196 protein-coding genes and 5 pseudogenes (1 of these 201 only partly in view) are annotated in these 230686 nt (G+C 71.8%); 129 read left to right on the top strand and 72 right to left on the bottom strand.

Features of this window, described 5'->3' with window-relative positions; translation table 11 throughout:
- The 4 genes from HW837_RS08425 to HW837_RS08410 all read left to right on the top strand — a co-directional run.
- A protein-coding gene (locus HW837_RS08425) for a DEAD/DEAH box helicase (protein WP_093790145.1) crosses the window boundary here: on the top strand, positions 1–1151 show its 3' portion. Its footprint begins 289 nt before the window's first position; 1151 of the gene's 1440 nt are visible here — the last part of the coding sequence; its start codon lies beyond the left edge, outside the window; its stop codon occupies positions 1149–1151.
- Between the two features lie 45 nt (positions 1152–1196).
- Positions 1197–1541 carry a CBS domain-containing protein gene (locus HW837_RS08420; RefSeq protein WP_045556501.1) on the top strand — a complete coding sequence of 115 codons (345 nt, stop codon included), beginning with the start codon at positions 1197–1199 and terminating at the stop codon, positions 1539–1541.
- Between the two features lie 79 nt (positions 1542–1620).
- Positions 1621–1929 (top strand): SCO5918 family protein, encoded by a 309-nt coding sequence (locus HW837_RS08415; RefSeq protein ID WP_045556502.1) that lies wholly within the window; start codon positions 1621–1623, stop codon positions 1927–1929.
- A 557-nt stretch (positions 1930–2486) separates the two neighbouring features.
- A complete protein-coding gene (locus HW837_RS08410; RefSeq protein WP_045556503.1) occupies positions 2487–2825 on the top strand; it encodes a MerR family transcriptional regulator in 339 nt (112 codons plus the stop codon).
- 306 nt (positions 2826–3131) lie between these two features.
- Here the strand turns inward: HW837_RS08410 and HW837_RS08405 are convergent, their stop codons facing one another.
- Positions 3132–4817 carry a ribonuclease J gene (locus HW837_RS08405; RefSeq protein WP_045556504.1) on the bottom strand — a complete coding sequence of 562 codons (1686 nt, stop codon included), beginning with the start codon at positions 4815–4817 and terminating at the stop codon, positions 3132–3134.
- A 101-nt stretch (positions 4818–4918) separates the two neighbouring features.
- Between HW837_RS08405 and HW837_RS08400 the strand changes: the two genes are divergently transcribed.
- The 4 genes from HW837_RS08400 to HW837_RS08385 all read left to right on the top strand — a co-directional run bounded on the left by HW837_RS08400 (position 4919) and on the right by HW837_RS08385 (position 8459).
- Positions 4919–5425: a GNAT family N-acetyltransferase gene (locus HW837_RS08400; protein WP_045556505.1), complete on the top strand. Its 507-nt coding sequence runs from the start codon at positions 4919–4921 to the stop codon at positions 5423–5425.
- 216 nt (positions 5426–5641) lie between these two features.
- On the top strand, positions 5642–6940 hold the full coding sequence (gene pcaDC / locus HW837_RS08395; RefSeq protein WP_045556506.1) for a bifunctional 3-oxoadipate enol-lactonase/4-carboxymuconolactone decarboxylase PcaDC: 1299 nt from the start codon (positions 5642–5644) through the stop codon (positions 6938–6940).
- A 43-nt stretch (positions 6941–6983) separates the two neighbouring features.
- Complete coding sequence (locus tag HW837_RS08390) at positions 6984–7619, top strand: MBL fold metallo-hydrolase (RefSeq protein WP_045556883.1); 636 nt, start codon at positions 6984–6986, stop codon at positions 7617–7619.
- Positions 7620–7679: 60 nt separating this feature from the next.
- Entirely contained in the window at positions 7680–8459 is a 780-nt protein-coding gene (locus HW837_RS08385) for an exodeoxyribonuclease III (protein WP_045556507.1), read from the top strand.
- Positions 8460–8490: 31 nt separating this feature from the next.
- On the opposite strand, the gene HW837_RS08380 is transcribed toward HW837_RS08385, so the two are convergent.
- Positions 8491–10260 carry an SGNH/GDSL hydrolase family protein gene (locus HW837_RS08380; RefSeq protein WP_313895595.1) on the bottom strand — a complete coding sequence of 590 codons (1770 nt, stop codon included), beginning with the start codon at positions 10258–10260 and terminating at the stop codon, positions 8491–8493.
- 214 nt (positions 10261–10474) lie between these two features.
- Here HW837_RS08380 and HW837_RS08375 point away from each other — a divergent pair, with 214 nt between their 5' ends.
- Positions 10475–10924 (top strand): DUF6278 family protein, encoded by a 450-nt coding sequence (locus HW837_RS08375; RefSeq protein WP_045556509.1) that lies wholly within the window; start codon positions 10475–10477, stop codon positions 10922–10924.
- Positions 10925–11094: 170 nt separating this feature from the next.
- Positions 11095–11838: an amino acid ABC transporter ATP-binding protein gene (locus tag HW837_RS08370; RefSeq protein ID WP_045556510.1), complete on the top strand. Its 744-nt coding sequence runs from the start codon at positions 11095–11097 to the stop codon at positions 11836–11838.
- A gap of 155 nt (positions 11839–11993) precedes the next feature.
- Here HW837_RS08370 and HW837_RS08365 read toward each other — a convergent pair whose 3' ends face one another.
- Entirely contained in the window at positions 11994–13592 is a 1599-nt protein-coding gene (locus tag HW837_RS08365; protein ID WP_093790142.1) for a CocE/NonD family hydrolase, read from the bottom strand.
- Between the two features lie 107 nt (positions 13593–13699).
- Positions 13700–14461 carry a hypothetical protein gene (locus HW837_RS08360; protein WP_093790141.1) on the bottom strand — a complete coding sequence of 254 codons (762 nt, stop codon included), beginning with the start codon at positions 14459–14461 and terminating at the stop codon, positions 13700–13702.
- A 131-nt stretch (positions 14462–14592) separates the two neighbouring features.
- Here HW837_RS08360 and ggt point away from each other — a divergent pair, with 131 nt between their 5' ends.
- Positions 14593–16398 (top strand): gamma-glutamyltransferase, encoded by a 1806-nt coding sequence (gene ggt / locus HW837_RS08355; RefSeq protein WP_237270037.1) that lies wholly within the window; start codon positions 14593–14595, stop codon positions 16396–16398.
- Here ggt and HW837_RS08350 read toward each other — a convergent pair.
- On the bottom strand, positions 16391–18985 hold the full coding sequence (locus HW837_RS08350) for an ATP-dependent Clp protease ATP-binding subunit (RefSeq protein WP_193379838.1): 2595 nt from the start codon (positions 18983–18985) through the stop codon (positions 16391–16393). The genes ggt and HW837_RS08350 overlap by 8 nt on opposite strands.
- Before the next feature lie 230 nt (positions 18986–19215).
- The gene (gene map, locus HW837_RS08345) at positions 19216–20001 is read right to left on the bottom strand and encodes a type I methionyl aminopeptidase (RefSeq protein ID WP_193379839.1); all 786 of its coding nucleotides are present in this window, start codon (positions 19999–20001) and stop codon (positions 19216–19218) included.
- 73 nt (positions 20002–20074) lie between these two features.
- Between map and HW837_RS08340 the strand changes: the two genes are divergently transcribed.
- The 9 genes from HW837_RS08340 (at position 20075) to HW837_RS08300 (ending at position 31593) form a co-directional block, all read left to right on the top strand.
- Positions 20075–20347: a helix-turn-helix domain-containing protein gene (locus HW837_RS08340; protein ID WP_045556516.1), complete on the top strand. Its 273-nt coding sequence runs from the start codon at positions 20075–20077 to the stop codon at positions 20345–20347.
- Positions 20348–20539: 192 nt separating this feature from the next.
- Positions 20540–22138, top strand: coding sequence for a hypothetical protein (locus tag HW837_RS08335; protein WP_193379840.1), 1599 nt, complete (start codon positions 20540–20542; stop codon positions 22136–22138).
- Between the two features lie 220 nt (positions 22139–22358).
- Positions 22359–23201, top strand: coding sequence for a nitrilase-related carbon-nitrogen hydrolase (locus HW837_RS08330; protein WP_045556518.1), 843 nt, complete (start codon positions 22359–22361; stop codon positions 23199–23201).
- Between the two features lie 92 nt (positions 23202–23293).
- Positions 23294–24580, top strand: coding sequence for an aspartate aminotransferase family protein (locus tag HW837_RS08325; RefSeq protein ID WP_093790136.1), 1287 nt, complete (start codon positions 23294–23296; stop codon positions 24578–24580).
- Positions 24581–24611: 31 nt separating this feature from the next.
- Positions 24612–26189: a PucR family transcriptional regulator gene (locus HW837_RS08320; RefSeq protein ID WP_045556520.1), complete on the top strand. Its 1578-nt coding sequence runs from the start codon at positions 24612–24614 to the stop codon at positions 26187–26189.
- 155 nt (positions 26190–26344) lie between these two features.
- Positions 26345–27187, top strand: coding sequence for a nitrilase-related carbon-nitrogen hydrolase (locus tag HW837_RS08315; RefSeq protein WP_045556521.1), 843 nt, complete (start codon positions 26345–26347; stop codon positions 27185–27187).
- 100 nt (positions 27188–27287) lie between these two features.
- Positions 27288–28691: a dihydropyrimidinase gene (gene hydA, locus HW837_RS08310; protein ID WP_093790134.1), complete on the top strand. Its 1404-nt coding sequence runs from the start codon at positions 27288–27290 to the stop codon at positions 28689–28691.
- A gap of 11 nt (positions 28692–28702) precedes the next feature.
- Positions 28703–29722: a TIGR03842 family LLM class F420-dependent oxidoreductase gene (locus tag HW837_RS08305; protein ID WP_045556523.1), complete on the top strand. Its 1020-nt coding sequence runs from the start codon at positions 28703–28705 to the stop codon at positions 29720–29722.
- 302 nt (positions 29723–30024) lie between these two features.
- Positions 30025–31593 carry an NCS1 family nucleobase:cation symporter-1 gene (locus HW837_RS08300; RefSeq protein ID WP_045556524.1) on the top strand — a complete coding sequence of 523 codons (1569 nt, stop codon included), beginning with the start codon at positions 30025–30027 and terminating at the stop codon, positions 31591–31593.
- A 44-nt stretch (positions 31594–31637) separates the two neighbouring features.
- Here the strand turns inward: HW837_RS08300 and HW837_RS08295 are convergent, their stop codons facing one another.
- On the bottom strand, positions 31638–32309 hold the full coding sequence (locus HW837_RS08295) for a hypothetical protein (protein ID WP_045556884.1): 672 nt from the start codon (positions 32307–32309) through the stop codon (positions 31638–31640).
- 248 nt (positions 32310–32557) lie between these two features.
- On the opposite strand from HW837_RS08295, the gene HW837_RS08290 reads away from it, so the two are divergent.
- Entirely contained in the window at positions 32558–33253 is a 696-nt protein-coding gene (locus HW837_RS08290; protein WP_193379841.1) for a DUF4232 domain-containing protein, read from the top strand.
- Between the two features lie 57 nt (positions 33254–33310).
- Positions 33311–34168, top strand: a complete 858-nt coding sequence (locus HW837_RS08285) for a class I SAM-dependent methyltransferase (protein WP_193379842.1) — start codon at positions 33311–33313, stop codon at positions 34166–34168.
- A gap of 759 nt (positions 34169–34927) precedes the next feature.
- Here the strand turns inward: HW837_RS08285 and HW837_RS08280 are convergent.
- The 10 genes and pseudogenes from HW837_RS08280 to HW837_RS08235 form a co-directional block, all read right to left on the bottom strand.
- Positions 34928–35867 (bottom strand): annotated as a pseudogene (locus HW837_RS08280) (TerC family protein); the annotation flags it as partial.
- A gap of 486 nt (positions 35868–36353) precedes the next feature.
- On the bottom strand, positions 36354–37202 hold the full coding sequence (locus HW837_RS08275; RefSeq protein ID WP_199819027.1) for a class III extradiol dioxygenase subunit beta: 849 nt from the start codon (positions 37200–37202) through the stop codon (positions 36354–36356).
- 1 nt (position 37203) lies between these two features.
- Positions 37204–37560, bottom strand: coding sequence for a protocatechuate 3,4-dioxygenase (locus HW837_RS08270; protein WP_045556528.1), 357 nt, complete (start codon positions 37558–37560; stop codon positions 37204–37206).
- Between the two features lie 47 nt (positions 37561–37607).
- Positions 37608–38360 carry an SDR family NAD(P)-dependent oxidoreductase gene (locus HW837_RS08265; RefSeq protein ID WP_093790130.1) on the bottom strand — a complete coding sequence of 251 codons (753 nt, stop codon included), beginning with the start codon at positions 38358–38360 and terminating at the stop codon, positions 37608–37610.
- Complete coding sequence (locus HW837_RS08260; RefSeq protein ID WP_093790129.1) at positions 38357–38638, bottom strand: muconolactone Delta-isomerase family protein; 282 nt, start codon at positions 38636–38638, stop codon at positions 38357–38359. The genes HW837_RS08265 and HW837_RS08260 overlap by 4 nt, the downstream gene beginning before the upstream one ends.
- 16 nt (positions 38639–38654) lie before the next feature.
- Entirely contained in the window at positions 38655–39374 is a 720-nt protein-coding gene (locus tag HW837_RS08255; protein ID WP_093790128.1) for an alpha/beta hydrolase, read from the bottom strand.
- Entirely contained in the window at positions 39371–40399 is a 1029-nt protein-coding gene (locus tag HW837_RS08250) for an aromatic ring-hydroxylating oxygenase subunit alpha (RefSeq protein ID WP_045556532.1), read from the bottom strand. The genes HW837_RS08255 and HW837_RS08250 overlap by 4 nt, the downstream gene beginning before the upstream one ends.
- Positions 40400–40472: 73 nt before the next feature.
- The gene (locus HW837_RS08245; protein ID WP_064744189.1) at positions 40473–41504 is read right to left on the bottom strand and encodes a PDR/VanB family oxidoreductase; all 1032 of its coding nucleotides are present in this window, start codon (positions 41502–41504) and stop codon (positions 40473–40475) included.
- Between the two features lie 122 nt (positions 41505–41626).
- The gene (locus tag HW837_RS08240) at positions 41627–41920 is read right to left on the bottom strand and encodes a hypothetical protein (protein WP_045556533.1); all 294 of its coding nucleotides are present in this window, start codon (positions 41918–41920) and stop codon (positions 41627–41629) included.
- A complete protein-coding gene (locus HW837_RS08235; RefSeq protein WP_093790127.1) occupies positions 41917–42666 on the bottom strand; it encodes a PIG-L deacetylase family protein in 750 nt (249 codons plus the stop codon). Before HW837_RS08235 ends, HW837_RS08240 begins: the two co-directional genes overlap by 4 nt.
- A 384-nt stretch (positions 42667–43050) precedes the next feature.
- Here HW837_RS08235 and HW837_RS08230 point away from each other — a divergent pair, with 384 nt between their 5' ends.
- Entirely contained in the window at positions 43051–43734 is a 684-nt protein-coding gene (locus HW837_RS08230) for a 4-carboxy-4-hydroxy-2-oxoadipate aldolase/oxaloacetate decarboxylase (RefSeq protein WP_093790126.1), read from the top strand.
- A 139-nt stretch (positions 43735–43873) separates the two neighbouring features.
- The gene (locus tag HW837_RS08225; RefSeq protein WP_193379843.1) at positions 43874–44536 is read left to right on the top strand and encodes a GntR family transcriptional regulator; all 663 of its coding nucleotides are present in this window, start codon (positions 43874–43876) and stop codon (positions 44534–44536) included.
- Positions 44537–44822: 286 nt separating this feature from the next.
- On the opposite strand, the gene HW837_RS08220 is transcribed toward HW837_RS08225, so the two are convergent.
- Positions 44823–46454: an AMP-binding protein gene (locus tag HW837_RS08220; RefSeq protein ID WP_193379844.1), complete on the bottom strand. Its 1632-nt coding sequence runs from the start codon at positions 46452–46454 to the stop codon at positions 44823–44825.
- Positions 46455–46830: 376 nt separating this feature from the next.
- Between HW837_RS08220 and HW837_RS08215 the strand changes: the two genes are divergently transcribed.
- The 17 genes from HW837_RS08215 to HW837_RS08135 all read left to right on the top strand — a co-directional run bounded on the left by HW837_RS08215 (position 46831) and on the right by HW837_RS08135 (position 68583).
- Positions 46831–48447: a GAF domain-containing sensor histidine kinase gene (locus HW837_RS08215; protein ID WP_193379845.1), complete on the top strand. Its 1617-nt coding sequence runs from the start codon at positions 46831–46833 to the stop codon at positions 48445–48447.
- A 26-nt stretch (positions 48448–48473) separates the two neighbouring features.
- Positions 48474–49115 carry a response regulator gene (locus HW837_RS08210; protein ID WP_193379846.1) on the top strand — a complete coding sequence of 214 codons (642 nt, stop codon included), beginning with the start codon at positions 48474–48476 and terminating at the stop codon, positions 49113–49115.
- A gap of 143 nt (positions 49116–49258) precedes the next feature.
- On the top strand, positions 49259–50170 hold the full coding sequence (locus HW837_RS08205; protein ID WP_193379847.1) for an SDR family NAD(P)-dependent oxidoreductase: 912 nt from the start codon (positions 49259–49261) through the stop codon (positions 50168–50170).
- Positions 50171–50316: 146 nt separating this feature from the next.
- Positions 50317–51801, top strand: coding sequence for an aldehyde dehydrogenase family protein (locus HW837_RS08200; RefSeq protein ID WP_193379848.1), 1485 nt, complete (start codon positions 50317–50319; stop codon positions 51799–51801).
- A 592-nt stretch (positions 51802–52393) separates the two neighbouring features.
- Complete coding sequence (locus HW837_RS08195; protein ID WP_193379849.1) at positions 52394–53851, top strand: aldehyde dehydrogenase family protein; 1458 nt, start codon at positions 52394–52396, stop codon at positions 53849–53851.
- 673 nt (positions 53852–54524) lie between these two features.
- On the top strand, positions 54525–56390 hold the full coding sequence (locus HW837_RS08190; RefSeq protein ID WP_193379850.1) for a gamma-glutamyltransferase family protein: 1866 nt from the start codon (positions 54525–54527) through the stop codon (positions 56388–56390).
- Positions 56391–56504: 114 nt separating this feature from the next.
- Positions 56505–57350 (top strand): inositol monophosphatase family protein, encoded by an 846-nt coding sequence (locus HW837_RS08185; protein ID WP_045556544.1) that lies wholly within the window; start codon positions 56505–56507, stop codon positions 57348–57350.
- Positions 57351–57703: 353 nt separating this feature from the next.
- A complete protein-coding gene (locus tag HW837_RS08180) occupies positions 57704–59116 on the top strand; it encodes a phytoene desaturase family protein (protein ID WP_045556887.1) in 1413 nt (470 codons plus the stop codon).
- Positions 59117–59218: 102 nt separating this feature from the next.
- Entirely contained in the window at positions 59219–60211 is a 993-nt protein-coding gene (locus HW837_RS08175) for an SCO3242 family prenyltransferase (RefSeq protein WP_193379851.1), read from the top strand.
- A 30-nt stretch (positions 60212–60241) separates the two neighbouring features.
- A complete protein-coding gene (locus tag HW837_RS08170) occupies positions 60242–61087 on the top strand; it encodes a sugar phosphate isomerase/epimerase family protein (RefSeq protein WP_093790117.1) in 846 nt (281 codons plus the stop codon).
- Positions 61088–61158: 71 nt separating this feature from the next.
- Complete coding sequence (locus tag HW837_RS08165; protein WP_193379852.1) at positions 61159–61941, top strand: EboA domain-containing protein; 783 nt, start codon at positions 61159–61161, stop codon at positions 61939–61941.
- 167 nt (positions 61942–62108) lie between these two features.
- Positions 62109–62963: a TatD family hydrolase gene (locus HW837_RS08160; protein ID WP_193379853.1), complete on the top strand. Its 855-nt coding sequence runs from the start codon at positions 62109–62111 to the stop codon at positions 62961–62963.
- A gap of 10 nt (positions 62964–62973) precedes the next feature.
- On the top strand, positions 62974–64152 hold the full coding sequence (gene eboE / locus HW837_RS08155) for a metabolite traffic protein EboE (protein WP_045556549.1): 1179 nt from the start codon (positions 62974–62976) through the stop codon (positions 64150–64152).
- Positions 64153–64253: 101 nt separating this feature from the next.
- On the top strand, positions 64254–65654 hold the full coding sequence (locus HW837_RS08150) for an alkaline phosphatase family protein (RefSeq protein ID WP_193379854.1): 1401 nt from the start codon (positions 64254–64256) through the stop codon (positions 65652–65654).
- Entirely contained in the window at positions 65651–66835 is a 1185-nt protein-coding gene (locus HW837_RS08145; RefSeq protein ID WP_193379855.1) for a cytochrome P450, read from the top strand. The genes HW837_RS08150 and HW837_RS08145 overlap by 4 nt, the downstream gene beginning before the upstream one ends.
- A gap of 137 nt (positions 66836–66972) precedes the next feature.
- Entirely contained in the window at positions 66973–67482 is a 510-nt protein-coding gene (locus tag HW837_RS08140; protein ID WP_045556552.1) for an O-acetyl-ADP-ribose deacetylase, read from the top strand.
- Between the two features lie 246 nt (positions 67483–67728).
- The gene (locus tag HW837_RS08135) at positions 67729–68583 is read left to right on the top strand and encodes a hypothetical protein (RefSeq protein WP_045556553.1); all 855 of its coding nucleotides are present in this window, start codon (positions 67729–67731) and stop codon (positions 68581–68583) included.
- A gap of 131 nt (positions 68584–68714) precedes the next feature.
- On the opposite strand, the gene HW837_RS08130 is transcribed toward HW837_RS08135, so the two are convergent.
- Complete coding sequence (locus tag HW837_RS08130) at positions 68715–69095, bottom strand: ArsR/SmtB family transcription factor (protein ID WP_045556888.1); 381 nt, start codon at positions 69093–69095, stop codon at positions 68715–68717.
- Between the two features lie 57 nt (positions 69096–69152).
- On the opposite strand from HW837_RS08130, the gene HW837_RS08125 reads away from it, so the two are divergent.
- From HW837_RS08125 to HW837_RS08115, 3 genes are all read left to right on the top strand, one after another.
- Positions 69153–71192 (top strand): heavy metal translocating P-type ATPase, encoded by a 2040-nt coding sequence (locus HW837_RS08125; protein ID WP_193379964.1) that lies wholly within the window; start codon positions 69153–69155, stop codon positions 71190–71192.
- A 216-nt stretch (positions 71193–71408) separates the two neighbouring features.
- Positions 71409–72893 carry an AlkA N-terminal domain-containing protein gene (locus HW837_RS08120; protein ID WP_045556555.1) on the top strand — a complete coding sequence of 495 codons (1485 nt, stop codon included), beginning with the start codon at positions 71409–71411 and terminating at the stop codon, positions 72891–72893.
- A 61-nt stretch (positions 72894–72954) separates the two neighbouring features.
- Positions 72955–73446, top strand: a complete 492-nt coding sequence (locus HW837_RS08115) for a methylated-DNA--[protein]-cysteine S-methyltransferase (RefSeq protein WP_193379856.1) — start codon at positions 72955–72957, stop codon at positions 73444–73446.
- 20 nt (positions 73447–73466) lie between these two features.
- On the opposite strand, the gene HW837_RS08110 is transcribed toward HW837_RS08115, so the two are convergent.
- The 4 genes from HW837_RS08110 to HW837_RS08095 form a co-directional block, all read right to left on the bottom strand.
- Positions 73467–74201, bottom strand: a complete 735-nt coding sequence (locus HW837_RS08110) for an SIR2 family NAD-dependent protein deacylase (protein WP_045556557.1) — start codon at positions 74199–74201, stop codon at positions 73467–73469.
- Between the two features lie 56 nt (positions 74202–74257).
- On the bottom strand, positions 74258–76711 hold the full coding sequence (locus tag HW837_RS08105) for a protein kinase domain-containing protein (protein WP_237270036.1): 2454 nt from the start codon (positions 76709–76711) through the stop codon (positions 74258–74260).
- 471 nt (positions 76712–77182) lie between these two features.
- Complete coding sequence (locus HW837_RS08100; RefSeq protein ID WP_193379858.1) at positions 77183–77674, bottom strand: NUDIX domain-containing protein; 492 nt, start codon at positions 77672–77674, stop codon at positions 77183–77185.
- A gap of 65 nt (positions 77675–77739) precedes the next feature.
- Positions 77740–78837 carry an ADP-ribosylglycohydrolase family protein gene (locus HW837_RS08095; protein ID WP_045556560.1) on the bottom strand — a complete coding sequence of 366 codons (1098 nt, stop codon included), beginning with the start codon at positions 78835–78837 and terminating at the stop codon, positions 77740–77742.
- Between the two features lie 211 nt (positions 78838–79048).
- Between HW837_RS08095 and HW837_RS08090 the strand changes: the two genes are divergently transcribed.
- Entirely contained in the window at positions 79049–80224 is a 1176-nt protein-coding gene (locus HW837_RS08090; protein WP_093790167.1) for a glycerate kinase, read from the top strand.
- Between the two features lie 11 nt (positions 80225–80235).
- Here the strand turns inward: HW837_RS08090 and HW837_RS08085 are convergent, their stop codons facing one another.
- The 10 genes from HW837_RS08085 to HW837_RS08040 form a co-directional block, all read right to left on the bottom strand.
- Complete coding sequence (locus HW837_RS08085) at positions 80236–81438, bottom strand: alpha/beta hydrolase (RefSeq protein WP_093790113.1); 1203 nt, start codon at positions 81436–81438, stop codon at positions 80236–80238.
- A 204-nt stretch (positions 81439–81642) separates the two neighbouring features.
- A complete protein-coding gene (gene pssA, locus HW837_RS08080; protein WP_045556561.1) occupies positions 81643–82464 on the bottom strand; it encodes a CDP-diacylglycerol--serine O-phosphatidyltransferase in 822 nt (273 codons plus the stop codon).
- Positions 82465–82501: 37 nt separating this feature from the next.
- Positions 82502–83158 (bottom strand): phosphatidylserine decarboxylase, encoded by a 657-nt coding sequence (locus tag HW837_RS08075; protein WP_078853363.1) that lies wholly within the window; start codon positions 83156–83158, stop codon positions 82502–82504.
- 191 nt (positions 83159–83349) lie between these two features.
- Entirely contained in the window at positions 83350–84555 is a 1206-nt protein-coding gene (locus tag HW837_RS08070; RefSeq protein ID WP_045556562.1) for an acyl-CoA dehydrogenase family protein, read from the bottom strand.
- A 2-nt stretch (positions 84556–84557) separates the two neighbouring features.
- Entirely contained in the window at positions 84558–85070 is a 513-nt protein-coding gene (locus tag HW837_RS08065) for a MaoC family dehydratase (RefSeq protein WP_045556563.1), read from the bottom strand.
- Between the two features lie 5 nt (positions 85071–85075).
- Positions 85076–86050, bottom strand: a complete 975-nt coding sequence (locus tag HW837_RS08060; RefSeq protein WP_060882785.1) for an HpcH/HpaI aldolase/citrate lyase family protein — start codon at positions 86048–86050, stop codon at positions 85076–85078.
- On the bottom strand, positions 86047–88095 hold the full coding sequence (locus HW837_RS08055; RefSeq protein ID WP_045556565.1) for a protein meaA: 2049 nt from the start codon (positions 88093–88095) through the stop codon (positions 86047–86049). The genes HW837_RS08060 and HW837_RS08055 overlap by 4 nt, the downstream gene beginning before the upstream one ends.
- Before the next feature lie 8 nt (positions 88096–88103).
- On the bottom strand, positions 88104–89441 hold the full coding sequence (gene ccrA, locus HW837_RS08050; protein ID WP_045556566.1) for a crotonyl-CoA carboxylase/reductase: 1338 nt from the start codon (positions 89439–89441) through the stop codon (positions 88104–88106).
- A gap of 426 nt (positions 89442–89867) precedes the next feature.
- On the bottom strand, positions 89868–90680 hold the full coding sequence (locus HW837_RS08045; RefSeq protein WP_193379860.1) for a TetR family transcriptional regulator: 813 nt from the start codon (positions 90678–90680) through the stop codon (positions 89868–89870).
- A 286-nt stretch (positions 90681–90966) separates the two neighbouring features.
- Entirely contained in the window at positions 90967–92790 is a 1824-nt protein-coding gene (locus HW837_RS08040) for a 3-hydroxyacyl-CoA dehydrogenase family protein (RefSeq protein ID WP_193379861.1), read from the bottom strand.
- Between the two features lie 386 nt (positions 92791–93176).
- On the opposite strand from HW837_RS08040, the gene HW837_RS08035 reads away from it, so the two are divergent.
- On the top strand, positions 93177–93749 hold the full coding sequence (locus tag HW837_RS08035) for an adenylosuccinate lyase (RefSeq protein ID WP_045556569.1): 573 nt from the start codon (positions 93177–93179) through the stop codon (positions 93747–93749).
- 101 nt (positions 93750–93850) lie between these two features.
- On the opposite strand, the gene HW837_RS08030 is transcribed toward HW837_RS08035, so the two are convergent.
- The 3 genes from HW837_RS08030 to HW837_RS08020 form a co-directional block, all read right to left on the bottom strand.
- On the bottom strand, positions 93851–94381 hold the full coding sequence (locus tag HW837_RS08030; protein WP_093790111.1) for a GNAT family N-acetyltransferase: 531 nt from the start codon (positions 94379–94381) through the stop codon (positions 93851–93853).
- Between the two features lie 69 nt (positions 94382–94450).
- The gene (locus HW837_RS08025; RefSeq protein ID WP_177261886.1) at positions 94451–96022 is read right to left on the bottom strand and encodes an alpha/beta hydrolase; all 1572 of its coding nucleotides are present in this window, start codon (positions 96020–96022) and stop codon (positions 94451–94453) included.
- A gap of 147 nt (positions 96023–96169) precedes the next feature.
- The gene (locus HW837_RS08020) at positions 96170–97213 is read right to left on the bottom strand and encodes an Rv2578c family radical SAM protein (protein ID WP_093790109.1); all 1044 of its coding nucleotides are present in this window, start codon (positions 97211–97213) and stop codon (positions 96170–96172) included.
- A 234-nt stretch (positions 97214–97447) separates the two neighbouring features.
- Between HW837_RS08020 and HW837_RS08015 the strand changes: the two genes are divergently transcribed.
- The 4 genes from HW837_RS08015 (at position 97448) to HW837_RS08000 (ending at position 104379) form a co-directional block, all read left to right on the top strand.
- Positions 97448–97891: an SRPBCC family protein gene (locus tag HW837_RS08015; protein WP_045556573.1), complete on the top strand. Its 444-nt coding sequence runs from the start codon at positions 97448–97450 to the stop codon at positions 97889–97891.
- Positions 97892–98066: 175 nt separating this feature from the next.
- On the top strand, positions 98067–100454 hold the full coding sequence (locus HW837_RS08010; RefSeq protein WP_193379862.1) for an MFS transporter: 2388 nt from the start codon (positions 98067–98069) through the stop codon (positions 100452–100454).
- A 177-nt stretch (positions 100455–100631) separates the two neighbouring features.
- Positions 100632–103121 (top strand): SpoIIE family protein phosphatase, encoded by a 2490-nt coding sequence (locus tag HW837_RS08005; protein WP_045556575.1) that lies wholly within the window; start codon positions 100632–100634, stop codon positions 103119–103121.
- 529 nt (positions 103122–103650) lie between these two features.
- Positions 103651–104379: a class I SAM-dependent methyltransferase gene (locus HW837_RS08000; RefSeq protein WP_045556576.1), complete on the top strand. Its 729-nt coding sequence runs from the start codon at positions 103651–103653 to the stop codon at positions 104377–104379.
- A 91-nt stretch (positions 104380–104470) separates the two neighbouring features.
- Here HW837_RS08000 and HW837_RS07995 read toward each other — a convergent pair whose 3' ends face one another.
- Positions 104471–105259, bottom strand: a complete 789-nt coding sequence (locus HW837_RS07995; protein WP_045556893.1) for an IclR family transcriptional regulator — start codon at positions 105257–105259, stop codon at positions 104471–104473.
- Between the two features lie 126 nt (positions 105260–105385).
- On the opposite strand from HW837_RS07995, the gene HW837_RS07990 reads away from it, so the two are divergent.
- From HW837_RS07990 to HW837_RS07945, 10 genes are all read left to right on the top strand, one after another.
- Positions 105386–106345, top strand: coding sequence for a 5-dehydro-4-deoxyglucarate dehydratase (locus tag HW837_RS07990; RefSeq protein ID WP_045556577.1), 960 nt, complete (start codon positions 105386–105388; stop codon positions 106343–106345).
- 71 nt (positions 106346–106416) lie between these two features.
- The gene (locus HW837_RS07985; protein WP_045556578.1) at positions 106417–107754 is read left to right on the top strand and encodes a gluconate:H+ symporter; all 1338 of its coding nucleotides are present in this window, start codon (positions 106417–106419) and stop codon (positions 107752–107754) included.
- Between the two features lie 37 nt (positions 107755–107791).
- On the top strand, positions 107792–109120 hold the full coding sequence (locus HW837_RS07980; protein ID WP_193379965.1) for an enolase C-terminal domain-like protein: 1329 nt from the start codon (positions 107792–107794) through the stop codon (positions 109118–109120).
- 181 nt (positions 109121–109301) lie between these two features.
- Entirely contained in the window at positions 109302–110135 is an 834-nt protein-coding gene (locus HW837_RS07975) for a M55 family metallopeptidase (RefSeq protein WP_045556579.1), read from the top strand.
- Positions 110128–111459 carry a M20/M25/M40 family metallo-hydrolase gene (locus tag HW837_RS07970; protein WP_193379863.1) on the top strand — a complete coding sequence of 444 codons (1332 nt, stop codon included), beginning with the start codon at positions 110128–110130 and terminating at the stop codon, positions 111457–111459. Before HW837_RS07975 ends, HW837_RS07970 begins: the two co-directional genes overlap by 8 nt.
- A 27-nt stretch (positions 111460–111486) precedes the next feature.
- A complete protein-coding gene (locus tag HW837_RS07965) occupies positions 111487–113511 on the top strand; it encodes an LpqB family beta-propeller domain-containing protein (protein ID WP_045556581.1) in 2025 nt (674 codons plus the stop codon).
- 23 nt (positions 113512–113534) lie between these two features.
- Positions 113535–114464, top strand: coding sequence for a S66 peptidase family protein (locus HW837_RS07960; protein ID WP_045556895.1), 930 nt, complete (start codon positions 113535–113537; stop codon positions 114462–114464).
- Positions 114465–114585: 121 nt separating this feature from the next.
- Complete coding sequence (locus HW837_RS07955) at positions 114586–114834, top strand: lipopolysaccharide assembly protein LapA domain-containing protein (RefSeq protein WP_045556582.1); 249 nt, start codon at positions 114586–114588, stop codon at positions 114832–114834.
- Positions 114835–114860: 26 nt separating this feature from the next.
- Positions 114861–115457 carry a GNAT family N-acetyltransferase gene (locus HW837_RS07950; protein ID WP_045556896.1) on the top strand — a complete coding sequence of 199 codons (597 nt, stop codon included), beginning with the start codon at positions 114861–114863 and terminating at the stop codon, positions 115455–115457.
- A 46-nt stretch (positions 115458–115503) separates the two neighbouring features.
- A complete protein-coding gene (locus HW837_RS07945) occupies positions 115504–116400 on the top strand; it encodes an arginase family protein (RefSeq protein ID WP_193379864.1) in 897 nt (298 codons plus the stop codon).
- A gap of 3 nt (positions 116401–116403) precedes the next feature.
- Here HW837_RS07945 and HW837_RS07940 read toward each other — a convergent pair whose 3' ends face one another.
- Positions 116404–116757: a VOC family protein gene (locus HW837_RS07940; RefSeq protein ID WP_045556584.1), complete on the bottom strand. Its 354-nt coding sequence runs from the start codon at positions 116755–116757 to the stop codon at positions 116404–116406.
- A gap of 76 nt (positions 116758–116833) precedes the next feature.
- Here HW837_RS07940 and HW837_RS07935 point away from each other — a divergent pair, with 76 nt between their 5' ends.
- The gene (locus tag HW837_RS07935; protein ID WP_193379865.1) at positions 116834–117328 is read left to right on the top strand and encodes a phage holin family protein; all 495 of its coding nucleotides are present in this window, start codon (positions 116834–116836) and stop codon (positions 117326–117328) included.
- Positions 117329–117487: 159 nt separating this feature from the next.
- Here HW837_RS07935 and HW837_RS07930 read toward each other — a convergent pair whose 3' ends face one another.
- Complete coding sequence (locus tag HW837_RS07930; protein WP_045556586.1) at positions 117488–118453, bottom strand: LLM class F420-dependent oxidoreductase; 966 nt, start codon at positions 118451–118453, stop codon at positions 117488–117490.
- Between the two features lie 168 nt (positions 118454–118621).
- Here HW837_RS07930 and HW837_RS07925 point away from each other — a divergent pair, with 168 nt between their 5' ends.
- The 13 genes from HW837_RS07925 to HW837_RS07865 all read left to right on the top strand — a co-directional run bounded on the left by HW837_RS07925 (position 118622) and on the right by HW837_RS07865 (position 128281).
- Positions 118622–120043, top strand: coding sequence for an NAD(P)/FAD-dependent oxidoreductase (locus HW837_RS07925; RefSeq protein ID WP_256255046.1), 1422 nt, complete (start codon positions 118622–118624; stop codon positions 120041–120043).
- Complete coding sequence (locus tag HW837_RS07920; protein WP_045556587.1) at positions 120040–121887, top strand: transketolase; 1848 nt, start codon at positions 120040–120042, stop codon at positions 121885–121887. The genes HW837_RS07925 and HW837_RS07920 overlap by 4 nt, the downstream gene beginning before the upstream one ends.
- 73 nt (positions 121888–121960) lie before the next feature.
- Positions 121961–122884, top strand: coding sequence for a non-homologous end-joining DNA ligase (gene ligD / locus HW837_RS07915; RefSeq protein WP_045556588.1), 924 nt, complete (start codon positions 121961–121963; stop codon positions 122882–122884).
- Positions 122885–122936: 52 nt separating this feature from the next.
- Positions 122937–123305: a gas vesicle protein GvpO gene (locus HW837_RS07910; protein WP_078853377.1), complete on the top strand. Its 369-nt coding sequence runs from the start codon at positions 122937–122939 to the stop codon at positions 123303–123305.
- A gap of 57 nt (positions 123306–123362) precedes the next feature.
- Positions 123363–123788 carry a gas vesicle structural protein GvpA gene (locus HW837_RS07905; RefSeq protein ID WP_045556590.1) on the top strand — a complete coding sequence of 142 codons (426 nt, stop codon included), beginning with the start codon at positions 123363–123365 and terminating at the stop codon, positions 123786–123788.
- Positions 123785–124534 carry a GvpL/GvpF family gas vesicle protein gene (locus HW837_RS07900; RefSeq protein ID WP_045556591.1) on the top strand — a complete coding sequence of 250 codons (750 nt, stop codon included), beginning with the start codon at positions 123785–123787 and terminating at the stop codon, positions 124532–124534. Before HW837_RS07905 ends, HW837_RS07900 begins: the two co-directional genes overlap by 4 nt.
- Positions 124535–124565: 31 nt before the next feature.
- Positions 124566–124826 carry a gas vesicle protein GvpG gene (locus HW837_RS07895; protein ID WP_045556592.1) on the top strand — a complete coding sequence of 87 codons (261 nt, stop codon included), beginning with the start codon at positions 124566–124568 and terminating at the stop codon, positions 124824–124826.
- Entirely contained in the window at positions 124826–125401 is a 576-nt protein-coding gene (locus HW837_RS07890; RefSeq protein WP_045556593.1) for a hypothetical protein, read from the top strand. The genes HW837_RS07895 and HW837_RS07890 overlap by 1 nt, the downstream gene beginning before the upstream one ends.
- On the top strand, positions 125394–126683 hold the full coding sequence (locus HW837_RS07885) for an SRPBCC family protein (protein ID WP_193379866.1): 1290 nt from the start codon (positions 125394–125396) through the stop codon (positions 126681–126683). The genes HW837_RS07890 and HW837_RS07885 overlap by 8 nt, the downstream gene beginning before the upstream one ends.
- A complete protein-coding gene (locus HW837_RS07880) occupies positions 126680–127045 on the top strand; it encodes a gas vesicle protein (protein ID WP_045556595.1) in 366 nt (121 codons plus the stop codon). Before HW837_RS07885 ends, HW837_RS07880 begins: the two co-directional genes overlap by 4 nt.
- Entirely contained in the window at positions 127042–127818 is a 777-nt protein-coding gene (locus HW837_RS07875) for a GvpL/GvpF family gas vesicle protein (RefSeq protein WP_045556596.1), read from the top strand. The genes HW837_RS07880 and HW837_RS07875 overlap by 4 nt, the downstream gene beginning before the upstream one ends.
- Positions 127815–128003: a gas vesicle protein gene (locus tag HW837_RS07870; protein WP_045556597.1), complete on the top strand. Its 189-nt coding sequence runs from the start codon at positions 127815–127817 to the stop codon at positions 128001–128003. The genes HW837_RS07875 and HW837_RS07870 overlap by 4 nt, the downstream gene beginning before the upstream one ends.
- Complete coding sequence (locus HW837_RS07865) at positions 128000–128281, top strand: gas vesicle protein K (RefSeq protein WP_045556598.1); 282 nt, start codon at positions 128000–128002, stop codon at positions 128279–128281. Before HW837_RS07870 ends, HW837_RS07865 begins: the two co-directional genes overlap by 4 nt.
- 2 nt (positions 128282–128283) lie before the next feature.
- On the opposite strand, the gene HW837_RS07860 is transcribed toward HW837_RS07865, so the two are convergent.
- The 3 genes from HW837_RS07860 to HW837_RS07850 all read right to left on the bottom strand — a co-directional run bounded on the left by HW837_RS07860 (position 128284) and on the right by HW837_RS07850 (position 130938).
- Positions 128284–128454 carry a hypothetical protein gene (locus HW837_RS07860; protein ID WP_045556599.1) on the bottom strand — a complete coding sequence of 57 codons (171 nt, stop codon included), beginning with the start codon at positions 128452–128454 and terminating at the stop codon, positions 128284–128286.
- 43 nt (positions 128455–128497) lie between these two features.
- Positions 128498–129319 (bottom strand): class I SAM-dependent methyltransferase, encoded by an 822-nt coding sequence (locus tag HW837_RS07855; RefSeq protein ID WP_045556600.1) that lies wholly within the window; start codon positions 129317–129319, stop codon positions 128498–128500.
- 125 nt (positions 129320–129444) lie between these two features.
- Positions 129445–130938 (bottom strand): bifunctional phosphatase PAP2/diacylglycerol kinase family protein, encoded by a 1494-nt coding sequence (locus HW837_RS07850; RefSeq protein WP_045556601.1) that lies wholly within the window; start codon positions 130936–130938, stop codon positions 129445–129447.
- Between the two features lie 163 nt (positions 130939–131101).
- Here HW837_RS07850 and HW837_RS07845 point away from each other — a divergent pair, with 163 nt between their 5' ends.
- From HW837_RS07845 to HW837_RS07810, 8 genes are all read left to right on the top strand, one after another.
- Positions 131102–131908 carry a sensor histidine kinase gene (locus HW837_RS07845; protein ID WP_052682841.1) on the top strand — a complete coding sequence of 269 codons (807 nt, stop codon included), beginning with the start codon at positions 131102–131104 and terminating at the stop codon, positions 131906–131908.
- Complete coding sequence (locus tag HW837_RS07840) at positions 131905–132672, top strand: response regulator transcription factor (protein ID WP_193379867.1); 768 nt, start codon at positions 131905–131907, stop codon at positions 132670–132672. Before HW837_RS07845 ends, HW837_RS07840 begins: the two co-directional genes overlap by 4 nt.
- Positions 132673–132844: 172 nt before the next feature.
- Positions 132845–133915, top strand: a complete 1071-nt coding sequence (locus tag HW837_RS07835; protein WP_052682846.1) for an ABC transporter substrate-binding protein — start codon at positions 132845–132847, stop codon at positions 133913–133915.
- On the top strand, positions 133912–135663 hold the full coding sequence (locus HW837_RS07830) for an ABC transporter permease (protein WP_060886349.1): 1752 nt from the start codon (positions 133912–133914) through the stop codon (positions 135661–135663). The genes HW837_RS07835 and HW837_RS07830 overlap by 4 nt, the downstream gene beginning before the upstream one ends.
- Complete coding sequence (locus HW837_RS07825; RefSeq protein ID WP_045556603.1) at positions 135660–136790, top strand: ABC transporter ATP-binding protein; 1131 nt, start codon at positions 135660–135662, stop codon at positions 136788–136790. The genes HW837_RS07830 and HW837_RS07825 overlap by 4 nt, the downstream gene beginning before the upstream one ends.
- A gap of 183 nt (positions 136791–136973) precedes the next feature.
- A complete protein-coding gene (locus HW837_RS07820; protein WP_045556901.1) occupies positions 136974–138593 on the top strand; it encodes an ABC-F family ATP-binding cassette domain-containing protein in 1620 nt (539 codons plus the stop codon).
- A 71-nt stretch (positions 138594–138664) separates the two neighbouring features.
- On the top strand, positions 138665–138898 hold the full coding sequence (locus HW837_RS07815; RefSeq protein WP_045556604.1) for a DUF6158 family protein: 234 nt from the start codon (positions 138665–138667) through the stop codon (positions 138896–138898).
- Positions 138895–139488, top strand: a complete 594-nt coding sequence (locus tag HW837_RS07810) for a TIGR03086 family metal-binding protein (protein ID WP_193379868.1) — start codon at positions 138895–138897, stop codon at positions 139486–139488. Before HW837_RS07815 ends, HW837_RS07810 begins: the two co-directional genes overlap by 4 nt.
- A gap of 142 nt (positions 139489–139630) precedes the next feature.
- Here HW837_RS07810 and HW837_RS07805 read toward each other — a convergent pair.
- The 6 genes and pseudogenes from HW837_RS07805 to HW837_RS07780 all read right to left on the bottom strand — a co-directional run bounded on the left by HW837_RS07805 (position 139631) and on the right by HW837_RS07780 (position 146205).
- Positions 139631–141768, bottom strand: a pseudogene (locus HW837_RS07805) (catalase).
- Entirely contained in the window at positions 141768–142310 is a 543-nt protein-coding gene (locus HW837_RS07800) for a type 1 glutamine amidotransferase domain-containing protein (RefSeq protein WP_045556606.1), read from the bottom strand. The pseudogene HW837_RS07805 and the gene HW837_RS07800 overlap by 1 nt, the downstream one beginning before the upstream one ends.
- Positions 142311–142446: 136 nt before the next feature.
- Positions 142447–142590: pseudogene (locus HW837_RS07795) on the bottom strand (hypothetical protein); the annotation flags it as partial.
- 655 nt (positions 142591–143245) lie between these two features.
- Positions 143246–143668, bottom strand: a pseudogene (locus HW837_RS07790) (CBS domain-containing protein); the annotation flags it as partial.
- 86 nt (positions 143669–143754) lie between these two features.
- Entirely contained in the window at positions 143755–144237 is a 483-nt protein-coding gene (locus HW837_RS07785) for a DUF2795 domain-containing protein (protein WP_193379869.1), read from the bottom strand.
- A gap of 159 nt (positions 144238–144396) precedes the next feature.
- Entirely contained in the window at positions 144397–146205 is a 1809-nt protein-coding gene (locus HW837_RS07780) for a thiamine pyrophosphate-requiring protein (protein WP_193379870.1), read from the bottom strand.
- A 236-nt stretch (positions 146206–146441) separates the two neighbouring features.
- On the opposite strand from HW837_RS07780, the gene HW837_RS07775 reads away from it, so the two are divergent.
- On the top strand, positions 146442–147230 hold the full coding sequence (locus tag HW837_RS07775) for an RNA polymerase sigma factor SigF (RefSeq protein WP_045556609.1): 789 nt from the start codon (positions 146442–146444) through the stop codon (positions 147228–147230).
- 120 nt (positions 147231–147350) lie between these two features.
- Here the strand turns inward: HW837_RS07775 and HW837_RS07770 are convergent, their stop codons facing one another.
- The gene (locus HW837_RS07770; RefSeq protein WP_193379871.1) at positions 147351–148463 is read right to left on the bottom strand and encodes a PAS domain-containing protein; all 1113 of its coding nucleotides are present in this window, start codon (positions 148461–148463) and stop codon (positions 147351–147353) included.
- Positions 148464–148572: 109 nt separating this feature from the next.
- Here HW837_RS07770 and HW837_RS07765 point away from each other — a divergent pair, with 109 nt between their 5' ends.
- From HW837_RS07765 to HW837_RS07750, 4 genes are all read left to right on the top strand, one after another.
- On the top strand, positions 148573–149289 hold the full coding sequence (locus tag HW837_RS07765) for an ANTAR domain-containing response regulator (RefSeq protein WP_052682842.1): 717 nt from the start codon (positions 148573–148575) through the stop codon (positions 149287–149289).
- Between the two features lie 255 nt (positions 149290–149544).
- The gene (locus HW837_RS07760) at positions 149545–150228 is read left to right on the top strand and encodes a hypothetical protein (protein WP_107073693.1); all 684 of its coding nucleotides are present in this window, start codon (positions 149545–149547) and stop codon (positions 150226–150228) included.
- A gap of 241 nt (positions 150229–150469) precedes the next feature.
- Complete coding sequence (locus HW837_RS07755; RefSeq protein ID WP_093790091.1) at positions 150470–151687, top strand: aminotransferase class I/II-fold pyridoxal phosphate-dependent enzyme; 1218 nt, start codon at positions 150470–150472, stop codon at positions 151685–151687.
- Between the two features lie 112 nt (positions 151688–151799).
- Positions 151800–152900, top strand: a complete 1101-nt coding sequence (locus HW837_RS07750) for an MBL fold metallo-hydrolase (protein WP_045556612.1) — start codon at positions 151800–151802, stop codon at positions 152898–152900.
- Here HW837_RS07750 and HW837_RS07745 read toward each other — a convergent pair.
- Both HW837_RS07745 and HW837_RS07740 read right to left on the bottom strand, forming a co-directional pair.
- Positions 152860–153474, bottom strand: a complete 615-nt coding sequence (locus HW837_RS07745) for a DedA family protein (RefSeq protein WP_045556613.1) — start codon at positions 153472–153474, stop codon at positions 152860–152862. The genes HW837_RS07750 and HW837_RS07745 overlap by 41 nt on opposite strands.
- Positions 153475–153517: 43 nt before the next feature.
- The gene (locus tag HW837_RS07740; RefSeq protein ID WP_060882755.1) at positions 153518–154291 is read right to left on the bottom strand and encodes an MBL fold metallo-hydrolase; all 774 of its coding nucleotides are present in this window, start codon (positions 154289–154291) and stop codon (positions 153518–153520) included.
- 164 nt (positions 154292–154455) lie between these two features.
- Here HW837_RS07740 and HW837_RS07735 point away from each other — a divergent pair, with 164 nt between their 5' ends.
- The 7 genes from HW837_RS07735 (at position 154456) to HW837_RS07705 (ending at position 164057) form a co-directional block, all read left to right on the top strand.
- A complete protein-coding gene (locus HW837_RS07735) occupies positions 154456–154956 on the top strand; it encodes a hypothetical protein (protein ID WP_086804871.1) in 501 nt (166 codons plus the stop codon).
- A gap of 240 nt (positions 154957–155196) precedes the next feature.
- A complete protein-coding gene (locus tag HW837_RS07730) occupies positions 155197–157323 on the top strand; it encodes a phage holin family protein (RefSeq protein ID WP_193379966.1) in 2127 nt (708 codons plus the stop codon).
- Positions 157324–157417: 94 nt separating this feature from the next.
- Positions 157418–158479: an ATP-binding protein gene (locus HW837_RS07725; RefSeq protein WP_093790087.1), complete on the top strand. Its 1062-nt coding sequence runs from the start codon at positions 157418–157420 to the stop codon at positions 158477–158479.
- Complete coding sequence (locus HW837_RS07720; protein ID WP_045556618.1) at positions 158476–160305, top strand: vWA domain-containing protein; 1830 nt, start codon at positions 158476–158478, stop codon at positions 160303–160305. The genes HW837_RS07725 and HW837_RS07720 overlap by 4 nt, the downstream gene beginning before the upstream one ends.
- A gap of 116 nt (positions 160306–160421) precedes the next feature.
- Positions 160422–160847: an OsmC family protein gene (locus HW837_RS07715; protein ID WP_012999567.1), complete on the top strand. Its 426-nt coding sequence runs from the start codon at positions 160422–160424 to the stop codon at positions 160845–160847.
- Between the two features lie 123 nt (positions 160848–160970).
- A complete protein-coding gene (dnaK, locus tag HW837_RS07710) occupies positions 160971–162827 on the top strand; it encodes a molecular chaperone DnaK (RefSeq protein ID WP_093790085.1) in 1857 nt (618 codons plus the stop codon).
- Positions 162828–162935: 108 nt separating this feature from the next.
- Positions 162936–164057, top strand: coding sequence for a lipid II:glycine glycyltransferase FemX (locus HW837_RS07705; RefSeq protein ID WP_193379872.1), 1122 nt, complete (start codon positions 162936–162938; stop codon positions 164055–164057).
- Between the two features lie 65 nt (positions 164058–164122).
- Here the strand turns inward: HW837_RS07705 and HW837_RS07700 are convergent, their stop codons facing one another.
- Positions 164123–164986: a helix-turn-helix domain-containing protein gene (locus HW837_RS07700; protein WP_045556621.1), complete on the bottom strand. Its 864-nt coding sequence runs from the start codon at positions 164984–164986 to the stop codon at positions 164123–164125.
- Between the two features lie 215 nt (positions 164987–165201).
- Between HW837_RS07700 and HW837_RS07695 the strand changes: the two genes are divergently transcribed.
- On the top strand, positions 165202–165645 hold the full coding sequence (locus HW837_RS07695; protein WP_371271440.1) for a hypothetical protein: 444 nt from the start codon (positions 165202–165204) through the stop codon (positions 165643–165645).
- Positions 165646–165648: 3 nt separating this feature from the next.
- On the opposite strand, the gene HW837_RS07690 is transcribed toward HW837_RS07695, so the two are convergent.
- The gene (locus tag HW837_RS07690) at positions 165649–166503 is read right to left on the bottom strand and encodes a helix-turn-helix domain-containing protein (RefSeq protein ID WP_193379873.1); all 855 of its coding nucleotides are present in this window, start codon (positions 166501–166503) and stop codon (positions 165649–165651) included.
- A gap of 129 nt (positions 166504–166632) precedes the next feature.
- On the opposite strand from HW837_RS07690, the gene HW837_RS07685 reads away from it, so the two are divergent.
- Entirely contained in the window at positions 166633–166938 is a 306-nt protein-coding gene (locus tag HW837_RS07685; protein ID WP_045556623.1) for a 4a-hydroxytetrahydrobiopterin dehydratase, read from the top strand.
- Between the two features lie 5 nt (positions 166939–166943).
- Positions 166944–167702 (top strand): class I SAM-dependent methyltransferase, encoded by a 759-nt coding sequence (locus tag HW837_RS07680; protein WP_193379874.1) that lies wholly within the window; start codon positions 166944–166946, stop codon positions 167700–167702.
- Here HW837_RS07680 and HW837_RS07675 read toward each other — a convergent pair.
- Positions 167656–168147 carry a hypothetical protein gene (locus tag HW837_RS07675; protein WP_193379875.1) on the bottom strand — a complete coding sequence of 164 codons (492 nt, stop codon included), beginning with the start codon at positions 168145–168147 and terminating at the stop codon, positions 167656–167658. The two genes, HW837_RS07680 and HW837_RS07675, sit on opposite strands and share 47 nt — an antisense overlap.
- Positions 168144–168626 (bottom strand): hypothetical protein, encoded by a 483-nt coding sequence (locus tag HW837_RS07670; RefSeq protein ID WP_045556625.1) that lies wholly within the window; start codon positions 168624–168626, stop codon positions 168144–168146. Before HW837_RS07670 ends, HW837_RS07675 begins: the two co-directional genes overlap by 4 nt.
- Positions 168627–168665: 39 nt before the next feature.
- Here HW837_RS07670 and HW837_RS07665 point away from each other — a divergent pair, with 39 nt between their 5' ends.
- A complete protein-coding gene (locus tag HW837_RS07665) occupies positions 168666–169658 on the top strand; it encodes a helix-turn-helix transcriptional regulator (RefSeq protein ID WP_193379876.1) in 993 nt (330 codons plus the stop codon).
- 39 nt (positions 169659–169697) lie between these two features.
- Positions 169698–171563 carry a rhamnogalacturonan lyase gene (locus tag HW837_RS07660; protein WP_193379877.1) on the top strand — a complete coding sequence of 622 codons (1866 nt, stop codon included), beginning with the start codon at positions 169698–169700 and terminating at the stop codon, positions 171561–171563.
- A 61-nt stretch (positions 171564–171624) separates the two neighbouring features.
- Here HW837_RS07660 and HW837_RS07655 read toward each other — a convergent pair whose 3' ends face one another.
- The 3 genes from HW837_RS07655 to HW837_RS07645 all read right to left on the bottom strand — a co-directional run bounded on the left by HW837_RS07655 (position 171625) and on the right by HW837_RS07645 (position 178466).
- Positions 171625–172557 carry an endonuclease/exonuclease/phosphatase family protein gene (locus HW837_RS07655; RefSeq protein WP_193379878.1) on the bottom strand — a complete coding sequence of 311 codons (933 nt, stop codon included), beginning with the start codon at positions 172555–172557 and terminating at the stop codon, positions 171625–171627.
- 189 nt (positions 172558–172746) lie between these two features.
- Positions 172747–175413 (bottom strand): cellulose binding domain-containing protein, encoded by a 2667-nt coding sequence (locus tag HW837_RS07650; protein ID WP_193379879.1) that lies wholly within the window; start codon positions 175411–175413, stop codon positions 172747–172749.
- 137 nt (positions 175414–175550) lie between these two features.
- A complete protein-coding gene (locus HW837_RS07645; RefSeq protein ID WP_093790078.1) occupies positions 175551–178466 on the bottom strand; it encodes a glycoside hydrolase family 48 protein in 2916 nt (971 codons plus the stop codon).
- Between the two features lie 377 nt (positions 178467–178843).
- Between HW837_RS07645 and HW837_RS07640 the strand changes: the two genes are divergently transcribed.
- The 4 genes from HW837_RS07640 to HW837_RS07625 all read left to right on the top strand — a co-directional run bounded on the left by HW837_RS07640 (position 178844) and on the right by HW837_RS07625 (position 183201).
- On the top strand, positions 178844–180556 hold the full coding sequence (locus HW837_RS07640) for a glycoside hydrolase family 6 protein (RefSeq protein ID WP_045556631.1): 1713 nt from the start codon (positions 178844–178846) through the stop codon (positions 180554–180556).
- Between the two features lie 181 nt (positions 180557–180737).
- Positions 180738–181334, top strand: coding sequence for a dihydrofolate reductase family protein (locus HW837_RS07635; RefSeq protein ID WP_045556632.1), 597 nt, complete (start codon positions 180738–180740; stop codon positions 181332–181334).
- 104 nt (positions 181335–181438) lie between these two features.
- A complete protein-coding gene (locus HW837_RS07630; RefSeq protein ID WP_045556633.1) occupies positions 181439–182374 on the top strand; it encodes a class I SAM-dependent methyltransferase in 936 nt (311 codons plus the stop codon).
- 125 nt (positions 182375–182499) lie between these two features.
- Positions 182500–183201, top strand: coding sequence for an SDR family oxidoreductase (locus HW837_RS07625; protein ID WP_093790075.1), 702 nt, complete (start codon positions 182500–182502; stop codon positions 183199–183201).
- A 52-nt stretch (positions 183202–183253) separates the two neighbouring features.
- Here the strand turns inward: HW837_RS07625 and HW837_RS07620 are convergent, their stop codons facing one another.
- Positions 183254–184090 carry an aldo/keto reductase gene (locus tag HW837_RS07620; RefSeq protein WP_060882745.1) on the bottom strand — a complete coding sequence of 279 codons (837 nt, stop codon included), beginning with the start codon at positions 184088–184090 and terminating at the stop codon, positions 183254–183256.
- A 232-nt stretch (positions 184091–184322) separates the two neighbouring features.
- Here HW837_RS07620 and HW837_RS07615 point away from each other — a divergent pair, with 232 nt between their 5' ends.
- Positions 184323–185105, top strand: a complete 783-nt coding sequence (locus HW837_RS07615; protein WP_045556636.1) for a hypothetical protein — start codon at positions 184323–184325, stop codon at positions 185103–185105.
- 22 nt (positions 185106–185127) lie between these two features.
- On the opposite strand, the gene HW837_RS07610 is transcribed toward HW837_RS07615, so the two are convergent.
- Positions 185128–186954 carry an AMP-dependent synthetase/ligase gene (locus tag HW837_RS07610; protein WP_045556637.1) on the bottom strand — a complete coding sequence of 609 codons (1827 nt, stop codon included), beginning with the start codon at positions 186952–186954 and terminating at the stop codon, positions 185128–185130.
- Between the two features lie 275 nt (positions 186955–187229).
- The gene (locus HW837_RS07605) at positions 187230–188105 is read right to left on the bottom strand and encodes a LysR substrate-binding domain-containing protein (RefSeq protein ID WP_045556907.1); all 876 of its coding nucleotides are present in this window, start codon (positions 188103–188105) and stop codon (positions 187230–187232) included.
- Positions 188106–188245: 140 nt separating this feature from the next.
- Here HW837_RS07605 and HW837_RS07600 point away from each other — a divergent pair, with 140 nt between their 5' ends.
- Complete coding sequence (locus tag HW837_RS07600) at positions 188246–189289, top strand: bile acid:sodium symporter family protein (RefSeq protein ID WP_045556638.1); 1044 nt, start codon at positions 188246–188248, stop codon at positions 189287–189289.
- On the opposite strand, the gene HW837_RS07595 is transcribed toward HW837_RS07600, so the two are convergent.
- The 6 genes from HW837_RS07595 to HW837_RS07570 all read right to left on the bottom strand — a co-directional run bounded on the left by HW837_RS07595 (position 189228) and on the right by HW837_RS07570 (position 197578).
- Positions 189228–190463: a DUF5005 domain-containing protein gene (locus HW837_RS07595; protein WP_045556639.1), complete on the bottom strand. Its 1236-nt coding sequence runs from the start codon at positions 190461–190463 to the stop codon at positions 189228–189230. The genes HW837_RS07600 and HW837_RS07595 overlap by 62 nt on opposite strands.
- Before the next feature lie 569 nt (positions 190464–191032).
- Positions 191033–191941, bottom strand: coding sequence for a formate dehydrogenase accessory sulfurtransferase FdhD (gene fdhD, locus HW837_RS07590; protein WP_093790074.1), 909 nt, complete (start codon positions 191939–191941; stop codon positions 191033–191035).
- A gap of 8 nt (positions 191942–191949) precedes the next feature.
- On the bottom strand, positions 191950–192810 hold the full coding sequence (locus HW837_RS07585; RefSeq protein WP_193379880.1) for a 2Fe-2S iron-sulfur cluster-binding protein: 861 nt from the start codon (positions 192808–192810) through the stop codon (positions 191950–191952).
- Entirely contained in the window at positions 192807–194639 is a 1833-nt protein-coding gene (locus HW837_RS07580; protein ID WP_045556642.1) for an NADH-ubiquinone oxidoreductase-F iron-sulfur binding region domain-containing protein, read from the bottom strand. Before HW837_RS07580 ends, HW837_RS07585 begins: the two co-directional genes overlap by 4 nt.
- 6 nt (positions 194640–194645) lie before the next feature.
- The gene (locus HW837_RS07575; protein WP_193379882.1) at positions 194646–196610 is read right to left on the bottom strand and encodes a molybdopterin oxidoreductase family protein; all 1965 of its coding nucleotides are present in this window, start codon (positions 196608–196610) and stop codon (positions 194646–194648) included.
- Complete coding sequence (locus HW837_RS07570) at positions 196607–197578, bottom strand: 2-dehydropantoate 2-reductase (protein ID WP_045556644.1); 972 nt, start codon at positions 197576–197578, stop codon at positions 196607–196609. Before HW837_RS07570 ends, HW837_RS07575 begins: the two co-directional genes overlap by 4 nt.
- A 272-nt stretch (positions 197579–197850) precedes the next feature.
- Here HW837_RS07570 and HW837_RS07565 point away from each other — a divergent pair, with 272 nt between their 5' ends.
- Positions 197851–199185, top strand: coding sequence for an OFA family MFS transporter (locus HW837_RS07565; RefSeq protein WP_045556645.1), 1335 nt, complete (start codon positions 197851–197853; stop codon positions 199183–199185).
- Positions 199151–199288 carry an MFS transporter small subunit gene (locus HW837_RS07560; protein ID WP_177261885.1) on the top strand — a complete coding sequence of 46 codons (138 nt, stop codon included), beginning with the start codon at positions 199151–199153 and terminating at the stop codon, positions 199286–199288. Before HW837_RS07565 ends, HW837_RS07560 begins: the two co-directional genes overlap by 35 nt.
- A gap of 59 nt (positions 199289–199347) precedes the next feature.
- Here HW837_RS07560 and HW837_RS07555 read toward each other — a convergent pair whose 3' ends face one another.
- Positions 199348–200787, bottom strand: a complete 1440-nt coding sequence (locus HW837_RS07555; RefSeq protein ID WP_093790072.1) for a hypothetical protein — start codon at positions 200785–200787, stop codon at positions 199348–199350.
- Positions 200788–200824: 37 nt separating this feature from the next.
- Positions 200825–201295 carry a GtrA family protein gene (locus HW837_RS07550; protein ID WP_045556647.1) on the bottom strand — a complete coding sequence of 157 codons (471 nt, stop codon included), beginning with the start codon at positions 201293–201295 and terminating at the stop codon, positions 200825–200827.
- A gap of 100 nt (positions 201296–201395) precedes the next feature.
- Here HW837_RS07550 and HW837_RS07545 point away from each other — a divergent pair, with 100 nt between their 5' ends.
- A complete protein-coding gene (locus HW837_RS07545) occupies positions 201396–202388 on the top strand; it encodes a glycosyltransferase family 2 protein (RefSeq protein ID WP_045556648.1) in 993 nt (330 codons plus the stop codon).
- Between the two features lie 52 nt (positions 202389–202440).
- Here HW837_RS07545 and HW837_RS07540 read toward each other — a convergent pair whose 3' ends face one another.
- The gene (locus HW837_RS07540) at positions 202441–202989 is read right to left on the bottom strand and encodes a YciI family protein (RefSeq protein WP_045556649.1); all 549 of its coding nucleotides are present in this window, start codon (positions 202987–202989) and stop codon (positions 202441–202443) included.
- 290 nt (positions 202990–203279) lie between these two features.
- On the opposite strand from HW837_RS07540, the gene HW837_RS07535 reads away from it, so the two are divergent.
- From HW837_RS07535 to HW837_RS07525, 3 genes and pseudogenes are all read left to right on the top strand, one after another.
- Positions 203280–203903 carry a hypothetical protein gene (locus HW837_RS07535; RefSeq protein ID WP_193379883.1) on the top strand — a complete coding sequence of 208 codons (624 nt, stop codon included), beginning with the start codon at positions 203280–203282 and terminating at the stop codon, positions 203901–203903.
- A gap of 306 nt (positions 203904–204209) precedes the next feature.
- Positions 204210–205073, top strand: coding sequence for a serine/threonine protein kinase (locus tag HW837_RS07530; RefSeq protein ID WP_237270035.1), 864 nt, complete (start codon positions 204210–204212; stop codon positions 205071–205073).
- Positions 205070–206011: pseudogene (locus HW837_RS07525) on the top strand (serine/threonine-protein kinase); the annotation flags it as partial. The gene HW837_RS07530 and the pseudogene HW837_RS07525, both read left to right, overlap by 4 nt.
- A gap of 34 nt (positions 206012–206045) precedes the next feature.
- Here HW837_RS07525 and HW837_RS07520 read toward each other — a convergent pair.
- Positions 206046–207011, bottom strand: coding sequence for a M23 family metallopeptidase (locus HW837_RS07520; RefSeq protein ID WP_052682843.1), 966 nt, complete (start codon positions 207009–207011; stop codon positions 206046–206048).
- A gap of 156 nt (positions 207012–207167) precedes the next feature.
- Between HW837_RS07520 and HW837_RS07515 the strand changes: the two genes are divergently transcribed.
- The 18 genes from HW837_RS07515 (at position 207168) to HW837_RS07430 (ending at position 228951) form a co-directional block, all read left to right on the top strand.
- Complete coding sequence (locus tag HW837_RS07515) at positions 207168–207641, top strand: hypothetical protein (protein ID WP_193379885.1); 474 nt, start codon at positions 207168–207170, stop codon at positions 207639–207641.
- Positions 207642–207806: 165 nt separating this feature from the next.
- On the top strand, positions 207807–208745 hold the full coding sequence (locus HW837_RS07510) for a beta-ketoacyl-ACP synthase III (protein WP_045556653.1): 939 nt from the start codon (positions 207807–207809) through the stop codon (positions 208743–208745).
- Between the two features lie 170 nt (positions 208746–208915).
- Positions 208916–209590, top strand: a complete 675-nt coding sequence (locus HW837_RS07505) for a GntR family transcriptional regulator (RefSeq protein WP_045556654.1) — start codon at positions 208916–208918, stop codon at positions 209588–209590.
- 241 nt (positions 209591–209831) lie between these two features.
- Positions 209832–211013 carry an ROK family transcriptional regulator gene (locus tag HW837_RS07500; protein ID WP_045556655.1) on the top strand — a complete coding sequence of 394 codons (1182 nt, stop codon included), beginning with the start codon at positions 209832–209834 and terminating at the stop codon, positions 211011–211013.
- Positions 211014–211153: 140 nt separating this feature from the next.
- Positions 211154–212695 (top strand): sugar ABC transporter ATP-binding protein, encoded by a 1542-nt coding sequence (locus HW837_RS07495; RefSeq protein WP_045556656.1) that lies wholly within the window; start codon positions 211154–211156, stop codon positions 212693–212695.
- Positions 212692–213711, top strand: coding sequence for an ABC transporter permease (locus HW837_RS07490; RefSeq protein WP_045556657.1), 1020 nt, complete (start codon positions 212692–212694; stop codon positions 213709–213711). The genes HW837_RS07495 and HW837_RS07490 overlap by 4 nt, the downstream gene beginning before the upstream one ends.
- A gap of 36 nt (positions 213712–213747) precedes the next feature.
- Positions 213748–214785: a substrate-binding domain-containing protein gene (locus tag HW837_RS07485; RefSeq protein WP_045556658.1), complete on the top strand. Its 1038-nt coding sequence runs from the start codon at positions 213748–213750 to the stop codon at positions 214783–214785.
- A 134-nt stretch (positions 214786–214919) separates the two neighbouring features.
- On the top strand, positions 214920–216299 hold the full coding sequence (locus tag HW837_RS07480) for a Gfo/Idh/MocA family protein (RefSeq protein WP_093790066.1): 1380 nt from the start codon (positions 214920–214922) through the stop codon (positions 216297–216299).
- Positions 216300–216310: 11 nt separating this feature from the next.
- Positions 216311–217315 carry a sugar phosphate isomerase/epimerase family protein gene (locus tag HW837_RS07475; RefSeq protein ID WP_045556660.1) on the top strand — a complete coding sequence of 335 codons (1005 nt, stop codon included), beginning with the start codon at positions 216311–216313 and terminating at the stop codon, positions 217313–217315.
- A gap of 138 nt (positions 217316–217453) precedes the next feature.
- Positions 217454–219988 carry a PQQ-dependent sugar dehydrogenase gene (locus HW837_RS07470; protein ID WP_390623588.1) on the top strand — a complete coding sequence of 845 codons (2535 nt, stop codon included), beginning with the start codon at positions 217454–217456 and terminating at the stop codon, positions 219986–219988.
- Between the two features lie 9 nt (positions 219989–219997).
- Positions 219998–221437: a ThuA domain-containing protein gene (locus HW837_RS07465; protein WP_193379886.1), complete on the top strand. Its 1440-nt coding sequence runs from the start codon at positions 219998–220000 to the stop codon at positions 221435–221437.
- A gap of 130 nt (positions 221438–221567) precedes the next feature.
- The gene (locus HW837_RS07460; RefSeq protein ID WP_193379887.1) at positions 221568–222734 is read left to right on the top strand and encodes an inositol-3-phosphate synthase; all 1167 of its coding nucleotides are present in this window, start codon (positions 221568–221570) and stop codon (positions 222732–222734) included.
- Positions 222731–223642 (top strand): sugar phosphate isomerase/epimerase family protein, encoded by a 912-nt coding sequence (locus HW837_RS07455; protein ID WP_193379888.1) that lies wholly within the window; start codon positions 222731–222733, stop codon positions 223640–223642. The genes HW837_RS07460 and HW837_RS07455 overlap by 4 nt, the downstream gene beginning before the upstream one ends.
- Positions 223639–224373, top strand: coding sequence for an EboA domain-containing protein (locus HW837_RS07450; RefSeq protein ID WP_390623589.1), 735 nt, complete (start codon positions 223639–223641; stop codon positions 224371–224373). Before HW837_RS07455 ends, HW837_RS07450 begins: the two co-directional genes overlap by 4 nt.
- Entirely contained in the window at positions 224373–225221 is an 849-nt protein-coding gene (locus HW837_RS07445; protein WP_045556665.1) for a TatD family hydrolase, read from the top strand. The genes HW837_RS07450 and HW837_RS07445 overlap by 1 nt, the downstream gene beginning before the upstream one ends.
- A gap of 3 nt (positions 225222–225224) precedes the next feature.
- On the top strand, positions 225225–226394 hold the full coding sequence (eboE, locus tag HW837_RS07440; protein WP_193382329.1) for a metabolite traffic protein EboE: 1170 nt from the start codon (positions 225225–225227) through the stop codon (positions 226392–226394).
- Complete coding sequence (locus HW837_RS07435; RefSeq protein ID WP_193379890.1) at positions 226391–227809, top strand: alkaline phosphatase family protein; 1419 nt, start codon at positions 226391–226393, stop codon at positions 227807–227809. Before eboE (HW837_RS07440) ends, HW837_RS07435 begins: the two co-directional genes overlap by 4 nt.
- Positions 227810–227895: 86 nt before the next feature.
- Positions 227896–228951 (top strand): sugar phosphate isomerase/epimerase family protein, encoded by a 1056-nt coding sequence (locus HW837_RS07430; protein WP_193379891.1) that lies wholly within the window; start codon positions 227896–227898, stop codon positions 228949–228951.
- A 94-nt stretch (positions 228952–229045) separates the two neighbouring features.
- Here HW837_RS07430 and HW837_RS07425 read toward each other — a convergent pair whose 3' ends face one another.
- Positions 229046–230434, bottom strand: a complete 1389-nt coding sequence (locus tag HW837_RS07425; protein WP_045556669.1) for an OFA family MFS transporter — start codon at positions 230432–230434, stop codon at positions 229046–229048.
- Positions 230435–230686: the final 252 nt, after the last annotated feature.

Below are 230686 nucleotides of genomic sequence, written 5' to 3'. Positions count from 1 at the left end.
CCGGTTCCGGCAAGACCCTCGCCTTCGGCCTCGCCCTGCTCGCCCGCACCGCCGGACAGCGTGCTGAGCCCCGCCGGCCGCTGGGGCTGATCCTCGTACCGACGCGTGAGCTGGCGCAGCAGGTGACCGACGCCCTCACTCCGTACGCTCGCTCCGTCAAGGTGCGGCTGGCCACGGTGGTGGGCGGGATGTCCATCGGCAAGCAGGCCGGCGCGCTGCGCGGTGGGGCCGAGGTCGTGGTCGCGACCCCGGGCCGGCTCAAGGACCTCATCGACCGTCGCGACTGCCGGCTGGACCAGGTGGGCATCACCGTGCTGGACGAGGCGGACCAGATGGCCGACATGGGATTCATGCCGCAGGTCACCGCGCTGCTCGACCAGGTGCGTCCCGAGGGACAGCGGATGCTGTTCTCCGCCACCCTGGACCGTAACGTGGATCTGCTGGTGCGCCGCTATCTGACCGACCCCGTCGTGCACTCGGTCGACCCGTCGGCCGGTGCGGTCACGACGATGGAGCACCACGTCCTGCACGTCCATGGCGCCGACAAGCACGCCGCGACGACCGAGATCGCCGCCCGCGACGGCCGCGTGATCATGTTTCTGGACACCAAGCACGCCGTCGACCGGCTGACCCAGGACCTTCTCGACAGCGGGGTACGCGCCGCCGCCCTGCACGGCGGCAAGTCGCAGCCGCAGCGCACCCGCACGCTGGCGCAGTTCAAGACGGGGCACGTCACCGTGCTGGTGGCGACCAATGTCGCGGCGCGCGGCATCCACGTCGACAACCTCGACCTGGTCGTCAACGTCGATCCGCCGACGGACCACAAGGATTACCTCCACCGCGGCGGCCGTACCGCCCGGGCCGGCGAGTCCGGCCGCGTCGTCACACTCGTCACACCGAACCAGCGCCGCGGCATGGTCCGCCTCATGTCGGACGCCGGAATCCGGCCGCAGACCACCCAGATCCGCTCGGGAGACGAGGCCCTGAGCCGGATCACCGGCGCCCAGGCCCCCTCCGGCATCCCGGTCGTCATCACAGCACCGGTGGTCGAACGCCCCAAGCGCCGCGCCTCCTCCCGAGGCCGCCGCCGCCCCACCTCGGCGACTCGGCGCGCCCCCGTACGCAGCCCTGCCCTCGACACGGTGGCCTAGAACTTCGTGATCAGGAAGTCGACCCATCTCTTGCAGGAGGCACTTTTGACGCTGATCCAGATGCGGCCCCGCTCGGCGGACGCCACCCCCGTGCACAGGACGGCGGTGGAGGTCATGGACGCGGCCGGACCGCAGGTCTGTGACGACATGAGCGTCGAGGTGGCGCTGGCCGTCATGGCCGCCGCACGCACGGGCCGGCTGGTCGTCTGCGACCAGGACGACCAGCGCATCGACCTGGTGACCCGAGCCGACCTCACCGCCGTCCGTGACAGCGGCGCTCGCACGGACCGCGTCCGCCTGCGCGACATCCTCGGCCTGCGCGACATCCTCGGCGGCAACGGGGCGCCCACCTCACCCGTGATCACGATGGCGACGCCGGGCACGCGATGAGCTCCCGTCGGCTCGGTGCTCTGCGAGCCCTGGACGAGCCGTGCCGTCGACTCTCCTCCCCTTCTCCCTGTGAGGCCACATGCGCTGCGTCATCGCCCGCTTCCCCTTCGAGCTCACCAAGGGCGGAGTGCTGGAATCGATGAAGGGCATCAAGCCCGAACCGGTCACCGGAGAATCGGTGATCATCGGCCGCCGCCACTACCCCGTCAAGCAAGTCGGCCAGGTCGTCACCCGCCAGGACCGCCGTGACTTCAGTGCCGGCGAAGTCCTCCGGGCCATGGCTCAGCTCGGCTTCACCTGCCGCGCCCTCCCCGAGGCCACGCCTCCGGGCATCCCTGGCTCACTGCGGCACGCCTCCGCGCTGCTCGGCACCCCCGTGACGGTCTGACCGGGGCAAAGAGGCGCGAGCCGACATCCGACCAGCAGTGTGGGCCCGACCGGTACGCCGGTCGGGCCCACACCGCGTGCGGCGCCGCCGCCCAGGCGAGATGGATTACCTCGTCTTCGAGTGCCCGAAAATCTATGCCAGCTGGAGTAGATATTGGGCGGCGGCGTTGTTATGGTTTCTCTCGTAGCCGAGATCGAGCAGGCCCGGCAGAGATGAACTGCCGGGCAGCAGTACCGCAGTGGCAGTACCCGTAAGTGAAGTTCGCAGTACCCAGCAGTGACGTCAGTGAGTAGTTGATCAAGAGGGAAGAACGGAGGAGCTGGGCACCATCGGGATCGCCCGGGTGGAAGTGGACCCGGGTACCGCAGGACATCGACAGTGAGGTGGTCTCCGGTCAAGAAACCGCGATCCCCGCGACCCCGACAGCATCTCGGTCGGGTCTGCGGAAAGAGAGGGCCGGTGCAGTGTCAGGGCCGGCAGATGGTGTAGTAGTTCCTTCGGGGCCCTGGTGCCGGTACGGCGCCAGGGCCCCTCGACGCGTGCCACAGAGAGGTGCAATGACAGCAGACGACACGTTCGGCCGTCTCGACGACGACGATTACCCCGCCTACACCATGGGCCGGGCCGCTGAGGTGCTCGGCACCACACAGGGATTCCTCCGCGCCATCGGCGAAGCCCGGCTCATCACCCCACTCCGCTCCGAAGGCGGCCACCGCCGCTACTCGCGCTACCAACTGCGCATCGCCGCCCGCGCCCGGGAACTCGTCGATCGGGGCACCCCCATCGAGGCCGCCTGCCGGATCGTCATCCTCGAAGACCAGCTTGAGGAAGCTCAGCGCATCAACGCCGAGTATCGCCGTGCCGCCGAATCAGCGGACTCGCCGGCAGCGGAATGAGATGAGCGTGCCCGTCAGCGAGACGGGCATCGCCCGACCCGTCTCGGTGCGCAGCGTGATCTGTAGGGACCAGGGTGATCACCTCTGTCTGCCGACTCATCGCCGTCTCCCTGGCCACCTACTGACGGGCCACCTGCCCGTTGACACGCCGCCATCCGGGGCGAAGGGCCCCTGGTCGTCCGCCCAGAGGCCCGCGGCAGCGGGGCGCGGGTGCGGACGACCGGAGGCGCCGGCCTGCCGGACAGGTCGAGGCGGTCGGCGTCGCAGCCGCGACCGGAACCGGGGGCCGGGCGGCCGGGCCGTGTGTCAGGCGTCGATGATGACGGGGATGATGAGGGGCTTGCGGCGGTGGGTGCGGAACGCCCAGTTCGCCACGGCGCGGGCGAGAAGCTTCTCGAGTTGGCGCGCGTCCCCGACGCCTTCCTCGGCCGCGCCGGCCAGGGTCTTCTCGATGACGGGGATGACCGGCTCGAAGGTGGCGTCGTCGTGGACGAAGCCGCGGGCCAGGAAGTCGGGAGCCTCGGCGAGGGCGCCGGTGTCCGCGTCGACGATCGCCACCACCGTGACCACGCCCTCCTCCGCGAGGGTGAGGCGGTCCTTGAGGGACGCCTCGGTGGCGCCGCCGACTTCCATGCCGTCCACGTAGACGTTGCCGGCGGGGACCTTGCCGGTGATGGACACGCGCCCCTCGACGAGGTCGACGACGACACCGTCCTCGGCGATGACGACCCGGTCGGGGTCGACCCCGGTACGGACGGCGAGGTCGGCGTTGGCCCGCAGGTGACGCCATTCGCCGTGGACCGGCATGACGTTGCGGGGTTTGACGATGTTGTAGCAGTAGACGAGTTCGCCGGCGCTGGCGTGTCCGGAGACGTGCACCTTGGCGTTGCCCTTGTGGACGACGTGGGCGCCCCACCGGGTGAGTCCGTTGATCACCCGGTAGATGGCGTTCTCGTTGCCGGGAATGAGGGAGCTGGCGAGCAGGACGGTGTCGCCCTTGCCGATGCGGATCTGGTGGTCGCGGGTGGCCATCCGTGACAGCGCGGCCATCGGTTCCCCCTGGGAGCCGGTGCACACCAGAGTGATCTTGTGGTCCGGGAGCTTCTCCAGCTCCTTCGTGCTCACGACCAGACCCGACGGGACCTTCAGATAGCCCAGGTCACGGGCGATGCCCATGTTGCGGACCATGGACCGGCCGACGAAGGCGACCTTGCGGCCGTGTTGGTGGGCGGCGTCCAGAACCTGCTGGATACGGTGCACGTGGCTGGCGAAGCTGGAGACGATGACGCGGCGCGGCGCGGTGCGCATCACCTGTTCGATCGCCGGGTTCAGCTCCCGCTCGGAGGTGGTGAAGCCGGGCACCTCGGCGTTGGTGGAGTCGGTGAGGAACAGGTCCACGCCCTCCTCGCCGAGGCGGGCGAAGGCGCGCAGGTCGGTGATGCGGTCGTCGAGGGGGAACTGGTCCATCTTGAAGTCGCCGGTGTGCAGCACCATGCCGGCGCCGGTGCGGATGGCGACCGCGAGGCTGTCGGGGATGGAGTGGTTGACCGCCACGAACTCGCAGTCGAAGGGCCCGAAGCCGCGCCGGTCGTCCTCCCGCACCCGGACCGTGCGCGGCCGGATGCCGTGCTCCTTGAGCTTGGCCTCCAGGAACGCCAGCGTCAGCTTGGAGCCGACGACGGGAATGTCCGACCGCTCACGCAGCAGGTACGGCACGCCGCCGATGTGGTCCTCGTGGCCGTGGGTGAGGACGATGGCCACGACATCGTCCAGCCGGTCCCGGATCGAGGTGAAGTCCGGCAGGATCACGTCCACGCCGGGCTGGGTCTCCTCGGGGAACAGCACGCCGCAGTCGACGATGAGCAGCTTGCCGGCGTACTCGAACACGGTCATGTTGCGGCCGATCTCACCCAGGCCGCCCAGGGCGACGACCCGCAGCCCTCCTTCGGGAAGGGGCGGGGCGGCTTGCAGTTCGGGGTGCGGATGACTCATGCGTCGACGGTACCCGTAGCGGGGAACGAGATGATCCATCGCCCTGTGATCTCTTCGCCCGGCGGCGCGGGCACGGGACCTCGGTGCGACATACTTTCGCGATGAGTGCACGCACGTCCCCGCTCGGCCGGCCGATCCCGATCACGATACGAAGGGCCGTGGCGCGGGATGCCAGACGGCTCACGCGGCTCGTGCGTGGCTCAGGCGCCTACGCAGGCATATACGCGACCGCCGTCGCGGGCTACCGGGTCGGTCCTGATTACATCGAGGCCCACCGCACCTTCGTGGCCGTCGGCGCCGACGAGCACGGCGGCCGGGTCCTCGGGTTCTACTCGCTCGTCCTCGCTCCTCCGGAGCTCGATCTGCTGTTCGTCGCCGACGAAGCACAGGGACGGGGTATCGGACGGTCGCTCGTGGCGCACATGCAGTCCGAGGCCCGCGCCGCCGGGCTCGACCGCGTCAAGGTCGTGTCGCATCGTCCCGCCGAGGATTTCTACCACCGCGTCGGTGCGGTGCGGACCGGAACCGCTCTCGCGAACCCGCCCGCCGTGCCGTGGGACCGTCCCGAATTCGAGTTCCGCATTCCCTCGGCCGGGCACGCGATGTGACCCGGGAGGTCCCAGGCCGCCCCCCGCGAGGGACCGACACACCTTGTCCACCATGTGGTGTTCACGTCGCCGGTCGGTGAGATTCCGGAGGGCTTCCAGGTGCGGCACGCCGGTCCTCGGGGGCGGCCCTCTAGGCTTTGCCGAGCCTGGAGGGGCACGAGCCGTCGGGTTCCCCGAGCTGTGTGCGAGTTCGTGATACGTGAGAGGGTCTGACGGGTGAGCGAGACACCACCGAACACCCTGCAATACCGCTTCGACGGCCCGGAAGACGCCCCCGTTCTCATCCTGGGCCCCTCCCTGGGCACCACTTGGCACATGTGGGACCGTCAGATCCCCGAACTGACCAAGCAGTGGCGGATCTTCCGCTTCGACCTGCCGGGGCACGGCGGCGCGCCGGCCTACCCCGGTGGCTCGGTCACCGAGCTGGCCGCCCGGCTGCTGGCCACGCTCGACGCCGTCGGTGTGCAGCGCTTCGGCTACGCCGGCTGCGCGTTCGGCGGCGCCATCGGGGCCGAACTCGCGCTGCGCCACCCCGAACGCCTCGCCTCGCTCGCGCTGATCGCCGCCTCTCCCCGCTTCGGCACCGCCGACGAGTTCCGCCAGCGCGGGGTGATCGTGCGGACCAACGGCCTCGACCCCATCGCCCGTACGTCCCCGGACCGTTGGTTCACCGCGGGGTTCGCCGCGGCGCAGCCCGCGATCACCGAGTGGGCCGTACAGATGGTCCGCACCACCGACCCCGGCTGCTACATCGCCGCCTGCGAGGCGCTCGCCTCGTTCGACGTGCGCGCCGAACTCGGCCGGATCGGCGTCCCCACCCTCGTCCTCGTCGGCTCCGACGACCAGGTCACCGGCCCCGCCGAGGCCCGTACGCTCGTCGCGGGCATCCCGGACGCCCGGCTCGCGGTCGTCCCCGGCGCCTCCCACCTCGTCCCGGTCGAGCAGCCCGCCGCCGTCACCGACCTGCTCGTCCGCCACTTCTCCACCGCCTGGCAGCCCGCCTACGACTCCACCACCGGCCAGGTCGCCATCCCGGCGACGCCGGTCAAGCCGGTCCTCGCCGCCGTGCAGCCGCCGACCGGACCGGTCGCCGAGATCGCCCCGGCCGTCCTCCAGCCGGAGGCGACGGGCAGACCCGACCCGTACGACGCCGGGCTGAAGGTCCGCCGCGAGGTGCTCGGCGACGCGCACGTGGACCGGGCCCTGGCGTCGGCGGACGCGTTCTCCGGCGACTTCCAGGATTTCGTCACCCGCTACGCCTGGGGCGAGATCTGGGACCGGCCCGGTCTCGACCGCCGTTCCCGCAGCTGTGTCACCCTGACCGCGCTCGTCGCCGGCGGGCACCTGGACGAGCTGGCCTTCCACACCCGCGCCGCCCTCCGCAACGGTCTCACCCCGGACGAGATCAAGGAGGTCCTCCTCCAGGCGGCCGTCTACTGCGGGGTACCGGCCGCGAACAGCGCGTTCCGCGTGGCCCAGCAGGTCATCCGCGAGGAGACCACCCCCGAGGAGTGAGCCACCGCCGGCCGCCCGCCGGGGGCAGGATGGATCCATGACCATGAAGCTCACGAAGAAGTCGCATGCCTGCGTCCGGCTGGAGAAGGACGGGCGCACGCTCGTCATCGACCCGGGCGGGTTCAGCGAGGAGGACGCCGCGATCGGCGCGGACGCCGTGCTGGTCACCCACGAGCACCCCGACCACTTCGACGAGGGACGGCTGCGGGCGGCCCTGGAGGCCGATCCGGCCGCCGAGGTCTGGACCCTGCGCTCGGTCGCTGAGAAGATCTCCGCCGCCTTCCCCGGCCGGGTGCACACGGTCGGCCACGGCGACACGTTCACCGCCGCCGGCTTCGACGTGCAGGTCCACGGCGAACTCCACGCGGTGATCCACCCGGACATCCCGCGCATCACCAACGTCGGCTATCTCGTCGACGGCGGCCGCGTCTTCCACCCCGGCGACGCCCTCACCGTCCCCGACCACCCCGTCGAGACGCTGATGCTCCCCGTCATGGCCCCCTGGAGCAAGATCTCCGAGGTCATCGACTACGTCCGCGAGGTCGGGCCGCGGCGCGCGTACGACATCCACGACGCCCTCCTCACCGACCTCGCCCGCCCCATCTACGACCGTCAGATCGGCGCCCTGGGCGGCGCGGACCACCTCCGGCTCGCGCCCGGGGCGTCGGCGGACGTCTGAGCGCGGGCACCTCACCGGGCGGGACGGGCGCTGTCGGACCCGCCCGGTAGGTTGTGGGGCATGCGCATCGCGACCTGGAACGTGAACTCGATCACCGCACGCCTCCCGAGGCTCCTCGCCTGGCTGGAGAGCAGCGGCACGGACGTGCTCTGCCTCCAGGAGGCCAAGATCGCCGAGGACGGCTTCCCGCTCGACGCGCTGCGCGAGGCGGGCTACGAGGCCGCCGTACACGCCACGGGGCGGTGGAACGGCGTGGCGGTGATCTCCCGCGTCGGCATCGAGGACGTCGTCAAGGGCCTGCCCGGCGACCCCGGCTACGACGGCTCCGTGGAGCCCCGCGCGATCTCCGCGACCTGCGGCCCGGTCCGCGTCTGGTCGGTCTATGTGCCGAACGGCCGCGAGGTCGACCACCCGCACTACGCGTACAAGCTCCAGTGGTTCGAGGCGCTCAAGGCCGCCGTCGCCGGTGACGCGGCCGGCAGCCGCCCCTTCGCCGTCCTGGGCGACTACAACGTGGCGCCGACCGACGACGACGTGTACGACGTCGCCGCCTTCGAGGGCCTCACCCACGTCACCCCCGCCGAGCGCGCCGCCCTGGCCTCCCTGCGCGAGGCGGGCCTGTCCGACGTCGTCCCCCGGCCCCTCAAGTACGAGCACCCCTTCACATACTGGGACTACCGCCAGCTCTGCTTCCCGAAGAACCGGGGCATGCGCATCGACCTCGTCTACGGCAACGAGCCGTTCGCCAAGGCCGTCACCGACGCCTATGTGGACCGGGAGGAGCGCAAGGGCAAGGGCGCGTCGGACCACGCGCCGGTCGTGGTGGACCTGGAGGTCTGACGCCCGCGCCCCCTCCGGGCCGCGCGGGACGTCACAGCAGGCCGAGGTCCACCGCGTCGGCGAGTGCCGCCAGCCCCGCCTCGTTCGGGTGCAGATGGTCCCCGGTGTCGTAGGCGGGGAGCAGCCGCGCCGGACGCGCCGGGTCGCGCAGCACCTCGTCGAAGTCGAGGACCCCGTCGAACACCTCGTCCGCCTCGCCGCCCCGGATCCACTCGTTCACCGCGACCCGCTGGGCGTCGACGGCGGCCGTGCAGCGTGCCTCGCCCTCGCAGGGCGCCACGGTCGCCACGAGCACGCGCAGGCCCCGCTCGCGTCCCCGGGCCGCGATCTCCCGCAGCCCGGCGACCACCTCGCCCGCCGTGGCACCCCAGCGGACGTCGTTGACGCCCTGGAAGACGACGACGGTACGGGCGGAGGTCTGGGCGAGGACATCGCGGTCGAGGCGGTGCAGGGCGCTCACGCCGCCCGTGTCGGTGGAGACACCGTCACCGGGGTAGCGGTCGGTGACCACCCGGTTCGCGGAGATCCCCTGGTTGAGGACGCCGTAGCGCGGGACCTCGTCCTGGCCCAGCAGCCGCCGGGCCAGCGCGTCCGGCCACCGCCGGTTCGCGTCGACCGTCGTCGCCTCCCCGTCGGTGATCGAGTCGCCGAGAAGGACGACGGAGCCCGGCCCGCCGCCCACGTCCACGCCGGTCAGCAGCGGCCAGGTCGAGATCGTGGAGGTGTACGCCGTGGCCGAGCCGTCCCCCGCGTGATCCCCCGGCTCGCTGACGTACGACGTCTGCCGCGCCAGCCGGTGCACGGGCGCGGCCGTCACCGTGCCGGGCAGATGGAAGCTCACCAGCAGGTCGGTGTCCGGCGGCACCTCGAAGCCCAGCGGATCACTGAACGCCTGTGCGCCGGCCGGGATGTCGGTGCCGGCCGCGCCCCGGAACGACAGGGGCGCCGGCGCACTCCGGGCGCCCGCGCCCGTCGCCCGCAGCGCCACCGTCGCGCTGCCCACCCGTACCGGCGCCGAGGCGAAGGTGTTGTCGAGCCGGATCCGCACCCGGGGCCCGCCCACCGAGGTGTGGACGACGAGCCGCAGGGTCCGGTCGGTCCACGGGCCGACGGCCGGATAGCCGGAGGTGGATGCGGCCCAACTGCCGGTCCAGGCCGCCGAGTCGGGGCGCACCGACAGGGCGAACACATGCAGGTCGCGGTTGCGCGGCAGGGTCACCGACGCGACCTCGCGCCCCCGCACGAGCGGCACGGTGACGACGTACAGCCTTGCCTTCTCGGTGAGTTGACCGCCCGGGGTGTTCACATGGGGGAGGGCCACGGCCTTCGTGGCGAGCGGGCCGGTGCGCCAGTCGGGCGCGGTCAGCCGGTACGGGGAGCGGGCCCCGCCCCGGTAGCGGACCGTGCCGCCGCCGACCGCCTCGGCGCCTCCCGTGGCGGCGACCACGAAGGCGAGGGCGTCGCCCCGGCCCCGTACGCGCACGGACTGGCCGGCGGCGCGGACGTTGTCGGGCTCGCCCGCCGTGCGGCGCGGCCAGGTCAGGCGCGCGCCCTGAACGGTCAGTGCGCGCCCCGGTGTCCATCCGGCCGCCCTCAGGTCGGCGGCGGAGAGGGAACCGCCGGAGCCGTCGAAGTCGGCCCCGGTGGGCCGCGCGTCGTCGCTGACGGCCCGGTTGTCGAAGAGGTGTTCCAGCGGGACCGGTTCGGCCGCCGGGCCGGCGGCCGCTCGGGCGGTGGCGACGGGCGCGACCGCCGCCAGAAGTGCCAGAACGACGGCCGTTCCCCAGACGCGTCGGCGCACGCGCGATCCCTTCTGCTCGCTGAACACCACGAGAGTGACGGTGCCGACGGACGCGGCACCGGTACAACGATGAGACGACGGATGTGTCATGAAGCTAAAGAGGCGTCAGGGACCCGTCAATGAGGCAGGCGGGAACCACGGCCGAACTCCCGGCGAACAAGCGGTTTCCGCGCGCCTGTGGTGCGAAGGGTGAGGCGGATGACACGCTGAGCGCATGAACATCTCTTTCCTGGGCAACTGGCGCAAGAGGCGTGACCCCGCGTTCGGGGTCGCGGTGTTCACCGGCGGCGACGGTGACGACGACGGTCACGAGGGCCTCGCCGAACTTCTCTCCGAATGCGAACTGCTGCGCGCACAGGCCGCACTGGCCGGCGTCGAACTCGACGATTCCGCAGGCTCGTTGGAGGCGATCGACCAGCTCGTCCCGCGCTGGCGCGACGACGAGGAGACCGCGGCCTGGCTCGGGAACGACGCGGGGCTCTACCTGGGCACGGTCGTCGTACGGACCGTCCCGGGCGCCCGCTGGGAGATCTGGCCCAACGGCCAGCCCGTGGTGCGGCTGGACTCCGGCCGTGAGATCGACGTGGTCGAGGCCGGCCAGGCGTGGGCCGCCAGCGGCGCCCCGGAACTCTCCCAGCTCTACGCCGAGGTCGCCGAGCAGTGAGGACCCGGCGCGCATGCGTCGGCGCGGTTGCTTCCCGACAAGGCGTGGTCGCTTCCCGACAATACGGCTAATCCCCGCGAGTGCGTGTCGCGTCCTGAGGTCCCGTCCGTCCGGATAGTTTGCGGCACCGGCGACACCACACGGTCGAGGGCGAGTAGGGCGGGCTGGGCATGGCGGTCGATCCGCTGATCGAGATGCACGACGTGAACAAGTACTTCGGCGAGCTGCATGTCCTCCAGGACATCGACCTCACCGTGGGCAAGGGGGAGGTGGTCGTCGTCATCGGCCCGTCGGGGTCGGGGAAATCGACGCTGTGCCGGGCGATCAACCGGCTGGAGCCCATTCGGTCCGGCACGATCCGGATCGACGGACAGCCGCTGCCGAGCGAGGGCAAGGCCCTCGCGGCGCTCCGTGCGGACGTCGGCATGGTCTTCCAGTCCTTCAACCTCTTCGCGCACAAGACGGTCCTGCAGAATGTGTCGCTCGGTCAGATCAAGGTCCGCAAACGGAAGAAGGACGAAGCCGAACGGCGCTCCCGTGAACTCCTGGACCGCGTCGGGCTCGCCGACCAGGCACCGAAGTACCCGGCCCAGCTCTCCGGCGGTCAGCAGCAGCGGGTGGCCATCGCCCGCGCCCTCGCCATGGACCCCAAGGTGATCCTGTTCGACGAGCCCACCTCGGCCCTCGACCCGGAGATGATCAACGAAGTCCTCGAAGTGATGCAGCAGTTGGCGCGCGAGGGCATGACCATGGTCGTCGTCACCCATGAGATGGGGTTCGCCCGTTCCGCCGCCAACCGCGTCGTCTTCATGGCGGACGGCCGCATCGTCGAGGACCGCTCTCCGGACGCGTTCTTCACGAACCCGGAGAGCGACCGTGCCAAGGACTTTCTCTCCAAGATCCTCAAGCACTGACCACCGGCACTGGACCGGGCGCGGGGCTCGACTACGATGAGCGGTTCATCCACTTGGGGTGAGCGAGGCCGTGGACGCCACCCCCGGCCGAACAGGGACGCTGCTGCCGGACGCGCAGCGGCCAGGGGCCAGGCCCGTCCGGCGGCAGCCGGAGATCACTGCTCGCGCAGCGGGATCGACACGTACGACGGGTCGTTCGGCGGCGAGGAGAAGGTCAGCTGCGCGCCGGTCGGGTTGTGCTCGATGTAGAGCGGGTCGACCGTGTCGACGACCAGGGCGAGGCGGTGGCCCGCCGGAACGTCGTAGGCCGTGGAGTTCAACTCCAGGTCCACGCCGAACGGCCGGCCGGGCGTCTCGCCGTGGAAGGTGTACGGCGCGTGGCTGACCAGCTTGCCGAGGCCGAGCGGGCCCACGTCGTACAGGTACGCGACGAGGGTGCCGCTCTCCTTGGTGGCCGTCACCGTGGTGTGCAGCTTCGCGGTGCCGCGCACGGCCTGTGCCGTCGGGTACTTCTCCGACTGCCACACCGCCGCCCAGCGGCGCGGCAGCAGCGGTATCGAGGCCACGGGCGGGAGTTGGGCCACCTGGTCGAGGATGCTGGAGAGGAAGACGACCCCGCCGTTCGCGCCCGAGTCGACGTTGGCGCGGATCGTGGTGCCGCTCGCCAGGGCGATCTTCTTCCGGGTGGCGGTGACCGACTTCCAGTCCGGGTAGCCCTCGAAGGCGCCGCCCGTACGGGACTTGAGCTGGACGGGCTGCTCACGGTCGATGCCGTTGGCGGTGCCCTTGAGATAGCGGTCGAACCAGCGCCGGGTGTCGGTCCACACGTCGTTGGGCAGCCCGAACAGACCGGTGAGCTCGGTGGTGGCATGGTCCCCGGGGCGCAGCTCCAGGCGCTTGGGGCCGCTGAGCTTCTCGTAGAAGTCGGCGTACTGGTTGGGCGGGAAGATCGAGTCGCCCCAGGCGTTGGCGAGCATGACGGCCGTGCCGTTGGTGTTGATCCGGTCGACATAGGTCTCGGGGGAACGTTTCTTCCCCCAGGCGATCATGTCTCCCTCCTTCGCCAGATCGGAGGCGTAGAAGTTCGCGAAGATCTGCTGGAGTTCGGGACTCTGGCGGCCGGTGATCCGTCCCGCGCCGTCCAGCAGGGCGGACGCCTGGAGGTGCTGGGTGCGTCCGCCGTAGATCGAGTCGATCAGATCCGCCCAGCCGCTCAGTGCGGCGACCGCCTTGACGCGCTCGTCGTGCGCGGCGGCGAGCAGACTGATGCCCGCCCCGTACGACAGCCCCGCCATGCCGATGTGCTCCGCGTCGGCCGGGGTGTTGGCGAGCGCCCAGTCGATCACCTTGGAGGCGTCGGCTATGTCGGGTGGCCCGGCGACCTCTATGTATCCGCCGGACTCCCAGAAGCCGCGCACGTTGTAACTGACCACGACGTACCCCGCGTCGGCCAGCTTGCGGGCCTGGGCCAGGTACTCCACCTGGGGGAGGCCCCAGCTCGTGGGCAGGACCAGCAGCGGGTACGCGCGGGAGGCGTCGGCCGGCGCGACCACATTGGCCTTGAGGACGGTCCCGCCCTCGCCCTTGATGTCGACGAAGCGCGTGGTGGGGGCGGCGGTGGAACCGGACGCGGCCTGGGCGGCGGGGGCGAGGCCGAGGGCCGTGCCGGCGACCAGGGTGGCCGAGACGGCGCCCACGGCGCTCGTCCGCAGCGCCCTGGCCGTACGCGATGTGGTGCCGTGCGGGTGTCTCACGGGTCGCTCCTCACTCGTGTCAGTGCAAAGTGACCCGACGGTAACCGGACACCCTTACCGGAAGTAACTCCCCGGTAAGTTACGTGACGGTAACGTTCGATGGTGAACTACGAGGCGCGGTGCGAGATCTGGGCCGGGGCGGTGGGTGTGGGGGCCGGGGCCTGGGCCGCCCGGGTGACGTCCGCGACGAGTTCGACCACGTCGGGGCCGTAGGCCTGGGAGTTGACGACCTTCAGCAGAAGGACGAACGAGCCGGTGCCGTACTTGCGGTGCAGGCGCTCGTGGTTGCGGGCGAGGTAGCGGGTGGCGGCCTGGTTGGTGATCGCCCGCTGGCCGCAGAAGAGGAAGACCGGCCGGGCCTGGTCCGGCTGGCCGGTGGTGAGCCGGGCCAGGATCACGTGTTCGGTGACGCCGGGCTCCAGACGGTACTGCTCGCTGCCGATGTGCAGGGCCACCCGGTCGGGGCCGGGTTCCGGGTCGAGATTGAAATGGATGCCCGGCAGCATGGCCGTGATGTGGGCGGCCATGCGGCGGTTGGAGCCGGGTCCGCCCACGCAGAACTCGGTGCGCTCGCCGAACCCCTGCTGCGCGGCGTCCTGGGTGATGATCTGGGCGTGTGCGCCGCAGTCCTTGATCAGCGCCGAGAGCTCCAGCAGGGCGAACACGTCGAAGCGGTGCACCGCCAGATTCGCGGTCGACGGGTCGCGGCTGACCACCAACAGGGACTCGGAATTGTTCGGCAACCCGAAGAACGCCTGCTTGCGGCGGAGCTTCCTCTTCCACAGGTACGTCCGGAAAATCCAGCCCAGCGAGGCGCTGAGCCCGGCCGCGACCACCCCGAGGACGATATTGCGCACGTCGTCATTCATGGCCGCGCATGGTAGCGGGCGCCGTCGAACAGTGCTCGAATCCATGTCCGGTTCGGAGCCCCGGAGTGCCTCCTGACGGGACCATGGCAACCGCGTTAGTCTGCGCGGACGGTCCTTGACTGGAGGTACGGATGCGTCTGCGTCGCCCTGTCGCGCGGAAACTGGCTGTACTGGCGGCGACGTCCGCCGTGGTGTCGGTGGGGGCGGCCCCGCCGACCTCCGCCGCGACGGACACCCCCACGAAGAGCCCGGTCGCTGTCGGCTACGGCGGCGCCGTCTCCAGCGTCGACCCGGACGCCTCGGCCGCCGGCATCGAGGTGCTCCGCAGGGGCGGCAACGCGGTGGACGCCGCGGTCGCCACGGCCGCCGCGCTCGGTGTCACCGAGCCCTACTCGGCGGGCATCGGCGGAGGCGGCTACTTCGTCTACTACGACGCCAAGTCCCGTACGGTGCACACCGTCGACGGCCGCGAGACCGCGCCGCTGAGCGCCGGCGAGGACCTGTTCCTGGAGAACGGACAGCCGATCCCGTTCGCGGAGGCCGTCACCAGCGGGCTGAGCGTCGGCACCCCCGGCACCCCCGCCACCTGGCAGACCGCGCTGAAGAGCTGGGGCAGCAAGCCCCTCGGCACGCTGCTGAAGCCCGCCGAGAAGCTCGCCCGCGACGGGTTCACCGTCGACGCGACCTTCCGCTCCCAGACCGCGTCCAACGAGGCCCGGTTCCGCAACTTCCCGGCCACGGCGGAGCTGTACCTCCCCGGCGGGCAGCTGCCGGTGGTCGGCTCGACCCTCAAGAACCCCGATCTGGCCCGCACCTACGCGGAGTTGGGGCGCAAGGGCGTCGGCGCCCTCTACCGGGGCGCCCTCGCCCAGGACATCGTCGACACGGTCAACAAACCCCCGGTGGACCCGGGTTCGGGCTACAACGCACGCCCCGGCGACCTGACCACCGCCGACCTCGCCGCCTACCGTGCCAAGCGCCAGGCGCCCACCAAGGCCTCGTACCGCGGGCTCGGCGTCTACGGGATGGCGCCCTCCTCCTCCGGCGGCACGACCGTCGCCGAGGCGCTCAACATCCTGGAGCGGACCGATCTGTCGAAGGCGAGCGACGTCCAGTACCTGCACCGCTACATCGAGGCGAGCCGGATCGCGTTCGCCGACCGAGGCCGCTGGGTCGGCGACCCCGCCTTCGAGGACGTACCGACGAAGGGACTGCTCTCGCAGCGGTTCGCCGACTCCCGTGAGTGCCTGATCAAGGACGACGCGGTCCTCACCAGCCCCGTCGCACCGGGCGACCCGCGTGACCCGGCGCCCTGCGCGACCGGCGGCACGGCGGCGCCGACGACGTACGAGGGCGACAGCACGACCCATCTCACGGTCGCCGACAAGTGGGGCGACGTCGTCTCCTACACCCTCACCATCGAGCAGACCGGCGGCAGCGGCATCACCGTGCCGGGCCGCGGCTTCCTGCTCAACAACGAGCTGACCGACTTCTCCTTCACCCCGGCCAACCCCGCCGTGCACGACCCCAACCTGCCGGGACCGGGCAAGCGTCCGCGGTCGTCGATGTCCCCGACGATCGTGCTCGACCGGCACGGCAAGCCCGTGGTGGCGCTCGGCTCACCCGGCGGCGCGACCATCATCACGACCGTGCTGCAGACCCTGACCGGCTTCCTCGACCGGGGTCTGCCGCTGGTCGACGCCATCGCCGCGCCGCGCGCCAGCCAGCGCAACCAGACCACCACCGAACTCGAACCGGGCCTGTGGAACAGCCCGTTGAAGGTCCGGCTCGAAGCCATCGGACACGGCTTCCGGCAGAACCCGGAGATCGGCGCCGCCACCGCCGTCCAGCGTCTGCCGAACGGCAAGTGGCTGGCCGCCGCCGAGACCGTACGGCGCGGGGGCGGCGCGGCGATGGTCGTGCACCCCGTCAGGTAGCGCCGCCGGTAGTGCCTACGGAGGCGGGCGGCGGCGTCGTACGGAACGCCAGCCGCCCGTCCTCCACCTCCGCCACCACCCGGCTGCCGGACGGCAGCCGCCCGTCGAGCAGCAGCCGGGACAGCGGGTTGTCGACCTCCCGCTGGATCGTGCGGCGCAGCGGCCGGGCGCCGTACTCGGGCTGGTGGCCGTGGCGGGCGAGATGGTCGACGGCCCGCTCGTCGAACTCGATGCGGACGCCCCGCGCGTGCAGCCGCAGCCGCGTCCCCTCCAGCAACAGGTCGGTGATCCGCCGCAGTTGGTCGTCGCCGAGGCGGCGGAACACGACGATCTCGTCGACTCGGTTGAGGAACTCGGGCCGGAAGTGCTCCCTGAGCGGCCGCAGGATCCGCTCCCGCCGGTCCTCCTCGTCCGCCTCGGTGCCGCCCGCCGAGAAGCCCAGCCCCGACCCGCCCCGGCCGATGGCGTCCGACCCCAGGTTGCTCGTCATCACGACCACGGCGTTGGTGAAGTCGACCGTGCGGCCCTGCGCGTCGGTGAGCCGGCCGTCGTCGAGGACCTGGAGCAGCAGGTTGAAGACGTCGGGGTGGGCCTTCTCCACCTCGTCCAGCAACAGCAGCGAGTACGGGTGACGCCGTACGGTCTCGGTGAGCTGACCGGCCTCCTCGTGCCCGACATAGCCGGGCGGGGCGCCGACCAGCCGGCTGGCGGTGTGCCGTTCCTGGTACTCGCTCATGTCGAGCCGCACCATCCGGTCCTCGCTGCCGAAGAGGGCCTCCGCCAGCGCGCGGGCCAGCTCGGTCTTGCCGACGCCGGTCGGGCCGAGGAACAGGAAACTGCCGATCGGGCGGTCGGGACTGGCGAGCCCGGCGCGTGAACGCAGCACGGCGTCCGCCACCACGCTGACCGCCTCGTCCTGTCCGACGACCCGCCCGCGCAGCCGCTCCGCGAGCCCCAGCAGCCGTTCCCGCTCCTCCTGGGTGAGGCTGCTGACGGGGATGCCGGTCTGCCGGGAGACCACCTCGGCGATGTCCTCGGCACCGATCTCCAGGCTCTGCCCGTCGTCGGCCCGCGCCTGGTCACGCCCCGCGTCGATCCGCTCCCGCAACTCCCCGATCCGGTCCCGCAGCCGGGTCGCCTGCTCGTACCGCTCACCCGTGACCGCCTGGTCCTTGTCCCGGGTCAGCTGCTCGATCTCCCGCTCCAGGGCCCGTACGTCCGTGCCCTTCGTCCGGGCCCGCAGCCGGACCCGGGCCCCGGCCTGGTCCATCAGGTCGATGGCCTTGTCGGGCAGCCGGCGGTCGGTGAGATACCGGCCGGACAGTTCCACGGCGGCCACCAGCGCCTCGTCGGTGTAGCGGACCTGGTGGTGGGCCTCGTACCGGTCCCGCAGCCCCCGCAGGATCTCCAGGGCGTCGTCGCCGTCCGGTTCGGGGACCAGCACCGGCTGGAACCGGCGGGCCAGCGCCGCGTCCCGCTCGATGCGCCGGTACTCCTCCAGCGTCGTCGCCCCGACGATGTTCAGCTCGCCGCGAGCCAGGGCCGGCTTGAGGATGTCGCCGGCGTCCATCGCGCTGCCCTCGCCCGAGCCGGCGCCCACGACGGTGTGCAACTCGTCGATGAAGACGACCAGTTCGGCGGAGTGCGCGCGGATCTCGTCGACGATGTTCGTGAGCCGCTCCTCGAAGTCGCCCCGGTAGCGGGTCCCGGCGACCACCCCGGACAGATCCAGGGCCACCACCCGGCGCCCGGCCAGCGCATCGGGCACGTCCCCCTCGGCGATGCGCTGGGCGAGCCCTTCCACGATCGCGGTCTTGCCGACGCCCGCCTCACCGATCAGCACCGGGTTGTTCTTGCCGCGCCGGGAGAGCACCTCGACGGTCTGCTCGATCTCCGTCTCCCGGCCGATGACCGGGTCGATACGGCCCTGGAGGGCGAGGTCGGTCAGATCGCGGCCGTACTTGTCGAGGGTCGGGGTGGCGGAGGCCGCGCGGCGCGGCAGGTCGGAGCGCGGGAACCCGGACAGGGGGACCCCCACGGGCGGGGTCGGCGCCGACGGGTCCGCCGCGTCCGGCGGCAGCGCGCCGGCCGACAGGCGCGCCGCGCCGAGGATGTGCCCGGCGGCCGAGTCCGGGTTGGCGGCGAGGGCGCTCAGCACGTGCTCGGGGCCGATGTGACCGGCGCCGGTGGCCCGGGCCAGCTCGTGCGCGTCCAACAGCGCGCGCTTGACCGCCGGGGTCAGCGCGAGCGACGCGGGCGCCGGGCCCTGGCCGGGTTTGTGCCGCTCGGGACCCGACCGCTCGTCGATCGCGCCGGCCAGCGCGTCGGGGTCGGCGCCCGCGCGGGCCACCAGACTTCGGGTGGGCTCGGCGGTCAGCGCGGCGCGCAGCAGATGCTGGGTGTCCAGGTCGCTGCTGCCGTGCCGGGCTGCGTACGCCGCGGCGTCGGCGACGAGTTGGCGGGCCTGGCCGCTCATCAGGCGGCCGATCTCGATGCGCTGGGGGCGTGGGCCGCCGAAGAAACGGGCGAGGAACTCGGTGAAGGGGTCCGGACCGTAGCCCTCGGGCCCCGGGAATCCGCTGTTCATTCGCCGCCGGGTTCCCGTGTGGCGGGGGGATACACCGAGGGGGGCGTGGGGTTTCAGGTGCGTGTGTGGGTGCGGGTGGGTGGGGGTTGCTCGCGCAGTTCCCCGCGCCCCTGAAACGCAGGGGCTGCGCCCCGTGCTTTTCGGCCCGAAAGGGCCGGAGGCCCTTAAGGGGCGCGGGGAACTGCGCGAGCAACCCCCACCGGACCCGCAGTCGAACAACCGGCCGAAGCTCAGCCGCGCTCGAACGCCCCCCGTGCCGTCAGCACCCGCGGCCCTTCCTCCGTGATGGCCACCGTGTGCTCCGCGTGCGCCGCCCGGGAACCGTCGTTCGTGCGCAGCGTCCAGCCGTCCGGGTCGGCGTGGTAGCCGTCCGTTCCGCCGCCGATCAGCATCGGCTCGATCGCCAGGACCATCCCGTGCCGGAGTTTCATGCCCCGGCCGGGGCGCCCCTCGTTCGGGACCCCCGGGTCCTCGTGCATCTCGCGTCCGATGCCGTGTCCGCCGAACCCGTCGGGGATGCCGTACCCGGCGGCCCGGCACACGGTGCCGATCGCGTGGGCGATGTCGCCGATGCGGTTGCCGACGACGGCCGCCTCGATGCCCGCCGCGAGGGCCCGTTCGGCCGTCGCGACGAGCCGGAGGTCGGCCGTGCGCGGCGTGCCCACCACGAAGCTGATCGCCGAGTCCCCGGCCCAGCCGCCCAGTTGCGCGCCGAAGTCGAGGGAGACGAGGTCCCCGTCGCGCAGCCGGTACGCCGTGGGGATGCCGTGCACGATCGCGTCGTTCACGGAGGCGCAGAGCACCGCGGGGAAGGGGGTGGGGGCGAACGAGGGGTGGTAGTTCAGGAAGGGTGAGGTGGCGCCCGCCTTCCGCAGCACCTCGTGGGCCAGCTCGTCCAGTTCGAGCAGGGAGACCCCCACGTCGGCGGCGTCCCGCACGGCTGTGAGGGCCTGCCCCACGACCTGGCCCGCCTCGTACATCGCGTCGATCGACTCGTCCGTCTTCAGTTCCACCATGCCAATTACTATACCGCTCGACATCCAATTCTAATACCGGTCCGCCGGAGAGGGTCGGTATTAGAATGGGGTCATGGTGCGCACCCCTCTCACCCCCGAAGAACGCGAACGCGGCGAGCGGCTCGGCCGGTTGCTGCGGGACGCCCGCGGCGGCCGCAGCATGGCGGAGATCGCCGCGGGCGCGGGCATCTCCGCGGAGACCCTCCGGAAGATCGAGACGGGCCGCGCGCCCACCCCGGCCTTCTTCACGATCGCCGCACTCGCCCGCACGCTGGGCCTGTCGATGGACGACCTCGTGACGCGGTGCGGACCGGCCGTCGTGGCGTCGACCGCGGCGGTGGCCTGAGGCGGCTCGCCGCCCTGGCCGAAGTCGTACGGTGCGCGTGGCGCGAACCCCCTCACGCACGGCCGCCGGGCCGACGCGCACAGCACACTGCGTCCGCTCCGAAAACTTCACGTAGCGCCTCTGTAACACAACTGGTGTTTTCTGTCGCACCGGAGCACGTCACGACCCACTCCGACCGGCCGGGGAGATGCGATGGCTGTGGATCAACTCCCGGGTCAGGTGCGGGAGTTCGCGGGATACCTGAACAAGCTGATGAGCAAGCTGGACCAGGGCGGAGGGTGGTGCGCCGTCTTCTGGCAGCGTGACCCCGAGGGCATGCGTGCCTGCCTGGACGGGCTGGAGGTGCCGCCCTGGGACGTCGTGCAGGCGCTCATGCACGACCTCGACACCGCGTACGGTCCCGCCGCCGCGGCCCAGGAGACCGAGCGGGCCCGCGTGCTGCACCGCGCCTCGCTCGCCGCCCACGACGCCCGGCCCGGTGGCCGTGACGCCCTCGGCGACCGGCTCGACGTGATGCTCCGCGAACAGCGCTACGCCGCCGATCGCACCGCCGAACTGACCCGCAGGCTCCGGGCCGCCACCAGTCAGGAGGAGGCCGACTCCCTCCGCCTGGAGCTGGCCTGGGCCCACGACGACCACGAACGCGCCACCGCCCGCTGCACGGAGCTACGCACCCGCATCGAGGACGTTGACCGCCGCGCCCCGCACCACCCCGTGCGGGGCGCGGCGCACGTCGCGGGGAACGCCGTCGGGGACGTACGCCGCGTGCCGGAGATGGAGGGACACCCGGACGCTCAGGGGACCCGCCCCGCCCCGCGCACGCACACGGACGGCTTCGACCACGCCCGTACGTACACGGATCGACCCGGCGAACCCGAACGAGCCCCCGACGCTCCCGCGCACTCATGGAACGGCGCCCCCGGCGCCACCGACGCCGGGGCCGACGACCGCCGCCCCGCGCCGTCACCCACCCCGGCACCCGCCCCCGAACCCGACCCTTGGGGCCACGCCCCGGAGTCCGCCGCCCCCGAGCCCACTCCCGCCCCCGCGCCGGCCAAGCAGCGTTCCAAGCGCCGCCCGCGAGGGGGTGCCCGGTTCGCCGGGGCCGCGGAGGCCGCGGAGGCCCCTGCCGTGGCCGTGCCCGAGGCCGCGCCGAGCGGCGGCCGCAAGGGGCGCGCTCCCCGGGGCGCCCGGTACGCAGGGGTCGCCGAGCCGGCCGAGGCGGTGGCGCCGAAGCAGCCGCGGGCGCGGCAGGCGCTGGACGACGAGGCGCGGCGGGAGGTCGCCGGCACCGTCGAGCGGCTGGTGCGGCTGCGCCGGGAGAGCCGCAGCGGGGAGGCGCACGCCCTCCTCGTGGAGGTCGCACACTGGCCCGCCGCCCGTTTCCCGCTGCTCGCCGCCGAGTTGCACCGGGGCGGGCTGGACGCCGACTGGGCGACCCTGCTGTGGGAGGCCGGCTCGCTGCCCGCCGACCGGCTGGTCGCGGTCGCGGACGCCCTGAACGCGGTCGGGCGCGCCGCGGACGGGGACCAGATGCTGCGGCAGGGCGTCACACGGCCCGCCGAGGAGATCGGTGAGGCGGTGCTCGGCCTCGTCACGGAGGGGCGTGAACGGGAGGCGCGTGCGCTGCTCGACGCCTATGTGCGGATCCGTACGCCGGAGGAGGCGGCGCGCAGCGCGGAGGCGGACCCCAGGCGGCTCGCGCCCCTCGTCCTGGCGGCGGCGCGCGGTGTCTCGGCGGACCGCCACCGGGACGTGGCACACGCCCTGCGCGTCCAGGGTCTCAGCTGACCCCGCGTCCCGCCGCGAACCGGCCGCGCCGTCCCCGGCCCGACCGGTTCGCGGGGAAACGTGGGCGTAATCGTCCACTGGAGTGCGAAACGTGATCGACTCGGCCGGTTGACGACGATGGTCTTGCCCAGCCCGTCGACGGGGCTTAGTTTCAAGCCTCTACGGCCTGCTTCTACGGGCGTAGAGGCTCTCTGACGTCCCTGTCGAAGGAGCAGCTGACATGGCCAACGTCGTACGCGCCGCCCTGGTCCAGGCCACCTGGACCGGTGACACCGCGTCCATGGTCGACAAGCACATCGAGCACGCCCGTGAGGCGGCCCGGCAGGGCGCGAAGGTGATCGGCTTCCAGGAAGTCTTCAACGCGCCCTACTTCTGCCAGGTCCAGGAACCCGAGCACTACGCCTGGGCGGAACCCGTGCCCGACGGACCCACGGTGACCCGGATGCGGGAGCTGGCCCGCGAGACCGGCATGGTGATCGTCGTCCCGGTCTTCGAGGTCGAGCAGTCCGGGTTCTACTACAACACCGCGGCCGTCATCGACGCCGACGGCACCTACCTCGGCAAGTACCGCAAACACCACATCCCCCAGGTCAAGGGGTTCTGGGAGAAGTACTACTTCAAGCCCGGGAACCTCGGCTGGCCGGTCTTCGACACGGCCGTCGGCAAGGTCGGCGTCTACATCTGCTACGACCGCCACTTCCCGGAGGGCTGGCGCCAGCTCGGTCTGAACGGCGCCCAGCTCGTCTACAACCCGTCCGCCACGCACCGGGGCCTCTCCTCCCACCTGTGGCAGCTGGAGCAGCCGGCGGCGGCCGTCGCCAACGAGTACTTCGTCGCCGCGATCAACCGGGTGGGCGTCGAGGAGTACGGGGACAACGACTTCTACGGCACGTCCTACTTCGTGGACCCGCGCGGCAAGTTCGTCGGCGAGGTCGCCAGCGACCAGGACGAGGAACTCGTCGTACGGGACCTCGACTTCGACCTGGTCGAGGCGGTACGTCAGCAGTGGGCGTTCTACCGGGACCGCCGGCCCGACGCGTACGAAGGGCTCGTGCAGCCGTGATCGCCCGGGAAGGACTCGTCCAGCCCTGACGTGGGCACGTACAGCCGTGACACCCGCAGAACCCGTACAGCAGTGAAAGGAGTGGTGCAGCCGTGACCGACGAACTGCTCGGACGCCACAAGGCCGTACTGCCCGACTGGCTCGCGCTCTACTACGCGGACCCGCTGGAGATCACCCACGGCGAGGGCCGCCACGTCTGGGACGCCGCCGGCACGAAGTACCTCGACTTCTTCGGCGGCATCCTCACCACGATGACGGCGCACGCCCTCCCCGAGGTCACCAAGGCGGTGAGCGAGCAGGCCGGGCGGATCATCCACTCCTCGACGCTCTACCTCAACCGGCCGATGGTCGAACTCGCCGAGCGGATCGCGCAGATGTCCGGCATCCCGGACGCGCGGGTCTTCTTCACCACCTCCGGCACCGAGGCCAACGACACCGCGCTGATGCTGGCCACGACGTACCGGCGCAGCAACCAGATCATGGCGATGCGCAACAGCTACCACGGCCGCTCCTTCAGCGCGGTCGGCATCACCGGCAACAAGGGCTGGTCCCCGACCTCCCTGTCCCCGCTGCAGACGCTGTACGTGCACGGCGGGGTCCGCACCCGGGGCCCGTACGCCGACCTGAGTGACGCCGACTTCATCACCGCCTGCGTCGCCGACCTGGAGGACCTGCTCGGGCACGGCCGTCCGCCGGCCGCGCTGATCGCCGAACCGATCCAGGGGGTCGGCGGCTTCACCTCCCCGCCCGACGGGCTGTACGCCGCCTTCCGCGAGGTGCTCCAGCGGCACGGCGTGCTGTGGATCGCCGACGAGGTGCAGACCGGCTGGGGCCGCACCGGCGACAACTTCTGGGGCTGGCAGGCGCACGGGCAGAACGGGCCGCCGGACATCCTCACCTTCGCCAAGGGCATCGGCAACGGCATGTCCATCGGCGGTGTCGTCGCCCGCTCCGAGGTCATGAACTGCCTCGACAGCAACTCGATCTCCACCTTCGGCGGCACCCAGATCACCATGGCCGCCGGCCTCGCCAACCTCAACTACCTGGTCGAGCACGACCTCCAGGGCAACGCGCGGCGGGTCGGCGGGCTGCTCATCGAGCGGCTGCGGGCGATCACCGCCCAGATCCCGGAGGTCAAGGAAGTACGCGGCCGGGGACTCATGATCGGCATCGAGCTGGTGAAGCCCGGCACCGACGAGGCCAACCCCGAGGCGGCGTCGGCGGTCCTCGAAGCCGCCCGGCGGGAGGGCCTGCTGATCGGCAAGGGCGGCGGCCACAACACCAGCGCCCTGCGCGTCGCGCCCCCGCTGTCGCTGACCGTCGCCGAGGCCGAGGAGGGCGCCGACGCCCTCGAACGGGCTCTGAGGAGCATCCAGTAGCACCAGAGGAACAGATCTGAGGAACATCGCCATGACCACCACCTCGGCCACCGCTCCGGAACCCGCCCTGTCGGTACGCCAGGTCCTCGCCCTGGACCGGGTCCTCGCCGGGGAGCCCGAGGTGGTGGCCGGGGCCGGTCAGCTCGACCGGCCCGTGCGCTGGGTACACGTGGCCGAGGCGCCCGACGTGGGCGTGATGCTCAGCGGCGGCGAGATGGTCCTCACCACCGGCGTGCTGCTCGCCGGCGACGAGGAGGCACAGGCCGAGTACATCCGCTCGCTGTACCGGGCGGAGGCCGCCGCGGTCGTCCTCGGGCTCGGCCGGGCCTTCCCGACACCGCCCGACGTGATGCGGCGGGCGGCGGAGCGGTGCGGTCTGCCGATGGTGGTGCTGCACCGGCCGTCCCCCTTCGCCGAACTGACCGAGGAGGTCCAGTCCCGGCTCGTGCGGCGCAAGTTCGCGGCCGTGAGCCTGTCCGAGGCAGTCCGCACCACCCTGACCGGGCTCATCACCGCGGGCGCCCCGCTGCAACGGCTGCTCGACGAGATCGCCCAGCACGCGGGCTGTCCGCTCGTCGTCACCAACCTCGCCCACCGCGTCCTCGCCACGGCGGGCGAGCGGTCCGCGGTCGACGACGTGCTGCGCGACTGGGAACGCATCTCCCGCCAGGCGGGCGGCACCCAGGGCGACGGCTGGATCAGGGCCGAACTGGGCGGACGCGGGGAGCGCTGGGGGCAGATCGTGCTCTGCGGCCACCGCGGCGACATCGCCACCGGGCGGCTGCTCGCCGACCGGGCCGCCGAGGCGCTCGTCCTGCACCGGATGCTCGGCGGCGCGGCGCACTCCTGGGAGGAGCAGTCCGCGCAGAGCCTGCTGACCGACCTCGTCTCCGGGGTCGTACCGGCCCGGCAACTGCTGCCCCGGGCGCGGGCGGCGGGCCTGCCGGTCAACCGCCGTACCTTCGTGCCGCTCGTCGTGCGCGACGGTGACACCGCCCGACTCGACCGCGTGCTGCGGATGCTGGGACTGTCGGGACTCGTCGCCGAACTGGCGGAGGGGGCCACCGCCGTCCTGCTCAGCCTCGCCCGGGACCAGGACGCGGCGGCGCTCACCGCGCACTTCGCGACCCGGCTGCGGTCGGAGTCGGGGGTGGGCCGGACGGTCGTGGCCGCCGCCGAGGCCCGGACCACCTGGGAGGACGTACCGGGCGGGCTGCGGGAGGCGCGGCACGTGGCGGACGCCGTCGCCCAGTCCGCCTCCACCGGGCTGGACCTCCCCGTCGTCGTACGCCTCCGCGACGTCCATCTGCGCGGTCTCGTCCGGCTGTTGCGTGACGACCCGCACGTCCAGGCCTTCGCCGAGCGGGAGTTGGACGGGCTGCTGTGCGGCGACGGACACGGCGAACAGGATCTGCTGCCCGTCCTGCGGACCTATCTGGCGACCGGCCGCAACAAGTCGCACACCGCCCAGCTGCACCATGTGAGCCGGCCCGCGCTGTACCGCAGGCTGGAGGCCATAGAGGCCCGCCTCGGTGTGGACCTCGACGACTTCGAACAGGCCGCCTCCGTCCACATCGCCCTCCTCGCCCACGACGCGCAACAGGGTTGAAACATGCCGCGACCTGCGAAAACGGCGGTGAAACATGCGCCCACGAAGAGGTGACACGGTGGAACGGAGAACGCCCGCAGACGTGACACCGTGCAACTCAAACCGGCTTCGCGGACTTCCTACTCTCGCTGCACACCGAGTGACCGGAGGTCCCGATGAGCAGAGTCATCCGCGCAGCCATCTTCCAGACGGCCTGGACCGGCGACAAGGAGTCGATGATCCAGGTCCACGAGCAGGCGGCCCGCGACGCCGCCGCGCAGGGTGCGCAGGTCATGTGCTTCCAGGAGCTGTTCTACGGGCCCTACTTCTGCCAGGTCCAGGACAAGGCGTTCTACGAGTACGCCGAAGCGATCCCCGACGGCCCCATCGTCAAGCGCTTCCAGGCGCTCGCCAAGGAACTCGGCCTCGTCCTCGTGCTGCCGATGTACGAGGAGGAGCAGCCGGGCGTCCTCTACAACACGGCCGCCGTGATCGACGCGGACGGCAAGTACCTCGGCAAGTACCGCAAGCACCACATCCCCCAAGTCCCCGGATTCTGGGAGAAGTTCTACTTCCGTCCCGGCAACGCGGGCTGGCCCGTCTTCGACACCGCCGTGGGGCGGATCGGCGTCTACATCTGCTACGACCGGCACTTCCCGGAGGGCTGGCGTGCGCTGGGCCTCGGCGGCGCGGAGATCGTCTTCAACCCGTCGGCCACCTCGCGCGGTCTGTCCCGCTACCTCTGGCAGCTGGAGCAGCCGGCGTCGGCCGTCGCCAACGAGTACTTCATCGGCGCCATCAACCGGGTCGGCGTCGAGGAACTCGGCGACAACGACTTCTACGGCACCTCCTACTTCGTGGACCCCGAGGCCCAGTTCGTCGGGGAGGTCGCCAGCGACAAGGAGACCGAACTCGTCGTCCGCGACCTGGACCTGGCCAAGCTTCGCGAGGTGCGCGACCGCTGGCAGTTCTTCCGCGACCGCCGCCCGGACGCGTACGGCCCGCTGACGGCGCCGTAGCGACGCGACACCCGCGCCCCTCTTTCAGGGGGCGCGGGGAACTGCGCGACCAGCCACGAACGACCGGCACTTTCCCGACAACCGAACGGAGCGTGACCGAATGAGCGGCCGTACAGTCATCCGCGGCGGTCTCGTCATCACAGCCTCAGACGAGTTGCACGCAGACGTCCTGATCGAGGACGGCCGTGTAGCCGCTCTCGCGGCGAGTGGCACCACCGCCGCGGAGGCCTGGACCGCCGACCGCACCCTCGACGCCACCGGCAAGTACGTCATCCCGGGCGGCGTCGACGTCCACACCCACATGGAACTCCCCTTCGGCGGCACCTCCGCCTCCGACACCTTCGAGACCGGCACCCGCGCCGCTGCCTGGGGCGGTACGACGACGATCGTCGACTTCGCCGTGCAGAGCGTCGGCCACACCCTCCGCGAGGGCCTCGATGCCTGGCACGCGAAGGCGGAGGGCAACTGCGCGATCGACTACGGCTTCCACATGATCGTGTCCGACGTGAACCAGGACACGCTCAAGGAGATGGACCTGCTGGTGCAGGAGGGCGTCACCTCCTTCAAGCAGTTCATGGCCTACCCGGGCGTCTTCTACAGCGACGACGGCCAGATCCTGCGCGCCATGCAGCGCTCCGCCGAGAACGGCGGCCTGATCATGATGCACGCGGAGAACGGCATCGCGATCGACGTCCTCGTCGAACAGGCCCTGGCGCGCGGCGAGACCGATCCCCGCTACCACGGCGAGGTCCGCAAGGCCCTGCTCGAAGCCGAGGCCACCCACCGCGCGATCAAGCTGGCCCAGGTCGCCGGCGCCCCCCTGTACGTCGTGCACGTCTCGGCCATGGAGGCAGTGGCCGAGCTGGCGCGGGCGCGCGACGAGGGGCTCAACGTCTTCGGCGAGACCTGCCCGCAGTATCTGTTCCTCTCCACCGACAACCTCGCCGAGCCGGACTTCGAGGGCTCCAAGTACGTGTGCAGCACGCCCCTGCGGCCGCGCGAGCACCAGGCCAAGCTCTGGCAGGGGCTGCGCACCAACGACCTCCAGGTGGTCTCCACCGACCACTGCCCCTTCTGCTTCGTCGGCCAGAAGGAACTCGGCCGCGGCGACTTCTCCAAGATCCCCAACGGCCTCCCGGGCGTAGAGAACCGCATGGACCTCCTCCACCAGGCGGTCGTCGACGGGCACATCTCGCGCCGCCGCTGGATCGAGATCGCCTGCGCCACCCCGGCCCGGATGTTCGGCATGTACCCGAAGAAGGGCACCATCGCGCCGGGCGCGGACGCCGACATCGTCCTCTACGACCCGCACGCCGAGCAGATCATGTCCGCCGAGACGCACCACATGAACGTCGACTACTCGGCGTACGAGGGCAAGCGCACCACCGGCCGGGTCGAGACGGTCCTCTCGCGCGGCGAACTCGTCATCACCGAGCGGGAGTACACCGGGCACGCCGGACACGGTGTCTACACCCCCCGCTCCACCTGTCAGTACCTCACCTAGGAGTGGAGCAGATGGACTTCGGACTCGTCCTGCAGACCGACCCGCCCGCCTCGCGTGTCATCGAGCTGATGAAGCGCGCCGAGGACAACGGCTTCACCTACGGCTGGACCTTCGACTCCGCCGTGCTCTGGCAGGAACCGTTCGTCATCTACAGCCAGATCCTGGCCGGCACCACGAAACTGACGGTCGGCCCGATGGTCACCAACCCGGGCACCCGCACCTGGGAGGTCACCGCCTCGACCTTCGCCACGCTCAACGACATGTTCGGCAACCGCACGGTCTGCGGCATCGGTCGCGGCGACTCGGCGATGCGGGTCGCGGGCCGCAAGCCCAACACGCTGGCCCGGATCAGCGAGGCCATGAAGGTGATCCGGGCGCTGGGCAGCGGGGGAGAGGCCGACCTCGGCGGCACCGTGATCAGCTTCCCGTGGATCAAGGAGGACGCCGAACTCCCGGTCTGGATGGCCGCGTACGGCCCCAAGGCCCTGAAGATGACCGGTGAGGAGGCGGACGGCTTCATCCTCCAGCTCTCCGACCTGTACCTCACCGAGTACATGGTCAAGGCGGTCAAGGACGCGGCGGTGGCCGCCGGGCGCGATCCGTCCGAGGTGAAGATCTGCGTGGCCGCGCCCGCGTACATCACCGAGGACGACTCGCCCGAGGCGCTCGCGCACGCGCGGGAGCAGTGCCGTTGGTTCGGCGGGATGGTCGGCAACCACGTCGCCGACCTGGTGTCCAAGTACGGGGAGCACTCCGCGGCCGTACCGGAGGAGCTGACGGACTACATCAAGGCACGCGAGGGGTACGACTACTCCCACCACGGGCGCGCCGACAACCCCGACACCCAGTTCGTGCCCGACGAGATCGTGGACCGGTTCTGCGTCATCGGCACCCCCGCCATGCACATCGAGAAGCTGAACGCGCTGCGGGCGCTCGGCGTGGACCAGTTCGCCGTCTACGACATGCACGACGCGCAGGAGAGGGTGATCGACACGTACGGCTCGACGGTCATCCCGGCGGTCAACGGCTGACCCGGCTTCCCGGAACGCCCCGCCGACTGCAAGAATCCGGCCACTCGATCACCGGAATCAGGCGCTCCGACCCTGGCCGCCCGCCGCGGTCCCGCCACCCTCCGGTCCAGCAAGTCACCCATTCCGTAAGCCTCCAGTCCCCTCCAGTCCCCTCCAGTCCCCTCCAGTCCCCTCCAGTCCCCTCCAGTCCCCTTCAGACCCCCCACACCTTGTCTCCTGCCCTTCCGCCGTCCCGGAAGGGCAGGGCCCAAGGCCTCCGCACGGCCTTTCTTCCCGTCCCGCCTCCCCTGATTGGCCTGCCCATGACCGACATAGCACCCACGGGGTCGCCGACAGCCCAGTCCGCCGACCCCTCCGGGCGGATCGAGCTGGCGCCCGGGGCCTTCCCCGCCGACAGCCCCTTCGCCAACGAGGACCTGCGCCCCGTACCCGTCTCCGAGCGCAAGTGGACGACGTACAACTTCGCGGCGCTGTGGATCTCGATGGCCCACTGCATCCCCAGCTGGACCCTGGCCTCCGGCCTGGTCGCCCTCGGCATGGACTGGAAGCAGGCCGTCTTCACCATCGCCCTGGCCAACGTCATCGTGCTGCTGCCGATGCTGGCCACCGGGCACGCCGGCCCCAAGTACGGCATCCCCTTCCCGGTGCTGGCCCGCGCCTCCTTCGGACTGCGGGGCGCCAACATCCCGGCGATGATCCGGGCGGCCGTGGCCTGCGGCTGGTTCGGCATCCAGACCTGGATCGGCGGCTCCGGCATATTCGCGCTCGGCTCCAAGCTCACCGGCGGTGAGTGGGAGAGCGCGGGGAAGATCGCCGGCAACCCCTGGCCGCTGTGGCTCTGCTTCGTCCTCTTCTGGGCGTTGCAGATAGCGGTCATCTACCGCGGCATGGACTTCCTGCGGCACTTCGAGAACTGGGCCGCGCCGTTCGTGATCGTCGGCGCGCTCGTGCTGCTGATCTGGATCGCCGTCAAGGCCGACGGCTTCGGCGCCCTGCTCGACCAGCCGTCCAAGCTCGGCTGGGGCCCCGACTTCTGGCCGGTGTTCTTCCCGTCGCTGATGGGAATGATCGGTTTCTGGGCCACTCTGTCCCTGAACATCCCCGACTTCACCCGTTTCGGCGCCAGTCAGAAGGCGCAGACCTGGGGGCAGTCCCTCGGCCTGCCCACCACGATGACGCTCTTCGCGATCCTCGCCGTGCTGGTCACCTCCGGCTCCGAGGCCGTCTACGGCGAGGCCATCTGGGACCCGGTGACGCTGGCCGCCAAGGCCGACAACGTCTTCGGTCTCCTCTTCGCCCTGATCACCGTGCTGGTCGCCACCATCTCCGTGAACATCGCCGCGAACGTGGTCTCACCGGCGTACGACCTGGCGAACCTCGCGCCGAAGCTCATCAACTTCCGTACGGGCGCGCTCATCACGGGTGTCGTCGGCGTCCTGATCTTCCCGTGGAAGCTGATCTCCACGCCCGAGTTCTACATCTTCACCTGGCTCGGTGTGGTCGGAGGTCTGCTCGGCACCGTCGCCGGCATCCTCATCGCCGACTACTGGATCGTCCGCCGCACCGTCCTGCACCTCGCGGACCTGTACACGCCGGGCGGGCGCTACTGGTACACCTCCGGCTGGAACTGGCGCGCGATAGCGGCCTTCGTGGTCGGCGGTGTCCTCGCGGTCGGCGGCTCGTACTCGACCGTGTCCGAGGACGGTGTGTCCTCCGGGCCGTTCCCGCACGACGGACTGATCCCGTTCCTCAAGCCGCTGGCCGACTACGGCTGGGCGGTGGGCCTGGGCGCGTCGATGCTGCTGTACGTGGTGCTGATGGCGGGTGAGAGGGAGAAGGTCCGGACCGAGAAGGAGCGGGTGACCGTCTGACGGGCCCGCGCCCGGAGCGGCGGCGGTCCTGCTGGAAGACGCCCCTACGCGGACTTCTCCAGCACGGCCGCCGCTTCCTTCGCGGCCCTGATGGCGCCCTTGTTGATCTCGTCCGTGCCGGGTGCCTTCTGCGACTCGAAGTCACTGCCGTTGTAGGTGACGACCACCAGGGCGTTGGACATCCGGACGTACACCACACCCTCACGGGTCTGCTGCTTGTCCTCCGTGGTGAGGTTCACCACGGAGTAGGCCTCGTCGCCGAGACCGGGCACGGCGCCGCCACCGCTCTTCTCCGTGGTGCGCGTCCTATAGGCGCTTTCGGCCTTGTCGTCCGATTGCTGGATCTCGTACGAGACGTCGAGCCAGCGGTAGTCGAAGCCCTTGAGCGCGTTCCACGAGCAGGTGCGGCGCACGGACTCGTTGGTCGACGCGATCTCCTTGCCGGCCGCCTTCACCCCGGGAACAAGCGATTTGACCGTTTTCTCCGTGACGCCGGAGCAGGGAGAAGGGGCCTTCTCGTACGTCTTTGTCACCGTCGCCGTGGACGGCGCGGACTCGTCGGTCGAGACGGGGCTCGACGCCGTGTCCTGGGCGGAGTCCTCCCCGGCCGGGCTCGCGGACAGCGGACCGGACGACAACGCCCAGCCCGCTACGGCGAGTACGGCGACCGGCATCAGTCGCGCGGTGAGGGCGAGCGGCAGAGGGAGATCACGCACAGCGCACTTCTCGGGGTCGAGGCGGCGGTACCGCCGGGCGGTGGGGTACGCCAGTGTCACACGACTGCCTGTGGGACGAAAGTGCGAACTCGCTCCGTGCACACCCGGTGACTGTGTCTCACGTGCGCGCCGGTCACGGCCTCCCGCGCGGAGTCACGGCTTCCACACGGAGTCATGGCTTCCGTGCGGATGCACGGCTTGCGTGCGGAGTCGCGGCTTTCGCGTCGCGTCCGTGTCAGGATCGGCGCATGATCCCGATACGCGGCCGTTCGGCCTCCCGCGCGCTCCTGGTGACGGCACTGATCCTGGCCGTCGCCGGCTGCGGGCTCGCGGACGAAGTTGACCGCGAACTCGATCCCGACCGCGCGGCGCCCCAGCCCTCGGCCTCGTTCACACCCCCGAACGTGCCCGAGGGGCTGCGGGCCTCGGAGCCGCCCGCGGCCACCCGGACGCCGGCCGGCGCGGCACCCACCGAGGCCGCGTCACCCGACGGGGCGAGTGCCTGCCCCACTTCCGGGGTGCGCATGCTGCCCGGGCTCGTGGAGGCGGCGATGGGCCTGCGGGCGATGAGCGTGACCCTCACCAACTGTGGCGGGAAGCCTTACACCGTCAAGGGCTACCCCTCGATCCAATTGCTCGACGAGGACGGCGAGCCCTACGACGATGTACGCGTCCTCCAGGGGGCGCGGGACATCACCACCGGCGTGCCCGACTTCGGACCGCACCAAGTCACCCTGAAACCCGGCGAGTCCGCCGGGACCACGCTGGTCTGGCGCAACACGGTCACCGAGGCGGACGTACCGGCCGTCGACGCCCCCGGTCTGCGCATCGCCCCGCTCCCCGGCCGCCCCGCCGAGATCCTCACCCCCGAGGGAGGCCTCGACCTCGGCAACACCGGCCGCCTCGGCACGACCGCATGGACGCAGCTCGCCCCGGACTTCTGACACGCCCGGGTCCTTAACCGGTTGCGGGTCCGCCGCGGTGATCAGCACCCTGGAACCATGAGCCGGACACCGTACGACACCGAGCCCCAACTCCCCTCCCTGCCCGAGGAGATACTCGCGTACTACGAGCGCGGAGGGGAGCTCACCCGCCTCAGACAGGGCACCGGGCGGCTGGAGTTCTGGCGCACCCAGGACCTCCTGCGCCGGCTGCTGCCCAAGGCTCCCGCGCGCGTGCTCGACGTCGGCGGCGGCACGGGCATCCACGCCGAGTGGCTGGCCGGGGACGGGTACGAGGTCGAGGTCGTCGATCCGGTGCCGATGCACGTGGAGCGGTCCGGGCGGCTGCCCGGGGTCACCGCCCGGCTCGGGGACGCCCGCGCCCTGCCCGCCGAGGACGCCGCGTACGACGTCGTCCTGTTCCTCGGGCCGCTCTACCACCTGCCCGAACACCCGGACCGGGTAAGGGCGTTGGCCGAGGCCCGGCGGGTGGTGCGGCCGGGGGGCGCGGTGGTCGCGGCCACGATCAACCGCTTCGCCGGGCTCAACGACACCCTCATGCAGGGGAACTACTTCATCCCGGAACGCCGCGAGCGCACCGACGCCGTGTCGGGCCACGGCAGACACCGGTACTCGTCGGCGGACCCGCACTTCACCACCGCCTACTTCGCCGACCCCGCCGACGTGCCCGGCGAGTTCGCCGAGGCCGGACTCACCCCCGAGGGGCAGTACGGCGTCGAGGGCGTCGCCTGGCTGATGGGCGGGGTCGAGGAGTGGCTGGACGACCCGGAGCGCCGGGAGGCCGTGCTGGCCGCGACCCGGCGCATCGAGTCGGAGCCGACGCTGCTGGGTGCGAGCGGACATGTGCTGACGGTGGGGCGGAGACCGGGAGAAGACCTGGAGGGTGTCGCCGCCTGAGACGCGGCGCGCCACGCGCTGCCGGGGACGCCCCGGCATCGAGGGTGAGCGATTCCGCCACGTCGGCCGAATGCGGCTGGACGCCGTCGGCCTGTTCGTCGGCCATCCGGCGTTCGGTGGCCGGGCGGGCTGGGCATGCCGAACATCGCGTGACCATCGCATGCACGTACGCGCCCGGACGGTGTCTGCTGGACCTGGAAGTCAGCGGTGCGGTGGAGATCGGCGATGCAGTGGCTGGAGATCGCGATGGCGGTGTGCCGCAGTTGCGAGGTGCGGCGCGAACCGGTGGGCAAGCGCGTGGAGGCCGCGATCGTGCCGGCCGACGATCCCGGTTGGGATCCGGTGGGCCGCCTGATGTGGCCGGTCCGCGCTGCCGATCTCGTTACCGGGACCGGGAGTGCTTGCGGCTGGGGCCCAACCGGAAGTCGGGACAGTCGCGGTTCTGGCATGCACCCGGGCCCCAGACGGGAACGAAAACGCCCAGGCTCTTGTGGCGGTGGACTGCGGCCGGCACCGACTTCTTGCACGCCGGACACGCATACGTTTTGGGCCTACGCTGCACTTTGACCATCTTTTTACGATATGCCCGTACTGGCGGGACGGGAAGTGGCCTGACCTCTTGCTGGTCCGGGTGAGGGCCGGATTCGGTGTCTCTGCCTGGTGGACCGGTGGGGGGCTCTCGGGCATCCGCCCCCGGTGGTGAGCTGGGCTGCCCGGTGGCCTCGGAGGCGTTCTTCTGTTCATCGGTCTGTTCCTCGGCGTCTGTGGGGGCGGGCCTTGTGATGCTGAGCACCACGGACCCGGCCAGGACGAGGACGATGACTGCGAGGCTGACCGGTGAGGGGATTTCCGGGATGTCGGGGCTGATCATCTTGTGGGATGCCTGGAGGATGAGCTTGACGCCGATGAAGGCGAGAATGATCGCGAGGCCCTTGTTCAGGTAGTGGAAGCGGTCCAGGAGGCCGGCGAGCATGAAGTAGAGGGCCCGCAGACCGAGGATGGCGAAGGCGTTGCTGGTGTAGACGATGAAGGCGTCGTCGCTGACCGCGAGGACGGCCGGGACGCTGTCGACGGCGAAGATCAGGTCGGCGGCCTCGATCGCGGCGACCACGGCGAGCAGCGGGGTCGCCATCCTTTTGCCGGCTTCTTTGACGAAGAACTTCGCCCCGGCGTACTCGTCCCGCACGGGGATGACCTTGCGGAGCATCCGTACGGCGAAGCTCTTGCCCGGGTCGAAGCTCTCCTGTTCGTCCTTGAGGAGTTTGTAGGTGCTGTAGAAGAGGACCCCCGCGAAGGCGAACAGCACGGCGGTGAAGCGGCTGACCACGGCCACGCCGAGAGAGAGGAAGATCCCGCGGAAGACGAGTGCGCCGATGACGCCGAAGAACAGCACGCGGTGCTGGTAGGCGCGGGGCACTTTGAAGTACGCGAAGATCACGGCGAAGACGAAGAGGTTGTCGACCGACAGGCTCTTCTCCAGCAGCCAGGCCGTCATGTACTCGGTGCCGGCAGTGGTGCCGAGGACGAGGAAGACGGTCGCGCCGAAGATCAGGGCGAGGCTCACCCACAGGCCGCTCCAGGCGGCCGCCTCCTTGAAGCGGATGACGTGCGCGGTGCGGTGGGACATGAGGTCCACCGCCAGCGACACGACCACCGTCGCGGCGAACGCCCCCCACAGCCAGAGCGGGACCTCAAGCACGCCGAACACCCTCACCATGGCCCGCGCGAGATGCGCCGGCCCCTATACAGGAGTGTCCGGCATCGGGGCCCAGGGAGCATGCCGAGGGGGAAAAGCCGAACCCGATGCGAGCGAGTCGGCGCGGGTGTCCGCCGCGTTCACGCCGAGCTGGGCTGAGATGCCGGGTGCCTGGCCGGGCTCTTCTTGCTGCGAGTGATGAAGCGTGTCGTCAGCGTGATCGGTTCCCCGGTGATCGAGTGTGCCTTCGTTCGAGGACGTCGTGGAACGCGAGCGCGCGCAGCGCCACTGACGGCGGCCCTTCGGGTGGTGGTGATGCTCGCCGTGGCCCGGGACAGGCACCCACGGGCCCCACCGCGACTGCACGTACCTCCGGCCAGGAGGTGGCCCGGTCCCATGCGCCCTCGCGCCGAAGGCGGTACGTCGCTACCGCGGGGCGACGCTCTTCGGGCCGGGGCCGGGGCCGGGGCCCCGGGCAGTGGCCGGTCCTTATGGCAGGACGGTGCCGAGATTCTCGAACAGCACCATCCCGGCCGCTGTGTTGGAGGCGGGCACGTGGTAGGCATCGTGAACGCGGCGGATGCGTGGTCCGAGGGCTCCGCGCATGATCAGCCACATGATGAGCTCGATGCCCTCCGAACCGGCCTCGCGGATGTAGTCCTCCCGGCTCAGCGCTGCCAGCTTCTCCGGGTCGTGCTCGATGGCGTCGAGGTACATCCGGTCGAAGTCCTGGTTGATCAGCCCCGCTCGGGCACCCGCGAGTTGGTGGGACATGCCGCCGGTACCGAAGACGGCGACCTTGAGGTCCTCGGGGAAGGACCGGATCGCCTCGCCGAGTGCCGTGCCGAGGGCCAGGCACCGTGCCGCCGTGGGCTGCGGGTACTGGATGACGTTGACCAGGAGGGGGACGACAGCGCACGGCCAGCTGTCCCCGGGGTCTGGGCAGTACACCGACAGCGGCACGGTCAGACCGTGGTCCACGGCGAGGTCCTGGAACACCGTGATGTCGAAGGAGGAGTCGACCAGGCTTTCGATGAGGTGGTCGGAGAACTCCGGGGCGCCGACGACGGTCGGGACCGGGCGGCTGCCCCATCCTTCGTCCGCCACCTCGTACGAGGCCGCCGCGCCGATCGCGAAGGTCGGTGTGACGGACATGTCGACGGCGTTGGCGTGGTCGTTGTAGACGATCACGGCCACGTCCGGCGTGTGCCGGGCCATCCACTCACGGGCCGGCGCGTAACCGTCGAACAGTGGTCTCCAGTACGGGTCCTCGGTCTTCCCTCGGTCCATCGCCGCGCCGATCGACGGCACGTGCGAGGTGGCCAGACCCCATATCACCTCAGCCAAAGCTCCGCCCTCCCGCTTCCAGTGCCTGGGTGAACTCCTCGGTGGTCATGCCGGTGAACACGCCTCCGAGGTACTGCATGGACTTCTGGTCCAGCACCGCGAGTTTGAAGACGTAGAAGATGGAGCCGCCCAGCTCCAGCATCCGCGTCCAGTCCCGGCCCAGGACCGCCTCCCGCTGCTCGGCCGTGAGTCCGTGCTCCTCGCAGTAGGCGCTCTCGTCCGCGCTGAACCTCACGCGGTTGGCAGCGTCCTTCAACGAGCCGCAGAGCCGGTTCAGTGCCCGGCCCCGACGGTTGTCGGCGGTGTCGAAGACGTAGGTACCCGTGACGTGCGGTGTGCGGGTGGACATGGCTTCTCCCTTTCTCTCCTCTTCCGCTGTCGTGCCGGGGCGGCCGGTCAGTGCAGCACTCCGCCACCGTCGCAGACGAGCGTCTGACCGGTGACCATGGCCGCGTCCGGCGAGGCCAGATACGAGACGAGCCCCGCGAAGTGCTCCGGGGTGACGTACTCCCGGATCGCCTGCTGCCGCATGGTCGCGGCGAACACCTCGTCGCCGGAGTGCGCCCTGGTGCCGGGCGTGGCGACCTGGGCGGGGGCCACCGCGTTGACGGTGATCCCGTGCTCGCCCAGTTCCCGCGCCATCACCCGGGTCATGCCGATCAGCGCGCCCTTGCTGGCGACGTAGGCGAGTTGGCCCGGTGAGCCGGTGAAGAAGGTGCGGGAGGCGACATTGATCACCCGGCCGTGGTGTGCGCTCCTGACCAGCCACGGCACGCACGCCTGCACCATGAGCAGCGGGCCGACGGCGTTGACGGCGAAGAAGCGGTGCAGTTCCTGCGAGGTGGCCTCCATGAGACCGCTCCGGCCGGAGAGCAGGCCCGCGTTGTTGACCAGGACGTCCACGCCGCCGTAGGTCTCCGCGATCTCCTCGACGGTGCGGCGTGTGGCGGCCGGGTCGCTGACGTCGCAACGCCAGGCCCGCACGCGGGTGATCGCAGCCCCGTCGTCCGACCGTGCCGTGTCGTCCGGTTCGGTGATGTCCAGGGCGGCGACGGCGAACCCGTCGGCGGCCAGCCGGCGCACGATGGGCCCGCCGAGTCCACCCGCCGCACCCGTGACGACCGCGACCCGAGCGCTCCGCGTGGTCACGGTGCCTTCTCCTGCGGATGCGTGGCCAGCGCCTCCACGGTGATGTCCATCCACTTCCACATCGGCAGGGACACGAGCGCGTCGTGCAGTTCCGCCGGGTCGGCCGCCTCGTACAGGCCGATGGTCGCGTTGCGGCCCGGTACCCGCCAAAGCCGTTTGAGGATCCCGGCCTCGCGGAGTTCCCGGGCCCGTGCGCGCTCGCCCCCGCGCAGGCTCTCACGGACGTCGTCAGGGGTGTCGGGGGGCAGGGTGTTCTCGGTGCGGACGAGGAATTCCATACGGGTGTCCTACCTCTCAGGGCTTCAGGCCGGATCCGGCGACATCCAGCAACACGTCCGCCAGTTCACCGGGCGCGGTGACCATGGCCTCGTGACCGGTGGCGAGCTCGTGGACCGGCCAGCCCCGGGCGGCGGCGCGCTCGGCGTGCGGGGTGAACACCCGCATCCAGTCGGTGCATTCGACGAAGACGCCGGGCACGTACTCGGCCTTGCCGGTCAGCCTCAACGGCTCCGTGTAGGTCAGCCACGGGTGCGGGGTGAGGCGGGGGCCGAGCCAGTCCAGGTCCGACCGCTCCTCCACACCCAGGACGCTCAGTGAGCGCACCGGGATGAGCCAGCCGAAGCCCGGCCCGGCCACGGACTCCCGGTAGTGGCCGGCGACGGTGGCGGGCAGCAGGTCGATCGCCGCGTCCCCGTCGTCGCCCACGAAGGCGTCGAGGTGGATCCGTCCGGCCAACCGCTCCGGGACACGGTCCGCGACGCCGGTGACGACCTGACCGGCGTAGCTGTGCCCGACGAGCACGACGTCCCGCAGATCGTGGGCCTCGATCAGAGCCACGACGTCCTGGATGTGCGTCGTCAGGTTCACGTGCGGACCGAGCAGGTGGGCGCGGTCGCTCACCCCGGTGAGGGTGGGGGCGTGCACCTCATGCCCAGCGGCGCGCAGTCTCGGGGCCACGCGCTGCCACACCCATCCGCCGTGCCAGGCCCCGTGCAGGAGGACGAAGACGCTCATGCCGGTACGTTCCCTCGCTGTTCGCGGGCCAGCATCTTCGCCAGCGCGCGGCGTCCCCGCAGGGCGGCCAGGTCGGAACGGATGCTGGACTCGACGGTGCCGCCCGGGTCCGTGGCGTACATCAGCTCCTGGGCCTCCAGGGCGTCGACGTCCTCCTGCATCACCGCGAGCTGCTGCTTGTGCTGGAACTCGGTGAGATCCTCGTCGTCGATGAGGTAGTCGCGGGCCAGGGCGTAGAAGTCGTGGGTCTCGTTGCCGCGCCCGGGCGTCATGCCGTACAGCACCTTCATGTGGAAGCCCTCCGGCTCCTCGGTGCCGGTGGCCGCGACGCGGATGTGCAGGATGAAGATCCCGGGCGGGTGGAACTCGCCGTCCTGCCAGCGGTCCACCGGTGAGGTCAGCCCGCACGACTTCTCGTAGAAGGGCGGGGCCTCGATGCCGACCATGCGGCGGCTGAAGCCGACCCGGTCGCCGTCCACGGTGACGTCGATCGGGGTGGCCGCGACGGCCGCGTTGCCGATGCTCGTCGGGTGCAGGAACGTCTCGTGCGTGAGGTCGAGCAGGTTCTCCACCAGCAGCAGGTGGCGAGCCTTCAGCGGTACGACGCCGTGTACGTGGGTCCAGCGCGGGTCGGTCAGCCACGAGGTGTCGGGCAGCAGGTTCGCGTCGGCCTGGTCGGGGTCGCCGGGCCAGATCCAGATGACGCCGTCCTTCTCGACCAGGGGGAAGCGGCGCAGTGCGGCCTTGGGCCGGTCGGCCTGCTCGGCGACGCCGACACACACGCCCTGTCCGTCGAAGCGGTAGCCGTGGTAGTCGCACTGGAGCGTGCCCTGGTCGTCCAGGTGGCCCAGGGACAGCGGGTACTTGCGGTGGGGGCAGCGGTCCTCGACGGCGGTCACGCTGCCATCGGGCAGCCGGTAGAAGCAGACCGGTATGTCCGTGATCCAGCGGCCGGTGAGCGCCCGGCCGATCTCGTCGGACCAGGCTCCCAGGTACCAGCCGTTGCGCACGTGTGAGGAGAGCATGACGGCAACGCCTTTCTCTTCGAAGTCTTATGCGAGCGGCGGGCCGAGGCCCAGCCAGTCGGAGCCCGGCCGGTCACAGGTCCAGGACGAGGCGGCCGCCCCGGGCGCGGGAGACGCAGATCAGCATGGTGTCGCCGGCGGCCCGCTCGTCGTCGGTGAGCAGGGAGTCCCGGTGGTCGATCTCGCCCGCCAGGACGGCCGTCTCGCAGGAGCCGCAAATGCCCTCCTCGCAGGAGGACAGGACCGGTGCGCCCGCCGCTTCCACGGCCTTGAGCACCGACTGTCCCGGCTGCACGGTGACCGTCGTCCCGGACGAGCGCAGCTCCACCTCGAACGGTTCGTCGGCCTCGCCGTCACCCGCGAGCCGCCCCGGCGTCGCGGCGAACCGCTCCACGTGGAGCGATCCCGGCGGCCAGGTCGCGCAGTGCGCCTCGACCGCGTCGATCAGCCCGGCCGGGCCGCAGCAGTACACCAGGGCGGAGGGATCGGGGTCGCCCAGGTGGCCGGCGAGGTCGAGCAGGCCGTACTCGTCCTGCGGCCGTACGGTCACGCGCTCGCCGTAGCCCTCCAGCTCGGACAGGAACGCCATGGACGCCCGGCTCCGGCCCCCGTAGAGCAGGGACCAGTCGGCCCCGGCCGCGGCGGCCTCGGCGATCATCGGCAGCAGCGGGGTGACGCCGATGCCGCCGGCGACGAACAGATACCGCGAGGCCTGCCGCAGGGGGAAGTTGTTGCGCGGGCCCCGTATCCGCAGCTCGCTCGCCTCGCGGACCTCGTCGTGGATCCACTGCGATCCGCCGCGTCCGTCCGGCTCCCGCAGCACCGCGATGCGCCAGCAGTCGGTGATGGCCGTCGGACCGCACAGCGAGTACTGGCGCACGGCGCCCGTGGGGAGGACGACGTCGATGTGCGCGCCCGGCCGCCAGCGCGGCAGCGGTACGCCGTCGCGCGGTGCGAGCACCAGGGACGTGACGCCGTCCGCCGCCGTCTGCCGGGACAGCACGGTGACTGTGCCGTCGTACTCGTCACGTGGCGCCGTGACGACTGTGGCCGCGGCCGTCCCGAGCGGGAGCGCGTCCAGGGCGGCGGTCGACGGGCTCGTCATGCGTGTCATCTCCTCGGCACGGTCGGTGGTGCGGTGGCACGTTCGACGCTAGTCGCGGGGAATGCGCAGGTCGTCGCGCTAATGACCGGACCCGGACGGCGGAAGGTCACGGCCCGACTACGTCATTCGTCGCGACTGCCGGGCTCCCGCCCGTGTCCCGGGGCCTGGTCGAGGTGGATGTGCAGCGGGTGGTCCGTGCTCCACAGGGCTTCCACCACGGCGTGCAGATGCTCCGCGTCGACCCGCCACAGAGGCTCGCCGTAACGGTCGTCCCGCGTGATGCCGTCCGACGGGACGGCGTCGGTCAACAGTCCCCGGGGGCCGGCGGCGCGGTCCGGGGCGTCCGCTCCCTGCGTGAACTCGACGAACAGGGAGGTGTCGCGGAAGGGCACCCAGATGTGCGTGGCCGCGGTCATGCCAGCGTCCCCGTGGTCTGGGGGTAGAGCCGTACGTACGCCTCGCCCATGGTCCCGTGCGAAAGGCCCAGGTTGGGGCCGGCGTTCCGCTTGAGCTGGACCCCGCGGCGTGTGGCGAGATCGGTGTAGTAGTCCCACATGTGCTGCTGGGCGGCCAGGCACTCCATGGCCTTGCGCTTCCTGTCGAAGACGGAGGTGATGTCGAGCAGGACATTGGGCTTGAAGTCGCACTGCTCGGGCTGGTGCGGCTCGAAGAAGAACACCGGGGGAGCACCCAGGGGCTCACCGGGCGCGTCGTAGCCGATCGCCTGAGCGAGCACGCGTGCCTGCAGGGCCATGCGGGCGGCGGCCGGGTGGTCGCCGTTGTAGGGGTCCGTGAGGGTGTGGGTGAGGACGACCGCGGGGTTCACCTCCCGGTAGACGCGCACGATGCGGTCGACCAACTCGGGTGTCTCCGAAAGGGGGTAGTCCCCGGCGTCCAGGAACTCGATCTCCGCGCCCAGCGCTTCGGCGGCGTCGGTGGCCTCCGTGCGACGGAGTTGCTTGATCTCGTCGAGGCGGAGGCCGTCCCGCCAGGCTTTGGCGGATTCGCCGCGTTCGCCGAAGCTCAGGCACAGCACCTTGGCGCGCTGACCGCGTTCGGCGGCCAGGGCGATGGCGCCGCCGGCCCGCCAGACGAAATCACCGGCGTGCGCGCTGATCACCAGCAGGGTGCCGTCGGAGGCTTGCGACGTGGTGGGGGTCATGGGGACTCCTTGGGTCGGACGGGACCGGACGGGGCCGGATGGGACGGGACGGGGCCGGCGGACCGGGGCGTCGGCGGGACGGTCGGAGTGTGCCGGGACGCCGGCGACTTCGTGTGCGGGTGGCGGGCCGCCGAGCAGCGTGCCCGCGGACCTGGCAGAAGCAGGTCGGCACGAGGTTCGGCACGAGAGTCGGCCGCGAAGCGATGCCGTGCTTGAGGGTGGGCATCCTGCGAAGTCCGCCGCAGTGGCGCGACGTTGACACAGAGCGAGCGGGGCGGCATGAGCCACGACGCGGTGTCACCATAATCGTGAAAGTTTTTGTTGACAATAGTGTTGACATCAAGCAATCTCCTGACAGCATTCCCGGAACAGCCCGGAGGAGACATGCCCAACCGCCATGTCGTCGTCAGGAACATCGACCGACCGGCCCCGGACGTCGTCGCCCGGCTCGCCGAGGCCGGGGCGTCCACCGTCCACGAGGCCATCGGCCGCCGCGGCTTCGCAGGGAGCGACCTGCGGCCGAACCAGCAGAACGTGCGGATGGCGGGCCCGGCGGTGACGGTCAGCTCGCACCCCGGGGACAACCTGATGATCCACGCGGCCGTCGAGGTGTGCCGCCCCGGGGACGTCCTCGTGGTGACCACCACCTCCCCGTCCACGGACGGGATGTTCGGCGAACTGCTGGCGACGTCCCTCGCCGCCCGCGGTGTCATCGGCCTGGTCACGGCGGCCGGCGTGCGCGACACCGCGGAACTGCGGGAGATGGGCTTCCACGTCTGGTCCCGGGCCGTGTCCGCGCAGGGCACGGTGAAGGCGTCCCCGGGCTCGGTCAACGTGCCCGTGACGCTCGGCGGGGTGTCCGTGCGGCCCGGGGACATCGTCGTCGCCGACGACGACGGCGTGGTCGTCGTACCTCGCGCGGAGGCGGAGGAGGCGGCCGAGCTGGCGGAGAAGCGGATCGCGAAGGAAGCCGCCAACCGGGAGGTGCTGCGCTCCGGGACCCTGGGCGTGGACCACTACGGACTGCGCGCCCGGCTCGCCGATCTCGGCGTCATCTATCAGGACTGAAGCTCGCCGATCCCCGGCCGTGCCACGGGGGAGCGGCACCTCCCGGCGGTGGGCGCCGGCCGCGAAGCGGGCGCACGACCGCGCGGCACGAGCCGGTCTCTCTCCCTCATGGACCCACGGTGGATGGTGACTACGCACAATGAGCACTCCCGGTACTCCCGTCGGATTCGACGTCACCGGTGCGATCCGGGACGAGCTGCTGCGTGGCAGGTACGCGCCGCGGCAGCGCCTGATCGAGACGGATCTCTGCGAACAGTTCGGCGTCGGCCGTGCCGGCGTGCGGGCGGCGTTCCAGCAACTGGCGGCGGAAGGGCTGGTGGAGATCCAGCGCAACCGCGGCGCCCGCGTCCGGGAGATCGCCTTCGCCGAGGCCGTCCAGATCACGGAGGCCCGCATGGTGCTGGAAGGGCTGTTGGCCGCCCGCGCGGCGGAGCGGATCAGCCCGGCGGGGAGCGAGATGCTGCGCCGGATCGGCGAGGACATGGCGAAAGCGGTGGCCGACGGCGAACTGGCGGCGTACAGCGACCTCAACGCCCGTCTGCACCGCTGCGTACGTGACATCGCCGGTCACGAGACCGCCAACCGGCTCATCGAGCAACTGAGGGCCCAGGTGGTCCGGCACCGGTTCATGCTCTCGCAGGTGCCCGGCCGAGCCCGTGCGTCGCTGCCCGAGCACCAGCGGATCATCGAGGCGATCGTCGCCGGCGACCCGGAGGAGGCCGAGACCGCCATGCGGGACCATGTCGCCAGCGTGGTCGAGGCGCTGAAGGCCCTGGAGACGAGCAGGAGCGCGGAGGGCTGAGAGGCCCCGAATGCCGGGCGGCAACCACGGATCGAGCCACGGTCGGCCCGGCCGCGAGGCCGTGAGGCCGCGAACCCGCGCGCCCGCCGGTGGACGACGGGCGCACGGTCGGCAGAACGATCGACAGCCCGGTCGGGGCGACGGCCGGAGAACACGGCGGGTGGGCGTGGACCGCCACCAGGCCACCTGACGACGACGGTCCCGCGCTCCACGGCCGGCTGCGGGAACTGCTGGAAGAACGAGGTGAGTGGGTCGGCCCTGAGGCTGGCCGTCGTCGTGGTCCCCGTCAGCCTCCCGCCGGACCGGCGTTCTGAGCCGTCCTCCTGGCCCAGGCGATCTCTAGCTTGCCCGTCGGCGTACGGGGCAGGACGTCCGTCAGCACGACGGACCGCGGGACCTTGTAACCGGCGAGGCTGCGCCGGACCCACTCGCGCAGCTCCTCGCCGGTGGTCGTGGCGGCCGGTCCGACCGCGACGACAGCCGCCACCCGCTCTCCCCATGTCTCGTCGGGGACACCCACGACGACGCAGTCCTTCACCTCGGGGTGCGTCAGCAGCACGTCCTCCACCTCCTGTGGATGCACCTTCTCCCCGCCGGTGTTGATCACGCCCGAGCCGCGCCCGAGGAACCTGATCGCGCCGTCGGCTTCGATCTGCGCGAGATCGCCGGGGACGGAATACCGGACTCCGTCGATGGTGCGGAACGTCCGGGCGCTCTTCCCGGTGTCCTTGTAGTAGCCGAGCGGCATCGGCCCGCAGTAGGCGAGGACGCCGGTCTCACCGCTGCCGGGCTCGACGAAACGGTCACCCTCACCGATCACCCTGGTCGCGGGCACCGGATGGAACCGGGCCGGCAGCTCCCGTACCGACGAGGTGACCGCCAGCGCGAAGGGACCGCCCTCACTGGAGGCGATGGCGTCGACGACCGTGACGCCGGCGCGTTCGTGCAGCGCCTTCTTCAGCCGGTCGTCGAGCGCGGTGCCGGAGCTGAGGACCGTGCGCAGGGTACGCAGGTCGTACGGTGTGCCCGCGCCTTCGGCGCGCACCAGTTCGTCGACGAGCGGCCGGCAGACGGCGTTGCCCGCGACGAGCAGTGTGTCGACCTCGCGCTCGGCGAGCGTCCGCCAGACGTGGACCGGATCCAGTCCGCCCTGTCGTGCCATGACCGCCCGGCCGCCCACCAGCAGGGTGCCCATGGTGTTGAACAGACCGGTGGCGTGCATCAGCGGGACGACCGGCATGGTGGTCGGCGCTCTGCCTTCACGGCGGGCGGCGACCGCGATCGACGCCGCCTCCTCGAGCGTCTTCGGTAGCTCGGTGACGCCGGCCTGCCGAAGGATCGGGATGGAGTGGAGCAGGTCGCCGAGCTGCCACATCACACCCTTCGGCTTGCCCGTGGTGCCGCCGGTGTACATGAAGAGCCGGTCCGATCCGGGCCGGGGCCGGGCCGCGCGGGGTGCGTGCCTCGCGAGCAGCTCCTCCAGCTCGGGCACCGCGGGCCCGGCCGGGCCCGCGGTGGGCGGATCCCCGGCCCTCACGAGCAGCTTCAACGTCCTCACGTGTCCGGCGGCATGCGCGACCCGGTCCGCCAGGGCGCCACTGAACACGAGCGCCGCCGCGTCCGCGTCCGCGAGCAGCTCGGACAACTCCTCGCCGGTGTAGCGGTAGTTGGCGTTCGCCGGCACGGCGCCGAGCTTGAACGCCGCGAAGACCGTCTCCAGGTACGCGGAACCGTTGTACAGGTAGCAGGCCACCGTGTCGCCGGCCCGCACCCCGGCGTCCTCCAGCGCGGCGGCCAGCCGTGCCGCGCGATCGTCGAACTCCCGGTAGGTCAGCTCGCGACCGGGCTCGGTGATGGCGACGGCATCGGGCAGGGCGCGGGAGACCGCCTCCCAGATCGTGCCGATGGACACGTCCATTCCTCAGACCTCCTTGTCCTCGGGGCTCGGACACCATGGCGGCGCGGGCTCGGACCGGCCATGCGGCCGAGCCCGTCCCGCGGGCCTCGCCGGATCCCATCCGGGGGAGACCGGGATCCGGCGAGGTGGAAGCTCAGGCTAGGCGGGTGCCGCCGGAGGGGGAACGCGAGCAATGACTGAAGCCGCTCGGCGCTTCGACAGGCGATGAACAGGTCAAATGACGTAGCACCGCCGTCGGCGCACCGGGCTACGATGCTGCCGTCGGCCCTACCCCGAACCCCGACCTCCACCCAGATCCCTCCGCCGGACCCTTCCGCCAGTCCATGCGCCCCGGCTCCGTGGAATCCGTTGTACGCGGCTGATGAGGAGACAGGCCATGTCCGCTGCACTGCTCGTCGAATGGGGCGAGGTCGCCACCGCGACGGTGGACGGCCTCGCCGTGGTGGACTGCGCCGGCCGCTTCGTCCAGCTGAACCCCGCGGCGGTCGCGCTGTGCGACGCGCGCCGGGAGGCCGATCTCGTCGGTGCCCCCGCTCCGTTCGCTCTCACCACGGAGCCCACGACCTGCCCGGGGCTGCTGGAGGACCAGCCGGACGAGCAGGTGGCCCACTGGGTGACCGGTTCCGGGGCGCGCCGCGAGTTCGCCTACCGGGCCCGCAACCTGCCGGCCGACCCGAGCCTGAAGGTCGTGTCCTTCCGTGACGTGACCGACGAGGGGCACCGCTACCGCAGGGTCGCGGCCATCGCCCGGACCTCCGTCGCCCTGGCCTCCGAGGGATCACTGGGCTCGACCCTCGACGCCGTCGCCCGGCAGATCGTGCAGACCGACGGACTGGCCGGGGTGCAGATTCTGATCCTGGACAGCACGGGCCGGGAACTGCGGCTGATGGGCTCCGCCGGGCTACGGCGCTCGGACGCGTTCCTCGACCGTCTGCTGGAGTGCCGCGACCGTGGCGCCCGACTGGTCATGCTCGACACCCTGAAGGCACGCGAACCGATCGTCGTCCCCCACCGATGGGCGGAGATCCGCTCGGACCCGGCCTGGGAACCGCTGCACGACTATCTCGGTGAACTGGCCTGGGACTCCTTCGTCAGCGTGCCGCTGATGGTGCGCGGCCGCGCCGAAGGTGTGCTGAACGCGTACTTCGCGCCGGGCCAGGAGGTCGGCACACGCACGCTGGAGTTCCTCGCCGCCATGACCGAACAGGCCGCCCTCGCCGTCGACTACGCGACACTGCTGCAGCGTGAACGCGACGGAGCCCGGCAGGACGAACGCCAGCGCCTGGCCCGGGATCTGCACGACTCGATCGTCCAGCAGGTGTTCTCGATCGGCATGCAGGCCAACGCCGTGGGCGTACTCGGGACGCGCGGCGTACCGGTGCCCGCCGAGGCCGTCCGGCGCTTCGCGGACGAGATCGGAACGCTCTCGCGGACCGTGCTCGCCGACCTCAGGGCGATGGTGCACGAACTGCGTCCGTCCTCCACCGCCGACCTCGGTCTTGAGGAGACGGTGCGCACGCTCGTCAGGAGCACCGAGAACCGGACCGGTCTTGACTTCCGGCTCCGGTTCGGGCGGGGGCTGGACTCGATCGACCCCGAACTCGCCGAAGACGCCTACCGGATCATCGCGGAGGCCATCCACAACGTGGTCAAACACGCGGAGGCCACCCTCGCCACCGTCCGCCTCGGCGTCCACGGCCACACCCTGACCGCGGGAGTCTCGGACAACGGCCGCGGACTGCGTGACCCGAGCGGGCGGCCGGTTCCTCCGCAGGGCGACCGTGGCGTCGGCGCGCGGGGAGCCGCGGAGGGCTACGGACTGACGACGATGCGGGAAAGGGCGGAACGATGGGGCGGCACCATGAGGATCAGCTCGCGCGCGCAGAGGGGTACGGTCGTGCGCGTGGTCATACCCCTGCCCGTACAGGTGCCGGACCCGTCCCCCGAGGACCCGGACAACTCCGCGAACTCCCCACTGACGGTGCGGCTCTGAGCAGCGGGGAGCGCCGGCCCACCCGGGTGCTGATCGTGGACGACCACGCCGTCGTACGCCGTGGCATCCGCGCCTACCTGGAAGTCCTGGGCGACATGGAGGTCGCCGCGGAGGCGGCCGACGGGCAGGAGGCGCTCGCCCGGCTGGACGCGATGGCGGCCCACGGCGAGCTGCCGGACGTGGTGCTGATCGACCTGCTCATGCCCAGGATGGACGGCCCCACCGCGATCGGGCTGATCAGGGAACACCACCCCGGGGTACGGGTCGTGGTGCTCACCAGCTTCGGCGAGATGGAGCGCGTCCACGCCGCCCTCGCCCAGGGGGCCGCGGGGTACCTGCTCAAGGACGCGGAGGCCGGCGAGGTGGTCTCCGCGATCCGCGCGGCGGCACGCGGAGAGGTCTTCCTCGACCCCGCGGTCGCCCGAGGGCTCACCCAGGAGATCGTGGCGCCGCCGACCGGGCTCGGTGCGCTCACCACCCGCGAGCGTGATGTCCTCGTCCTCGTCGCCGAGGGACGGTCCAACCAGCAGATCGCCGACGAACTGGTGATCAGCGAGCGCACGGCCCGCACGCATGTGAGCAACGTGCTGCGCAAGCTGCGCCTCACGTCACGGACCCAGGCGGCGCTGTTCGCCGTACGGCAGGGACTGGTACAGCCGCGCGGCTGAGCGACGCCTTCGACCGCGACACATGTCCCGGTCCCGGCAGGACACAGGACGGCCGCCGAAACAGTCATCGGGCAGATCCTTCGAGGACCGGAGCGTACCTACGCTCGGGAGAACACCTACGACTCCCTGCTCAGGAGGACAACATGCTCGACGGCCGAGTCGCCATCGTCACGGGTGCGGGCCGTGGCCTGGGGCGGGCCTACGCCCGTGCGCTGGCGGCAGCGGGTGCCGCTGTCGTCGTGAACGACCTGGACGCCGAGGTGGCCGCGGAAACCGTCGACGCGATCACCGCGGCGGGAGGCGCCGCCGTCGCCCATGTCGGCGCGGTCGGCGGCTCCGAGTTCGCCGACGCCCTGGTCGAGCGTGCCGTCGCCGAGTTCGGCCGCCTCGACGTGATGATCACCAACGCCGGCGCGCTGCGGGACAGGACCCTGCGCAACGTGACCGACGAGGACTTCGACCTCGTCGTCACCAGCCATCTGAGGGGCACGTTCACCTGCGGTCGCGCGGCGGCGGCACGCTTCCGTGAGCAGGGTGACGGCGGTCGGCTCATCCTCGTGGGCTCACCCGCGGGCCAGCGCGCGAGCTTCGGCCAGACCGCCTATTCGGCCGCCAAGGGCGCGATCGTCGCGATGACCCGTACCTGGGCTGCCGAGCTCGGGAAGATCGACGTCACCGTCAACGCCGTCGTACCGACCGCCCTGACCCGCATGGTCGCGACCATGCCGCGCCTGGGTGACCTGGTGGCGAAGGTGGACGCGGGCGAGGCGGTTCCCGAGGGAGCCCGCCGCCAGGGGCTGGGCTCGCCGGACGATGTCGCCCCGGTGATCGTGTACCTGGCCTCGAAGGAGTCGGGCCATGTCACCGGGCAGGCCATCGCCGCCGGAGGCGACCGGATCGCCCTGTGGACGCACCCCGGCGAGGTGTCCGAGCAGCTCCGCCCCGGCGGCTGGACGGCCGAGTCGGTGAGCGGACTGTTCGCCGGCGCGTACACGGAACAGTTGCAGGACTTCAGGCCCACGCCCCTCGACCTCGAAGCCATCGGCGGCGTATGACCCGTGCGCCACGCGAAGCACCACCTCGAACTCCCGGATGCTCGCGCCACGGCCGGACCGTGGCCGGGCTGACGGCCTGATCGGATCCCTCCGGGGCGCGGCCGGCCGCCTCGGCCGCGCCTCCATACAACCGCCAGGAGAGCCGCATGTCCCAAGAGGTCGGTACCAGATCAGAGAAACCACAGACCACCGCGGTGCGGACCGGGCTGCTCATCGACGGCAAGACCGTCGAGACCGACGGACACACCGCCGTACACGATCCCGCCGCCCCGGACCGGATCGTCGGGTACGCCGCCGCGGCGACCCGGGAGCAGGCCCGCGCGGCGGTCGCCGCCGCCGACGCCGCCTTCCCCGGCTGGGCCGCCACGCCCGCCCGGCGGCGGGCGGAGATCATGGAGGCGGCGCTCGGCCTGCTCGACGACAGCGCGGCCGAGCGGGCGGCCCTGATGACCCGCGAGAACGGCAAGATCTCCTTCGAGAGCCAGGTGGAGATGGGGGTCTTCGTCGCGCGCACGCGGGCGGCGCTCGACCTGGTCGACACCCTGGACAGGGTGCGGCACCTCGACGGGCCGCCGCTGAACTCAACGGTCCACCGGCTGCCCATGGGCGTGGTCACCGTCATCGTGCCGTTCAACTGGCCGATCGCGATCCTCGGAGCGAGCCTGCCCTACGCGCTGCTCGCCGGGAACACCGCAGTGGTCAAACCCCCGCCCACCGCGCCGCTGGCGATGGTGCGCACCCTGGAACTGTTCGCCGCGGGACTCCCGGCCGGCGTGCTCAACGTCGTGACCGGAAGCAACGAGGCGGTGGAGCCGCTGCTCACCGATCCGAGGGTACGGAAAATCGTGTTCACCGGCAGTACCGCCGCCGGCCGGCACATCATGGCCGCCGCCGCGCAGAGCCTCGCCTCGGTCACCCTGGAACTCGGCGGCAACGACCCCGCGATCGTCCTGGACGACGCCACACTGGACGAGGAACACATCGGCCGCCTCACGCACGGCGCCTTCCTGACGAGTGGCCAGGTGTGCATGGCGGTCAAACGGGTGTACGTCCACCGGTCGCGCTACGACGAACTCGTCGACAAGCTCACCTCCGCCCTCGACGCCCACCGCGTGGGCCCGGGCTCCGACCCCGCCTCCACCCTGGGCCCACTCAACAGCGCGGGCCAGCGCGAGAAGGTGGTCGCCATGCTGGCCGAGGCGGCGGACGCCGGGGCCGAGATCCGCGAACGGGGCACGCTGGAGGCGGGAGTCGCGGCCTCGGGTGGCCACTTCCTGCGACCGGCGCTCGTCCTCGACCCCGACCCCGGCCTGCGGATCGTCACCGAGGAGCAGTTCGGCCCGGCGTTGCCGATCCTGCCGTTCGACGACCTCGATCCCGTGGTGGAGCACCTCAACAACGACTGGTCGGGGCTGTGTTCCTCGGTGTGGAGCGCCGACCCCGCCCGCGCTTTTGTCCTGGCGGAGCGGCTCCGCACCGGCACCACGTGGATCAACCACGCCAACGCCGTCGTGTGCGACGACCGGGCCCCGTTCGGCGGCTTCCGGCAGAGCGGCATCGGCCGCGAGATGGGCCCGGACGGACTGCTCACCTTCACCGAGGCGCACACCGTCACCGTGCCGGGCGGCTGAGCACTACTTCCTGTCCGCCTCCCGGCCGTGCCCCGGACCGCCTCGGTGGCCGGGGCACGGCCGGGTGGTGACCAACCGGCGGTCGACTGTCGGACGACCGGCACCGAGACGGCGCCACATGGTCGGACGCCGGGTGGACCGTGAAGAGGTTGCGGCCGACGAGCGCCCGCCCCGCCGCCGCGTAGGGGCGTCGTACACAGGCGGACCTGTCTGGCGCCCCGGTGCCAGGGGCGACGCCCATCAGCGGACCGCCGCCCGCGGCATCGTCGACGAAGCCGAACGGTCCCGTCGGCAGCGCTGGATGCGAGCGGCTCACCGGGACGGGCGTCGACGACGCATGCCCCGACCCCCGAAAGACTGCCGCTCCCGAGACCGCAGCTCCCGAAAGACCGCCACTCCTGAATGACCGACCGCTGAAGGCCGAATGTCGGGCCCGCCCTACGTCATCCGTCTCCACTTCCTCCGCTGCGTCTTCTTCCTCTTTCTCCGGCGGCCGGTGCGCGGCCATCATCCGAAAACCTGCCGGGCGCAGTGGCGCGACCGGCATCGGCACGGTGACGGCCGCGGGTCGCACCGAGGAGGCGAGCGGATCATGAGTGTCCAGCGGCCGCACATCGAACCGGGCGGGCTGTTCATCGCCGGAGCGTGGCGGGAGGCGGAGTCCGGGGGGCGGCGTGACGTCGTGGACCCGTCCACCGGCCGGGTCGTCACCACGGTCGCGGAGGCCGACGAGACCGATCTCGACGCCGCGGTGGCCGCCGCCCGCGAGGCGTTCGACGAGGGACCGTGGTCCCGGACCCCGGCCCGCGAGCGCGCCCGTGTGCTCAACCGGGCGGCCGCCCTGATCCGTGAGCGGGGCGACGAGATCGCCGCCGTCGAAAGCCTGGATGTCGGCAAACCGGTCACGCTGTGCAGGGCGGTGGACGTGGAGACGGCGGCCGAGACCTATGAGTACTACGCCGCGCTGGCACAGAGCCTGGACGGGTCCACCCGGCAGATCCCGATCCCCGCCCATGCCTACACCGAGCGGGATCCCGTCGGCGTGTGCGGGCTGATCACCCCGTTCAACTTCCCGCTGATCCTGAGTTCCTCCAAGCTCGCCCCGGCACTCGCGGCCGGGAACACCGTGGTGCACAAGCCGGCCGAGGACACGCCGCTCAGCGCGCTGCTGATGGCTGACATCCTCACCGATGCCGGGGTGCCCGCCGGTGTGGTGAACGTGGTCACCGGGGAAGGCGCCACGGGCGGGGCCCTGGTACGCCATCCATCCGTCGACAAGATCGCCTTCACCGGCTCCACCGGAATCGGCCGTGTCGTGGCCGCCGCGGCGGGTGAACGGCTCAAGCCCGTGACCATGGAACTGGGCGGCAACGCCCCGCACATCCTCTTCGAGGACGCAGACATGGAGAAGGCGGTCGGCGCGGTCATCAAGGGATTCGTCTACAACACCGGGCAGTTCTGCATGGGCGCCCCCAGGCTGCTCGTCCACAGCTCCCTGCACGACACGGTCGTCGGCATCCTCACGCAGGCCGTGCCCGGGGTACCCGTCGGCGACCCCTTCGACCCGGTCACCGTGGTCGGCCCGATGGCCGGTGAACGGCACCTGGAGAACGTCGAGAGATACGTGGAACTCGCCAGAAAGGACGGCGGCCAGGTCGTCATCGGCGGTGAACGACTGGAACTCGGCGGCGGCTACTACTACAAGCCCACGGTCATCACCGGCCTGGACAACGACGCCCGAACCGTGCAGGAGGAGGTCTTCGGCCCAGTTCTGACCGTCCAGCCCTTCGACACGGAGGACGAGGCCGTCGCACTGGCGAACAGCACGGCCTACGGGCTGGCCGCCGGTCTGCACACGTCCGACCTGGCCCGCGCCCACCGTGTCGCCGCACGTCTGCAGGCCGGCATCGTCTGGGTCAACGACTGGGCCATGCTCGACCCGTCCATGCCCTTCGGCGGCGTCAAGCAGTCAGGCTACGGACGGGAATCCGGCCCGGAGGCACTCCTGGAGTACACGAAGACCAAATCGGTTGTCATATCCCTGGCGTGAGCCACAGAACCGTTGAGAGAACCGTGCGGTCCCTGCCTCGTGCGAGGCAGGGACCGCACGTCGTCGGCCCGCAACGCCAAGGCGGTCAGGCGCCCTCTTGAAGCCTTCGGCAGGTGCCTCACGCTCTCGGGCGGGGGCACGAGCAACGGCACCCGGCTCGTGATCGAGAGCTGTAACGGCACCACCAGCCCACAGGGGCACCTGCCGTCCTGACGCTCCGACCGCGGCTGTGCGGCACTCCGACCAGGTGCCGTACAGCCCCGGGCGCGCTCCAGTGAGCCGTACAGCGGCACCATTCGTGACATCCGTCCCTCTATGTGTTCACCCCTGAAGTCGCCGTTGGCGTCCGAGCTTCTCCACCCGCGGTACCGGGATCGCGATCGTGGGGGCGTCGTGAGTCGGCGAGAACGACGGGTCCGTGTAACGGACGGCAGCGTGCACCAGGAGATTTCGGTACCCACCAAGGAGACCCATTTCGCCAGGTGAGAAGGGTGCCGCTGATCCGCTGTGCACGTTGACTCCGCGAGCGCAGCAGTTTCGGGCCTCGACAGCCGGCCAGGAAAGTAGGGGGCAACGGGTCCTACCTGGAGGACATGGCCCCGCGCTCGTTCTCCCCAGATTCTCCCGCGGCCCGTTCTGGGCCGGCCGACACACGTGAACACCGAGGTCAGATATGGAATTTACGACTCGCCCCACCCTGCAAGGCACCTTCGGCATGGTGTCCTCCACGCACTGGCTGGCCTCGCAGTCGGCGATGGCGGTCCTGGAGGACGGCGGCAACGCCTTCGACGCGGCCGTGGCGGCGGGCTTCGTCCTGCACGTCGTCGAACCGCACCTCAACGGCCCGGCGGGCGAGGTGCCGATCCTCCTCGCCCCGGCCGGCGGCGAGGTCCGGGTGCTGTGCGGACAGGGCGTGGCGCCCGCCGGGGCGTCCGCCGCGCACTACCGGGGGCTGGGTCTGGAACTCGTCCCCGGCACGGGCCCCCTGGCCGCCGCCGTACCGGGCGCGTTCGACGCGTGGATGCTCCTCCTGCGCGATCACGGCACCAAGGACCTGGCCGACGTCCTCAAGTACGCCATCGGGTACGCCGAGGACGGGCACGCGCCCGTGGAGAACGTGGGGGCGACCGTCGAGTCCGTGCGGGACCTCTTCGAGAAGGAGTGGCTCTCGTCGGCGGAGGTGTACCTGCCGGACGGGCGGGCGCCCCGGCCCGGCGAGCTGCTGCGCAACCCGGCCCTGGCCGCGACCTGGCGGCGGCTGCTCGCCGAGGTCGAGGGGGCCGGGGGCCGGGAGGCCCGGATCGAGGCGGCGCGCGCGGTGTGGCGCTCCGGCTTCGTCGCCGAGGCCCTCGTCCGGCAGGCGGGCCGGCCCACCCTGGACACCAGCGGCGAACGGCACACCGGCACACTCACCCTGGCCGACCTCGCCGCCTGGTCCGCGACCTACGAGGCACCGGCGACGTACGACTGGAACGGCTGGACCCTGTGCAAGGCGGGCCCCTGGAGCCAGGGCCCGGTCCTCCTCCAGCAACTGGCCCTGCTGCCCGCCGAGTTGCCCCCGTACGGGTCCGCCGAGTACGTGCACCTCCTCGTCGAGGGCTGCAAGCTCGCCATGGCGGACCGGGAGGCCTGGTACGGGGACGCGGCGCCCGTGCCGCTCGCCGAGCTGCTGTCCGAGGAGTACAACGCCGGGCGGCGGGCGCTCGTCGGCGACACCGCCTCCCACGAGCTGCTGCCGGGCGCGCCGGGCGGCCGGACCCCACGGCTGAGCGCGCACGCGCGCGTGGTGGTCGCCGACGAACCGGGCTTCGACGCGCTGGGGGTCGGCGAGCCCACGGTCGCGAAGAGGCCGGGAGGGTCCGGCGAACCCACCGTGGCGAAGAGCCCCCGGTCGCCGGTGCCGGGGGAGCCGGAGGTCGCGGCGGACGGCGCCACCCGGGGCGACACCTGCCACCTCGACGTCGTCGACCGCTGGGGGAACATGGTCGCCGCCACGCCCAGCGGCGGCTGGCTGCAGTCCAACCCGGTGGTGCCCGAGCTGGGCTTCCCGCTCGGCACCCGGCTGCAGATGGCCTGGCTGGACGAGGGCCTGCCCAACACGCTCACCCCGGGCCGCCGTCCGCGCACCACGCTCACCCCGTCGCTCGCGCTGCGCGACGGGGTGCCCGTCATGGCCTTCGGCACGCCCGGCGGCGATCAGCAGGACCAGTGGCAGCTGCACTTCTTCCTCGCCGTCGCCCTCCGCCCGCGGGTGCGCGGCGGGCTCGACCTCCAGGGCGCGATCGACGCCCCCAACTGGCACAACGACAGCTTCCCCGGCTCCTTCTACCCGCGCGGCATGCGCCCGGGAAGCGTCACCGTCGAGTCCCGGACGCCGCCGCGGGTCGTCGAGGAACTGCGCCGGCGCGGCCATGACGTCGTCGTCGGCGAGGACTGGTCCGAGGGCCGGCTGTGCGCGGTCGCGCGCGACCCGCGGACGGGGGTGCTGTCGGCGGCGGCGAATCCGCGCGGCATGCAGGGTTACGCGGTCGGGCGCTGAGCGGGGCCAGGTGCTGAGCGCGGCCGGGGCCCCGGCACCTGGAGTTCACGGCGATTCCCTCCCGAATACACCGAACGGGTGGGGATTGTCAGTGCCGCGTGCTGTCATGGAGGCATGATCGAAGACAACGAAACCATCGACGAGTTTCTCGCCCGGCACGTCTCGGACGTCGAGGAAGCGATCCGCAAGGCCGCCGCCACCGAGATCATGCCGCGCTTCCGGCAGCTCGCCGCGCACGAGGTCGACCAGAAGAGCGGCCCGCACGACCTGGTGACCGACGCCGACCGCAAGGCCGAGCTGTATCTCACCGAGGCGCTCCCCGCGCTGCTGCCCGGGTCGGTCGTGGTCGGCGAGGAGGCGGTGCACGCCGACCCCGCGTCGTACGAGGCGCTCCAGGGCGAGGCGCCGGTCTGGATCGTCGACCCGGTGGACGGCACCCGGCAGTTCGTGCGCGGCGAGCCCGGCTTCTGCACCCTCGTCGCCCTCGCCCGAGGCGGCGTCCTGCTCGCCTCCTGGACGTACGCGCCCGCCCTGGACCGGCTCGCCGTGGCGGTCCGCGGCCGGGGGGCCACGCTCGACGGCGAGCCCCTGCGCGCCGGGTCGCCCGATCCGGGCCGCGACCTCGACATAGCGACCTCCCACCCGGACTACACCACCGAGGAGCAGAAGCGGGCCCTGCTCGGCCTCTGGACCGACGGGGTGTCCCCGCGCGCCTGCGGCTCGGCGGGCCTCGAGTATCTCGCCATCGCCAGGGGCCACTTGGACGCGGTCGCCTTCAGCTGGGAAGCGGCCTGGGACCACGCGGCCGGCCTCCTGCTGGTCGAGGAGGCCGGCGGCGCCCACCTGACCCTGTCCGGCGAGCCGTTCCGCATCACCGGCGGCAACACCCTGCCGTTCACCGCGGCCCGGGACGCGGCCACGGCCCGCCGGGTGGCGGGACTGCTGGCGGGCGGCGCCTGAGGAACACGCGGCCCTGGGCGAGTGGCGCCCGCGCGTGCTCGGGGTGAGCGGCGCCCGCGCGAGCGGCACTCACGTGCGCTCAGGGCGGGCGGCGCCCGCGTGTGTTCACCTCGCGCCGCAGCCGCGCGCGCTCAGGGCGGGTGACACCTGCGCGCTCAGGGCGGGTGACACACCTCCGCGGGGCGGGCGGGCCGCGCCCGCACGGTCCGGGGCGGGCGTCGGCGCGGGCGACCCGTGAGCGGTGTCGTCGGTGCCTCGGCATATCCTGAGCGCAGGTTTTGCCGACGGCGGAAGCCCGGGGGCGAGGCCTGGTGGTCATCGGCCGACGACGAAGGGGTCCGGACGTGCCGTCGATGCTCGACGCGGTGGTGGTGGGGGCGGGGCCGAACGGCCTGACGGCCGCCGTGGAGCTGGCCCGCCGCGGATTCTCCGTGGCCGTGTTCGAGGCGAAGGACACCGTGGGAGGGGGCGCCCGCACCGCGGAGCTGACCCTGCCCGGCTTCCACCACGACCCCTGCTCGGCCGCCCACCCGCTCGGCGTCAACTCGCCCGCGTTCAAGGCGATGCCGCTCCACCGCTACGGCCTGGAGTGGCTGCACGCCGACCTCCCGATGGCGCACCCCTTCCTCGACGGCTCGGCGGCGGTGCTGTCGCGCTCGGTGGGGGAGACGGCCGCCTCGTTCGGGCCGCGTGACGCGGGCGCGTACCGCAGGCTGGTCGAGCCCTTCCTGCCCCGGTGGGACACGCTCGTCCGGGACTTCATGTCGCTGCCGCTGTCCGCGCTGCCCCGGGACCCGGTCACCCTGGCCCGCTTCGGCCTCGTCGGCCTGCCGCCCTCGACGTGGCTGATGCGCCGCTTCAAGGACGAGCGGGCCCAGGCGCTCTTCGCCGGACTCGTCGCCCATGTCATCGCCCCGCTGGGGGGCCTGGCCACCGGCGCCGTCGGCCTGGTCTTCGCCCTGGCCGCGCACGCCGCCGGCTGGCCGGTCGCCCGGGGCGGCTCGCAGGCCATCTCCGACGCGCTCGCCGCCTATCTGAAGGACCTCGGCGGCACCGTCCACACCGACTACGAGGTCAAGCGCCTCGACGACCTGCCGCCCGCCCGCGCCTACGTCTTCGACACCTCACCCACCGCACTTGCCCGGATCGCCGGCTTCGGCGGCCACTACGACGCCTACCGCTACGGCGCGAGCGTCTTCAAGCTCGACTACGCGCTGGACGGCCCCGTGCCGTGGACCGCCGAGGAGGCGCGCCGCGCCGGCACCGTCCAGGTCGGCGCGAGCAGGGCCGAGATCGGCGCGGCGCTCGACGCGGCCTCCCGGCGGGGCCGCGCGCCGGACCCGCCCTTCCTCATCACGGTGCAGCCCAGCCTGGTCGACCCCGCCCGGGCCCCCGAGGGCAAGCACGTCTTCTGGGCGTACGGCCACGTCCCGAACGGCTGGACGGGCGACCTGACGGACGCCGTCGAGCGTCAACTGGAGCGCTTCGCCCCGGGGTTCCGCGACCGCGTGCTCGCCCGCGCCACCGCGGGCCCGCCCGAACTGGCCGCGCACAACGCGAACTACGTGGGCGGCGACATCGCCTGTGGCGCCGCCTCCGGCCTCCAACTGCTGCTCCGCCCGGGGCTCTCGCTCCGCCCGTACGACACCCCGCACCCGGCCGTGTTCATCTGCTCCTCGGCCACCCCGCCGGGCCCCGGCGTCCACGGCATGTCCGGCCACAACGCGGCCAAGGCGGTGTGGCGGCGCCTCCGGCAGGAGCGCTGAGTCACCGCAGCACCGAGTGACATTCGGACAACATCACGAACAGACAAAGGTCTTCACCCTTTCTCCACGTGAATGTTCAAGTCGCATGGGTAAGTTGCCGCCATGAAAGATCGGAGAGCGGTTCCGGGCTCCGGCCCGCGGCCTGCCACGGGCCTCGCCGACCTCGCCCAACTCGTCCGCGCCCCGGCCGCGTTGAGCGTCCCCGGCGATGTGCTCGCGGGAGCCGCCGCCGCGGGCCACCCGCTGGGCGTGCGGACGGTCGGTGTGATGGGATCGTCCGTCTGCCTCTACTGGGCCGGCATGGCCCTCAACGACTACGCCGACGCCACGATCGACGCGGTCGAGCGCCCCGAGCGTCCCGTCCCGTCGGGCCGGGTCCCGCGCCGCACCGCCCTCGCCGTCGCCGCCACCCTGACCGCCGGCGGCCTCGCGCTCGCCGCCGCCTCGGGGGGCCGCCGCAGCCTCATGGGAGCGCTTCCTCTCGCCGCCGCCGTCTGGGCGTACGACCTGAAGCTCAAGTCCACCCCCGCCGGACCGGCCGCCATGGCCTCCGCGCGCGCCCTCGACGTCCTCGCGGGCGCGCTGGCCGCCGGACGCGGCGCGGACCGTACGGCCGGGACCGGCACCGCCCTGCTGCGCGGCGCCGTCCCCGCCGCACTGGTCGGCGCCCACACCTACACCCTCACCGCCCTCAGCCGCCACGAGATCTCGGGCGCCCCGCCCCGGCTGCCGGCCGCGACCCTCGCCGCCTCCACGACCACCGCCCTCGCCACGGCACTCCCGGCCGTCCGCACCGCCGTCGCCTGGCGTGCCGGGCGACTTCAGGGCCGCGCCGGCGTCGGCGCCGCCGCCCGGGCCGCCGTGATCGCCGCGGGCGCCCTCGCCTACCTCGGCAGCTACGGAACGGCCCAGGCCCGTGCCGTACGGGAACCGTCGGGCGAGAACGTCCGGCGGGCCGTCGGGGCCGGCATCCTCGGGCTGATGCCCCTCCAGGCGGCGCTGACCGCACGGAGCGGAGCCACGGCAGTGGCGGCGGCCCTCGGCGTCGTGCACCCCCTCGCGCGGCGGCTCGCCCGGCGCATATCCCCCACCTGAACAGCACGACCTCCGCAGGAGAAAGCCGGAATGACCCCGCCCCCCACCCCCCTCAGATTCGGCTACGGCACCAACGGCTTCACCAACCACCGGCTGGGCGACGTCCTCGCGGTCCTCGCCGACCTCGGCTACGACGGCGTCGCCCTCACCCTCGACCACGGCCACCTCGACCCGTACGCGGACGACCTGCCCCGGCGGGTGGCCGCGGTCGCCCGGGACCTGGCCCGGCACGGACTGGACGTCACCGTGGAGACCGGCGCGCCCTACCTCCTCGACCCCTGGGGCAAGCACCACCCGACCCTCATGGCGGACGGGGCCGAGCGCAGGATCGACCTGCTGCGACGGGCCGTACGCATCGCCGCCGACCTCGGCTCGCCCACCGTCCACCTGTGCAGCGGGCCCGCGCCGGACGGGCTGCCGGAACGGGACGCGTGGAAGCGGCTCGCGGCGGGCGTCGAGACCGTCCTGGAGACGGCCGAGGAGTTCGGCGTCTCGCTGGCCTTCGAACCCGAGCCCTACATGTTCGTCGACACCGTGGAGCGCTGCCTCGAACTCGCCGAACTGGCCGGCGGGCACGAGCTGTTCGGGATCACCCTCGACATCGGGCACGCGCACTGCGTGGAGGAGCGGACGGTGCTGGAGTGTGTGCGCCTCGCCGCCCCGCGTCTGCTGAACGTGCAGATCGAGGACATGCGAAGGGGGGTCCATCAGCACCTCGAACTGGGATCCGGCGAGATCGACTTCCCGCCCGTGCTCGCCGCCCTCCAGGACCTCGACCACCGCGGACTGGTCTCCGTGGAGATCCAGGGCGGTTCCCTCGACGCGCCCGAAGTGGCCCGCCGCTCGCTCGACTTCCTGCGCGCGGCGACGACCTGACCCGCCCGCGCCCGACGACCTCACCCCCCGGCCCTCCGTACCCCTCCACCCCCACAGGAGGTTGTCCCGTCATGGTCTCCACCGGAATGCCGCCCTCCGCGACGGCCGAACGCTCCGATCCCCGCACCCTCCTCGCCCGGCACCCGCTGGACCCGGCCGCCCGCGCCTGGCTCGACGAGGCCGTGGCCCGTGTCACCGAGCGCCCCGCCGCCGTCCGCACCCTGTTCCCGGCCGCCCGAAGACGCTGCGGGCGGGCCCGGCTGGACGCGCGCTGGACCGTCGACGAGGCCGCCCGCGCGGTCCTGCTCACCGCGCTGCCGCTGGGCGGACAGCCACTCGCCGACGAACTGACGGGCCTGCACCGCCACGGTGATCCGGCCGAACAACGGGCGGTGCTGCGAACCCTGCCGCTGCTCGCGGCGGACCACGGCGACGCGGCCCCGGAACCCCTCGGCGATCTCGCCCTCCCGCTCGTCCGTGACGCCCTGCGCGGCAACGACAGCAGCCTCGTCGAGGCCGCTCTCGGCCCGTACGGCGCGGCCAGGCTGCCCGACGCTGAGTACCGGCAGGCCGTGCTGAAGTGCGTGTTCCACGAGATCCCGTTGGACCGGATCGATGGTCTCCCTGCCCGCGCCGACGCCGAACTCGCCCGGATGCTGGCCGACTTCGCGCACGAGCGGGTCGCCGCCGGGCGTGACGTACCGGCGGACATCTGGCCCGTCGTCCGCCCCTTCCCCGCCGCCGCCCGGCTCGCCGACGGACTCACCGCCGAGACGCGCGCCGCGGCACCCGAGCGCCGAGAGGCCGCCGAGCGCGCCTTGAGGGCACTCCACCGGGCCACGGCCTCCCCGTAGCCCGATCTTCCCTCCCGGGTCCCGGTCTCCACCCGGCAGTCCGCCTCCCCTGGCCAGGGCGCGCCGCACGGTCCCCGTGTCCGTCCCGTCCCGCCTCCTCCGCACACCGTCACCGCCCCGGCCGCAGTCGGCGCGGCCCACCGCACCACCCGAGGAAAGACCTGCCCGTGCGCATCTTCGACCCCCACATCCACATGACCTCCCGCACGACCGACGACTACGAGGCGATGCACGCCGCCGGAGTGCGCGCCGTCGTCGAACCGGCGTTCTGGCTGGGCCAGCCCCGCACCTCGCCCGAGAGCTTCTACGACTACTTCGACGCGCTGCTCGGCTGGGAGCCCTACCGGGCCGCCCAGTTCGGTATCCAGCACTTCTGCACGATCGCCCTCAACCCCAAGGAGGCCAACGACCCGCGCTGCCGTCCCGTCCTGGACGAACTGCCCCGCTACCTCGCCAAGGACCGGGTGGTCGCCGTCGGTGAGATCGGCTACGACTCCATGACGCCGGAGGAGGACGAGGCGCTCGCGCTCCAGCTCCAGCTCGCGATCGAGCACGAACTGCCCGCCCTCGTGCACACCCCGCACCGCGACAAGGCCGCCGGGACCCGGCGCACCCTCGACGTCGTACGGGAGTCGGGCATCGCGCCCGAACTCGTCGTCCTCGACCACCTCAACGAGCTGACCGTCGGCATGGTCCTCGACAGCGGCTGCTGGGCCGGGTTCTCGATCTACCCGAGGACCAAGATGAGCGAGGACCGCATGGTGGCCATCCTCCAGGACCACGGCACCGAGCGCGTCCTCGTCAACTCGGCCGCCGACTGGGGCCGTTCGGACCCGCTGAAGACCCGCAGGACCGCCGACGCCATGCTCGCCGCCGGTTTCGACGACGACACCGTCGACCGGGTGCTGTGGCGCAACCCGGTCGCCTTCTACGGCCAGAGCGGACGGCTGGACCTCGACGAGCCCAAGCCCGACGAGGCGTCGAGCTTCCAGGGCAACTCCGTCCGGCGCGGCGGGGAGTGAGGGGCCACCCATGCGCTTCCGGCACCCCGACGGCACCACCGTCCACCTCGGCTACTGCAGCAACGTCCACCAGGCGGAGGACCTCGACGGTGTCCTCGCGCAACTCGCCGACCACGCCGAACCGGTGCGGGAGCGGCTGGGCGTCGACCGGCTGGGCATCGGACTCTGGCTCGCCCGTGACGTCGTCACCCGACTCACCCGCGAGCCGGGCGAGTTGGGACGACTGAGGAGCGAGCTCGACGCCCGGGGCCTGGAGACCGTCACCCTCAACGCCTTCCCCTACGCCGGGTTCCACCGCGACGTGGTCAAGAAGGACGTCTACCTCCCCGACTGGGCGGACGAGGCCCGCCTGACGCACACCCTCGACTGCGCCCGACTCCTCGCCGCGCTCCTTCCCGACGACGCGGAACGCGGCAGTGTCTCCACCCTGCCGCTGGCCTGGCGCACACCCTGGCCGCCGGACCGCGCCGACACCGCCCGCCGCGCCCTGGACCGGCTCGCCACCGGGCTCGCCACGATCGAGTCGGACACCGGCCGCCGCGTCCGCGTCGGCTTCGAACCGGAGCCCGGCTGCGTCGTCGAGACCACCGTCCAGGCCGTACGGGAACTGCGCGGCCTCGATCCCGAACGGCTCGGCGTCTGCCTCGACGCCTGCCACCTCGCCGTGCAGTTCGAGGAACCCGGCGCGGCCCTGCGCCGCCTCGCCGAGGCCGGGCTGCCGGTGGTCAAGCTCCAGGCGTCCTGCGCGATCGAGGCCACCGACCCGGCCGACCCCACCGCCCGCGCGGCCCTGCACCGCCTCGCCGAACCACGCTTCCTGCACCAGACGCGCACGGCATCCAGGTCGGGGCACCCGGAGGCTGCGGGGCCGGAGGTGCTGGGTGTCGACGATCTGCCGGACGCGCTGGGCGGAGCACTGCCCACGGACACCGGCCCCTGGCGCGTCCACTTCCACGCCCCGCTGCACGCCGACCCCGAACCGCCGCTGCACACCACCGCCGACCAGCTGGGCCGGGTGCTGGCAGGACTCCTCGGCGGGCCCTCGGCCGACTGCGACCACATCGAGGTCGAGACCTACACCTGGTCCGTCCTGCCCGAACCGCCCACCGACCTGCCCGGCGGGATCGCCGCCGAACTCGCCTGGGCCCGCGACCGGTTGACCGGCCTCGGCCTCAAGGACGACCGATGACGAGCCCGCGACCGCCCCACCGGGAGCCCACGACCGGCCCCGGCCCCCTGCAAGGGAGAACCAGCGATGAGCCTTCGGCCCGGCCTCAAGGAGCACCGGCGATGACCACCCGACCCCACCGCCTCGTCGTCCTCGACATCGTCGGTCTCACCCCGAAGCTGCTGGCCCACATGCCCGCCGTGGCCGCTCTCGGCGAGCGCGGCTTCCGGGCCCGGCTCGACCCCGTCCTGCCCGCCGTGACCTGCACGGTCCAGTCCACGTTCCTCACCGGCGAACCGCCCGCCGGGCACGGCGCGGTCGCCAACGGCTGGTACTTCCGCGACCTCGGCGAGGTGCTGCTGTGGCGCCAGCACAACGCGCTCGTCGGGGGCGAGAAGATCTGGGAGACCGCCCGCAGGACCGACCCCGACTACAAGGTCGCCAACATCTGCTGGTGGTACGCGATGGGCGCGGACGTCGACCTCACGGTCACCCCGCGCCCGGTCTACTACTCCGACGGCCGCAAGGAACCCGACTGCTACACCTGGCCGCCCAGCCTGCACGGCGAACTCACCGACCGCCTCGGTCCGTTCCCCCTGTTCACCTACTGGGGCCCCAACGCCGGCATGCCCTCCACCCAGTGGATCCTGGGTGCCGCCCGCCAGGTCTTCGACGAACACGACCCGGACCTCACCCTCGTCTACCTCCCCCAACTCGACTACGAGCCCCAGCGATCCGGCCCGGACTCGCCCGCCACGATCCGCGCGGCCCGCCGACTCGACGACGCGCTGCGTCCGTTGCTCGACCACTTCCAGCGCGAGGGCGCCACGGTGGTGGCGCTCAGCGAGTACGGCATCACGCCCGTCTCCCGGCCCGTGGACATCAACCGGGCCCTGCGCCGGGCCGGACTGCTCCAGGTGCACACCCAGGACGACATGGAGTACCTCGACCCCTGGACCTCACGCGCCTTCGCGGTCGCCGACCACCAGGTGGCCCATGTGTACGTCCGGGACCCGGCCGACACCGCGGAGGTCGCCAAGCTGCTGGCCGGACTCGACGGCGTGGACGAGGTGCTGGACGCCGAGGGCAAGGCCGCGCACGGCCTGGACCACGAGCGCTCCGGCGAACTCGTCGCCGTCGCCGACCCCGACGCCTGGTTCACGTACTACTACTGGCTCGACGACGAGCGCGCCCCCGACTTCGCCCGCCAGGTCGAGATCCACCGCAAGCCCGGCTACGACCCCGCCGAGCTGCTCTACGACGAGACCGTCCCCGCGGTGAAGCTGCGCGCCGTCGGCCAGGTCGCCCGCAAGAAGCTGGGCTTCCGCTACCGCATCAGCACGGTGCCGCTGAACCCCGCCGGCGTGCGCGGCAGCCACGGCCGCCTCCCCGCCGACCCCGACGACGGTCCCGTCCTGCTGTGCTCCACCCCGGGGCCGGCCCGGGAGGCGTACGCCGCCACCGAGATCAAGTCCCTGCTGCTGCGCCTCGCGGGCCTGACGGAACAGGAGCCGCACGCATGACGGCCCACCCTCCTCTCCCGACCCTCCGCCCGCTGCTCGACCCGTCGCCGGAGTACGCCAAGTGGCGTGAGGAGGAGCCGATCCGGCGGGTGACGATCTGGGGCGACAACAGCCCGTGGCTGATCACCCGGCACGAGGACGCCCGCACGGTCCTCGCCGACCCCCGCTTCAGCGCCGACACGACCCGCGACGGCTTTCCCGGCTTCCGCCCGCAGTCGCCGCCCCGCGCGCCGGGCCAGTTCTTCATGATGGACCCGCCCGACCACACCCGGCTGCGCCGCGTCCTGATCCCCGACTTCACCTTCCGCCGCATCGAACAGCTGCGGCCGGCGCTCGCCCGGATCTGCGGCGACCTGCTCGACGCGATGACGGCGGACGGCGCCACGACCGCCGACCTGGTGACGGCGTACGCCCTGCCGCTGCCCTCGCTCGCCGTCTGCGAACTGCTCGGCGTGCCCTACGAGGACCACGACTTCTTCCAGCGGCAGGCGAACGCGTTCAGCAGCCTCTCGTCGGGGCCGGAGGAGATGATGGCCGCCCGCAAGGCCCTCCACACCTACCTGGGCGAGCTGCTCGCCCGACGCGGCCGGGAACCCGCCGACGACCTCCTCTCGCGGCTCGCCCGGGACCGGGTGGCGACCGGCGAGGTCAGCGCGTCCGAGGCCGTCGGCATCGCCTCGCTGCTGCTGGTGGCCGGCCACGAGACGACCGCGAACATGTTCCCGCTGGCGGTCGTGGCCCTGCTGCGCCACCCGGCACAACTGGCCGCCCTGCGCGCGGATCCCGGCCTGTGGCCCGGTGCCGTCGAGGAACTGCTGCGTCATCTGACCGTCGCGCACTCGGGGCTGCGCCGGGTGGCCACCGAGGACGTGGAGGTGGGCGGCGTCCGCATCCGCGCCGGCGAGGGTGTGGTCGTCGCGCTCCAGGCCGCCAACCGCGACCCGGACGCCTTCCCCGAGCCCGACACCCTGGACGTCCGCCGCTCTGCCGCCGGCCATCTGGCCTTCGGCCACGGACTGCATCAGTGCATCGGCCAGTCCCTGGCCCGCGCGGAACTCCAGGTCGGCCTGCCCGCCCTCTTCGACCGCCTGCCCGGCCTCCGCCTGACGGCACCGCCGGAGGACTTCGCGTTGACGATGACCACGGTCCATGGAGTGCGGTCGCTGCCGGTCGGCTGGTAGCCGTAGGGGACCGCTCCACCGGCGCGCAGGCGGACCGGGTGTCGGCCGCCGGCCCGTCCCGGCGGCCGGTCCCGCCCGTCACGGGGCCGGCCGAAATCGGCGGCCCGCCCGCCCCGTCGGCTGGTATAGAGGCGGGCATGACCACCATCACCCTCGTCCGGGGCGACATCACCGAGCAGTCCGTCGACGCCGTCGTCAACGCCGCGAACTCCTCCCTCCTCGGCGGGGGAGGAGTGGACGGCGCCATCCACCGGCGCGGCGGCCCCGCCATCCTGGCCGACTGCCGCAAGCTCCGCGCCTCGCACTACGGCAAGGGCCTGCCCACCGGTCAGGCCGTCGCCACCACGGCGGGCGACCTGGACGCGCGCTGGGTCATCCACACGGTCGGGCCCGTCCACAGCCAGAGCCTCGACCGCTCCGCGCTCCTCGCCTCCTGCTACCGCGAGTCCCTCCGCGTCGCCGACGAGTTGGGCGCCCGGACCGTCGCCTTCCCGGCCGTCTCCGCCGGGGTCTACGGCTGGCCCATGGCGGACGCCGCCCGCATCGCCGTGGAGACCGTCCGCGCCACCGAGACCTCGGTCGAGGAGGTCAGGTTCGTCCTCTTCGACGACGAGGCGTACCGGGCGTTCGCCGAACAGACGGGCTGACGGGGCGTCGAGGACCCGGCCGACGGGCGGACGCGGCCCGGCGTGTCGCCCTGTCGCACTCTGACGGACGAACGGCGAAGGCGAGTCGAACGGAGTCGTACGGAGCCCGCTCTCGGGGGAAACACGCTGGTCAGGGTCGTCGGCGCGGTCGGTCGGCTGGTCCGGCCGGGGCGCCGGGCTCGGTTGCGGCACCTCGTGACGCCTCCCACGGTGAGCGCAAGGACAGCTGCTTCGAAAGGAACGTGCATGCGCGCCCTCGTCTCCCGTGCTCTTCTCCTGTCACCTCTGGTCTGCGGGGCACTGGTCTTCGGGCCGGTCGGTACCGCCACCGCGGCCGTCGACGCGGGCCGAACCGCCTCGGACCGTGCCGCGACCCGGGCCGCCGCGGTCCCCGAACCCGATCTGGACGCCTTCTTCGACGCGTTGGAGAAAGAGATCGACGCGCTCGTGGAGAAGGAGGAGGCGGAGGCGGACGCCATCGTCGACAAGGAGATCGCCGACATGGAGGCGCTCTTCGACAAGCTCGACAGCGACCTGGACGCGCTGCTGGCCGGCCTCGACGCCGACACGGACGCGGCCGCGGAGGCGGCGACCGGCACGGCCACGGAGACCGACGCCGTCGGCACCGACGTGGACGACCTGCTCGGCCAGCTGGACCTGCTCGACAGCATGGACCAGAACGACGTGCTCGCCCCGTTGCTGGACGAGATGACCGCCGTCGCCGAGCTGGACGCCGGCCAGTTGGACACCGCCGAGGCGGCCCGGCACGTCGCGGCCCTGCGGACGGCCCACGCCACCGTGCAGCAGCGGTTGCAGAAGATCGACGCGGCGGCCCCGGCCGGCTCCCACCGCGCCGCGGCGGCGGCCGACCCGGTCGCGGATCTGCTGGCCGCGCTCCAGGCCGCGGTCGACGCGCTGCTCAAGGCGCTGACCTCGCTCGACCTGGGTGCGGTGCTGGGTGCCGTGACCGGTCTGCTCGGCCCGGTCCTCGGTGTCGTCACCGGTCTTCTGCAGCCGGTGCTCGGCCTGGTCACCGGTCTGCTCGGCGGGTTGCTCGGCGGCCTGCCCGCCTCGACGCTGCCGGCGATCCCGGCGGCGTGACCACCACCCGGGAGACCTGCCCGGACCCCCGCACCAGGCACCCCGCCCCGGCCACCGGCCGGGGCGCTCTCGTACCCGCCCGGCGCCTCGGTCCGCGCCGGGCGCACGCGTGACGGTCCCCGCCCGGTGCCTCAGTCCCCGTCCGGCGCGTCGCTGAGTCCCAGGCGCAGGTGCTCGACGTGGTAGACGGCCTGGTCCAGCAGCTCGGCGACATGGTGGTCGTGCAGCGCGTAGACCACCGAACGGCCCCGGCGCTCGCCCACCACCAGGCCGAGGTTGCGCAGCAGCCGCAGCTGGTGGGAGCAGGCGGACTGCTCCATCCCGACCTCGGCTGCCAACTCGGTCGCGGGGAGCGGCCCTTCGCGCAACCTGGCCAGGATCAGCAGGCGGGACGGGGTGGAGAGGGCCTGGAGGGTGGTGGCCACCTTGGCGACGTTGGCCGCGTCCAGACGCACACGAGGGGCGGCGTCCTGCGTGGCGTCCTGCGCTGCGGTGACGGCTCCATGACCCATGGCGAGTATCTTACTCATCGCATATGAAGGCATGAATGAGTCTTCATGTGTTCCTGTATGGTGTGCCGCGTGTCTGCCACCCTCACCCCCACCCCGGTCCGCCGGCCGTCCGCCACGACGGCCCCCCGCCGCCGCACCCGCGTCCTCGCCCTCCCCGAGGCCCGCTGGGCGCTCACGTCGACCCTCGCCTTCCTGCTCGCGTTCCCCCTGGACCTGGCCGGGGCCTCCGCCTGGCTGTACGGCCCGCTCTACGTGATCGCCTACGCGGCCGGCGGCTGGGAGCCCGCCCTCGAAGGGCTTCGGGCGCTGCGCGAGAAGAGCCTCGACGTCGACCTGCTGATGATCGTCGCGGCGCTCGGCGCGGCCGCGATCGGCCAGGTCCTCGACGGCGCCCTGCTGATCGTCATCTTCGCCACCTCCGGCGCACTGGAGGCCCTGGCCACCGCCCGCACCGCGGACTCCGTACGGGGTCTGCTCGACCTCGCGCCCACCACGGCCACCCGGCTGTCGCCGGACGGCACGGCGGAGGAGACCGTGCCGACGGACCGCCTCGCCGTCGGCGACCTGGTGCTGGTCCGCCCCGGCGAGCGCATCGGCGCGGACGGCCGGGTCGTCGCGGGGGAGAGCGAGGCCGACCAGGCCACCATCACCGGCGAGCCGCTGCCCGTCCCCAAGGCCCCGGGCGACGAGGTCTTCGCGGGCACCCTCAACGGCACGGGAGCGCTGCGTGTCCGCGTGGCACGGGACCCGGCCGACTCCGTGATCGCCCGCATCGTGGGCCTCGTCGAGGAGGCCTCCCGCACCAAGGCGCCCACCCAGCTCTTCATCGAGAAGATCGAACAGCGGTACGCCGTCGGTGTCGTCGTCGCCACCCTCGCCGTCTTCGGCGTCCCCCTGGCCTTCGGTGAGGACCTCACGGCCGCGCTGCTCCGCGCCATGACCTTCATGATCGTCGCTTCGCCCTGCGCGGTGGTCCTCGCCACCATGCCGCCGCTGCTCTCCGCCATCGCCAACGCCGGCCGCCACGGTGTCCTCGTGAAGTCCGCCGTCGCGATGGAGCGGCTCGGCGAGATCGACGCCGCCGCGCTCGACAAGACCGGCACGCTCACGGAGGGCACGCCCGAGGTCGTCGCCGTACGGCCGCTGCCCGGCTCCGGGCTCGACGAGGACGGGCTGCTGGCGCTCGCCGCGGCCGCCGAGTACCCGAGCGAACATCCGCTGGCCCGCGCGGTGGTGGCCGCCGCCGGTGCGCGAGGGCTGCGGGTGGCCGCCGCCGAGGACTTCGTGGCCCTCCCGGGCCGGGGCGTGCGGGCGACCGTCGAGGGGCGCGTGGTGGCCGTGGGGCGGGCGGGGGAGCACGCCGGCATCGGTGACGGGACCGCGGCCGACGGGACTGCGGCCGACGGGGCTGCCGTCGAGGGGACCGCTCTCGACGGGGCGGTGACGGACAGGGCCGCCGCCGACAGGGCGGTCGCCGAGGGCACGACCGTAGTGGTCGAGCGGGACGGCGTCGCCGTCGGGACGCTCACCCTGGCCGACCGGCTGCGTCCTGACGCGCCCGCCGCGGTGAGCGCCCTCACCGCCCTGACCGGAGGGTCGCCGGTCCTGCTGACCGGCGACAACGCGCGCGCCGCCGCCCGGGTGGCTGCGGACACCGGGATCGACGACGTGCGGGCCGAACTGCTGCCGGAGGGCAAGGTGGAGGCCGTACGGGAGCTGCAGAACGGGGGCGCGAAGGTGCTGTTCGTCGGGGACGGGGTCAACGACGCGCCCGCGCTCGCCGCCGCGCACGCCGGGGTGGCCATGGGCCGGGCCGGCTCCGATCTGGCGCTGGAGACCGCGGACGCGGTGGTGGTGCGCGACGAACTCCGGGCGATCCCGGCGGTGGTGCGGCTGTCCCGCGCGGCCCGACGGTTGGTGGTGCAGAACCTGGTGATCGCGGGGGTGTGCATCGCCGTGCTGGTGGTGTGGGACCTGGTGGGCCATCTGCCGCTGCCCCTCGGGGTGGCGGGGCACGAGGGGTCGACGGTGCTGGTGGGGCTGAACGGGCTGCGGTTGCTGCGAGAGGGGGCGTGGGGTCGCGCTGCGGGGGCTTAGGGCTCCACTTTTGTTCGGAGCTCCTAGGGGCGCCGGAGGGGGAGGGGCTGTCCGTGGACCGGCGGCTGCTGGTCCGTGGGGGCTGGTCGCGCGGTTCCCCGCGCCCCTTCAGGGCGGCGGTGGGCTTCCGGTGGTCGCAGGTCGACCCACGCTGATGTCGGATTTCCGCCAGCCCTCCGTTCGCGGCTCCCCGATGCTTGAGGCATGCGGAACGGGATGTACGCGGACACGGAACGGTGTGTGCGGGCCGTGCGGTCGAAGGACGCGCGGTTCGACGGCTGGTTCTTCACGGCCGTGGTGACCACACGGATCTACTGCCGGCCCAGCTGCCCGGTGGTACCGCCCAAGGCGGAGAACATGACCTTCTACCCGAGCGCGGCGGCCTGCCAGCAGGCCGGGTTCCGGGCCTGCAAACGGTGCCGGCCCGACACGAGCCCGGGGTCACCCGAATGGGACCAGCGGGCGGACCTGGTGGCACGGGCGATGCGGCTGATGGGGGACGGGGTCGTGGACCGGGAGGGCGTGCCGGGGCTGGCCCGGCGGCTCGGCTACAGCGCCCGGCAGGTCGAGCGGCAGCTGCTGGCCGAGCTGGGCGCGGGCCCGCTGGCACTCGCCCGGGCCCAGCGGGCGCAGACCGCGCGGCTGCTGATCGAGACGACCGCGCTGCCGATGGCGGAGATCGCGTTCGCCGCCGGGTTCGGGTCGATCCGGACCTTCAACGACACCGTGCGGGAGGTCTTCGCGCTGTCGCCCAGCGAACTGCGCGAGCGGGCGACCCGGTCGGCCCGGCAGCGCTCCGACTCCCCGGGCGCGTCAGGGGTGTTGAGCCTCCGGCTGCCGTTCCGGGCCCCGCTCAACCCCGACAACCTCTTCGGTCACCTCGCCGCGACCGCCGTACCCGGGGTGGAGGAGTGGCGCGACGGCGCGTACCGGCGCACGCTCCGGCTGCCGTACGGCCACGGCATCGTCGCGCTCACGCCGGAGCCCGACCACATCGCCTGCCGGCTCACCCTCGGCGATCTGCGCGACCTGCCCGTCGCCATCAGCCGCTGCCGCCGCATGCTCGACCTGGACGCCGACCCGGTCGCGGTCGACGAGCAGCTGCGCACCGACGCCCTGCTCGCCCCGCTGGTGGACAAGGCGCCCGGGCGCCGGGTGCCGCGGACCGTCGACGAGGCGGAGTTCGCCGTACGGGCGGTGCTCGGCCAACAGGTCTCCACGGCCGCCGCCCGGACCCACGCGGCCCGGCTGGTCCTCGCGCACGGCGAACCCGTCGACGATCCGGAAGGGGGTCTCACCCATCTCTTCCCGTCCCCCGAGGCACTGGCGGCCGTCGATTCCGAGACCCTCGCGATGCCGCGCACCCGCCGGACCAGCTTCACCACGCTGGTGGGCCAACTCGCCTCAGGGACACTGCACTTGGGTGTCGACAGCGACTGGGCCGAGACTCGTGCCCGGCTCCTCGCCCTGCCCGGGTTCGGCCCCTGGACCGTCGACGTCATCGCCATGCGTGCCCTCGGCGACCCGGACGCCTTCCTCGCCGGTGATCTGGGAATCCGGCGCGCGGCCGCCGAGTTGGGGCTGCCCTCCACCCCGGCCGCCCTCACGGCGCGGGCCGAGGCGTGGCGGCCGTGGCGGGCCTACGCGGTCCAGTACCTCTGGGCGACGGACAGCCACCCCATCAACTTCCTCCCCGTATGAGCCGGTTGCCGTCGGCCCCCGCGCCGAAGGCAACGGCCGACCGACCTTCCGAGGACCTCTCATGAAGCAGCAGAAGCGGCACACCGTCGTCGACAGCCCCTACGGCCCCCTCACCCTCGTCGCCGACGACGGTGTCCTGTGCGGCCTCTACATGACCGACCAGCGCCACCGCCCGCCGCAGGAGGGCTTCGGTGCACGCGACGACACGGCCTTCGGCGAGGCGCGGGAACAGCTGGAGGCCTATTTCGGCGGCGAGTTGCGGGAGTTCACCCTCGAACTCCGGCTGAACGGCACCCCGTTCCAGCGTCAGGTCTGGGAACAGCTCGTCCGGATCCCCTACGGCGAGACCCGCTCGTACGGCCGACTCGCGGGCGCCCTCGGCAACCCCAATGCGTCCCGCGCGGTCGGTCTGGCCAACGGCAGGAACCCCGTCGGCATCATCGTCCCCTGCCACCGCGTGGTCGGCGCCGACGGCAGCCTGACCGGATACGGCGGCGGCACGGAACGCAAACAGCGCCTGCTGGACTTCGAACGGGGCGCGGCACTCTTCTGAAGCCCCGGCCCACGGACCCCTCAGTCGCTCTGGGTGCGGATCCCCCGCAGCACCTCGGGCAACGCCGTGCCGATCGGCTCCCGTACGACCTCGTCCGCCCGCTCGTCGTACGGGGTCGGCTCGGCGTTGACGATGATCAGGCGGGCCCCGTGGTCGGCGGCGACGCCGGCCAGCCCGGCGGCGGGCTGCACCTGGAGGCTGCTCCCGACGGCGATGAAGATCTGGCAGGCCTTGGTGATCGCCACGGCCTCGCCGAGGACCACCGGGTCCAGGCGCTCGCCGAACATGACGGTGGCGGACTTCAGCACGCCCCCGCACTCCAGGCACGGCGGGTCGTCCTCACCGGCCTCGACCCGGGCGAGCGCGTCCTCCATCGGCATCCGGGCGTGACATCCGACGCACACCACGGACCGGGCGGACCCGTGCAGTTCCAGGACCTTGCGGGCCGGCATCCCGGCCAGCTGGTGCAGCCCGTCCACGTTCTGCGTGATCACCCGTACCGGCACCCCGGACCGCTCCAGCTCCGCCACCGCGCGGTGCGCCACGTTCGGCTCGGCCTTCAGGGTCCGGTTCTGCCGCCGCATCTGCCACGAACGCCGACGGATCTCCGGATCACCCATGTAGTACTCGTACGTCACCAGCTTCTCGGCCTCCGGATCCCGCCGCCACAGCCCGTTCGGGCCCCGGTAGTCGGGGATGCCGGAGTCGGTGGAGATGCCTGCGCCACTGAGGAGGGCGACGAGGGGCTTGTTCATGGGGCGAGCGTAGGTCGGCCGTGCGGCCGGGGCGAGCGGATATCGGCGGGGCGGGGTCAGGGGGAGGACAGGCCGTAGGTGCGGTCGTAGTGCTGGGCGACGAGGACGCCGCTTTGGTCGCAGGCCAGCTGCCAGTCGTTGACGCCGGTCTCCAGACCGTCGGTGAAGTTCCACAGGAGTCCGCCCTTGGCGGCGTCGATGGCGTAGAAACCGTTCTTGTTCTTGTAGGCGGTGACGTAGACCGCGCTCGGGCCCGCCGTGATCGGCTGGTCGATGTTGAGGCGCGGGGTGGGGCAGAACCAACGGCGGGCACCGGTACCGGCGTTGAACGCGTACACCCCGGCGGGGTCCGTGCCGGTGACGTAGACGGTGTTGCCGTAGCCGCCGAGCGAGGCGAACATGCCGCGTTCGGGCTTCACCCGCCAGCGGAGCTTGCCGTCGTTGAGGTCCAGGGCCTTGAGCTCCTGGCCTATGGCGAAGACCGTGCGGTTGACGACGGCGAGCCCCGGCCGCAGGTCGTAGCCGACCGGGTGGCGCCACAGGACGCCCGAGCTGTCGGTGTCCCGGACCGTGACGTTGCGCAGTCCGTCGGCGTAGACGAAATAGCCGGGCAGGATGACCGGCGCCAGCTTGACGCCGACGTCCTCCGGGCTGATGGGGATCACCTCGGCGCGGCGGGCCGCGAGGTCGACGCCGAAGACGGTGTCCGTGGACGTCGCGACGCCCTGCTCGTCGGACTCGCGCCGCAGCCGGACGCCGATGACGGAGACGGCCCGGTCGTCGACAGCGCCGAGCAGGGTGGTGAAGCGGAAGTCCGGCCCGAAGTCGACGGTGAAACGTTCCGTTCCGTCGACCGGGTCGACCCCGATCACCGTCGACCCCTCGCCGAGTGCGATCACCGCGTCGAAGGCGAGCACGGCCGGGGTGGGCGACTGGCTGATGCCCTGGTAGACCCACCGGGGCCGGGTGCCGTCCTTGAGATCGAGGCAGAGCAGGTCACCCGGGCGGGTCTTCACCAGGGCCGTGCCGTCGTTGAAGACGGCGGGCGCCTGGAGCAGCGGGCCGCCGCGGTAGGTCCACAGCGGCTTCGGGGCCGGGCCCGCGGGCTCCGTGGACCGCACGGCCGGCTTCTCGCGGCGGCTGAGCACGAGGCCGGCCCCGACCGCGGCCGCGGCGGAGCCCGCCGACAGGGTCAGGACCGTACGCCGCGAGGGACCGGGCCGCGGCACGGCACGACGGTGCCCCGAGGCGCGGTACGGCTCCGGGTCGCCGGGGGCGGGACGCGGGTCCGCGCCCGCGGAGGACGCGGCGGAGGTGGGCGACTCGCCGCCGGTCCGGCCCGCACCGCCGTCCTCGCCGTACCTCCCGCTCCCGGCGTACGGGGCGCCCTCGCCGTACCCGCCGATCGTGTCGGCCCGGCCGTACCCGCCGTCCCTGTCGGCCGGCGGCGCCCCGGCTGCCCGGCCGGGGGAGCCGGAGCCGTCGTACGGGCCGCCGGAGCCGCTCGCCGGCGGAGCGCCCGTGGCGGCGGGCGCGTCCCCACGCTCGAAGTCGTAGGCCGCCCGGTCCCGCCGCTCGTCGTGGGCGGCCCGGTCCGGGCCGGGCGCGTGGGCGAGCCGTTCCCGCTGGAAGTCGTACGCGTCCCGCTCCCGCACGGGCTCGGCGGAGCGCAGGACGACCGGGCCGTCCGGCCCGCTGTCGAGGGTCTGTACCGCCGCCGCGCGCAGGGCGATCGAGGAGGCCACCGACGGGGGCAGCCAGCCGTCGGCCGCCGGCTGCTCCACCCCGCCGGGCGCGCAGGCGGCGGCCAGCTTGTCCGGTGTGATCCGCAGCCGGGGGTCCTTGGTGAGACAGAGGTTGATGATCTTGTCGAGGGGCTCGGGCACACCCGTCAGATCGGGCATGCTGTGCACCACCTGGTACAGGAGCGTGGCGACCGCGTTGCCACTGAACGGGGCGTGCCCGGACGCGGCGAACGTGAGCACCGAGCCCAGCGAGAAGATGTCCCCCTCGGGGCCCAGCGGCTCACCCGTCGCCTGCTCGGGGCACATGTACTCGAAGGAACCGAAGAGCGCGCCCGAGCGGGTGAGGTCGTAGCCGTCGCTCGCCCGGACGATGCCGAAGTCGATGACGCGCGGCCCGTCGGCGGCGAGCAGCACGTTGGAGGGCTTCAGGTCGCGGTGCACCAGCCCGGCCGCCTGCACCGAGATCAGCGCCTCGGCGATGCCGGCCCCCAGCACCAGCACCGACTCCACCGGCAGCGGGCCGTGCGCGGCGACGGCCTCGGCCAGGGTGGGGCCGGCGATGTAGTCGGTGGCCAGCCAGGGGATGGGGGCCTCGGGGTCGGCGTCGACCACGGGCGCGGTGTATCTGCCGCCGACCGCCCCGGCGGCCTCCACCTCGCGGCGGAAGCGGATGCGGAAGTTCTTGTCCCCCATCAGCTCGGGGCGGATGGCCTTGACCGCGGCGGTCCGCCCCTGCGGGGAGCGCGCCAGATAGACCCGCCCCATCCCTCCTGCGCCGAGCCGTGCCACGAGACGGTAGGGACCTAGCTCCTCGGGATCGTCTGAGCCCAGTGGTTCCATGACCTCAGCTGCCTGTTCGGTGATGACGGGCGAGAAACGGCCCGCACGTGGGGGGAGACCGACTGCTCCGGGCGGCTCCCGGTGACCGTTCCCCCAGGGGCTCCGGATCTCCCGGCGCCACGGCCCGCGCCCGGGCCGCCGGTCACGGGTGTCCCGAGTGCTGCCCCGGTCACCGAGCGGGGCAACGAGGCACGATCGCTCGGACGGGGTTGACGTCAGCCTAGATGCTGGAGTGACGAACGGGCAGGGTTTTCAGCCAGCGCTTTAAACTTCCATTAAGTGGAAGGTTCACACACTTCACGTTCCGTACAAAGGGAGTTGACGTGATGTCAGCTGACTCCTGTCAACGGCGGCCGGCGACCGGACGACACCGCCCTGGCCGATCCTCACCGGTTCTCAGGCCATCCGCTCGCCGTTCTCCAGCTCGACCGGTCCCGTGCCCTCCGTCAGCGCGTCGAGGGCGGCGAGCACCCGCCGGCCGAGCGGTCCGAGGAGATACTCCGGCAGTTCGGCGCGCGGGACGAGCCGCCACGACAGCAACTCCTCCTCCTGCAACCGGATCCGCTTCAGCTCCTCCCCGTCGAGCACCCCGCCGTCGTACACGTACGCCACCAGCGGTGGCCGCCCCACCCCGGGCACCCAGTCCACGGCGAGCAGCCGGCCCAACTCGACGTCCAGCCCGATCTCCTCCAGGGTCTCGCGCCGGGCCCCCTGCCTCGGGGTCTCCCCGTCGTCCGACTCGATCGTGCCGCCCGGAAGGGCCCATCCCTCGCGGTAGTTGGGCTCGACGACGAGCACGCGCCCCTCGGCGTCACGGAAGATCGCGGCGGCACCGGCGAGGACACGGGGCAGGCTCGCGATGTACGCGGCGAAGTCCGAAGTGGTCATCCGCCCAGGGTAGACGGCCCGCGAAGGGCGGGAAATCGGCGCCAGGGGCGCGCGAGGACCGGCGCTCAGGAGCCGAAGGCCTCCGCCAACCGCACCGTGCGCTCCGCGAGTTCGCTGATGCGCACCCCGTCGAAGCCGAACACGGCGCTGCGCACGGTGTCCTCCAACGGGTCCTTCCACCGGTCCGGGATCGCCGCCGCCCCGCACAGCACACCCGCCACCGAACCGGCGGTGGCCCCGTTCGAGTCGGTGTCCAGACCGCCGCGGACGGTCAGCGCGAGGGTGCGGGTGAAGTCGCCGTCGCCGTACAGCAGCCCGGCCGTGAGCACGGCGGAGTTCGGCACCACGTGGATCCAGCCGAGCCCGGCCGTCTCCTCGCCCACCGTCGTCAACGTCTCCTCCCAGGCGAGTCCGGCGTCGTGCAGCGACACGACCCGCCGCACGGTCCGGGCCAGACGGCTGCTCGCGGGCACCACCGCCAGCGCCTCGTCCAGGGCCGCCCGCGCTCCCGGTGCCGTGAACGCCGCCGCGATCAGGGCAGCCGCCCACATCGCCCCGTACACCCCGTTGCCGGTGTGCGACAGCACCGCGTCGCGCCGGGCCAGCGAGGCCGCGCGCCGGGGCAGGCCCGGGGAGGTCCAGCCGAAGACGTCGGCCCGGATGAGGGCGCCGATCCACTCCTGGTACGGGTTGTCGTAGGTGGCCGTCAGCGGCGGCTTCAGCCCGCTCGCGAGGTTGCGGTAGGCCGCCCGCTCCGCGGTGAACGTCTGGAGGTACGGCAGCCGCAGCAGCCACAGGTCACCGACCTGCTCGGTGCTGAAACCGAAGCCGTGCGTCTCCAGCAGGTGCAGCCCGAGGATCGCGTAGTCCACGTCGTCGTCGCGGCAGCTGCCGTGGATCCGGCCGCGTACGCAGTCCCGCCACTCCGGCCGCAGCGCGAACCCGTCGCTCTCGCTCACCGGCTCCGGGAGGTAGTCGGTGAGCGGCAGGGCCCCGGCCTGCCGCAGATAGCGGTCGATGCGTTCGCGGGTCCAGACCTCCCCCTGCTCCACCGGCTTGCCGAGCATGTTCCCCGCGATCCGGCCCAGCCAGCCCCCGAGCACACGGTCGGCGAGCTCGGCACCGACCGGGGGCGCGAGAGGGGTCGTGGTCGTGGGTGTCATGTCCGAAGGTCTACCCGTTTCCGCCCGATTCCGCGCACGACCGCCCGGCGGGGGCCGGCGCAACCCGCTCGGGGCGGGTGTTCGCTGGGCGGGACGGGGCATGACGTACCGGGGCCGGGCCGGTTAGGGTCACAGCGGCGCGACTGCCTTGACGTGCGCAAGGCCCGATGAGCGAGGGGAACGCTAGGTGGCGAACGCCGCAGTGGACGGGATCGACACGTCCGGCGACAAGGGCACGGCCGGCGACACGGGCACGGCCGATCCGCGGGTGCTGATCGCCGCGGACAAGTTCAAGGGCACGCTGACGGCCGTCGAGGTCGCCGAGCGGGTCACGGCGGGCCTGCGCCGGGTCCGGCCCGGCCTTGAGGTCGAGGCGCTGCCGGTCGCCGACGGCGGCGACGGCACCGTGGCCGCGGCGGTCGCGGCCGGTTTCGAACGCCGCGAGGTACGGGTCGCGGGACCCCTCGGCGAGCCCGTCACCGCCGCGTACGCGCTGCACGGCGACACGGCCGTCGTGGAGATGGCCGAGGCGAGCGGGTTGCAGCGACTCCCCGCCGGGGTCTTCGCACCGCTCACGGCCTCCACGTACGGCTCCGGAGAGCTGTTGCGCGCCGCGCTCGACGCGGGCGCCCGCACGATCGTGTTCGGCGTCGGCGGCAGCGCGACGACGGACGGCGGCGCGGGCATGCTCGCGGCGCTCGGCGCGCGCTTCCTGGACGCGGCGGGGGAGCCCGTCGGGCCCGGTGGCGGAGGCCTGCGCGACCTGGCGACGGCGGACCTGTCGGGCCTCGACGAGAGGCTCAGCTCCGTCGACCTGGTCCTGGCGAGCGACGTCGACAACCCGCTCACGGGCCCCAAGGGCGCTCCGGCCGTGTACGGCCCTCAGAAGGGCGCGAGCCCCGAGGACGTGGCGACGCTGGACGGGGCCCTGACGCATTTCGCGGCCGTCCTGGAGAAGACGGTCGGCGCGCGCGCCGCCGAGCACGCCCTGGCCCCCGGCGCGGGCGCCGCGGGCGGCATCGGCTACGGCGCCCTCGTCCTCGGCGCCCGGTTCCGCCCCGGCATCGAGGTCATGCTCGACGTCCTCGGCTTCGCGACGGCGCTGGAGAAGGCCACGCTGGTGATCACCGGCGAGGGCTCCCTCGACGAGCAGACCCTGCACGGCAAGGCCCCCGCCGGGGTCGCGGCGGCCGCCCGCGCCGCCGGCAAGGAGGTCGTCGCCGTCTGCGGCCGCCTGGCCCTCCCGCCGGAGGCGCTGGGGCGTGCGGGCATCCGCCGGGCGTATCCGCTCACGGAGATCGAGCCGGACGTGGAGCGGTGCATCGCTGATCCGGGGCCGATCCTCGAACGGGTGGCCGAACGGATCGCCGGGGACTTCCTCACCTGACGGCTAGGGCCCTAGGGCAGCGGGATCAGATTGCCGTCCAGCTCCCTGAAGTAGCTGCCGCTGCCGAAGCCCTCCACCTTTCCGTTCTTGAGCCAGTGCTTCGAGAAGTGGTGGATGGCCTCGGCGGTGGTCTCCCAGACGAGGGAGTGGCCCGACTCCGCGAAACAGAACATCAGCTTCTTCGAACCCGCGATGGCCTTGTAGAGGGCCGGCACGGAGAAGTTGAGGTTGTCGGGCATCGGCGTCGTGGTGTTGGCCGTCCGGTCGTTCTCTCCGTAGAGGATGAGCACGGGGACGCGGCCACCGAGCACGTACTTGTTCTCGCGGACGAGCGGCACGGTGTGGTTGTTCCAGCCCCACCAGTAGGTGTTCCGGTAGCGCAGGACCCCTTCGGGCTCGCCACCGTTCACCGTCGGGCCCCACTTGCTGCCCTCGTGGTCGTTCTGCATGCAGGCCTCCCACGCCAGCTCGGCGATGCCGGGCTCCCACAGGGCGGTGGGGCCGGTGAGCGCGGCCTTGAACCCCGTCCTGCTGGAGACATGCATCGGGAAACCGGGCAGGGGCAGCGAGTCGACCGCCTCGGCCGGACGCCCGAAGGGCTGGTCGGGCTTCTCCGACCACCGGCCCTTCGGCGGGAACATCGGGGCGAGCAGGAAAAGACTCTTGACGTCTCCGGGGTACTGGAGGGCGTAGGGGCCCATCACGAACGCGGCCGCGGACCAACCGACGAAGTGGATCGGCTTGTCCGCGCCAGGACGGTCCCGGATGTAGTCGACGACCGTCTTCACCTCCGCCCATTCGCTCTCCGAGTTGCCCAGCTGGAAGGGGTACGGGGGCGGGGGAGTGCACGGTTGCGGCAGGGGGTTGGGGACGAGCACCGGCGCCTGCTGGGCGGGATTGGCGTTGCACGGCACGTCCATCATCGGGCGGGGTGACCTTCCGGAGCCCTGAAGGTCCATGATGAAGACGTCGAAGCCGGCCTTCGCCAGTTCCTGTGCCCAGCTGTACCGGGTCGGGTTCTCGCCGGGCACCGGTGCGAGGTCGAAGCCCGGGAGAGCCGGCACGCTCCTGCCATGCAGCATCAGCACCGGCTGGCGGTCGTGCCCATGGGTGCCGTTGTACTCCCGGACGGGCAGCTCCACCTCGATGTCCTCGTTCGCCGGGATCTTCGAGATGTGCTTCACCCTGTGCTCTTCTGGCGTGTACGAGGTCATGCTCTCCTCCTGACGCTCGAAAGGGGCCAACTAATATGAAAAGCACCCCTTTCCACCGTCCACCTCTTCCTCACCCCCAGCAACTGGAGTCCCACGCGAGGTAGTTGACCCCTCAAGGGCACATGGCGACGCCCTTGAACGCGAAACGGGTGTGGCCCGAGCCGTGTCGGCTCGGGCCACACCCGCCAGTACCTGCGGCGAAGGTCAGGGCAGCTGCGCCGCCCGCGCCTCGCGACGGTTGTCGCGGAAGTTGTTCACACGGCGCGCCGTGGCGAAGAGCGGGATGACCGCGCCCATCACGAGCTGCAGGGCGCAGCCGGTCTGGAGCAGGAGCTGACCGCCGGGCGCGTCGAACGCCCAGGCCGCCAGCAGGCCCATCGCCAGGACGATCCAGGTGAGCACCGCCCCCGCGAGGGGACCCCGCGGCTTCGGGTACTCGACGCGGCTCACCATCAGCCACGCGACGCCGACGATCGCCAGCAGGGTCGCCACGAAGGGCAGCTCCAGGAGCACGATCGAGATGACCGTGAGCGCGCCGAACGGCGACGGCATGCCCTGGAAGGTGCCGTCCTTCACCGTCACGCAGGAGAATCTCGCGAGCCTCAGCACCACCGCCAGCAGCACGACGATCGCCCCCACCGCCGCCACCCGCTGGTGCGCGTCGTCCGCGACCATGCCGTAGACGAGGACGAAGTACGCCGGCGCCAGGCCGAAGCTGATCAGGTCGGAGAGGTTGTCCAGCTCCGCGCCCATCGGCGAGGAGCGGAGCTTGCGCGCCACCAGCCCGTCGAACAGGTCGAAGATCGCCGCGCACAGCATCAGGATCACCGCGGTGGCCGCGCTGTGCCGGGCCATGCCCGACTCCTGGCTGCCGGTGAGGTGCGGGATCAGGATGCCCGTGGTGGTGAAGTACACCGCCATGAAGCCGCACGTGGCGTTACCCAGGGTGAGCGTGTCCGCTATCGACAGGCGGAGCGACAGCGGCATCTCCTCCGCGTCGTCCTCCACCTCGTCCACCTCGGGCACCCAGCCCGCCCCGGTCTGGCCGGGTTGGGTCTCCGGATCAATCACGGTCAATGCGAGTCACCCCAGCCACGGTCTTCTGGCCCACCTCGACGTCGATCTCCACACCCTCGGGCAGGTAGATGTCGACGCGCGAGCCGAAGCGGATCAGCCCGATCCGGTCACCCTGCTCCACCTTGGTGCCCTCGGGGATGTACGGAACGATGCGGCGAGCCACGGCGCCGGCGATCTGGATCATCTCGATGTCACCGAGTTCGGTGTCGAAGTGCCAGACGACGCGCTCGTTGTTCTCGCTCTCCTTGTTGAACGCCGGCACGAACCCACCCGGGATGTGCTCCACGGACGTCACCGTGCCGGAGAGCGGCGCGCGGTTGACGTGGACGTTGAGCGGGCTCATGAAGATCGCGACGCGGGTGCGTCCGTCCTTCCACGGCATGATGCTCTGCACCACTCCGTCGGCGGGCGAGATGACCCGGCCCTGGGCGATCTCACGCTCGGGGTCGCGGAAGAACCACAGCATGCCCGCCGCCAGCGCGGTGGCGGGTACGGCCACGGCGCGCGCGGCGCCGGAGCGGCGCGAACGGGCGAGGCTGAGTGCTGCGGTGGCGACGGTCGGGAGAAGCCACGGCGATGCTCCGCGCGCAATACGTACGCCTGCCAGGCTGTCGCGTGGTGCAGAGGTTTGGCTGTGGGGCATGGATGACCTTCGTAGCGGATGATGCCGCGCGGTGACTGGGGACGGCGGCTTTCACGGGATCGTACCGGTCGCTGACCGCAACTGGGCAAGCCAGGAAGCCGAGTCGACGACCGAAGAGTGCTGACGGGGTGTGATCTTCTTCTCGAAGAAAACACCCCGAACCAGACATCCGACCCTGGACCAACCGCGTACTAGCCCTGGAATCGATACTCTTCGAGCAGCCGACGACCGATGATCATTTTCTGGATTTCGGCGGTACCTTCACCGATCAGCAGCATCGGCGCCTCACGGTAGAGGCGCTCGATCTCGTACTCCTTGGAGAAGCCGTAACCGCCGTGGATCCGGAATGCGTCCTCGACGACTTCTTTGCAGTATTCGGAGGCGAGGTACTTCGCCATCCCTGCTTCGAGGTCGTTTCGTTCGCCCGAGTCCTTTTTGCGTGCTGCGTTGACCATCATCGCATGCGCGGCCTCGACCTTGGTAGCCATCTCGGCCAGCTTGAACTGGATCGCCTGGTGCTGGGCGATCTGCTTGCCGAAAGTATGGCGCTGCTGGGCGTACCGGACACCGAGCTCGAATGCACGCTGAGCGACACCGCAGCCACGCGCGGCCACATTCACCCGGCCCACCTCGACGCCGTCCATCATTTGGTAAAACCCTCGGCCCGTGGTGCCGCCGAGTACACGATTGGCCGGAATGCGCAGTCCGTCCATGATGAGCTCGGTCGTGTCGACGCCCTTGTAGCCCATCTTGTCGATCTTCCCGGGAATGGTGAGGCCGGGGCGGACCTCTCCGAAGCCGGGCTCCTTCTCGACGAGGAAGGTCGTCATCGACTTGTGGGGCGCCGTGCCCTCCGGGTGTCCTTCGTCACTTCGGACGAGAACGGCGACCAGTGTTGACGTCCCGCCGTTCGTCAGCCACATCTTCTGACCGTTCAGGACGTACTCGTCGCCGTCCTTGACCGCCTTCGAGGTGATCGCCGACACGTCCGAGCCGAGCCCCGGCTCCGACATGGAGAAGGCGCCCCGGACGTCGCCGGCCGCCATCCTCGGCAGGAAGTGGTCCTTCTGCTCCTCGGTGCCGTGCTGCTTGAGCATGTACGCCACGATGAAGTGCGTGTTGATGATCCCGGACACGGACATCCAGCCCCGGGCGATCTCCTCCACGCACAGCGCGTACGTGAGGAGGGACTCACCCAGACCGCCGTACTCCTCGGGGATCATCAGACCGAACAGGCCCAGTTCCTTGAGCCCGTCGACGATCGCTTGCGGGTACTCGTCCCGGTGCTCCAGCTCGGTCGCGACCGGGATGATCTCCTTGTCCACGAAGTCACGGACGGTGGAGAGGATCTCCTGCTGGACGTCCGTGAGGCCGTGGGTCTGGGCGAGTCGTGCCATGGCTACTTCTCCTGCTCCCTGAGCTCGGGGCGGCCCGGCTGCTCGCCGCCGCGCTCCTTGATGTAGGTCTCGGTGGGCACCATGACCTTGCGACGGAACACACAGACCAGCGTGCCGTCCTGCTTGTAGCCCTTGGTCTCGACGTACACGATGCCGCGGTCGTTCTTCGACTTCGACGGCCACTTGTCGAGCACGGTCGTCTGGCCGTAGATCGTGTCGCCGTGGAAGGTCGGCGCCACGTGCTTGAGCGACTCGATCTCCAGGTTGGCGATCGCCTTGCCGGAGACGTCCGGTACCGACATGCCGAGCAGCAGGGAGTAGATGTAGTTCCCGACCACCACGTTCTTGCCGAAGTCCGTCGTCTTCTCGGCGTAGTTGACGTCCATGTGGAGCGGGTGGTGGTTCATGGTGAGGAGACAGAAGAGGTGGTCGTCGTACTCCGTGACCGTCTTCCCGGGCCAGTGCTTGTAGACCGCCCCGACCTCGAACTCCTCGTAGGTGCGTCCGAACTGCATCGCGCTCATGCCTCCGGGATCTCGAACTTCGACGTCCGCTGCATGCCGGCGGCCCGTCCCTTGCCGGAGACGACCAGCGCCATCTTGCGGCTGGCCTCGTCGATCATCTCGTCGCCGAGCATGGCCGAGCCCTTCTTGCCGCCCGCCTCGGAGGTGTAGTAGTCGTACGCGTCCAGGATCAGTTCGGCATGGTCGTAGTCCTCCTGCGAGGGCGAGAAGATCTCGTTGGACGCCTCGACCTGGCCCGGGTGCAGCACCCACTTGCCGTCGAAACCGAGCGCGGCGGCGCGCTGGGCGACCTCGCGGTAGCCGTCGATGTTGCGGATCTGGAGGTAGGGGCCGTCGATCGCCTGGAGGTTGTTGGCGCGGGCGGCCATCAGGATCTTCATCAGGATGTAGTGGTAGGCGTCCGCCGGGTAGCCGGGCGGCTGCTCGCCCACGACCAGCGACTTCATGTTGATCGAGGCCATGAAGTCGGCCGGGCCGAAGATGATCGTCTCGACGCGCTGGGAGGCCGTCGCGATCTCGTTGACGTTGTTCAGGCCCTGCGCGTTCTCGATCTGCGCCTCGATGCCGATCTTGCCGACCTCGAAGCCCATCGTCTTCTCGATCTGGGTGAGGAGGAGATCGAGGGCGACGACCTGCTGGGCCGTCTGCACCTTCGGCAGCATGATGCAGTCGAGGTTCTGCCCGGCGCCCTCGACGACGGTCACGACATCGCGGTACGTCCACTCCGTCGTCCAGTCGTTGACGCGCACGACCCGTGTCTTGCCGGTCCAGTCGCCCTCGTTGAGGAACTTGACGATGGTGTGCCGCGCCTCGGGCTTGGCGAGCGGGGCGCAGGCGTCCTCCAGGTCGAGGAAGACCTGGTCCGCCGGGAGGCCCTGGGCCTTCTCCAGGAAGCGGGGGTTGCTTCCCGGCACCGCGAGGCAGGAGCGCCGCGGACGGAGGCGGTTCACCTGGGGAACAGGGCTGGTCATGCGGGGACCTCCAGGGGGTCGAGCTTGTTGGCCTTGCGGATCTCGTCGACGATACGGCCGATGATCCCGGTGATGTCGAAGTCCTTCGGGGTGAACACGGCGGCCACTCCGGCGGCCCTGAGCCGGTCGGCGTCCGCGTTCGGGATGATCCCGCCGGCGATCACCGGGATGTCGCCGGCGCCCGCCTCGCGCAGCCGCTCCAGCACGTCCGGGACGAGCTGGGCGTGCGAGCCGGAGAGGATGGAGAGGCCGACCGCGTGCACGTCCTCGGCGAGGGCGGCGTCCACGATCTGCTCAGGGGTGAGCCGGATGCCCTGGTAGACCACCTCGAAGCCCGCGTCGCGGGCCCGCACGGCGATCTGCTCGGCCCCGTTGGAGTGCCCGTCCAGGCCCGGCTTGCCGACCAGGAAGCGGAGCTTGCCGACGCCCAGATCCTTGGCGGTCAGGTCCACCTTGCGGCGGACCCCCGCCATGGCCGAGCCCTCCTCGGCGGAGACGGCCACCGGCGCCGACGAGACACCGGTCGGTGCCCGGAACTCCCCGAACACCTCACGGAGGGCCCCGGCCCACTCGCCGGTCGTGACCCCGGCCCGGGCGCACTCCAGGGTGGCCTCCATGAGGTTGTCCGTGCCCTTCGCGGCCTCCTTGAGCCGCTCCAGCGCCTTGCACGGGCGCGGGTGGTTGAAGGGTGGCTGGTAGCGGGTGTCGCGCCAGTTCTGCAGGGACGTGATGACGCGGGCCTCGACGGCCGGGTCGACCGTCTGGATCGCCGCGTCCAGGTCGGCGGTCAGCGGGTTCGGCTCGGTCGACTCGAAGATGTTGACGCCGACGATCTTCTCCTCGCCGGACTCGATCCGGGCCCGGCGCTCGGCGTGCGAGGAGACCAGCTGCGACTTCAGGTAGCCGGACTCGACGGCCGCCATCGCGCCGCCCATCTCCTGGATCCGCTCGATCTCGGCGAAGGACTGCTCGACCAGTTCGGCCACCTTCGCCTCGATGACGTGCGAGCCCTCGAAGATGTCCTCGTACTCCAGCAGGTCGCTCTCGTGGGCCAGCACCTGCTGGATGCGCAGCGACCACTGCTGGTCCCACGGCCGGGGCAGGCCCAGCGCCTCGTTCCAGGCCGGCAGCTGCACGGCACGCGCCCGCGCGTCCTTGGAGAGGGTCACGGCCAGCATCTCCAGCACGATCCGCTGGACGTTGTTCTCCGGCTGAGCCTCGGTCAGCCCGAGGGAGTTGACCTGGACGCCGTACCGGAAGCGGCGCTGCTTGGGGTTCTCGATGCCGTACCGCTCACGGGTGATGCGGTCCCAGATGCGGCCGAACGCCCGCATCTTGCACATCTCCTCGACGAAGCGGACGCCCGCGTTCACGAAGAACGAGATGCGGGCGACCACATCGCCCATGCGCTCCTCGGGCACCTGGCCGGAGTCGCGCACGGCGTCGAGGACCGCGATGGCCGTGGACATCGCGTACGCGATCTCCTGCACCGGCGTGGCCCCGGCCTCCTGCAGGTGGTAGCTGCAGATGTTGATCGGGTTCCACTTCGGGATGTGGGAGACCGTGTACGCGATCATGTCCGTCGTCAGCCGGAGCGAGGGTCCCGGCGGGAACACATGGGTGCCCCGCGACAGGTACTCCTTGACGATGTCGTTCTGGGTCGTGCCCTGGAGCCGGGTGATGTCGACACCCTGTTCCTCGGCGACGACCTGGTAGAGCGCCAGCAGCCACATGGCGGTGGCGTTGATGGTCATCGAGGTGTTCATCTGCTCCAGGGGGATGTCCTGGAACAGCCTGCGCATGTCACCGAGATGGGCCACCGGGACGCCGACCCGGCCGACCTCGCCGCGGGCGAGGATGTGGTCGGAGTCGTAGCCGGTCTGGGTCGGCAGGTCGAAGGCGACCGACAGACCCGTCTGCCCCTTGGCGAGGTTGCGCCGGTACAACTCGTTGGACGCCTCGGCCGTGGAGTGGCCGGCGTACGTCCGCATGAGCCAGGGCCGGTCCTTGGCTTTCCCGCCCTCGGTGGGCTGACGCTCGCTCATCGTGGACCTCAGACGTTCCGGAAGCGGTTGATGGCGTCGATGTGCTGGGCGCGCTTGTCGTGGTCGCGGACGCCCAGGCCCTCCTCGGGGGCCAGCGCGAGGACGCCGACCTTGCCCTGGTGGAGGTTGCGGTGCACGTCGTACGCGGCCTGCCCGGTCTCCTCCAGGGAGTAGACCTTCGACAGCGTCGGGTGGATCTTGCCCTTGGCGATGAGGCGGTTGGCCTCCCACGCCTCGCGGTAGTTCGCGAAGTGCGAGCCGATGATCCGCTTCAGCGACATCCACAGGTAGCGGTTGTCGTACTCGTGCATGTAGCCCGAGGTCGAGGCGCAGGTGGTGATGGTGCCGCCCTTGCGGGTGACGAAGACGCTCGCGCCGAAGGTCTCGCGGCCCGGGTGCTCGAACACGATGTCGATGTCCTCGCCGCCGGTGAGTTCGCGGATGCGCTTGCCGAAGCGCTTCCACTCCTTGGGGTCCTGGGTGTTCTCGTCCTTCCAGAACTTGTAGCCCTCGGCGTTGCGGTCGATGATCGCGTCGGCGCCCATCGCGCGGCAGATGTCCGCCTTCTGCTCGCTGGAGACGACACAGATCGGGTTGGCGCCACCGGCCAGGGCGAACTGCGTGGCGTAGCTGCCGAGGCCACCGCTGGCGCCCCAGATCAGCACGTTGTCGCCCTGCTTCATGCCGGCGCCGTTGCGGGAGACCAGTTGCCGGTAGGCGGTGGAGTTGACCAGGCCCGGGGCGGCGGCCTCCTCCCAGCTGAGGTGGTCCGGCTTCGGCATCAGCTGGTTGGACTTGACGAGCGCGATCTCGGCGAGCCCGCCGAAGTTGGTCTCGAAGCCCCAGATCCGCTGCTCGGGGTCGAGCATCGTGTCGTTGTGGCCGTCGGAGGACTCCAGCTCGACGGAGAGGCAGTGCGCGACGACCTCGTCACCGGGCCGCCAGGCGTTGACGCCGGGGCCGGTGCGCAGGACGACGCCCGCGAGGTCGGAGCCGATGATGTGGTACGGCAGGTCGTGGCGCTTGGCCAGCTCGCTGGTGCGGCCGTAGCGCTCCAGGAATCCGAAGGTGGACAGCGGCTCGAAGATCGAGGTCCACACCGAGTTGTAGTTGACCGAGGAGGCCATGACGGCCACCAGGGCCTCGCCCGGGCCCAGCTCCGGGAGCGGGACCTCGTCCAGGTGGATCGACTTGCGCGGGTCCTTCTCGCGGGTCGCCATGCCCGCGAACATCTCCGTCTCGTCCTTGTGCACGGTGATCGCGCGGTACGACTCGGGGAGCGGCAGAGCGGCGAAGTCGGCGGACGTGGAGTCCGGCGACTGGATCGCGTCCAGGATGTCCTTCACGGTGGTGCCTCCGGCGACGTGCGTCCTTGAGGGAAGGGCGCTGTTGAGGGTTACGTCGGGTGCTGCAGAGCTGTCTGGTGATGCCGTCGGTTCGGCGGAGGTGGTGCTTCGGCGGCGCTGTGTGTGGCGCGGAGGGTTGCCTGTGACGCAGGCGTCCGGGCGCGTGGACCGTGGTCCGCGGGGACAGCCGACGAACGAGATTTCGCGGTGCGTCGGCCGCCCGGACTCCTTCAACGTATGGCACGCCGTGTCACCTCGCAAGGCACCGAGTGCCAGAAAGTTCGCTCAGGTGAAATCTTTACGTAACACCTGAGCGATGATCGATCAGACGCGGGTGAAAAAGGGCCCCTGACGTGCCAAAACGGCCACCCCGAGGGGTGGCCGTTCTCACAGTTACCGTTGAGTAGATCGTGGTGCGCGGGGGTGTCAGCGGTCGCGGAGAGCCTCTTCGATGGTCCGCATGACCTCGTCGAGCGGGGCGTCGGTCCGGGCGACCGTCACCAGGACCTCGCCGTGCGTGGAGGCCGTCGCGGCGGCCGACTCGGGGGCCAGGGTGCGGCCGGCGCCGGTGCCCTTGCCGAACGTCCTGCGGACGATGGCGAAGGCGTGGTCGAGCTGGCTCTCGACGTCGCCCTGCCCGCCGGATCTGAGCCACCGCCGCAGCACGTGATTGTGCGCGGTGACCACCGCCGACGCGGCCACCTCGGCGAGCAGCGGGTCGTCGTTGCCGGCGTCGTGGTGGGCGTTCTCGTCGAAGTGGCCCAGCAGATAACGGGTGAAGAGGCGCTCGTAGCGGGCCACGGAGGCGATCTCCGCCTCCCGGAGGGTGGGAACCTCACGGGTCAGCTTGTAGCGGGCGACCGAGATCTCCGGCCGGGCCGCGTACATCTTCATGACCTCCTTGATCCCGCGGCACACCGTGTCGAGCGGGTGCTCGTGCGGGGGCGCCGCGTTGAGCACCGCCTCGGCGCGGATCAGGGTGTCGTCGTGGTCCGGGAAGATCGCCTCTTCCTTGGAGCGGAAGTGGCGGAAGAAGGTGCGGCGGGCGACCCCGGCCGCCGCCGCGATCTCGTCGACGGTGGTCGCCTCGTACCCCTTGGTCGAGAACAGCTCCATGGCCGCGGCCGCCAGTTCCCGGCGCATCTTGAGGCGTTGGGCGGCGGCACGGCTTCCCGCGGCGCTCTCCGGAGGAGCGTCGGGCGCAGCTGGCGTACGTGAGGACTTGGCGGGCTGGGACATGCCCCGAACGTACTGCATCCGTGCAGGAGAGTGCGCGTGTCCGGCCGTCCCCCCACCCGTCCTGGACGCGGGCGGGAGCGGTTCGCGGGCGGGGGAGACGGGGCACGGGCCGGGCGCGGAGGCGGCGGATCGGGCCGAGGAGGGGCGGCTGCCCGGGCCGAGCAGCCCGCCCCAGTCCGCCTCGGACGCCGACGGGGACGCCCGGTTGGATTCCGCCGGGCCCGACAGCCGGGCCGACGGCGTGGCCGCCGGCCCCCCTGCCGTGACGGACTCGTCGCCCGACCGCTCAGCGCTTGGCATATTCGCGGAAGCCACGGCCCGTCTTGCGGCCGAGGCAGCCCGCGGCCACCAGGTGCTCGAGCAGCGGCGCCGGGGCCAGCCCCGGGTCGCGGAACTCGCGGTGCAGCACCTTCTCGATGGCCAGCGAGACGTCCAGCCCGACCACGTCCAGCAGTTCGAACGGGCCCATCGGGTAGCCGCCGCCCAGCTTCATGGCCGCGTCGATGTCGTCCAGCGTCGCGTAGTGCTCCTGCACCATCTTGATCGCGTTGTTCAGGTACGGGAACAGCAGCGCGTTCACGATGAACCCGGCGCGGTCGCCGCAGTCCACCGGGTGCTTGCGGACCTTCGCGCACAGCTCGCGGACCGTGGCGTGGACATCGTCGGCGGTCAGCACCGTGCGGACCACCTCGACCAGCTTCATCGCCGGCGCCGGGTTGAAGAAGTGCATCCCGATCACGTCCTGCGGCCGCGAGGTGGCGCGGGCGCAGGCGACGACCGGCAGCGAGGAGGTCGTGGTGGCGAGGATCGCGCCCGGCTTGCAGACCTTGTCGAAGGTCGCGAACAGCTGCCGCTTGACCTCCAGGTCCTCCGCCACGGCCTCCAGCGCCAGATCGACGTCGGCGAAGGCGTCGTACGTGCCCGCCGGAGTGATCCGGTCCAGCGTCTCGGCGGCGGCCTCGACCGTCATCCGCCCCTTGTCCACGGAGCGCGCCAGCGACTTGCCGATCCGGGCCTTCGCGGCCTGCGCCTTCTCCTCGCTGCGGGCGGCCAGCACGACCTCGTACCCCGCCTTGGCGAACACCTCGGCGATCCCGGACGCCATGGTCCCGGAGCCCGCGACACCCACCGAGCGGACCGTGCGCCCGGCGGCCGCGGCGGTCCCGTCCGAGGGCGTCAGCGCGTCCGGCACGACGGTGGCGGACCCGGGGGCCTCGTAGGTGTAGAAACCGCGCCCTGACTTGCGGCCGGTCAGACCCGCCTCGCTGAGCTGCCGCAGGATGGGCGCCGGCGCGTGCAGCCGGTCGTGCGAGGCCGCGTACATGGCCTCCAGGACCGTGCGCGCGGTGTCGACGCCGATCATGTCCAGCAGTGCCAGCGGGCCCATCGGCAGACCGCAGCCCAGCCGCATCGCCGCGTCGATGTCCTCGCGGGAGGCGTACCTCGCCTCGTACATCGCGGCGGCCTGGTTGAGGTAGCCGAACAGCAGCCCGTCGGCGACGAATCCGGGCCGGTCGCCGACCGCGACGGGCTCCTTGCCGAGGTCGAGGGCGAGATCCGTGACCCGGGCGACGGCCTGGGGCGCGGTCAGCACCGAGGAGACGACCTCGACCAGCTTCATCGCGGGCGCCGGGTTGAAGAAGTGCAGCCCGAGGACCCGCTCCGGACGCGCCGACTCGGCGGCCAGCCGCGTCACCGACAGGGCGTTGGTGCCGGTGGCGAGAACCGTCTCCGGCCGCACGATCGCGTCGAGTTCACGGAAGACCTGCTGCTTGATCTCGTACGACTCCGGGACCACCTCGATCACCAGGTCGGCGTCGGACGCGGCCTGGAGGTCGGTGAAGGTGCGGAAGCGGGCGAGGGCGTCACCGCGCTCCCGCTCGGTGATCCGCCCACGGGCCACGGCACGCTCGGTCGCGGCCTCCAGCGCGGCCACGGCGCGGGCGCCGGCGGCCTCGCTGATGTCGATGCCGACGACCTCGCGGCCGGCCCGGGCCAGCACCTCGGCGATACCGGTGCCCATGGTGCCGAGACCGACCACGGCGATCGTCTGGAACGGGGATTGCGCAGACAGAGGGGACAGCGACGAGTCGGAAAGGGGAGTGGCCATCGCGGGACTCCAGGAATGAGGGTGACGACTGAGGGAAGCACCGCGGATACGCGAAGAGCGCGCGAGCGGCGCGTGGGGCGCGGGTGTGGGTGGTGCCGGGCTGATGAACGCACACGCCCGGTGCCGTCGCCGGGGCGTGCACACGCCCGGGGGAACGGCTGAACCGACCGGCCCTGTCCCGAGGCCGAGCCGTACTGGTACGCGGATACCGAAACTCCGGGTACCGAACCGACTGTGCTCGCGACGGCTGCGTCACCAAACCGTCGAGAGCGAACACGAGTGGGTAACTCGCTCGTCTGAGCTTAACCGGTGGGTAACGAGCGCGCCAGCCCTCGTCTTTGTGAGCTACGTCCCTGAAACGCCGCCACGCCCGTACGCTCGGTGGCATGGACGAGGAGTTGCGATCACTCACGGAGCGTGTGCGGAGCGAGTCGGGGGGCGCGGCGGGTCACGAGCGGCTCGTCACGACCGAGTCCACGGACGAGTTGGCGGCGGTGCTCACCGAACCGGGGCAGCCGTTGTGGGCGCGGGAACTGGCGGCGTTCAGGCTGGGGGTGGCGGGGGACCGCCGGGCCTTCGAGTCACTGGTCCTGCTCCTCAACCACCGGGATCCGCCGCGGTGCCGCTCCGCCGCGTACGCGCTGGCCCGGCTCGGCGACCCGCGCACCGCCCGCGCCGCCGCCGCCCTCGCCACGAACGAACTGCGCGTCGCCTACGCCCTGCACCCCGTGCGGCTGCTCGTCGAACTCCGGGCGCCCGAGGCGGTGCCGGCGCTGATCACCACGCTCCGGCGCCGGCTGACTCCGCACGACCCCTACCGCCGGGTGGCGCTCGCCTGTGTGGAGGGGCTGGGTGTGCTGGGGGACACCCGGGCCGAGCCCGTGCTGAACGACGCCCTCGCCCATCCGAGCCTCGCGGAGGCGGCGGTGCGGGCGCTGACGCGGATGCGCTCCGCTTAGGGGGCCGTTCCTTCGGCCGGGGCTGTTTCTTCGGCTGCGGGCCGGTGGGGGCTTGTCGCGCCCCGCGGCGGAGCCGCATATCGGATACAGCCCCGCGCCCCTTAGCGGGGTCGTGCGTAACGCATCTCGGGAACTTCGACCCCGGCTGCCTCGAAGGGTTCCTCCGCACCGTCCGCCGTGAAACCGTGATGCTCGTAGAAGCGGCGGGCCCTGGTGTTCTCCTTGAGGACCCACAGGAGCATCCGGTCGTGGCCGGCGGCCTCGCAGCGTTCGGTCGTGGTGCGCAGGAGTGCCGCGCCGACCCCGCCGCCCCAGTGCCCCGGCCGGACGTAGAGCGCGTACAACTCGGCGTCAGCGGTGCGGACCTCGCCGTCGCGGTAGGGGCCGTACGCCGCCCAGCCGAGGATCTCGCCGGCCCGCTCGGCGACCAGGTTCACCACCGGGTTGCCGGGCTTCAGCAGCATGGCGCGCCGGTGCTCGGCGTCCTTGGCCACGTCCATCGCGTCGAGGTACGACCGCGGTACGAGGCCGGCGTACGCGTTCCGCCAGCCCCCCACGCGGATCTCGGCCACGGGGCGGCAGTCGGCGCTGGTCATCTCGCGTATGCGGAGGTCATGGGGAGCGGCGTTCATGGCCGCACCCTAGGGCCGGACGGCCGGGGGAGTCCCGCGGTTTTCGGCGGGCCTTCCCCGGCCGGGCGGTCAGCGGCGGTGGCCCAGCAGGCCGTGCAGTGTCGAGCCCCGGGACGAGGCGGACGCGGTCTTGGTGCTCAGGGGCTTGGGGTCGGGGAGCTTGGCGCAGACGGCGTCGGTCTCGCCCGTGCCGCGCGGCACCCTGCCGTCGGTCAGATACGCCGCCAGGTGCTTGTCCAGGCAGCTGTTGCCGCTCAGCGAGATGCCGTGGTTCCCGCCGCCCTGCTCGACCACCAGACTGGAGCCCCGCAGCAGCTGGTGGGTGACGGCTCCGCCCGCGTACGGGGTGGCCGCGTCGTCCGTCGCCTGGAGGATCAGGACCGGCGGCAGCGCGGTGTTGGAGACGTCCACCGGGTTCAGCGCCTCGGTCGGCCAGAACGCGCAGGGCGCGTTGTACCAGGCGTTGTTCCAGGTCATGAAGGGCGCCTTCTCGTACGCCGCCCAGTTGTCGTCGCGCCACTCGGCCCAGGCGCGCGGCCAGTGCGCGTCCCGGCACTGCACCGAGGTGTAGACGCTGTAGCCGTTGTCGCCGGCCCGGTCGACGGCGCCGAAGTTCTCGTAGACCTCGACCAGCGGGTCGTCGTTCTTCTTGTTCGCGTAGGCGGCGAACGCCTCGGCGAGATGGGGCCAGTAGCCGTCGTAGTAGCCGCCGGGCATGAAGGTGTCCTCCAGCTCGGCGGGGCCCACCTTGCCGTCCGCGGGCTTGCGGGCCAGCGCCGCCCGCATCGCGTACCACTTGGCCTCGATCTTCTCCGGATCGGTGCCGAGCCTGTACGTCTTGTGGTTCTTGGCGATCCAGGCCATCAGCGCCCGGTGGCGGTCGTTGAACGCCTGGTCCTGCTGGAGGTTGTCGTCGTACCAGACGCCCGAGGGGTCGACGACGGAGTCCAGCACCGCGCGCCGTACCCGGTGCGGGAAGAGCTTGCCGTACACGGCGCCCAGGTAGGTGCCGTACGAGTAGCCGAAGTAGTTGATCTTCTTGGCGCCGAGGGCCGCGCGGATGGCGTCCATGTCCTTGGCCGAGCTGACCGTGTCGATGAACGGCAGCACGTCCGCGTACTTCTTCGCGCAGGCGTCGGCGAAGGCCTCGGCACGCTTGAGGTTGGCTCGCTCGGCCTTCGCGTCGACCGGCAGGGAGTCGGGGCGCACCGGCGAGAAGTGCCCGGGCCGGCAGTCGAGCGCGGGCTTGCTGGCGCCGACGCCGCGCGGGTCGAAGCCGATGACGTCGTACTGCGCCGCCACCTTCTTCGGCAGCGAGGACGCGACGAACCCGGCCAGCGTGCGGCCGCTGCCGCCGGGGCCGCCCGGATTGACCACCAGGGGGCCCTGGTACTTCTTCGCGGTGTGCGGGACACGGGACAGGGCGAGCGTGATCTTCCTGCCGTCCGGCTCGTCGTGGTTCAACGGCACTTTCAGGGTGGTGCACTGGAGCGTCGGGTAGTCGCCGGTGGCGCACTTCTTCCAGGCGAGCTTCGCCGCCGGCGCGGCGGCGAGGGCGCCGCTCGCGCCGGCCGGGACCGCCGAGACCATTCCGGCCAACACGGCGGCGGCACCGCACAGAGCAGCTGCGCGCTTCTTCATCGTCAGGCCTCCCAGGACGGAGGATCGCGGGCCGTGCAGACCACGGCCTTCGTCGCATCGTCCCGGAGCAGGCCCCCGAAGGAACTCGTTCCGGCGAGAGTTGACCCCATCGGGGGCGCGAGAAGCGCCCGGATGCCCCGTGGGAGGTCAGAGCAGTGTCAGCTGCGTCGGCTCCGTCTCCCGGACCGGCTCGGGCGCCGCCGGCTCGCGCGCCGGTGTCCGTCGCGGCAGCTCCGCGCGCCGGGGGCCCATGCCGTACTCCTCGGCCAGTTCGTGGACCTGACGGGTGATCTGACGCTGATACCACTTGGGGGCGTAGGCGCCCTCCGCGTACAGCAGCTCGTACCGGCGTACGAGACGGGGGTGGTGGCGTTCCAGCCAGGCCATGTACCACTCGCGGGCGCCGGGCCGCAGATGCAGCACCAGCGGGGTCACCGAGGTCGCGCCGGAGGCGGCGATCGCCCGCACGGTGGCACGCAGCCGGTCGGGGTGGTCGCTGAGGAAGGGCAGCACGGGAGCCATCAGCACCCCGCAGCCGATGCCGAGGTCGGTGAAGGCCCGCACCACGTCGAGCCGGCGCTCCGGGGCGGGCGTACCCGGCTCGACCGTGCGCCACAGCTCGGGGTCGGTGAAGCCGACGGAGACCGAGACGCCGACCTCGGTGACCTCCGCGGCCTGCCGGATCAGCTCCAGGTCGCGCAGGATCAGCGTGCCCTTGGTCAGGATCGAGAAGGGGTTCGCGTGATCGCGCAGGGCGGCGATGATGCCCGGCATCAGGCGGTAGCGGCCCTCGGCGCGCTGGTAGCAGTCCACGTTGGTGCCCATGGCGATGTGCTCGCCGTGCCAGCGCGGTGAGGCGAGCTGCCGGCGCAGCAGGTCGGGCGCGTTGACCTTCACCACGATCTGCGAGTCGAAGTCGAGGCCCGTGTCGAGGTCCAGGTAGCTGTGGGTCTTGCGGGCGAAGCAGTAGACGCACGCGTGCGTGCAGCCCCGGTAGGGGTTCACCGTCCATTCGAACGGCATCCGGGAGGCCCCCGGGACCCGGTTGACGATCGTCCTCGCCCGGACCTCGTGGAAGGTCATGCCGCGGAACTCGGGGGTGTCGAAGGTGCGGCTCGTCACCAGGTCCGCGCCGAACAGCGCGGCGTCCCGGGCCGTGGCGGGGTTCTCGGCCAGATGGTCCCAGCGCATGGACGCCTCCTCGGTTGCTCTCCGCCTCAGAATAGAACACACGTTCCCTTGATCGTGCGAACTGGTTTTCGAACATCGTGTGGAGGTCTCGTCACGGGGCCCTCGGGGTCGTCCGCGCCAGGGCCTCGGGACCGTCCGCTCCGGGCCCTTGGGGCACCCCGATTTGGGCCCTCCGGCCGGGGGGTGGTTGGCTTTCCGCACATCCCCGAGTTACCAAGTGCTGGAGGAAGTGCAATGGCGCAGGTCGAGGCCACGACTGAACGAGTCGTAGCGGCGGACGCGGAGACGGTGTTCGACACCCTGGCCGAGTACAACGGCGCGCGCGAGAAGCTGATGCCGCAGCACTTCAGCGAGTACGAGGTGCGCGAGGGCGGCGACGGCGAGGGCACCCTCGTCCACTGGAAGCTCCAGGCCACCAAGAAGCGCGTGCGCGACTGCCTCCTGGAGGTCACCGAGCCCTCCGACGGCGAGCTCGTCGAGAAGGACCGCAACTCCTCCATGGTCACCGTCTGGCGGGTCACCCCGGCCGGCGAGGGCAGCTCCCGCGTCGTCGTCACCACCACCTGGCAGGGCGCCGGCGGCATCGGCGGCTTCTTCGAGAAGACCTTCGCCCCCAAGGGCCTCGCCCGTATCTACGACGCCCTGCTCGCCAACCTCGCCGCCGAGGTCGAGAAGTAGCACCCGGCGGGAAGGTGCACGGTCCAACGGGCGATCGCGCGGGGCGTGTTGCCGTCCTCACCGGTTCGGGTGGATCTCCCCGACGCTCCCCGGAATGCCGTAACTCGCCGTACTTGCCGACAGTTGCCGCTTAACGCGGGAATTGTCGGTGAGTGCGACGAGGGGAGCGGTACGCATGGGCGCGACCACACTGGTGAAGGACGAGCCGACCACCACACCCGCTCCACCGTCACCGGCGGACGGACCTCCCCCGCTCGGCCCCCTCCGGGGCCGACTGGTCTTCTCGGCACTGCTGCTCGTCCTGCTCCTGGCCGCGCTGGAGCAGATGGTCGTCGCCACCGCGCTCCCCGAGATCGCCGGTGAGCTGCACGGCGCGGACCGCCTGTCCTGGCCGATCACGGCCTATCTCCTCACCGCCACCGTCACCCTTCCCGTCTACGGCAGACTCGGCGAACTCCACGGCCGCAAGGGCGTCCTGCAGTTCGCGCTCACGGTCTTCGTCGCGGGCTCCGCGCTCGCCGGGTTCGCTCGCGGCATGGACCAGCTCATCGCGTTCCGCGCGCTCCAGGGCGTCGGCGCGGGCGGCCTCATGATCGGTGTGCAGGCGATCATGGCCGACATCCTGCCGCCTGGGAACCGGGGCCGCCGGCTGGGCCTGGTCGGCGCCGTGTTCGGGCTCGCCTCCGTCGCGGGGCCGCTCCTGGGCGGTGTGCTCACGGACCAGCTCACCTGGCGGTGGTGCTTCCTCCTCAACGTGCCCGCCGGGCTCCTCGCGCTGGCCGTCGTCACCTTCGCGCTGAGACTGCCGAGGCCCACGGCCGAGGGGCGCCTCGACGTCCTCGGGGCCCTGCTGCTCGCCACCGCCTCGACCTGCGTGGTCCTGCTGGCGAGCTGGGGCGGCACCACCCACGCCTGGACCTCGCGGCCCGTCCTCGGCCTCGCCGCCGGCGCGGTCGCCGCGACCGCCCTCCTCCTCGTCGTCGAGCACTTCGCGCCCCAACCCCTGATCCCGCCGCGGCTGTTCAGGGACCCCGTCTTCGTCGTCACCGGCCTCGTCGGGCTCGCCATCGGCGTCGCCCTCTTCTGCACCGCCAGTTACCTTCCCACCCAGTTGCGGATGGCCGGGGGCAACTCCGCCACCGAGTCCGGGCTGCTCATGCTGCCGATGATGGCCGGCATCGTCGGCGCCTCCGTGATCTCCGGCCGGCTCATCGGCGGCACCGGGCACTACCGGACGTACCCCGTCCTCGGCTGCGCCCTGACCGCGGTCGGCGTCTGGCTGCTGTCCCGGCTGGAGACGGACACGCCCCGGCTGCACTTCGGCATCTGGACCGCCGTCCTCGGCGCGGGGATCGGCATGGTGATGCCGGTCCTGATCCTGGCCGTGCAGAACTCCGTGCGCCCCGCCGACGCCGGACCCGCCACCGCGGCCGGCAACTACCTGCGGCAGATCGGCGGCAGCGTGGGCACGGCCGCCTTCGGCGCGCTCCTCACGGCCCGGCTGACCGACCGTCTCCCGGAACGCGCGGACGCCGTGCTGCCCGACCCCGGCTCCCTCACCCCGGACCTCGTCCACACCCTGCCGGACCCGCTGCGCGACGCCTACGTCCAGGCCTACGCGCAGGCCATGCCGAGGATCTTCCTGTACCTCGTGCCGGTGCTCCTCCTCGGGCTCCTCGTCGCCTGCTTCCTCAAGGAGAGGACGCCGGTGCCCCCGGACGAGGCCCCCGCCGAACCCACGCCCGAGCCGGCCTCCGCCGCCGCGCCCGCCGTCCCGATCCCGCAGGCGCGCTCGCCGTACGCCCCCGGCGTCCCCGTCCGCGGCACGGTCCAGCACTCCGACGGCACCGTCGTGCCCCGGGCCGCGCTCACCCTCATCGACGCCGGCGGCCGGCAGACCGGGCGCGGCGGCAGCGGCGACGACGGGCGGTACGCGCTCTCCACGCCCGGCCCCGGGGCGTACGTGCTGATCGCCGCGGCCGGCGGCCACCAGCCGCAGGCCGTGAGCGTCACCGTCGGGGACCGGCCCGTCGAGGTCGACATCGTGCTCGGCGGCGCGGGACGCCTGGCGGGGGTGGTCCGGACGGCGGACGGCCGGACCGTGAGCGACGCGACCGTCACGCTCACCGACGTGCGCGGCGAGGTCGTCGTGACGACCCGCAGCGGGGAGGCGGGCGAGTACCTCATCACCGAACTGGTCGCCGGGGAGTACACCCTCGCCGCCGGCGCCCACTCCTACCGGCCGGCCGCGCTGCCCGTCACCGTCCGGGCCGCCCGCGAGACACGCCAGGACATCGAGCTCGCCGGGGGCGCCGTCCTGCGGGGCACCGTGCGAGCCGGGGGCGGCCGACCCGTGGAGGACGCGCGTGTGACGCTCCTCGACGCCGCCGGGAACGTCGTCGACACGATCACCACCGGCATCGACGGGACCTTCCGCTTCGTCGACCTCTCCTCCGGCGAGTACACGGTCATCGCCACCGGGTACCCGCCCGTCGCGACGGTGCTCCAGGTCGCCTCCGGCTCCCGGACGGAACAGGACGTCCATCTGGGGCACGCGGACTGAGGGGACCGGGCCATCGGGGGGCGCGCGAATGATCGCGCGCCGCCCGTGTGGCCTGCACGTGCGCCGGAGCCTCCTACGGAGCAATTCGCGTATTGCCACACATGGCGACGCTACGCAGCCGTACGGTAGTGAGGGCGGCGCAGATCTTGCGAGCCGTGGGGAGAAAGGGCCTTGGCCATGGACCGTGGCACCGACACGGGCGCGACGACCGGCCTCGGAGCCGGTGACGAGACGCCGGAGCACGCCGCGGCCGGCCGGATCCCCCTGGCCGTGGTCGTGGTCGACCGCGCCGGTCTCGTGTCGCACTGGAGCTCCGGCGCACGCCGGCTCTTCGGCACGACCAAGGACGAGGCGGTGGGCCAGAGCGCCCTCGATCTGCTGCCCGTCTCCGGTGCCCTCCCGGACGCGGACGAGCCCCCGCTCCACGCCGCCCACGGCGCGTACGACGCCCTCGGGCACGACGCGTTCGGGCACGACGCGTTCGGTCACGACCTGGAGACCTCGCTCGACGGGCAGCTGTCCTACCCGGCGGCCGGCCGCGCCCGGCTCACCGTGCCCGGCCGCGACCGGATCGACGTGCTGTGGTGGGCCTACCCCCTGGTCGGCCCCGGCCGGGAACGGCTCCTGGTGCTGGCCGCCGACGCCGAGACCCTGCGGCGGGAGGACCAGGCGGACGTCGCCGTCGAACGCATCGCCCCCGGATTCGCCCTGCACACCGACTTCCCCGGCGCCGACGAACTCGCTCGCAGGCTCCCCGACATCCTGCCCAGCATGAGCGTCGGCGAAGGCGCCCGCATCGTCGCCCAGATCCTCGAACTGGGCTATCCGGTGCTGGAGTTCAGCCAGAACGACCGGGTGCCCGTCACCCCCGACTGGGGCGTGCCCCGGCGCGCGGAGCGACGGGCCCGCCGGGAACGGGCCGCGCGCGCCGTCGCGGAGGGGCTGCCGGTGCCGGAGGACGTCCGGGACGAGGGCGAGGACCTCGAACACGCCGCCGTGCGCGAGCGTCTGGAGTTCCTCAACGAGGTCAGCGGGCGCATCGGCACCTCCCTGGACCTCTCCCGGACCATCGTCGAGGTCAGCAGGGCGGTCGTGCCCCGCTTCACCGACGTCGCCGGCACCTATCTGCGCGAACAGGTCGTCGCCGGTGAGGGGTTCCCGGACGGCGTGCCCGACACGACGACCATGTGGCACCGGGTGGCCGTGGAGCACACCGACGAGCCGGGCCGCTGGGACGACGTCGTCCCCGTCGGCGAGGCCATGCCGTTCCCGGCGCACACCCCGTTCTTCCAGTGCATGACCACCGGCGAGCCCGTCCTCGTGCCCCGCATCAGCGAGCAGATGGGGCACGCGATCGCCGCGCAGTTCGAGAAGCGCGACATCCGGCCGCTGATCACGGGCCGCTCCATGCTGGTCGTGCCCCTGAAGGCCCGCAACGTCGTGCTCGGCTTCATGATCCTGCTGCGCCACCCGGAGCGCGAGGTCTTCGACGACATGGACCGCGTCACCGGCGCCGAACTCGCCGCCCGCGCGGGCCTCGTCCTCGACAACGCCCGCATGTACACCTACCAGGAGAACGTCGCCGAGACGCTCCAGGACAGCATGCTGCCGCAGATCGAGGCGCACATGGCGGGCTGCGACATCGCCACCCGCTATCTCCCGGGCACCCTGCTCGGGCGGGTCGGCGGCGACTGGTTCGACTCGGTGAAGCTGCCGGGCGCCCGCACCGCCCTGGTCGTCGGGGACGTCATGGGGCACGGCCTCAACTCCGCCGCGATGATGGGCCAGTTGCGCACGGCCGTGCAGACCATGGCCGCCCTCGACCTGCCGCCCGCGCAGCTCCTGCGCAACCTCGACGACCTCGCCCAGCGCCTCGGCGAGCACTATCTCGCGACCTGCCTCTACGCCGTCTACGACCCCATCGCCGGCGAACTCCACCTCGCCAACGCCGGGCACATCCCGCCGGTACTGGTCCGCGCGGTGGACGGCCGCAGCGAACTCCTCGACCTGCCCACCGGCGCGCCGATCGGTGTCGGCGGGGTGGCGTTCGAGGCGGTACGCGTGCGCGTGGACCCGGGCGACCGGCTCGTGATGTGCACCGACGGGCTCGTCGAGATGCGCGGTGAGGACATCGGGGTGGGCCTCGCGACGCTCTGCGAGTCCGCCGCCCACCCGGCCGCCTCCATGGACGACGCCTGCGACACGATCATCCGCGCCCTCAACACCCGCGGCGGCCGCAAGGACGACGTGGCCCTGCTGATGGCCCGGCTCAACGGCATCGGGCCCGAGGACGTCGCCGAGTGGCGCCTCGCCCGTGACCCGGTCGAGGCGGCCCGCGCTCGCGCGGCCGTCCGCGAACAGCTCTGCGTCTGGGGCCTGGACAGCCTCACGGACACCGCCGCGCTCCTGGCCGGCGAGCTCGTCACCAACGCCGTACGGCACGCGCGCGGGCGCCGCGTCGAACTGCGGCTGGTCCGTGGCGACACGCTGCTGTGCGAGGTCTACGACGACGACCCCACCCTGCCGACCCTGCTCAGCGCGGCCCCGACGGACGAGTCCGGCCGGGGACTGCGCGTCCTCAGCACGCTGGCCCGCGAGTGGGGGACCAGCCGGACGGGCGCCGGCAAGACGGTGTGGTTCGAACTGACCCTGCCACGGCGGCGCTGAAGCGGCGACGGGCCGTCCGTAGCTGCCTCGGCCAAGGGGGCGTGAGGGGCGCGCGGGGGCGCGTGGGACCTGAACGAGGGGTCGGCAACTGCTCGCCTAGGAGCGTACAAGGTCGCTTTAACTCGATTGTGTGATGGTCGGCTTCCTGGCTTGCGGCGTCCTGGGCCGTCCGGGTTAACGTGATCGTGCGATCTGGGACGTCGGATATGGCGCCAGCGTGCGGGGCCCCCGCTCCACCAGAAGGATGGTTCGGGGCCTCTCCCTCGCCTCTGGCCGTACCCATATGGCCAGGTCGCACAGGGAACCGGCCTCCCGGGATCGGACCACGCACAGGATGCGTGTCGCTGCCTCGGGGTCGAGTACGCCGGGAACCAGTTCGCTCAAGACCGTTCGGGGCGTGCGACTGAGTCAGGCTCAGTCTTCAGGAACGGTGAAGGTACGCGCATGGTGCTTGTCTGCGGCTGCCGGGCACGGTAGACCGATCTGGGCCGCCGGAGCGGCGGCCCGGTAGCTGGTCCGGGGGTGTGGCATGAGCGTGACGAGTCGGTACCGTGAGGCCTGGGAGGGGTTCTGGCGGGAGGCTCCCGACGAACCGGGCGCGGTCTTCTGGGACGCCGGGCCCGAGAGGACCGCGGCCGTCCATCTGGCGCTCTTCGAGCCGTACCTGACCGCCGCCGCCCTCCCGCTCGTCGACCTCGGCTGCGGCAACGGCACCCAGACCCGCTTCCTGGCCGACCGCTTCCCCCGTGTGATCGGCGCCGACCTCTCCACCGCGGCCGTCGACCGGGCCCGCCGCGCCGACCCCGACGGCCGGGCCGACTACCGGGTGCTCGACGCGGCCGACAAGACGGACGCCGAAGCGCTCCACGCCGACCTCGGCGACGCCAATGTCTATGTGCGCGGCGTCCTCCACCAGTGCGAGCCCGACGACCGACAACGCCTCGTCGACACCGTCGCCACACTGCTCGGCGAACGCGGCCGGGTCTGCCTGGTGGAACTCTCCGAGGCCGCGAAACCCGTCCTCATGGGCCTCGCGGCCGATCCGGCGGGCCCGCCCGCCAAGCTCGCCCCGATCTTCCGGCACGGCATCGCCCCCGGCGAGGTCACCGACGCGGCGATCCCGGAGTACCTGGGCGCCGCCGGTCTCACCGTGGTGACCAGCGGCGAACTCCCCCTGGTCACCACGGAACACACGGCCGCGGGAACCCGGATCGAACTGCCGTCGAGGTGGTATGTGGCGGGGCGCGGTCGTGGGTAGCCCGAGGTCCCGGGTCGGCTCACCCTGACGCGACGCCTCCACGCCGTGGAACGGCGTCGGGGCCGGAGGCGCGGCACGTCCGGCGGGGCGCTCAGCGCCAGACGGGCCCGCCCGAGGCGGGCGGCAGCTGGGACTCGATCTTCGCCCGGATCTCCCGCATCACGGCGACGATGCGGGCCTCGTGCTCCGGGGTGAGTCGGGCCACCGGGACCGAGCAGCTGATGGCGTCGGTGGCGGGGGAGGCGTAGCGCAGGGCGAAGCCGAAGCCGGCGATGCCGGTCACCGTCTCCTCGTGGTCGATGGAGTAGCCACGTTCGCGGATCCGGGCCAGGTCGGCGTGGAGGGACGCGCGGGTGGTGTGCGTGTTCTCGGTGAGGGCGGTCAACGGGCCGTCCGGGAGCGGCAGTTCGTCGTCGGGGCGCTCGGCGAGCAGGGCCTTGCCGAGTCCGCCGGCGTGGGCGGGGACGCGACGGCCGACGCGGCTTATGGTGCGCAGGTACTCATGGGACTCGCGGGTGGCGAGGTAGACGACGTCCGGGCCGTCGAGGCGGGCCATGTGCATGGTCTCGCCGAGGGCGTCCGACGCCTCGTCGAGGTAGGAACGGACGACCCGGATGTGGTGGTCGCCGTCCAGGTAGCTGGTGCCGGTGAGCAGGGCGCGGATGCCGATGCCGTAGAGGGATCCGGTGGCGTCGGTGCGGACCCAGCCGCAGTCGACGAGTGTCTGCAGCAGTTGGTACATGCTGCTGCGCGGCACGTCCAGGTCCTCCGCGAGCTGATCCAGGCGTGAGGGCTGCCCCCCTCGTCCCGCGAGCAGTTCCAGCAGCGCGACGGTTCTGGCCGCCGACTTCACCCCGCGGACACCTGTCTTCTCCGGCATGCGCTCATCGTAGGTGCGCGCCGATTCGTGGCCGCACACCCATTGACCGACCCTGTTCACACATCTAATCTCCATCTGCATACGCAGACAACATCTGTATACAGGGATGGAGCGGGGATGGATTTGATGGCAACGAACAGCGCTGATCCAGTCGGTGTGATGCAGCGGCTCCGGGACGGCATGGCGGACGGTGTGCTCTCCTTCCCTCTCACGAGCTTCCGGGAGAACGGCGGTCTCGACCTCGACGCCTACCGGGCGTACCTGGCCGACCGGCTGGCCACCGCCCCCGGCGCCGTCTTCCCCGCCTGCGGCACCGGCGAGTTCTTCTCGCTCGACGAGGACGAGTACCACGCGGTCGTGGAGGCCACCGTCGAGATCGCCGACGGGCGCCTCCCCGTGGTCGCCGGCATCGGCTACGGCTGGGCCCAGGCCGCCCGGTTCGCCCGCATCGCGGAGGAGGCCGGCGCCGACGCCCTCCTGGTCCTGCCGCACTACCTCGTCGCCGCCCCGCAGGACGGGCTCGTGGCACAGCTGGAGCACATCGCGGCCCGGACCCCGCTGCCCCTCATCGCCTACCAGCGCGGCCAGGTCGCCTTCACCGCCGAGTCGTTGAAGCGGATCGCCGACATTCCGAACGTCGTCGGCCTGAAGGACGGCCACAGCGACCTCGACCGCCTGCAGCGTCTCACTCTCGCCGCCCCCGACGGCTTCCTCTTCTTCAACGGCGCCTCCACCGCCGAGATCCAGGCCCGCGCCTACGCCACCGTCGGCGTCCCCGCCTACTCCTCCGCCGTCCACGCCTTCGCACCCGAGATCGCGAACGCCTTCTTCACCGCGCTCAAGGACGGCGACGACACCTTCGTGAACACGCTCCTGCGCGAGTTCTACGTCCCCCTCGTGGAACTGCGCGACCGGGTGCCCGGCTACGCCGTCTCCCTGGTCAAGGCCGCCGCCCGGCTCCGCGGCCTCCCGGTCGGTCCGGTGCGCGCCCCGCTCACCGACCCGTCCGCCGCCGACCTCGCCGACCTGGAGAAGGTGTTGGACCACGGACTGAGCCTGGTCGGCGCCGTACGACGACCCGTCTGAGCCCGGGCGCCCGTCACGCCCAGAACTTCACGCCCCTCCCCCCTCGCTCGACAGTTCAAAGGAGAACTGCCATGCCTCTTCTCGTGGTCGGCGTCAGTGTTCTGGTCCTGTTGCTGCTCATGACCAGGCTGAGACTGAACGGCTTCGCGGCCCTGCTGCTCGTGGCGGTCGGTGTCGCGCTGGTCCAGGGAATTCCGGTGGCGACCATCCCGGACGTCCTCTCGGAGGGCATCGGGGGCCAGATCGGCGACACCATGCTCACCATCGGGCTCGGTGCGATGGTCGGCCGGGTCATGGGCGACTCCGGCGCCGCCCAACGCATCGCCGGGAAGCTTCTCGACGCCTTCGGGCCGCGCTGGGTGCAGGTGGCGATGGTGGTCACCGCGATGCTGATCGGCGTGACCATGTTCTACGAGGTCGCGTTCATCATCATCGTGCCGATCGCGTTCACCCTGGTCAGGGTCACCGGGGCGCCGCTGCTGTGGGTCGGTCTGCCCATGTCCATCACGCTGTCGACGATGCACAGCTTCCTGCCGCCGCACCCCGGCCCCACCGCCGTGGCCGCGACGTTCGACGCCTCCGTCGGACTGACCCTGCTCTACGGCCTGTTCATCGCGGTCCCGGCGGGCGCGTTCATCGCCCTGCTCTGGCCGCGCCTGCCGTTCATCAAGGCGATGACGCCCTCCATACCCCAAGGGCTGGTCACCGAGCGCGAGTTCACGGACGAGGAGATGCCAGGCCTGGGCTGGTCGCTGTTCGTGGCGCTGTTCCCGGTGGCGCTCATCGTGGCCGCCGCCGTGACCGACATGGCCACCTCCGGCGAGAACGGGTTGCTGCACTTCGTCGCCTTCATCGGCTCGGCGCCCATCGCCCTGCTGCTCACCCTGTGCCTGGCGGTCTGGGCCTTCGGACCGCGGATCGGCCGCAGCCTGGAGGAGGTCGGCGCCTCCTGTTCCTCGGCGGCCAAGGCGATGGCGATGATCCTGCTGGTGATCGGCGCGGGCGGGGCGTTCAAGAACGTCCTCGTCGAGGGCGGGATCTCCGACTACATCAAGGACGCCACCGACGGTTGGTCCATCTCGCCGATCATCCTGGCCTGGCTCGTCGCCGTCATCCTCCGTATCGCGCTCGGCTCGGCGACCGTCGCCGTCGTCACCGCGTCGGGCGTGGTGCTGCCGCTGCTCGCGGGCAGCGGGGTCCACCCGGAGGTGATGGTGCTCGCCGTCGCCTGTGGCTCCATCGCCTTCTCCCACGTCAACGACCCGGGATTCTGGTTGTTCAAGGAGTACTTCAACCTCTCCGTCATCGAAGCGATCAAGGTCCGTACGAGCTACACCACGGTCCTCGCGATCCTCGGTCTGGGCGGTGTCCTGATAGCCGAACAGATCCTCGACGCGCTCAGTCTCTGAGAACCGCCACCTCACCGCAGAAAGGCACCAGATGAGCATCGGACAGCCGACCGTCACGGGGTTCGCCGTGTACCCCGTCGCCGGCCGGGACAGCATGGAGCTGAATCTCTCCGGCGCCCACGGCCCCTACTTCACCCGCAACATCGTCGTCCTCACCGACTCCGAGGGCCGTACGGGACTGGGGGAGGTGCCCGGCGGGGAGCAGATCACGCGGACACTGCGGGACTCCGCATCGCTGGTCGTCGGGGCCGGGGTGGGCGACTACAAGCGGGTGCTGCGCGAGATCGGCGACCGGTTCGCCGACCGCGACCGGGGCGGGCGTGGCGCGCAGACCTTCGACCTGCGGACCACCGTCCACGCGGTCACCGCCGTCGAGTCGGCGCTGCTCGACCTTCTCGGGCAGCACCTCGACGTGCCGGTGGCGGCGCTGCTCGGTGACGGCCGACAGCGTGATTCGGTAAGGGTGTTGGGCTACCTCTTCTACGTCGGCGACCCGGACCGCACCGATCTGGAGTACGTCCGCGAACCCGACTCCCCGGTGGAGTGGTACCGGATCCGGCGCGAGGAGGCCCTCACGCCGGAGGCGATCGTCCGGCAGGCGGAGGCGGCCCACGACCTGTACGGCTTCAAGGACTTCAAGCTCAAGGGAGGGGTCCTGGAGGGTGCGGAGGAGGTCAAGGCCGTCCGTGCCCTAAAGAGCCGCTTCCCCGAAGCCCGCATCACGCTCGACCCGAACGGCGCATGGTCCCTGGCCGAGGCGATCGAGCTGTGCCGTCCGCTGGGCGACACGCTCGCGTACGCCGAGGACCCGTGCGGGGCCGAGGGCGGTTACTCCGGGCGGGAGATCCTCGCCGAGTTCCGCCGCGCCACCGGGCTGCCCACCGCGACCAACATGATCGCCACGGACTGGCGCCAGCTGACCCACGCCCTGGCCCTGCAGTCGGTCTCCATCCCGTTGGCCGACCCCCACTTCTGGACCATGCAGGGCTCGGTGCGGGTGGCGCAGTTGTGCAACGCGATGGGGCTGACCTGGGGTTGTCACTCCAACAACCACTTCGACATCTCCCTGGCGATGGTCGTCCACTGCGGTGCCGCGGCCCCGGGCGAGTACAACGCCCTGGACACGCACTGGATCTGGCAGGAGGGCACGGAACGGCTCACCACCACCCCGCCGCGCATCGTCGGCGGCGAGATCGCGGTCCCGGACGCCCCGGGCCTGGGCGTCCGACTCGACATGGACCGGCTCCTCGCGGCCCACGAGCTCTACCGGCAGAAGGCGCTCGGGGCCCGCGACGACGCCGTCACCATGCAATACCTCAGCCCCGGCTGGAAGTTCGACAACAAGCGCCCCTGTCTGGTGCGTTAGCACGCCCGTGGGCGCGGGGCGGTGGCGTCGACGGGTGGGACGACGCCGTCGGCGCGGTCGCGGGGCTCGGTGGACGAGGCGTGCAGCGCGTCGGATCTGCTCGGAGCCCGAGAAAAGTGGGTTCGACCCTCCTTCTCCGGCTCGTATGAAGTTCCCGCGCCGCCGCGTAACGTGAAGCAGCATGAAGATCCTCATCAGCGCCGACATGGAGGGCGCCACCGGTGTCACCTGGCCGGCCGACGTCCTGCCGGGGACACCGCAGTGGGAGCGGTGCCGCTCGATGTTCACCTCGGACGTGAACGCCGCCGTGCTCGGGTTCCTCGACGGCGGGGCCGACGAGGTGCTGATCAACGAGGCGCACTGGACCATGCGCAACCTGCTGCTGGAGGAGCTGGACGAGCGCGCGCAGATGCTGACCGGGCGGCACAAGGCGCTGTCCATGGTGGAGGGCGTCCAGCACGGGGACGTGGACGGCATCGCGTTCGTCGGCTACCACGCGGGCGCCGGGATGGAGGGCGTCCTCGCCCACACCTACCTGGCGAACTCGATCACCGGGGTGTGGGTGAACGACGAGCGGGCGAGCGAAGGGCTGCTCAACTCGCATGTCGTGGCCGAGTACGGGGTACCGGTGGTGCTGGTGACCGGCGACGACGTGGCGTGCGAGGACGCCCTGGGCTATGCGCCCGAGGCGCTCAAAGTCGCGGTCAAGGACCATGTCTCGCGGTATGCGGCGGTGTGCCGCACCCCGGCCAGAACGGCCGCCGACATCCGCGCGGCGGCGAAGGAGGCCGCGGCTCTCGCCGTACGGCACGCACCGGTCAGGGGCGGCCCCTTCACCGTGGCGCTGGAGTTCGACGCCGAGCACCTGGCGATGGCCGCGACCGTGGTGCCCGGAGTGGTCCGTACCGGTGAACGCAAGGTCGCGTACACCAGCCCGACCATGTACGAGGGAATCCGCACCTTCAAGGCGGTCACCACGATCGTCTCGGCCGCGGTGGAGGAGACATATGGCTGAGCAGACGGCACCCGTGGACCAGCGGGCGCTGGACGAGGTGGTCCGGTTCACCTCCGACCTCATCCGGATCGACACCACCAACCGCGGCGGCGGGGACTGCCGGGAGCGGCCGGCCGCCGAGTACGCCGCCGCGCTGCTGGCCGAGGCCGGCGTGGAGCCCACGCTGCTGGAGCGCACCGCGGGCCGCACCAACGTGGTGGCGCGGATCGAGGGCACCGACCCGTCGGCGGACGCCCTGCTCGTCCACGGTCATCTGGACGTCGTGCCCGCCCAGGCCGCGGACTGGAGCGTGCACCCCTTCTCCGGGGAGATCCGCGACGGCGTGGTCTGGGGCCGGGGCGCGGTCGACATGAAGAACATGGACGCGATGATCCTGGCCGTCGTGCGGCAGTGGGCGCGCACCGGCGTACGCCCCCGCCGGGACCTCGTGATCGCGTTCACCGCCGACGAGGAGGCGAGCGCCGAGGACGGCTCCGGCTTCCTCGCCGACCGGCACGCCGGTCTCTTCGAGGGCTGCACCGAGGGCATCAGCGAGTCGGGGGCCTTCACCTTCCACGACGGCGGTGGCCGCCAGATCTATCCGATCGCGGCGGGTGAGCGCGGCACCGGCTGGCTGAAGCTCACCGCGCGCGGCCGGGCCGGCCACGGCTCCAAGGTGAACCGGGCCAACGCGGTGACCCGCCTCGCGGCGGCCGTCGCCCGGATCGGCGCGCACGAGTGGCCCCTGCGGCTCACGCCGACCGTCCGCGCGGCCCTCACCGCACTCGCCGAGCTGTACGGCGTCGAGGCCGACCTCGGCGACCACGGCGGCGTCGACCGGCTGCTCGACAAGCTCGGCCCGGCCGCGGCCCTGGTCGAGGCGACCGTCCGCAACAGCGCCAACCCGACCATGCTGGACGCCGGCTACAAGATCAACGTGATCCCGGGGGAGGCCGTCGCCCGCGTGGACGGACGGTATCTGCCCGGCGGTGAGGACGAGTTCCGGGAGACCCTCGACCGGCTCACCGGACCGGACGTGGACTGGGAGTACGAGCACCGGGAGGTGGCCCTCCAGGCGCCGGTGGACTCGGTCACGTACGCGCGGATGCGGGCCGCCGTCGAGGAGTTCGCGCCCGAGGGGCACGTGGTGCCGTACTGCATGCCGGGCGGCACGGACGCCAAGCAGTTCTCGCGCCTCGGCATCACCGGCTACGGCTTCTCGCCGCTGAAGCTCCCCGAGGGCTTCGACTACGCGGCGCTCTTCCACGGCGTCGACGAGCGCGTCCCCGTGGAGGCGCTCCACTTCGGCGTCCGTGTGCTGGACCGCTTCCTGCGGACGGCCTGACCGATGGGACTCGGGGGACGAAGGGACATGGGGGACAAGGTGCAGACCCTGGCGTACGGTTCGTGGCCCTCGCCGATCGACGCGGCGCTGGCCGCCGCGCACGACGGGCATCCCGAGTTCGTCGGCTTCGTCGGCGACGAGGCCTGGTGGACGGAGCCCCGGCCCACCGAGGCCGGCAGACGCACCCTGGTGCGGCGCACGGCCGACGGCACGGAGGAGTCGGTCCTGCCGGCCCCGTGGAACGTGCGCAGCCGGGTCATGGAGTACGGCGGACAGCCCTGGACCGCGGTCCCCCGGGACGGCGGCCCCTTCGTGGTCTTCGTGAACCACGCCGACCAGCGCCTCTACGGCTTCGAGCCCGGCGGTGAGCCCCGTCCGCTCACCCCGGTGTCGCCGGTCGGCGGCGGACTGCGCTGGGTGGATCCGCGGCCGCACCCGGAGCGGGACGAGGTGTGGTGCGTCCTGGAGGAGTTCACCGGCGAGGGGCCCACCGACGTGCGGCGGGTCGTCGCCGCGGTGCCGCTGGACGGCTCGGCGGCCGAGGACCGCGGCGCCGTGCGGGCGCTGACCGACGACAGCAGGCGGTTCGTCACCTGCCCCCGTCTCTCGCCGGACGGCCGCCGTGCCGCCTGGCTCGCCTGGGACCACCCCAGGATGCCGTGGGACGGCACGTCGCTGCTGGTCGCCGAGGTGACCGAGGACGGCCGGTTCGGCGCGCCCCGGTCCGTCGCGGGCGGCCCGGAGGAGTCGGTCGCCCAGGTCGACTGGGCCGCCGACGGCACCCTCGTGTACTCCAGCGACACCACCGGCTACTGGAACCTCTACCGCCTCGACCCCGACCACGCCGGTCCCGACCACACCGAGCCCGGCCGCCTCGACCCCGACGGCGGCGGCCGCACGGCCCTCTGCGCCCGCGAGGAGGAGTTCGGCGGCCCGCTGTGGAAGGTCGGCTGGAGCTGGTTCGCGCTGCTGGACGACGGGCTCGTCGCCGTGATCCACGGGCGCGGCGCCACCGCGCTCGGTGTCCTGGACCTGGAGACCGGCCAGGTCGTGGACGCGGCCGGACCGTGGACCGAGTTCGCCCCCTCGCTCGCCGTGCACGGCGGCCGGATCCTCGGCATCGGGGCCAGCCCCCGCAGCGCGTACGAGGTGGTCGAGCTGGACGCCGCCACCGGCGACGCCCGGGTGATCGGCGCCGCGCACGACGACCCGGTGGACCCCTCCCACTACCCCGAACCCCAGATCCGCAGCTTCCTCGGCCCCGCCGGGCGCGAGATCCACGCCCACGTCTACCCGCCGCACAACCCCGGCGCCGTCGCCTTCAGCACCGAGCTGCCGCCCTACGTCGTCTGGGCGCACGGCGGGCCCACCAGCCGCGCGCCGCTGGTCCTCGACCTCGCGATCGCCTACTTCACCTCACGCGGCATCGGCGTCGCCGAGGTCAACTACGGAGGGTCCACCGGCTACGGACGGGAGTACCGCAACCGGCTGCGCGAGCAGTGGGGCGTCGTCGACGTGGAGGACTGCGCGGCCGTGGCGCTCGCCCTCGCCGACGAGGGCACCGCCGACCGGACCAGGCTCGCCATCAGGGGCGGCAGCGCGGGCGGCTGGACGGCCGCCGTGTCCCTGACCTCGACCGACGTGTACGCCTGCGGAACGATCCTGTATCCCGTCCTCGACCTCGAGCACTGGGGGCCGGGGGAAACGCACGACTTCGAGTCCAGGTACCTGGAGAGCCTGATCGGGCCGTCGGCCGAGGAGCCGATGCGGTACGCGGAGCGGTCGCCCACCGAGCACGCCGACCGGATCACCGCGCCGTTCCTGCTGCTCCAGGGCCTCGACGACGTGATCTGCCCGCCCGCGCAGTGCGAGCGGTTCCTGGCCAGGCTCGACGGGCGGGTGCCGCACGCCTATCTCGCCTTCGAGGGGGAGGGGCACGGCTTCCGGCGGGCGGAGACGATGGTGCGGGTCCTGGAGGCGGAGCTTTCGCTGTACGCCCGGGTCTTCGGGTTGAATCCTCCGGGTATCCCTACTCTGGAGCTCGCAAAGTGACACCCGTGACACCTGTGACGTTCGTGACCCCCCTGACCAGACCCGCCCGCCTCGTGCCCGGCGCGCGGGTGGCCGTCGTCGCGCCCAGCGGACCGGTCGTCGAGGAGCGGCTCAGCGCCGGGCTGGACCTGCTGCGCGGCTGGGACCTCGATCCCGTCGTGGCGCCCCACACACTGGACCGGCACCCCGGGTTCCCCTATCTAGCGGGCACGGACGCCGACCGCGCCGCCGACTTCCAGAACGCCTGGTGCGACCCGTCGGTGTCCGCCGTGCTGTGCGCCCGCGGCGGGTACGGCGTGCAGCGGATGGTCGACCTGCTCGACTGGGACGCGATCCGGGCGGCGGGCCCCAAGGCGCTCGTCGGGTTCAGTGACATCACCGCCCTGCACGAGGCCTTCGCCACCAGGGCCGGTCTTGTCACCCTGCACGGGCCCATGGCCGCGGGCGTCGACTTCCTCAAGAACAGCCGGGCCCAGGAGCATCTGCGGGCCACGCTGTTCTCCCCCGAGACGGTGCGCACGATCCGGGCCGCCGAGGGAAGCGCCGCCCTGGTGCCGGGCCGTGCGCGGGGGGTCCTCCTCGGTGGCTGCCTCTGTCTGCTCGCGGCCGAGCTGGGCAACCCGCACGCCCGGCGCTCGGCCCGGGGCGGCCTGCTCTGCCTGGAGGACGTCGGCGAGGAGACCTACCGCCTCGACCGCTACCTCACCCAGCTCCTGCGCGCGGGCTGGCTGGACGGGGTCGCCGGCGTCGTCCTCGGCTCCTGGGCGGAGTGCGAGCCGTACGAGAAGGTGCGGGCGCTGCTCGTCGACCGGCTCGGCGGGGTCGGGGTGCCGATGGTGGAGGAGTTCGGATTCGGCCACGGGGAAGGGGCGCTGACGATCCCCTTCGGGGTGACGGCGGAGCTGGACGCGGAGGCGGGGACGCTGACACTGGACGAGCCGGCCCTGCTCTGAGGGCCAGCTCCCCGGCCGGCCGCCCGGTGTCGCCCGGCCGGGGCTTCTCCCCGCCTGGGTGTCTTTCCGCCGGGGTGTCTCCCACCGGGCGCATCCCGGGCGATCGCGTCATCCTGGAGACATGAGCCCGAAGACATCGGCACGAGTCGGGACGCATGGGCGGAAGCGGTGGAGCGAGACGCTGACCCCCGGCAGGGTCCTCGTGGGTCTGCTCGCCGTCCTCGCGCTCGTCTTCGTGTTCCAGAACACCCAGAGCACCGACATCCAGCTGCTGGTCTCCGAGGTCACCATGCCCCTGTGGCTGGCTCTCCTCGGGACGGGCCTGGTCGGAGCGGTGTGCGGGGCGTACTTCATGAGACGGCGCAGGTGACACCCGCTCCGACGTACCGTGGCGGGGTGTCCGAGAACGTTCGTCATCTCATCGAAGGCCCCCGCGTCGCGATCCGCCGCTTCACACCCGGGGACGGCCCCGAGTTCGTCGCACGGGTGCGGGAGAGCGCGGAGCTGCACCGGCCGTGGCTGTTTCCCCCGGCCACACCCGCGGCGTACGCCGCGTACGCGGGACGGCTCATCGAGGATCCGACCAAGGCCGGGTTCCTGGTGTGCGAGAAGGACGGCGGGGGCATCGCCGGATTCATCAACATCAACAACATCGTGGAGGGCGGCTTCCAGAGCGGCGCCCTCGGCTACGGGGCCTTCGCCCACGCCGCCGGACGCGGCCTGATGGGGGAGGGGCTCGCACTGGTGGTCGAGTACGCGTTCACCTTCATGGGGCTGCACCGGCTGGAGATCAACGTGCAGCCCGGGAACGCCGCCTCCATCGCCCTCGCCCGGCGGTGCGGCTTCCGGCTGGAGGGCTTCTCGCCGGACTTCCTGTTCATCGACGGGGCCTGGCGGGACCACCAGCGGTGGGCGCTGACCACGGAGATGGAGCGCCCGGTCCCGGGCGGGGGCCGTCTCCCGGAGCCGCCCGGGGGCCGTCTCCCGGAATGATCCGTTCCCGTCCCGGCGGACGGCGCCGTCGCTCAGGATGGGACCCATGCGGAACATCGTCGTCGTGGACGCCCCCTCCAATCTCGGCCTGCGGCCGCCCGCCCCGGGGACCGTGCCCGGCTGCCACAAGCTCGCCGGCGCCCTGCGGGAACAGGGCATCGTGCGGCGCCTCGGCGCGCTGGAGGGCGGGGTGGTGGTGCCGCCGCGCTACGACCGGGGCGACTGGCAGGAGGGCGACGGCGTCTTCAACGCCGGCGCGATCGCCTCGTACACCCGTAGGCTCGCCGACCGGATCGAGCGGCACGTCCGGGCCGGTGAGCTGCCCGTCGTCCTCGGCGGGGACTGTTCGATCCAGCTCGGCGCCTCGCTCGCGCTGCGGCGGATCGGGCGGTACGGGCTGGTCGCCGTCGACGCCTCCGCCGACTTCCGGCATCCGGGGAACTCCGACCGGGTCGGCGCGGCCGGCGGTGAGGAGCTGGCGCTCGCCACCGGGCGCGGACAGCCGGACCTGACCGACCTGGAGGGCCTCGGGCCCTATCTGCGCGACGAGGACGTACGGCTCTTCGGCATCCGGGACGCGTTCGAGGACGAGCGCGCCGAGCTGGCCGCCCTGAAGATCCCCGTCGTGACCGTCGGCGAGCTGCGCACCTGGGGCGCGGACGATCTCGCCCGGGTCACCGCGCTGAGCTTCGAGACACCCGAACTGGCCGGGTTCTGGGTGCACCTGGACGCCGACGTCCTCGACCCGTCCGTCATGCCCGCCGTCGACAGCCCCGACCCCGACGGGCTCCTGCCCGACGAACTGACCGCGCTGCTGCGCCCGTTGGTCCGCTCACCGCACTGCGTGGGCCTCAACGTCACCATCTACGACCCCGATCTGGACCCCGACGGCACGGCGGGCGCGCTGCTCACGGACCTCGTCGTGGCCGCGTTCGCCCCCTGACGCTCACCCCACCGTCCGGCGGTCCGCGTACTCGTAGACCGAGCCGTCGGGGTGGACGGCGATCAGGTTGCGGCCGACGGGCGTGGGGATGGGGCCGGCCAGCACCTGGGCGCCGGAGGCGGTGAGGACCCGGTTCGCCTCGTCGACGTCCTCGACCGCGATGGTCGCGGCCACCTTCCGCAGGACCTCCAGCTCCGACTCGGGTCCACTCATCAGCAGGAAGCAGCCGACGGCGGCCACCTGGACGCCGCCGCGTTCGAAGCGCATGGCCGGCCCGCCCGAGAGTCTCTCGTAGAACGGGACCGCGGCTTCCAGGTCGTCGACGCAGATGCGGAGCGTGGTGCCGAGAATCTCCATGGAGCAGAGCCTAGTTGGGGATCCGCCCCGGGCGCATGCCGCGTTACGCGGGCGGGGGCACGGGTACCCGGAGGCGATGGACCGCTTGAATCATCTCGAACATCTGGACAAGCACCTGGTCGACGAGCTGGCGCTGGTGGCCCGCGAGACCATCCGCGACGAGCTGCGGCAGCAGACCCGCAAGCAGCGCCGCAAGGCGGCGCTGTACGCCGCGTCCGGGGCGCTCGCCCTGTACGCGGGTGCCGCCCTCGCGCTGGCCCTCGGGCTGGCCCTGTCGCTCGGCCTGCCGGACTGGGCCGCGGCGCTCATCACGGCCGTGGTGCTCGGCGTGGCGGCGTACGTGCTGAGGAGCGCGGCGCGGCCCTCGGCGTCCCGGCCGACGGCCGAGCACGAGGGCGACCTCGCGGCGGGTCGTGACCGGGTCGTCGGCGGTACGGCGCCCGGGACGCCCCCGGGCGGGACCGGCCCGGCCGGCTATCCGCCGGTGCCGCCCGTCGCACCCGGCGGTGCGACCGGCGCGCCGCCCCCGGTCGGCGTCGACCCCGAGGACCCGCGCCACCGGCAGCGGTGAGCGGAGGAAACAGAAGGAATCGGGGCCCGGACGTCATCGACGTCCGGGCCCCGATTCCGGTGCGCCGCGGCCGGCGGTCCGTGCGGCGGACGTGCACTCGGCCCAGACGATGGGGAGAGGGAAACACCATCTGGGCCGAGAATCCGGGGGCGGTGCGGGTCAGCGAGGACCCCGCTGGAGTCGCGGCAGCACCTTCGTGCGGTAGAAGTCGAAGAAGCCGCGCTGGTCGGGGCCGATCTGGCTGACGTAGACGCGGTCGAAGCCCGCGTCGGCGAAGGCGGTCAGCTCGGCGACGTGTTCGTCGACGTCGTCGCCGCAGACCGTGTTCTCGCCCACCATCTGCTCGGTCACCAGCGGCTCCAACTGCTCGAAGTGGCGGGGCGTGGGCAGGATCTGCCCCATCTCGCCCGGCAGCAGCTGGTTCGACCAGAGGTGGCGGACGAGCCGCACGGCGGCGTCCCGGTCGGGGCCCCAGCACACCTTCGTACCGCCGCTGACGGGGTTCGCGCCCCCGCCGCCCTTGCGGTACTGGGTCACCAGCTCCTCGTCGGGGCTCATGGTGATGAAACCGTCGCCGACGCGGGCGGCGAGGGCGGTGGCCTTGGGGCCGAAACCGGAGATGTCGATGGGGACGGGCGCCTCGGGGAGCGTGTAGAGGCGGGCGTTCTCCACCGTGAAGTGCGTGCCGCGGTGGGTGACCTCCTCGCCGGTGAACAGGCGCCGCATCACCTGGACCGACTCCTCCAGCATCTCCAGACGGACGTCCGCCGGGGGCCAACGGGTGCCGAGGACATGCTCGTTGAGCGCCTCGCCCGAGCCGATGCCGAGCCGGAAACGACCGCCGGTCATCACCGAACTCGTCGCCGCGGCCTGCGCGACGACCGCCGGGTGGATCCGGACGGTCGGACAGGTCACCGCCGTCTCGATCGGAAGCGACACGGCCTCGGAGAGCGCGCCGATCACCGACCATACGAAGGGGCTCTGGCCCTGGGCGTCGTTCCACGGGTGGAAGTGGTCCGAGATCCACAGACAGTCGAATCCGGCTTGCTCGGCCATCCTCGCCTGCTCGATCAGCTCGGCGGGACCGAACTCCTCGGTCGCCAGGAAGTATCCGTACTCGGGCATGGGGACTACCTCCGCGACAGGTGCGATCGGGGCGGGACCGGGACGTGGTCCGAGTACCCGGGGATCACGGCGGAAACCCGCGCACGATCGGGTGACCCGCCGGTTTGGGCCCGTTGACCAGGGGGACGCGGAAGGTTCGTACGCACGCGACCACGCCGGAGGCGCACCGTGAGTCGACCCCGCATCGTGATCGTCGGTGCCGGTTTCGCCGGCTACCGGACGGCCCGCACCCTCGCGCGGCTGACCCGGAACAAGGCCGACATCACCCTGCTCAACCCGACCGACTACTTTCTGTATCTCCCCCTGCTGCCCCAGGTCGCCGCGGGCATCCTGGAACCACGCAGGGTCACCGTCTCCCTCACCGGCACCCTGCCCCATGTGCGGCTGGTGCTGGGCGAGGCCGACGACATCGACCTCGACGAGCGCACCGTGCGCTATTCGGACCCCGAGGGCGGCGTCGGCACCCTCACCTACGACCGGCTGGTCCTCGCCGCCGGCAGCGTCAACAAGCTGCTGCCCATCCCGGGCGTCGCCGAGCACGCCCACGGCTTCCGGGGGCTGCCCGAGGCGCTGTACCTGAGGGACCACGTCACCCGGCAGGTGGAGCTGGCCGCGGGCAGCGAGGACCCCAAGAGCTGCGACGCGCGGTGCACCTTCGTGGTGGTCGGCGCCGGGTACACCGGGACCGAGGTCGCCGCGCACGGCCAGATGTTCACCGACGCGCTGGTCCGCAAGCAGCCGTTGCGGGAGGGCATGCGGCCGCGCTGGATCCTGCTCGACATCGCGGACCGGGTGCTGCCCGAGATGGACGAGAAGCTGTCGCGGACCGCCGACAAGGTGCTGCGGCAGCGAGGCGTCGACGTACGGATGGGGACCTCCGTGAAGGAGGCCACACCGAACGGAGTGCTGCTGAGCGACGGGGAGTTCGTCGACACCCGCACCCTCGTGTGGTGCGTGGGCGTACGGCCCGACCCGCTCGCCGAGTCCCTCGGGCTGCCGATGGAACGCGGCCGGCTGCTCGTCGAGCCCACGTTGCAGGTGCCGGGCCGGCCCGGGGTGTTCGCCTGCGGCGACGCGGCCGCCGTGCCCGATCTCACCAAGCCCGGCCAGTACACCCCGATGACCGCCCAACACGCCTGGCGGCAGGGCAAGGTGGCCGCGTACAACGTCGCCGCCTCCCTCGGCCGGGGCGAGCCCGAGCCGTACCGCCACAGCGACCTCGGCTTCGTCGTGGACCTCGGCGGGGTCAAGGCCGCCGCCAACCCGCTCGGTGTGCCGCTGTCCGGCCTCGCCGCCGGAGCCGTCACCCGCGGCTATCACCTCGCCGCCATGCCCGGCAACCGCGTCCGGGTCGCCGCCGACTGGCTCCTCGACGCCGTACTGCCCCGCCAGGCCGTCCAGTTGGGCCTCGTACGGTCCTGGTCGGTCCCCCTGGACACGGCCTCGCCGGAGCTGGCCAGGATGCCGGGCGCGCCGGAGAGGGCGACGGCGGGCGCCGGGAAGCCGCCGACCGCATCACCGGGCCGCAAGCTCGGCACGGTGTCCGAAGACCCGCCAAAGCCCGCCGAGGGTTCCGGAGGAGAGTCATGAACAGCCGTCACATGAACGAGCTGGCACAGCAGTTGAGGGTCGACAGCGTGCGCGTCTCGGACGCCGCGGGCTCCGGGCATCCGACGTCGTCCATGTCGGCCGCCGAGCTGATGGCGGTGCTCCTCGCGGGGCACCTGCGGTACGACTTCGACCGGCCCCAGCACCCGGGCAACGACCGCTTCGTCCTGTCCAAGGGACACGCCTCGCCGCTGCTGTACTCCGCGTACAAGGCGGCGGGCGCGATCAGCGAGACCGAGCTGATGACCTACCGGAAGCTGGGCAGCCGGCTGGAGGGGCACCCCACGCCGCGGCGGCTGCCGTGGGTGGAGACGGCCACCGGGTCGCTCGGCCAGGGACTGCCCGTCGGCGTCGGCATCGCCCTGGCCGGGAAGCGGCTGGACCGCACCGGCTACCGGGTGTGGGTGCTGTGCGGCGACAGCGAGCTGGCCGAGGGCTCGGTGTGGGAGGCCGCCGAGCACGCCGCGTACGAGCATCTGGACAATCTGACGGCGATCGTCGACGTCAACCGGCTCGGTCAGCGCGGGCCCACCCGGCACGGGCACGACCTGGACGCCTACGCCCGCCGCTTCGCGGCCTTCGGCTGGCACACCATCGAGATCGACGGACACGACGTGGACGCCGTCGACCGGGCCTACGGCGAGGCCGAGTCCACCAAGGGCCAGCCCACCGTGATCCTCGCCCGCACCCTCAAGGGCAAGGGCGTCGAGGCCGTCGAGGACCGCGAGGGCCTGCACGGCAAGCCGCTCAAGGACGCCGACGACGCGATCGCGGAACTCGGCGGCGTACGCGACCTCCGCGTCGAGGTCCGCCAGCCGCCTGCCGCCCGGATGCTGCACGCCGTACGCACCGGACACCTGGAACTGCCGCGCCACGAGACCGGTGACGAGGTCGCCACCCGGGACGCCTACGGGCAGGCCCTCACCGCGCTCGGCTCCGCCCGCGGTGACATCGTCGCCCTCGACGGCGAGGTCGGCGACTCCACCCGCTCGGAGTTCTTCGCCAAGGAGCACCCCGACCGCTACTTCGAGTGCTACATCGCCGAACAGCAGCTGGTGGCCGCCTCGGTGGGCCTCGCGGCGCGCGGCTGGGTGCCGTACGCCGCCACCTTCGCGGCGTTCCTCAGCCGCGCCCACGACTTCGTCCGCATGGCGTCGGTCAGCGGGGCCGGCATCAACCTCGTCGGCTCCCACGCGGGAGTCGCCATCGGCCAGGACGGGCCCTCCCAGATGGGCCTGGAGGACCTGGCGATGATGCGCTCGGTGCACGGCTCGACCGTGCTGTACCCGTGCGACGCCAACCAGACCGCCAAGCTCGTCGGCACCATGGCCGGCCTGGAGGGCATCCGCTATCTGCGGACGTCCAGGGGCGCGTCGCCCGTCCTCTACAGCCCGACCGAGGAGTTCCCGGTCGGCGGCAGCAAGGTGCTGCGGGCCTCGGACACCGACCGGCTGACGGTCGTCGCGGCCGGGGTCACCGTCCACGAGGCCCTCAAGGCCGCCGAGGCACTGGACCGGGAGGGCATCCAGGTCCGGGTGATCGACCTCTACTCGGTCAAGCCCGTCGACCGCCGCACCCTGCGGGAGGCCGCCGAACGCACCGGCTGCATCCTCACCGTCGAGGACCACCACGAGGAGGGCGGTCTCGGCGACGCGGTCCTCGACGCCTTCCTCGACGGCCGCCCGGTGCCCCGCCTGGTGCGCCTGGCGGTCCGGACGATGCCGGGCTCGGCCTCCCCCGAGGAGCAGCTGCGCGAGGCGGGCATCGACGCGGAGGCGATCGCGGTGGCCGGACGGCTGCTGGTGGAGCACGCGATCACGCCCTGAAAGCCCTGAGCGCACTGAAAGCCCTGAGCGCGCTGAGAGCCCTGAACGATCGCGATCCGGAGAGGAGCAGGCGATGGGGGACACGCACACGATGAGGGTCGGCCGCCGTACCGTCGAGATCCACCGGCCGGACAAGGTGCTGTTCCCCGCGGACGGCGACGGCGGCAAGGAGTACACCAAGGGCGACCTCGTCGCCTACCACCGGGCCGTCGCGCCGTTCATGCTGCCGCATCTGCGCGGGCGCCCGCTGATGCTGGAACGGCACCCCGACGGGCTCGACGGGCCCATGTTCATGCAGAAGAACACCCCCGAGCACTACCCGGAGTGGATCGAGCGCGTCGAGGTGCGCAAGGAGGGCGGCACGGTCCTCCACCCGGTCTGCGACGACGCCGCCACCCTCGTCCACCTCGCCGACCAGGCCTGTCTCACCCTGCACCGCTGGCTCTCCCGGACCGGCGACGTCGACCGGCCCGACCGGCTGGTCCTCGACCTCGACCCGGCGGTGGACGACTTCGCCCAGGTCCGGGAGGCGGCCCGGGACGTACGGGACCTGCTCGACCGGCTGAAACTGCCGTCCGTGCCGATGACCACCGGCTCCAGGGGCGTCCATGTCGTCGTACCGCTGAACGGGCACGACGACTTCGACTCGGTGCGCGGCTTCGCCCGGGAGATCGCCGAGGAACTCGTCCGCGCCCGTCCCGAGCGGCTCACCGTCGAGCCGCGCAAGAAGGACCGGGGCGACCGGCTGTACCTCGACATCCAGCGCAACGCCTACGCCCAGACCGCCGTCGCCCCCTACACCGTGCGCGCCCGCCCCGGGGCGCCCGTGGCCACGCCTCTGACCTGGGAACAGCTCGACGACCCCGCCGTCGACGCCCGCCGCTGGACCCTGGCGGACGCCGTCGACCAGGCCCGCACCGATCCCTGGGCGGGGGCGCCCGCCCGGGGCCGGGCGCTCGGCCCCGCGCGGCGCAGGCTCGCGGCGCTGCGCGGCTGACACCGAAAGGTTTGGCCAACGGCCGGGGGGCCACTCGGTGTTCGAGGTGGCCATGTCGAACACATCAAACACATCAAAAACACAGAATTCACGCGAAAAGCACGAATCTAAGCCCGAATCGGATGAAACCGAAGAGGTGAGGGAATCGGCGGACGAGCGACCCAGCCCCATGCAGGTGCTGCGTCATGCGCGGACCCAGCTCGCCGAGCTGACCGGCATGGCGCCCGAGTCCGTGTCGTCGTTCGAGCAGAGCGAGGACGGCTGGACGTTGGAGGTCGAGGTCCTGGAGATCGCCCGGGTCCCCGACACGATGAGCCTGCTCGCGAGCTATCGGGTGGAACTCGACCCGCGGGGCGAGCTCACCGGCTATCGGCGCGTCCGCCGTTACGAACGCGGGCGGGCCGATCCGCACCGCCGTTAGACGACTTTCCGTTCCCACCATCCCCCCAGCATCCACAGAGAAGGAGGATCGGCCGGCATGACCGTAGTCCCGGCACAGCAGTCCGGCGGCGGAGGCGGCAGCAGCGGCCTGTACGACGTCCTGGAACTCATTCTCGACAGGGGGCTCGTCATCGACGCCTTCATACGAGTCTCCCTGGTCGGCATCGAGATCCTGAAGATCGACGTCCGTGTCGTCGTCGCCAGCGTCGACACCTATCTGCGCTTCGCCGAGGCGTGCAACCGGCTCGACCTGGAGGCCGGGCCGCGCAAGAACCCCGGCCTGCCGGATCTCGTCGGTGAGATGACGGAGTCCGGCGCGCGCGGCAAGTCCAAGGGGGCGCTGTCCGGCGCCGCCGAGACGATCTCCGACGCGTTCAAGCAGTCCCGCGAGGAGAGCCAGTCCGAGTCGCGCCCGCGCGCCCGTAGGACCACGAGCTCGCGCAAGAAGGAGGAACAGGAGTGAGCACGTACGTCTACGGCATCACCGCCGGCTCGCACCCCGGCCTCCCCGAGGGCATGGGCGGGGTGGGCGACCCCGCCCGCCCGGTGCGCATCCTCAAGGAGGGAGAGCTGGCGGCGATCGTCAGTGAGGCCCCCGAGGGGCTGCGCCCCAAGCGCAAGGACCTGCTCGCCCACCAGAACGTCCTGAGCGAGGCGGGCGCGGGCGGCCCGCTGCTGCCCATGCGGTTCGGCAGCGTCGCCCCCGACGACGCGTCCGTCACCGGGGTGCTCGCGGAACGCGCGGAGCACTACAGGGAACGGCTCGGCGCCCTCGACGGCAAGGTCGAGTACAACGTGAAGGCCAGCCACGACGAAGAGGCCGTGCTGCACCGCGTGATGGGGGAGAACCCCGAGCTGCGGGCCATGACCGAGGCCAACCGGCAGGCGGGCGGCGGCACTTACGAGGACCGGCTGCGGCTCGGCGAGATGGTCGTCGCCGCCGTGCAGGCCCGGGAGGCCGACGACGCGACGGAGTTGCGGCAGGCGCTGGAGCCGGCCGCCGAGGCCGTCAGCGCGGGCCCCGAGTCGACCGGCTGGCTGGCCAATCTGTCGTTCCTCGTGGACCGGCAGTCGGCCGCGGGCTTCCTCGAAGCCGTGGACGCGGTCCGCAAGAGCCATCCGCACATCGAGGTGCGGGTGAACGGACCGCTGCCCCCGTACAGCTTCGTCGAGCCGGGGCCCGCGCAGCCCGCCGAGACGACGCACTGACACAGCACATGACGGCCGAGGAGGCGAGTGCATGGGACTGATCACCGAGGTGCTGCTGCTGCCGTTCGCACCGGTACGCGGCAGCCTCTGGACGGTGAGACAGGTACTCACCGAGGCCGAGCGCCAGTACTACGACCCGGCGGCCGTCCGCGCCGAACTCGCCCGCCTCGAGCAGCGGCTCGAAGCGGGCGAGATCGATGAGGAGGAGTTCGACCGCCTGGAGGACGAGCTTCTCGACCGGCTGGAGATCAGCACGCAGAGAAGCACAGGAACCGGCAACGGGACGGCATGATGAATCGCATAGGACTGGGCCTCGCCGTAGGGGCCGGGTACGTCCTCGGACGTACCAAGAAGATGAAACTGGCGTTCGCCGTCGGCACCATGGTGGCCGGCAAGCGGATGCACCTGAGCCCCCGCGCGCTCGCCGACCTGGTGTCGCAGCAACTGCAGAACAACCCGCAGTTCAAGGAGTTGGGGGACCAGCTCCGCGAGGACCTGCGGGGCGCGGGCAAGGCGGCCACCGGAGCGCTGGTGGAGCGGCAGATCGAAGGGCTCGCCGGGCGGCTGCACGGGCGTACCTCGCAGGTGCGCGACCGGCTCGCCGGGGTGACACCGGAGGTGCCGGGGCGCGACGAGGACGAGGAGCCGGAGTCCGGCCACGACGCGTCCGAGGAGCCGCGGCGGTCGACGCGCGGGCAGGCGGCGAAGAAGGCCCCGGCCAAGAAGACCGCCCCGGCGAAGAAGACGGCGGCCAGGAAGACCGCCCCGGCGAAGAAGACGGCTTCGGCGAAGAAGACCGCGCCGGCCAGGAAGACCGCGCGCAAGGCCACGCGGTCGACCACGAAGGGAGGCGGCGGCGATGACTGAGACCCTCGGATCGACGGCCGGCCGTGCGACCGGCGGGGCCGCGGACCGGGCGAAGGACGCGACGAGCAGCAACCCGCTCGCCGACGTCGCCCACAGCGAAGCGGTCGACCATCTCAAGGCCGAGGCGCGGGAGTACCTGGCCGCGCAGGCCCAGCGGCTGCTCGTCGGCGCGGGCCGCAAACTCGGCGAGACGACCGGCAAGCTCAACGACATCGCCGAGGGCAACAGCCCCGGCTTCGCCAAGCTGGCCCTCGACGGCGGCCGCAAGCTCGCCGAGGGCAAGGGGCCGCTGCGCACCGCCCTGGAGGTGGGCGCCGGCCGGGCCAAGGACAACGTGCTCGGCGCGCTCAAGAACCTCGGCGGCGGCAAGGGCAAACGCAAGGGCGGCTCGGGCAACAAGCCCACCGTGATCATGGAGTCCGTCGACGTCGGGGTGCCGGTGCGGACCGCGTACGACCAGTGGACCCAGTTCCAGAGCTTCAGCACCTTCGCCAAGGGCGTGAAGAGCGCCAACCAGGCCGACGACACCCACTCGGACTGGCAGATGAAGGTCTTCTGGTCCAACCGGAGCTGGAAGGCCCACACCACCGAGCAGGTGCCCGACCAGCGGATCACCTGGACGTCCGAGGGAGCCAAGGGCACCACCAAGGGAGCTGTCACCTTCCACGCCCTCGCCGACGACCTCACCCGGGTGCTGCTCGTCATCGAGTACTACCCGAAGGGCCTGTTCGAGAAGACCGGCAACATCTGGCGCGCCCAGGGCCGCCGGGCCCGGCTCGATCTCAAGAACTTCGCCCGCTTCATCACGCTCAGGGGCGAGGCCGAGGACGGCTGGCGCGGTGAGATCCGCGACGGCGAGGTCGTCGTCAGCCACGAGGACGCCCTCGCCGAGGAGGAGCGGGAGGACGAGGAGCGGGACGACGAGGCCGAGGGCGAGCTGTCCGAGGACGAGGCACCGGAGGACGAGGCACCGGAGGACGAGGCACCGGAGGACGAGGCACCGGAGGACGACGAGGCCGAGGGCGAGTACGAGGAGGAGGACGAGCCGGACGAGGAGCCGGTCGACTCCGACGAGCCGGACGACGAGGCCGAGGCCGCCGACGAGGGCGAAGAGTACGCCGACGAGGACGAGGAAGGCGACCTGGAGGACCCGGACGAGGTACCCGAGGGCGAGTACGAGGACGTCCCCGAGGCCGAGGACGACGCCGGGGAGGACATCGAGGAGGAACCGTACGAGGATGAGGACGAGGAGCGGGCCGCCGTGGGCGGGAGTCGCCGATGACGTTCCCGAGCCGAGTCCCCGAGCCGTACGGGCAGAACGGGAGTGCCAACCTGGCCGACATCCTGGAGCGAGTCCTCGACAAGGGTCTGGTGATCGCGGGTGACATCCGCATCAACCTGCTCGACATCGAACTGCTCACCATCAAGCTGCGCCTGATCGTCGCCTCCGTCGACAAGGCCAAGGAGATGGGGATCGACTGGTGGGAGACCGACCCGGCGCTGTCGTCCAACGCCCGCCGTGACGAACTCTCCCGTGAGAACGCCGAGTTGCGCGCCCGGCTCGCGGAGCTGGACGACGGCGGGTACCGGCGGGAGCCGGAGCCGGCCATCGAGCGCGGCCGCGCCAGAGAGGAGCCCTCATGACCGGACTGCGGTATGTGTACGCCGTCTGCCGCCCCTTCGACGCGGCGCTCCAGTCCCAGCTCAAAGGGGTCGCGGGCGCGCCGCCCCGGCAGCTGCGCCACCACGATCTGATCGCCGTGGTCAGCGAGGTGCCGGAGCGCGACTTCGCCGAGCAACCGCTCCGCGCCCATCTGGAGGACCTGGACTGGCTGACCGAGACGGCCCGTGCCCACCAGAGCGTGATCGACGCCCTCACCGTCGTCACCACCCCGCTGCCGCTCAGGCTCGGCACCGTCTTCCGTGACGACAGCGGCGTACGGGTCATGCTGGAGGCCCGTGAGGAGGGCTTCCGGCGCACCCTGGAGCGGCTCGCGGGCCGGGTGGAGTGGGGCGTCAAGGTCTACGCGGAGTCCGAGGAGCGGGAGCCGTCCCAGGCGCCCGCGAAGGTCTCCAGCGGGCGCGACTACCTTCGGCAGCGGCGGCGGAGCCACCGGGCCCACGAGGAGATGTGGGAGAACGCCGACCGGTTCGCCCGCCGACTGCACGAGACGCTCGCGGAATTCGCCGAGGACACCCGGCTGCACGCCCCGCAGAATTCCGCGCTCTCCGGTGCCCCCGGGCGCAATGTGCTCAACGCGGCCTATTTGGTGCCGCGCGCGCATTCCGAGGAATTCGTGGAACTGGTGGACCGCACGAAAGGCGAGGAACCGGGATTGCGGGTGGAACTCACCGGGCCGTGGGCCGTTTATTCCTTCAGCGGGGAGACGACCGGGGCCGGGGAGGAAAGCCCGTGACCGTGATCGAACGCCGTGAGGTCGCCCTCGTCGACCTCCTCGACCGGCTGCTGGCAGGCGGGGTCGTCATCACCGGGGACCTCACCCTGCGCATCGCCGACGTGGACCTCGTCCGCATCGATCTGAACGCGCTGATCAGCTCCGTGAACGCACAGGTCCCGTCACCCTGGGGAGGAACCGAGTGAGCGGCCGCAACCGTCTCGAACTGGAGCCCGACACCGTCGAGAGGGACCTGGTCAAGCTGGTCCTGACCGTCGTCGAGCTGCTCCGTCAGCTCATGGAGCGGCAGGCGCTGCGCCGCTTCGACACCGGAGAGCTCTCGGAGGACCAGGAGGAGCGCATCGGGCTCACGCTGATGCTGCTGGACGACCGGATGACCGAACTCCGCGAGCGCTACGGCCTGCGGCCCGAGGACCTGAATCTGGACCTCGGGCCGCTCGGACCGTTGCTACCGCGGGAGTGACGTCACCACCTGTACCAGCGGCTCCTTCCTCCGGAGGCGGACGTGCCGCGCACCAGGAAGCCGAGGAGCCACAGCACCAGGACGGCCAATGCGATGTACCAGAGAATTTTCACCGCGAATCCGGCGCCGAAGAGAATGAGCACCAGAAGCAGTACCAGCAGGATGGGAACCATGATGCGAACCTCCTGATGGTCCGTGTTTCCCGAATTCCCGCTTTCAGGCCGCCTTGCGGCAGAGAATTTCTCCGTGCAGAACGGCGAACCAGCCGTCCTCCTGACGTCCCCATTCCCGCCAGGACTCCGCGATCGCCCGCAATTGCCCGGCCGTGGCGTGACCGTTCTCGGTGGCCCTTTCGGCATAGGCCGAGGCCACCGTCCGGTCCGCCCACAGGCCGCTCCACCAGGCCCGCTCCTCCGGCGTGGTGTAGGTCCAGGTGGCGGAGGTGGCCGTGATGTCGGTGAGCCCGGCGCGCAGCGCCCAGGACTTCAGCCGGCGCCCCGCGTCGGGCTCACCGCCGTTGGCCCGGGCCACCCGGCGGTACAGGTCCAGCCAGTCGTCCATGCCCGCCGACTCCGGGAACCAGGTCATCGCGGCGTAGTCCGAGTCGCGGACGGCGACGATCCCGCCCGGCCTGGTCACCCGGCGCATCTCGCGCAGGGCCTGCACCGGGTCGCCGACGTGCTGGAGCACCTGGTGCGCGTGGACCACACAGAAGGTGTCGTCGGGGAAGTCCAGGGCGTGGACGTCAGCGACGGCGAAGTCCGTGTTCGTCAGGCCGCGTTCGGCGGCCGTGGCCCGGGCCTGGTCCAGGATGCCGGGCGCGTGGTCGACGCCGGTGACATGGCCGTCCGGTACCAGGGCGGCCAGGTCCGCGGTGATGGTGCCCGGCCCGCAGCCGATGTCCAGGACCTTCATGTGGGGCTTCAGCGAACCGAGGAGGTAGGCCGCCGAGTTGGCGGCCGTGCGCCAGGTGTGCGAGCGCAGCACCGACTCGTGGTGTCCATGCGTGTAGACGGCGGTCTCCTGTGCTTCGGGCATGGCCGTTCCCCTTCCCCGAGGACCGCGACGACCGCGGGTCCGTCCCCGAACCGTACAACGACCATGCCGAATGGTGAGACCGCCGTCTTGAATTGTGGACACGCCCGCGTCGGCGGCGGGGTGGGTCAGCTCATCTGTACGGGCCGGTACACCGTGAGCGCCTCCGGAAGCTTCCGGAGCGTCAGATCCCCCTGCACCTCGGCGACTTCGCCGTCGTACGCGAGGAGGGTGCCCGGTGCGATGCCGTCCACCCGGAGCCGCCGTACCCGGACCGCGGCGTGGGCCGGGGTCCGGGTCAGCGGGCCCGCGAGGGCCGCCGCCAGCAGCCGCAGGGCCGGGCGGCGGCCGCCGTGCACGACACGGACGTCCAGCAGGCCGTCGGCCAGGTCGAAACGCCGGGCGGGGGCGAGGCCCAGCCGGTGGTAGGTGCCGTTGCCCGCGAAGAGCAGCCAGATCGGGCGGGGCCGGCCCTCGAAGGTGGCCTGGAGCGGATGCCGGTCGGAGCGCAGCACCCGCAGGGCCGCGACGACGCCCGCGGGCCAGCCGCCGACCACCTTCTCCCAGCGCTCGCGCTCCCGCACCAGCTCGGGGTAGACGCCGAGGCTGAAGGTGTTGACGAAGTGCCCCTCCGTGTCGCCGGTGGTGAAGTGACCGAGGTCCACCCGGACGGCCTCGCCCTGGCGCACCGCCCGGCCCAGGTCGCGCACGTCCTCCACGCCGAGGTCGTAGGCGAAGTGGTTGAGCGTGCCGCCGGGCAGGACGGCGAGGGGGAGGCCGTGGCGCAGGGCCACCTCGGCGGCGGCGTTCACCGTGCCGTCGCCGCCGCACACGCCGAGCACCCGGGCGCGGGTGGCGGCCTTCTCCAGCTCGGCGCGCACGTCCTCCGGCTCGCACTCCACGGTCTCGGCCCCCGGCAGCACGTCCCGCAGGGCGCGCACCCGGTCCGACGTGCCGGAGGCCCGGTTGGCGACCACGACCAGTCCGTCGCCGTCCGGCAGCGCGGGCGCGTCCACGTAGGGGCGGCCGGGCGGGGGCAGCTGGTCGCGGGTCGGCACGATGCCGCGTACGGCGTAGGCGGCGCCCACGCCCAGGGCGGCGCCCACCAGGACGTCGCTCGGGAAGTGCACGCCCGTGTACACCCGGGAGAGCGCCACGGCGGTGGCCAGCGGGGCGACGGCGGCGCCCCAGCCGCGCGACTCCAGGGCGACACCGGCGGCGAAGGCGGCGGCCGAGGCGGAGTGGCCCGAGGGGAACGAGGTGGTGATCGGCTGCCGCTTCAGCTGACGGGTCAGCGGCACGTTGTCCAGGACCGGGCGGGGGCGGCGGATCGAGCGCTTGCCGAGGGTGTTGATGGTCGCCGAGGCGAGTGCGAGCGAGGCGACGCCCCGGACGGCCGCCCGGCGGGCCCGCGGGCTGCGGGTCGCCGCGATCGCCGCCGCCGTGGCGAACCACAGCACCCCGTGGTTCGCGGCGCGGCTCAGCTTCGGCAGGAAGGGATGCGCACCGGGCCAGTCGCGGGTCGCGACCGCGTTGAACAGCCGGCTGTCCGCGGCGAGGAAACGGTCGCGGAGGATGTGGTGGCCCGGGGGGCGGACGGTGAGGTCGACGTCTGGGGTCATGTGTCCACGGGTACCCCATCGCGCCACAAGCGTGTCGGGCGGGGTGGGAACGGTCCCTGATATGTCGGGTAGCGAACTGATTGTCGTACCGGGAGTGGCCGTGCAGAATGCACGGGACCGCCCTCGCCCCGCGCGCGAGGGCGGCGTGCGAGGAGGACGGGCCATGGTCGCCGTCATGTGGTTGTCGGTGGCGGCGCTAGGTGGCGCGGCTGCGGCCGCCCTGTCGACGTTCCTGAAGATGCGCGGGGCCGCCGCCGCCCGGACCGCGGAACTGCGACAGCTGGAGCGGCTCGTGGAGCGACGGGCGGAACAGGTCACCGCGCTCAGCCATGAGCTGCGCACACCGCTCAGCATGATCAAGGGCTCGGTGGACCTGCTGCGCGAGGGGACGCCCGGCCCGCTGACGGCGGCGCAGGAGCGGCTGCTGCAGGTCGCCGACCACCAGTCCACGCAGGTCATCGGTCTGTGCGAGAGTCTGCTGATCCAGGCGAAGATCGAGGCCGGTCTCTTCACCCCGCGCATGGAGAAGGTGGACGTGTCGGTGGTGGTGCGCGACGTCGTCACCGCGATGCGACCGCTGTGCGCCCAGCGCGGCCAGCGGGTCGGTCTGGACGTGCCGCAGGTGATGCCGAGGATCCCGGCGGACCCGATGCTGCTGACCCAGGCGCTGACGAACCTGCTGTCCAACGCCAGCCGCTTCACCACCACGGGCGGCAGCATCGACGTCCGGGTCGCGCTGATCGACACCGGCGTCGCCGTGTACGTCACCGACGACGGCGCCGGGATGACGAGGGAGGAACGGCACCGGCTGTTCCACCGCTTCGCGACCGGGCGTCCCCTCGCCGACGGGACCGGCCTCGGTCTCGTGATCACGAAGACGGTGGTGGAACTGCACGGAGGCGAGATCATGGTGCACACCGCGTCGTCCCGGGGGACGACGTTCCTGCTGACCCTGCCGGACGCGGCATGACGGTGGAGACGAGGACGGCGGCCGGACCCACCGCGCTGGTGGTCGACGACGAACCGCAGATGACGATCATCATCGAGTTCGCCCTGGAGACCCAGGGCTTCACGGTGCTCACCGCGCACGACGGGGCGACCGCCCTCCACCTGCTGCGCACCCGCGCCGTCGACCTGGTCGTCCTGGACGTGATGATGCCGGCGATGGACGGGCTCACCCTCTGCGGGCGGATCCGGGCCCGCTCGGACGTACCGGTCATGCTGCTCACCGCGCTGTCCCAGCACGACGACGTGATCGCCGGGCTGGAGCACGGCGCGGACGACTACGTCACCAAGCCGTTCCACCCGCGTGAGGTGGCCCTGCGCGCCGAGGCCCTGGTGCGACGGCACCGCCGGGGCGGCGGCACCGCGCTGCGCGTGGGCCGGCTGGTGATCGACCCGGTGGCGCAGTCGGCGAGCCTCGGCCCCCACCGGCTGGACCTGCCGTTCACGGAGTTCAAACTGCTGACCCATCTCGCCTCCCGGCGGGGCGTGCCGCAGTCCTGGCAGGACCTGCTCCGGGAGGTGTGGGGCACCTCGGACCTGCTGGGCGGCCGGGACGTCGTCAAGTCCACGGTGTACCGGCTGCGCTCGCGGCTGGCCGGGGTCCCGGGCGGCTCGGCGTACATCCGCACCCTGCGCGGCGTCGGCTATCTGATGCCGGACCCGCCCCCGGACGACCCGGACCCGGAGGGCACCCCCACCACCGCGCCCGACGGGCCGCCCACGGGCTGACCGCGGGGCGACCGGCCCCGACGGCGCACGTGACGTGCTCGGTGACGGCGCTGTCACCGGGGCTCACTCCGCCGTCACCGCGGCCCTGTTCACCCGCTCCTAATCTGGCCGAAACATCGACCGGCCGAGCCGTACCAGGCCTGAGAATGCGGAGGTCAACGCCGTGACAGTCGTGACCAGTGGAAGACGCGCGCGCCGTGGCGCGGTATGGACGACGGCCCTCGCGGCCCTGACCGTCGCCGCCGCGAGCGGCTGCGCCCGGGACACCGTCCAGGCCGGCTCCGGACCGGACGGCGGCGTCGTGCACGTGGCCTGTGGCGCGACCGAGGAGTGGTGCGCCGCCACCACGGAGCGGTTCGCCGACACCACCGGCGTGAAGGCCGACTTCGTCCGCCTCTCCAGCGGCGAGGCCCTCGCCCGCATCCAGGCCGGCAAGGGCAACGCCGAGTTCGACGTCTGGTACGGCGGCCCCGCCGACGGATACGCGGCCGCCGGCGACCAGGGCCTGCTGGAGCCCTATGTGTCGGAGAACGCCGCGGCCATCCCCGCGAAGTACAAGGACGTCTCCGGGCTGTGGACCGGCGTCTACGTCGGCGCGCTCGGTTTCTGCAGCAACAAGGAACTGCTGAAGGAGAAGGGTCTCGACGCCCCGCGGTCCTGGAAAGACCTCCTCGACCCGAAGCTCAAGAAGGACATCGGCATCGCGCACCCCTCCACCTCGGGCACCGCGTACACGGCCCTGTGGACGCAGGTGCAACTGGCCGGCGGCGACGAGGCCAAGGCGCTCGGCTACATGCGCGACCTGCACCCGAACGTGCTCCAGTACACCAAGTCCGGCGCGGCGCCCGCGCAGATGACGGCCCGCGGCGAGGTCGCCGTCGGCGTGATCTTCTCCCACGACTGCATAGCCACCCAGGAGGCCGGCTTCCCCGACCTCGAAGTGACCTTCCCGTCCGAGGGCACCGGCTACGAGACCGGCGGGGTCGCGCTGGTCAGGGGCGCGAAGAACCACGAGAGCGCGAAGAAGTTCGTCGACTGGGCGCTGACCCCCGAGGCCCAGGAGATCGGCCCGACCGTCAAGGCCTACCAGTTCCCGACCAACCCCGCCGCCAAGGTCTCGGACAAGGTCGTCGACCTGGCGAGCATCAAGGTCGTGGACTACGACGCCGCCGAGGCCGGGGCGCGGAAGACGGCGCTGACCAAGTGGTTCGACGAAGACGTCGCGCAGGCGCCCAAGTCATGACCGCGATCCTCTCCGACCGTGAGCCCGCCACCCCCGCGCGGGTGGCGGCTCCGCGCCGACGCCGCCGGCGGGCCGATCTGGGCGTCAGGGTCCTGATCGCCGTCGTCGCCCTGCTCGTGGTGGTCGGCGCCGTGGTGCCGCTGGTCGCGGTGCTCGCCACCGCCTTCGCCCCCGACGCACTGCCCCGCTACGCCGAGTTCTTCACCTCCCGGGTCGACCTCGTCGTCCTGCGCAACACCCTCGTCCTCGGCGCCCTCGTCGGCCTCTGCGGGACGGCACTCGGTTTCCTGTTCGCCTTCGTGCAGACCCGGCTCGATGTGCCCGGCAAGAAGATCCTGCACGTCATCGCCCTGATGCCGATCGTCAGCCCGCCCTTCGCGATCGCCACCGCCACGGTCGTGCTGTACGGCAGGCGCGGTGTCGTCAGCAACGGCGTCTTCGGGGTGGAGTACGACATCTACGGCCTGGACGGGCTGGTGTTCGTCCTGTCGCTGTCCCTCTTCCCGGTGGCGTACCTGGGTCTGCTCGGCATGCTGCGCGGGCTGGATCCGGCCCTGGAGGAGGCCGCCATGAACATGGGCGCCTCGCGGTGGCGGATCCTGCGGACGCTGATCCTGCCGCTGGTGGCGCCCGGACTGGTCGCGCCGTTCCTGCTGCTGTTCGTGGAGGCCATCGCCGACCTCGCCAACCCCCTGGTGCTCGGCGGCGACTACACGGTCCTCGCCAGCCGCGCCTATCTCGCGGTCACCGGCGAGTACGACATCACCGGCGCCGCCGTCTACTGCGTGATCCTGCTGGTGCCGTCGCTGGCGATGTACTTCGGGCAGCGGCACTGGATGAGCCGCAAGGTCCGCACGACCATCACCGGCCGCCCCTCCGGCAGCGTCCACCTGATCACCGGCTGGGCCCGCTGGCCCTTCTACTCGCTGGCCCTGCTGGCCGCCGCGGTGATCCTCAGCCTCTACGGCACCGTCCTCGTCGGCTCGGTGACCCGGGTGTTCGGCGTCGACAACACCCTCACCCTCGACTACCTCAAGGAGGTCGTCGCCGGGGTGGGCGTGGAAGCCGTCCTGGACACCCTCCGGTTCGCCGCGATCGCCACCCCCGTCGCCGGCATCGTCGGACTGGTCATCGCCTGGCTGGTCGTACGGCATCTGGACCGGACGGCCTGGCTGCTCGACCTCGGGGGCACCCTGGGCGTCGCCGTCCCCGGGACCGTGCTCGGCATCGGCTTCGTCCTCGCCTACCGGCCCGACCGCTGGATCGGCCCCGTCCACGCCCTGCCCAGCCTGGTCGGCGGCAGCGCGATCGCCGGCGGCGCGGTCGCCATCGTCCTCGCCTACGTCGTCCGCAGCATCCCCGCCGGCCAGCGCACCGCCGTCGGCTCGCTCACCCAGCTGCACCCGTACATCGAGCAGGCCTCCACCGACCTGGGCGCCAGCCCGCTCCAGACGTTCCGCCGGGTGACCCTCCCCCTCATCCGCCCGGCACTGCTCACCGGGCTGAGCTACAGCTTCGCCCGCAGCATGACGTCCGTCTCGACGATCGTCCTGCTGGTCACCCCCCAGACGAAGATCATCACCTCCCAGGTCCTCAGCGCCGCGGGCACCGGCCGCTACGGCGTCGCCTTCGCCTACTGCACCGTGCTGACCGTGCTGGTCCTGGCGGGCTTCGCCCTCATCCGTCTCCTCGTCGGCACGGGCGCCGCCCTCCACCGCACCGCCACCTCCGAAAGGCAGAAGTCATGACCGCCGCCGCGCCCGAACGCACCCTCGCGCCGACGCGAGAGACCGACAGCGGACATCTGCGGCTCGACGCCCTGACCAAACGGTTCACCGGCCGCTCCGGCACCGTCACGGCCGTCGACAGCGTCTCGCTCGACATCGAACCTGGCGAGTTCATCACCCTGCTCGGCCCGTCCGGCTGCGGCAAGACCACCACCCTGCGCATGGTCGCCGGCTTCGAGGACTCCTCCAGCGGCGGCATCCTCCTCGACGGCCGGGCCATCGACGCCATGCCGCCGCAGCGCCGGCCCATGGCGATGGTGTTCCAGAGCTACGCGCTCTTCCCCCACATGACGGTCGCGGAGAACATCGCCTACGGGATGCGCCTTCAGCGGCGTACCCGTGACGACATCGCCACCAGCATGCGGATGGCCCTCACCAGCATGAACCTGGTCGGTCTTGAGGACCGCAGCCCGCACGAGCTGTCCGGCGGCCAGCAGCAGCGGGTCGCGCTCGCCCGCGCCCTCGTCGTCCAGCCGAAGGTCCTGCTCTTCGACGAACCGCTGTCCAACCTGGACGCCAAGCTGCGGGACGCGATGCGGGCCGAGATCCGGCGCATCCAGAAGATGTTCGGCATCACCAGCCTCTACGTCACCCACGACCAGGACGAGGCGATGAGCATGTCCGACCGGATCGTGGTGATGAACAAGGGCCGGGTGGAGCAGGCCGCCACCCCGGGCGAGATCTACGCCCGGCCGGCCAGTGTGTTCGTCGCCGACTTCATCGGCCGGGCGAACTTCCTGGAGGCGATGCCCGAGCGGGTCGTGGACGGACGGGGCACCGTGACCGTCCTCGGCCGACGGCTCACCGTCGCCGCCCATCCCAAGGTGACCGCCAAGGGCGCCGGCGCCTATCTGATGGTGCGGCCGGAGACGGCACGGCTGTCCGCCGTCACCGACGGCGGCACCGGCATCGGCGCGGTCCTGCGCTCCACCTTCCACGGCGCGACGATCGACTACGAGGTGGAGACGACCGGCGGCACCGTCACGGTCACCGAGGCGGGCGTCGACCCCCGCGACGCCCTGACCGAGGGCACCAACGTCGACGTCACCTTCGACCCGGACCGCTCGTACCTGCTCACCCAGGACTAGCGCCCAGGGGCTGCCGCCGACCGACGCGGACAGCCCCTGAGCCGCCGTTCTCCCGGCCGGGCAGCCCGCCTCGCCGTTTCCCCCGGCAGGGCCACCCGCCACGACGGCGGGCGGGCCCGGCCGGGCGGTGGGGCGGGGAAACGGATTTGCACGGGCGTTCGTCCGCCTCCGACAATGCGCCCCATGGGACATCTCGAAGCCGCTCACCTGGAGTACTACCTGCCGGACGGGAGGGCGCTGCTCGGGGACGTGTCCTTCCGGGTGGGGGAGGGGTCGGTCGTCGCGCTCGTCGGGCCCAACGGGGCCGGCAAGACGACGCTGCTGCGGCTGATCTCCGGGGAGCTGAAGCCGCACGGCGGATCGGTCACCGTCACCGGGGGCCTCGGGGTGATGCGGCAGTTCGTCGGCTCCGTGCGGGACGAGACGACCGTGCGGGACCTGCTGGTGTCCGTCGCCCAGCCCGGCATCAGGGAGGCCGCGAAGGCGGTCGACGCCGCCGAGCACGGGATCATGACCGTGGACGACGAGGCCGCCCAGCTGGCGTACGCGCAGGCCCTCTCCGACTGGGCCGAGGTACGCGGCTACGAGGCCGAGACCCTGTGGGACATCTGCACCATGGCCGCGCTCGGCGTGCCGTACGAGAAGGCACAGTTTCGGCAGGTGCGCACGCTCTCCGGCGGTGAGCAGAAGCGGCTCGTCCTGGAGGCGCTGCTGCGTGGCACCGACCAGGTGCTCCTCCTGGACGAGCCCGACAACTACCTCGACGTCCCCGGCAAGCGCTGGCTGGAGGAGCGGCTCAAGGAGACCCGCAAGACGGTCCTCTTCGTCTCCCACGACCGGGAACTGCTCTCCCGCGCCGCCGAGAAGATCGTCAGCGTGGAGCCCGGACCGGCGGGCGCCGACGCCTGGGTGCACGGCGGCGGGTTCGACACCTACCACGAGGCCCGGCGGCAGCGCTTCGAGCGCTTCGAGGAACTGCGCCGACGTTGGGACGAGAAGCACGCCCAGCTGAAGAAGCTGGTGCTGACCCTCCGTCAGGCGGCCGCCGTCAGCCATGAGATGGCCTCCCGGTACGCCGCCGCACAGACCCGGCTGCGCAAGTTCGAGGAGGCCGGGCCGCCCCCGGAGCCGCCACGCGAGCAGGACATCACCATGCGGCTCAAGGGCGGCCGCACCGGCGTGCGGGCCGTGACCTGCGAGGGGCTGGAGCTGACGGGCCTGATGAAACCCTTCGACCTGGAGGTCTTCTACGGCGAACGGGTCGCCGTCCTCGGCTCCAACGGCTCGGGCAAGTCCCACTTCCTGCGGCTGCTCGCCGGGGACGACGTGACCCACACGGGGCAGTGGAAGCTCGGCGCCCGGGTCGTCCCCGGCCACTTCGCGCAGACGCACGCCCATCCCGAGCTGGAGGGGCGGACCCTGCTCGACATCCTCTGGAAGGAGCACGCGCAGGACCGGGGTGCCGCCATGTCCCGGCTGCGCCGCTACGAGCTGACCCGGCAGGCCGAGCAGCCCTTCGACCGGCTCTCCGGCGGCCAGCAGGCCCGCTTCCAGATCCTGCTGCTGGAACTCCAGGGCGTCACCGCGCTGCTGCTCGACGAGCCCACGGACAACCTCGACCTGGAGTCGGCCGAGGCGCTCCAGGAGGGGCTGGAGGCCTTCGACGGGACTGTCCTCGCCGTCACCCACGACCGCTGGTTCGCTCGTTCGTTCGACCGCTATCTGGTCTTCGGCTCCGACGGCCGGGTCCGCGAGACCCCGGAACCCGTCTGGGACGAGCGACGCGTGGAGCGCGCCCGCTGAGGCGGCCCACCGCGCGGGGGCCCGGATCTTCGTACAGTGGAGGGAGGACCCACCGAGATCGGGGTACCACCATGACCGGAGTGCACCCGGACCAACTGGACGACCAGCAGTTGATGAAGGAACTGGAGTCGATCCACCGCACACGGCACGACACGCTGCTGCACGGGTCGACCGAGGCGCTGCGCACGCACAACGAACGGATGGCCCAGCTGGAGGGCGAGTATCTGCGCCGCCACCCGCGCCGGCCGGTCGTCTCGGGCCGTACGCGCGACGGCGCGCGGGATCGAGGGCCGGCGACGACATGAGACCCGGCGCGACCGCGGGGAGGCGTGCGCTGCTCGACCGGCACGCCGGGGCCCAGGACCTCTTCGGCGCGCGGGTCCACGCCGTCCGGGACGACCAGTGGGGGGCGGACACGCCCTGCGCCGAGTGGTCGGTCCGCGACCTCGTCAACCACCTCGTCTCCGAGCAGCTGTGGGTGCCCTCGCTGGTCCGGGACGGCTGCATGATCGAGGAGGTCGGCGACACGTTCGGCGGGGATCTGCTGGGGCCCGACCCCGCGGCCTCCTGGGACACCGCCGCCCACTCCGCGCGCGAGGCGTTCACGGCGCCCGGCGCGCTGGACCGCACGGTCCACCTGTCCCACGGCGACACCCCGGCGACCGCGTACTGCGCGCAGATGGTCGCCGATCTCGTCGTGCACGCGTGGGACCTTTCGCGGGCGATCGGGGCGGACGAACGGCTGCCGGGGGAGCTGGTGCGGTTCGCGGTGGACGAGATCGCTCCGTACGCCGGTGATCTGGAGAAGAGCGGGTTGTTCGGGGCGCCGGTGGCTCCGCCGGTGGGGGCGGACGCGCAGACCAGGTTGTTGTGTCTGCTCGGGCGTCGGCCTTAGCGCCGGAGGCGTGGGGCCGGTTCGGGGGTGGGGGTGGTGGTGCGTCGCGGGGTGCGGGTGCGTCGTGGTTGCTCGCGCAGTTCCCCGCGCCCTAAGAGCAGCGGGGGCGCCCCTTGTCGCAAGGGGCGCCCCCGTCGTGTGTTCAGGACCGGGCCGGTGGGCGGTTCCAGTGGCGGTGGGCCGCTATCGCTGTGATGAACTCCCTGGTGAAGTCGTCGCTCGCGGTGCCCTGGGCCGTGTCCGTGACCACGCCCCGGTCGGCGACCACGTGGTGGAACTCGGAGGAGAGGCGGACCCCCTCGGGCCGGAGCGCGGCGAGGACGCCGACGCCGGAGCCCAGGGCGCCGATCGGCTTGCCGTGCCGGTAGGCGTCGCGGACGAAGCGCACGACGTCGGGGTCGGCCGACTGGGGCGGGGTACCGACGGGACCGCCGGGGAGCAGCACCGCGTCGTACAGGACGGACGCCACCGTCGGCAGGGCCCGGTCCACGGTGTACTCCGCGCCGTCCGCGCCGCGCACGGTGCCGTCGTCGGCCGCCAGGGCCTCCACGATCGCCCCCTCGGCCGCCAGCGCCTCCCGCACACCGGTCACCTGCTCGGCGTCCACACCGTCGGCGACCAGCACGGCGATCTGCCGGGTGCGGATCGAACCGGGGCCGCGCTGCGCCTCCAGGCTGAGGGCGGGAGAGGCGAGCTTGTACGCCACCGGCTCGGCGTCAGAGGGGACCGGCACCCCGATGCCCTTCGCCACCTCGGCCGCCAACTCCAGGTCCACCTTGGTCAGTTGCTCCACCGTGCGGGACCGCACGGAGAGCGCGCCGACCTTGCCCAGCTCGAAGCGGAAGGCGGCCACGATGTGCTGCTTCTCCCACGGGGCCATGCTGTTCCAGAACATGGCCGGCTGACTGTGATGGTCCTTGAAACTCTCGCTGCGGCGGCGGATCTTGGCGCCGTCGACGCGCTCGGCGAGGTGTGTGTAGGCGTGCGGGTCGACGCCCGCGTGGGCCGGACAGCCCCCGCCGAGGGAGTTCGGGAAGTAGTTCGTGCCGCGGTGGATCGCCGACTGGTGATAGCCGTCGCGGTGGTTGGTGCGCACCGGGGCCACGGGGCGGTTCACCGGCAGCTGGCTGAAGTTGGGGCCGCCGAGGCGGATCAACTGGGTGTCCAGGTAGGAGAAGTTGCGGGCCTGGAGCAGCGGGTCGTTGGTGAAGTCGATCCCCGGGACGACGTTCGCGGTGTGGAAGGCGACCTGTTCCGTCTCGGCGAAGAAGTTCTCGGGGTTGCGGTCCAGCACCATACGGCCGATCGGCCGCACCGGCACCTGCTCCTCCGGGATGAGCTTCGTCGCGTCGAGCAGATCGAAATCGAAGGCGAACTCGTCTTCCTCCGGCACCAGTTGGACGCCCAGCTCCCACTCGGGGAACTCACCCGCCTCGATGGCGTCCCATAGATCGCGGCGGTTGAAGTCCGGATCCCGACCCTGGCACTCCTGCGCCTCGTCCCACACCAGCGAGTGCGTGCCCAGCTTCGGCTTCCAGTGGAACTTCACGAACGTGCCCCGCCCGTCGGCGGTCACGAAACGGAAGGTGTGCACGCCGAAGCCCTGCATCATGCGGTAGCTGCGCGGGATCGCCCGGTCCGACATCAGCCACATGATCGCGTGCAGCGTCTCCGGCTGGAGGGAGACGAAGTCCCACAGCGTGTCGTGCGCGGACGCGCCCGTCGGGATGTCGTTGTGCGGCTCCGGCTTCACCGCGTGCACGAAGTCGGGGAACTTGATGCCGTCCTGGATGAAGAAGACCGGGAAGTTGTTCCCGACCAGGTCGTAGTTGCCCTCCGAGGTATAGAACTTGGTCGCGAAGCCACGTACGTCCCGCACGGTGTCCGCCGAGCCGCGCGGCCCCTGCACGGTCGAGAACCGCACGAAGACCGGGGTGCGGACGGCGGGGTCCTGGAGGAACGCGGCACGGGTGAACTCCGCGCAGGACTCGTACGGTTCGAAGTACCCGTAGGCGCCCGCGCCCCGTGCGTGCACCACCCTCCCCCACTGCCCTAAAGGCGTGGGGGGACCCCCACCGGGATCCGCTCGTGGTCGAAGTGGGTGAGCTTCTCCCGGAAGTGGAAGTCCTCCATCAGGGTCGGCCCGCGTTCACCGGCGGTCAGCGAGTCGTCGGTGTGGTCGACGGCCACGCCCTGGTCGGTGGTGAGGGGGCCCGACGCCGGGTCGACCGGGTGGGCCGCCTCGCGCTGCTCCTGCTTGCGGTTTATGGGCGAGCTCATCAGGCGGCCTCCTGGGAGAAAACGTCGAGGAACGCCTCACAGAACGCCTTGAGGTCGTCCGGCTTTCGGCTGGTGACCAGCTTGTTGGAGCCGTGGTCGCAGATCTTCACCTGCTCGTCCACCCAGGTGCCGCCCGCGTTGCCGATGTCCGTGCGCAGACTCGGCCACGAGGTCAGGACCCGGCCGCGCACCACGTCCGCCTCCACCAGCGTCCACGGCGCGTGACAGATCGCCGCGACGGGACGGCCCCGCTCGAAGAACGACCGGACGAACGACACGGCCCGGTCGTCCATGCGCAGGAAGTCCGGGTTGGCCACCCCGCCGGGCAGGACCAGCGCGTCGAACGACTCGGCCGGAGCCTCGCCCACCACGGCGTCCACGGGGAAGGTGTCCGCCTTGTCGAGATGGTCGAAGGCCTGGATCCGGCCGGGCTCCGTCGACACCAGCACGGGTTCGTGACCGGCGTTCTCCGCCGCCTGCCAGGGCTCGGTCAGCTCGATCTGCTCGACACCCTCGGGTGCGGTCAGGAATGCGATACGCATGGCAGCTCGATCTCCTCTCCTTGACGAGTTCCTTGACGAGTTCCTTGACGAGTTCCTAGCGATGTTGCGTGCGGTGTTTCGCGCCGTGCTCGGCGCCGTGTTCCGCGTCTCGCCCCACGGTTGTTCCCGTCGCCGGTCACCGGGCCACCACGCGCAGGGTGCGCAGCTCCGGGTCCGACGGATCGGGGACGTACATGCTGTGCTCCACTCCCGATCCGAGGTACTCCACGACCGCCCGGTCGATCCGTTCGCCCGGACAGATCACCGGCACTCCGGGCGGGTAGGGGCTGGCGGGCTCTCGTCGACCATGATCTCCGCGTCGGTTGCCGTCCGATGGGGGTGGGGCTGGGGGTGTCGGGGATGGGTGATGGGGGGCCGGGGTGGGGTGGTTGGGGGGACCGAGGGGTGGGTGATCGGGGGCTTGGTGGTTCCCGGGGGTGGGTGTTCGGGGCCGGGTGGTGCTCGGGGTGCGGGTGGCTGCTGTCCGGTGGTGAGGTGCCGGGTGCGGCGAACGGGCCGCCGCGAGCCGGCCCGGCGGGGTGGGACGCGGTCCCGGACCCGCCGCGACGGCCCGGCGGCAAGCCGCCCGGTCAGACCGACACCGGCCCCGGGCCGGTCCCCGAGGCCGGGTCGGAGTCCGGCCCCGTCCTGGGCATCGGAGTCCTCGGGCCGCTCCCGGAGTCCGGGTTCGCCGAGACGCCGATTCCCGAGGCCGGGGCCCCCTCCGGGCCGGTCCCGCGGGTCGGGTTCCCCCCGGTGCCGCCCCTCGAAGTCGGGGCCGTCCTCGGGCCGGTCGCGGGCAACGCGGCTGTTCCCGGGCCGATTCCGGCGGCCGGAGTCGGCCCCGGGGCCGCCCAGGGCGTCAGGCCCGGTCCCGGGCCGCTCGCGGAGATCGTGTCCACCCCGAGATGGCCCCCGGAGATCGTCTCCGACTCCGGCCACGGGCCCGGTCGGGCTCTGCTGATGTGGGCCAGGGCCGAGGTCGGGGACTGGGAGACGGCCAGGTCGCCGAGGCTGACCATGCCCACCGGGTGGCCGTCCTGCACGACGGGCAGTCGGCGTATCGCGTGGTCGCGCATCAGCTCGACCGCCGCGGACACCGCCTCGTCCACGCCGACCACGACCGGGTTCGGGGTGCAGACGGCCTGGGCGCTCACCGTCAGCGGGTCGGCGCCGGCCGCGACGGCACGCAGGGTGATGTCGCGGTCGGTCAGCACCCCGATCATGTGCCCGTCGGCCGTCACGAGCACATCCCCGATGTCCTGGGCGCGCATCAGCTGCGCGGCCTCCACGAGCGAGGCGTCCGGGCGGACCGTCACCACACCTCGGGTCATGACTTCCCACACGAACTCGGCCATGATCTCCGGCCTTTCGTCGCTCCGCCCCGACCGGGGGCACGCCCGCTTCGGCGTGACCCTGCCCGCAGTACCCGCGCGCAGGGGGCCTATGTGTCCCCGTCGTGTGGGGATTCCGTGGCGTCCGCCGGGGGCCGCGAGGCCCCGCCTCCGCTCTGTCCGGTCTCCCCGCTCTCCCCGTCCGCACCGCTGTCGTCCGGGAGCCGGTCCACGGCCTCCGCGAGCAGGTGGACGGACTCGTAGCGCGCCTTCCGCGGCAGCCGCTCCAGGGGCGCCACGAGTCCGTCCGGAGCGTGCCGGTCCCGCAGGACCCGGATCAGCTCGGCGGGGCCCGCCGGGAACGACGTACGGCTGAGGACCCGGGCCAGTTCCAGCCGCAGGGCCTCCACCCGGGCGGGATCCCGGCTCGGCGTCACCGGCCCGTACGCCACCTCCGGGTCGTCCTCGGCGTAGGGCTCCGGATCGTTCCACTCCTCCGTCCGGGTGGGATGCCCCGAACGGAGGAGTCCCTGCAGTTCGTGCTTCATCTCGTCGTCTCGGTGGGCGCTCAGCCGGTCGCTGCCTCGCTGCATGACTCCCCTCCAGATGGGTTGGTGGCCCCCGCGTACCCGAACACCCGGCACCGACACGGAGGCCCGGCCGGGGATCCAGGGTCGTCCGCCCGAGTCGCCTGAGTCACCTGAGTCACCTGAGTCGCCAGTCGGAGAGTCGCCCGAGTCGTCCGCGGCGGCTCAGGGCGCGTCGTCGCGTTTCGAACCGGCGCCCGGCAGGAACTCCTGCAACTTCGCCTTGAAGCCCTGCTTCACCATGGACCCCCGGTCGGCGTCACCCTTGAGGATCGAGGCGGCCGTGGACTCCATCTGCTCCCAGGTCGCGTGCGGCGGGATCGGCGGCACGGCCGGGTCGGTGAGGAACTCCACCACCGCCGGCCCGTCCGCCGCGAGCGCCGCGCGCCAGCCCGCCTCGACGTCCTCGGGCTTCTCCACCCGGATCCCGGTCAGCCCGAGCGAGCGCGCGAAGGCGGCGTACTGCACGTCCGGCAGCTCCTGCGAGGGCAGGAAGGACGGCTCGCCGCCCATCGCCCGCAGCTCCCACGTCACCTGGTTGAGGTCGTGGTTGTTCCAGACGGCCACCACCAGCCGCGGATCCTCCCAGCGGTCCTGGTACTTGGCCGCCGTGATCAGCTCCGCCATGCCGTTCATCTGCATCGCCCCGTCCCCGACCAGGGCGATCGCCGGCCGGTCCGGGTGCGCGAACTTCGCGCCGATCGCGTACGGCACCCCGCAGCCCATCGTCGCCAGCGTGCCCGACAGCGAACCGCGCATGCGTCCGCGCATGGTGATGTGCCGGGCGTACCAGTTCGCCGCCGAGCCGGAGTCCGAGGAGATGATCGCGTCGTCCGGCAGCAGCGGATCGAGGGCGTGGGCCACCAGCTCCGGGTTGATCGGATCGGCCGACAGCTCCGCTCGGCGCGCCGTCACCTCGCGCCAGCGCGCCACCCCCGCGCACACCTCGTCGTACCACTCGCGGCCCCGCTCCGGGTCGATCAGCGGGATCAGCCGCTCCAGCGTCGCCTTCGCGTCCCCGACGAGGTTCACCTCGTACGGGTAGCGCATCCCGACCATGTGCGGGTCGATGTCGATCTGCACGGCCCGCGCCTTGCCGAAGTCCGGCAGGAACTGCGAGTACGGGAACGACGAGCCGATCGTCAGCAACGTGTCGCAGTCCCGCATCAGCTCGTACGAGGGACGCGTGCCCAGCAGTCCGATCGAGCCGGTGACGTAGGGCAGCTCGTCGCTCAGCGCGTCCTTGCCGAGGAGCGCCTTGGCGACGCCCGCGCCGAGCAGTTCGGCGATCCGGGCCACCTCGGCGCGGGCCCCGGCGGCGCCCTGTCCGATGAGGATCGCGACCTTGTCTCCGGCGTTCAGGATCTCGGCGGCCCGCTCCACCGACTCGGCCGACGGGACCGCCGTCCAGGCCTCGCCGCCGAGGCTGGAGGGGACCATCTTGAACTCGTGGGTCGGCGCAGAGTACTCCAACTCCTGTACGTCACCGGGGACGATGACGGCCGTCGGCGCGCGGCGGGCGTACGCGGTGCGGATCGCCCGGTCGAGGACGTTCGGCAGCTGCTCGGGCACGGTCACCGTCTCGACGAAGTCCGAGGCCACGTCCTTGAACAGGGTGTGCAGGTCGACCTCCTGCTGGTAGGAGCCGCCCATCGCGCTGCGGTGCGTCTGGCCGACGATCGCCAGCACCGGCACATGGTCCAGCTTGGCGTCGTACAAACCGTTGAGCAGATGGATCGCCCCCGGCCCCGAGGTCGCCGCGCACACTCCGAGACGACCGGAGAACTTGGCGTACCCGACCGCCTGGAAGGCGGACATCTCCTCGTGCCGGGACTGGATGAACCGCGGTCGGTCCTCGGCCCGGCCCCAGGCCGCGAGCAGCCCGTTGATGCCGTCCCCCGGATAGCCGAACACCTGTTCGACTTCCCAGTCACGGAGCCTCCGCAAGATGTGATCGGCGACGGTGGTGCTCATACTGGACCTCCCGGGGTCTGAATCTCCCGAGCGAGTCACCCCCGGGCGGAATGGAAAACCCCGAATGTGTTTGCCGTGCATGATCCGGGGCAGGCGCATAACAGTGCTTCGGACAGGAGGCACGTCCGTGGAAGTGGCGATTTCTCCCTCACGGGTGTGCTGTCTCCTGCGCACACCCGCGCCCCCACGGTGACGGTCGATCCCAGAGGCACCATTCCAGGGAGTTGCGACGCACCATGCGTACCCATGCGAAGCATCATCCGCACGACGACGCCCCCGACACCGCGGAGGCCTTCCGCCGACTGGCCGCGCTGCCGCCCGGTCAGCAGCGGGACACCCTGCGTGAGCAGATCATCGAGGCGTGGCTCCCCATGGCCGAACGGCTCGCGGGCCGGTTCCGCAACCGCGGCGAGAGCTACGACGACCTGCGCCAGGTCGCCTCGCTCGGCCTGGTCAAGGCGGTCGACCGCTACGACCCCGAGTTGGGCAACGCCTTCGAGAGTTATGCGGTACCCACCGTCACCGGGGAGATCAAGCGGCACTTCAGGGACCACATGTGGACCCTGCACGTGCCGCGCCGGGTCCAGGACCTGCGCAACCGGGTGCGGTTCGCCAGCCAGGACCTGTCCCAGACGATCTCCGGGCGCCGCCCCACCGTCGCGGAGATCGCGGCACACGCGAACATGAGCGAGGAGGACGTCCAGGTCGGACTGGAGGCCCTGGAGAGCTTCACGGCGCTGTCGCTGGACGCGGAGCTGCCGGGGAGCGAGGACGGCTACTCGCTGAGCGACGCGCTGGGGTCCCCGGATCCCGCGCTCGACACGGTGGTGGACCGGGAGGCCGTGAAGCCCCGGCTGGCCGCGCTGCCGGAGCGGGAGCGGGCGATCCTGTACATGCGGTTCTTCGGCGACATGACGCAGAGCCGGATCGCCGAGCAACTGGGGATCTCGCAGATGCATGTGTCGCGGTTGATCAGCCGGTGCTGTGACCGGCTGCGGGACCAGGTGATGAAGGACGCGGTGTAGCTCCGCGGGGTGGACCGGGGGCGCCGTGGGGGTGGGCTTCGTTGTCGGCCGCGGGTTCGTCGGGGCTGGTCGCGCAGTTCCCCGCGCCCCTTGCGGGGCGGGCCCCGCCGGGCCGCGCCCCTACGCGGTACGGGTTTCCATCGCCAGGGCCATGTGGCGGGACATCGTGTCCATCGCTCGGGCCTCGGCCATCGAGAAGGCCAGGCGGGCGCCTGAGCGGAAGAGGGTCAGGACGCCCCTGACCGGGCCGTCCGGGGGCGCCAGGGGCACCGCCAGAAGGGAGGTCACGTCGGCCTTCACCAGGACCGGGGCACCGGAGCCGTCGTGGCCGAAGGCGGCCGGGTCGGCGGGGCGGATCTGGAGGGCGGGGGAGCCGCCCCGGGCGGCCGTGACGACGAGGGGGCAGGTGGCGGGGTCCTGGGACATCAGGAGCTTCGCCTCCTCCTCCGAAGGAGCGAGGACCGTCGAGCGGGCGAGGGCGGGGGTCGTCGTGTCGGCGACCACCCAGTCGGCGAAGCGGCCGTGCAGGACCCGGGCGGCGCGGTCGAGGGCCGCCTCGGGGGGCGCCGTGAGCAGGGCCGTGGTCATCGCGTCCAGGAGGTCCATCAGGGCCGCGTGACGGGTGGTCTCGGTGAGGTCGGGCAGCGGACGCGACGGCTCGACGGGCGGCATCCGGTGCCCGGCCGGCTGGAGGACGACCAGCACGGTGTGGCGCGGCTCGCCGCTGCCCGGGGGCAACTGGGTGAGCGTGGCACGGACCGGCAGCGACGGGCGCTGCTGCAGATGGACGTCGAGGCTGCGGTCGCCCTCGCCGCGGGCCACGGCGGCCGCCTGGGAACGGAACGCGCCCCGGTCGGAATGCGCGAGGAATCCGCTGAGCGGACGGCCCGTCGCATAACCCGACCGTACGCCGGTGAAGGCGGTCGCGGCCCGGTTCAGGCGCCGCACCACCGTCTCGCGGTCCACCAACACCACCGGCAGCGGCAGACTCTGGAAGACGTTCCTCAGCAACTGGTGTTCCTGCGCCGCCGACACGGCGCCACCGACCGGGCCCGAGGCGGTCAGCCGCTCGTACCAGGGCCACAACTGGGCGGCCACATGGTCGAGTTCGAAGAAGGCCGCGTCCAGGACCGTGGGGAGATCTTCAGCCGGTACCGAGCGGGCCGCCTTGAGCTCCGCGACACGGCGCACGAAATCCGCGATTTCTTCACCGAATTCGTCCGTCTGGGCCATGCGACGAACGTAGCGCCTGACAGGCGCCGAGGCACAGCCGCACCGAAAGCCGAAGATTCGTTTTCCGCGCGGGCGCGCGGGAAGGCGATTCGGGGAGGAGGCGTGCATCATGCCGGAAAGCGAACAACTCGGCCGCGTGGGACGGGAGTCGGCGGAGTCCGCACATCCGGGCAGAAGGCTCTCCGAACTCGTCGAACAGGCCGCCCGCTGCACCAGCGACTGCTGCGGTGCCAGCGGCATGGTCTCCGACAGCGGCACCGAGCGGCCCGCTGCCGTCACCCACCCCGACCTCGCCGGACTCGTCGCCGTCCAACTGCGCTCGGGCGACGGACCGCTCCCGGCCGCGCTGGAGAGCGGGGAGCCCGTCGACTCCGCCGATCTGCTGCGCGAGGAACGCTGGCCGGAGTACCGGGCGGTGGCGCTGGACGCGGGTGTGCGGTCCAGCATCACGCTCCCGTTCAGGCGTTCCGGGCTCACCGTGACCCTCAGCCTCTACAGCTTCCGCCCCCACACCCTGGAGGACGCCCCGCACGGCCCCGCCGGCGCCCTCGGTGACCTCGCCGCGACCTGTATCGTCCGCGACCGCTCCTACCGGGCCGCCCTCACCGAACGCGACCAGCTCGCCGCCGCCCTGCGCTCCCGGCCCGTCGTCGACCAGGCCTGCGGCATGGTGATGCACGTCCTCGGCTGCGACGCGGAGGCCGCGTTCACCGTGCTGCGCCGCATCTCCCAGGGCACCAACCGCAAACTGTCGGACGTCGCGTCGGCCGTGGTGGAGAAGCGGGGCAGGGGCCTGGAAAGGGAACTCGTCTCCCTTTCTGATTGAGCCGAGCTGCAGCGCGCCCGAAGGGGCGCGGGGAACTGCGCGACCAGCCACGACGAACCCGCACCCCGCGACGCACAGTTCCACAACGGCGCTCTCCGGCTGAACCCAGCGGAGCGCACCGTCACCCGGTCGGCCCTCCGTGTCCCGCGAATGGTGCCCGGCGACGCGCGCCCCGTCCGGCGCGGCGCTCTGATGGACGCGGGGCACGGCGGTCGTGCCCCCACCCCACCGGACCCGGCCGAAGGAGCCCCACCGATGCCCCCGCCCACGCGCCCACCACTGCGCCGCAGAGCCCGCGTCCTGTCCGCCGCCGCCCTGATCGGCGTCGCTCTGGGCGCCGCCGCCCCGACCGCGTACGCGGATCCCGCGGCCGAGGTGAACCCGCAGTCCGTCGAACCGGGCGGCACACTCACCTTCTCCGTCGCCTGCGACCCGACCGGCACCACCGCCCCCGAGACCATCGACGCCAGCTCACAGGCGTTCGAACAGGGCACCGTCACGCTGCAACGCCTCCCCGGCGACGGCGACTCCGCCGCGGGCCCCTCCTACCAGGGCACGGCGAAGATCGCGCCCGCCGCGGACTTCGAGACCGGCGTCGACGCGGCGACCGAGGCCACCGAGTGGGGCATCGACGGCATGTGCCCGGCGGCCCCCGGCGGTGAGGGCAAGCAGTGGAGCGCCGCCTTCGACGTCTCCGTCGGCGCCGATCCGTACCAACCGACCCATCAGCCGACCCACCCACCGACTCACCAGCCCACGCACCAGCCCTCCCACCACTCCACCCACCAGCCGGCCCCGGTCCAGCGCGGCGTCCACGCGGGCGACGGCGGTGCCTTCACCGACTCCGTCCCGGCCATGGTGGCCGGTGGTCTCCTGGTCGCGGGAGCGCTCGGCGCGGCCGTGCACCGGCTGCGTCGCCGGGACCGATGGACGCCATGAGGGCAGGGGGCGGCCACGGCCCGTCCGCCCCCTCGGCGGATGTGACCGGCGCAACCCGTACCGGGGCCCATGGGGCGCGTGGGCCTGGGTACTGACAGGCCGAGGGTGCGCGCGAGGCCGGTCACGCACGACACGGCACACGCTGACGCACCCCGACGCGACCCGGGGCACCATCGACATCCCGGAGCGATCCCGCGGGGGTCGCCACCGGGCAACGCACCAGCGGCGGGCGGAGGCACACATGCGGCGGACGGATCCGGAAGGGCACGGTCCGGTCCGCTACGGCCCGCCTCTCCCCGGCCAGGGACTGCCCGTCCTGCCCGAACTGGCCGCCGTGCTCTCCGCCGCGGCGGGCCGCCCCCACCCCGTCCCGCTCGGCGGTGATCCCGCCCTCCTGGACGCCGCGTGCGGCTACTGGGACCGGCGCGGACTGGCCACCACCCGGGACCGGGCCCTCGCCGCCCCGGGCGCCCCTGCCCTGCTGCTCGCCCTGACCGCCGCGATCGGCGGCGACGTACTGCTGCCGCGGCCGTGTGCCGCCTGGTGGGAGCCGCAGGCACGGGCGCTCGGGAGATCCGTCTTCCACGTGGCCACCCCCGCCGAGTGCGGGGGAGTGCCGGACCCGTACGCGCTCCTGGAGACCGTCCGCAGGATCCGGGCCGAGGGAGGCGATCCCCGGCTGCTCGTGCTGTGCGTCGCCGACGACCCGACCGCGACCGTGGCCCCGCCCGAACTGGTGCACGAGACCATGGAGGCGGCGCTGGGGGAGGGGCTGCACCTGGTCAGCGACGAGACCTGGCGCGACACCGTGCACGACCCGCACGACACCGTGCTGTTCAGCCCCGCCGAGATGCTGCCCGACCGGGTCACCGTCGTCAGCGACCTGGCCGGCGCCTTCCTGCCGGCCGGGTGGCCCGCCGCCGTCGCACGCTTCCCGGCGAACGGGGAGGGGGCGGGGCTGCGCGACCGGGTCCTGGACGTGCTCACCGCGCTGGGCGCCCGGATCGCCACCCCGGTCGCCGCGGCCGCCGCCCACGCCCTCGACGAGCCCGCCCCCGTCACCGAACGGCTCGCCACCGCCGTACGCCTGCACGCGCGGCTCGCCGGTGCCGCGCACCGGGCCGTGGTGGACGCCGGGGCGCTCGCCCTGCCGCCGCGCGCCGGACGGCATCTGTACGCCGACCTCGCCCCGCTGCGCTCGGCCCTCGCCGGGTACGGCGTCGGTGACGCCCAGGAGGCCGAGGACTTCCTCACCGACCGGCTGGGGATGCCCGCCCCCGGCGGCCACCGGTTCGGGGACGACCTCGGGGAGCTGCGGGTCCGGCTGTCCACCGACGCGTTCCTCGGCACCACCGAGGAGGACCGAGCCCGCGCCCTCACCGCACCGGATCCCCTTGAACTCCCCCAGGTGGAGCGGGCGTTGACCCACCTTGGAGCGGCGTTCGAGGACCTGCGGTGAAGCTCTTCGGCGGGACCGGCGGGACCGGCGGCCTCGGTGACCCCGGCCTTCGGCGGACCTCGACGATGGCGATCCTTCGTGACGACGACGCTCAGTGACGGGAGCTTCCTCGATGACGCAGCAGTCCGAGTCGATCACCTCCGCGGCGACCACCCGGGGCGCCGGCGACCCGGCGTCCAGGACCCCCCTCCTCCCGCCGCTCGCTCCGCCCCGTCCGCTCGGTGAGCGGCGTCGCTGGCCGCGGTCCTTCGCCGACCGGCTCACCACCCCCCTCCCGGGGCTGAAGGCCTTCGCCCGGTTCGCCCGCGAAGGGTCGGTACGGCCCGGGGCCGACGGGCTCGCCGACATCCCGCTCCTGCCGTACGAGCCCGGTCCGTTGCCGAGGGTGGACGCCGGTACCGTCGCCGTCTCCTGGGCGGGGCACGCGAGTTGGGTGGTGCGGATCGGCGGGCTGACCGTGCTCACCGACCCCGTCTGGTCCCGCCGCATCCTGGGCACCCCGGCCCGGATCACCCCCGTGGGCATCGACTGGGACGCGCTGCCCCGCGTGGACGCGGTCGTCATCAGCCACAACCACTACGACCACCTCGACGCCCCCACCCTCGCCCGACTCCCGCGCGACACCCCGGTGTTCGTGCCCGCCGGCCTCGGCCGCTGGTTCCGGCGGCGCCGGTTCGAGCGGGTCACCGAGCTGGACTGGTGGGAGGCGGCCCGACTCGACGGTGTCCGCTTCGACTTCGTACCGGCCCACCACTGGTCCAAGCGCACCCTCACCGACACCTGCCGCTCACTGTGGGGCGGCTGGGTCCTCACGGCCCCCGACGGCAGACGTGTCTACTTCGCCGGCGACACCGGCTACGGCCACTGGTTCTCCCTCATCGGCCGCCGCCACCCCGGCATCGACGTCGCCCTCCTGCCCATCGGCGCCTACGACCCGCGCTGGTGGCTCAGGGACGTGCACTGCGACCCGGAGGAGGCGGTCCGCGCCTTCCTCGACCTCGGCGCCCGCCACATGGCCCCCATGCACTGGTCCACCTTCGTCCTGTCGACCGAGCCGGTCCTGGAACCCCTGAGGCGGGTGCGGGCGGCATGGCGGGCGGCCGGACTGCCGCGCGAGGACCTGTGGGACCTGCCGATCGGCGGCTCCCGCGTGCTGGACCGAGCAACGCCCCTCAGCGGACGACGCGGCGCCACACGCTCGGCACCACACTGATCAGCACCGTCAACACGACCGCCGCCAGCACCCCTTCCCACGGCTCCTTGAACAAGGACCCGCCCAGGATGCCGATCAGCTGGTACGTCACGGCCCACGCGAGGCACGCCGGCAGGTTCCCCCGGGCGAACCGCCGCAACGGCATCTTCGCCAGCAGACAGGCCAGCATCACCGGGAGGCGCCCGGCCGGCATCAGCCGCGACAGCACCAGGACGGCCACCCCGTGGTCGTCGAGCTTCGCCTGCGCCTGCGCCAGCCGGTCCTCCGGCGCCCGGCGGCGGATCGCCTCCAGCCAGCGCGAACCGTTCTTGGAGCCCATTCCGCGCCGCCCCAGCCAGTACAGCGCGATGTCCCCGAGGAACGCGGCGACCGACGCCACCACGAACACCATCAGCAGGGAGAGCGGCGCCGTCTGATGGAACGCCACCACCGCCGCCGAACTGACCAGCGCCCCGGTCGGCACCACCGGCACCAGCGCTCCGGCCAGCACCAGCAGGAACAGCGTGGGATAGCCGATCGCCTGCTGGGTGGACGCGTACGGCACCGGAGTGCTCACGGCGGCCAGGACGATCACCGGGCCTCCCCCGCGCCCTCGGGGACCCGCACCGGGGCGCGTCTCATCGCGCCACCCCCGGTCGTACGCTCTCCCCGTGTCCCAGCCGGTGCACGGTCACCCCGGGAGCGCGCGCGGCGGCGAGGCGTACGAACTCCTCGCCGGGGGCGTGGAATTCATGGGGGCGCACGGCGTCCATGCCGATCGGCCAGTACGTGCCGTAGTGCACCGGAATCGCGCTCCGGGGCGCGAGCAGCGCAAGCGCCTCCGCCGCGCGCCCCGCGTCCAGATGCCCTTCGCCCAGGTACGGTCCCCAGCCGCCGACCGGCAGCAGCGCCACGTCGACCGGCCCGACCTCCTTGGACATCGCCTCGAACAGCCCGGTGTCCCCCGCGAAATACGTCCGCGCCTCGCCCTCCACGACGAAGCCGAGCGCGGGCGAACGGTGCGGCCCGACCGGCAGCCGCCGCCCGTCGTGGCGGGCGGAGACGGCACGTACCACCAGGTCACCGACCTTGACCCGGTCCCCGGGCGCCGCTTCGGAGAGCCGCAGATGCGCCAGCCTGCGCAACCCCGGCACCTGGCGCGGCGCGCCCTTCGGCACCACCAGGCGGGTCCCCGGGGCGAGCCGGGCCAGGGAGGGCACGTGCAGATGATCCGCGTGCAGATGCGACACCAGCGCCACGTCCGCGACGGCGGCCTCCGGCGGAGGGGGCGCACCCCGGCGCCTTCGCAGATGCGCGAGCCGGCGCGCGAACAGGGGGTCGGTCAGCACCCTCGTACCCGAGTCCTCCACGGTGCAGGTCGCATGACCCCACCAGGTGATCTCCACCGGCACTCCGTTCGCCTCCTTCGCGCTACTCCCCCGAGCCTACGGGCTGGAGTAGGGTCTGCGGCCTGAGCCCGTCCGGCGGATCATGCCGTGGGCGGGCATGCCGGTTTCCGGCGTCCGCGGTTCGCTCCGCTGGGCGGGGCCCGGAGCCGGGGGGAGGGGGGAACAGCATGGGAGACAAGGGACACAGGGGCGGCGTCTCCGGCCTGGCGTGCCAGGACGCGGCCCAGGGGCGCGGTACGGCGGGACGTGGCGCGGCGGGTCGCGGTGCCGTGGTGCGCGTCGCCGCCATAGCGAGCCTGACACCGCTGGAGGAACTGGAGGCGGATCCCTTCCTGGTCGACTCCCGCAGCCAGCACGCCATGTGCGCCCGCTGGGCGGCCGAGCGCGGCTACGTGGTGACGCGCGAGCTGCTCGTGCGCGGACTGCGCCCCGACCACTGCGCACTCTGGGCCGACGTCGACGCCGGCCTGGTCGATCTCTTCGTCGCCCCCAGCCGCCGCGTGCTGGAGCGGGCCCTCGCCTCCGTCGACGACTTCACCGCCGAGTGCGCCCGGCGCGGCATCCGCGTCGAGACCGTCGGCCACGCCGAACCCGCCTACGACGCCCAGATGAAGGCCCACGTCCACCGCCGGCTGTCGATGCCGACGGCGGGCTACGACGGCCGCTGAGCGCGTCCCTACAGGGGCGCGGGGAACTGCGCGACCAGCCACCGACGCCCTGCGGCCCGCGACGCACGGCAAGCCCCGACCCCTCCCCGGCCCTCCGCGAGCCATGCCCCCGTGCCACCCCGAAACGCCACCCCGGCGCCCCCACCCCCTATGACAGGCTGACCCCAGGATCGTGACGGTAAAGGTGGCCAGAACGTGGGCGGTGGTCGTTGGCGGAGAGTGCTGAGCGGGATCTGGCGGATGCTCGCCGTATGGGCGGTGTCCACGCTGACCATGCTGGTGCTCGCGGGCGCGCTGCCCGACTTCCGGCTCCAGTCCGAGAGCGACGAGAGCGTCACGCGGATCGCCGTGACCGCCGCGCTGGGCGCCGGCGCGTTCGGTCTGCTGTCCTCGCTGGTGTGGCCGCTGCTGGTGCGGGCCCTGCTGCTGGTCCCGGCACTCGTCCTCGGCCTGCTCGTCTTCTTCCTCAACGGCTCCCTGCTCCTGCTCGCCCTGCGGCTCAACCCCTCCGGACAGGGCGCGGCCGCGCCCGAGACGGCCGTGGTCGTCGCCGCGGTGATGTCCGCCGTCGCCTCCGCCACCGGCGGCGCCCTCGCCGTACGGGACGACGACGCCTACCGCCGCCGTCTGTACCGCCTCGCCTACCGCCGCCGTAGACACCACGACGGCCACCCGGGGCCCGCGGGACCCGGCACCGTCTTCCTCCAGCTCGACGGCGTCGGCCACGACGTGCTGGAGGCGGCGACGGAGAAGGGGCTGATGCCGACCGTGGCCGAGTGGCTGGGCCTCGCGCCGCCGCCCGCGTCGGCCGGCGCCGCCCGGCCCCGGCCCACGCACCGGCTCACCCCGTGGCGCACCGACTGGTCCAGCCAGACCGGCGCCAGCCAGCTCGGCATCCTGCACGGCACCAACCACGACGTGCCCGCCTTCCGCTGGTACGAGAAGGACACCCGGGAGGTCATGGTCTGCAACCGGCCCTCCAGCGCCGCCGAACTCCAGCGCCGGGCCGTCGAGCGCACCGGCGACGGCGGACTGCTGACCGTCGACGGCGCCAGCCGCGGCAATCTCTTCAGCGGCGGCGCCGAGCAGCTCGCTCTCGTCCTGTCGATGGCGGCCCGCCGGGGCCGGCGCAACCGCTCCCGTGCCGGGTACTTCGCCTACTTCTCCGACCCGGCCAACGCCGTCCGCACCGCCATGTCCTTCGCCGCCGACGTCCTGCGGGAGATCGGCCAGTCCACCCGGGCCCGGTTCGCCGAGCAGCGCCCCCGCGTCAAGCGCGGCGGGCTCTACCCGTTCATCCGGGCCTTCGCGACCGTCGTCGAGCGCGATGTCGTCGTCGCCGCGGTGATCGGCGACATGTTCGCCGGCCGCGCGGCCATCTACGCCGACCTGGTGGCGTACGACGAGGTCGCGCACCACTCCGGCCCGCACAGCCGGGACGCGGCGAAGATCCTCGAACGCCTGGACCGTTCCCTCGCGCTGATCGCCCAGGTCGCCGAACACGCCCCGCGCGCCTACCGGATCGTCCTCCTCTCCGACCACGGCCAGAGCCCCGGCGAGACCTTCCTCGGCCGTTACGGCCTCACCCTCGGCGACCTGGTCCGCGCCGGCTGCGGCCTGCCCGTCCCGCGCCGCGCCCAGCGCACCCACAGCGGCGCCGAGGCCCGCGCGGCGGTACGGGCCGCGCTGCGCATCCCCGTCGAGGAGGGCGTCGAGGAGCACCGCCCCACCCGCCGCTCCGAGCCCATCACCCTGGCCTCCGGCAACCTCGGCCTCGTCTCCTTCCCCGACGTCTCCCACCGGATGAGCCGCGAGGAGATCGACGCCCGCCACCCCGCCCTGCTCTCCACCCTCGCCAACCACCCCGGCATCGGCTTCGTCCTGGTCCGCAGCGAGGAGCACGGCGGCGTCGTCCTCGGCGCGCACGGCGCGGAGATCCCGATCGACGAGCTGAGCGACGAACACCCGGGCCCCCTGGCCGACTTCGGCCCCGGCGCCGCCGACGCCGTACGCCGCACCCACGGCTTCCCCCACACCGCCGACATCATGGTCAACTCCTGGTACGACCCCACCGACGGCGAGGTCCTCGCCTTCGAGGAACAGATCGGCTCCCACGGAGGCCTGGGCGGCTGCCAGTCCCGCCCCTTCCTGATGTCCCCCCTGGCCCTCTCGGAGCCGGTCGAGGAGGACGAGGACCTGGTGGGCGCGGAACACATCCACCGGGTACTGCGCCGCTGGCTGCGGGAAGCGAACGGTCCCCAAGTACCCGTGGCCGGGCATGAGCGCCCTGAAGGGGCGCGGGGAACTGCGCGACCAGCCACGAAACGACCCGCACCCGCCCCCGAACAGAACCCGGCAGACGCATAGGCGCCCCGGCCCAGAAAATTCGGCTGCGCTCCGGCGAAGCGGTCACCCACACTGTCCGCAACGTCCACAGGACCGAACCCCTGGAGCCCCCGCCTTGCAGGCAGCCGTCACCGTCACCCCCTCCCGCATCCCCGAGCTGCTGCTCGGCCTCGCCACCGTCCGCCCCGTCTTCGTCTGGGGCGCCCCCGGCATCGGAAAGTCCTCCCTCGTACGGGACTTCGCCGAGTCGCTGGGCCTTACGTGCGTGAGCCTCCTCGGTACGCAGCTCGCGCCGGAGGACCTGATGGGCGTCCCGCAGATCCGCGACGGCCGCTCCGTGTTCTGCCCGCCGGAGGCGATCGCCCGCGACGAGCCGTACTGCCTGTTCCTGGACGAACTGAACGCGGCCACCCCGGATGTGCAGAAGGCGTTCTACTCGCTGATCCTGGACCGCCGTATCGGCAGCTACGAGCTGCCGAAGGGCTCGATCGTCATCGGCGCCGGCAACCGGGCCACCGACAACGCCCTGGCCCGCCCCATCGCCTCCGCCCTGGTCAACCGTCTCACCCACGTCCACCTCCAGGCCTCGGCCAAGGACTGGCTGGTCTGGGCGGAGGACAACGGCATCCACCCCTGGATCCTGGACCACCTCACCGACCGCCCGGACCAGCTGTGGTCGAAGCCGCCGAAGAGCGAGGAGCCGTTCTCCACACCCCGCTCCTGGCACATGCTCTCCGACGCGCTGCACTCCTTCGGGCGCGACCTCGACGAGGAGACCCTGAAGGTCCTCGCGCACGGCACGCTGACGCCCGCGCACGCGGTGGCCTTCTGCGGCTACGTCAAGATCGTGCGCAGCCGGTTCGGCATCGAGGCGATCCTCAAGGGCGAGGCCGGCTGGCCCCACCGCGTGGAGGACCGCGACCTGCTGTACTACCTCGCCGACTCCTTCCGCGGCCGGCTGATCAAGGAACTCCCGGTCAGCAAGCAGCACATGTCGGCGAACGGGCGGCAGACCGCGTACCGCGCCAAGTCCCTGCTGGTGCGGCTCGCGGAGATCTCCGTCGAGGTGGCCCAGACCGTCATCGCCGACGACACCGACGGCAATCCCGTGCTGCCCGCCTGGTTCCTGGTCGAGGCGGCCCGCGACATGCCCCGGCTGGTGGAGGCCCGCCGGTGAGCACGTCCGGCGGCAAGGGGCAGGGCGGAAAGAAGACGCAGGGCGTAAAGAAGACGAAGCGCGACCTCGCCGGTGAGGCGTTCGAGGCGGGGCTGGAGGCGGTGCGGTACAACCCCGCGCTGCGGGCGGTCGGGTTCAGCGTCTGCCGCAAGGAGAAGTGCGACCTCGCGCCCCGCGAGGGCCTCGTCCGGGTCGACTCCGAGGGCGTGCTGCACGCGCACCCCGACCGGCTCGCCACCCCCGACGCCTGGGCCTGGGCCATCGCCCACGCCGCCGTCCACCTGGGCTTCGGGCACGTCCCGGCGGCGCACGGCGAGCGTACCCAGCCCGACCGGTTCGACCTCGCCGCCCGCTGCGTGGCCGTCAACCGGTTCCTGCTCACCTTCCCCGTGGGCCTGACGCCCGAGAACCTGCCCGCCCGCTACCCGGACGGCGACGAGGAGCGCCTCGCCGCGCGCTGGCGCCAGGGCGGGCTCCCGGCGGCGTACGCCGACTGCGGGACGGCCGGTGACGAGCCCGACCAGCTCCTGCTGTCCTGGCCCAAGTGGCGCGGTACGCCCACGGACTGGCAGCTCGCCTTCGCGCACGCCCTCACCCGCACGATGTCCGCCGCGATGGACATGGCAGGCGGCCGCCGCGCGTCCCTGGACGACGAGCCCGTCCGCATGCGGCCCTGGGAGAAGGCCCTGAGCTGGTTCGTCTCCTCCTACCCGCTGCTCGGCGGCATCGCGGCCGGCATCCGTATCGTCGCCGACGTCGAACTCGCCCACGCCCACGGCATCTCCGTCGCGGCCGTCGACGCGGCGGCCGGGGAGATCTACATCAACCCGCTCCGCCAGTTCGACGACGAGGAGTGGCGGTTCATCCTCGCCCACGAGATGCTGCACGCCGCCCTGCGCCACGGCGACCGCTGCGGCACCCGCGACCCGTATCTGTTCAACATCGCCGCCGACTACGTCATCAACGACTGGCTGCGCGAGATGCGGGTCGGCACCATGCCCGACGGGCTGCTGTACGACCGCGAGCTGTCCGGGCTGTCGGCCGAGGAGGTCTACGACCGGATCGCCGGTGACCTGCGCCGGATGCGCCGGCTCGCCACCCTGCGCGGCAAGGGCGTCGGCGACATCCTCGGCGGCCCGCTCGGCTCGCCGCGCGACTACGTCGACCTCGACGAGTTCTACCGCAGGGGCCTCGCCCGGGGCTTCGACCTGCACGAGCGGCAGGAACGCGGCCTCCTGCCCGCCGGTCTGGTCGAGGAGATCCAGGCCCTCAGCCATCCGCCCCTGCCCTGGGACGCGCAACTCGCCCGCTGGTTCGACGAGTTCGTGCCGCGCCCGCAGTCCGTCCGGACCTACGCGCGCTTCTCGCGCCGTCAGTCCGCGACCCCCGACATCCCGCGCGCCGGACGGTACTTCCCGCCCGAGGAGACCGCCCGCTGCACCTTCGGCGTCGTCCTCGACACCTCCGGCTCCATGGACCGGACGCTGCTCGGCAAGGCACTGGGCGCGATCGCCTCGTACGCCGCTGCCCGTGACGTACCGGCCGCCCGGGTCGTCTTCTGCGACGCGGCCCCGCACGACGCGGGATACCTGCCGGTCACCGAGATCGCCGGGCGGGTGCGGGTGCGCGGCCGCGGCGGCACTGAACTGCAGCCCGGCGTCGACCTGCTGCACCGCGCCGACGACTTCCCACCGGGCGCGCCGGTCCTCGTCATCACGGACGGCTGGATCGACGTGCTGCGGGTGCGGCGGGAGCACGCGTATCTGATTCCACAGGGTGCTCACCTGCCGTTCACCGCGCGGGGGCCGGTGTTCAGGGTGAGATGAGCCTCCCATGCGCCGGAGTGTGATCGGATGGGGGCACGGAACCCCGGCGACGGGACTCCCGCGACGGGATCCCCGCAACGGGACTCCGGCGACACGACCCACCGAAAGGACTCATCGTGGCCACCACGCGCACCGCACACACCGTCTGGGAAGGCGAGCTGCTCAAGGGCACCGGCACCGTCACCTTCGACTCCTCCGGCATCGGTTCGCAGCCGGTGTCGTGGCCCTCGCGCGCGGAGCAGGCGAACGGCAAGACCAGCCCCGAGGAGCTGATCGCGGCCGCCCACTCCAGCTGCTTCTCGATGGCGCTCTCCCACGGCCTCACCGGCGCGGGCACTCCGCCCACCCGCCTGGAGACCAAGGCCGACGTGACCTTCCAGCCCGGTGAGGGCATCACCGGCATCCACCTCACCGTCCGCGGCGAGGTCCCCGGCCTGGACGCGGCCGGCTTCCAGGAGGCGGCCGAGGGCGCAAAGAAGAACTGCCCGGTCAGCCAGGCCCTGACCGGCACGACGATCACGCTGACGGCCGAACTGGCCTGATCGCCTGCTTCGTGCGCCCCGTCTCCGCCCCGTTGACAAGCACCCGCTCAAGTTTTGTGCTGGTAGCGGGGACATTTGGCGGACCTCGCGGATCCTTGCGGACTCCGCTGGAAGGGGACGGCGATGGGGCGTGCGGTCGGGATCGATCTCGGTACGACGAACTCGGTGGTGGCCGTGCTGGAGGGCGGCGAGCCGACCGTCGTCGTCAACGCGGAGGGGCAGCGGACCACGCCGTCGGTGGTGGCCTTCGCCAAGAACGGCGAGGTGCTCGTCGGCGAGGTCGCCAAGCGGCAGGCCGTGACGAACGTGGAGCGCACCGCGCGCTCCGTCAAACGCCATATGGGCGACGCGAGTTGGCGGTTCCCCGCGGAGGGCACCGTGGACGGTGCGCGCCCGCGGGCCCAGGAGCTGTCCGCGCGGGTGCTGCAGAAGCTGAAGCGGGACGCGGAGTCGTATCTCGGCGAGGACGTCACCGACGCCGTCGTCACCGTCCCCGCGTACTTCGACGACGCGCAGCGGCAGGCGACCAAGGAGGCGGGGGAGATCGCGGGCCTGAAGGTCCTGCGGATCATCAACGAGCCCACGGCCGCGGCCCTCGCCTACGGCCTGGACCGGGCCGAGGAGCAGACGGTCCTCGTCTTCGACCTCGGCGGCGGCACCTTCGACGTCTCGCTCCTGGAGATCGGTGACGGGGTCATCGAGGTGAAGGCCACCAACGGCGACACCCGGCTCGGGGGCGACGACTTCGACCAGCGGGTGGTCGAGCACCTCGTCAAGCGCTTCCAGGGGCGGTACGGCGTCGATCTGGGCCGCGACAAGATGGCGTTGCAGCGGCTGCGCGAGGGGGCGGAGCGGGCCAAGATCGAGCTGTCCAGCTCCTCCGAGACCTCGATCAACCTCCCGTACGTCACCGCGTCCGCCGAGGGGCCGCTCCACCTGGAGGAGGTGCTGACGCGGGCTCAGTTCCAGGAGCTGACCGCCGATCTGCTCGACCGGTGCCGGACGCCGTTCCACCAGGCCGTCAAGGACGCGGGGGTGAAGCTCGCCGCGATCGACCACGTCATCCTCGTCGGCGGTTCCACGCGGATGCCCGCCGTGAGCGACCTCGTCAGGGAACTCACCGGCAAGGACCCGCACAAGGGCGTGAACCCCGACGAGGTGGTGGCGGTCGGCGCCGCGCTCCAGGCGGGCGTCATCCGGGGCGACGTGAAGGACGTGCTGCTGCTCGACGTCACCCCGCTGTCCCTGGGCATCGAGACCAAGGGCGGCATCATGACGAAGCTCATCGAACGCAACACCACGATCCCGACCCGCCGTTCGGAGATCTTCACCACGGCCGCCGACAACCAGCCCTCGGTCGGCATCCAGGTCTACCAGGGCGAGCGCGAGATCGCCGCGTACAACAAGAAGCTGGGTGTCTTCGACCTCACCGGGCTGCCGCCGGCGCCGCGGGGCGTCCCGCAGATCGAGGTGGCCTTCGACATCGACGCCAACGGCATCATGCACGTCTCGGCGAAGGACCTCGCCACCGGCCGCGAGCAGAAGATGACGGTGACCGGCGGCTCCGCGCTCCCGAAGGACGACATCGACCGCATGATGCGGGAGGCCGAGCAGTACGCCGACGACGACCGCCGGCGCCGCGAGGCCGCCGAGACCCGCAACCACGCCGAGCAGCTCGCCCACCAGACCGAGCGGTTCCTCCGCGACAACGAGGAGCGGGTCCCCGCCGACAGCAGGGCCGAGGTGGAGGCCGCGGTGGCGGAGGTGAAACGCCTCCTGGAACACCCCGAGGACACCGCCCCCCTCCGCGCCGCCACCGACCACCTCTCCACCGTCAGTCAGCGCATGGGCCAGGCCATGTACGCGTCGGCCGCCGCCGGCCGGACCACCCCGCCGCCCCCCGACCCGGCCGAGGACGAGACGGTGGTCGACGCGGAGATCGTGGACGAGGAGCGGGAGCGCGGGTCAGGGGCCACCTGAGTGATCGGCGGGCGCGCGCACCGGCATACGACGACACCGGGGGCGTCAGGCACCGGGACGGGCCGTCCGCCTCAGTAGGGTGGTGCGCCGAGCGAAGGAGCACTGCGCATGAGCCGTCGCCTGCAGGCGATCACCCGCGAGGAGCATCTGGCGTTCGTCGCCTCCCGTCCCTCGGTCAGCCATATGCAGGTCCCCTCCTGGGGGGACGTGAAGCCGGACTGGCGGGCGGAGAGCCTGGGCTGGTTCGACGGGGAGGGCCGTCTCGTCGGTGCGGGACTGGTGCTCCTGCGGCCGCTGCCGAAGCTCCGGCGGTACCTCGCCTACCTGCCCGAGGGCCCCGTCATCGACTGGGACGACACCGATCTGGAGCAGTGGCTGGAGCCGATGCTCGCGTACCTGAGGCGGCGGGGCGCGTTCTCGGTGAAGATGGGGCCGCCCGTCGTCGCGCGTCGGTGGAGCGCGGACGCGGTCAAGGCCGCGATCTCCGACCCGCGGGCCGGACGGCTGCGGGACGTGGAGGCCACCGCCACCGAGCCGCGCGCCTTCGACATCGCGGACCGGCTGCGTCGGATGGGCTGGCGGCAGAGCGAGCCCCGCGGCGAGGACGGCTTCGCCGCGGGCCAGCCGCGCCATGTGTTCCAGGTCCCCTTGGCCGGGCGCACGCCGGAGGAGATCCAGCGCGACTTCAACCAGCAGTGGCGGCGCAACATCAAGAAGGCGGAGAAGGCCGGCGTCAAGGTCGTCCAGGGCGGATACGAGGACCTGCCCGCCTTCCACCGGATCTATGAGGAGACCGCCGAGCGGGACCGTTTCGTGCCCCGCCCGCTGGCCTACTTCCAGCGGATGTGGACCGTGCTGCGGGCCGAGGACGAGAATCGCATGCGCCTCTATCTGGCCCAGCACGACGGGGAGGTGCTGGCCGCCGCCACGATGCTGACCGTCGGCGAGCACGTCTGGTACTCCTACGGCGCCTCCACCAGCCGCAGGCGCGAGGTCCAGCCCAACAACGCCATCCAGTGGCGGATGATGTGCGACGCCCATGAACTCGGGGCGGCCGTCTACGACCTCCGCGGCATCACCGACACCCTGGACGAGGACAACCACCTGCTGGGACTGCTCCGGTTCAAGGCCGGTACCGGCGGCCAGGCCGTCGAGTACCTCGGCGAATGGGACCACCCGCTGAACAGGGTCCTGCACAAGGCGCTGGAGCTCTACATGTCCCGTCGCTGAGTTCGCCCGGTCCCCCCGGTTCCCCCGGCCTCGTCGCCCCTCGCCCCGCTGCCGGCGGCGACGGCTCAGTACTGGTCGCGGTAGTGCTTCAGGAGGTGACGGGTCCTCTCGGCGGAGGCCGCGTGGGCCGCCATGTGGTCGAGGACTTCCAGGTGGAGGGCCACCTCGGTGCGGGAGTCGAGGTAGAGGGCGCCGGTGAGGTACTCCGTGTAGACCATGTCGGGGAGTTCGGGTTCGGCGAAGCGGAAGAGGGAGAAGGGGGCGTAGGTGCCCGGGTGGGGGCCGCTGGCGAACTCGCAGACCTGGAGGATCACATGGTCCTTCTCGGTGACGTCGAGGAGCCGGTCGATCTGGTCGCGCATGACCTGGGCGCGGATGCTCACCGGCCGCATGAGGGCCGTCTCGTCCATGATCACCCACAGGTGCGGCGGCTTCTCCTGCGTGAGCAGCTTCTGTCTCGCCATCCGTAGCGACACATGCCGCTCGATCGTCTCGGGTCCGGTCTGCCCGACCGTCCCGGCCTCCATCACGGCCCGCGCGTACTCCTCCGTCTGGAGCATCCCCGGCACGAAGTGCGGCTCGTACTGCCGGATCAGATGCGCCGCGCCCTCCAGGCTGACGTACATGCTGAACCAGTCGGGCAGCACATCGTGGAACCGTTGCCACCAGCCCGGTCTGTTCGCCTCCTCGACCAGCGTCACGAAGGCGGCGACCTCGGGTTCGGGGACGCCGTACGTCGTCAGCAGCACCTGGACGTAGGGGATCTTGAGGGCGACGTCGGCGGTCTCCATGCGCCGTACGGTCGCCGGGGCGACCCGGAGGACGCGTGCCGCCTCCTCGCGCTTGAGCCCGGCGGACTCCCGCAGTTCCTGGAGCCGTCTTCCGAGCACCACCTGGCCCACGGTGGGCGCGGCCCGCCGCTCACTCACGCCACGCCTCCCCACGCGCCGAGGTACCTCATCAGTCTGTCATGCCCCGGTGGACTCTCACAGAGCCGGCCGGAACACGCTGCTCCGCCGGACTCCGGTCCGACGACCCCGCAGGGTACGCGAGCCATGACCTCGGAGGTAATCGACCGCCGCGCGCCCCGCCGGGCAAGGTGGGGGCACACCGCCCATCACACCTCCACGGAGCGTGATCTGCCATGTCCATGACCTCCGCTGCGGCCCCGCTCGCCGTGCTCGCCCGGACCACCGACCCCCGCACCATGCTGCGCCGCTTCCTGGCCGCCGACGCGGCGGTGACCGGAGCGAACGGCCTCGCCTACCTCCTGGCCTCCGGCCCCCTCGGCCGCTTCCTCGGCGTCGACGCCGGTCTGCTCCTCGGGCTCGGTGCGTTCCTCTCCGTGTACGCGGCGGGTGTCGCCCTGCTGGCCACGCGTGAGCGCCCGGCGGCCCTGCCCGTACGGGCGGTGATCGAGGCCAACCTCGCCTGGTCGGTCCTCAGCCTCGTCGCCCTGGTGCTGTGGCTGACGCCGAGCACGCCGGGCGCGGTGTGGACGCTGCTCCAGGCCGTCACCGTGGCCGGCTTCGCCGCCGTCCAGCACCTCGCCCTGCGCGCGGTCGGCGGCGGCGCGGACGAAGGGTGAGTGTCAGGGCATCAGCGCGTGCAGATGCTTGACCGTCGCCGGGTCGGCCGGGAGGAACGTCTCGATGGCCAGCTCGGCCACGGTCACGTCCATGGGGGTGTTGAAGGTGGAGACCGAAGAGACGAAGGACAGCACCCGGCCCTCGTGCTCGATCCGCATCGGCAGCGCGAAGTAGGCCGTCCCCTCCGCGCCGGGCCCCGCCCCCGCGTCCTCGCGATCCTCCTCGGCCGTCCCCGGCGGCAGCGGATACGCCGCCACCTCCTCGTACAGCGCCCGCAGCGGCTCCGAGCGGCGCAGCGCGACCTGCCGTTCCATCTGCTCCAGCAGATGCCCGCGCCAGGCGCGCAGATTCCGGATGCGTGGCGCCATCCCCTCGGGATGCAGCGTCAGCCGCATCGCGTTCAGCGGTGGGACGAGCAGCGACTCGGGGATCTTGTCGAGGAGCATGGCGATGCCCCGGTTGGCGGCCAGGACGTCGTACGTCGCGTTCAACACCAGCGCCGGATAAGGCTCGTAGCCCCGCAGTAGCCGCTCCATGCCCTCCCGCAGCGCGCCCATCGACGGGTCGTCGAGCGGGGTCTCCGGGTAGCGCGGGGCGTAACCCGCCGCGAGCAGCAGCGCGTTGCGCTCCCGTACGGGTACGTCCAGGTGCTCGGCGAGCCGGAGCACCATCTCCTCGCTCGGGCGGGAGCGGCCCGTCTCGACGAAGCTGACGTGCCGCGCCGAGGAACCAGCGCGCAGCGCCAACTCCAGCTGGCTGACGCGCCGTCGCTCCCTCCAGGCCCGGAGCAGCGGGCCCACGCCCTGGTCGGCGGGCGCGCCGGGGCGGCCCGGGGCACCGGTCGGGACACTGGTCATGCGGAGAACGTAGCCGAGGCGGTCGGGGTGTGGCGTGTCCGGGCTCCTGACCAGGGACTCGGCCGTCCGCCTGTGGCACGCTGGAAGGGACCGCACGTCACGGAGGGGACCTCCCGGAAGGAGTCGGCCATGCCCGTCGAACCCTTGTCGCAGAAGGAGATCGAGGACCGGCTGGCGGAGCTGCCCGGCTGGTCGCTGGAGGGGGACCGGATCGCCCGCTCGTACCGGCTCGACTCGCACTTCGCGGCGACCGCGCTGGTCGTGCACATCGCCCAGGTCCAGGAGGAGCTGGACCACCACTCCGACCTCACCCTCGGCTACGACACGGTGTCGCTGACCGTGCACACCCACAGCGCGGGCGGCGCCGTCACGGAGAAGGACATCGAGCTGGCCCGCAGGGTGGAGGCGCTCGCGCCCGGTCACGGGGCGAGCTGAGGCGGGTGCTGGACTACGACAAGGAGGCCGGCGACTACGACGCCCTGCGGGGCGGCGAGCCCCGTGCCGAGGCCGCCGCCCGTGCCGTGCTCGGCCTCGTCCCCGGGGGCGCCCGCCGTCTGCTGGACATCGCCTGCGGCACCGGGATCGTGACCCGGCGGATCGCGGCCGCGCGGCCCGGCACCCGGGTCACGGGGGTCGACCTCACCCACGCGATGGCGCGCCGCGCCGCCGCCCGGCTGCCCGGCGCGGTCGTGATCAGCGACGCCCGCCGACTCCCTTTCCGTGACGGGGAGTTCGACGCCGTCACCAGTGTGTGGCTGCTGCATCTGCTGGGCGGCCCCGAGGACGTGAGGGCTGTGGTCGGGGAGTGCGCCCGGGTGCTCCGCCCCGGCGGTGTCTATGTCACCACCGTCGACAAGGGAGCCTCCCACAACGTCGGCAGCGACATCGACGCGGTGCTCGCCGCGCGCCCGAGGCGCCCGGCGACCGACGCCCCGGCCGACATCGAGACGTACGCCGCCGGGCACGGCCTCGAACCGGCCGGCCGGGCGACCTTCACGGGCCGGGGACTGGGACGCAGCCCCCGGCGCGCGCTCACCGACCTGCGGCGCGGCTGGTTCGTCACCCTGCCGCCCGGCGACCCGCTGACCGAGCGGTTCGCCGTCCATCTGGCGGCCCTGCCCGACCAGGACCGCGACCGCCCGGAGCCGACGTTCAGCCTGCGGGCGTTCCGGAAGCCGCCGGGCCCTGCGGCCGGCTGAACTCCATGACCCAGTTGGTCAGCCAGCTCGCCCCGTCGTCCAGTGAGAACGCCTGCTCCCAGCGGGCCGAGGTCGCCGTGGTGTCCGACCACACGAACCGCACCCGTACGTCCTTGCCGTCGTGGACGTCGTCGCCGTGGAACGCGCCCCGGCCGCCGGTGAACTGACCCACGACCGGCGGGAACAGGCGGCCGCTGCGGCTGGAGGACCAGTTCAGCGACCAGGTCCGGGCCTCGGTGTCGAACAGCCGCAGGCTCAGCCCCTTCGAGCCGAGGTGCGGCAGGTCGATCTCTTCGATGTTCGCGGCCCCGTCGAAGAGCGGCCGGCACCAGCTGGTGGAGGTGAACTCCTCCCACGCACTGTCCGGGGCGAGGAAGTCGGTACGGCGGCGGTGGTGGGCCTCCCACTCGCCGTGGAAGAAGTCGAAGTCGTGCGGGCCGCTCATCGGTGGCCCCCCGTGTTGCCGGCCGGCAGGGAATCGGTCAAGTAGGCCTCCAGATCGGGGAGTTCGGGCGCGAGGATGTGCCGTACCCAGGCGTCGCGTTCGTGCTGGATCGGCGGGAGTTCCCAGACGCAGCCGATCCACGGGCGGTCGGTGGCGACGAAGTGCGTGGGGTCGGTGTCCGGGCAGCCGAGCACCGGCTGTCCCGCCGCCGCGCCGGCGAAGTGCAGGACGTTGTCCCACACCCAGCTGTAGACGTTGAGGTAGGCGCCGGTGTCACCGCCCCGGTGCAGCACGACGAAGGTCGCGGGCGGGGTCGTGGCGTCCGGCTCCGGCAGCAGGGACGGCAGGAGCGCGTACGCCGCCTCCGCGACCTCGGGCGCGATACCGGCCGGGTCGGCGGTGACGTGGTAGCGCTTGATCCGCCGACCGGCCACCTCGACGGGCGGCGGCACGGTCAGCAGTTTCTCGGTGAAGGGCATGGCGGCACGTTAGGACCGCTTCACTGACATCCTGTGTCAGTGAAGTCCAGCCGACTCGTCTCGATCCTGCTGCTGCTCCAGACCCGGGGCCGGATGACCGCCGCCGAGCTCGCCGAGGAGCTGGAGGTCTCGGTCCGCACGGTCTACCGGGACGTGGAGGCGCTGGGCGCGGCCGGGGTCCCGCTCTACGGCGACGCGGGCCACGCCGGGGGCTACCGCCTCCTGGACGGCTACCGCACCCGCCTCACCGGGCTGACCAGGGATGAGGCCGAGGCCCTGTTCCTCGCGGGCGCCCCCGGGCCCGCCGCCGACCTGGGCCTCGGCGCGGTGCTGGCCGCCGCACAGCTGAAGGTCCGCGCGGCCCTCCCCGCCGAGCTGCGGGCCCACGCCGACCGGGTCGCCGGCCGCTTCCACCTGGACGCCCCGGGCTGGTACGCGGAGGCCGACGACACCCCGTTCCTGCCCGTCGTCGCCGACGCGGTCTGGCGCGGCCGGGTGCTGCACGTCCGCTACCGCCGCTGGGCCGAGCCGACCGACGTACGGCGCCGCCTCGAACCGTACGGGCTGGTCCTCAAGGCGGGCCGCTGGTACGTCGTCGCGGGCCCGGGGCCCCGCACCTTCCGGGTGGACCAGATCCTCGACATCCTCGAACCCGATGAGCCCGACGAGCCCGATGAACCCGACGCCCCCGACGAGGAGTTCACCCGCCCGGACGGCTTCGACCTGGCCGCCTACTGGACGGCGTACCAGCGCGACTTCCACGCCCGGCTGCACCGGGTCGAGGCGCTGGTCCGGCTGGCGCCGGGCGTGACCCTGCCCAGGGCCGTGCCGGTCGAGGACGGCCCGGGGGAGGGCGGTTGGACCACGGTGCGCGTGCCCGTCGAGTCGGTCGAGCACGCGCACGGCGAGTTCCTGCGGCTGGGCACGGACATCGAGGTGCTGGAACCGGCCGAACTGCGCCGCAGGATCGCCCGGACCGTGGCCGAACTGGCCGAAAGATACGGCAACGTGGCCGGGAACGGCGGCGACTGAAGGTGCGGAACCCGTCCGTCCTTCTTGGAGGTTCGTCACGTGCCCCACCCGCACAGGCACCACAGACGCCGAGCCCTGCGCTCACTGGTGACCGCGGCCCTGGTCGCCGCCGGACTCACCACGTTCACCGGCACGCCCGCCGAGGCCGCCACCGCCCGCCAGGTCGAGCGCCTCGACCGGGGCGTGGTCAGCGTGCACGTCGACAGCGGCAACCTGGTCAGCTGGCGCTGGCTCGGCACCGACCCGAACGACGTGTCGTTCAACGTCTACCGGGCCGGCACCAAGGTCAACTCCACCCCGATCACCGGCTCCACCAACTACTTCCACTCCGGCGCCCCCGCCCAGGCCGACTACACGGTCCGCGCGATCGTGAACGGCGTCGAGCAGGGCGACTCGGTGCACGCGGTCCAACTCCGCACCGGCTACAAGGACGTGCCGATCAGCGCACCCGCGGGCGGCACCACCCCGGACGGCGTCGCCTACACCTACGAGGCCAACGACGCCTCCGTGGGCGACCTCGACGGCGACGGGGCCCTGGAGTTCGTGCTGAAGTGGCAGCCGACCAACGCCAAGGACAACTCCCAGTCCGGCTACACCGGCAACACGATCATCGACGGCATCAAGCTCGACGGCACCCGGCTGTGGCGCATCGACCTGGGCCGCAACATCCGCTCGGGCGCGCACTACACCCAGTTCCAGGTGTACGACTACGACGGCGACGGCAAGGCGGAGATCGCCGCCAAGACGGCGGACGGCACGGTCGACGGGGCGGGGACGGTCATCGGCAGCTCCTCCGCCGACCACCGCAACTCCAGCGGCTACATCCTCTCCGGGCCCGAGTACCTGACCATGTTCAACGGGCAGACCGGCCGGGCGATGCAGACGGTGGACTACGTCCCAGGCCGGGGCACGGTCTCGTCCTGGGGCGACTCCTACGGCAACCGCGTGGACCGCTTCCTCGCCGGGACGGCCTATCTGGACGGCGCCCGCCCCTCCCTGATCATGGCGCGCGGCTACTACACCCGCTCGGTGATCGCGGCCTGGGACTGGCGGAACGGCGCCTTCACCCGCCGCTGGACCTTCGACACCAGCTCCTCCACCAACTCCGGCCGGGGTTACGACGGCCAGGGCTCGCACAGCCTCTCCGTCGGCGACGTCGACAACGACGGCCGGGACGAGATCGTGTACGGCGCGATGGCCGTGGACGACAACGGCAACGGCCTGTGGACCACGAGGACGGGACACGGCGACGCCCAGCACCTGGGCGACCTGGACGCCTCGACCTCCGGTCTGGAGTACTTCAAGGTCTCCGAGTCCACCTCCCAGCCCGCCGAGCTGTACATCAACCCCGTGAACGGCGCGGTCCGCTGGCAGCTCGCCGCCTGCTGCGACAACGGCCGGGGCGTCGCCGGTGACATCTACGCCGGCAACGACGGCCCCGAGATGTGGTCGGCCTCCGACTCCTCCATCCGCGACGAGGCCGGCGCGACCAAGGGCCGTGAGCCCTCCTCCGTCAACTTCCTCTCCTGGTGGGACGGCGACCCGGTCCGCGAACTCCTCGACGGCACCCGGATCGACAAGTACGGCACCTCCGCCGACACCCGGCTGCTGACCGGCTCCGGGGTCTCCTCCAACAACGGCACCAAGGCCACCCCCGCCCTCTCCGGCGACATCCTCGGCGACTGGCGCGAGGAGGTCGTCTGGCGCACCAGCGGCAACACGGCGCTGCGGATCTACTCGACCCCGATCGAGACGAACACGAAGATCACGACCCTGCTCCACGACCCGATGTACCGCACGGGCCTGGCCTGGCAGAACACCGCCTACAACCAGCCCCCGCACACCAGCTTCTTCATCGGGAACAACATGCCGACGGCGCCCCGGCCGACGGTGTACACGCCGTAGCGGGCCGGTCCGTGGGCGGGCCCGGCACCACCCGGCCCGCCCCCGGACTCCGCCGGGGTCCTCAGCCCAGCGTGACGGACGCCTGCACGGGCAGATGGTCGCTGGGGAACTGACCGCCTGAGGCGAAGGTGTTGATGGCCGCCCGGTGCACCGTGATGCCCGGGGTGGTCAGGATCCAGTCGATGCGGTCGCCGCCCGGGGTCAGCGGGCGGTAGCCGTGGAAGGTCGCGTAGAGGTCGTTGCGGGCGGCCGCCGCGTCCCAGGTGTCGACGAGCCCGGCGCCGAGCATCGTGTCGTAGACCGTGTTCCGGTGCGCCGCCACGTTGAAGTCGCCGGTGACGAGCAGGGGCAGCGACCGGTCGAGCCCGGCGATCCGCTGGACGATCAGGGCGGCCGCGCGGTCGCGGGCGTACTGGCTGAGGTTGTCTAGGTGGGTGTTGAGGACGTAGAACTGTCTGTCGCCGTCCCGCAGATCACGGAACCGCACCCAGGTGACCATCCGGATGGAGCCGCCGCCCCAGGTGTTCGACCCCGGCACCTCGGGAGTGTCGGAGAGCCAGAAGTGCCGGTACTCGACGGGTGCGAGCCGGCGGGTGTCGTAGAAGACGGCCATGAACTCGTCGCGGTTGCCGCCCGCCCGGCCGGTGCCGATCCAGCGGTAGTCCGTCCCGAGGTCGGCCTCGATGTCGCGCAGTTGCTGGTGCAGGCCTTCCTGGGTGCCGATGACATGGGGTGTCTCCTGCCGCAGCAGGTCCCGCATCACCGGCCTGCGCACGGCCCAGCTGTTGGGCTGCACGGTGCTCGCGTAGCGCAGGTTGAAGGACATGGTGGACAGGGGCGGGGCGGCGGTGGTCTCCTCCTCGGCGGCGGCCTCGTCCTGTGCGGCGGCGGGCGCGCCGGACAGTCCGGTGGTGCGGGACAACGGCAGCAGGACCGCCGCGGCGAGGGCGGTCTTCAGACCCAGTCGGCGCGTGACGCGGCTGTGGTTCGGCACAGGGGCTCCTTCTGTGAAGGTCTCCGGGCGAGGCGAGCCGTGCGTACACACTCTGGGATGCCCCTCTGTGCCCGCCATGAACATGTCGATAGGGGAGGGTGTATTCGGTTCGAAGGGCCGGGTGCACATGGTACGAAGAGGGCGCGCGCCGACCCGGACGCGCGCCCTCTTCTCGTCCTGGGCGGGGTGTCAGGTCACCGCGCAGGACTGGTCACCGAGCTTGAACGCGGTCGGTTCGCCGTTGGTCCCCGACCAGCTTCCGGTGAAGCCGAAGCTCACCGACGAACCCGCCGCCACCGAGCCGTTCCAGCCGATGTTCCGGGCCGTGACCGCCGACCCCGTCTGGGTGTGCGTGGCGTTCCAGATCTGGGAGACGCTCTGGCCGTCGGGGAAGGCCCAGCCGAGTGTCCAGCCGGACCAGGCGCCGGCGCCCGTGTTGGCGAGTTTGACGTCCGCCTGGAAGCCGCCCGACCACTGGTTGGTGATCGTGTACGTCACCGCGCAGGCGCCCGTCGGCTCGGGGTCGGGATCCGGATCCGTGCCGCCGCCCCCGCCCCCGGTGTCGGAGGAGTCGCCGTAGATGACCCCGCGCCCGTTGGTGGCGATGTAGACCCGTCCGTACACCCGCGGGTCACCCGTGATCGCCGCACCCGTCCAGCCCCAGCGGTGGGCGTCGTCGTTGATGCGGGTCCAGGTCGCGCCCTTGTCCGTGGAGCGGAAGATGCCGCGTACGCCACCGATCTTGGCGCTGGTGTAGAGGGTCTGGTACGAGGCTCCCGTCGCCGCCTTGCCGAAGCCGATCGTGTCGGCCTGCTCGACACCGGAGAGCTTGGTCCAGGTCGCGCCGGCGTCCGTCGAGTGCCACAGCCCGTAGGCCCCGTCGGTCGCCCCGCCGGCCAGCCAGACGTCGCCCTTCACCCCGGGCAGCGCCTTGAACCGGACGCTGTCACCGCTGGGCAGCCCGGTCGCGTTCGACGCGGTGAAGGTGGCCCCGCCGTCCGTGCTGACGTAGAACTTCCCGGACTTGAAGCCGTAGAAGGTCTTCGGGTCCACCCGGTCGGACTCCACGATCGCGTCGGCGGGGATACCGCTGGACGCCGACCAGGAGGTGCCGAAACCGGTGGCGTACCGCACGCCCGTGCCCGCCGGGCTCCACACGAACCGGCTGCCGTCCGCGGCCGCGGCGACCGTACCGCCACCGCTGACCCCCGAAGGGTCGGTGCCCGCGAACCAGTTGGCGCCGTTGTCCGTGGAGAACGCGATGTGCGGGCCGGAGTCCAGATTGCCCACCCGCACCACCGTGTTCGGGTTGGACTCGGCGTAGTCCAGGCTGGTCGTCGTCGTGAAGTTCGGCTGGGTGAACATCATCGACGGGACCTTCGTCAGATCCGTGTGCCGGAAGCCGCCGATGTCACCGAGCGCGCTGAGCAGCGGGGCTCCGGACGGGGGAGAGGCCAGGTCGAGGACGGCCGTCTCCTCCAGGCCCTGCACCATCGGTTTGATGGTGAACTGGCCGCCGCTGTCCCAGTTCCCCAGGTTCTCCGTGCCGTAGATCGTCGCGCCGGTGCCGTACATCATCCGGTTCGAGTCGAACGGGTCGATCTCCAGCGCCTCGGTCATCCAGCCGAGTTTGGGGCTCTGCTCGGGCGGCGACGGGTTCGCGCCCCAGGTCAGCCAGGGGGACGAGGACACGTCCATGGTGTAGCGGTTCGCACGGTTCGGGTACGACGTGTAGTCCCAGGCCCTGGTCCAGGTGGCGCCGCTGTCCGTGGAGCGGAAGATCTGGGTGTCCGGCCACCAGGAGCTGTACGCCGTCGCCATGACCGTGCCCGGGTCCTGCCGGTCGACGGTCAGCCCGCTGAAGCCGTAGTAGGTGTCGGCCTCCGCCACTGGGCTGATGTTCGTCCAGGTGCCCGTCGCGGTCGTGTACCGCCACAGCTGACCCTTGCCGCCGTCGTACGGCCCGCCCTTGTCGCTGTACGACAGATACAGCTGGCCGTTCACGGTGTCGAGGACGCCCTTGTGGGCCAGATGGCCGGTCGGCTGTCCGGCCAGCCGCGACCAGGTGGCCCCCGCGTCCGTCGACCGGTACACCGCGTTGTCCTTGTCGGCGACGCCGACGTAGAGGGTCCGTGTGGCGTTCCCGGAGGTGCCCGTCGACTCGTCGAAGGTGACCCAGACGATGCCCTGGTTGTCGCTGGAGTACCCGCTGGTGTCGGACGGATCGGCCACGTAGTTGCCGACGTTCGGGAAATTGGTCACCTGCGACCAGGTGACCCCCGAGTCCGTGGACCGCCACAACCCCTTCCCGCTGGGCGCCCCCAGATACAGCACGCTGTTCTTGTTCGGGTCCACGGTCAGCCGTTCGCCCATGCCCCGCCCCGGCATGTTCCCGCCCAGCTTGAACGGCAGGTTCGCCTTCTGCCAGCTGGCCCCCCGGTTCGACGACCGCAGGATCGCCCCGTTCCCCGGGTCCCAGCTGTTGGTGTACGTCCCGGCCGCCACGTACACCTTGTTCGGATCGACCGGGTCGGAGGCGAGACTCACCACACCGGTGTGCCCCCAGTCGTCCCACCCGACGGAGTCGAGCAGCGGCGTCCAGGTCTTCGACGACTCCACCCAGCGGTAGGCCCCGCCGATGTCGGTACGGGCGTACGCGAGGTTCTTCTCCTTGCGGTTGAAGACGATGCCCGGGACGAAGCCGCCCCCGTCGATCCGGGCGTTCTTCCAGGTGTAGGTGTCGGCGGCGATGGAGACGGGCTTCTCCGCCTTGTCGGCGGCCAGCGCGGGTGGGGATCCGGCGAGCAGGCCGGCCGCGAGGGCCAGGACGGTGGTGAGGATGCGGGTTCTTCGCACAGTGGGGGTCCTCTCCTTCAAGAGTGGGGGGAAAGGTGCGAAGCGCTACGCGCACAGCCCCCGCGCCCGTCTTCCAGGGGCACGGGGAACTGCGCGACCGGCCACGGACCACCCGCGGCCGTCGGACGACCGCGGAGCTACTCCAACAACTCCGCGTACGAACCCATGGCCAGGGCGATGTCCGCCTGGGCCCAGAACCGGTGATACGTGAACGAGGGCGCGGCCCCGCCCGCGAGATACGCCTCGATCTTCGACCAGGCCGGGTCGTCCTCGTAGAACGACCGGATGGAGGTGAAGGTCGAGTTCGAGTTGATCGTGTCGCCGTTCGGCATCTTCCCGGTCCACCCGCTCGGCACGTACACCCGGTCGTCGAACCGGTTGTAGTCCGCCCGGGTCTCCGGGACCGCGATCCCGAGCCCGTCCTGATGGTGGTCCCACATGCCGTCGAGCAGAGCCTTGGCGACCCGGGCCGCGTCCGCGTCACCGGAGCGGTCCGCGTAGTACGTCAGGGTCTTGGCGTACGCGGCGGCCACACCCACGTCGTCCGTGTAGTCGGCGACGGTGACATGAAGTCCCGCGTTGGTGCCGGGGTTCGACGCGTTCCAGGTGTTCGGCGCACCCGACCACTGAAGAGTCGACGGAATCCGGTAGGTGCCGTCCGGATTGATCGTCGTCTTGGACAGCGCCCAGTCGACCCACTTGTCCAGCACGGTCTTCGCGGCCGCGTTGCCGGTCTGCTGGTAGTACTCGGCGACCCGCTCCATGGACCACGCCTGGAAGCCGAACCACTGGTTGGACGGCGGGTCGTGGTACACCGGCTTCTCGTCGTAGAACATGCCGTAGAAGGTCGGCGTCCCGGCCGGGGGAGTGGCGTACCGCCCCGCCCAGCTGTTGGTGGCGCCGCCCGCGATGCCGCCCTCGTTCGACTGCAGCCAGCGGTAGAACTCGATCTGCCGGTCCAGGGACTTGGCCCAGTCCGCCTGCCCGGTCGTCGACTTGGGCTTCAACGGGGCGTAGTTGGCGAGGGCGTACGCGGCCAGCGGGTTCTGGTAGCCGCCGTGCGTGTGGCTGGAGCCGATGCGCCAGGCCCAGCCCGCCGCCGTGTCGGTGGCGCCGCCCCACGCGTAGTACCAGGACATCAGGTAGTGCGAGGCGTCCTTGCCGGTGCCGGCCGGGCAGGACGTGGCCCCCACACAGTTCCCGATCTTCTTGAAGTACTTGTCGTACATCGCGTAGCGCAGATAGTCGCCCATCTTCGCGGCCTTGCCGATGGTCGCGGAGACGTCCGCGCCCTTGCCCTGCTCCTTGGCCCAGATGTCCGCCCAGTACGCGGCCTGCACGGCCCGCGCGTCGGCGTCCGGGGCGTTGGTGAACTTCCACTGCTTGGCGTACTGCGCGTCACCGGTGAACAGGTCCAGGTACCCGTTCGTGCCGCCGTACTTGAACTGGTCGCAGGTGGGCTGCGGGACGGTCTCCCACACCGACTCCTGCGGTCCGCGCTGGAAGGTGTTGATGTATGACGGCCCGGTGTCCGTCGGCCCCGCCTCGCACTTGCCGGGCGAGTTGCCGTAGCCGTAGACGTTGTCGACGTCCTGCAGCCAGTGCATGCCGTAGATGTCGTCCGTGCCGTACGCGCTCTTCAGCTCCGCGGCGATGGGGTCCGGGCCGACCGAGACACCGGTGTTGAGCTGCGCCGGGTACTCATTGGGGGTGTCGTGCTCGGGGGCGTAGGTCGCCGGCTTGGAGGCGTTGTAGAAGGAGTTGGTGGGCTGGTCGGGCTTGGTCGGGATCATGTACTTCTCCATGATCTCCCAGGCCCCGTTGAACTTGGACCAGTCGCCCGTCACCTTGCCGTACATGGCCTGGAGCCACAGGAGGTAGCTGTACGCCTCCGAGGTGGTCTCATGCCCGTGGTCCGGCGCCTCGACCATCAGCGTCTCCACCGAGTGGTACGGGATGCCCTCGGGCGAGAAGTAGCCGTTCGCCGGGTTGGTGATCTTGCCGTAGAGCTCCAGGAACCGTTCGTCGTACTCGCTCGACGCGGCCAGCTGGGTCACGGTCACCGAGGCCTTGGCGTGCCCGGTCGCCGTCGAGTCGAAGACGGCCGAGCCGGTGCCCGAGGCGTTCGCGGTGATCGTCACCTTCTGGGCCGTGCTCCAGTTCGACGGCGTGAAGGTCAGCGACCCGCCGCCCGTCACCGACAGTCCGTTGTTGCCGGACGCCCGCGCGGTCGTCACCGTCACATTGCCGGACGGCTGTGTCGAAAGTTTCACGTCGTAGGTGCCCGACTGGCCCTGGCGGACGCCCAGTTGGGTCGGCGAGACCACCACGGCGGGACCCGAGGCGACCGTGATGCCGACCGGCGTGGAGTTCGCCGACGCGCCCAGGCTGTCGTACGCCTTGGCCACCAGCGAGTGACTGCCCACGCTCAAGGCCGTGGCCGAGTACGTGTACGGCGAGGTCGTGTCCGTGCCCAGCAGCGTGGTGTCGTCGTAGAACTCGACCTTGGTGATCGTCGCGTTGTCCGCGGCTGCGGCGGTGGCCGCCATCGGGACCGCCGTGCCCTGCGAGTACACCGCTCCCGGCGCCGGGCTGGTCAGCACCGTGATCGGGGGCTGGTGCGCGCCCACGCACGCGGTGCCGTTGATCGCGAAGTTGGTCGGCGCGGCGTTCGTGCCGCTGTAGGTGAACTGGGCACCCGTGCTCACCGCGGCCCCGACGGCGATCGTGCCGTTCCAGGAGGCGTTGCGGGCGGTCACCGTCTTGCCGGACTGCGACCAGGTGCCGCTCCAGCCGCCCGTGAGCGTCTGGTTGCCCGCGTAGTCGTACGTCAGGGTCCAGCCGCTGATGGCCTCGGTGCCCCGGTTGGAGAGGGTGAGCTCGGCGGTGAAACCCGAGCCCCAGTCGTTGGTCTTGTAGTCGACGTTGCAGGCGACCGCCGCGGCGCTGGCGGGCGTCGATCCCGTTCCGAGCATCGTCAAGGGGAGGGTGAGGGCCGCGACCACGGCCGTCCACAGGCGCCGCGAGGCACGGCGTCTCCGTCTGGGGTGCATGCTCTGGTTCCTTCCGTGCGGCTCTTACGAAGGTGGGGGCGGAGCAGCAACAACAAGCCTTGAACCAGTGGGAGCGCTCCCATATTGAGGAGGAGGGCCCAGGGGGTCAAGGTGTTTGAAGAGTCGAAAAGATTCGATCAGGCAGAAAAGATTCATCGGGCGCAATAACGCAACACCTCTGTCTTTTACCGTCACTTGGCGCTACCTTCACGAGCACCAGTGGGAGCGGTTCCACCAGTCGACGCGCTCGTCCCAGGTGCGTCCGAGCTGCGAGGGACGCTCCGAGCACCCCCAGCGTTCAGGTCTTTTACTCGCCTCGGCGACTGCGCGACGACTCCTCCTCGTACACCCCACTACGGAAGAGGAAACCCGCACTCATGAGCCGTACCAGAACAGCACTTCTCGCGGCGATGGCGCTGGTCGCCGGTGCCGCCGGGACCGCCGTGGCCGCGGTGCCCGACGACGCCGGCGTCCAGGCGATCCCGTGCACGGTCGACTACAAGGTGCAGAACCAGTGGTCCACCGGCTTCACCGCCGCCGTGACGGTCACCAACAACAGCGCGGCGAAGTCCTCGTGGGCCGTGAAGTGGTCGTACGCGGGCAACCAGCAGGTCACCAGCGGCTGGAACTCCCGGATCACGCAGAGCGGTTCGGCGGTGACCGCCGCCAACGAGACCTACAACGGCACGCTGGCCACCGGCGGTTCGGTCAGTTTCGGCTTCCAGGCCTCCTACAGCGGCACCAACGCGCTCCCGACGACGTTCACGCTGGACGGCGTGACCTGCAACGTCGACGACGGCGGCGGCGGTGGCACCGACCCCGGTCCGGGCACGCCGGGCACGAAGGTCGACAACCCGTACTCCGGCGCCAAGGTGTACGTGAACCCCGAGTGGTCCGCGAAGGCCGCCGCCGAACCGGGCGGCAGCCGGATCTCCAGCCAGCCCACGGGTGTGTGGCTGGACCGGATCGCCGCCATCGCCGGCACGGGCGGCAAGATGGGTCTGCGCGCCCACCTCGACGAGGCGCTGCGGCAGAAGGGTTCCGGCGAACTCGCCATCCAGCTGGTGATCTACAACCTGCCCGGCCGTGACTGCGCGGCCCTCGCCTCCAACGGCGAGCTGGGCCCCACGGAGATCGACAAGTACAAGACGCAGTACATCGACCCGATCAAGGCGATCCTCGCCGACCCGAAGTACGCGGGCCTGCGGATCGTCACGACCGTCGAGATCGACTCGCTGCCGAACCTGGTCACCAACACCGGCAGCCGCCCGACGGCCACCCCCCAGTGCGATGTCATGAAGGCCAACGGCAACTACGTCAAGGGCGTCGGCTACGCGCTCAACAAGCTCGGTGATGTGCCGAACGTCTACAACTACGTCGACGCCGGCCACCACGGCTGGATCGGCTGGGACGACAACTTCGGGGCTTCCGCCACCGTGTTCAAGGAGGCGGCGACCGCCGAGGGCGCCACGGTCAACGACGTCCACGGCTTCATCACCAACACGGCGAACTACAGCGCCCTGAAGGAGAACAACTTCACCATCAACTCGTCCGTGGGCGGCACCTCCGTCCGTGAGTCGAAGTGGGTCGACTGGAACCGCTACGTCGACGAGCTGTCCTTCGCCCAGGCCTTCCGCAACCAGCTGGTCTCGGTCGGGTTCAACTCGAACATCGGCATGCTGATCGACACCTCCAGGAACGGCTGGGGCGGCAGCGCGCGGCCGAGCGGTCCCGGCGCCACGACCAACGTGGACACCTTCGTCAACGGTGGCCGATACGACCGCCGTATCCACATCGGCAACTGGTGCAACCAGTCCGGAGCCGGTCTCGGCGAGCGTCCGAAGGCTGCCCCGGAGGCGGGGATCGACGCCTACGTGTGGATGAAGCCGCCGGGTGAGTCCGACGGTTCCAGCTCCCTCATCCCGAACGACGAGGGCAAGGGCTTCGACCGCATGTGCGACCCGACGTACACGGGCAACCCGCGCAACGGCAACAACATGTCCGGCGCCCTGGCGAACGCGCCGATCTCCGGGCAGTGGTTCTCCGCCCAGTTCCAGCAGCTGATGCAGAACGCGTACCCCGCGCTCTGAGTCCGCTCCCATGAACCGGTCCGTCAGGGGTCAGTCACGCTTCCCCCACCCCCTGGCGGACCGGTGGCACGTCCGTGTGAGCCACGTCACGATGAGGGAGGTGGGTGGATGCGATGAGTTCCGGGCGGCGCGGCGGTCTCCCTCGCCGTAAGCCCGTGACGGTACGAGAGAAGAGAACCCCATGCGCATCGTGATCTGCGAGTTCATGAGCCTGGACGGTGTCGTGCAGGCGCCCGGCGGTGCCGACGAGGACACCGAGGGCGGGTTCGCCCACGGCGGCTGGACCCACCCGTTCTTCGACCCGGAGGTCGTGGGCGGCGCCTGGGACGCCGCGCTGGAGAAGGCCGACGCCCTGCTGTACGGCCGCCGCACCTGGAAGGCCATGGCCGGCGCGTGGCCCGACCGTGCGGGCGATCCCTTCGCCGACCGGATGAACTCCATCCGCAAGTACGTGGTGTCCACGACGCTCACCGAAGCCGACCTCACCTGGGACAACAGTGTGCTCGTCCCGGGGGCGGAGGCGCTCGCGGGGATTCGGGCGCTCCGCGCGGCCGAGGGAGGCGATCTGCTGGTCATGGGCAGCGCGACCCTCGCCCGCACCCTCCTCGCGGAGGGACTCGTCGACGAGCTGGTCCTCATCGTCATGCCGGTCCTCCTCGGCGGCGGAAAGACGATCTTCCCGGGTGGCGGCGCCAGACACACCCTGGAACTGGTCTCCACGACCACCAGCGGCACGGGCGCGAACGTCTGTGTGTACCGGCCGGCGGAGCAGGGCTGAGCGGGCTGAATCGGCACAGGCGATTTGCCGATACCGCAAGAGGAGTGGCGGTCGTCCGGTGTGTCGGAGCAGGCTGACGGCACCCGGAAGAGAGGCTCACCGTCATGGGACAGCACCACCACGGCCAGGACCCGCACCAGCACGGACACGGCCACGGCCCCGACCACGGCCACGGCCCCGGTCACGGCCCCGGCCATCACACCGACCTCGACTGGGCCGAGCTGGCCGGACATCTGGAGGGGCAGGCGGAACTGTTCGCGCCCCTGAACCGGCAGGCCGCCGCGTGGCTCGCCGCACGACAGCCCGAGCCGGGCCTGGTCGTCGACGTCGGCAGCGGCCCGGGGGTGGTGAGCTGTCTGCTGGCCGAGACGTTCCGCGGCGCCCGGGTCGTCGCACTGGACGGCTCCGGGCCCCTGCTGGAGCGGGCGCGGGCCCGTGCGGAAGAGCTGGGCCTCACCGACCGGTTCGACACCCTGGAGGCCGAACTGCCGGACGGGCTGAGCGACTTGGACTACCCGGCCGACCTGATGTGGGCCAGCCGCAGCCTGCACCACCTCGGCGACCAGCGCGCCGCCCTCGCCGCCTTCGCCGAACGCCTGGCGCCCGGCGGCACGTTGGCCATCGTGGAGGGCGGGCTGCCCAGCCGGTTCCTGCCACGTGACCTCGGCATCGGCCGCCCCGGGCTGCAGTCCCGGATCGACGCCGCGGAGGACCGGTGGTTCACCGAGAGGATGCGGACCTCGGTGCCCGGCAGCGTCCCGGAGACCGAGGACTGGCCGGGGCTCCTCACCGCTGTGGGCCTGCGTGACGCCACGTCCCGCACCTTCCTGCTGGACCTCCCGGCCCCGGTCTCCGACGCCGCCCGCACGTACGCCGTGGGCCAGTTCCAGCGCGCCCGGGGCACGCTCGCGGACTTCCTCGACGCCGCCGACCTCGCGACGGTGGACCGCCTCCTCGACCCCGACGACAAGGCGAGCCTGCACCACCGCACGGACCTGTTCGTCCTCGCGGCCCAGACGGTGCACGTCGCCCGGCGCTGACGAGCCGGGCCGTCCGGCGAAGTCCCCCCGACACGGCGGCGCTTGACTTCGAGAGCGCTTCAAGTGGTGGACTCCGCATGTCGGCCGGAGCCCCTCCGGCCGACCGGAACCACAGGGGGATTTCCATGACCGACGCACCAGTGGCACTCATCACCGGCGGATCCAGCGGTATCGGGGCCGCCGTCGCCCGGCAGCTTCACGACCTCGGCCACCGGGTGGCCGTCACCGGCCGCGACGCCGAGCGGCTGCGGGCGTTCGCGGCCGAACTCGGCGATCCCAAGGGGCTGTTGACCCTGCCGGGGCACGCGGCCGAGTACGCGGACGTACAGGCGGCGGTGGACGCCACGCTGAAGGAGTTCGGGCGGATCGACACCGTCCTCGCCAACGCCGGCTTCGGCACTCACGACACCGTCGCCGAGGGCGATCCGGCCGGCTGGCCGGAGATGGTGCTGACCAATGTGCTCGGACCCGCCCTGCTGATCCGGGCGTCCATCGACGCCCTCAAGGAGACCCGGGGCCGGATCATGCTGGTCGGCAGCGTCGCCGGGTTCATCCACGGGCCCGGCAACATCTACGGGGCCACCAAGTGGGCGGTCACCGGGCTCGCCGAGAACACACGGCGGCAGGTCACCGAGTGGGGGGTGGGGGTCACGCTGATCGCGCCCGGCCGGGTGGAGACCCCGTTCTGGGACAGCTACGGCAGCCTGCCGCCCGGGCACCTGCTGACCGCCGACCAGATCGCCGACTCCGTGGTCTGGGCGATCCGCCAGCCGGTCGGGGTCGACATCAACACCGTGGTCGTACGGCCGATCGGGCAGCCGGTCTGAGCGCGACGAGACCGCCGTCGAACGGCTTCCGACGGCGGTCTCGTGGCCTGCCTCAGGCCTGGTTGAACGTGGCCGGGTCCGGGCCGATACGGCGGTCCTCGTTCAGCGCGCTGATCGCGGCGATGTCCTCGGTGTCCAGGGAGAAGTCGAAGACCTCGATGTTCTCCTTGATGCGGGACGGGGTCACGGACTTGGGGATGACCACGTTGCCCAGCTGGAGGTGCCAGCGCAGCACCACCTGGGCGGGGGTGCGGCCGTGCTTCTGCGCGATCGCGATGATCGCCGGGACCTCCAGGAGCCCCTTGCCCTGGCCGAGCGGCGACCAGGCCTCGGTGGCGATGCCCTGCTCCGCGTGGTACTCCCGGGCGGCGAGCTGCTGGAGGTGCGGGTGCAGCTCGATCTGGTTGACGGCCGGGATGACGTTGGTGGCCTCGATCAGCGTCTCCAGGTGCTCCGGAAGGAAGTTGGAGACACCGATCGCCTTCGCGCGGCCGTCGGCGTAGAGCTTCTCGAACGCCTTGAAGGTGTCGACGAAGGTGCCCCGGGCCGGCAGCGGCCAGTGGATCAGATACAGATCCACGTACTCGAGGCCGAGCTTGTCCAGGGACTCGTCGAAGGCGCGCAGGGTGGAGTCGTAGCCCTGGTCGCTGTTCCAGAGCTTGGTGGTGACGAAGAGGTCCTTGCGGGCGACGCCGGCCTTGGCGAGCGCCTTGCCGGTGCCCTTCTCGTTTCCGTAGATCGCGGCGGTGTCGATGCTCCGGTAGCCGGCCTCCAGCGCGGTGGTGACCGCCTGCTCGGCCTCGTCGTCCGGCACCTGCCACACGCCGAAGCCCAGCTGGGGCATCTCGACGCCGTTGTTCAGGATGATCGGGGGGACCTTGCTGCTCACGAGCTCTCGATCCTTTAAGTCGTCGGGTGGTACTTCCCATCGTCAACGATCACGGCGTGCGATGCATTCCTGAGCGGCTCGCTCGCACCCCGAATCGCAGATTGGCCGGAAATGGATCCGGTGGTTCCAGCGTATCGGTCTGGACCATTGACCGGACACGGTCACGCGAGGAACCTGTCGTAGCTGTAGCGCACGTCGGTGAATGGTAATCACATACGTGAATGGATGGCTCATGACCCCCACCCGAAGGAACGTCCTCGGTGCCGCGCTCGGCGGCGCCGCGGCGGCCGCCGTCGGACTGCCGGCCCCCGCCGCGCACGCCGCCACCTGGCAGTTGAAGTGGTCCCCCTCGGCGAGCGCCGACGGACTGCGCGCCTTCGAGACCCTCGAGGACGACCGCGCCGACTCCCACACCTCCGCCGCGCCGCACATCCGCGCGACCGGCGACACCTGGCGGTTCGACATGCACACCGTCGACCGGGACACCTCCACCGACCGCCAGCGCCACGAGGTCACCGGGCTGCGGACCGGCAGCGGCTTCCTGCGCTGGACCGAGGGGCAGACCTGGCGCGTCACCTACCAGATGTACATCCCGACCTCGCTGAAGGCCACCACCAGCTTCACGCACATCATGCAGATGAAGCAGCCGGGAGCCGGCACCTCGCCCCTGGTCGTGCAGTCACTGCGCCGGGTGAACGGCGCCCAGACCATCGAACTGAAGCTGCCGATCGACGACATCCTCGTCGGCCGCACCGATCTGGCGCCCCTGCACAACTCCTGGGTCGACGTCGACTTCCAGGTCAAGGTCGGCAACGGCTCGGCCGGTTCGGTGCGCTGGATCCTCAAGAAGGGCTCGACCACGCTCATCGACGTCTCGCGCACCGGCGTCGACACCTTCCTCGCGGACCGGCTGCGCCCCAAGTGGGGCATCTACCGCTCGCTGGGCGACACGTCGGGTTCCCTGCAGAACTGCCATCTGCTGCTGCGGAACATGCGGGGCTACCAACTGGTCTGACCGACCTGGCGGTTGAGCGGGCTCACGCCCGGTACAGTGCCTCGACCTCGGTGGCGTACGCCTTCTCGATCGCCTTCCGCTTCAGCTTCAGCGACGGCGTCAGCAGGCCGTGCTCCTCGGTGAACTGATGGGCGAGGATCCGGAACGTGCGGATCGACTCGGCCTGTGAGACCAGGGTGTTGGCGGCGACCACCGCCCGCCGCACCTCGGTCTCCAGCTCCGGATCGCGCACCAGCTCGGCCGCCGACAGCTTCGCCTTGTTGTGCATCTGCAGCCAGTGCTCGACGGCCTCCCCGTCCAGGGTGACCAGGGCGGCGATGTACGGGCGGTCGTTGCCCACGACGATGCACTGGGCGACCAGCGGATGGTCGCGCACCCGCTCCTCCAGGATCGCGGGCGAGACGCTCTTGCCGCCCGAGGTCACCAGGATCTCCTTCTTGCGCCCGGTGATGGTGAGATAGCCGTCCTCGTCGAGGGAGCCCAGGTCCCCGGTGGCGAGCCAGCCGTCGTGCAGGGTCTCGTCGGTGGCCTTCTGGTTGTTGAGGTAGCCCTGGAAGACATTGGGGCCGCGCAGCCAGATCTCGCCGTCGTCCGCGATGTGCACGGTCATGCCGGGGATGGCCTGGCCGACAGTGCCGTACCGGGTGCGCTCCGGCGGGTTGGCGGTCGCGGCCGCCGTGCACTCCGTCAGTCCGTACCCCTCGAAGATGTGGACGCCCGCGCCCGCGAAGAACAGGCCGAGCCGGCGGTCCATCGCCGAGCCGCCGGACATCGCGTACTTGATCCGGCCGCCCATGGCCTCCCGGATCTTGCCGTAGACGACCTTGTCGAAGAACTGGTGCTGCATCCGCAGCCCCGCCGACGGGCCCGGACCGATGCCCCAGGCCCGCGCCTCCATCGCGTCCGCGTACTTCACGGCGACCTCGACGGCCTTCTCGAACGGCCCGGCCCTGCCCTCGCGTTCGGCCTTGCGCCGGCTCGCGTTGAAGACCTTCTCGAAGATGTACGGCACCGCGAGGAAGAACGTCGGCCGGAAGGCCGCGAGGTCGGGCAGCAGGACGGCCGCGTTGAGCTGCGGCTGATGGCCGAACTTGACCTTCCCGCGGATGCCCGCGACCTGCACCATCCGTCCGAAGACGTGCGCGAGCGGCAGGAACAGCAGCGTCGCCGCCTCGTCGCCCTTGCGGGACTTGAACAGCGGCGCCCAGCGTTCGATGACCGTGTCCGCCTCGACCATGAAGTTGGCGTGCGAGATGACACAGCCCTTGGGGCGCCCCGTCGTGCCGGAGGTGTAGATGATCGTCGCGATCGACTCGGGGGTCACCGCGCGGCGGTGCCGGTGCACCACCTCGTCGTCGAGGTGCGCCCCCGACTCGTACAGCTCCTCCACCGCGCCCACGTCCAGCTGCCAGAGCCTGCGCAGCTGCGGGAGCCGGTCGATGACCGTGGCGATGGTCATCGCGTGGTCCTCGTGCTCGACCATGGCCGCGGTGCACTGGGAGTCGTAGAGCATCCAGAAGACCTGCTCGGCGGAGGAGGTCGGGTAGACGGGGACGACCTGGGCGCCGACGGTCCACAGCGCGTAGTCGAAGAGGGTCCACTCGTAGCGCGTACGGCACATGATGGCGACCCGGTCGCCGAAGCGGATGCCCTGGGCCAGCAGGCCCTTCGCCAGCGCGAGGACCTCGTCACGGAACTCGGCGGAGGTCACGTCGCGCCACTCGCCCCGCTCGTCCTTGCGGCCGAGCGCGATGTACGTCGGGTCCTCCTGGGCGTACTCGAAGACGACGTCGGCCAGACCGCCCACCGGCGGCGCCGACGCCAACGGGGGGTTGGTGAACTCGCGCAAACCCGCTCCTCGTGGCGCTCCGCACAGCGCGTGAAAGCTACCTCACCGGGAGATCGGGCGGGAGGGTTGTGGAGGGGGCGCATTGGGAGGTGCGGCAGGGGGTCGCGCCGGAAAACACGCGCAGATGCGGAGGTCTCCGGCATAATTCCTGACGCGTCAGTAAGTTTCGGGACCGCAATCTCCACCGAACCCGCACGCCCCGGTCACCGTCCGCGTCCTCGTGGACACGGTCTGGCCTGGGGAAACGTGAGCCTCGTTCACGTCTCCTGGGAACGTCACACCGCCCGCGCGCGGCCGTGGAGCCGGTCGCCGCCGGCGAGGATGGCCGCCGCGAGGGCGTCCGCCGCGCTCGTCGCCGCACCCGGACGCCGGCCGTGCACGAGGACGAAGTCGACCTCGCCGAGTTCCGGCAGCCCGGCCCGCTCCGGGACCCGGACCAGACCGGGAGGCACCAGGCGACGGGAATGCGCCATCACGCCGAGGCCCGCGCGGGCGGCGGCGATGAGACCGTTGAGGCTGCCGCTGGTGCAGGCGACCCGCCAGGCGCGGCCCTCGCGCTCCAGCGCCTCCAGGGCCAGGGCGCGGGTGATGCCCGGCGGCGGATAGACGATCAGCGGGACGGGGCGGTCGGCGTCGAGACGGAGCCGCTCCGCGCCGATCCACACCAGGCGGTCCGTCCAGACGGGCTCGCCGCGGGGGTCCTCCGGGCGGCGCTTGGCCAGCACCAGATCGAGCTTGCCCGCCGCCAGCCGCTCGTGCAGCGTGCCCGACAGCTCGACCGTCAGCTCCAGGTCCACCTCGGGATGGTCGTGCCGGAAGGCCTCCAGGATCTCCGGGAGCCGGGTCAGCACGAAGTCCTCCGAGGCGCCGAACCGCAGCCGTCCGCGCAGCCGGGTCCCGGTGAAGAACGCCGTCGCCTGCTCGTGCACCTCCAGCAGCCGCCGGGCGAAGCCGAGCATCGCCTCGCCGTCCTCCGTCAGCTCCACGGAGTGCGTGTCCCGGGAGAACAGCTGCCGCCCGGTCGCGTCCTCCAGTCGGCGCACGTGCTGGCTGACCGTGGACTGCCGCAGCCCCAGCCGCCGGGCGGCCTGGGTGAAGCTCAGTGTCTGCGCCACGGCCAGGAAGGTACGCAGCTGGGAGGGGTCGTACACGATCGCCACCCTACTCGCTCATCGCACGACGTGATGACAGTCAGAGCGGTATGAAGGATTCCCGATCAAGGGCCGGGCGAGGACGATGGAGAGGGGCCTTCCGGCCCTGACGCACCCTCATCGAAAGTACGTGGAGCACCGTGAAACGCCTGAAGTGGCCGAGCTGGATGCCGATCGACCCGTACATCCTGCTGTTGCTCGGGACGGTGGGCGTAGCCGCCCTCGTCCCCGCGCGGGGTACGGCCGCCGAGGTCGCCTCGGGGGCGTCCACGGCCGCGATCGCCTTCCTCTTCTTCCTCTACGGCGCCCGGCTCTCCACCCGCGAGGCCGTCGACGGCTTCAAGCACTGGCGGCTCCACCTCACCGTCCTCGCCTGCACGTTCGTCGTCTTCCCCCTGCTGGGCCTCGCGGCCCGCGGCCTCGAACCGGTGATCCTGAGCCCCTCCCTCGCCACCGGACTGCTCTTCCTCACCCTCGTTCCGTCGACGATCCAGTCCTCCATCGCCTTCACCTCGATGGCCCGGGGCAATGTGCCCGCCGCGATCTGCGCGGGCTCCTTCTCCTCCCTCGCGGGCATCGTGATCACCCCGCTGCTCGCGGCGAGCCTGCTGGGCGGCAGCGCGGGCGGCTTCTCCGCCGACTCGCTGGTGAAGATCGTGCTCCAGCTGCTGGTGCCGTTCGTCGCGGGACAGCTCGCGCGCCGCTGGATCGGCGGCTTCGTCACCCGGCACAAGCGGATCCTCGGCCTCGTCGACCGGGGCTCCATCCTCCTCGTCGTCTACGTCGCCTTCAGCGAGGGCATGGTGCGCGGCATCTGGAGCCAGGTCAGCCCGCTGCGCCTCGCCGGACTCCTCGTGGTCGAGGCGGCCCTGCTGGCCGTGATGCTGCTGCTCACCTGGTACGGGGCCAAGGCCCTGCGCTTCGACCGCGCGGACCGGATCGCCATCCAGTTCGCCGGCTCCAAGAAGTCCCTCGCCTCCGGACTGCCCATGGCGAGCGTCCTGTTCGGCCCCGAGGCCTCCCTCGCCGTCCTGCCGCTGATGCTCTTCCACCAGATGCAGCTCATGGTCTGCGCGGTCATCGCCAAGCGCCGCGCCCACGACCCGGTGGAGGAGCCGGCGGTCACGGAGCAGCAAGACGAAGCGATACGAACCGCGGTCGGTACAGGGACGCGTTCCGGGTGATGTTCAGCTGCGCCGCCGCCGCGTCGGCGTCCAGCCAGTTGACGTCGTAGCTGAGCACCAGCCGCCCGTCGCCGACCGCCCGGTGCGCCTGCGGGTTGTACGCCGCGACACCGCTCCGCGGCAGCGGGGCGTCGAACCCCTCGGTGGGCCCGTGCCAGGGCCCGGCGGGGGAGCACGCCCAGTACGCCGTCACGGTCGTGAGCCCCGCCGTCCCGGCGGCCATCGTGAGCAGCACATAGGTGCGCCCGTCCCGGACGACGGTGAAGGCGCTGCCCACCCCCTTGTCTTCCCCGTTCCCGAGCACCGCCGCCGGCCGCCCTCGCACCGCCCACCGTTTCCCGTCCCAGTACTCCCACGCCCCCGGCTCCCCGAGCCGGCCGCGCGGCACCCGCGCCACGTAGGCGTGGGAGGACGGCCGGGAGGCGGCCTGGGCGTCGGTGCCGCCGAAGACGTACGTCCACTCGCCCACGTCCACGGCCGTCGTCCCGAACAGCACCCGCCGCGCCGGATCGGCGACCTCCGCCTGGTCCAGCACCGTCGTGATCCCCTCCAGCCGCAGACCGGGCAGCGACAGGGTGGCGACCTCGGTCGCGGTGGGCACCCCGTAGATCCACGGCGACCGGCCCGCCGTACGGGTCCACAACAGCACCCGTACGACCTTCTCGTCCGAGCCGGGGGAGCGGGGCTCGACCCTGGCGGCCACCGGCCAGCGCCACCGCTGCGGGGCCGGGTCCGGGAAGACGGGCGCCGGGAGCGTCGACTCCAGCCGGCCAGAGGGGGACATCACCACGGCCGAGTTGCGCACCAGGGGCGTCGAGACGTCCCGCCAGGTGACGGACTCGCCCGCCGGGTTGGGCGGCGGGTGCACTTGGCCCAGATAGGTGTCGGAGAACAGCCACAGCACCCGGCCGTCCGGGAGCGCCACCGAGTGGGTGCCGTCGCCGCCGGTCCAGTCGTCGGTGCGGGTCGCGTCGTCGCCGTAGCGGGTGAACTCGCCGGTCAGGGAGGTTTCCGGGGCCCAGTCCCGGACCGTCCGGGCCGTGCAGGCGACGCCGCCCTCCCGGTCGTCGTCCGGGAGGGCGGTGAGCAGCACGGCGGCGAGGGCCAGGACCAGGGCCAGGATCAGGACCGGTCCGGCCCCCGTCCGCTGTCGCGCTCCCGCGTCGTCGGGCACGGGAGGGACGTTAGTGGGCCGTGTCCACCCGGTCCATGGGCAGGAGCGGGATCTCGCCCCGTCGCGCGGCGTCCTGCTCGATACGGCTGTTCAGGGACCTCACAAGAACCGTGCGGGTGGGTGGGCGTTGTCTCGCGTCAGGGGGTGGGGGTGCGGTTGCGTCGGCGGGCGCGGGCCCGGTGGGGCTTCTCGCGCAGTTCCCCGCGCCCCTAAAAGCATCAGGCCCCGCGGGCCTGAAAGGCGACGGCCCTGCGGGTCTGAAGAACCACGGCCCTGCGGGTCTGAAGAACCACGGCCCTGCGGGCCTGAAGAACCACGGCCCTGCGGGCCTGAAAGACCGCGGCCTCGCGGGCCTGGAAGGCGACGGGGCCACGGGGCTGAAAAGCACGGGGCGCAGCCCCTGCTTTTCAGGGGCGCGGGGAACTGCGCGAGAAGCCCCACCCACCCGCACCCGGCGACGAAACCGATAGCCCCACGGCGCGTACACGGGGGCAAAGGCGGAGCCCCCGGCGGCGCAGGGGGCGCTCCCCGCCGCAAGGGGCCCCGCCGCCGTGTCGCGGAGGCACCGCTCAGCCGCTCTGGTCGACCCCGGCCGCGGCCCGCAGAGCGATACGGTGCTCGCCCGCGTACACGTTCATGGAGGCGCCCCGCAGGAAGCCCACCAGGGTCAACCCGGTCTCCGCCGCCAGGTCCACCGCGAGGGACGACGGCGCCGACACCGCCGCCAGCACCGGGATCCCCGCCATCACCGCCTTCTGCGCCAGCTCGAACGAGGCCCGCCCGGACACCAGCAGCACCGCCCGGGACAGGGGCAGGTCGCCGTTCTGCAGGGCGCGGCCCACCAGCTTGTCGACGGCGTTGTGCCGGCCCACGTCCTCCCGTACGTCGAGCAGTTCGCCGTCCTCGCTGAACAGGGCCGCCGCGTGCAGACCCCCGGTCCGGTCGAAGACCCGCTGCGCCGCGCGGAGCCGGTCGGGGAGGCCCGCGAGGAGGTCGGGGTCGAGCCGGACCGGGGGAGCGTCACCCCCGTGGGTGTCGTCGACGGCCCACCGGGCCGTCGTCCGGACGGCGTCCAGGGACGCCTTGCCGCACAGCCCGCAGGACGAGGTCGTGTAGACGTTGCGTTCGAGGGTGATGTCGGGGACGGCGACCCCGGGCGCGGTTCTCACGTCCACCACGTTGTACGTGTTCGAGCCTCCCCCACTCTCGGCTTCGCTCGAGCGGGAGGTGCCCCCACCCGTCGCGCCCGCGCAGTAGACGATGTTCTGGAGGTCCGACCGCTCGGCGAGCACCCCTTCGCTGACCAGGAACCCCGCCGCCAGGGCGAAGTCGTCGCCCGGGGTGCGCATGGTGATCGCGAGCGGCTTGCCGTTCAGCCGGATCTCCATCGGTTCCTCGGCGACGAGCGTGTCCGGGCGGGTGGAGACCGCGCCGTCCCGGATGCGGATCACCTTGCGTCGTTCCGTGACTCGTCCCATGTCGTGTCTCAGTCCCGGTTCTGTACGTGCTGGTAGCCGAAACGGCCCTTGATGCAGAGGTTGCCGTGGGTCACCGGGTTGTCGTGCGGCGAGGTGACCTTCACGATCTCATTGTCCTGCACATGGAGTGTGAGGTTGCAGCCCACACCGCAGTACGCGCACACCGTGGTCGTCTCGGTCTGCGCCGCCTCGTCCCAGGTGCCCGCCGCCCGCATGTCGAACTCCGACTTGAAGGACAGCGCGCCCGTCGGGCACACCTCGATGCAGTTGCCGCAGTACACACAGGCCGAGTCGGTGAGCGGGGCGTCGTGCTCCACGGCGATCCGGGCGTCGAAGCCCCGGCCCGCGACGGAGATCGCGAACGTGTTCTGCCACTGCTCCCCACAGGCGTCCACGCACTTGTAACACAGGATGCATTTGTCGTAGTCCCGCACGTAGAGCTCGTTGTCGACCTTCGGCTCCTCGTTCAGCCGGGCCGCGTCCGGGCCGAAGCGGTCCGGTTTCGCCGCGTACTCCTTGATCCATGCCGCGACCTTCGGGGTCGTCGAGAGGTCGACCGACGACGCGAGGAGTTCGAGGACGACCTTGCGGCTGTGCCGGGCGCGCTCGGTGTCCGTCCGTACCTCCATCCCGGGCTCGGCGTTGCGGGAGCACGCCGGGACGAGGGTCCTGGCGCCCTCGACCTCGACGACACAGACCCGGCAGGCGTTCTTCGGGGTGAGGGTGTCGCCCTCGCACAGGGTGGGCACGTCCTTGCCGGCGGCCCGGCAGGCGTCCAGGATCGTCGAGCCCTCGGGCGCCCGCACCGGCTCACCGTCGAGGGTGAACTCCAGCAGACGGCGCGGCACTCCCAGCGGGATCACGGTCATTCGTACGCCCCCAGACGGTCGATCGCGGATTCCACGGCGTTCCACGCGGTCTGCCCGAGACCGCAGATGGAGGCGTCCCGCATGGCGCGGCCGACCTCCCTGAGCAGGGCGATGTCCCCGGCCGCCGCCGCCCCGGTCCGCTCGGCGATCCGGTGCAGCGCCTCCTCCTGCCGTACGGTGCCGACCCGGCACGGCACGCACTGCCCGCAGGACTCGTCGCGGAAGAACTCCGCGATCCGCAGCAGCAGCCGGGGCAGCGGGACCGTGTCGTCGAAGGCCATCACGACACCCGAGCCGAGCGTGGTGCCCGCCTCCCGCGTCCCCTCGAAGGTGAGCGGGATGTCCAGCTCGTCGGGGCGTACGAAACCACCGGCGGCGCCGCCGAGGAGGACGGCCCGGAGGTGGTCCCGTACCCCCGCGAGCGTCAGCAGCTCGCCGAGGGTCGCCCCGAAGGGCAGTTCGTAGATGCCGGGACGGTCGACGCTGCCGGAGACGCAGAACAGCTTGGGCCCGGTGGAGCGGGCGGTGCCGATCGCCGCGTACGCCGGCGCACCCATCGTCAGGATCGGCAGGACGTTGACCAGCGTCTCGACGTTGTTCTCCACCGTCGGCTTGCCGAACAGGCCCTTCTCCACCGGGAACGGCGGCTTGGAGCGCGGCTCGCCCCGGTACCCCTCGATGGAGTTGAACAGGGCCGTCTCCTCGCCGCAGATGTAGGCGCCGGCGCCCCTGCGGATCTCGATGTCGAAGGCATAGCCCTGCCCGAGGACGTCGTCGCCGAGCAGTCCCCGGGCGCGGGCCTGGGCGATGGCGTGCTCCAGGCGGCGCAGGGCCCGAGGGTACTCGCCGCGCAGATACAGGTAGCCCTGGTGCGCTCCGGTCGCGTACGCCGCGATCGTCATCGCCTCGACCAGGGAGAACGGGTCGCCCTCCATGAGCACGCGGTCCTTGAAGGTGCCCGGCTCGGATTCGTCCGCGTTGCAGACGAGGTAGTGCGGGTGGTCCGGCTGGGAGGCCGTGGCCTGCCATTTCCGGCCGGTGGGGAAGGCGGCGCCGCCCCGCCCGACCAGGCCCGAGTCGGTGACCTCGCGGATGACGCCGGCGGGCCCGAGCTCGAAGGCCCGGCGCAGTGCGGTGTAGCCGCCGTGGGCCCGGTAGTCGTCGAGCGAGGCCGGGTCGACGACGCCGACCCGGCCCAGCAGGGTCAGCGAGGGGTCCCCGGCCTGGGGCACCGCCATGGCCGCCGCCGGCTCCTCCTCCGCCGAGTCGGGCGCGCTCGCCGCGAGGACGGCCCTCTCCACGGTCGCGGGCGCCGCCACCGCCGTACGCACCGGGTCCCCGGCCCTGATCGCGAGGGCGGCCGGTGCCCGCTCGCACAGCCCGAGGCACGGGCCGCGCTGCACGCTGACCCCGCTGCCGAGGCCGAGGCGGGCCTCGACCCCGCCGCACAGGTCGGCCGCCCCGGCGGCGGCGCAGGCCAGGTCCGTGCAGACGTGCAGCACGGTCGCGGGGCGCGGCTCGACCGAGAACATGGCGTAGAAGGTGGCCACGCCGTACGCCTCCGCCGGCGGCACGGTCAGCCGTCGGCAGAGGTAGTCCAGCGCGCCGTCGCTGATCCAGCCGATCCGGTCGTTGAGGGCGTGCAGCCCCGGCAACAGCAGGTCACGGCGCTCCCGGGCCTCCCGGCCGCCGCGCGCCCACCGCAGATCGGCGGCTCGCATCTCATCGCGGGCCGCGCCCTCCCAGGAGGACTCCGGCGGCCCGAGCAGCGCGTCGACCGCCGCCTTCTCCTCGTCCGTCGGTTTGCTGTCACCGAAGTGCAGGTCCACTCTGTGTCACCTCACGATGGTCGCGACGGGCAGCTTCTCGATCCGGATCGCCGACGCCTTGAACTCCGCCGTCCCCGCGATCGGGCAGTTGGCCTCGATCGTCAGCTGGTTGGTGTCCACCTCGTCGGGAAAGTGCATGGTCATGAAGGCGAGGCCCGGCCGCAGCCCGATGTCGATCCACACCGGCGCCGTCACCGACCCGCGCCGCGAGGAGACCTGGACCTCCTCGCCCACCACGACCCCGTAGCGCTCCGCGTCCTCCGGGCACAGCTCGATGTACTCCCCGCGCCGCAGCGGGGAGGCGTAACCTCCGCTCTGTACACCGGTGTTGTACGAGTCGAGCCGCCGCCCGGTGGTGAGCCGGATAGGGAACTGATCGTCCGTCAGGTCCACGGGCGGATCGTGCCGCACGATCCCGAACGGCGCGAGCCTGCCCCGTTTCGCCGGATCGGGATCCCACAACCGCCCGTGCAGATAGCTCGGTTCGACGCCGTCGGTGTCCGGGCAGGGCCACTGGATGCCCTGGTGCTCCTCCAGCCGCTCGTACGTCATGCCGTAGTGGTCCGGCGACACCGACCGCAGCTCGTTCCAGACGGCCTCGGCGTCGGCGTACTTCCACTCGTGCCCGAGCCGTGTGGCCAGGTCGCAGAGGATGTCGATGTCCTCGCGGGCCTCCCCGGGCGGGGTGACCGCCCGGCGCACCCGCTGGACCCGGCGTTCGCTGTTGGTGGTCGTGCCGTCCGTCTCCGCCCACCCGGCGGTCGCGGGCAGCACGACATCGGCCAGCTCGGCCGTCTTCGTGAGGAAGATGTCCTGGACGACGAGGAAGTCCAGCTCCCGCATGCGGCGGACGGCCTGCTCGCTGTCGGCCTCGGACTGCGCCGGGTTCTCCCCGATGCAGTACACCGCCTTCAGGAAGCCCTCCTCCATGGCCTCGAACATCTCCGTCAGGTTCAGCCCGTAGTGCGGCTGGATGACGGTGTCCCACGCCGACTCGAACTTCAGCCGGGACTCGGGGTCGAGGATGTCCTGGAAGCCGGGCAGCCGGTTGGGGATGGCGCCCATGTCGCCGCCGCCCTGCACGTTGTTCTGGCCGCGCAGCGGCTGCAACCCGGAGGCGTAGCGGCCCACGTGCCCGGTCAGCAGGGAGAGGTTGATCAGCGCGCGGACGTTGTCGGTGCCGTTGTGGTGCTCGGTGATGCCGAGCGTCCAGCACAGCTGGGCCCGCTCGGCGCGGGCGTACGCGTGCGCCAACTCCCTTATGGCGGCGGCCGGTACGCCCGTCACTTTCTCCGCGAGGGAGAGCGTCCAGGGCTCGACGAGCGCCCGGTACTCCGCGAAGCCGGTGGTGGCCCGCTCGATGAACGCCTCGTTGGCGAGGCCCGCGTGGATGATCTCGCGGCCGATCGCGTGGGCCATCGGGATGTCGGTGCCGACGTTCAGCCCCAGCCAGCTCTCCGCCCACTCGGCGGTGGACGTGCGCCTCGGGTCGACCGCGTACATCCGGGCACCGCCCCGGATGCCCTTCAGCACGTGCTGGAAGAAGATCGGGTGCGCGAAGCGGGCGTTGGAGCCCCACATCACGATGACGTCGGTGTGCTCGATCTCCTCGTAGGACGACGTGCCGCCGCCGGATCCGAACGCGGCCGACAGGCCGGCCACGCTCGGCGCGTGACAGGTGCGGTTGCAGGAGTCGACGTTGTTGGTGCCCATGACCACGCGAGCGAACTTCTGCGCCACGTAGTTCATCTCGTTGGTGGCGCGGGCGCAGGAGAACAGGCCGAACGCGCCGCGGCCCAGCTCGATGCCGCGGGCGGCCCGGTCCAGGGCCTCCTCCCAACTCGCCTGCCGGAAGGGCTCGTCGCGGGAGTCGCGGACGAGGGGATGGGTGAGCCGGGTGTAGGTCTTCGGCTGCCGATTCTGCCGATTCTGCCGATTCTGCCGATTCTGCCGGTCCTGGCGGTTCTTCACGCGGCGCTCCTCAACGCGAGCAGGTCCGAGATGGCGTGGACGGTGCGGAGTGTGGGCACCTCGACGCCCGTGATGTCCGCCAGTTCGACGACGGCGGCAAGCAGGACGTCGAGTTCCAGCGGTTTGCCGCGCTCCAGGTCCTGGAGCGTGGAGGTGCGGTGGTCGCCGACGCGTTCCGCGCCGGCCATCCGCCGTTCGATGGAGACCCCGACCTCGCAGCCGAGGGCCTCGGCGACGGCCAGCGTCTCGGCCATCATCGTCTCGATGACCTTGCGGGTGCCGCCGTGCAGACACATCTGCCGCATGGTCGCGCGGGCCAGGGCGCTGATCGGGTTGAACGAGATGTTGCCGAGCAGTTTGATCCAGACGTCGCTCCGGATGTCGGGCTCCACCGGGCACTTCAGACCGCCCGCGACCATGGCCTCACCGAACGCCCGACAGCGCGCCGAGACCCTCCGGTCGGGCTCGCCGATGGAGAAGCGGGTGCCTTCCAGATGCCGTACGACGCCCGGTCGTTCGAGTTCGGTGGCCGCGTAGACCACACAGCCGATGGCCCGTTCGGGCGCGAGCACCGCACTGACCGCGCCGCCGGGGTCCACGCTCTCGACACGGTGGCCGTCGTGCGGGCCGCCGTGCCGGTGGAAGTACCACCAGGGGATGCCGTTCTGGGCGGCGATCACCGCCGTGGTGTCGTGCAGCAGGGGCTCGATCAGCGGCCCGCACGCCGCGTACGAGTTGGCCTTGAGGCCGAGGAACACGAAGTCGACCGGGCCGATCTCGGCCGGGTCGTCGGTGGCGTGGGCGCGGGCGGTGAAGTCCCCGCGCGAGCTGAGCACGCGCACCCCGTCCCGCCTCATGGCCGCGAGATGCGGTCCACGGGCGACTAGATGCGTGTCCGCGCCGGCGCGGTGGAGCGCGGCGCCGACATAGGCACCGATCGCACCGGCGCCGAGAACTGCGACTTTCATGGTGAGGGAGCTCCGTTCGGTCGAGGGATACCGCGGAGATGACGCTCTGTTGGAACGTTGTCGACGAAATATTGTCTACAGTATGGAACTTGGGTCGACAAGACTTCGCGCAACGACCGGGCAAGGCATTACTCGGACATGAAGGTGGCCGGTACGCGAAGGTGGGGACGGGCGGGGTAACGACCGTTCGGCGCGCGGTGGATACCGTTCATCGCACACGGTCGACGTGCCGCCTTCTCAACTCCCCCTGCCACTCCCTACCGTCCGGGATCATGAGTCCCCCCGTCGCACCTCCGGGCTGGAGCCGCTGGCTCGTCCCCCCGGCCGCACTCTCCGTACATCTCTCCATCGGACAGGCCTACGCCTGGAGCGTGTTCAAGCCGCCGCTCGAATCCGCCCTCGGCCTCAGCGGCACTCAGAGCGCCCTGCCGTTCCAGCTCGGCATCGTCATGCTGGGCCTGTCCGCCGCGTTCGGCGGCACCCTCGTCGAGCGCAACGGGCCGCGCTGGGCGATGACCGTCGCACTGATCTGCTTCTCCTCCGGCTTCCTGCTCGCCTCCCTCGGCGCGGCCACCGAGCAGTACTGGCTGATCGTCTTCGGCTACGGCTTCGTCGGCGGCATAGGCCTCGGCATCGGCTACATCTCGCCCGTCTCGACCCTGATCAAATGGTTCCCGGACCGGCCCGGCATGGCCACCGGCATCGCGATCATGGGCTTCGGCGGCGGTGCGCTGATCGCCTCGCCCTGGTCCGCCCAGATGCTGGAGTCCTTCGGCTCCGACTCCTCCGGCATCGCCCTCGCCTTCCTGGTGCACGGCCTGTCCTACGCCGTGTTCATGCTGCTCGGCGTGCTGCTGGTCCGGGTGCCGCGCACGGAGCGGCCGGTGGACAGCGGACCGAGCGTCCTCGCGGGCCCGCAGGTCTCGGCCCGCAACGCCATCCGCACCCCGCAGTTCTGGTGCCTGTGGGTCATCCTCTGCATGAACGTCTCCGCGGGCATCGGCATCCTGGAGAAGGCCGCCCCGATGATCACGGACTTCTTCGCCGACTCCTCCACCCCGGTCACCGTCACCGCGGCCGCCGGTTTCGTCGCGCTGCTCTCCGCGGCGAACATGACCGGCCGTATCGTCTGGTCCTCGACGTCCGACCTCATCGGACGCAAGAACATCTACCGCGTCTACCTCGGCGTCGGCGCGCTGATGTATCTGCTGATCGCGCAGTTCGGCGACGCGTCCAAGCCGCTGTTCGTCGTCTGCGCCCTGGTGATCCTCTCCTTCTACGGCGGCGGCTTCGCCACCATTCCCGCCTATCTGAAGGACCTCTTCGGCACCTACCAGGTCGGCGCCATCCACGGCCGGCTGCTCACCGCCTGGTCCACAGCCGGTGTCCTCGGACCGCTGATCGTCAACTGGATCGCCGACCGGCAGGAGGAGGCCGGCAAGTCCGGTTCCGACCTCTACGGCACGTCCTTCTTCATCATGATCGGGCTGCTCGTCATCGGCTTCGTCGCCAACGAACTGGTCCGCCCCGTCCACCCCCGCTTCCACATCCCCGCCCCGAGGGAGGCCGCCGATGTCGTCCAGCGACAGCAGTCCGAATCCGCCTGACCGGCGTCCCCTGATCGTCCTCGCGTGGATCTGGGTGGGCGTACCGCTCGCCTACGGTCTGTACGAACTCGTACGGAAGGCCACGCAGTTGTTCACCGGCTGAGTGCTCCGACCACGTCCGACCGCGCTGTGCCGATGCCGGGACCCCCGGCATCGGCACGCTCACGCCGGGGACCGGCCCTCGTGGGCGGTCGGCTGATGGGCCGTCGCGGTGCTGGGGACCGCGACGGCGGCGCTGTCGTGCCGGACACCGGAGCCGGCCGTGCTCCGGCGCGGCCCGGCGCGGTCCAGCCAGAGCAGGACCAGGCCGAGCGCGCAGGCCAGCGCCGGCCAGTAGACGTAGCGGTAGTTCGTCGCCGGCACGATGGGCAGATAGCCGAGCACGTACGCCACCGAGCTGATGCCCAGCGCCCGGATCGGCAGCGAGAACCTCCCCTTCCCCGGACGGACGGCGAGCACGAGCGCGACGGCGAGCCAGAACCAGCCCCGGAAGAGCGGCTTCAGATCGGTGGCCGCACCATTGACGTACGAGGCGAGGGTGGCCTCCAGCCGGGGACGCGTCACCTCGATCCCGAGGTCGTTGGCGAAGACGCCCGGCTGGTACGGGTAGCCGGTCTCGAACAGCAGCGAGGTGAACACCCGCAGCCGGTACTGGAGATAGCCGGAGGGGTGCTCGCGCATCTCGCGCAGCCACAGGGACGTCAGCTCGTCCGCGTCCCCGACCAGTCCGTCCGCCGGGCGTTGATAGCAGGCCCAGTAGGTGTCCGACAGCGCGCCCACACGGCCGCACTCCACGGCGGCGGCCACCAGGCGGTCCCGCAGGTCCGGCCGGATGTCGGCCGAGCGCAGTTCCTCCACGGTCAGGACGTGCAGGAGGTCGTCGAGCATGATCTGTGCGCCCTGGTCGGTCTGCACCGGCCGGGCGAACAACGAGATCGCGGCGGCGGGCACGACGACCGCCGCCACCAGCGCCGCCGTGCACGCGGCCCAGGTGCGGCGCCCGGGGGAGCGCCACAGCGCGAGGACGAGCAGGACGAACATCGGGAGCGCGGCGAGGAAGGCGTTCTTGCGCACGAGTACGGCGTAGGAGAGGAAGAGCACGCCCAGCCAGAGCAGGCCCCAGCGGGTCCTGGCGGAGAGGCCGCGGTCCCGCAGCAGCAGTCCGACGAACGCCACCGCGCAGGCCGCCAGCAGCGCGCAGGCCGCGTGGACGTCCTTCCACACCACACCGACGAACGTCAGCACCGGCGGTGTCAGCCCGAGGCCGAGGACGGCCAGCGAACCGGCCCGGCTGCCCGTCAGCTCCCAGACGCACCGGGCGAGCACCCACAGCGCGCCCCACAGGACCAGGGACTGCAGGGCCGCCATGGCCGCGGGCGTGCCGGTGACGGCGATGAGCGCGCGCCACACCAGGCTCAGCACGGGCGGATGCCAGTCGGTCAGGGGGGTCCTGCCCATGGCCTGCCGCAGCTGGTCGAGGCTGTCGGGACTCATGTACCCGGGGGTGAAGACGACGGTCGTGGTCAGGCAGCACGCCGCGGCGACGGCGGTCAGCCACCAGTGCCAGCGCCTTTTGCCCTGTTCAGGTGTGTTTTGTCCCATGCGGCGGATGCTAACAGCGGCGACGGGACGGGACGGATCAGGGCGCGACGAAGACGTAGCGCCGGTAGGTGACGAAGCGGAACAGGGTGGCGAGGACCCAGCCGAGCACGCGGGCGGCGTTGTCGCTGCCCATCGACTCCAGCCCGAGCAACTGCCGCGAGGCGTAGACCGTGCCCGCGGTGATGGCGACACCGACCGCGTTCACGAACAGGAACAGCGCCAGCTCCTGGGTCATGCTGTCGCGATGCCGCCGGCGGTAGGTCCAGTAACGGTTCCCCGCCCAGCTGAAGAGGGCCGCCGCGCTCGTCGCGACGACGGAGGCCCACACGGGGGCCGACGCCATCACCCCGCCCTCCGTGCCGCCGGGAAGCCCGAACACCAGCAGGTTGTAGCCGCCGTTGTCCACCACGAAGGCCAGCGCCCCGACGGCCCCGAACTTGGCGGCCTCGCGCCAGACGCCCCGGACGGCGTCCCGCACACGCAGCGCCATGGATACGAGGACCAGCACCCGGCGAGAGTAACGACCCGGCGCGCCCCGACCGCCCGGACGCGCCCATAACGCATTATTTCGTATCGTCATCCGACGCCGGGTCAGGTAAGGAGCGGCCGTGCAACCGACGATCGCGTGTGTCGTGCCGTGTCACAACGAGGAGGCCGCCGTGGGCAAGGTGGTGCGCGACCTCAGGGTGGCCCTCCCCGAGGCGGACATCTATGTGTACGACAACGCCTCCACCGACCGGACGGTCGAGGTCGCCCGTGCGGCGGGCGCGATCGTCCGCGAGGAACCGCGCAAGGGCAAGGGCAACGTCATCCGGCGTGCCTTCGCCGATGTCGACGCCGACGCCCTGCTCCTCATCGACGGCGACGACACCTATGACGCCTCCCGGGCGCGCGATCTGGTCAACCTGCTCTTCGAAGGGCCGTACGACCAGGTGGTCGGCGCCCGCCGCGAGACGGTCAGCGCCGCCTACCGGGTGGGCCACGCGACCGGCAACCGGCTGCTCACGGGCGCGGTGCGGTTCCTGTTCGGCAACGACGTGACCGACATGCTGAGCGGCTACCGCGTCTTCTCCCGCCGCTTCGTGAAGTCCTTCCCGGCGCTCGCCCGCCAGTTCGAGACAGAGACCGAGATGACCGTCCACGCGCTGCACCTGCGGCTCCCGACGGCCGAGGTGGAGGTGGACTACCGGGTCAGGCCCGCCGGGAGCGAGAGCAAACTGCACACCTTCCGGGACGGCTGGCGCATCCTGCGGGTCATCCTCGACCTCGCCCGGCGCGAGCGGCCCTCGCTCGTCCACGCCGTGGTCGCGGGACTCCTGGCCCTCGTCTCGGTCGTCCTCGGCATCCCCGTCGTCGCCGAGTTCATCCGCTCGGGCACCGTGCCGCGCATCCCCACGGCGATCCTCGCCGCCGCGATCATGACCATCGCGGTGCTCGTCCTGCTCGTCGGGTACATCCTGGAGTCCCTCATGCACATGCGGCAGGAACACTCCCGGCTCGTGCACCTCGCCTACGCGGCGCCGGGCCGCCCCCCGCGCTACACCGGGCCCCGGCCCGGCGCGCGCCCCGTGCCCGCGAGAAACACCCCGGGACGCCGCTGACCGGCCGGGGCGCGGCACCGCCCGCGTCCCCCGGAGCACACGGCCCGAACCGTCAGCGGCGGCCGCCGAACTCCCAGTCGTGCACCTCGATGTCGGCGTAGCGGCCGGCGGTCAGCACGGCCCGCGCCGCGTCCGGGTCCGGTGCCCTGAGCAGCACCGCCGTCCCCAGCCAGGTCGCGCCGTCGTCGGACAGCAGCGGCCCGTACGCGATCAGCTCGTCCCGGTCGGCCGGCACCTCGACATCGGCGGCCGGTCCCGATCCCAGGCCGAGCACCAGATACCGGGCACCGCCGCTCGCCCCGCCGGGGAACTCCCACATGGTCCGCCCCAGCAGGTTCCGCCACCGGCGCAGCAGCACGTCCCGGTACGCGCCGGCCCGGTAGTTGGGCTCGTCGAAGACGAACGCGCGGGCGGCGGCGGGATCGGGCAGGTCGACGATGTGCACGCTGCCGGTCGGGGTCTCGCCGTCGGCGGCGAAGGTCGGGCCGCGGGCGATCAGCTCCCTGGCGTACCCGTCCATGTAGGACCAGTGCTCCTCCAGCAACTCCTCGCGCAACGGGAGGGAGCCGGGCCGGTCGCGGTGGTAACAGAAGTACTCCATGGCCCCGACCCTTCCCGACACACGGCGACATCTCAACGGACTTTCGCGGCGGGGCCGTTCGCAGGCCCCACGCGGCCGGCGCGGCCCGCGACGGTATCCCAGGCACCGCATATCGGTGCAGGTCAGGTGGGCTGGGATGGTTCCATGGCGCTCGTCGGGCCGTCGGTTGTTGCGCGCGGCCGTAGTGACCGCTGATGCTTCTGGGGCCGCACCGAACGGGTCCGGGCCGACCAGCCGGGCTCGCCGCGGCATCTACGTCCACACACTCACTCATTCACGGGGGAACACCCATGTCCTTGCGCATTCGGACGAGCGTTTTCACCGCATTCGCCGTCGCCGCTCTCGCGGCGGGTTCGGTCCTCGTGGCGCCGGCGGCGGGTGCCGCGCCGAAGGCGGCCGCGCCTACGTTCCTGTCGGCGTCGCAGCTGCCGCCGCACCCGACCTCGTCCTGGACCGCCGGGCCGGTCACCGAAGGATTCCCGGAGGCGCTCGGCCTCTGTGTGAGCACGGAGGGTGTGCCGTCCTACGAGTACCGGCACCGTGAGTTCCGGACCGACGTGGACACCAACGCGGTGCAGCTGACCGTGGTGGCGGACACGGCTGCCCTGGCCAAGGCTCTGGCGAAGCACTACGACGACCTGATCCGGACCTGTGCCGACCGCATCGAGGCGGCGTCGCCCGATGTCGACGCCGAGGGCCGGGACTACGGCTCGCTGTCGGTCGAGGAGGGGGCCCATGTCCGTGGTCTGAACACCGAGACGTCGGGGGGTGCCAACGACGTGGCGCTGATGTCGGTGGGACGGGACGGCCGGACGGTGACCGTCGTCAGGTGGGGGCAGATGGGTGACTTCACGGACGTGCCCGTGGCCGCCTTCAAGAAGACCACGGTCACGGCCGTCAACAAGCTGTACTGACCGGCCGGCCACCGGAGATGGGCCGGGGCCGTCCTTCCGCCAGGGGGAGCGGAAGGACGGCCCCGTACGCCTGTCGGACACAGCCGGGGCGTAGATCGAACGGAACGCGTACCCGCGGCGTCTGAGGCACGGGGAAACCCACCTGCGTGGGCCACCGGACAGAGACAGAGACAGAGACAGAGACAGAGACAGAGACAGAGACAGAGACAGAGACAGAGACAGAGACAGAGACAGAGACAGAGACAGGGACAGGCGCGGACGGGGACGTGGGCGGGGACGGGGCGGCAAGGAACAGGGGGCGTAGTGATGAGCGGAGTGACGATCCACCTTCCGGGGGACGGACAGGGGAACGGGAGCGGTTACGGCCACGGGGTGGAGTGCGGGGGCCACGCCGGGAGCCGGCGGCGAGGTGCGGAGCCGGTGACGCTGCGGCTGGGGCCGGGTGATGTGGCCCGCTTCGGGCGAGGTTCGGCCGACATCCCGGTGGAGGTGCGGCTCGGTGATCCGGCGGTCTCCCGGCTGGCGGGCGAGATACGGGTGACCGAGGACCACTGGCAGCTGAGCAACTTCAGTGCCAACCAGAGCTACTTGGTGGAGAACCCGGAAGGGGCAGGAGAGTACTTACGCGTTCCACCGCGTCGGGCGGGGGCACCGATTCCCTTCGAGTTCGCCCGGGTCGTCCTGCCCACCCGGGGATCGACGGTGAGCTTCCAGGTCTTCGCGCCGGATCACGTCTACCTCGACGCCGACCGTGCGCGACACGCGGGCGGCCGGTGGGGGACCCAGACCCTCACCGCCTACTGCCTGGACGAGACCGCCACCTACTTCCGGATCCTGGTCGCGCTCTGCGAGCCCCGGCTGCGCGACGAGTCGGCCGTCGCCGTGCCGACCACGCCCCAGATCGTCGAACGTCTCAGGAACCGCCCGGAGTACCGCGGGCTCACCGCCCGCGCGGTCAGCTCCCACATCGACTACCTCGCCGAGGAGAAACTCCGGCTGGTCTCCGCCACCGGCACCGCCACGGACCCGGGACCCGCCGCACGCCGCAACGGCAAGCGCGAGGCGATCGTCGGGCTCGCCCTCCGCTTCGGGCTGGTCCGCGAGGAGCACCTGGGGCTGCTGCCTCCGCGCGTGGCGGAAGGCGTACGGGCGAGGGCGGCCGCCGAATGAGCGCGCCCGCGCCGGCCGCCGCGCCCTCGGACGAGTTACCGGCCGGGTACCTGGTGGGCGACTGGGAGGTCGCGGAGCGGATCGCGAGCGGAGGCTGGGGAACCGTCTACGAGGGCCGGTCCGCGAGACCGAGGGGCGAGGAACCGCGAGCCCGGTCCGGGGGCGGGCATGAGGAAGCCGTCGCGCTCAAGTTCCTGCCCACCGCCGGACTCGCCCCACGTCAGGCACGCGCCCTCGTGGAGACCGCCCGGCGCGAAACGGAGTTCGGGCGCCGGGCCCGCCATCCACGGCTGATCCGGATGCTCGACTCGGTCGTGCTCCGCGAACCCGGCGACCCCGCTCTGGACGGGGCCGTCGTCCTGATCATGGAGCGGGCGGAGCGCAGCGTGCGCCAGTTGCTCGAACAGGACGGCCCGGGGCCGACGGAGTCCGAGACGGCGCTCCTCCTCACCGAGATCTGCGAAGGTCTGGCCCATCTGCACGGCATCAACTGGGTGCACGGCGACCTCAAGCCCGACAACGTACTGATCATGGCCGACGGTTCCGCCAGGCTCTCCGACTTCGGTCTCGCCGCGGAGTTGGACAGCACCCACGGCACCCACGGCTACATGCCGCCGCTGGGCACCCTCGACTATCTGCCCCCGGAGCGTTGGAGAGCCCCGCTGAGCGAGCGCGGCGTGCAGGTGCGGCCCAGCCACGACATCTGGGCTCTCGGCATCATGATCCACGAGATGTTCGCCGGCGGAACCTCACCGTTCCCCGGGGCCACACCGGTGGCACGCGGGGCGGCGGTGCAGGAGTACGCCCATGGGCGCGCGCCGCTGCGGCTGGACGACGCCGTGCCTTCCGCCTGGCGCGAGCTGGCCGCCGACTGCCTGGCGCCGACCCACGCCCGGCGCGCCGTCCACACCGCGGAGAGCCTGCTCACCCGGATGCGGAGGGCGCCGGTGGCGTCCGCCGGTTGCTGAGAGGTCACCTGGGAACTTCGTCGGACCGGCAGGTGCGGATCACCACGCCGTCGTTGTCCTTCGCCTCGTCGTTCCCCCAGCGCTCGAGGTGGTACGCCGACACATAGGCGCGGCCCTTCCCACCGGGCACCACCTCGTCGAGGTCCGTCAGCAGCCAGTAGTGGTTGAACGAGGTGCCCGCCTCGACCTTGTCCCCCAGCTTCTTGCACAGGACGTAGTTGGTGCCCTTGTACAACTTGCCCTGAGGCGCGCAGGCGGGCCTGGTGTCGCCGACGCAGTCGACGGCGGTGTAACCGGTCGCGTCGGCGAAGGTGTCCACCCAGTACCGCGCGGGTTCGCCGCCACCACCTCCGCCCCCGCCTCCGCTGCCGCAGGCGTTGGTGCTGGTCACCTGGGGGAAAGTGCCGTTCGGCGACAGCCGGTACTCGGTGCCCTGGATCACCGGGTGGACTATCTCGTCGTTCTCGCCGTTGTTGTCCCCGTTGGTGTCGTACAGCTGCTCGTAGTGCAGGTGGGCCGAGGTGGTACCGACCAGGCCCAGCCGCCCGAGCGTGGCCCCGGAGGCGACCTGCTGCCCGACGCGTACGTCTCTGCGGTCCATGTGCAGATAGACAGTGAACCAGCCGTTGCCGTGGTTGATCTCCAGGCCGCCCGGCTCGAACCACTCGGTGACCGTGCCGGCCGCGGACGCGGCCACCGGGGCGCCGAGGGTGTTCCCGCCCACCCGGTACATGTCGAGTTTCTTGTCGTCGGGCGCGTGCCCCGGATACGTCTGCAACTGCCACGTCTCCCCGCAGGCGAAGGGCAGTTTGAAGTCGGGCCTGGCAGCCGCTGCCGCGGACGCCGAGCGCGCGGCCCCCGGCGCTGCGGACGTGGCCGGTGCCGTCGCCACCAGAGTCGTCAAGAGCGCCGCGAACACGGCCAGAGCCGCGGCCCCCCGGCCCGGACCTCTCCCTCGTCGGAACCGCATGAAACCCCACCCCTCCTGTCACCGAACCCCTGCTGTCAGGTCGCCACGGTGCCCGATGCGGCGGGGACAGGTACCCCCGCATGTTCCGGATGCCCTGCCGCGCCGTCTCACGGCTAGCTTGCGAACCGCATCGGTTGCGACCACGGAGGAGAACACATGCGATTCAGCAGCATCAGGAAGCGGGCGGCCGCGATCATCGTGACGATGATCGCGGCGGTGGCCCTTCCGCTGGCGGCGCAGGCACCGGCACAGGCGGCATCGAACGACACGGCCGGAGTGACCGCCTGGACTCCGGAGATCTATCCGCTGTTCTCGGGCGAGTCGGTGGAGCGGGATGTGTCGAGTCTCACTCGGAACATAAAGCTGGACTATTGCGCCGCGCGAAACGGAATCGCCTGCGTCTCGGTCGGCCAGGGCGACGGCAAACACAGCATCTTCCAGCTGTACAAGTGCGATACGCGGTCGCTCTCGAACTTCATCGACGCGCTTGCTGTCGTCAACCACCAGACCGGCGGAGCCCAAGTCCATTTCTGGGGGCCCAGGTACGAGACCTACATCCCGGCGGACAACACGAGGCACGAGGTCGCGAACCACGAGACGTACGACTTCGACCGCCTCGATCTCTGCTGAGGCACATCGCCCCGGGCACGCTGTTCATGCCGGAACTCGTCGCGGCTCTGACAGAAGCCCACAACTCGGGCCGTGCTTTACTGTCGCCTCACCCGCCCTCGTACCCGTGAGTCACTGATCAGACTGGTGAATCCCGCTGACCACAGGCAACGAGGGGAACCACCCATGAACGGCTCGCGGATCGCCGCCGTCGGCCACTACCAGCCCGCCAAGGTCCTCACCAACGAGGATCTGGCGGGCCTGGTCGACACCAGTGACGAGTGGATCACGAGCCGAGTGGGCATCCGCACCCGGCACATCGCGGGACCCGACGAGCCGGTGGACGAGCTGGCCGGGCACGCCGCCGCCAAGGCGCTCGCCGCCGCCGGACTCGGTCCGGAGGCCATCGACCTCGTCGTGGTCGCCACCTCCACCGCCGTCGACCGCTCCCCGAACATGGCGGCCCGGGTCGCGCACCGGCTCTCCATCCCGAACCCGGCCGCCATGGACGTCAACGTCGTCTGCGCCGGGTTCACCCACGCCCTCGCCACCGCCGACCACGCCGTGCGGGCCGGCGCCGCCACCCGCGCGCTCGTCATCGGCGCCGACAAGATGTCCGAGGTCGCCGACTGGACCGACCGTACGACCTGTGTCCTCGTCGGCGACGGGGCGGGCGCGGCCGTCGTCGAGGCGGCCGAGGAGCCCGGCATCGGGCCGGTGCTGTGGGGTTCGGTGCCCGAGATGGGCAACGCCGTACGGATCGAGGGCACGCCCGCGCGCTTCGCGCAGGAGGGGCAGAGCGTCTACCGCTGGGCCACCACCAAGCTGCCGGCCCACGCCCGTGCGGCCTGCGAGAAGGCCGGGCTCGCGCCCACCGACCTCGCCGCGGTCGTCCTGCACCAGGCCAACCTGCGCATCATCGAGCCCCTCGCCGAGAAGATCGGCGCGGTGAACGCCGTCGTCGCCCGGGATGTCGTCGACTCCGGCAACACCTCGGCCGCCAGCATCCCCCTCGCCTTCTCCAAGCTCGTCGAACGCGGCGAGATCACCTCCGGCGACCCCGTCCTGCTGTTCGGCTTCGGCGGCAACCTGTCGTACGCCGGACAGGTGGTCCGCTGCCCCTGAGCAGGGCGTTCACGGCGCGGTGACGGCGGTGTGACGAGTCCGACCCTCCATCGGGCTGGAAATTGTGGGCCGTAGACTGTAGACGAAAGACAATCCATACTGGCCTCGGACTGCGCCTCTGGCCGGCTTTCCGTGTGCAGTGCCCGGTGGCGCTCTGGAGGGGGATCGCGATGTTGTCGGCAGGACTACCGCAAGGGGCCGTGCCCAAGCTCGAACGCCCCGGTCCACTCCGTGACCGTGTCTACGAGGCCCTGCTCGAACTCATCACCACGCGCGCGCTGCGCCCCGGTCAGCACCTCGTCGAGAGCGAACTCGCCGGGCACCTCGGGGTGTCCCGGCAGCCCGTGCGCGAGGCCCTCCAGCGGCTCAACACCGAGGGGTGGGTCGATCTCCGGCCCGCCCAGGGCGCGTTCGTGCACGAGCCGACGGAGGCGGAGGCCGACCAACTCCTCACCGTCCGCACCCTGTTGGAGGCCGAGGCCGCCCGTCTCGCCGCGGCGAACGCCGGCACGGCGGGGATCACGGCCCTGGAGGAGCTCTGCGCGGAGGGGGAGCGAGCCGTCGAGGCCGACGACGTCGACGCCGCCGTAGCCCTCAACGCCCGCTTCCACGCCAAGGTCATGGAACTGGCCGGCAACACGGTCCTCGCCGAACTCGCCGCGCAGGTCGACCGCCGCGTCCGCTGGTACTACACCCCCGTCGCCCGCCGACGCGGCCACCAGTCCTGGATCGAACACCGGGACCTGATCGCCGCCATCTCCGCCCGCGACGAGTCCCGCGCGACCGAGGTCATGCGGGCGCACACGGAGCACACGCGGAAGACGTACCACGAGCGGGAGAAGTAGCGGGGCTCGGTGGTGGAGGCCGCGCCCCGTCAGGGGCGCGGGCAACCGCGCGACCGGCCACGACGGACCTACGGTCGTCCCTCTGTTTCACCCTTGCGGCGGCCCTTCTTTGTCCACTCAGTGGAGAAAGTGAGGGCCAATTGCTGCGCAACTTCTTCCCAGGCCCGGCAGCCGCTGCTACGTTCCCCTCGAAAGCCAAGCACGGCGGTGCCGATGAGGCGGGGAGGGGCTTGTGAGACGTATGACGGCTCGACCCGCGAACGCGCACCAGGCACGGCTGCTGCGGCTGTTGCGGGACGGAGGGCCCAACTCGCGTGCCCAGCTGGGGGATCGGGTGGATCTCTCGCGGTCGAAGCTGGCCGTGGAGGTGGACCGGCTCCTGGAGACGGGACTGGTCGTGGCCGACGGGCTCGCCGCCTCGCGCGGTGGCCGCCGGTCGCACAACATCCGGCTCGCTCCCCAACTGCGCTTCCTCGGCGTCGACATCGGCGCCACCTCCATCGACGTGGCCGTCACCAACGCCGAGTTGGAGATCCTCGGGCACATCAACCAGCCGATGGACGTACGGGAAGGCCCGGTCGCCGTCTTCGAGCAGGTGCTGTCCATGGCGGCCAAGCTGAGGGCCTCCGGGCTCGCGGAAGGGTTCGACGGCGCCGGCATCGGCGTCCCCGGACCGGTCCGCTTCCCGGAGGGCGTCCCGGTCGCCCCGCCGATCATGCCGGGCTGGGACGGCTTCCCCGTCCGCGAGGCGCTCAGCCAGGAACTCGGCTGCCCCGTCATGGTCGACAACGACGTGAACCTGATGGCGATGGGGGAGCAGCACGCGGGCGTGGCCCGTTCCGTGGGCGACTTCCTCTGCGTCAAGATCGGCACCGGCATCGGCTGCGGCATCGTCGTCGGCGGTGAGGTCCACCGCGGTACGACGGGCAGCGCCGGCGACATCGGCCACATCCTCGCCGTACCGGACGGCCGCCCCTGCGCCTGCGGCAACCGGGGCTGTCTGGAGGCCCACTTCAGCGGCGCCGCGCTCGCCCGCGACGCCAGGGAAGCCGCCCAGCAGGGACTTTCGGCGGAACTCGCCTCGCGTCTGGAGATCAACGGCACCCTGAGCGCCGTCGACGTGGCCGCCGCGGCCGCCGCCGGCGACGCCACCGCGCTCGACCTGATCCGCGAGGGCGGCAACCGCACCGGCCAGGTCATCGCCGGACTCGTCAGCTTCTTCAACCCCGGCCTGGTGGTGATCGGCGGTGGGGTGACCGGCCTCGGCCACACCCTGCTCGCCGCCATCCGCACCCAGGTCTACCGTCAGTCACTGCCCCTCGCGACCGGCAATCTGCCCATCGTGCTGGGGGAGTTGGGGCCCACCGCCGGAGTCATCGGCGCGGCCCGCCTCATCAGCGACCACCTGTTCTCACCCGCGTGAGCCCTCTTACGTTCGCCACCGCCTAGGCACTCCTCCGCCCGGGCCCCACCAGCACAGCGCTCTGCCTCGCCCTGCCCGAAACGCCTGCCCGCAGGCGGATTCGCCCTGCAACCGGCCCGCACGCCCGCCAAGGGGAACTCATGGCACCAGAATTACCGCTGCTCACCATGTCCGGCATCACCAAGTCGTTCCCCGGAGTCCGGGCCCTGGACGGCGTCGACCTCGACGTCCAGGCCGGCGAGGTCCACTGTCTGCTCGGCCAGAACGGCGCCGGGAAATCCACCCTGATCAAGGTCCTGGCCGGCGCCCACCAGCCCGACGACGGCACCATCACCTGGCGGGGCGAACCCGTCACCCTGAAGTCCCCGATCGCCGCCATGCGCCTCGGCATCGCCACCATCTACCAGGAACTCGACCTGGTCGAAGGCCTGTCGGTGGCCGAGAACGTCCACCTCGGACACGAGCCCACCGCCGCCGGCTTCGTCGTACGGGGCAAGGCGGCGCGTGCCTCGACTGCCGCTCTTCTCAAACGACTTGGGCACCCCGAGGTCGATCCGGGGCGGCTCGTGGGCGACCTGTCCGCCGCCCAGCAGCAGATCGTCTCCATGGCCCGGGCGCTCTCCCACGACGTACGGCTGATCGTGATGGACGAGCCGTCGGCCGCGCTCGACCCGGACGAGGTCGACAACCTCTTCCGGATCGTCGGCGACCTGACCGCCGACGGAGTGGCCGTCGTCTACATCTCGCACCGCCTGGAGGAGATCCGCCGGATCGGCGACCGGGTGACCGTACTGAAGGACGGGCGGGCCGTGGCGGGCGGGCTGCCCGCGAAGTCCACCCCGACGCGCGAGGTCGTGGCACTGATGACCGGGCGCAACGTCGAGTACGTCTTCCCCGACCGGCCGCCCGCGCCCCCGGCCGAGGCCGCGCCCGTCCTGGAGGTGCGGGGACTGGCGCGCGCCGGGGAGTTCGAGCCGTTCGACCTCCAGGTGCGGCCCGGCGAGATCGTCGGGCTCGCCGGACTCGTCGGCTCGGGACGCTCGGAGATCCTGGAGACGATCTACGGCGCCCGGAAGCCCACGGCCGGTCAGGTCAGCGTCGACGGACGGCAGTTGAGGCTCGGCAGTGTGCGGGCCGCCGTACGGGCCGGGCTCGGGCTCGCCCCCGAGGAGCGCAAGGCGCAGGCGCTGCTGATGCTGGAGTCCGTCACCAGGAACGTCTCCGTGTCGTCGATGTCGCGCTTCGCGCGCGTCGGCTGGATCGACCGGGGCGCCGAACACCGTGCCGCACGGGCCACCACCCGCGAGCTGTCCCTGCGCCCCGACAACCCGGCCGTGCCCGTCCGCACCCTCTCCGGGGGCAACCAACAGAAGGCGGTCCTCGCCCGCTGGCTGCTGCGCGGCTGCCGGGTCCTGCTGCTCGACGAACCCACCCGGGGCGTCGACGTCGGAGCCCGGGCCGAGCTGTACGCCGTGGTCCGCCGGCTCGCCGACGAAGGGCTCGCCGTCCTGCTGGTCTCCAGCGAGGTGCCCGAAGTCCTCGGCCTCGCCGACCGGGTGCTCGTCCTGCGCGAGGGCCGGGTCGTGCACACCGCGCCCGCCCGCGAACTCGACGAACACCGAGTCCTCGACCTCGTCATGGAAGGAAGCCCCGTGGCCACAGAAGGGAGCCCGGCGTCATGACCCAGCCCGTGTCCCCGCCCAGGGACAGCATCGACAAGGCCCCCGCGGCGAGCGGGCCCCCGGCCTGGCGGACCACGCTGTTCCGGGCCGACGTCCGCACGCTCTCCCTCCTCGGCGTCCTCGCCGCGCTGATCCTCATCGGCGGTGTCACCAAGCCCGACGAGTTCCTCGACACCCGCAACCTCCAACTCGTGCTCACCCAGGCCTCGGTGATCGGTGTCGTCACCGTCGGCATGACCTTCGTCATCACCTCCGGCGGCATCGACCTGTCCGTCGGCGCGATCGTCGCCCTGGCCTCGGTCTGGGCCACGACCGTCGCCACGCAGGAGTACGGCTTCGCCGGCATTCTCTTCACGGCGGTGATCGTCGGCGTCGGCTGCGGCCTGGTGAACGGACTGCTCATCGCGTACGGCGGAATGGTCCCCTTCATCGCCACCCTCGCCATGCTCGCCTCGGCCCGCGGGCTCGCCCTGCAGATCACCGACGGCAGCACCCAGGTCGTGACCGTCGACGCCATCCTCGACCTCGGCGAACGCGACGCCTATGTCCTCGGCATCCCGCCGCTCGTCCTGGTCTTCGCACTCGTGACGATCATCGGCTGGCTCGTGCTGAACCGCACGACCTTCGGCCGGCGCACGGTCGCCGTCGGCGGCAACGCGGAGGCGGCCCGGCTCGCGGGCATCGACGTCCGCCGCCAGCGGCTCTATCTGTACCTGCTCTCCGGGCTGTGCTGCGGCATCGCCGCCTTCCTGCTGATCGTGCTGTCCGGCTCGGGCCAGAACACCAACGGCAACCTCTACGAACTCGACGCCATCGCCGCCGCGATCATCGGCGGCACCCTGCTCAGCGGCGGCCGGGGCACCATCACCGGCTCCGTCCTCGGCGTCCTGATCTTCACCACGATCACCAACATCTTCGCGCTCAACAACCTGCAGAGCGACGTCCAGCAGATCGCCAAGGGCGCGATCATCGTCGCCGCGGTCCTGGTCCAGCGACGCACGGCCAGCACCACCTGACCCACCGAAGAGCCGACACGCGAAAGGTCCACCGCCATGCCTGAGTTCACCAGCCGCAGAGGACTGCTCTTCGGGACCGCCGCCGTCTCGGCCGGCGCCCTCCTCGTGGGTTGCACCAGCAACGAGACCAAGGACGCCCCGGCAGCCGACGACCAGCCGGCCGCCGACGACAAGCCCGGCAAGGCGGTCACCATCGGCTTCGCCGGACCGCAGGCCGACCACGGCTGGCTCAACGCGATCAACCAGAACGCCAAGAGCCGCGCCGAGCGGTACGAGGACGTCACCCTGGAGATCACCGAGGGCTCGAACGACACCGCCCAGCAGATCGGGCAGATCGAGACCCTCATCAACAAGAAGGTCGACGTCCTGGTCGTGCTGCCCGCCGACGGCAAGGCGCTCACCCAGGTCGGGCTCAAGGCGATGCGGGCCGGCATCCCCGTCGTCAACCTCGACCGGATCTTCAACTCCCCGCAGGCGTACCGCTGCTGGATCGGCGGCGACAACTACGGCATGGGCCTCAACGCCGGCCACTACATCGGCGAGAAGCTCAAGGACAAGGGCGAGGCCCGGGTCATCGAGCTCGCCGGGCTCGACAACCTGGAGCTGACCAAGCAGCGCACCAAGGGCTTCGACGACGCCCTGAAGAACTACCCGAACATCAAGAAGGTCGCCCGGCAGGCCGCCGAGTTCACCGTCGAGTCCGGGCAGGCCAAGATGGCCCAACTCCTCCAGGCCCAGTCGGACTTCGACGCGTTGTGGAACCACGACGACGACCAGGGCGTCGGCGCGCTGCGCGCCATCGAGCAGGCCGGGCGCGACGACTTCCTGATGGTCGGGGGCGCGGGCGCGCTCTCCGCGTTCCAGGCGATCAAGAAGGACGACGGGGTGCTCAAGGCGACCGTCCTCTACCCGCCGACCATGGCCGCCTCCGCGATCGACCTCGCCCGCGCCCTCGGCCAGGGCAAGGGGGTGAGCGGCCTCGCCGAGTTCGAGATCCCGTCCACGCTGACGCTGTACTCGGCCGTCGTCGACAAGGACAACGTCGACCAGTACATGGCCACCGGCTTCAAGTGACGGGTCCCGCCCGACGGACCCCACCGGGACCGCGGACCCGACCGGGACCCGGGACCGGGGCCGCCCAGGAGACGGTCCCGGACCACCGGGCCGGGCCGCACCCCCCACCGCGCCACCACGAGGAGGACACACGCATGGGACAGCCGCAGCAGCCCGACCAGGCCGGGGCGGAGGAGTCAGGGGCGCCGGGGCCCGACGCGGGGGCCGGCACCCCTCCCGGTGCCGCGGCCCCGACCACCGCCGTGACGGCCGGCGACGGTCCGCGCGCCGGGGTGTGGCCCGCCGGGCTCGCCGGGGGGACGGACCAGCCGCGGCTGCGGGTCGGGATGGTCGGCTACGCCTTCATGGGGGCCGCGCACTCGCAGGGGTGGCGCACGGCGGGACGGGTCTTCGACCTGCCGCTCACCCCCGTGCTCGCCGCCGTCTGCGGGCGGGACGGCGACGCGGTGCGGGCCATGGCGGACCGGCACGGGTGGGCGGAGACGGAGACCGACTGGCGGCAGCTGATCGCCCGCGACGACATCGACCTCGTGGACATCTGCACCCCCGGCGACAGCCACGCCGAGATCGCCCTCGCCGCGCTGGCCGCCGGCAAGCACGTGCTCTGCGAGAAACCCCTCGCGAACACCGTCGCGGAGGCCGAGGAGATGGCCGAGGCGGCCGAAGAGGCTCACACGCGCGGCCAGTTGGCCATGGTCGGCTTCAACTACCGCCGGGTGCCCGCCACCGCGCTCGCCCGCCGCATGGTCGCCGACGGCCGGCTGGGCGCCCTGCGGCACGTACGGGTGACGTACCTCCAGGACTGGCTCGTGGACCCGGAGTTCCCGCTGACCTGGCGGCTGCGCAAGGAGTCCGCCGGCTCCGGGGCCCTCGGCGACCTCGGCGCCCACATCGTCGACCTCGCGCAGTACCTGGCGGGGGAGCCGGTGGTCGGGGTGTCCGCGCTGATGGAGACCTTCGTCCGCGAACGGCCGCTGCCGGCCGGGGTGTCCAGCGGTCTGGCGTCCTCCGGGGGCACCGCCGGGCGCGGCGCGGTCACCGTCGACGACACGGCCCTGTTCACCGGTCGCTTCGCCTCCGGAGCCGTCGCCTCCTTCGAGGCCACCCGCTTCGCCACCGGCCGCAAGAACGCCCTGCGCATCGAACTCAACGGCGAGCGCGGCTCGTTGGCCTTCGACCTGGAACGGCTCAACGAACTCGCCTACCACGACCACACCGAGCCCGCCGCCCACGCCGGCTTCCGCCGCATCCTCGTCACCGAGCCCGACCACCCCTACCTCGACGCCTGGTGGCCGCCCGGACACGGCCTCGGGTACGAGCACACCTTCGTCCACCAGGCCCGCGACCTGGTGCACGCCGTCGCGGCGGGCCGGCGGCCCGAGCCGTCGTTCGCCGACGGGCTCCAGGTGCAGCGGGTGCTTGCGGCGGTCGAGGAGAGCGCCGAGAAGAACTCCGTCTACACCCCGACCCACTTCCCGTCCCACTCGCCGTCACACACCCCCACAGCGGTCTGAGGAGACCCGACATGCCGCGCGACTTCACGCTCTTCACCGGCCAGTGGGCCGACCTCCCCCTCGAAGAGGTCTGCCGCCTCGCCCGCGACTTCGGCTACGACGGCCTCGAACTCGCCTGCTGGGGCGACCACTTCGAGGTCGACAAGGCCCTCGCCGACCCGTCGTACCTCGCCTCCCGCCACCAGCTCCTGGAGAAGTACGGCCTGAAGTGCTGGGCCGTCTCCAACCACCTGGTGGGACAGGCGGTGTGCGACGCCATCATCGACGAACGCCACCGGGCCATCCTGCCCGCCCGTATCTGGGGCGACGGCGAGCCCGAGGGCGTACGGCAGCGGGCCGCCGCCGAGATGGCCGACACCGCGCGGGCCGCCGCCGCCCTCGGCGTGGACACCGTCGTCGGCTTCACCGGCTCCGCCATCTGGCATCTGGTCGCCATGTTCCCGCCCGCCCCCGAATCGATGATCGAGCGCGGCTACGACGACTTCGCGACCCGCTGGAACCCGATCCTCGACGTCTTCGACGCCCAGGGCGTGCGGTTCGCGCACGAGGTCCACCCGAGCGAGATCGCCTACGACTACTGGACGACCCGGCGCGCCCTGGAGGCGGTCGACCACCGACCGGCGTTCGGGCTGAACTTCGACCCGTCGCACTTCGTGTGGCAGGACCTCGACCCGGTCGGGTTCCTCTGGGACTTCCGCGACCGGATCTACCACGTCGACTGCAAGGAGGCCCGCAAGCGCCTCGACGGCCGCAACGGCCGCCTCGGCTCGCACCTGCCGTGGGGCGACCCGCGCCGGGGCTGGGACTTCGTGTCGGCCGGCCACGGTGACGTCCCGTGGGAGGACGTCTTCCGGATGCTCCGCTCGATCGACTACCGGGGCCCGATCTCCGTCGAGTGGGAGGACGCCGGCATGGACCGGCTCCAGGGCGCCCCCGAGGCCCTCACCCACCTCAAGGCGTTCGACTTCGAACCGCCGACGGCCTCGTTCGACGCGGCGTTCGGCGGCAACGACTGACGGTTCCCCGCCACAACGGCTCCAGCCGCAACGGTTCCAGCCACAACGGTTCCCTGTCTTCCGGGGTGACGGCGCACCCCGGCGTACCGCACACACCCGTACACCTCCGTACGACCAGCCCCTTACTGGAGGCATTTCGTGCACCCGTACGACGACACCAGACACCCCACCAGCACCACCAGCACCACCAGCACCACCAGCACCACCAGCCTCTTCAGACGCCGCGGACTGCGCGGGCCGATCGCCCTGCTGAGCGGTCTGCTGCTCGCGGGCGCCTCGCTCTCCCTCACCGCGCCGGCGGCGGGGGCGGCCGACGCCGGGCCGAAGGCCGCCCCGGCCGCCGCCGAGGACTTCCAACAGGTCACCCTCGCCAAGGGCGAGCCGGAGGTCGGCGAGCCCATGTCGCTCGCCGTCCTCCCCGACCGCTCGGTCCTGCACACCTCCCGCGACGGCGAACTGCGCCTGACCGACGCGGCGGGCAACACCAGGCTCGCGGGCAAGCTCGACGTGTACTCCCACGACGAGGAGGGCCTCCAGGGCATAGGCGTCGACCCGGGCTTCGCCGACAACCGTTTCATCTACCTGTACTACGCGCCCCCGTTGAACACCCCGGCCGGCGACGCCCCCGAGACCGGGACGGCCGCCGACTTCGCGCCCTTCGACGGCGTCAACCGTCTGAGCCGCTTCGTCCTGAAGGCGGACGGCACCCTCGACGACGCCAGCGAGAAGAAGATCCTCGACGTCCCCGCCTCGCGCGGGATCTGCTGCCACGTCGGCGGTGACATCGACTTCGACGCGGCCGGCAACCTGTACCTGTCGACGGGCGACGACAGCAACCCCTTCCAGTCGGACGGCTTCACCCCCATCGACGAGCGGTCCAACCGCAACCCGGCCTTCGACGCCCAGCGCACCTCCGGCAACACCAACGACCTGCGCGGCAAGATCCTGCGCATCAAGGTCGGCGCCGACGGCTCGTACACCGTCCCCGACGGCAACCTCTTCGCCCCCGGCACGGACAAGACACGCCCCGAGATCTACGCGATGGGCTTCCGCAACCCCTTCCGCTTCAGCGTCGACAAGAAGACCGGCATCCTCTACGTCGGCGAGTACGGCCCCGACGCCGGCGCGGCCAACCCCTCGCGCGGCCCGGCCGGGCAGGTCGAGTTCGCCCGGGTGACCAAGCCGGGCAACTTCGGCTGGCCGTACTGCACCGGCAAGAACGACGCCTACGTCGACTACGACTTCGCCACCGGCACCTCGGGCGCGTCCTTCGACTGCGCGGCCCCGAAGAACACCTCGCCGAACAACACCGGCCTCACCGACCTGCCGCCCGCCGAGCCCGCCTGGATCCCCTACAACGGCGCCTCCGTCCCGGAGTTCGGCGACGGCTCCGAGTCCCCGATGGGCGGCCCGGTCTACGACTACGACGCCGCGCTCGACTCCCCGGTGAAGTTCCCCGAGGCGTACGACGGCGACTTCTTCGCCGGTGAGTTCGGCCGCCGCTGGATCAAGCGGATCAGCAGCGACGCCGACGGCACCGTCCAGTCGATCAACAGCGTCCCGTGGACCGGCACCCAGGTCATGGACATGGCCTTCGGCCCGGACGGCGCGCTGTACGTCCTCGACTACGGGCTCGCCTGGTTCGGCGGCGACGAGAACTCCGCGCTGTACCGCATCGAGAACGCCACCGACGGCCACTCCCCGGTCGCCCAGGCCGCCGCCGACCGCACCTCCGGCCAGGCGAGACTGAAGGTCCGCTTCTCCTCCGCCGGCACCAGCGACCAGGACGGCGACGCCCTCACCTACAGCTGGGACTTCGGCGACGGCTCCACCTCCACGGCCGCCAACCCGACGCACACGTACAAGAAGAACGGCACCTACACGGCGACCGTGACCGCGAAGGACACCACCGGCCGTACCGGCAGCGCGAGCGTGCAGATCGTGGTCGGCAACACCGCGCCCAAGGTCGAGCTGCAACTCCCGGCGGACGGGCAGCTGTTCGCGTTCGGTGACGCCGTACCGTTCAAGGTGAAGGTCAGCGACCCGGAGGACGGCCACCCGATCGACTGCGCCAAGGTCAAGGTCACCTTCATCCTCGGCCACGACAGTCACGGCCACCCCGTGACCTCCGCCAACGGCTGCACCGGCACCATCCAGACCAGCGCCGACGGCGGCCACGACGAGAACGCCAACATCTTCGGGGTCTTCGACGCCGAGTACACCGACGGCGGAGGCGGCGGCCAGGCCCCGCTGACCACCCACGACCAGAACGTCGTCCAGCCCACCCACCGCCAGGCCGAGCACTACGGCGACTCCTCCGGCATCGCCGTCCAGACGAAGCCCACCGCCCACGGCGGCAAGACGGTCGGGGACATCGACAACGGCGACTGGATCTCCTTCGAGCCGTACGTCCTGTCGAACGCCACGAAGATCACCGCACGCGTCTCCTCCGGGGGTGCCGGCGGCAAGCTGGAGGTCCGGGCGGGCTCCCCGACCGGCCGCCTCCTCGGCAGCGCGACCGTGCCGGCGACCGGCGGATGGGAGAACTTCCAGGACGTCACCGCGAACCTGTCCCGCGCCCCGCGCGGCACCACGACGCTCCACCTGGTGTTCAAGGGGACCGGTTCCGGCGGCCTGTTCGACGTGGACGACTTCACCTTCACGAAGCGGTGAGGGGGCGTCATGCCGACGAACGGACGAGGACGCGGACGAGGACGTGGACGCCTGTGGGCCGCGGTGGGTGGCGCCGCCCTGCTGATCGGCTGTGTGTCGGGGCCCGCCGTGTCGGATGACGCGGGCACCTCCGGAGGCCCTGGCGGTCCCGGCGGCGCGGGTCACGGGGACGAGCGCCGGGTGCTGGTGTTCTCCAAGACCGCCGGGTTCCGCCACGACTCCATCCCCGAGGGCATCACGGCCGTACGGGAGCTGGGCGCCGCACACGGCTTCGCGGTCGACGCCACGGAGGACGCCGGCGCCTTCACCGCCCGCAACCTCGGACGCTACGACGCCGTGGTCTTCCTCTCCACGACCGGCGACGTCCTGAACGCGGCCCAACAGGGCGCGTTCGAGCGGTACATCAAACGCGGCGGCGCGTACGTCGGCATCCACGCCGCCGCCGACACCGAGTACGACTGGGCCTTCTACGGCGGGCTCGCGGGCGCGTACTTCCAGTCGCACCCCGCGATCCAGCCCGCGACGGTCGACGTCGAGGACCACGCCCACCCGGCCACCGCCGGGCTGGGCGCGACCTGGAACCGCACGGACGAGTGGTACAACTACCGCTCCAACCCACGCGAGCGGGCCCATGTCCTCGCCTCGCTCGACGAGTCGTCGTACAGCGGCGGCACCATGAACGGCGACCATCCGATCGCCTGGTGCCAGGACTACCAGGGCGGGCGTGCCTTCTACACCGGCGGCGGCCACACCAAGGAGTCCTTCGCCGAACCCGCCTTCCGGCAGCACCTGCTGGGCGGCATCCGCTGGGCGATCGGCGAGGCCCGGGCCGACTGCCGCCCGGAGAACGGCTACCGGTCGCTGTTCGACGGCACGGCGGAGTCCCTGTCCGCGTGGCGGCAGGCCGGTCCGGGCTCCTTCACCCTGTCCGACGACGGCACGATCACGTCGGCGGGTGGCATGGGGATGCTCTGGTACGCCGACCGGAGCTTCGGGTCGTACTCCCTGAAGCTCGACTGGAGGATGTCCGGCCCCTCGGGCGACGACAACTCCGGTGTCTTCGTCGGCTTCCCGCCCTCCGACGACCCCTGGTCCGCCGTGAACAACGGCTACGAGGTCCAGATCGACGCCACCGACGTACCCGAGCGGACCACCGGGTCCGTCTACGGCTTCCGCTCCGCCGACCTCGGCAAGCGCGACCGCGCGCTGAACCCGCCGGGGGAGTGGAACACGTACGAGATCCGCGTGGAGGGCGAGCGCCTCCGCGTCTGGCTCAACGGGGTGAAGATCAACGACTTCACCAACACCGATCCGGTACGGAGCCTGCGCGACGGCCACTTCGGCATCCAGAACCACGGATCCGCCGATCAGGTGTCCTTCCGCGACGTCCGGATCAAGGAACTGCCCGCACGGGCCGCCGACCTGGCGGACCCGCCGCCGGGCGACTGAGCGACGGCGGGCGGGGGACGCCGGACCTCCGCCCGCCGTCTCGCCCCTCTTCCCTTCCCCTTCCCTTTCCCTCTTCCCCCACGGAGGGTTCCCGGCCCGTCCCACCCCTGGCCCGACGAGGAGGCTGCCCATGTCCGCGTCCGTGTCCGTCACCCCACCGAGCGTCGGCGTCTGGCTGATCGGAGCACGCGGTTCCGTCGCCACCACCGTCGTCGCGGGCTGCGCGGCCGTCACGGCGGGTCTGCACGCCCCGACGGGCATGGTCACCGAGACCCCCGCCTTCGAGGGCACCGGCCTCGCGCCCCTCACCTCCCTCGTCTTCGGCGGCCACGACACGGTCGACTGCCCCCTGCCCAAACGGGCCGAGGCACTCGCGGCCGGAGGCGTCCTGCCGCACGGCCTCCCGGCGGCCGTCGGCGCCGAACTGGCCGCAGCCGACCGGGAGATCAGGCCCGGCGGCCCCCTCCCGGGCGACACCAGGACCCCCGACGAACTGATCGCCTCCCACGCCGCCGACATCCAGGACTTCGTACGACGCCGGGGGCTCGCCCGCGCCGTCGTGGTGAACGTCGCCTCCACGGAACCCGCCCCCACCGGGACGGCCCTGCCGCCCAGCTCCCTCTACGCGGCGGCGGCCCTGCGCGCCGGCTGCCCCTACGTGAACTTCACCCCCTCCACCGGGCTCCACCACCCGTCCCTGGCCTCCCTCGCCGCCTCCTCGGGACTTCCCCACGCGGGCCGCGACGGCAAGACCGGCCAGACGCTGCTCCGGTCGGTCCTCGGCCCGATGTTCGCCCAGCGGGCCCTCACCGTCCGGGCGTGGTCCGGCACCAACCTGCTCGGCGGTGGCGACGGCGCCGCCCTCGCCGACCCGGCCGCCGCCGCTGCCAAGAACGCCGGCAAGGAGCGCGTCCTCACCGACAGCCTGGGCGGCACCCCCGAGGGCGAGACCCACATCGACGACGTCCCCGCCCTCGGCGACTGGAAGACCGCCTGGGACCACATCGCCTTCGACGGCTTCCTCGGCACCCGGATGGTCCTCCAGACCACCTGGCAGGGCTGTGACTCCGCCCTCGCGGCCCCGCTGGTGCTCGACCTGGCCCGCCTCCTGTCCCGCGCCCACGAAGCGGGCCTCTCCGGCCCCCTGTCCGAGCTGGGCTTTTATTTCAAGGATCCGGTGGGGGACGGTCCGGCGGCGCTGGGGGAGCAGTACGCGCGGCTGGCCGGCTTCGCGGAGCGGCTGCGGGCGAGGGCAGGGGCCCCGGCGACACCCACGCCGCGCGAGGAGACCCGATGAGTCACTCACCCACATCCCTCACCTCCCTCTCCTTCGGCTACGGCACCAACGGGCTCGCCGACCTCCGGCTCGACGACGCGCTCGCGCTCCTCGCCGATCTCGGTTACGACGGGGTCGGGCTCACGCTCGACCACATGCATCTCGACCCGCTGGCCCCCGACCTCGCGGCCCGCACCCGGCGGCTCGCACGGCGGCTGGACGACCTCGGGCTGTCCGTCACCGTGGAGACCGGGGCCCGCTATGTGCTGGACCCCCGCCGCAAGCACGGCCCCACACTGCTCGACGCCGACCCCGACGACCGGGCCCGCCGGGCCGACCTGCTGGTCCGGGGGGTGCGGGTCGCCGCAGACCTCGGCGCCCACGCCGTGCACTGCTTCAGCGGCGTCACCCCGCCGGGTACGGACGAGGACACCGCCTGGAAGCGCCTCCCCGACGCTCTCGCCCCCGTCCTCGACGCCGCCACCGCCGCCGGTGTCCCCCTCGCGATCGAACCCGAACCCGGTCACCTCCTCGCCTCGCTCGCCGACTTCCACCGCCTCCGCGAGGCCCTCGACAGCCCCGCCGCACTCGGCCTCACCCTCGACATCGGCCACTGCCAGTGCCTCGAACCGCTCCCTCCGGCCGACTGCGTCCGCGCCGCCGCGCCCTGGCTGCGCCACGTCCAGATCGAGGACATGCGGCGAGGCGTCCATGAACACCTCCCCCTCGGTGAGGGCGAGATCGACTTCCCGCCCGTCCTCGAAGCGCTCGCCACCGTCGACTACGGGGCCCTGACCGTCGTCGAACTGCCCCGCCACTCCCACGCGGGCCCCCACTTCGCCGAGCAGTCCCTCTCCTTCCTTGAACAGTCCCTCGCCCTCAGCCACGGCACGACCGGCCGCACCGCCGACCCCGGGAGCACCTTGTGACCCACCCCCGCACCCCGGCCGTGCCGACGAGCACGCACGCCCATGCGGCCCATCACCAGGCCCATCACCTCGCCCACACCACCCCCGCCGACCTGCGCCGCCACCTGAACGACCACCTCACCGACGCGGCCCGTGCCTGGCTGGGCCGGGCGCTGGACGAGGCCGCCGACCATCCGGGCGGCCACGGGCCCATCTCCGCCTGGGAGCTGCGCCTCGCCGAGGCGGGCCGGCGCTGCGGTACCGAACACGCCGACGCCGTCCGCGTCCTGATCCTGCACGCGGCCCACGCCGACACCGACGCGGTCACCCGGGTCTACCGCCAGGGCACCGCCGACGAACGCCGCGCGGTCCTGCACGCGCTGCCCCACCTCGTACCGGGCCCCGGAGCGCTGCACCTCGTCGAGGACGCCCTGCGCACCAACGACACCCGTCTCGTCGCCGCCGCCCTCGGCCCATACGCCGCCCGCCACCTGGCCCCGCACCCCTGGCGGCACGCCGTCCTCAAGTGCCTCTTCACCGGCGTCCCCCTCGACGAGGTCGCCCACCTCGCCCGCCGCGCCCGGGGCGACACCGAACTCGCCCGTATGCTCCGCGCCTTCGCCGAGGAACGCACCGCCGCGGGCCGTCCCGTACCCGAGGACCTGCACCGCGTCCTGGCCCTGACCGCGCCCCCACCGGCCGTCGAGCCCCGCACCGACGGCTTCGACGGTCTCGACGGCAAGGAGTCCTGATGCGCATCTTCGACCCCCACATCCACATGACGTCACGCACCACCGACGACTACGAGGCGATGCACGCCGCGGGCGTCCGCGCGGTCGTGGAACCGGCCTTCTGGCTGGGGCAGCCCCGGACGTCGCCCGCCTCCTTCGTCGACTACTTCGACTCCCTCCTCGGCTGGGAGCCCTTCCGCGCCGCCCAGTACGGCATCGCCCACCACTGCGCCCTCGCCCTCAACCCCAAGGAGGCCAACGACCCGCGGTGCGCCCCCGTCCTGGACCTGCTGCCCCGCTACCTGCTCAAGGACGGGGTCGTGGCCGTCGGCGAGATCGGCTACGACTCCATGACCCCGGCCGAGGACCACGCGCTCGAACACCAGCTCCAGCTGGCCGCCGACCAGGGCCTGCCCGCCCTCGTCCACACCCCGCACCGGGACAAGCTCGCCGGGCTGCGCCGCACCCTCGACGTCGTACGGGCCTCCGCCCTGCCCGTCGACCGGGTGCTGCTCGACCATCTCAACGAGACCACCGTCGAGAAGGCCAGGGACAGCGGCGCCTGGCTCGGCTTCTCCGTCTACCCGGACACCAAGATGGACGAGGAGCGCATGGTCGCCGTCCTGAAGAAGTTCGGCCCGGAGAAGGTGCTGGTCAACTCGGCCGCCGACTGGGGCAGAAGCGACCCCCTCAAGACCCGCCGGGTCGCCGACGCCCTGCTCGCGGCCGGCTTCGACGAGGACGACGTCGACCTGGTGCTCTGGCGCAACCCGGTCGCCTTCTACGGACTCAGCGGCCGACTCGACCTCGACGTCACCGCGACGGACCCCACGCACGAGGGCAACAGCATCCTGCGCGGCGGTGAGTGACCCGTGCGCTTCCGCCACCCCGACGGCTCCACCGTCCACCTCGCCTACTGCACGAACGTGCATCCGGCCGAGACCCTCGACGGCGTCCTCGCCCAGCTCCGCGACCACTGCGAGCCCGTACGCCGCCGCCTCGGCCGCGACCGCCTCGGCATCGGGCTGTGGCTGGCCAGGGACGCCGCCACGGCCCTGGTCACCGACCCGTCCGCGCTGCGCGGCCTGCGCACCGAACTCGACCGGCGCGGCCTCGAAGTGGTCACCCTCAACGGCTTCCCCTATCAGGGCTTCGGCGCCGAGGAGGTCAAGTACCGCGTCTACCGGCCGGACTGGGCCGACCCCGAGCGCCTCGACCACACCACCTCCCTCGCCCGGGTACTCGCCCGACTCCTCCCGGACGACGTCACCGAGGGCACCGTCTCCACTCTGCCCCTGGCCTGGCGCACCGCCCACGACGACACCCGCGCCGCCCGGTCCCGCACGGCCCTGCGCACCCTCGCCGAACGCCTCGACGCCGTGGCCGAGCTGACCGGCCGCTCCATCCGCGTCGGCCTGGAACCCGAACCCGGCTGCACCGTCGAGACCACCGCCGACGCCATCGGCCCGCTGACCGCCATCGGCCACGACCGCATCGGCGTCTGCGTCGACACCTGCCACCTCGCCACCTCCTTCGAAGATCCCCGCACCGCCCTGGACGCCCTCACCCGGGCTGGTGTCCCCGTCGTCAAGTCCCAGCTCTCGGCCGCCCTGCACGCCGAACACCCGCACCTGCCCGAGGTCCGCGAGGCCCTCGCCGCCTTCGACGAGCCCCGCTTCCTGCACCAGACCCGCACCTCCACCGCCGCCGGCCTGCGCGGCACCGACGACCTCGGCGAGGCCCTCACGGGCGACACGCTGCCCGACGCCTCACCCTGGCGCGCCCACTTCCACGTCCCCCTCCACGCGGCCCCCGCGGCCCCCCTCACCTCCACCCTCCCGGTCCTCAAGACCGCCCTGAACCACCTGGTCGGCGGCGCCCACCCCCTCACCCACCACCTGGAGGTGGAGACCTACACCTGGCAGGCGCTGCCCCCCGCGCTGCGCCCCGCCACACGCGCCCAGCTCGCCGACGGCATCGCCGCCGAACTCGCCCTGGCCCGGGACCTGTTGACCGACCTCGGCCTCAAGGAGCTGCCGTGAGCCCGAACAGCAGCACCACCCCGGGGCCCCCGCCCGACGCCGATCCCACCCCCCTCCTCGTCCTGGACGTCGTCGGCCTCACCCCCCGTCTCCTCGACCACATGCCCCACCTCAAGGCCCTCGGACAGTCCGGCTCCCGGGCCCCGCTCGGCACCGTCCTGCCCGCCGTCACCTGTGCCGCCCAGTCCACCTTCCTCACCGGCACGCTCCCCGCCGAACACGGCATCGTGGGCAACGGCTGGTACTTCCGTGAACTCGGTGACGTCCTGCTCTGGCGCCAGCACAACGGCCTCGTCGCCGGCGACAGACTCTGGGACGCCGCCCGCCGTGCCCACCCCGGCTACACCGTCGCCAACATCTGCTGGTGGTACGCCATGGGCGCCGACACCGACCTCACCGTCACCCCCCGTCCGATCTACTACTCCGACGGCCGCAAGGAACCCGACTGCTACACCCGCCCCCCGGCCCTGCACGACGAACTCACCGCGAAACTCGGCACGTTCCCCCTGTTCCACTTCTGGGGCCCGGGCGCCGACCTCGTCTCCAGCCAGTGGATCATCGACGCGACCCGCCACATCGTCAGCACCCGCCGCCCCGACCTGGCGCTCTGCTACCTCCCCCACCTCGACTACGACCTACAGCGCTTCGGCCCCGACGACCCGCGCTCCCTGAAGGCGGCCGCCGACCTGGACCAGGCCGTGGCGCCCCTGCTCGACGACGCCCGCGCGGAAGGCCGTACCGTCGTCGTGCTGTCCGAGTACGGCATCACCCCCGTGGAACGCCCCGTCGACATCAACCGCGCCCTGCGCCGGGCCGGCCTGCTCGACGTGCACACCCAGGACGGCATGGAGTACCTCGACCCGATGGCCTCACGTGCCTTCGCGGTCGCCGACCACCAGATCGCCCATGTGTATGTACGCCGCGCCGAGGACCTGGACGCCACCAGGGAAGCCCTCGCGGACCTGCCCGGGATCGGTCAACTCCTCGACGACGAGGGCAAGAAGGCCCACCACCTCGACCACCCGCGCTCCGGCGAGTTCGTCGCCGTCGCGGAGCCGGACGCCTGGTTCACGTACTACTACTGGCTCGACGACGACCGCGCGCCCGACTTCGCACGCACCGTCGAGATCCATCGCAAACCCGGCTACGACCCGGTCGAGCTGTTCATGGACCCGCTCGACCCGCTGGTGAAACTCAAGGCGGCCACGGCACTGGCCCGCAAGAAACTCGGGCTGCGCTACCGCATGGCGGTCGTGCCGCTGGACCCCTCGCCTATTCGAGGCAGCCACGGCCGCCTTCCCGCGAGCGACGACGACGGTCCGCTCATCATCTGCTCCACCCCCCGAGCCGTCGGTGACCGTGTCGCGGCCACCGATGTGAAAGCACTCCTGCTCCGACTTGCCGGTCTGTCCTGACCGGTGCCCAGGACCCAAGGGTCCTGACTGGTCACAAGTGAAGCACTCACCACTGACAACGCCCGCCCACCCAGAGGAGTTCCAGCATGAGCCGCACCCACCAGCCGGATCCCGAACTCATCCACCGCCTCAGCAGACGAGGCATGCTCGGCGTGGCCGCCGGCGCCACGGTCGCCGCCCTGCTGGGCGCGGCAGCCCTGGCGCAGGCCGCCGCCGGCACCGAGTCCGCGGCCGCCACCGGAGCCACGGGCAAGGGCCGGGGCCGCCCCGTCCTCCCGCCCGGCCGGCTCGGTATCCAGCTCTACAGCCTGCGCGACAAGGTCTCCACCCTCGGCTTCGCCCCCGTCTTCGCCGAGCTGGAGAAGTACGGCTACGACGAGGTCGAGTTCGCCGGCTACACCCAGGGCTCGGCGGGCCCCATCACCCTCGCCCAGCTCAAGCGCCTGGCCCGAGACCATGGCTTGACCCCGATCGGCAGCCACGTCGGCTACTACTCCAGCGACCCCAACGCGTACACCTTCGCGCAGAACCTCACCAAGGTCCTCGACGACGCCCAGGCCCTGGGCCTCAAGCACATCGGCACCGCCGCCAACCCCTTCCGCTACGGCACGACCGTCGACGCGTTGAAGCGGGCCGCCCACGAGTTCAACACCTACGGCGCCGCCGCCAGGGCGCGGGGCATGAAGTTCTACCAGCACAACCACTCCGAGGAGTTCTCCTTCGCCACCGACAACCCCAAGGTCCGCCTCTACGACGTGCTGCTCCGGGAGACCGACCCCGACCTGGTCTTCCTGGAGATGGACATCTTCTGGGCGTACGTGGCCCAGTTCCGGTTCTCCAAGAGGCCCGACGGGACCGCCGCGCCGTTCGAGCCCCTCGACTACGTCCTGCGCCGCCCGAACCGCTACCCGCTCTTCCACGTCAAGGACGGCGAGAGCGACCCGTCGAACCCCTTCGGCTACCGCATGGTCGACGTCGGCGACGGCGACATCGACTACCAGAAGTTCATCTCGGCCGTCACCCGGCTGAAGGGCCACCGTCTGGCCCACCACTGGCAGGCCGAGCACGACAACCCCTCCGAGTCCCTCACCTTCGCCCGCCGCTCCAGCGAGCACCTGCACTCGCTGCGGGAGAAGTGCTGACCGACCCGGACGACGACGGCAGCAGGCGGCCGCCCCGTGGTACGAGACCACGGGGCGGCCGCCTGCTGCCGTACGTGGAGGCGTCAGCCACTTGTCAGGCCACTTCGTCACCGAGCGGACGCGGGTTGGGAGCGATGTGCCGGGAGCGGGGCCGCCCCGGCGGGTGCAGGAAGACCGCCACACAACCGGCGAACAGTGAGATGGAACCGGCGAGCACGAAAGCGCCCGCGTAGTCCCAGGCGCCCACGACCACGGCGCCCATACCGGAGCCGAGCAGACCGGACACCAGCTTGGAGCTGTACACCAGGCCGTAGTTGGAGGCGTTGTTGTTCTCGCCGAAGTAGTCCGCGGTCATCGCCGCGAACATCGGGAAGATGGCGCCGCCGCCGAAGCCGGAGATGCTGGAGAACACCAGGAACAGCGGCAGGTTGCCGATGTTGCCGGACCACAGGATGCCGTACTGGGACAGGCCCAGCACGATGCACACGAAGATCAGGCACTGCTTGCGGCCGTAGCGGTCGGAGAGCCAGCCGATGACACCGCGTCCCGTGCCGTTGACGATCGCCTTCAGGGACATGGCGGTGGCCACGATCCCGCCCGCGAAACCCGCCTCGTTGCCGAACGGCACCTGGAAGGCGATGCCGAAGATGTTCACACCCGAGGTGCACAGCAGACAGAACCACATCAGCGCCACCCGGCCCGTGCGCCAGGCCTCGCTCGGCGTGTACTGCTTCACGGCCGGCGGGTTCTTCTCCAGTGCGCGCCGCGCGCGCGGGTCGTCCGGCTTGCGTAGCGGGTCGACCTCGGCCGGCCACCAGTTCTTCGGCGGGTCCTGGAAGAAATAGCCCGCCACGGCGACGACCGTCGCGAGGAACACACCGACACAGACGAGCACCCAGCGGAAGTTCGTCAGGTCCATGTACCCGGTGAAGATGAACACGAACGGCACCGAACCGTAGGCGAAACCGCCGTTGACGAAGCCGGTCTTGCCGCCCTTGCGCTCCGGGTACCACTTGCCGACCATGTTCACGCAGGTCGCGTAGACCATGCCGGCGCCCATGCCGCTGAACATGCCGAACCCGATGTACGCGACGACGACGTGCGGTGCGAACGCCAGGGACACGTATCCGAGCAGGGTGCCGACGGCACCCAGCATCATCGCCCAGCGGGCGGGCAGTTTGCCGCTCTCGCGCAGCTTCCCCGCCGGGAAGGCCACCGCGGCCTGGAAGAACACCCAGACGCCCAGCATCCAGAAGATGTGCTGGTTGCTCCAGCTGTGCGCCGTGTGCAGGGTCTCCTCGGCGGACGCGAACGCGTACTCCGCCGAGCTGATGCCCATCATGCCCACCCACGGCAGGATGACCATCCACTTGCGTTTGCGCCCCATGATGTCCAGGTCGGACTCGCCGATCCGGTACATCCGGCCGTTGGCGTCCGTCACCTCCCGGTAGGGGACGGGTGTGGAGATGTCAGTTGTTGCCATGTCGATCGAACCCTCCGCGTGGAAGAAGTCTGGCCAGCGCCCCCTGTCCGTGCTTCTTTTGCGCCGGGGCCCGCGGTGAGCGGTCGTCCGCGGGACCCCGTGGTTCGAGCCGTCGCTCAGCTCATCGACCGCCCCCCCAACAGCCCTGCGGTCCGCGCCCACCGGGCTGCGTCACGCCCGGGGGACAACCCCCGGACCCCCGGCCGACCCAGGGCATGCCGCCCCGTCACAGGACCCCCGCCGCCCGCGCCC

The sequence above is a fragment of the Streptomyces caniscabiei genome, from assembly GCF_014930365.1.
In the GTDB taxonomy this organism is placed as follows: domain Bacteria; phylum Actinomycetota; class Actinomycetes; order Streptomycetales; family Streptomycetaceae; genus Streptomyces; species Streptomyces caniscabiei.
Note: the sequence above shows the minus strand (reverse complement) of the source record. Positions and strands in the feature narration are given on the sequence as shown.

What these genes read in the sequence shown, in the direction of transcription:
- HW837_RS07910 (WP_078853377.1), top strand. Translation starts at nt 122,937, where the DNA reads ATGTCGAACACATCAAACACATCAAAAACACAGAATTCACGCGAAAAG.
- HW837_RS08095 (WP_045556560.1), bottom strand. Translation starts at nt 78,837, where the DNA reads ATGACACCCACGACCACGACCCCTCTCGCGCCCCCGGTCGGTGCCGAG.
- HW837_RS07425 (WP_045556669.1), bottom strand. Translation starts at nt 230,434, where the DNA reads ATGGCAACAACTGACATCTCCACACCCGTCCCCTACCGGGAGGTGACG.
- HW837_RS08110 (WP_045556557.1), bottom strand. Translation starts at nt 74,201, where the DNA reads ATGAACAAGCCCCTCGTCGCCCTCCTCAGTGGCGCAGGCATCTCCACC.
- HW837_RS07570 (WP_045556644.1), bottom strand. Translation starts at nt 197,578, where the DNA reads ATGAAAGTCGCAGTTCTCGGCGCCGGTGCGATCGGTGCCTATGTCGGC.
- HW837_RS08065 (WP_045556563.1), bottom strand. Translation starts at nt 85,070, where the DNA reads ATGCAGTTCGGACGCACCTACGAGGAGTTCGAGGTCGGGGCGGTCTAC.
- HW837_RS07885 (WP_193379866.1), top strand. Translation starts at nt 125,394, where the DNA reads ATGACTGAGACCCTCGGATCGACGGCCGGCCGTGCGACCGGCGGGGCC.
- HW837_RS08385 (WP_045556507.1), top strand. Translation starts at nt 7,680, where the DNA reads ATGCGCATCGCGACCTGGAACGTGAACTCGATCACCGCACGCCTCCCG.
- HW837_RS07770 (WP_193379871.1), bottom strand. Translation starts at nt 148,463, where the DNA reads ATGGCCCAGACGGACGAATTCGGTGAAGAAATCGCGGATTTCGTGCGC.
- HW837_RS08300 (WP_045556524.1), top strand. Translation starts at nt 30,025, where the DNA reads ATGACCGACATAGCACCCACGGGGTCGCCGACAGCCCAGTCCGCCGAC.
- HW837_RS08125 (WP_193379964.1), top strand. Translation starts at nt 69,153, where the DNA reads ATGGTGTGCCGCGTGTCTGCCACCCTCACCCCCACCCCGGTCCGCCGG.
- HW837_RS08140 (WP_045556552.1), top strand. Translation starts at nt 66,973, where the DNA reads ATGACCACCATCACCCTCGTCCGGGGCGACATCACCGAGCAGTCCGTC.
- HW837_RS08415 (WP_045556502.1), top strand. Translation starts at nt 1,621, where the DNA reads ATGCGCTGCGTCATCGCCCGCTTCCCCTTCGAGCTCACCAAGGGCGGA.
- HW837_RS07945 (WP_193379864.1), top strand. Translation starts at nt 115,504, where the DNA reads ATGCGGAACATCGTCGTCGTGGACGCCCCCTCCAATCTCGGCCTGCGG.
- HW837_RS08400 (WP_045556505.1), top strand. Translation starts at nt 4,919, where the DNA reads ATGAGTGCACGCACGTCCCCGCTCGGCCGGCCGATCCCGATCACGATA.
- HW837_RS08005 (WP_045556575.1), top strand. Translation starts at nt 100,632, where the DNA reads ATGGACCGTGGCACCGACACGGGCGCGACGACCGGCCTCGGAGCCGGT.
- HW837_RS07880 (WP_045556595.1), top strand. Translation starts at nt 126,680, where the DNA reads ATGACGTTCCCGAGCCGAGTCCCCGAGCCGTACGGGCAGAACGGGAGT.
- HW837_RS08000 (WP_045556576.1), top strand. Translation starts at nt 103,651, where the DNA reads ATGAGCGTGACGAGTCGGTACCGTGAGGCCTGGGAGGGGTTCTGGCGG.
- HW837_RS08240 (WP_045556533.1), bottom strand. Translation starts at nt 41,920, where the DNA reads ATGACCGCGGCCACGCACATCTGGGTGCCCTTCCGCGACACCTCCCTG.
- HW837_RS07940 (WP_045556584.1), bottom strand. Translation starts at nt 116,757, where the DNA reads ATGGAGATTCTCGGCACCACGCTCCGCATCTGCGTCGACGACCTGGAA.
- HW837_RS07765 (WP_052682842.1), top strand. Translation starts at nt 148,573, where the DNA reads ATGCCGGAAAGCGAACAACTCGGCCGCGTGGGACGGGAGTCGGCGGAG.
- HW837_RS07485 (WP_045556658.1), top strand. Translation starts at nt 213,748, where the DNA reads ATGCCTGAGTTCACCAGCCGCAGAGGACTGCTCTTCGGGACCGCCGCC.
- HW837_RS07855 (WP_045556600.1), bottom strand. Translation starts at nt 129,319, where the DNA reads ATGCCCGAAGCACAGGAGACCGCCGTCTACACGCATGGACACCACGAG.
- HW837_RS07615 (WP_045556636.1), top strand. Translation starts at nt 184,323, where the DNA reads ATGACCCCCACCCGAAGGAACGTCCTCGGTGCCGCGCTCGGCGGCGCC.
- HW837_RS07785 (WP_193379869.1), bottom strand. Translation starts at nt 144,237, where the DNA reads ATGCAGCGAGGCAGCGACCGGCTGAGCGCCCACCGAGACGACGAGATG.
- HW837_RS07800 (WP_045556606.1), bottom strand. Translation starts at nt 142,310, where the DNA reads ATGCGTATCGCATTCCTGACCGCACCCGAGGGTGTCGAGCAGATCGAG.
- HW837_RS07515 (WP_193379885.1), top strand. Translation starts at nt 207,168, where the DNA reads ATGCGATTCAGCAGCATCAGGAAGCGGGCGGCCGCGATCATCGTGACG.
- HW837_RS08180 (WP_045556887.1), top strand. Translation starts at nt 57,704, where the DNA reads ATGCTCGACGCGGTGGTGGTGGGGGCGGGGCCGAACGGCCTGACGGCC.
- HW837_RS08030 (WP_093790111.1), bottom strand. Translation starts at nt 94,381, where the DNA reads ATGAACGCCGCTCCCCATGACCTCCGCATACGCGAGATGACCAGCGCC.
- HW837_RS07990 (WP_045556577.1), top strand. Translation starts at nt 105,386, where the DNA reads ATGGCAACGAACAGCGCTGATCCAGTCGGTGTGATGCAGCGGCTCCGG.
- HW837_RS07975 (WP_045556579.1), top strand. Translation starts at nt 109,302, where the DNA reads ATGAAGATCCTCATCAGCGCCGACATGGAGGGCGCCACCGGTGTCACC.
- HW837_RS07630 (WP_045556633.1), top strand. Translation starts at nt 181,439, where the DNA reads ATGGGACAGCACCACCACGGCCAGGACCCGCACCAGCACGGACACGGC.
- HW837_RS08100 (WP_193379858.1), bottom strand. Translation starts at nt 77,674, where the DNA reads ATGACCACTTCGGACTTCGCCGCGTACATCGCGAGCCTGCCCCGTGTC.
- HW837_RS07635 (WP_045556632.1), top strand. Translation starts at nt 180,738, where the DNA reads ATGCGCATCGTGATCTGCGAGTTCATGAGCCTGGACGGTGTCGTGCAG.
- HW837_RS07530 (WP_237270035.1), top strand. Translation starts at nt 204,210, where the DNA reads ATGAGCGGAGTGACGATCCACCTTCCGGGGGACGGACAGGGGAACGGG.
- HW837_RS08145 (WP_193379855.1), top strand. Translation starts at nt 65,651, where the DNA reads ATGACGGCCCACCCTCCTCTCCCGACCCTCCGCCCGCTGCTCGACCCG.
- HW837_RS07460 (WP_193379887.1), top strand. Translation starts at nt 221,568, where the DNA reads ATGTCCGCGTCCGTGTCCGTCACCCCACCGAGCGTCGGCGTCTGGCTG.
- HW837_RS07480 (WP_093790066.1), top strand. Translation starts at nt 214,920, where the DNA reads ATGGGACAGCCGCAGCAGCCCGACCAGGCCGGGGCGGAGGAGTCAGGG.
- ligD (WP_045556588.1), top strand. Translation starts at nt 121,961, where the DNA reads ATGGGGGACACGCACACGATGAGGGTCGGCCGCCGTACCGTCGAGATC.
- HW837_RS08370 (WP_045556510.1), top strand. Translation starts at nt 11,095, where the DNA reads ATGGCGGTCGATCCGCTGATCGAGATGCACGACGTGAACAAGTACTTC.
- HW837_RS07490 (WP_045556657.1), top strand. Translation starts at nt 212,692, where the DNA reads ATGACCCAGCCCGTGTCCCCGCCCAGGGACAGCATCGACAAGGCCCCC.
- HW837_RS07970 (WP_193379863.1), top strand. Translation starts at nt 110,128, where the DNA reads ATGGCTGAGCAGACGGCACCCGTGGACCAGCGGGCGCTGGACGAGGTG.
- HW837_RS07500 (WP_045556655.1), top strand. Translation starts at nt 209,832, where the DNA reads ATGACGGCTCGACCCGCGAACGCGCACCAGGCACGGCTGCTGCGGCTG.
- HW837_RS07850 (WP_045556601.1), bottom strand. Translation starts at nt 130,938, where the DNA reads ATGACCCCAGACGTCGACCTCACCGTCCGCCCCCCGGGCCACCACATC.
- HW837_RS07820 (WP_045556901.1), top strand. Translation starts at nt 136,974, where the DNA reads ATGGGACATCTCGAAGCCGCTCACCTGGAGTACTACCTGCCGGACGGG.
- HW837_RS07495 (WP_045556656.1), top strand. Translation starts at nt 211,154, where the DNA reads ATGGCACCAGAATTACCGCTGCTCACCATGTCCGGCATCACCAAGTCG.
- HW837_RS07560 (WP_177261885.1), top strand. Translation starts at nt 199,151, where the DNA reads ATGTCGTCCAGCGACAGCAGTCCGAATCCGCCTGACCGGCGTCCCCTG.
- HW837_RS07840 (WP_193379867.1), top strand. Translation starts at nt 131,905, where the DNA reads ATGACGGTGGAGACGAGGACGGCGGCCGGACCCACCGCGCTGGTGGTC.
- HW837_RS08335 (WP_193379840.1), top strand. Translation starts at nt 20,540, where the DNA reads ATGGCTGTGGATCAACTCCCGGGTCAGGTGCGGGAGTTCGCGGGATAC.
- HW837_RS07920 (WP_045556587.1), top strand. Translation starts at nt 120,040, where the DNA reads ATGAACAGCCGTCACATGAACGAGCTGGCACAGCAGTTGAGGGTCGAC.
- HW837_RS07965 (WP_045556581.1), top strand. Translation starts at nt 111,487, where the DNA reads ATGGGGGACAAGGTGCAGACCCTGGCGTACGGTTCGTGGCCCTCGCCG.
- HW837_RS07565 (WP_045556645.1), top strand. Translation starts at nt 197,851, where the DNA reads ATGAGTCCCCCCGTCGCACCTCCGGGCTGGAGCCGCTGGCTCGTCCCC.
- HW837_RS07875 (WP_045556596.1), top strand. Translation starts at nt 127,042, where the DNA reads ATGACCGGACTGCGGTATGTGTACGCCGTCTGCCGCCCCTTCGACGCG.
- HW837_RS07995 (WP_045556893.1), bottom strand. Translation starts at nt 105,259, where the DNA reads ATGCCGGAGAAGACAGGTGTCCGCGGGGTGAAGTCGGCGGCCAGAACC.
- HW837_RS07860 (WP_045556599.1), bottom strand. Translation starts at nt 128,454, where the DNA reads ATGGTTCCCATCCTGCTGGTACTGCTTCTGGTGCTCATTCTCTTCGGC.
- HW837_RS07845 (WP_052682841.1), top strand. Translation starts at nt 131,102, where the DNA reads ATGGTCGCCGTCATGTGGTTGTCGGTGGCGGCGCTAGGTGGCGCGGCT.
- HW837_RS07760 (WP_107073693.1), top strand. Translation starts at nt 149,545, where the DNA reads ATGCCCCCGCCCACGCGCCCACCACTGCGCCGCAGAGCCCGCGTCCTG.
- HW837_RS07735 (WP_086804871.1), top strand. Translation starts at nt 154,456, where the DNA reads ATGGGAGACAAGGGACACAGGGGCGGCGTCTCCGGCCTGGCGTGCCAG.
- HW837_RS07675 (WP_193379875.1), bottom strand. Translation starts at nt 168,147, where the DNA reads ATGAGCGGCCCGCACGACTTCGACTTCTTCCACGGCGAGTGGGAGGCC.
- HW837_RS07730 (WP_193379966.1), top strand. Translation starts at nt 155,197, where the DNA reads ATGCTCGCCGTATGGGCGGTGTCCACGCTGACCATGCTGGTGCTCGCG.
- HW837_RS07750 (WP_045556612.1), top strand. Translation starts at nt 151,800, where the DNA reads ATGACGCAGCAGTCCGAGTCGATCACCTCCGCGGCGACCACCCGGGGC.
- HW837_RS07505 (WP_045556654.1), top strand. Translation starts at nt 208,916, where the DNA reads ATGTTGTCGGCAGGACTACCGCAAGGGGCCGTGCCCAAGCTCGAACGC.
- HW837_RS08260 (WP_093790129.1), bottom strand. Translation starts at nt 38,638, where the DNA reads ATGGAATTCCTCGTCCGCACCGAGAACACCCTGCCCCCCGACACCCCT.
- HW837_RS08230 (WP_093790126.1), top strand. Translation starts at nt 43,051, where the DNA reads ATGCCCAACCGCCATGTCGTCGTCAGGAACATCGACCGACCGGCCCCG.
- HW837_RS08195 (WP_193379849.1), top strand. Translation starts at nt 52,394, where the DNA reads ATGAGTGTCCAGCGGCCGCACATCGAACCGGGCGGGCTGTTCATCGCC.
- HW837_RS07955 (WP_045556582.1), top strand. Translation starts at nt 114,586, where the DNA reads ATGAGCCCGAAGACATCGGCACGAGTCGGGACGCATGGGCGGAAGCGG.
- HW837_RS08070 (WP_045556562.1), bottom strand. Translation starts at nt 84,555, where the DNA reads ATGGCACGACTCGCCCAGACCCACGGCCTCACGGACGTCCAGCAGGAG.
- HW837_RS07890 (WP_045556593.1), top strand. Translation starts at nt 124,826, where the DNA reads ATGAATCGCATAGGACTGGGCCTCGCCGTAGGGGCCGGGTACGTCCTC.
- HW837_RS08185 (WP_045556544.1), top strand. Translation starts at nt 56,505, where the DNA reads ATGATCGAAGACAACGAAACCATCGACGAGTTTCTCGCCCGGCACGTC.
- HW837_RS08075 (WP_078853363.1), bottom strand. Translation starts at nt 83,158, where the DNA reads ATGCCCCACAGCCAAACCTCTGCACCACGCGACAGCCTGGCAGGCGTA.
- HW837_RS08305 (WP_045556523.1), top strand. Translation starts at nt 28,703, where the DNA reads ATGGACTTCGGACTCGTCCTGCAGACCGACCCGCCCGCCTCGCGTGTC.
- HW837_RS07555 (WP_093790072.1), bottom strand. Translation starts at nt 200,787, where the DNA reads ATGGGACAAAACACACCTGAACAGGGCAAAAGGCGCTGGCACTGGTGG.
- HW837_RS07465 (WP_193379886.1), top strand. Translation starts at nt 219,998, where the DNA reads ATGCCGACGAACGGACGAGGACGCGGACGAGGACGTGGACGCCTGTGG.
- HW837_RS07510 (WP_045556653.1), top strand. Translation starts at nt 207,807, where the DNA reads ATGAACGGCTCGCGGATCGCCGCCGTCGGCCACTACCAGCCCGCCAAG.
- HW837_RS07475 (WP_045556660.1), top strand. Translation starts at nt 216,311, where the DNA reads ATGCCGCGCGACTTCACGCTCTTCACCGGCCAGTGGGCCGACCTCCCC.
- HW837_RS08020 (WP_093790109.1), bottom strand. Translation starts at nt 97,213, where the DNA reads ATGCGCTGGGACCATCTGGCCGAGAACCCCGCCACGGCCCGGGACGCC.
- HW837_RS08115 (WP_193379856.1), top strand. Translation starts at nt 72,955, where the DNA reads ATGAAGCAGCAGAAGCGGCACACCGTCGTCGACAGCCCCTACGGCCCC.
- HW837_RS08375 (WP_045556509.1), top strand. Translation starts at nt 10,475, where the DNA reads ATGAACATCTCTTTCCTGGGCAACTGGCGCAAGAGGCGTGACCCCGCG.
- HW837_RS08245 (WP_064744189.1), bottom strand. Translation starts at nt 41,504, where the DNA reads ATGACGAGCCCGTCGACCGCCGCCCTGGACGCGCTCCCGCTCGGGACG.
- HW837_RS08170 (WP_093790117.1), top strand. Translation starts at nt 60,242, where the DNA reads ATGACCCCGCCCCCCACCCCCCTCAGATTCGGCTACGGCACCAACGGC.
- HW837_RS08015 (WP_045556573.1), top strand. Translation starts at nt 97,448, where the DNA reads ATGGCGCAGGTCGAGGCCACGACTGAACGAGTCGTAGCGGCGGACGCG.
- HW837_RS07670 (WP_045556625.1), bottom strand. Translation starts at nt 168,626, where the DNA reads ATGCCCTTCACCGAGAAACTGCTGACCGTGCCGCCGCCCGTCGAGGTG.
- HW837_RS08330 (WP_045556518.1), top strand. Translation starts at nt 22,359, where the DNA reads ATGGCCAACGTCGTACGCGCCGCCCTGGTCCAGGCCACCTGGACCGGT.
- hydA (WP_093790134.1), top strand. Translation starts at nt 27,288, where the DNA reads ATGAGCGGCCGTACAGTCATCCGCGGCGGTCTCGTCATCACAGCCTCA.
- HW837_RS08320 (WP_045556520.1), top strand. Translation starts at nt 24,612, where the DNA reads ATGACCACCACCTCGGCCACCGCTCCGGAACCCGCCCTGTCGGTACGC.
- HW837_RS08270 (WP_045556528.1), bottom strand. Translation starts at nt 37,560, where the DNA reads ATGTCCACCCGCACACCGCACGTCACGGGTACCTACGTCTTCGACACC.
- HW837_RS08285 (WP_193379842.1), top strand. Translation starts at nt 33,311, where the DNA reads ATGAGCCGGACACCGTACGACACCGAGCCCCAACTCCCCTCCCTGCCC.
- HW837_RS08190 (WP_193379850.1), top strand. Translation starts at nt 54,525, where the DNA reads ATGGAATTTACGACTCGCCCCACCCTGCAAGGCACCTTCGGCATGGTG.
- HW837_RS07935 (WP_193379865.1), top strand. Translation starts at nt 116,834, where the DNA reads ATGGACCGCTTGAATCATCTCGAACATCTGGACAAGCACCTGGTCGAC.
- HW837_RS08205 (WP_193379847.1), top strand. Translation starts at nt 49,259, where the DNA reads ATGCTCGACGGCCGAGTCGCCATCGTCACGGGTGCGGGCCGTGGCCTG.
- HW837_RS07625 (WP_093790075.1), top strand. Translation starts at nt 182,500, where the DNA reads ATGACCGACGCACCAGTGGCACTCATCACCGGCGGATCCAGCGGTATC.
- HW837_RS07695 (WP_371271440.1), top strand. Translation starts at nt 165,202, where the DNA reads ATGTCCATGACCTCCGCTGCGGCCCCGCTCGCCGTGCTCGCCCGGACC.
- HW837_RS07815 (WP_045556604.1), top strand. Translation starts at nt 138,665, where the DNA reads ATGACCGGAGTGCACCCGGACCAACTGGACGACCAGCAGTTGATGAAG.
- dnaK (WP_093790085.1), top strand. Translation starts at nt 160,971, where the DNA reads ATGGGGCGTGCGGTCGGGATCGATCTCGGTACGACGAACTCGGTGGTG.
- HW837_RS08105 (WP_237270036.1), bottom strand. Translation starts at nt 76,711, where the DNA reads ATGGGGCGGGTCTATCTGGCGCGCTCCCCGCAGGGGCGGACCGCCGCG.
- HW837_RS08055 (WP_045556565.1), bottom strand. Translation starts at nt 88,095, where the DNA reads ATGAGCGAGCGTCAGCCCACCGAGGGCGGGAAAGCCAAGGACCGGCCC.
- HW837_RS08215 (WP_193379845.1), top strand. Translation starts at nt 46,831, where the DNA reads ATGTCCGCTGCACTGCTCGTCGAATGGGGCGAGGTCGCCACCGCGACG.
- HW837_RS08025 (WP_177261886.1), bottom strand. Translation starts at nt 96,022, where the DNA reads ATGAAGAAGCGCGCAGCTGCTCTGTGCGGTGCCGCCGCCGTGTTGGCC.
- HW837_RS07585 (WP_193379880.1), bottom strand. Translation starts at nt 192,810, where the DNA reads ATGACCGTGATCCCGCTGGGAGTGCCGCGCCGTCTGCTGGAGTTCACC.
- HW837_RS07755 (WP_093790091.1), top strand. Translation starts at nt 150,470, where the DNA reads ATGCGGCGGACGGATCCGGAAGGGCACGGTCCGGTCCGCTACGGCCCG.
- eboE (WP_045556549.1), top strand. Translation starts at nt 62,974, where the DNA reads ATGCGCTTCCGGCACCCCGACGGCACCACCGTCCACCTCGGCTACTGC.
- HW837_RS08340 (WP_045556516.1), top strand. Translation starts at nt 20,075, where the DNA reads ATGGTGCGCACCCCTCTCACCCCCGAAGAACGCGAACGCGGCGAGCGG.
- HW837_RS08130 (WP_045556888.1), bottom strand. Translation starts at nt 69,095, where the DNA reads ATGGGTCATGGAGCCGTCACCGCAGCGCAGGACGCCACGCAGGACGCC.
- HW837_RS07640 (WP_045556631.1), top strand. Translation starts at nt 178,844, where the DNA reads ATGAGCCGTACCAGAACAGCACTTCTCGCGGCGATGGCGCTGGTCGCC.
- HW837_RS07685 (WP_045556623.1), top strand. Translation starts at nt 166,633, where the DNA reads ATGCCCGTCGAACCCTTGTCGCAGAAGGAGATCGAGGACCGGCTGGCG.
- HW837_RS08315 (WP_045556521.1), top strand. Translation starts at nt 26,345, where the DNA reads ATGAGCAGAGTCATCCGCGCAGCCATCTTCCAGACGGCCTGGACCGGC.
- HW837_RS07540 (WP_045556649.1), bottom strand. Translation starts at nt 202,989, where the DNA reads ATGGAGTACTTCTGTTACCACCGCGACCGGCCCGGCTCCCTCCCGTTG.
- HW837_RS07810 (WP_193379868.1), top strand. Translation starts at nt 138,895, where the DNA reads ATGAGACCCGGCGCGACCGCGGGGAGGCGTGCGCTGCTCGACCGGCAC.
- HW837_RS08175 (WP_193379851.1), top strand. Translation starts at nt 59,219, where the DNA reads ATGAAAGATCGGAGAGCGGTTCCGGGCTCCGGCCCGCGGCCTGCCACG.
- HW837_RS08290 (WP_193379841.1), top strand. Translation starts at nt 32,558, where the DNA reads ATGATCCCGATACGCGGCCGTTCGGCCTCCCGCGCGCTCCTGGTGACG.
- HW837_RS07645 (WP_093790078.1), bottom strand. Translation starts at nt 178,466, where the DNA reads ATGCACCCCAGACGGAGACGCCGTGCCTCGCGGCGCCTGTGGACGGCC.
- HW837_RS07930 (WP_045556586.1), bottom strand. Translation starts at nt 118,453, where the DNA reads ATGCCCGAGTACGGATACTTCCTGGCGACCGAGGAGTTCGGTCCCGCC.
- HW837_RS07445 (WP_045556665.1), top strand. Translation starts at nt 224,373, where the DNA reads ATGCGCATCTTCGACCCCCACATCCACATGACGTCACGCACCACCGAC.
- HW837_RS08235 (WP_093790127.1), bottom strand. Translation starts at nt 42,666, where the DNA reads ATGACCCCCACCACGTCGCAAGCCTCCGACGGCACCCTGCTGGTGATC.
- HW837_RS07520 (WP_052682843.1), bottom strand. Translation starts at nt 207,011, where the DNA reads ATGCGGTTCCGACGAGGGAGAGGTCCGGGCCGGGGGGCCGCGGCTCTG.
- HW837_RS08165 (WP_193379852.1), top strand. Translation starts at nt 61,159, where the DNA reads ATGGTCTCCACCGGAATGCCGCCCTCCGCGACGGCCGAACGCTCCGAT.
- HW837_RS07905 (WP_045556590.1), top strand. Translation starts at nt 123,363, where the DNA reads ATGACCGTAGTCCCGGCACAGCAGTCCGGCGGCGGAGGCGGCAGCAGC.
- HW837_RS07690 (WP_193379873.1), bottom strand. Translation starts at nt 166,503, where the DNA reads ATGACCAGTGTCCCGACCGGTGCCCCGGGCCGCCCCGGCGCGCCCGCC.
- fdhD (WP_093790074.1), bottom strand. Translation starts at nt 191,941, where the DNA reads ATGGGACGAGTCACGGAACGACGCAAGGTGATCCGCATCCGGGACGGC.
- HW837_RS07535 (WP_193379883.1), top strand. Translation starts at nt 203,280, where the DNA reads ATGTCCTTGCGCATTCGGACGAGCGTTTTCACCGCATTCGCCGTCGCC.
- HW837_RS08200 (WP_193379848.1), top strand. Translation starts at nt 50,317, where the DNA reads ATGTCCCAAGAGGTCGGTACCAGATCAGAGAAACCACAGACCACCGCG.
- HW837_RS07705 (WP_193379872.1), top strand. Translation starts at nt 162,936, where the DNA reads ATGAGCCGTCGCCTGCAGGCGATCACCCGCGAGGAGCATCTGGCGTTC.
- HW837_RS07430 (WP_193379891.1), top strand. Translation starts at nt 227,896, where the DNA reads ATGAGCCGCACCCACCAGCCGGATCCCGAACTCATCCACCGCCTCAGC.
- HW837_RS08040 (WP_193379861.1), bottom strand. Translation starts at nt 92,790, where the DNA reads ATGGCCACTCCCCTTTCCGACTCGTCGCTGTCCCCTCTGTCTGCGCAA.
- map (WP_193379839.1), bottom strand. Translation starts at nt 20,001, where the DNA reads ATGGTGGAACTGAAGACGGACGAGTCGATCGACGCGATGTACGAGGCG.
- HW837_RS07830 (WP_060886349.1), top strand. Translation starts at nt 133,912, where the DNA reads ATGACCGCGATCCTCTCCGACCGTGAGCCCGCCACCCCCGCGCGGGTG.
- HW837_RS07825 (WP_045556603.1), top strand. Translation starts at nt 135,660, where the DNA reads ATGACCGCCGCCGCGCCCGAACGCACCCTCGCGCCGACGCGAGAGACC.
- HW837_RS08350 (WP_193379838.1), bottom strand. Translation starts at nt 18,985, where the DNA reads ATGAACAGCGGATTCCCGGGGCCCGAGGGCTACGGTCCGGACCCCTTC.
- HW837_RS08085 (WP_093790113.1), bottom strand. Translation starts at nt 81,438, where the DNA reads ATGACCTCGTACACGCCAGAAGAGCACAGGGTGAAGCACATCTCGAAG.
- HW837_RS08060 (WP_060882785.1), bottom strand. Translation starts at nt 86,050, where the DNA reads ATGACCAGCCCTGTTCCCCAGGTGAACCGCCTCCGTCCGCGGCGCTCC.
- HW837_RS07775 (WP_045556609.1), top strand. Translation starts at nt 146,442, where the DNA reads ATGCGTACCCATGCGAAGCATCATCCGCACGACGACGCCCCCGACACC.
- HW837_RS07895 (WP_045556592.1), top strand. Translation starts at nt 124,566, where the DNA reads ATGGGACTGATCACCGAGGTGCTGCTGCTGCCGTTCGCACCGGTACGC.
- HW837_RS08010 (WP_193379862.1), top strand. Translation starts at nt 98,067, where the DNA reads ATGGGCGCGACCACACTGGTGAAGGACGAGCCGACCACCACACCCGCT.
- HW837_RS07455 (WP_193379888.1), top strand. Translation starts at nt 222,731, where the DNA reads ATGAGTCACTCACCCACATCCCTCACCTCCCTCTCCTTCGGCTACGGC.
- HW837_RS08045 (WP_193379860.1), bottom strand. Translation starts at nt 90,680, where the DNA reads ATGTCCCAGCCCGCCAAGTCCTCACGTACGCCAGCTGCGCCCGACGCT.
- HW837_RS08250 (WP_045556532.1), bottom strand. Translation starts at nt 40,399, where the DNA reads ATGCTCTCCTCACACGTGCGCAACGGCTGGTACCTGGGAGCCTGGTCC.
- HW837_RS08360 (WP_093790141.1), bottom strand. Translation starts at nt 14,461, where the DNA reads ATGAATGACGACGTGCGCAATATCGTCCTCGGGGTGGTCGCGGCCGGG.
- HW837_RS08410 (WP_045556503.1), top strand. Translation starts at nt 2,487, where the DNA reads ATGACAGCAGACGACACGTTCGGCCGTCTCGACGACGACGATTACCCC.
- HW837_RS08255 (WP_093790128.1), bottom strand. Translation starts at nt 39,374, where the DNA reads ATGAGCGTCTTCGTCCTCCTGCACGGGGCCTGGCACGGCGGATGGGTG.
- HW837_RS08035 (WP_045556569.1), top strand. Translation starts at nt 93,177, where the DNA reads ATGGACGAGGAGTTGCGATCACTCACGGAGCGTGTGCGGAGCGAGTCG.
- HW837_RS08120 (WP_045556555.1), top strand. Translation starts at nt 71,409, where the DNA reads ATGTACGCGGACACGGAACGGTGTGTGCGGGCCGTGCGGTCGAAGGAC.
- HW837_RS07985 (WP_045556578.1), top strand. Translation starts at nt 106,417, where the DNA reads ATGCCTCTTCTCGTGGTCGGCGTCAGTGTTCTGGTCCTGTTGCTGCTC.
- HW837_RS08225 (WP_193379843.1), top strand. Translation starts at nt 43,874, where the DNA reads ATGAGCACTCCCGGTACTCCCGTCGGATTCGACGTCACCGGTGCGATC.
- HW837_RS08220 (WP_193379844.1), bottom strand. Translation starts at nt 46,454, where the DNA reads ATGGACGTGTCCATCGGCACGATCTGGGAGGCGGTCTCCCGCGCCCTG.
- ggt (WP_237270037.1), top strand. Translation starts at nt 14,593, where the DNA reads ATGCGTCTGCGTCGCCCTGTCGCGCGGAAACTGGCTGTACTGGCGGCG.
- HW837_RS07780 (WP_193379870.1), bottom strand. Translation starts at nt 146,205, where the DNA reads ATGAGCACCACCGTCGCCGATCACATCTTGCGGAGGCTCCGTGACTGG.
- HW837_RS08135 (WP_045556553.1), top strand. Translation starts at nt 67,729, where the DNA reads ATGCGCGCCCTCGTCTCCCGTGCTCTTCTCCTGTCACCTCTGGTCTGC.
- HW837_RS08150 (WP_193379854.1), top strand. Translation starts at nt 64,254, where the DNA reads ATGACCACCCGACCCCACCGCCTCGTCGTCCTCGACATCGTCGGTCTC.
- HW837_RS08405 (WP_045556504.1), bottom strand. Translation starts at nt 4,817, where the DNA reads ATGAGTCATCCGCACCCCGAACTGCAAGCCGCCCCGCCCCTTCCCGAA.
- HW837_RS08390 (WP_045556883.1), top strand. Translation starts at nt 6,984, where the DNA reads ATGAAGCTCACGAAGAAGTCGCATGCCTGCGTCCGGCTGGAGAAGGAC.